Raw genomic sequence first — 220,808 nt, 5'->3', positions numbered from 1 at the left:
GTAGGTGCCATCGGCTTGCACAATGGCAGTCACGGTTTGAGTATTGCCTGCACTGTCGGTAATGGTTAGCGTAACTGTGCTGCCAGGAGTGGCATCGGTTGTACCTGAAAGGGTAGGCGTGGTGTCGTTATCAGAACCCGGCGCATTAATGGTAATGGTTGGAGCGGTAGCGTCAATTTCACCGGTGGTAGAACTATCAGCAGTATTACCTGTTGGTTCTAACACGGTAGCATCTACCGTGAACTCACCATCAGCCAGTGCATTTGGTACGTCTACACTGAACGTACCGTCGTCTTGTACTATGGCGGTAACAACCTGAGTGTTTCCCTCACTATCGGTAACGGTTAGTGTAACTGTACTGCCTGGAATTGCTGAAGTAATGCCTGATAGTGTTGGCGTGGTGTCGCTTGTTAAGCCAATCGCATCTAGGGTAAGTGAAATGTCTTGTGCTTGCTCGCCTGTTCCAGAAAACTCAACTGGCGTAACATCGTCGTTGCCATTTGCACTTTGATCGAACTGGAAACCCACTGGATCGACTTCTTCATTTATGCGATCAACGCGCACAAAATTACTACCGCCGTCAGTACCAGCACCGCCATCTAGGCCCGCTGCGGTTGCTTCTAACGATTCTAAAATGTCTCCGTCACCAGCAAGCACATCAAGAAAGTCAGCGTCACCTTCTTGGTTGTTGCCATCAACGCCGTCAACACCGTCAAGTAATGCTGTTAGCTCATCGACACTTTCATCAAAAACAGCAAATTCATCGTCAGAATTGTTTTCGGTAAAGTCTAATTGCAGCGGGAAAGTAACACTTTGTCCGGCTGGAAGTGTGCGAAGTTCTCCATCTACACTTACGGTAACAAATCCATCAGGTGATATGTTCAATACGTCGCCCTCTGCCACCGTCATACCGACAGTAACATTGACCTGCTCACCGGTTTCTCCGCGAATCAAAGAAGCCTCGCCGTTTACTCCCGCAATGATTACTTCAGCCATGTTTCCCTCTCAATCAATAAATTTTCACGCTATACAAAAAGCGTAGCAGAGGATTTACATTCGGTTACCGGACCGTGGTACGGAGAGTCTTTGTTCTTTGGTATAAGACTAGGTAGTTACCCCTAATTTATTAATAATTAGTCTATTTGTAAGTTGCTAGATTTGCAGAAATACATATGGCGACTATGTTTTAGGGATAAGAGACGAAACAAATGTCGTTTAGATTCTTAAAATTATGAGATGTAAATATGATGTCGATGAAAACAGTGCTGTCCAAGGCTATGCTTGGGTTGTCGGTCGCTTTGCTTGCTGATATTGCCGCAGCGCAGAGCAATGGAAGTAACGATTTGTCGGTTAATTTGGAAGACTATGTACGCAAGGTAGTAAACGAAAATCCGGAAGTACAAGCCAGTTGGCGTCAACTTCAAGTGGCTATGTCAGATGTCGACATCGCGAGAGGCGGTTTTCGCCCACAGGTCGATGTATTGGCGTCGAGCGCGTACACCGATAGAAATTATGGCTTAGAACGAGAATACATGGGCCATACTGCTCAAATCACCCTCACCCAGATGTTATATGACGGTTTTTTAACAAGCAGTGAGGTGAAGCGTTTTAAGCAAGCACAAGTTGTACGGTTTTTTGAACTAATGGGCGAAATTGAGCAGAAGTCATTAGATACCGCCCTTGCTTATATGGATGTTCAGTTGTTTCGAGAGCTTTTGAAGCTTGCTGAAGAAAACCTGATTACTCATGTTGATGTGTTCAAACAAATTGAAGAAAGCGTTGAGGCTGGAGTAGGTCGTAGAGCTGACTTAGAGCAAATTAGCGGTCGTCTTTCCCTTGCCGAGTCTAACGTGCTTACTGAGCTATCGAATTTGCACGATGTTACCGCACGCTTTTTGCGGTTGGTGGGTGAAAAGCCTGCTCAAAACCTACAGTCAGTATCAATAAACTCTGCTTTCGTTGATGCAAACGTCACAGATATACAATCTTTACTTACTAGCGCGTATGGTACTAATCCACAATTTAATGCTGCTATTTATAACATAGATGCGCAGCGTTATGCGGTCGATAGTGCAAAGAGTCTCTACCATCCTCAGGTTAATTTGACCGCAAGTTATGGTGCGCAAACACGAGACCAAGCTGCATTGAATAACACCATTACCGAGGCGAGTGTCGGCGTAAATTTTTCTTATAACTTGTATAACGGTGGGTCGGATAGCGCGGCGATTCGACAAGCATTGTCGCAAGTAGACTTAGCAAAAGATTTACGGGATAAAGCCTGTATCGATATGAGACAAACGGTACAAATTGCTTACAACGACATTATCAATATATCCGAGCAGCTACCTTCACTGAATGCTCACCGCTTATCTTCAGACCGTGTGAAATCTGCCTATATGGACCAATTTACTATAGGAGAACGATCACTACTGGATTTACTCGATTCAGAAAATGAGTACTACGAATCGAGTCGTGCGTACTTAGAAGCCCAGTATACGCTAGAAAAAGCGCGTGTAAGACTGCTTGCAGCATCGGGAAGCTTAGCGCAAACACTAGGCATTACTAAAGAGGGCGTGCCTGATGTACTAAGTAAAGCTGAAGAAAAAATTAGCTACGACCCTAATTATGTATGCCCTGTAATTCGCACGAACTTTGAAGATGAACTGAATATATTAAAGCGCGATTCTGATGGAGACGGCATTGTTGATTTATGGGATGACTGCATAGATTCAACACCTGGCGCTATGGTCGATGACTTTGGCTGTGAAGCGAAAGAGCCTGAATTGGCACCAGAACCAAGTGCTGCAGACTTCACTTTGGACAACGCAAATATAATAGAGTCGTTTAATGTAAACATTGAGTTTGCCTCTAATTCTACCGAGGTTTTACCTGAATATGAGAACTCCCTTCAAGAGGTTATCGATGCGCTTAATAGTGACGCTAATTCTGGTGTCATCATTCACGGCCATGCTTCTTTAGATGGCGATGCGGCATACAACCAGCGCTTGTCTGAACGCAGAGCAAAGGCAGTTGCGTCGTTGCTGATGGCCAAAGCCAATATAGAAGCAAGAAGAATTACTGCGGTTGGTTATGGAGAGAGTCGTCCACTGATTGATGAAGAATCAGATGAAGCGAATGCTCGAAATCGCAGAATTGAAGCGGCTATTATCCAGCTTCCTACTAACGAATAGTGATGTGTAGGCCTATATGAAGGAAAAGAAGGTCGTAGACGACATATCTTATTTGGAGAGACAAGGGGGAGTGTTGATGGATTGTTTAATAACAATCTGTCACGCCCATCATTTAGATGTATCTCGAGTTAGCTTGCTTAGCGGACTGCCTTTAGACCGCGGTGAACTATCGCCTACCGGATTTGAGCGCGCAGCAAAACGAGCGGGGCTCGCCAGTAGAACAGTAAAACGCGAGCTAGACCATATCAACACTGCAATTTTACCCGCCGTTTTAGTGCTAAGTGATAAGCAAGCCTGCGTTCTACATGGGCTTGATAAAACCCATGCCAGAGTTTCATACCCGGAACTCGATGATGCTGTAGTCGAAGTACCAAGAGATGAGCTAAGTGCTAGCTATACAGGGTATGTTATTTTTGCTCGCCCCGAGATGAATGCACAAGAAACCAATGCTCAAATTGATAAGTCATCAGTAGGGCATTGGTTATGGTCATCCATGAGAACGGCAAAAGGTTTGTATCGCGACGTTCTTTTAGCGTCCGTTTTTATCAGTTTGCTTTCTATCGCATTACCCCTGTTCGTAATGAATGTTTACGATAGGGTAGTGCCAAATGCTGCGCTAGAAACCATGTGGGCACTCGCTATTGGCGTTTTACTTGTGCTAGCCGCAGATTTTTTATTGCGCATGCTTAGACAGTATTTTGTAGAGTTGGCGGCGAGTCGATTAGATGTCACGCTATCGGCGAAAATAATGGAAAAAGTGCTGTCTATAAATTTAGCGAGCAAGCCTGCTAAAAGTGGTTCATTTATAAATAGCCTACAGTCTTTTGAAAGTATTCGGCAGTTCTTCGGTTCAGTCACTTTAGTGGCGCTGGTTGATTTACCCTTTGGGCTACTTTTCGTAGTCATTATCGCCATGATTGATTTTTATCTGATCATTCCAATACTCATTGGTGCTACTGCGCTTTTTCTTTATGCGATGAAGGCGCAGCGGGTAATGCGTTCTCTTTCTGAAGAATCGATGGAAATCAGCTCTCGTAAAAGCTCGCTTGTGACTGAAAGCGTAACGTCATTAGAGGACGTTAAAGCGTTTGGTTATCAAAGTAGAAATCAAAGTGCGTGGGAAAAGCAGACGATATTTCTTGCCAAAGTCAACGCCAAACTACGTTTAGTATCAATGTCGGTTAATAACGCTGCGCTCTGGATCCAGCAATCTGTGGGTGTGGTTATTATCCTCACTGGTGTTTACCTCATTATTGAGGGCGTGATAACACAAGGTGGGCTAATAGCCGCTTATTTATTATCAAGCCGAGCTATGGGGCCGGTTTCTCAGGCTGCCGCATTGCTTGCGCAATTCCATCACGCTGAAACCGCAAAGAATGCCCTTGATGACATTATGTCTTTACCAAGTGAAACAGGTAGCAATAAACAGATTAAAAACAATGTCGTGCTAAAAGGGAATATTGACGCTAGCCAGCTTTGCTTCAAGTACCCAGATGAAACCGTACTCGCGTTAAAAGACATTAACTTCTCTATTAAACAAGGGGAACACGTTGCTATTTTGGGTAAAAACGGGTGCGGAAAGTCAACGTTAAACAAGCTTCTTATGGCTTTTTATCGCCCCGAATCGGGACAACTTTTGTTGGATGGGATAGACCTTCAGCAGTATGACCCAACGCTGTTACGTAAACAAATAGGCTATGTACCGCAAGATGTGAGCCTTTTTCACGGCTCATTAAAAGACAATATTTTGCCAGAGGATACACATATTGACGAGGCTGAGTTTTGGGAAGTCATTACCCAATGCGGCTTGGCAAAGCTAGTTAATGGAAGTGCGAGTGGCATAGAGCAAAATGTGGGGGAGCGTGGCTGCTTGCTGTCGGGTGGGCAGCGTCAGGCTGTGGCGATGGCAAGGGCCATAGTGCGAGACCCAGCAATCTATATTATGGATGAACCAACTTCAGCCATGGACTCAACTAATGAAGCACAGATGAAGGAAACGATTAAGGCGGCGACGGCTAGTAAAACTCTTATTATTAATACACACAGAACCACATTACTCGATTTGGTAGAACGGGTCATTGTTGTAGAAAACGGAAAAGTGATTGCCGATGGTAAAAAGGAAGAGGTACTAGTGCAGTTTAGACAACCCAGTCAAGTATTGAAGAGGGCACCATGATTTTGAAAAGTGATGGTGAAAAAAAGGACTGGTTACAGCGGCTAATGCGAGGCTGGCTCGCGCCGCCCCCAGGTCAAGATTGGGTGTTAGAAGCGGAATGGTCGCGCATTATGCAAACGCCGGTAAAAGCCCGTGGCCTGCTCTATGTCGTGCTAATAGTACTGTTTTTGTTAGTGGTGTGGTCTTATTTCGCTGAGATTGACGAAGTGGCTAAAGGTGATGGGAAGGTGATTCCGTCACAGCAGCTGCAGGTGCTTCAGTCATACGATGGCGGGATAGTACAGGAAATCTTAGTACGTGAAGGACAAACCGTTGAAGCGGGGCAGGTGCTGTTGAAAGTTGACCCCACGCGTTTCCTATCCAGTTTAGAAGAAAATACCACGCAATTTGCAGCTCTTGCGGCAAAGGTGCAGCGCTTATCTGCGCTCACCCAGGGCGAGGTGTTGCGGTTTAACCGAGAGCTTCAAGAAGAAGCGCCTACCATCGTTGATAATGAGAGAAAACTCTATAACTCGAATTTAGCTGAGCTTGATGAAATCGCGGCAGGTTCTGACTCTCGCATTTTACAACGCCGACAAGATGTTGAAGAAGAGCGAGCTAATCTATCCCAATATCAAAATGTGCTGACGCTTTCTAAAAAAGAGCTGGCGGTGACTAAGCCATTGTTAGCATCAGGGGCAGTGTCTGAAATCGAAATTCTTCGATTAGAAAGACAAATTGTTGAGCTTGAAGGCAACATTAGCAAATCTAAAGTGGCAATAGAGCGTGGGTTAAATGCTATTGAAGAAGAAATTATTAAGAAGGAAGAAGCTCGCCTCAAGCTAGTTAATCGATGGAATCAAGAATTGACCGATGCGACTGGTGAAATGGCTATGCTACAGCAGTCTCAAACCAGTCTGGAAGATGTAGTATCGCAAGCAGATTTGCGTTCGCCTATCAATGGAACGGTTCAACGGCTACTCATCAACACGGTTGGCGGCGTTATTACACCTGGTAGCGCCGTAGTCGAGCTAGTACCTCAAGATGATCAGCTCATTGTCGAGGCAAAAGTTTCACCAAAGGATATCGCATTTATAAGAGAAGGGCAGCCGGCCATTCTGAAATTTAGTGCATACGACTTTACCATTTATGGCGGAATGACGGCTGAAGTTCAGCACATTAGCGCAGATGCTATCACCAATGAAAAAGATGAAACCTACTACCTTGTAAGGCTAGAAACAAAGCGCAGTATTGCCGATGAGTCTCTAGATATTTTGCCAGGTATGATTGTGCAAGTCGACATTTTGACAGGTAAGAAAACTGTACTTAACTATATTTTATCGCCCTTGTTTAATGTGACAGCCTCTGCGCTGAGGGAGCGTTAATGAGACATTTCATTGCTGAAAAAGACCTACAAGGTGCACTGACTCACTACACTTGGTCCAGTTATAGTAGTGTCACTCAGTTGGAGTGTGATGAGAGCGATTGCGTTTGGGTTTTGACAACTGATGATAGCTGGCGTCAACAGCTAATAGAGGCCAAACAAAAAGTTAACAACCTTGTACTGCTAACTTACAAATATGACCGGACAGAAATGCAAACGGCGTTGATGTTAGGCGCTAGAGCATATTGTCATGCATTAGGAACCCAATCTCTACTATCTTCTGTAGCCCGTGTTATAGAAGCGGGAGGAATGTGGTTGCCCAATGAATTATTAACACAGACCACATCAAATATAGCCGCTAATATGCAAACGAAGCGGGTTCTACCCTCATTGCAAGGGCTCACAAACCGAGAAAAAGATGTATTGAATGGTATTTTGGAAGGGTTAAGTAACAAAGAGATAGCAAGAGAGCATGGTATTACTGAGCGTACCGTTAAAGAATATGTGGGTACGCTCCTTCACAAGTTTGAAGCGAAAGACCGGATAAGTTTATTGCTTCGTATAGGTGAGTTTAGTCATCTAAAAGATGCTCTATAACTTCAATATGCGAAACCACACCGTCTATCCCTAATTCAATAAACAGTTCTTGGTAATCTGAACGCTTTACGCCGTCTGCATAGACCTTTATGCCAAAAGTATGTGCAAGGGAGCAGAAGCCACGTATGAAGGCGTGATTGGCAGGGTTGAAATCGATATCTGCCATAAACGCTGAATCGATTTTTACATAATCTAAACCCATTTCCTGCACGTTCAACAGTTGCGAGAAAGATTCTCCAACTCGCTTCAAGCCCACTTCGCAACCTTTGGCTTTTAGGGTTGTACAAAAATCTCTAAACTCATCAGGGAAGCGAGTCGCGGTAGATTCTCGCACCTCAAAACACAACTGTTTCGCTGCCTTTTCGTTGGTACCGATTTGATAATAAAGTTGAGCAAGAACCTCTGGGTTGAGCATGAACTGCTCAGAACAGAGAAACGCAAATTTTGAGTTTGTTTTAGTGTTATTAATATAGTTGATCAGGCTAGTAATCGTTGTTAGCTCTAATTGGGGTAGAAGCCCGAGATAGCGAGCCCAATGGGTATAATAACCACTTTTTCTTAGTTCACCATCTATTGTAACGCCCGCCCAACTCTGATAGTGAACCAAATTGCGGTCAATATCTAAAACCGGGAAGTTAAAGGTTTCTACACCACATTCGTCAATAGTATTTTGTAACTCTTTTTCCCAGCGTTTTTGCTCTACCAAGCTAATAAATTCTTTAAGGGTCGACTCGATAAAGGGTTCATCCATATCTAGTAGTTCTGCTTCATCAATCATCGCATCTGCACGCATTAGTAAAGCAGAGAAACTATCATCTGGGCGAAGTTTAACAACAGACTGAAATACCTTGGGATCGCCAACTTCGCTGAATGCACTTAGGCAGGCGCCATGAACCGCTTCAGATATAGCTACGGCATCATGGGTTTCAGTAAGCAAAATAGCAAACTCGTTTTTTTGCATTCTAGCAATTCGGCTGTCAGTAAATTGATGATGATGTAACGCAAGGCAATCGTTAATTTCTTCAACAAAATCTTGAATACGCTTTTTTCTGATATTTGCCGGTGAGCGCAAAAAGCCTTTGCCTTCGGTAAATCTGACGAAGAAAAGGCAGTTCACACCTTCAGTGTCTCTAAAAGCTAGCTGCCCTTTTAGAATTGAGATGAAATAATCCCTATTTGCTACACCAGATTCGTCATCAAATTGTGTTTTGTAGCGCATAAGATCAAGGCGCGTATTCTCTTCATCCATGATCTTTCTAGAGTTAGTAGCAAGAAAGTTCATAGCGCGCACTACACGCTTAAGTTCTAATGTACGAGGCTCTTTTAGCTGGATAAATTGCATTTGCTGAAATGATTCAGCTTGGCGCACAACACCGTCTAAAGGCCTGATAATATAGCGCAGTGCCCAGCCCCCTAAAAAGCCTGAAAATATGCCGACCAGTGATAAACCAAAAATAAGTCGTTTAGTGGCGCGCCACATTGATGCAACGGCAAAGCTGGTATCTGTTTCGACATAAACCGTACCGTATTGACCCCAACCTTCGCTTACTTGGGCGATACCGGGTTTGACTATGGGAGAAAAGTTATCTGAAAACCACTTTGGCGTATTTTCGTCCAACTGCACTTCATGAGTGTATTCAGAAACGATTTCACCGTCAGATTTTTGAAGTACAATGGAAGCGTAGTGACCAATGTCAAATTGTGACATTATGAAGAGATCGAGCGAAACAGGGTCTTTATCAAGCCCACTTAGGGTAAGAGCAAGCATACTCGCGTTGTCTAAGTTTTTTGAATATAGCTGTTCTTCTACGTATTGCTTGGTAGTTATTCCATGAATTGTGACACTACCTACAATTGCAACAAGGACGACGACTACAATGGCTAGCCATAATTCTCTTGTTATTGACATAAACTCCTAAGACCTTCTGCTAATCCCCTCCTGCTTCATGCGCTCAATAACATCACGCCACCTTGATAGTCTGCTGGTAGACGAAGAAACTTGTGCAGTTTTACCCGGCTGCCAAATACCCGAATCATTAAAACTGAATACAGGAATTAAGTCCGTCCGTTGAGAACCTGGCAACACATTAGACACTAAGCTATCTAGCACCAAAGGATCCGATGAAGGGGAATCATAGTATCCTAGTACCATATGTGCTTGCGTTACTCGGCTTCTACCAATTTTCGCTTTTACATAAATTAGGCGAAGTTTAGAACTATCGATACCTAAGTGTAGCAGAGCTACGTATTTTGCAATGGCATAATCCTCACAATCTCCGCGAGAATGACCAAAAAGTTCCGAAGGCGTGGCCCAATAGTCTTTTTGTTTGAATACGATATCGTCGGTAGCGTACTGGATATGCTCGTCAAAGAAAGCGTTTACACCGATTAGCTGCTCTTTAACAGCCTTATTTTCAAGGTCGTGAAGTTTAGTTTCTAGCGCACTGACATGTAAGGCTTTGTCAGCTCCAAAATTATTTTTAACTTCCTGTTCGAGCTTTGGAAACTCGATGACATAGTGATCCCTCAGTTGTTGTCCAGCCAGTAGCAAGGCTACTAATGCTAAGCAGTGCGACGCAAACAGAGAAAGGGTCATATTTTTATTATGTAGGTCATACTAAAGTATAAGAGAGAGTACTTATCTCTATCTGAAGTTTAAGTATTAGATACTATACGTAGTTATAGGTATAACACGGGTTTGTTGATATTCCAACCCTGTTTCCCCAACGCCAGTGACTTACATTTGATAAAGTGAAAGCTAATTTACTTCTTAACTACAAAATCGTTTTCCTGAATATTCGCAGTAATTCCCGATGTAGCGTTGACTACCACAGACGAATTGCCATATGCACTATCAACAATAAATGTACCGGGGTAGAGTGTATATTGAAGATATTTTCTACCGCGATTATCGACCACCTCTTTGGCCTGATAAAGGTATAGTTCATCTTTTTCAGATATGCCATTATCTCGCCCAAGAGATATCGAAATTTTGTTGTTCGCAATGTTGATAACGCGACCCGTAACAGGTTGGCAGGCTGTCGCTTCTTTAATATCCTCTATTAATTGGCTGATTGAGCCATCAATCGCCCGACCGTAGCGTGATTGCCAAAAGGATGACGAAAATTCATCAATGTCTTCAAATCTGTCAAACGTCCACTCTTCATTAGCATTGTAAGAGGAACTGAACAATAGGCCGCCGTTTATTCCGTCATAAACTTGTACAGACATTGCAAAAGCACGGTGTGAAGTGTTGCTTCGCCATGGTGTAAACATGGATGCTTCTTTTTGTGTAACGCTTAAATCATCAATAACCCCGACAATAACGAATTGCGTGTTACTTTGATCTGATAGTGTACGTACGTTTTTGTCGGTATAACGGCTATCAAACTTTGCAGTATGGGGAGCAACGTAAGTAATACTGAGATTGTCTGTCTGTTCTTGCATTGCCTTAGCTAAACGCTGCGTAAACGCCTTATCAAAGTGTGGAATATTTCCTTCAGTCAGTTGTGTTCTGTTTCTTATTCTAAAGTGAGTAGTGGCAAAGTGCTTTTGGTCCTGCTGTGCTGAGCATACTTCCCCTCTAGGAAAGATGTCTGCACGTACACTAACTGTGACTACATCACCGTTATAAGTTTCGCTGACGAGCTCTAACTGTTCGACTTCGCCCGTTGAACTAATTGTCATCTCTTCGTTTTTCAGAAGCCCATTAGTTAGTTTGGCTACACTTTGCACTGACGCCCCAGCAAATAACATAGCTTGTTTGAGCGCATCCTGTGTTGCTGCGCGTTTTGCTGCTTCCTTGTTACCGTTCATTACCACAGCCTGTCCAGTGGCTTCATACCAAACGGCATGGGCTTGCCCAGCGATTAGGCTAAGTAGGCAAACAGCGGCCATTGCTCTGCTTAAACATGCCATTAGCGTTGTTTTGCTTGCTTGTCGCACGTGACACCTCTGTGGTTGTTTAGTTATTGCGATTAAATAATGTCGTAATCAATGCGAGACCTACGCGAGTTCTATGCGAAAAAAGTGCCAATTAAAGTGGGAAGCTATCTTTAAAAGCAAACGGGCGCATATATTGCTTATTTCCTTCTAACCAAGGTCTAAAACTGCAAAATGTGTTATGAAAGTTTAGTCGCCTCATAACGCTTTGCTCAAAGGTTATTAGCCTACATAGGTAATGAAAGTAAACAATCAGACGTCACTAAGTCGTTATTAATGCACACAGAGGTTTTAAATTATGTGGTTGAATAGACTAAAAAATTCAAAGCTACTTTTGCGGTCTTCTATGTTTGGCCTGGCAGTTTCTTTGAGTGGATGTGGCATTATCGATAAGCACGTCGAATGGGAAACCGTTGAGCCTGAAACTTACCCTGTTTTAAAGGCGGTTGGTTACGCACCGATTTCATCGCAAAAAGGCGAGTCTGACAGTATGAAGCTAATAATGGCGATGAAAGCGTCAAAATTAGATGCATACCGAGAGTTGACCGAGCAGGTATACGGTCAAAAAATAGAAGGTAGTCAGTCTGTATCACGCCTTGTTGTTGACAGTGAAACGTTACGCGCGTCTGTGGAAGGAGTAATAAGAGGCGCCGAGGTCGTTAAAACCTATCCCGTTGGGAAAGATACTTACGTAACTGAGCTTTCTTTAGATATGCAGCAAGTCTACGATATTTATTTGTCGACTGCTAAGCCGCGCCGAGTGAAAGATGTAAAGTATTACTAGAAGAAAACCCAAAGGAGGGTCGCACCAACAACATCGAAAGAAAGTATATAAAGGTGCGTAATAAGGAAGTGAGATTGCCTGCCGAAGCGATTAGTACTCCGCGACGTTAAAATGCGGCGTAAACGCTTAAGCACTCACTCCGGCACCTAAAGTTCCGCCTTTTGGCTTCCCTTTTTTGTCGTAAGTAAGTGATTCTTTTGCTCGAACTTCCATCATCAAATTCCGCAAGTGTGTGAGGCGTAGCTGTCCTTGCTCTACGGCTTTTTGATTAACCTGTGTTCGATATTTGCAATCTTCAAGAAGCTTCTTTGCCTCAACCATTAATGCTTCATCGTCTTCCGACATCGCATTTTCGTTGTCGATAGCGTCTTCAATCGTTGCATCCAGCGATTGAATAGAACCCAGAAGGGCTGTTTTTTCGTCTAACAAGTTCATCAAAGATTCAGCGTCACGCGAGCTAATAAGCTGCAGTTCTTTTTCAAGCAGCGACGCAAGTGAAGTCATTTGTTCCACTTGACGTGATAATGCTTGTGTTAACTGGCTTACTTGTTCTGTCACTATACTTGTCTCATTGAACGTGTCTGATAAATTCTAACTAGTTATTTGACACCAGATTATTTAGTGCCGAATTATTTAGTACCAAAAATCTCGGATTCTAGCTTCGAGATTTTATTAGCAAGCACTTCAGGATTAACCTTGTACTCACCACTTTGAATCGCTTTTTTAAGACGGTCCACTTTCTCTTGGTTCACAGGTGCTTCAGACCCTTTCTTTTGAACTTGATTCAACTGCTGAGCAGATTGCGTCAATGAAACCGAGTCCTGTCTTGGAGCTGGAGCTGTTTGTGCCGACTGCGCTGAAGCTTGTTGTTGAGATTGTTGCGTCTGATTTTGCTGCGCAACTTTCCCGTTATCAACGGGTGTTTTAGGTAACCCATTGTTTATATTGTTAATTGCCATATTTAGTCCTCACTACTATTTTGCCTCTGTGATATATATCGGCCTCTAGGCTAATATCTTTAGCTAAATTGGAAACAAAACAGTAGATATTTTACGCTCACTTTTATAAGTGTATCACGACTTCTTCAGGGCTTGCGACTCTGGCAATTACGGCCTTCTGGCTACTGGCATTAATCACCTTTATGTTATCGCCAACTACGCCATCTTGCTGCGCTATTCCTGCCGTCTTAACTTCCATTCCTGCAACCTCTGCGGTAATCGTTATTCTATCGCCTTTACATACAAAGCATAGCATATTTGACTGTATAGCTTGACCACCGGTAATACGACGCTTCATTCTAGCTCCAATCAATGAAGCTACATCGGTAAATGCAGTATGCCGTAACCGTCGTACGTCAACTTTTGCCAGGGTTAAATTAGATGACGTTAAAACAGTTCCCGGACTTATTGCGCCTTGAGTGACTACAATTTCCTTGGTGCGCGTTACCTGTCCGCTAGTAAACAAATACCATTCATTGTTCTTACAGCTTACTCTCACTGATATGTAAGATTGGCTAAGTGCTTCCTGCGATGCGTTGTATTGAAAGCCCGTTGGGCAGTCAGGAATATTTATCCTATCGTCTATCTTCACAATGTCGACATCAATGTTAGTATCCTGCGAAGTATCAGTGAGTTGATTTATCAAATACTGCTTGGCACCTTCTTCAACTCGCTGATGGTTAGTCGTTGCCCCATAACATTGTGCGCTAAGTAAACCGAGCACTAAGCTGGTGAACGAGCGATAGAATGTAATCCGCATTTTGTTGTTTATCTTTTCCATCATGACTTTTCGTGTTCAGTTTGCGAGTTATTGACTATGCTTAATAAAATACATGTTTGTGAATATCAGGTTTGGCGGCAAAATAAACTTCAAAGGTTTGCTTAGAAAGCTTCAACAGCGGCTCATCTAGCGGGTTACGCTGAAATGCGTGTGAAGCTTAAATTAACCATAGGCGTCATTTTTCTGTCGTTTGACCTGCAAAAATTTAATGATATTGTCTATCTTTACTATGAGAGGCAATGATCATGCCCAGTATTACTTAGAGGTGACCTATGTCGGGGATTTTAGATTCGGTAAACCAGCGAACACAGCTTGTTGGGCAGAATCGCTTAGAGTTGTTGCTGTTTAGACTGAACGGTCGTCAACGGTTTGGTATTAACGTGTTTAAAGTACGTGAGGTGCTTCAATGTCCGCCGCTTACTGCAATGCCAAAATTAAACCCGTTGGTTCGCGGTGTAGCACACATTCGAGGCCAGACGATTTCGGTTATCGACCTGAGCATGGCTACACGTGGTCGTAAAATTGAAGACCTCTCTAACGCGTTTATCGTAATTGCTGAGTACAACCGTTCTGTCCAAGGCTTTTTGGTAGGCGCTGTTGAACGCATCATTAACACTAACTGGGATGCCATCATGCCGCCGCCGCAGGGTACAGGGCGGGCCAGTTATTTGACTGCAGTCACTGAGGTAGAAAACGAACTCATTGAAATACTCGACGTAGAGAAAATTCTAAACGAGATTTCTCCGCTAAATGCTGAGGTCAGCTCGGATGTCGCTGAAGGACTAACTACTGAAGGGCAAGAGAACAAAATCATCTTTATTGCTGATGACTCGGCAGTAGCGAGAAATCAGGTTAAAAAAGCGCTTACATCGCTTGGTCTTGAAATTGAACTGGCTAAAAATGGCCTTGAAGCACTCAACCGACTTAAAGAAATTGCCGAAGAGTACGGTGATGTGACCAACCGCGTTGGTGTATTAGTCTCGGATATTGAAATGCCGGAAATGGACGGTTATACCCTCACTGCGGAGATAAGAAATACGCCTGAGTTACAAAAGTTACATGTTGTGTTGCATACTTCGTTAAGTGGTGTATTCAACCAAGCTATGGTACAGAAAGTTGGGGCGGATGATTTTATAGCTAAGTTTCACCCCGATGAGCTTGCTGTTGCTGTACAAAAATGGCTCATGGCTGAGTGCGAGTAACGGAGCAAAAAAGGATTGGCTAATAAAGACGTTTCGCCTGCGAGCTACTTCAAGTTCAGAGAGTTTCTAGAAAAGCAATGCGGCATAGTGTTGGGAGAGAATAAACAATATCTCGTCCGTAGTCGTTTGGCTTCGTTGCTTTTTAAGCATAAATACGAGTCTGCAGACGAACTCATTGATGTTGTTGTACGCGGTTTTGATAGAGCTTTGTTACAAAGCGTTATAGACGCGATGACAACTAACGAAACATTATGGTTTCGCGATAATTATCCCTTTGATCTTCTAATAAAAGAATTATTGCCGTCCCTATCAACGAAACATCAGAAGATCCGTATTTGGAGTGCTGCGTGTTCATCTGGACAGGAACCTTATTCCATTGCTATGTCCGTGCTTGAATTTCAGCGTCAACGCCCGGGGGCTCTTAGAGCGGGCGTTGAAATTGTCGCTACTGATTTGTCATCTGAGATGTTGCAAAAGTGCGAAGCTGGCATTTACGACGAGTTGTCTCTTGCCAGAGGGTTATCTCCACAGCGAAGACAAGCTTTTTTCCAACAAAACGAAAAGGGACTTATGCAGGTGAAGCCTGAGGTTCGCCGTATGGTAAGCTTTAGGAGTTTAAACCTGCTTACAAGTTATGCCGCGCTCGGTCGGTTTGATATTGTGTTTTGCCGCAACGTGTTGATTTACTTTTCAGCAGAAGTAAAGCAACGGATCCTGCAACAAATTGCCGGACAACTGCAGCCTAACGGCGTTCTATTTCTTGGCGCATCAGAGTCTATAAGTGCTGCCAGTGATATCTATAGCATGGTGAAGTGCCACCCTGGCCTTTACTACCAAAAAAAATGATCTAACTTATCGGCTTGATAAATAAACTTTTTTGTAACTCAAGCCGACTTACTGACCTTTATACCTTCCGTCAAAAACCCATTGTGGCATCTGCCTTGCTAACTATTCAAACAAACGACAGTAAAACGGCAAAAGTTAAACCCTTATAGTTCCGTTTAGCTTGTCAACACGAAACGTTTTTAAAGTATGTCAGAGGTCATGTTATGGCTATTAACCTAGATAAGCTGGTGGGCTTTCACGAGTCAGCACTGAAGATACGCACAGAGCGTATGGAGGTTATTTCGGGGAATCTAGCTAACGCAAATACCCCTGGTTACAAAGCCAGAGATATTGATTTTAACAAAGCCATGCAGTCGGCAATGAGCGAAGCATCTAGTGGAACCAAACAACATGCTTCTTCCGGATTGGTAAGGACAAATGAACGCCACCTAGGCGGCAACTCTTCGTCTGTTGCGGCAAATTTTGACATGCAGTACCGCGTACCCACCCAACCGGATACCGGCGACGGTAATACGGTAGAAGTCCAAGCGGAAAGAAACCGGTTTTTAGACAATGGATTGCGCTACCAAGCAAGCCTTGAATTTTTAAATGGAAAAATTAAAGGCATGAAAAAAGCACTTAGCTCAGGAGGTCAATAGTCATGAGTTTATTTAACGTAATGCAAATTTCGAGTACGGGTATGGAGGCGGAAAATGTTCGCCTTAATACCACGGCGAGTAATATTGCTAATGCAAACTCGGTAAGCAGCAGCTATGACGAAACCTACCGAGCTCGCCACCCTGTTTTTGCCACGGCATTACAAGACGCTATGCGAGATCAGTCGAAGGGCGCAGGTGTTCAGGTTAAGGGCATAGTGGAAAGTGATGCTCCACTTCAGGTGGAATATGCGCCTAATAACCCAATGGCAGACGAAGAGGGCTATATCTACAAACCTAACGTCAATATTGTAGAAGAAATGGCGAATATGATGTCTGCGTCTAAAGCGTATGAAACAAACGTACAGGTAGCGGATACCACCAAACGAATCTTCCGCCGCGTACTTCAGTTAGGTCAAGGGCAGTAATTTGCCGCTTGAATAATGTGAGGATTAATCAGTGAACACCATAAATAACACCGGCTTAAATACGGACCTGTACTGGCAGGAAGAAACTGTAAAAGTTGCCGATGGTACCGAGCAGCAGCTAACCCAAGAAGATTTCTTTTCGATGTTGACGGAACAGCTTGCCAATCAGGATCCTACGGCACCGGTTGATAACGATCAGATGGTGGCCCAGATGACGTCATTTACGATGGCTGACGGCATCTCCCAGCTTAACGAGAAATTCGAATCGTTTGCGGCTTCAATGACATCTAATCAAGCACTGCAGGCATCGAGTCTCATCGGACAGAACGTGCTAGTTCAAGGTAATGTCGGTTATATGGCGAACGAAGGTGAAGGGCTCTCTGGCGTCATCGTAAACGAGAAAACTGTTCAAAACATGACGATTAGCATTGAGAACCAGTTCGGTGAGGTTATTAAAACCATTGATGCAGGAACACAAAGTGCCGGCAACATTGAGTTTGAGTGGGATGGCAAAGATAAACATGGAAACCAGATGGCACCCGGTGAATATGTTATCAGTGCCACTGGCGAACTAAACGGCGAAGGCGTTCAGCTTAACACTGCCGTTAATCGTCATGTTGGAAGTGTCAGCTTGGCCGGTAGTGGTCAGGGCGTAATTTTGAATTTGGATGGTGATGTCAGTATCAATCTTGATGACGTCATTCAAATCGGCAGTTAGTAGGAGAATCAATAATGTCTTTTAATATTGCACTGAGTGGCGTATCGGCCGCACAAAAAGATTTGGATGTAACCGCCAACAACATCGCAAACGTAAATACAGTTGGCTTTAAAGAATCTCGTGCTGAATTTGGTGATGTTTATGCTGCATCATTGTTGGCAGGTGGCAAAACAAAAGTGGGTGATGGTGTACTTACCCAAGAGGTTGCGCAGCAATTTTCTCAAGGTAGCCTGCAGTTTACTAACACGTCGCTTGATCTCGCGATTACAGGTAATGGTTTCTTTGCAACGGTACCTGAAATTACGTCTCGTGACTTTTCGTTTACTCGTGCTGGTCAATTCAAGCTCGATAGTGACAATTTCGTGGTGAATAGTAATGGCGATAATCTTCTGGGTTTCCCAGTAAACGCTGATGGAACCAGTGCATCAGTTGCGCTGAGTACTACAGAACCTGTTCGTATTCCGGATTCTTCAGGCTCACCGCAGCAAACCTCTGAAGTTGATATTCGTATGAATCTTCCTGCCGGTGATCTTGGACTAGACCCTCAAGACTTCAACCCTGAAGATCCGTTGACGTATAACGCAGCAACATCGGTTACCGTTTATGATTCTTTGGGTGATAGTCATGTTATGACCTATTATTTTATCAAAGACGGTTCACCTGGCGTTGATAATGAATGGTATGTGGCCACAGCAGTCGACGATACCCTCGTTGATATGACAGACTCTACGGGTGCCGATACTGACCCAGCCACAGCAGTTAACTCGGTTGGCGGTAATACAGGTAATGCAGTAACTGCATCTAAACTTATCTTCTCTCAAGGCGGTGATTTTTCTGGTATGGAAACGCCAGATGGCTTACCAACGTTAGATTTCAAGATGCAAACTGAAGCATTGGGCGCTGGTATTCTTGCAAATGGCTCAGACCCTACGCAGCAGATTAGCATTGACTTCAACCTCGATGTAAATAACGCCACGCCTAATGAGCCAACGCAGTTTGCATCTGCTTTTGAAGTAACGTCATTAGAACAAGATGGTCTGCCAGTAGGACGACTCACGGGTATTGATATTGGCCCAGACGGCTTGGTACGTGCCACTTTCTCTAACGGAACCTCTGAGCCGATTGTTCGTGTGGCGCTTGTTCGCTTCTCTAACGAGCAAGGCCTAACGCAAGAAAGCAGTACTCAGTGGAAAGAGAGTATTCTTTCAGGTGAGGCACTCGCGGGTGAAGCAACAACCGGTACCTTCGGTGAGATTAATTCATCAGCCCTTGAACAAGCTAACGTTAACCTGACAACCGAGCTTATCGATATGATTATCGCTCAGCGTAACTTCCAGGCTAACTCACGAGCGCTTGAGGTAAATAATTCACTGAACCAGACTATCCTGAACATCCGATAGTTAAGGTAAAGCGCCGTTTATTTGAATATAAAAGCGGCAATACATTGGCGTATAAGCCCTCCATTATTGCCGATATTTACAAGAGCCGCACAACCGCGGCTCTTTTATTTTCCTTTAAATATCAATTTAATACCTTTCATATTTTCTATCTGAGTTAAAAACCCACAGATTGGCATCGCCTTTGCAAAATCTTGTTTAAGGTTTAATCAGAGTCAAAAGTCAGTCATGGACAAACTTCTCTATATTTCAGCGAGTGGCGCATCTCAAGACCTATTAGGTACGGGGATTAGAGCCAATAACTTAGCCAACGCGCAGACAACCGGGTTTAGAGCTCAATTAGAGCAAGCGAGATCGATGCCGGCTTACGGTGAAGGTTTGCCAACCCGCGTATTTTCTATGACTGAAAGCCCGTCTAACAATTATGAGTCGGGCCCTATGATTAAAACGGACCGAGATTTAGATGTGGCCATTCAAGGGGATGGTTGGTTTGCGGTACAAGATCAAAATGGTCAAGAAGCTTATTCCCGTGATGGCAACTTCAAACTAGGCGATGACGGAATTTTGACAGACATTCACGACCGTGTGGTGCTAGGTGACAACGGGCCGATTTTTTTACCTGTGCCTCTTGATAACCTAAACATTGCTGCTGACGGCACCTTGTCAATGAGACAGTTAGGCGCCCCGGCAAATGTTATCGAAGAAGTGGGTCGCCTTAAGTTAGTCTCGCCTAATTACGCGGATATGGAGCGCGGCACCGACGGCTTATTTAGAATGGAAGATGGCTCCATTGCGCCGGCCAATGCCAACGTCAAAGTAATGTCTGGCATGCTTGAAGGCTCAAACGTTAATGCTGTTGAAGAGATGGTAGACATGATAAGTCTTCAACGTCACTACGAGTTACAAGTCAAAATGATGAAGCAGGCAGAAGAGCTTGATACTCGCGGTAACCAGTTGCTGCGCATACTGTAAATGAATTTTAAACACCGTTGCCCTTTGAGCAACGTCGGAGGTTAACATGCATCCAGCACTATGGATTAGTAAAACCGGACTAGACGCCGCACAAACCGATGTGGCAGTGGTGTCTAACAACTTAGCAAACGCATCAACTGTAGGCTTTAAAAAAGACCGCGCAGTATTTGAAGATTTGCTTTATCAGAATATCAATCAGCCAGGCGGTCGTTCTTCTGCTGACACCGAACTACCATCTGGACTAATGCTTGGTTCAGGTTCAAAAGTGGTCGCTACGCAAAAAGCACATACGCAGGGCAACTTGCTCACCACTGAAAATGCGTTGGATATGTCAATTCAAGGTCGTGGTTATTTTGAAATTTTGCAGCCCGACGGCACGATTGCTTACTCAAGAAATGGTCAATTTTCCTTAAACGACCAAGGGCAAATTGTTACCTCTGGCGCTGGTTTCTTACTTCAGCCTGAAGTAGCTATTCCTGAAGATGCGCAGCAAATCACTATCTCGCAAGATGGTGAAATCAGCGTGAGCATCCGCGGTCAAGCTGAACCTCAGGTATTGGGGCAGTTAAATATTTCTGATTTTGTGAATCCGACGGGGCTTCAGCCTACCGGACAAAACCTTTATGTAGAGACGGCATCGAGCGGTGCACCTATTCAAGGTATCCCTGGGCTTCAAGGTTTAGGTTATATCTCTCAAGGAACCCTTGAAACGTCAAATGTAAACGTGACCGAAGAGTTGGTAAACCTGATCGAAAGCCAGCGTTTGTATGAGATGAACTCAAAAGTTATCTCGTCAGTTGACCAAATGCTTGGTCAGGTTATTCAGCAACTTTAGTAGGTAGCGTCATGCGTATTTTAGGTTTATCTGTTGCACTATTTTTACTTGGCGGTTGCGCCAGTACAAACGAACCTCCTGTTCAGGCAAATGATCCCTCGTTTGCGCCAGTAGTGCCAGATTACCCGCGTGAAACGGTGGTTGAAGACGGTTCGCTATTTCGTTCGTACATGGCAAACAGTTTGTACTCTGATGTTACCGCCAGACGAGTGGGCGACATTATTACGGTTACTTTGAACGAAAGTACGTCAGCCAGTAAGTCTGCTGACACCACTACAGCTAAAGATACTAATGTAAACCTAGATACGATAACCGGCCTAGGTGGTCAGGCGGTAAATATTGGTGGCCAATCTATTCAATTAGGGATCGGATCTTCTCGCGACTTTAGCGGTGATGCTGCAGCTAACCAAAGCAACAGTTTAGATGGTGCCATTTCTGTAACGGTTGTAGATGTATTGCCAAACAATAATTTGGTTATTCGCGGCGAGAAGTGGTTAACGCTGAACCATGGTGATGAGTACATCCGTTTAACAGGCATTATTCGCCCTGCAGATATTAGCCCTGAGAATGAGATAGTGTCCACGAAGGTAGCCAATGCTCGCATTCAATATTCGGGTACGGGTACATTTGCGAGAGCGCAAGAAAAGGGTTGGTTAACTAAGTTTTTCGATTCAACTTGGTGGCCTCTTTAGGTTTTTGGTAGGAGAGTGGACATGCGTTTATTTTCAGTCGTATTAGCCGTATTAACACTGCTTTTATCTTCACAAGCAGCGGCGCAGCGTATTAAAGATTTAGCAAGCATACAGGGCGTGCGTAGCAACCAATTAGTAGGGTATGGTCTTGTCGTTGGTTTACCTGGTACCGGCGAGCAAAGCCCATTCACCGAGCAAAGTTTTAGAACCATGCTAAGCAATTTTGGTATCAGCCTTGATGCTAATACCAAACCAAAAATTAAAAATGTGGCGGCGGTTGCTGTTCATGCCGAATTGCCTGCTTTCGCAAAACCGGGTCAAACCATTGATATCACGGTTTCTTCCGTTGGTGAAGCATCAAGCCTTCAAGGCGGAACACTTCTTCAAACGTTTCTTCGTGGTGTTGATGGCAAAGTCTATGCGGTAGCACAAGGTAGCTTAGTGGTTAGTGGGTTTGGTGCGCAGGGAGGCGATGGGTCGCGTATTGTCGTCAATACGCCTACCGTAGGCAGAATTCCAAATGGAGCTATGGTTGAACAATCGGTTCCTAGCGGTTTTGCGAATGGCGATACGCTGACCCTTAATCTTCATTACCCAGACTTTTCAACGGCAAAAGCACTTGCAGACACTATTAACGAGCGCTTAGGCGCACAACCTGAAAATGGCTACATAATTGCAAAACCCATCGACGCCGCATCTGTCCGAGTAACTGCTCCCCGGGATGTTGGCCAGCGAGTTGGCTTCTTGGCTACTCTGGAAAACTTTGAATTTACGCCGGCAGATGCACCAGCACGCGTTGTGATAAACAGCCGTACCGGCACAATCGTAATAGGCAGCGACGTACGCTTATTGCCTGCGGCCATTACACATGGCGGTTTAACAGTAACGATTTCTGAAAATCAGCAGGTTGCTCAACCCAATGCATTTGCTGACGGTGAGACAGTGGTGACCACACAGTCAATTGTAGATGTCGATTTAGCTGATAGCAGAATGTTCAAGTTCGAGCCAGGCGTCACTCTTGACCAACTAGTTCGCGCAGTTAATGAAGTGGGCGCGGCACCGGGGGATTTAATGGCAATTTTAGAAGCTTTACGCCAAGCGGGCGCTCTACGCGGCGAGCTTGTGATCATCTAAATCAAACAGTCTATACAAGCATCCGATAGGAATAATAAAGGGTTACAGCGGAATAAATACGATGGAATCACTAAGCACAAAAAATCAGCTTGATATGGCTCGTAATGTCCATGATATGGGTAGCATTAACAAAATGCGCGAAGCCATTGCGTCGGGTGATGAAACAGTATTGCAAGAAGCTGCCCAGCAGTTTGAAGCGATATTTGTGCAGATGATGTTGAAATCTATGCGTAAAGCGCAAGATGCGCTTGCCGATGAGAATAGCCCGTTCAATTCTCAACAAGTGAAGTTTTACCGCGATATGCACGACCAGCAGCTGGCTACAGATTTAACATCAGGCGGTGGCTTGGGGTTAGCTGATGTTATTGTGAAACAGTTAGGCCAAACCGAAAATAGTTATACGCCTGCTAGCGTTATAAGAAGTGACGGTGATATTTCATCGCTAAATAGAAGTCGTGAATACAAGGTCGCTGAGGCACAAGGCATAGCGCTTTCCTCTAATTCGATAAAAAGCCAGGCGGCACAAAAAGACGCCATGTTCGAGAGCCCAGAACAATTTGTTGAGAGCCTTATGCCTATCGCCGAGAAAGTGGCGGAGAAATACGGCATGGATCCAAGAGCAATCATTTCTCAGGCTGCGGTTGAAACAGGCTGGGGAAAATTTGTCATTCACAAATCTGATGGCACTAGTTCGCATAATCTGTTTGGCATAAAGGCGAATAAAGGCTGGCAAGGAGAACAGGCGGTGGTGGATACATTGGAATTCAACAATGGGCTGCCACAGAAACAAAAGGCTACCTTTAGGTCTTACGGTTCGGTTGAAGAAGCAATGGATGACTATGGCCGTTTTATTACCTCGCAGCCTCGCTACAGCCAAGCTGTGGAAAATGCTTCAGATGCTGCGCGTTATACAAGTGCGCTCCAAGACGCCGGTTACGCTACTGATCCTGAATATGCCAGCAAGATAATGGCTGTTTACAACAGCGAACGTCTCAGTGCGCTGATGCCATAGTTTAAGTGCTATAGGTGAGGAGAATACAGTGAGTTCTGTTGATTTATATTCATTAGCCACAAGTGGCGTAAACGCTAGCAACAAGTTACTTCAAACTACAAGTAACAATATTGCTAATGTGAATACGCCTGGCTATGTTCGCGAGCGCACCGAGCTTCAAAACAGCCAAGTATTTGGTGTTGAGATTGGCAACACTGAGCGGGTAATCAACGTATTTGCACAGAACCAGTTACGTCGCGATATTACTGCAGTGGGTGAGCTCGAAGCGTTTTCTAGTAAAACTACGGCAATAGACAATCTTCTAGCCAGTGAAGCTAACTCGATTTCAAAGGGACTAAGCGAATATTTTTCTGCGTTACAAACTGCCGCTGATGACCCAACAAATCTTGCATCTCGCGAACAGGTACTAAGTAAATCTGAATCACTTTACAACCGTATGAGAACGCTTTCTGACTATATGTTAGAAAAAGAAGAGGAACTCAATTTGGAGTTCACTTCAATGGTTAACAGAGCGAATACCTTAATAGGCAACATTGGTGATTTAAACCGCAATATTGTGATTGCCAACGGCAACAATACGAGCGACCAACCCAGTGCGTTGCTAAACGAGCGAGATCAGGCCATAGACGAGCTTGCCTCAATAATGGGGATCACGGTAAAAGAAAGCACCACCCAAAACGGCGCAGTTACTATTAATCTCACATCGGGCGAGTCTCTCGTGCTCGAGAACGGTGCCTTTAATCTCTTTGAGTTAAGCTCTAGTGCCGATTTAACGACAAAAGAAATAAAGTTAGAAACTGACTTTGGTTCACAAACAAAGAACAATGCATCGTTACGAATTTTGGAAAGTGACCTTGGCGGCGCATTGGGTGGATTGTTCGAATATCGCAACGAAGTACTTGGGCCGACAATGCGTGACGTCGGTCAACTGTCGGTTGCGTTCGCCGATGCGATGAATACGCAAAATAAATTGGGTATGGATTTAGACGGTCAAATTGGCGGTAACATTTTTGATATTCCTTCGTTCAGAGGCTTAGCCTACGAAGATACCAATGGCGACTACGTAGTTACAGCGCAGATAACTGAAGGCAAAGGCGCAGAGTTAACTGATGCAGATTATAAAATTGAAGTTACCGCAGTTACAGCAGGCGTGCCCAGCGAAATAGAAATTACGTTTTTAAATCCAGATGGCACACCGAAAAAAGATGGTTCAGGTAATGACATCATTTTTTCAAACTTTGCCGTAACCCCTGGCTTTAACGAACTACCTGGTGGCATTGAAATAGACTTTTCAGGCAGCGATCCTTACACCGTTGGCAATGAGTTTCTAATTCAACCCACTAAAGACGTGGCTTCAAAAATAAGTTTAGCCTCTAACCGTCCCGAAGATCTGGCCTTTGCTAATCCAGTAAGAGCCGGGGCTGATAGTACCAATTTAGGCAGTGCCAACGTAGTAGATGTAACTGTGTCAAATACGGAATTGGGTACTTCTGCCTTTGACGGGGCGGGTGGCCTTTTAAATTCAGCACCGGCTCAAATTAGCTTTACCGCTGCAGATACCTATGAGGTGTTAGATGGAAGCGGTACAGTATTAGCTACCGTCACAGGAACAACAAATTTAAATAACCTTATCAGTCAGGCTGGAATAAGCCCAGATCCTGGATTTGATCTAAGCTTAGACGGTGTACCAAAAGCTGGGGATAGCTTTTCGATTAGCTATAATACAGATGGCTTTAATGATAACAGCAATGCGCTTAATTTAGCCGCTCTTCAAAATGAAAACAAAGTTCAAGTGAGTAGTGAGGCAACCAATACGCCAAGAACCTTCCAAGATGCATACGCGTCTATGGTAGGGCGTATAGGTGAAGATGCATCAATGGCTAGTGTCTCATTGGCATCGGCTGAAGCAATGAAAGTGCAGTCGCAGAATTGGTTTGAATCTGTGTCGGGCGTAAGTTTAGATGAAGAAGCTGCGAACTTGATAAAGTATCAGCAAAGTTATGCAGCGGCAGCGCGTATCTTATCTACGGCTCAAGAATTATTTAATACCATTTTGCAGTCAGCAAGGTAGGTGATTTATGCGTATATCAACGAATCAAATATATGATCAAAACATGCGCTCGATTATGCAAAATCAGGGCGACTTGGCGAAAACCCAAGAGCAGTTGGCTTCTGGAAAGCGCATTATCACGCCCAGTGACGACCCTGTTGGCGCGGCGAAAGTACTTCGTTTAACCGAAGAAATTGATGAGCTTAACCAGTTTCAACGCAATAATGATTTGGTAACGGGGTCGCTTGAACAGCAAGAGGCTGTGCTTACCAACATTACCGACTCAATTAATCGTGCTCGAACGCTTATCGTTCAGTCTGGCAATGGCATATTGTCTGACCCCGATAAGCGCGCAGTTGGCGCTGAATTAGAGCAAATCAAACTAGAAGTATTTGACCTGATGAACACCCAAGATGCAGACGGCAATTATTTATATGCTGGCTTTCAATCTGGTAATCAGGCGTTTGAATACAACCCAGCAGCGGGTGGCAATGCCATTACGTTTGCAGGCGACCCAGGTGTGAGTTTTGTTCAGCTATCAAATAGCTCTAAGATACAATCAACCAGTAACGGGTATGAAGTCTTCGAAAACGTACTTTCGCGTTTTAAATTTTCAGTTGATGGCACTACTGGGGCAACGGTTAATACAGCTGTGGTCAAACAGCAAGGCACATTTGATACCTTTTTTGATAAAAACTACGACCCAGTCAATGCGGCGAACAACGATTACCGCATTAATTTTCTGGCTACCGGGCAAGCTGAATTAGTTAACCAAGGAACCGGTGTCGTAGTTGATTCTGTTTCCTATACCTCTGGTCAGCCTTTTACCATTAAAGGGATGGAATTCGACGCCACAGCGGCTCCTGGTGATAGCATCGATTTATCGTTTGATGCTCCAAAGAAAAAAAGCATGGCTCAGTCAATTCACGAAATTCAAACCATTTTAATGGACTCTACTATTGATAACTCAGCACTTCAGGAATCGATAGCAGACGCATTAGTAGGTCTAGATAACGGGCTTGAAAAGCTTTCTTTAGAGCGTGCTTCGATTGGTAGCCGGTTAAATATAGCCGAGAGCACTTACGAAAGTAACCTAGATATGGAAATTGCCGCGAAAGCACAGCGCTCGTCTATTCAGGATGTGGATTATGCCGAAGCATCTACTGAATTTGCGAAGCAAGAAACAGCGTTGAGTGCTGCATTGGCCACTTTTCCTAAAGTAGCTAATTTGTCGCTATTTGATTTTGTTTAGCGGTCATAATTTATCAAGTTATTAATGCCGCTCAAGTGCGCCATGTAAACTCTGGCTTGATTGTCGATATGGCAAGAGTAGTAAGAGATATAAAGGTGGTCGCCTTCAACCACCAAGCCAGGATAACTTGTGTCTCCTCCGCTTGGCAGCGTTTTTAGTTCAGTAAGTATTTTAGTTTTACTATCAAATAGCCATATCCTGGTTGTAAATTGATGTGAACCCCAATCTATATGTCGTCCTGCAACGATATATAGGCTTTCACTTAACGCCACAGCTGCTGGACCACCAATATAGATCTCTAAATCATGCCAGCTCCATTTGGTATAAGGCGGTTTCGAAGTGCCAAATTGTGCACTGAAAGTATCTGCATCTCTTCTTAAAAATACCGAGGCATTTCCGTCATTATCAAACAAGATTGTGCTTTCATTGGGGTAGCTTTTACCTTGTTTGTCCAAACAAAAAGCCTTTTCCTTATGAACGTGCATTGAACGCGTTGGATCGCCTTTATAGAGTGAAACTGAGTTCGCTCGTCGATTGTACGCAAAGCCATAAGCTTCTGAGTTATAGAAAGTATTGTTCCACAGCCACCAACCGCTTCTACCGTGACTATTCCCTGCAGACCAAGAATAGCCGGTGGTTGAGAAATAAGTCACCATTTTTGTGACCACTTTTCTATTATCAAGGAAGGATTTTGCATAGGTAGTAAGCATGAGGCGAGAGCCATTGTATGAGAACTTCGGATCTCGTAAATCGGCATTATCCTCTTTAATAATTACTCTGTTTCGAACTTGAAACGAAGCTTTATCAAGAGTTAATACAATAACCACTCCGTCAGTGCTGACATGGTTAGTAGCTTGTCGGTAACAGCACATCAAGGTTTCACGATTTTTGTCGAACGGATTTTCAATTAAATCAGTGAAAGCGCAATGGGCTGCAGGCTTGGATATGCGCTTTATGTCGAACAGCATCAAACTATTTTTCACGCCAAATCTCCCTTAAAAATCCATCAGTTATGTCGTTTCTTATCGTCAATCTACGGCAATATCTTACCGCCTATCGGCAAAAATCGTAATTTTTTCTAAAGGGATTCTAAATGATGTCGATACAGTTTCTGAGAGAGCCAGTTCATCAATTACCCCTCAGGTCTTGATGACTACTAAAACAAAACGTCGGCAATGCCGACAGCCAGCGCACGCTGGACTGAGAGTGTAGGAGAGACTTTATGTCTATGTTCGTTAATACCAATGTATCCTCATTGAATGCCCAGCGTCAGCTTTTTGATGTAAGTAATTCTTTGAGTACGTCTTTTGAACGCCTTTCTTCAGGCTTCCGTATCAACAGCGCTGCTGATGATGCTGCAGGTCTACAGATTACCGATCGAATGACATCACAAATTCAAGGCCTTAACCAAGCTGTACGTAATGCAAACGATGCGATTTCACTGTCGCAAACTGCTGAAGGTGCGCTTTCTGAGACCACTACAGCACTACAGCGTATTCGTACGCTGGCCATCCAATCGCAAAACGGTATCAACAGCTCTGCTGACCGTGTAGCATTACAAAAAGAAGTATCTGCTTTGCGTACTGAGATCTCGCGTATCTCTACGACCACCCAGTTTGCGGGCGTAAATATTCTTTCAGGTGATTTCTCTGCGAAATTCCTTGTAGGTGCAAACGCAGGTCAGACAATTTCTGTAAACCTTTCAAGCCCAACATTGACGCGTGCAGGTGTTAATGGCTTCAGTGCGACTGGATTGAATATCACAGGAACTGATGTTGACGTTCTTTCTAGTGAAAACGCTTCTGGCCTACTAGGTAAAATAGATAGCGCGATTTCTGCAATCGGCGGGCTACGTGCTGACTTAGGTGCGCTTCAAAACCGCTTCCAGTCTACAATTCGTAACTTAAGCAATATCTCAGAAAACGTATCTGCTGCACGTTCTCAAATTAAAGATACTGACTTTGCTACTGAGACAGCTAACCTAACACGTAACCAGATTATCCAGCAGGCAAGCACAACTGTGTTGTCGCAGGCAAATCAGCGTCCACAGGCAGCATTGTCTCTATTGGGTTAATTGTTTAGCGAGAGTGGAGTCAGGAGGTAGTGCTCTAGTCCACGAGTCGATGAAAAAAGCCGATACCCTTTGGGTATCGGCTTTTTTATTTCAACGTCATGTAAAACTGTCTTTTATGCTAAAAAGGATACAGCGCATTTTGAGTGAGCAATTAACTGTACGGATTGGTATTAATCACTTTATTTCTCCCCAACTAAATCTACCACTTCATCGCTTACTGAAAAGCACGAGAGTGCCAATGCCGAGATTTTTAATTATTTTTCACTTACCACAAAATAATTGTAAAAAAGACTAAAGAAATTTTCCCAAAGTGACGATAACTATTACAAAGGGAGACATAACTCGTTTTATGTCTCCTAAGTCAAGAAAAGGATGGTTTATATCAAGGTTTGTTGAAACATGATATGTACTTTATTTTATTTTCTTGTTCTTAAAGTTTTTCAAAATCATTGCTTTATATGGTCTGAAATAAATTTTTAAAAAGTTCTAAAGAAAATTTGTTTGAGTGACGATAAATAGAAAGGTTTGCTAAGAGTGGAGCTGCTGACCGGCGAGAATGAAGCCAGGAGGTAGTGAGAGGTTTGAGGTCTGGAACATCAAACCCACCAGTCAGCAAAGAGAAGTAACTTCTCTATGTAGCAATTTTACCGGTTAGTGTGCCGATAAAATGTCAGATTAGACTGACACCTTAACAAAGCACAGGCTATGCCAAAATTTTTAACCACTGCGCACATAATAAAACCAATAGCGCAACACTCGAAACTGTTAGGAGAGACCCATGAGTCTATTTGTAAATACCAATGTGTCATCGTTAAATGCACAACGCCAACTATTCACAACTGGCAATAACTTAAGTACCGCCTTTGAGCGTCTATCATCTGGCTTCCGCATCAATAGTGCTGCTGATGATGCTGCTGGCCTTCAAATTACCGACCGCATGACATCTCAGATTCAAGGTCTGAACCAAGCGGTACGAAATGCGAACGATGGTATATCACTTGCGCAAACTGCTGAAGGCGCTATGGCTGAAACGACAACCGCCCTTCAACGTATTCGTACACTAGCCATTCAGTCGCAAAATGGAATCAACAGCTCAGCTGACCGTGTTGCGCTACAAAAAGAAGTATCTGCACTTCGCACAGAAATATCACGTATTTCAACTACAACGCAATTCGCAGGTGTAGACATCTTAACAGGTGATTTTTCTGCCAAGTTCCTTGTTGGTGCAAATGCAGGTCAGACAATTTCTGTAAACTTGTCAGCACAGGCACTGGGTCGTGCAGGTGTTAATGGGTTCAGTGCAACCGGTTTAGGCATTATTTCTGATAATGTGTTAACCGAAGCAGGAGCATCACGTTTGTTAACCGCGGTGGATAAAGCGGTATCTGCAATCGGTGGCCTTCGCGCTGACCTTGGTGCACTACAAAATCGATTCCAGTCGACAATCCGTAACTTGAGTAACATTTCTGAAAACGTGTCTGCGGCAAGATCGCGTATCAAAGACGCTGACTTTGCCACTGAAACGGCAGAATTAAGCCGTAACCAGATATTACAGCAGGCAAGTACCACTATTTTAGCCCAGGCAAATCAGCGCCCTCAGGCTGCATTGTCACTGCTAGGCTAATAGTTCAAGTTAGATATAAAGCGCTATTTGGGAAGGAGTTGAGAGGCCATCCCCTGAAGAAAGGAATGCGGCCATTGAGGCCGCCCCTTTGAGAAAGCGCCGACTAACAGGACTGAGAGTGTAGAAGTGTTGGTTGAGAGGCCAGTTTATCCTACTAAACCCTGCCAGCCGACAGAAACTGAATTTGCTCTATCTCCTAACGTGAGCAAATTGGCCGAGATATCGTTGTCTCGGCCTTTTTTTATTTTTTACCGAAACATCTCACCAATTTCAAACTACGGTAGAGCAACGCCGTAGCTCCCTCAATACTATGCATATTAAGTGCCAATTTCTGTAACTCTATCACTTGAATATTCTTCAACGTATTAGGTTCCAATACGCTTGGATTTATTTTAAGCAATTAATAGAGCATCAAGGCAACGATTATTTCTAGAATCAGTGTGTCTTATACCAATCCGTATAGCTCATTACCCACTTAGATTCCAAAGAATTACAATGAATTTTAAAACAATAAATTGATTAATAGTCTTTATAATCAGTGGTTTATTTGTTTTCTGGTAAGTTTTTTTAAAAAAATAACAAAAAAAGCTAAAGAACCTAAAGCATTAGCCGATACCTATTGTTGAGGGGTAATTTAATTTACTTTTATATTGAGGTGTTGGCGGGAGTAGTGACCCAGCTGATATGAACTGGAAGGATTTGATGATAGCAGATTTGCCGTCGAATCCCTAGGAGGTAATCTAATGTCTTTATTTGTAAATACCAATGTTTCATCGATCAATGCTCAACGTCAGCTTTTTGACGTTAATGATCGTTTGAATACGTCGTTTGAAAGACTTTCATCGGGATTCCGCATTAATAGTGCATCGGATGACGCTGCAGGTCTTCAAATTTCTGACCGTCTTACTTCACAAGTACAGGGCCTTAACCAGGCAGTACGAAATGCTAACGACGCTATATCTTTGTCGCAAACAGCAGAAGGTGCGCTTAGCGAGGTTACCACAAGTCTACAGCGTATTCGTACTCTTGCTGTACAATCACAGAACGGTATTAACAGCTCTGCTGATCGTCTGGCACTACAAAAAGAAGTGTCTGCTTTACGTACTGAAATATCGCGTATCGCTACCGATACACAGTTTGGTAACGTGAACATACTAGATGGTAACTTTTCTGCAAAATTCCTTGTAGGTGCTAATGCTGGCCAAACAATTTCAGTAAATCTGTCGTCTACAAACCTTGGCTCAATTAGCGGATTCAGTGCAACTGGTCTTGGTATCACTACAAACAGTGTTGCTACAGCTGATGGGGCGTCTGCTTTACTTAGCGATGTTGATGCTGCTATCTCTGGTATCGGGGCGGTTCGTGCAGACTTAGGTGCGCTTCAAAACCGTTTTCAGTCAACCATTCGTAATCTAAGCAACATCAGCGAAAACTTATCATCGGCGCGTTCTCAGATTCGTGACACTGATTTTGCAGCTGAAACTGCTGAGCTAACGAGAAACCAGATTATCCAGCAGGCATCTGTTTCTGTACTAAGTCAGGCAAATCAGCGTCCTCAAACAGCGCTGTCATTGCTTGGATAAGCTATACTTAAAATAGTTACCTTAGTTGAGATGTAACGGGTGCTTGCTTTTTAAGCAAGGGCCCGTTTTGTGGTTTCAGTAGGGAGGTATTAGGTGGAAATTCAAAATACCCAAGTTGGCCAGTCGTTTGCATCACCAGGGCCTAAGAATGCTGGTGTAGTTGAAAGTGACGTTAAACGTGAAATAGAAGGCTCTGAGACTAAAGAGCGGTCTTTTCTTAATAACGGGCAGAATGCTAACGTTAATGCAGCGCAGGATGTGTCAGACAAAACAGGAAGTCAGCAAATTCTTTCTCAAGCTTCTCCGTCGCAGGCCGATATAAGAGAAGAAGTGAGTAACGGTGTTGAGTTAGACGATGCTATTGTCAAAGTTGAGTCATTTTTAAAGGTTCAGAATCGAGACTTAGCATTCACTATAGATGAAAATACGAATCGCTCAGTAGTGACGGTTAAAGATTCAACGTCTGGTGATGTGATAAGGCAAATACCTTCAGAAGAGGTATTAAAGCTTGCTGATCGTATCCAAGAGTTACAGCAGGATGTTGGTAACAGCGTAGGAGTGTTTATCAACAACCAAGTTTAACATGAGGTAAATTATGACAATTCAGTCTCTAGGTGTAGGATCTGGCTTAGCCCTTGATGATCTTGTACAACAACTTCTGACCGCAGAGCGCCAACCTAAAGAAGAGCGTTTGAATGCGAAAGAAGAGCGTATTGAGGCTGAAATTTCTGGCCTTGGTCAAATAAAATCGAAGCTCTCTGACTTCAAAGATGCCGTCGACGAGTTGCGAAGCGACAATGGTATCAATGGGCGAGAGCCTACCATCACAAATCCTTCAGAAGACAATGATGTACTGTCCGCAGAAGCATCAAATTCAGCATTGCGGGGCAGTTACGAAGTTATCGTCGAACAACTTGCTGCTGGAAGCCGTATAACTACAGACGCCGGCGCGTTTACATCAAGTAGCGACCCTGTGCTTTCATCAGGCACAGGTTCATTGACATTTGACGTGGGCGGAAGCGAGAGCTTTACCGTAGATGTTACTGCTGGCATGTCACTAACCGCGTTACGTGAAAAAATAAACAGCGCTGATGATAACTTCGGCGTAACCGCAAATATAATTGATACGGGAACCGGTGCAGGACCTCGTTTAGTTTTCTCGTCTAGCGAAACTGGCGATGGTAACGACCTAGTTATTACTAACGATACAGGGGCTGCAGAGTTAGATCGCTTATCAACGACTGGCGGTACCAACAACATTAGTGCCGCGAACATAGAAAGTGCGCGCAACGCTATCGCATATATTGATGGTATCGAAGTTCAAAGTAGTTCTAATGAGTTTGAAAATACTATTCAGAACGTATCGTTTGAAGTAAACGAAGTTTCTCCCAAAGATGCCGCAGGGGACTTTTTAGCAACCAAACTAAGTATCGGTTATGACAAAGAAGGTTTAGATAAAAAAATCAGAGACTTTGTCGATAACTACAATGCACTGGTTGATGAAATTAAAACGCTCACTCGTTATGGAGAGTCTGAACTAGAAGAAGACGGCGCTTTAGCAGGAGATTCTTTATTGCGCGGAATCCAGAGTGGGTTAGCGTCCATTGTTGGCGATAGTGTAAGTTCTTCTGCCTTAGGCGGGTTGTTCCAGATTGGTATTGAATTTGATGACGACGGTAAGCTGGAAATTGGCACGACAGATTTTGGGCTTGGTTCTGGGGAAGATAGATTAGAAGATGCACTTGAAGATAGCTTTGATGAAATCGCCAAGTTGTTTACCGACCCAGACGAGGGTATTGCTACACGGCTTTATGAATTTTCAAAAGAATACACTTCTTTCAGTGGATTAATTAGCTTAAGAGAACGTGCAGCGAAAGACGACCGCGAAGATTTGTTCGACGAGCGGGAGACCTTAGAGCTACGCATGCTGAATTACGAAGAGATTCTTCGAGACAAATATTTGAACCTCGACCAAACCGTTGCACAGTTGAACCAGACTGGATCAGCGCTGCTAGCGTCGTTGTAATTAATTTAGAGTTGGAGTTTTTATGTCACTCAAAGGTATAAATGCCTACCGTAAAGGTAATCTGAAACAAGATGTGGCAAATGCAGATCCGCATAAGCTTACGCTGATGCTGTTGCAAGGAGCACTTGATCGAATCGCATACGCAAAAGGTGCAATGGAGCGTAAAGAATTGGTAATCAAAGCTGATTATATCTCAAAAGCGAATGCGATAATTATGCATCTGCGGGACACCCTTGACCTTGAGGTAGGCGGTGAAGTCGCCGAAAATATGTTTGCGCTATATAATTATATGATTGAACGCCTAAATGATGCACATTTTAATAACGACTTGAATATGTTAGATGAAGTGTCTAGCCTATTAACACCAATTCGAGATGCTTGGGTACAGATTCCTGAAGAGGCTAAACAGGAAGCCTATGAGGCCCAGCGTCAGAACCGACAAGCTATTTGAAAAACTCGATATTAAATCACAGCAGCACTCCATTATTTCTTCAAGCAGTTAACGCAGAGTTAGCTGCTTGTTTGTCTTCGTCCAGTGACACTTTTTCTACCGAACGATTTCGGTACCTTTCCCAAATACGCCATAAAGTTGTTGTTCGAGCGCTATCACGTCTTGAACACGATGAAAAAAAATCGTTTGCAAAAAAAGAAATTGAAATAAATCAAAAGCTTGAAGAGCTGGCGCAAGGCTTGCTAGATAACGCAAAAAAGGAAGCGGTTAAATTTTCAAGAGGCCGCGCAGCCGTTAAGAAATATAAATAATTATGCTAAATCAAATTCAGCTACATATTCATGACGATGAAGAAAAGCAACTTGAGGTAGAGAAGCAGGCTGCCCATTCTTTGAGGTTGCGTTATCACGAAAATGTAGAGGCGTTTCGTCGACATATACCTTCTTTACTTTCTCTCGTAAAAACTGACAAGACCAGTAACTCTACACTGTTGTGTAATAAATACGGTGAGCTAAATGTAGTTAACGTCACCACGGGGCAAGTATTGTATGGTCTGTATCCATCACAAGATGTTTCAGAAGAAGTAACTCAAGCTCTGCAAGATATGTCCCCTGTCTACTTCGATTTGGATATCAAGCAAGAACCTAATGTGCTAGTTATATTTGGGCTAGGACTTGGCTATCACGTTCCTATGCTCCTAGATCACAGTAAATTTCGAAATATTGTTATTTATGAACCAGATGAAGAGTTGTTTATCTGTTCTCTCTCCGTTATCAACTGGAGGCATATACTCGAATCCGCGAAGCAGAATGGCGTTGGGCTATTTCTTCAGATTGGAGACAGTGGAAAGCAAATTTTTGAAAATATGACTGAGTTGCAGCAGCATCTCGGTAGTAGTGGTTTTTACTACTATAAACATCTTAATAACGGTGTTTTTGACGACTTAGAATTAAAACTGAGAACGGTGTCTTGGACTGAGCTGCGCAATTGGAAGGGGGGAGATAATAATAGCAATTCTATAGTTAATTATTTGCCACCATGGACGAAAAGAGTATTCTCAAGAGATGCAAGCAACCGGTTGGAGAGCCAAAGGTTCAGAGATAATCTGAAAGCATTTAAGTCTTTTTTTCCTTCAGTTTATGAAGAGTTTAAAAACTACTCACCGTCTGTCTGGGTTCCCTATGGCGAAGACTCATCTCATATCAATATATTGCATAAAAATACTCGCTCGTTGTTTTATCAGTATGATGCAGTTAAAGCATGCGAAGATAGTTTTCATTGTTTTGCCCAGCGTCCTCATAAAGATGGAATTATTCTTGGATATAAAGGCAAAAAATTAAGAAACTATCTGCATTATCAGATGGTAATAGAATGCGAGTCAGTCCTAAAAGGTGTGAAAGACGAAACCGGTTCATTACCCCAAGCCGTAAAGTCTGTCATTTTTTTTGGACTGGCAGCAGGTTATGATTTATCTCATCTTATAGAGCATCATGATGTTGAAAAATTATTTATTTGTGAGCCGAACAAAGACTTCTTTTATGCATCATTGCACGCTTTAGACTGGGTCACAATCTTAGACTACTTCTCTAAAAAAGAGCGCAGACTTTACCTAAACATCGGAGATGATGGAACCAATTTAACCAACGATCTCCTTGTACAATTTCAGTCTATTGGCCCCTACGTACTTGCGAATACCTATTTTTACCAATCCTATTACAATGAACACCTTGTTAAAGCAATTTCTCAATTAAGAGAGCAATTACAAGTCATGATTGCAATGGGAGATTATTTTGATAACGCAAGATATGGAACGGCTCACACACTTTGGGCTATTCAAAATAAGATACCTTTTTTGAAGAAAAACGTATCGTCCCAACTGTCAGTCGAAGACAAAGATGTGCCAGTTTTCATTGTCGGAAATGGTCCCTCTCTGGATAATTTAATCCCTTTGTTAAAAGAAGAAGGGCAAAGAGGAATCATCGTTTCTTGTGGAACAGTTCTTCAAACGCTTCACGCCAACGGAATCGTTCCTGATTTTCATGCAGAAATTGAGGCAAACCGTTCAACATTCGACTGGGCTGTACGAATAAACGATTCTGAATATTTAAAAAAGATAACCTTAATAAGCTGTAATGGTGTACATCCAGACACGTGCGAATTATATAAAGACGTACTGCTTGCTTTTAAACAAGGTGAGGCTTCTACCGTCTCAATCTTTGAACTGTATGACAAAAATGGGTTTGCAGCACTCAATAATGCTTATCCAACAGTAACAAATTTCGCGGTTAACTTTTTTACAGAGATAGGGTTTCAGCAATTTTACATGCTTGGAACAGACCTTGGTTTTGTAGATGCAAAACATCACCACAGTAAAGCGTCAGGCTACTACAGTGAAACAGGCCAAGATCTTTACGATTATAACGCTGAGAATAACACATCGCTGATTGTTCCCGGTAATTTCCGGCCTTACGTAAACACAAAGTACGAGTTCAAGGTTTCTAAATCTGTATTAGAAAACACGTTGTTAAGTAAACAGGTAGATGTGTATAACTTGAATGACGGGGCTAGGATTCTAGGTGCAAGGCCTCTAAATATTGATAACGCAATTATTATCAGTAAAGAAGATAATAAACAAACTGCGCTCGAGAACGTTAGAAGAATAGGGTTCGAGACATTGGGCAAGAAGGATTTTATTGAGCGATTTGAAAGGCGGTTTCATCACGATGAGTTGCTGAGCGAGTTGCGGCAGCTTCATGAAATCATTCCCCTCTCGTTTGAAAATGAAAGCCAAGTGGTTGAACTTATAGAAAAACAGCGAAGTATTCTTGTTAATTCACTGCTTAAAAAGAAATCGATACTTTTTTTCTACCTCAATGGAACGCTTAATTATATTAATAGCTCTTTTACTAAAATAACGAATCTGCAAAACAAACAACGTGTGATTGAACTAAGTCAAAAGCTAGCAAATATTTGGTCCAGATATACCTTATATATGCTCAAAAGTTTTGAGTTTCAGAAATTTGAGTTCGACAATATAACTAGCTTTATGGGGAAAAGACGTGAATTACTCATCCGACATTATTTAGAGAGCAAACCATTTAGACTACACTTCGAAGGTCAGTCACTGCGAGCGGCATCAAGCTCATATCTAGAAATGTTACGTGAATATGAGTCTGAAAAGGCGTTACAGATTGATGTTTACGTTGATAGCGATCGCGAAGTGGTTTTAAACAGCGCATTTGGTTGCAGGCTCCAACGCAACTACGTTACGTCAGTTTCATCCTTATTTCACACAAGTGGTAATACTGTTTATTTACCTGGGAGCCTTTCGGACGATAAATATTCATTATCTTGTAATGATGAAACTCGAGTTAATTTCTTAGTGCTTTCTATTATAAGCGGTCTAAAGTCTGTTGTTATTGTACCTAAGCAAATATATCTTGAAGATAGTGAGCCATTTGGATTAGAAACTATCCTTGCCAGCTTCAAGGGATATTTTTGCTATGGGGCGGTGGACTTCATAGTGATAAGTGAGCGTAAGTTAGCCTCGAACGAATTGCACCTTGGCACCGGTGATCGATTGACCTTTATACCGCAATTAAAAAAATTAGATTTACTCGGTAGAAAACTAAATGCTTCAGCGTACCTTCGATCTAAGCAAGAACTTGTCTCTCGCGGAACAAGCTAATGAACAATATTTTACTTTTCTCGCCTCAAAGTGACATCGTCGTGTATGTGTAAAGATGATATTGATTTCGTCATACTCTGGGTTGATGGTAACGATGAAACACACAAACGGCGCAGGGAAAAATATCTGTCTAATGAGATAACGCGCAGTGCAAGTGATGCTGAACAATCCACTGGAGATAATAGGTTTCTTCAGCACGATGAACTTCGTTTCTGCCTTAGATCAATTAAGCGATATGCGCCTTGGTTTCGCAAAATTTGGTTGGTAACAGACGGGCAAACCCCATCTTTTCTTACTGAAACATTACTCGAGCAAGATAGAATATATATTGTTGATCACAAGGATATTTTCGTTGGGAAAGAGAAATACCTTCCCACATTCAATACGCGAGCCATTGCTAGCCAAATCGATAGGATCCCGGGCCTGAGTGAAAAGTTTGTCTATGGGAATGATGACTTTATGTTGGGTGCCGATACATCTGCTTCTTTCTTTTTTGACGGTCATATCCCTAAAATATGGGGAGATTGGACAAGTAACGGCATAAATGGTGCCAATACGCTTTTTCAGCAAGGTATGATAAACGCATGGAAGTTATTTGGGCAGGACGATGGCCACTATATTCATGTGAGTCACGGTTTTCAGCCTATGACAAAAAGCATTGTTGGAACGTTAAAGTCTCATTTTTCAACAGAGTTTGAAAATAATTTAACCTACCGTTTTCGTCATAGATCGCAGTTTATAATAGAGTCGCTCGTAAACCATTATTGTCATTATGTGATGAAAGCGAACGTATTAGGTACGTTACCGATGGTACATTTTAGTTTCGAGCTTTGTAGGTACGGAGATAGAAATAAAATAGCGTTTTTGTTTGAATTACTAAAAAATGCTGAAAGAACAATGTTTTGCCTTAATGAATACCACTCATTGGTTTCTCGCATACCGATTGTAGAAACCTACCTTGATAGTCTTTGCGGCCCGAAACTGATTAGCGAAGTCTGAATCGTTATTGTGACAATTTTTGCTTCAACACTACGGTTTGAATTGGCTTAGTTAGGATTTCGAGTTCTAACGTTTATGCTTTCAAAGGTTCGGCCGATATACTGTATAGCAACTAATATTACTGCGATCACTTACACTAGATCTAATTAAAAAAACAATTATGCGACAGAATAAATCGATCCTTATACTGGTTTCGTCACCATTTCAATATTGGTGTGCGCAGGAATATCTCGTTCAATTTGGTTTAGTTAATGAATCGATAACAGTTGTAAATGCCGCCACTTTTTGTGCAAATTCAATGGAACAAATTGAGAAACTGCATGGAAATCTGAATAACATTGTAGAGCACACGTTGACTATTCCTAAACAAGGTGAATTAAAGAGTCGCATATTGCCCTATGCTGACTTAGCCTGTTTACTTTCAAAAAATCTATTTGATATCATTCTCTTAGGTGACCTTAGACAGATTTGGATGCAAGATATTGCGTGTAGCCTTAAGTGTAAACAAGTTGTTTTACTCGATGATGGGGCTGCTACCAATGTTTTCGTCGAGAAATTAATGGCGCCTGCTAGATTTTTATTGCCTATATCTATGCACGAACAAAGTTCGGCTAGAAAAGAGCAAGCTTCGTCTATAAAGCAGGAGTTAGGACTAAAAATACAGAAAAAGCGCTTCGTTCTGTATTCTGTCTTTTCTTTTTCTCAGCATAAGGACGCCCAGCTGAATCGTTTGTCTTCATTGAAAACAATCTTTCAAAACAACACGGCAGAACGCAAAGTAGAAAACCACTTTATCGGTTCTCCAGTATCCGAAAAGAAAATAGTTGACGAGAAAGATTACGAGGAAATCCTTCGAGATGCAGCAATGTTAGCTGATCCGACTAAGTCGTTAATCTATTTTGCGCACCGGGCAGAAAATATAGCTGTAAAAAGATCATTGTTAGAAAGCCTTGGTTTTAGCATAGAAGTGCATGATGAACCCTACGAGTTAGTGTGCGCTAAACAAAATAGAATACCTATGCAAATCATCGGTATGCACTCAACTAGCTTATTCAATATGAAGATATTGTTTGACGCAGAGATAGATGCGATTTGCTATAAAATCAAAGAAACCAAATTGCAAAATTTGGACAACATTAATTGGGGAAGTGATAAATTCTCCTTAAAAGATCATATAGAGTCTATTTACAATCGACTTGATGAGTTCAATATTGCAGTACGCTACCCAAGTTAAGTGAGGATAACATGGCAAGAAAAGTAGCATTTATAACTGGGGTGACGGGGCAAGACGGAGCTTATTTATCTCGCTTGCTTTTAGACAAGGGCTACGAAGTTCATGGGGTCCGGCGCAGAGCGTCGTTACCTAATTTAGACAGGGTCCACGATTTAGTCGACCCTCCTCAGCAAGTTAAAAACAATTTTTATCTGCACTATGGCGATATGAGTGACTCACTATCTTTAGTCAGGTTACTTAATGAAGTGCGTCCAACCGAAATTTATAATCTTGCTGCTCAAAGCCACGTCCATGTATCTTTCAACACGCCAGAGAATACTGCTGATGTTAATGCAATGGGGACACTTCGCTTACTTGATGCTATTAGAACTTTGAAATTGGAATCATCAGTTAGGTTTTATCAAGCTTCAACTAGTGAACTATACGGTAAAATTCAGGCACCTCGCCAGAGTGAAAGTACCCCTTTTTACCCCCGTTCTCCTTACGCAACAGCAAAACTTTATGCGTATTGGTCAGTGATTAATTATCGAGAATCTTATGGAATGTATGCCTGCAACGGTATTTTGTTTAATCATGAATCAAAATATCGAGGTAAAACGTTTGTCACGAGAAAAATCACATCGACGATAGCTCGAATTGCCTTTGCCCTTCAAGACTGTTTGTTTCTTGGAAATATTGATGCACAAAGAGATTGGGGGCATGCAAAGGATTACGTTGAAGCGCAATGGTTAATGTTGCAGCAAGAAGTACCCGAAGATTTTGTTATTGCGTCAGGCAGAAAAACATCTGTCAGAGAATTCGTGGAAATGAGCTTTAATCTGCTGGGAGTAACCCTAAGGTGGCAGGGGAAAGGGGTCGATGAAGTTGGTATTGTAGAAAGTATTAACTTGGAAAAACTTGGTGAAAGAACACAAGGTTTCTCGTCGTCACTGAAAACTGGTGATGTGGTTGTTCGAATAGACCCTTATTATTTTCGTCCAAACGAAGTAGATGTGCTCTGGGGCGATGCGAGCAAAGCAAAAGATAAGCTTGGATGGGAACCGTCTATTAGCCTAAAAGAAATGGTTGAAGAAATGGTATTGAATGACCTCACACTAGCCAGGGATGAGGCAATTTTGAATAAGTACAGAAATGACTAAGTCAACATTTATTCCGGTATCTCAGCCCTTCGTCGATGACAAAGCGAAAGCGCTTGTCTTAGATTGCCTAGATACAGGTTGGATTTCGTCTCAAGGAGAGTACGTTGGGCGCTTTGAGCACGAGTTTGCTAGCTACGTCGGGGCTAAATTCGCGATAAGTGTAACAAGCGGCACGGCAGCGCTCCACCTTGCGTTGATGGCCCTAAATATTGGTCCGGGTGATGAAGTTATTGTGCCCGATTTGACGTTCGCAGCGACCGCCAATGCTGTTTTACTTTGCGGCGCGAAGCCAATTTTGTGCTGTGTAAATCAGGCGACGTGGACGATAGATATTGATGATTGCAAAACCCTCATCAGCCCAAACACTAAGGCGATCATTCCTGTTCATTTGTATGGTAACCCAGCGGATATGACCGCCTTACTTTCGTTGGCGAGAACCCACAATATCGAAGTGATAGAAGATTGTGCAGAATCATTGGGAGCAAGCTTACATCAAAAGTGTACAGGAACAATTGGAACGATAGGCTGCTATAGCTTTTTTGCCAATAAGCTGCTCTCTACAGGTGAGGGAGGTATGCTAACAACAAACAACCCAGAGTTAGCCAGCAAAATACGCGTTTTGCGTGATCATGGAATGTCTCCAGAAAGGCGTTACTGGCATGACTTTGCTGGCCTTAATTATCGAATGACTAATATTCAAGCTGCCATAGGCGTGGCGCAACTTGCTTTATTAGACGAATTCACCGCTTCAAGAACGAAGCAAGAAAGTATCTACAAAGAAATGTTGTCACATGTGCCTGCAATTACATTTAAGAAAGTAATTGATGATGCGACTCCGGTAAACTGGCTTATGTCGATACGAGTTACCTCCGTTGATAAAAAGCAAAACGCTACTGCGCTGCATAAGTGGTTACACGACAATTTTGTTGACTCTAGGCCCTTCTTTTTTCCTCTTCATCAACAACCACCATACCGTGATGAGAGAGAGGCGTTGGAATCAACGAGCGCTCTGTCACAGTCAGGTTTGTCTTTGCCTACTTTTATTGGACTGAAAGATGACCAAATTACGCATATCTGCAAGCTAATTACTCAGTTTATGAATATCAGAGGTTAATCATGCCGAGTTTCTCTAAAGAAATAAAAATTGCTAATCATGTTATTGGCGCCCAAAAACCTGTGTATGTAATTGCTGAGGCAGGGGTCAATCACAATGGCGATATTCGACTTGCTTATCAGTTGATAGATATAGCGATCAAATCAGGTGCAGATGCAGTAAAGTTCCAACTGTTTAATACTGAGTCACTTATCAAAACTAATGTGAAAAAAGCGACTTATCAAATTGAGACTGACAGCGAGAGCCAAAGCCAATATGAGATGTTAAAAGCACTGGAGATTTCGCCGAGTGACTGTGAAAATCTAGCTAAATATGCAGCGGAGCACGGAATAGATTTTATTGTTACGCCTTTTGATGAACCCAGCCTCACTTTCTTACTAACTTTACCGATTGCTGCATTAAAAATATCCTCAACAGACCTTACTAATCTAGCATTTATAGAGCGAGCCTCGCACGCAAATATCCCACTCATTCTTTCCACTGGAATGAGTGAGCAGTCTGAAGTAGACGAAGCGATAGAAGTACTTAAAGGCAATTGTAAAGATCTGGTCTTATTGCAATGTACGTCAAGTTATCCTGCGCCGCTATCTCAACTAAACCTCAGGGTAATGAAAAAATATGCGGAAGATTACCAAGTGGTTGTTGGATATTCTGATCATACAAGCGGTATTGGTGCTTCTCCCTATGCAGTTGCAGCAGGCGCCTCAATTATTGAAAAACATTTTACTATAGATAAATCATTGCCTGGGCCTGATCATCAAGCATCTTTATCACCTTCAGAGCTTTCTTTGTTTATTGATGAAATACGTAAAGTTGAAACTATGATGGGCAGAGAAATTAAGCGTGTAGAGTTATGTGAAAAAGAAAATAGGCTTGCGCTTCAAAAATGCTTAGTGGCCGCGACATATATTTCTGCAGGTGAAGCGTTAACCTCAGAAAACATGATAGCGAGAAGGACTGGTGGAAAAGGCGTTCCTGCTAACTTTCTTAGTGAGTTAGTGGGAGAACTTGCTACGCTAGATTACGCGCCGGGTGACATCATTGAGCACTGAGAATCGAGTTATAAAAGTCAATGTAGTTGGAGCGGGGGGGCACTCTCGTTCCCTGCTAGCACTTTTGTCGGCGTGTAATATTTCTGTAGAAAGAGTGGTTGACCGAAGGGTGGTACCGGGAGAGCAAATACTCGGTATCCCAGTGAGTGACATTAACAGTGAAGATCTCAACCTCTCCGAACATAGCAGTGTAGTCGCCATCGGAGACAACACAGCAAGACGCAAAGTTCTATTAGAGATTGGTGAGGGAATATACCCTTTACCATTACTACATCCGTCTGCTTTGATAGAACCCTCTTCAAAAATTGGCAGATACAGCCAAGTTTTTGCAGGTTCCTATGTCGGCCCGTTAGCTCAAGTAGGCGAGAATGTCATTTTAAACACTTACTCTATAGTTGAGCACGAAGCTAAGGTGGGTAATGACTCTCATATAGCGGTCGGAGCAAAAATATTGGGGCGGGCACGGGTGGGGAAAGGCTGCTTTATTGGTGCCGGAGCAGTGATAAAAGATAATGTTTCAGTCTGTGACGATGTAACTGTCGGTGCTAATAGCTTTGTAAACAAATCGATTCATGAACCAGGTATCTATGTTGGCACGCCAGTGAAGAGGTTAAAATGAATAGTAATATTTTTGTTTCAAGCAGTTGCGTAAATAACCGAAAAATTTCTGAAAGCGTCGAGGAGTTAGCGAAAGCAGGTTTTTCGCATATTGAGTTATCTGGAGGAACCAATCTTTACCCTAATTGGAAAGATGAGCTAATTCAGCTGAAGGGGCAATATAGACTTACTTATAGATGTCACAATTATTTCCCCCCCCCAGAGAACCACTTTGTTTTAAATTTGTCTGCAAGCGATGACGAAGTTAGAGAGCGTTCTATCTCCCATGTTTTAGAGGCAATATCATTGTCACAGGAGTTGGGAGCAAAGGAATATGGAATTCATGCAGGTTTTCGCTTCCAGCCGGATTACAAAAAGCTAGGGCAGCAGTTCGATGCTGTTGATTTGCAGGAAGAAAATGAAGCAATAGAAAGGTTTGCCGTTGCATGGAAAGAGCTTAAGCTTGTTGCCGAGGTAAAAGGGGTAAAGCTCTATGTGGAAAATAACGTATTTTCTAGTGCCAATAAAAGGGCATTTGGCAATATAAACCCGTTTCTAGCAACAGACGCCCATTCAATAGCTAAGTTAAATGATGCCTGCGAGATTAACCTATTACTGGATATTGCTCATCTAAAAGTGAGTTGTGAAAGCTTATCTAAGTCGTTTGAAGATGAGTTAAAACATCTCATGCCAAAAACTGACTACCTTCACTTTAGTGACAACAATGGACTAGCTGATACTAATCAAGGTTTCACTAATTCATCAGAAATCTACCACTTACTGAAAAAGTATGATTACTCGGAAAAAACTATCACGCTTGAAGTCTATGATGATAAGTTAAAACAAACCTTTGATGCAGTTAAGACATTCTAATCGTCCAGGAGTCGATAGGTGATAGCGAAAAAACGCGTTTTAGCAATAGTACCGGCTCGTTCTGGTTCTAAAGGGCTTAAAAATAAAAATATTCTCGTTTTTAACGGCAAGCCTCTATTAGCATGGACTATCGAAGCTGCACGGAAAGTAGATGAGATTGATGAAGTGCTTTTGTCTACTGACAGTGAGCAATACGCTAAAATAGGTAAACGTTATGGGGCGTCAGTTCCGTTCCTTAGAAGCCCTGAACTGTCAAATGATAACGCTTCACTGATGTCAGTAGTTGAAAGTACAGTAGATGAACTGAAAAAAAGAGGGGAAAGCTACGATATTGTTGTTGTATTACAGCCTACTTCTCCATTGAGAACGACCTCGCATATCTCTGAAGCGCTAAAGACGTTTTTATCTTTAGATTATTCTCCTAAATCAATGGCATCGGTTTATCAAGTGGAGTCGAAATACCGTTGGCTGCTTCACAAAGATGAAAGGGGATGTCTACGTTTCCTCGATGATAAACTCAACCGAGGCGTTGGTTTTGCTAGACAAGAAAATGCAGATGTTTTCATGCCCAATGGTGCGATTTTTATTTATGAAAGTCAGCACCTAGGTAGCCAGTATCAACAAACTACATTACCGTACCTTATGTCTAATGAGAGCTCTATAGATGTTGACACTCAAGACGATTTCGACAAAGCACTCTCGCTCAGTGTTAAGTAATGCAAAGCTAACACTACTTATAAAGAGAGAGGATTTCAGTACCTCGCTTTTCTAAGTACTCTAATCGTCTAGCAATCGATTCTTGAAAGCTGTCGGAACTAATTATAATGACGTCTGGTTGCACGCGGTCTAGTGTTGTGACCTTTATCCCTTCTATGGTTTTGTCTTGAAAAGATGAGTCAGGGGTTAATACGCAATCAATGAATGCTTTGATGTTTTCATTTAAGCTACTTAGAAGCGTTGATGTATGTTGCCCTGTACCATAAAGCGCGATAACTTCAGTGCTTTTTCGGCTAATATATTCTTCTAAAGTTAATATCAGCTTTGACCATTTTTCTAATTTTTTATGATGTAACGTCTTAGCTAAAGAGTCTCGTTCACGTTCTAAATGAGTTAGAAAAGTATTAATAGACCCATATTCGTTTGCGACACTTTTTGTAGCATGATCACTTTGCTTAAAAACGGCCCTGATTGACTCATCGCCACTTATCAAAGAAAAGCCAGCGCGTTTTAGTGTGTTCTTCAATGTTGCAAGATTAAAGTGATAGTTGTGTGCATTTTGAAGATATTTTAAAAAATCGCAGTCGTAAGACTCTTTCAGATTAAAAAGACCAGGCACCTCGATATAAAGTAAACCATCATCTTTAAGAAGCGTTTTTATGCTAGCAAGCTCGCTTTCTATGCTAGAAAAATGTTCTAGCACGTGACTCAAGATAACTACGTCGAAGTGTTTCGGCCGTTCTTCTTTTAACGTATGAGATGAAATGCAAGCTAGCTCAAGGCCTAAGGACCTGCCAAACTCAAGGTATCGCTCCCCTAGATCAATCCCCAATACAGAATCACCGTTACGAAGGAAAGGGTAGAGGATACCGCCAGCTCCACATCCTATTTCTAAAACGTGTTGATGCTTTTTCTCTCTGTAAGGTTCAAGAAACGAAAAAATTCTATTGCCTCTCCTATGCTGTTTATTGAAGAATCGTTCATCAGCTACTTCTTTGCCAACGTATAACTCTCGATAAAGTGAGGCATAAAATATTTCGGAGCTTTCAGGGTCTAGCCGTTCTTTAGAGTAAACTTGTCCGCACTTTTTACAAATTACTGTGTTAAGCGGTATCCCGTATCTATCTTTCTGAGCAAGTGTGTAGGAATCATCTTCACCACACAAGCACTGTACGGCTTCGTATCGTAAGCTGTTGTTTGCTAGCTTCTGACGAAATGTATTAAGCGCTTCAGTCTGGGCCTTATTTAAGGGCATTAACGAAATATCATCATTTCTAAATCGCTTTGACAGCATTGCTAATTCTCTCCTTAGACAGGTTTATATAGTAGCGGCAACACTTAGATTTACTTAACTAAAATCGTTATTAAAAGTACGATACGCTAAAAATCTAAAGCGAGTGGCATTGTGGCCGATACTTAAGAAAGCGCTTTGGAACAGTGGAGATTTTCATGAAAAAGATGAGCGTACTTGAAAAACATGGCTTTGCCGGGCTCAATCGATGGCCGGGGAATGAGCAGCTTGCTAGTGCCGACGCAGTAGCTGATTACTTTATGCACGGCTACTCGCCCAGCGCACCTATCATATCCAAAGAAACGAATATTACGGCATTCGGGTCTTGCTTCGCAGGTAACGTATCTCGCTTTTTACTTAAGAAAGGATACAAAGTGAATGCCCACAGTTGGGATCACAATCTTTCAGACGTAATTAGAATTGATGAGATAATGGTTCACACTCCAGCATTGTTAGCCCAATTTGAATGGGCCTTCAGCGACAAGCCTCTTGGCTCAGTTTTTATAGGGAGTGCGGAAGAGAAAGCTCAGACTTATCACAGCATGGATGCATGTAAGTCGATCATCAAAAATACAGACTTCTTTATTATCACATTGGGTCTCACCGAAGCATGGTATGACAAAGAGAATGAGCAATATCTGTGGAAGTTCGTGCCCAATAGAAAACTTGATCCTGAGCGTTTTGAAAGCCGTTTTGTTTCTTTTAGTGAAAATTTAAATAACCTTGAAAAAATTTACACGCTTATAAAACACAATAAACCTGATTCCAAAATTCTGTTTACGCTTTCACCCATACCTCTTCTAGGGTCATATCACGGAAAATCTGTTGTTTGTGCTAATACTGCTTCAAAGGCGACTTTGCGCGCGGTAATTCATGAATTTATATCCAGCAAAAACGATGAGAATCTGTTTTACTTCCCTTCATATGAGCTTGTGAATAATTATGTAGATTCGCCTTGGAAAGATGATTACAGACATATAACGCCCGAGTCTGTTGAGACAATAATGTCAATCTTCGGGCAGTACTATTTAGAGTAAATTCGCACTACCAACGCGTTGTTTGGTTTTTACATCAAAAGTTTAGTCTTGACGTAAACGGGCGACTATCAAGCGAGATGATGGACGATTGTTCAATTGAAATTTATCTAGCAGTTCTGGTTGCCTTTTATTCACAGCGAAATTCACTATCGGAGCATCGAGTTCAGACTTAACTGATAAGCAGTTGAGCATTTCCTCAATACTAGAAACCACGTCACCGGCAATAAAGTCGTCGTCGCTGACCAATGTCTCACCTCGCAGTTTCAAATACTCTTCTTTATCGTATTGAAAGTAGATGATCGGTTTATTGGCAAGTAAGAAATCATACGCGATTGAAGAATAATCAGTAACAAGGACCGATGCCTCTGCAAGCCAAGGGTAGACATTTTTACCGCTCGGATAGAGGTAAATAGCCGGGTGATTAGGAAGTCGTTGTAATCTATCACTTTCTTCAAGACCCATGGCTTCGCCAAACAAACGTGAGATAAAAGGATGAAACTTAAGAACGAACGCCCGTTTATTTTCACAGCACCAGGCATTGAGTGTATCTAAATCAAGAGGGTACTCATTATTACCCCAGTCTCGGTATGTTGGAGCATAAACAATAAAGTCGCCTGATTCTTGCTTTACTTTCTCAATAAGCTCAAAAGGCTCTGCATTGATCCAGTCACGTTCAGAAGGACTTTGAAAAAATGCATCATTTCTTGGGTAGCCCAACGCAAGGTAAGTATTCGCTCTGAAAATCTTCGGGAAAATTTCTTGGTTGAACCACGCCGAACTCGAAATAAAAATGTCGTCGCAAATATCTGGATAGTGTTTGTTGCCACTTAAAGCTTTATAGGGCAAGCCATGCCACAACTGAACGACTGGAATAAACTTGCGCAATATTGTGAATGTGTTTCCAGTATACTCATGGTCGACAATGATTCGCTTGGCACAACAGATCTTCCACAATACTTTGAAAGATAATTTTTCAAACTTTGTTTCGTCATTATCCAGTTCAGAAATATGTTGTTTTAAGTTTAGGCCTAGCAAAAAAGGTTCTTTATGGTGTTGTTGCTTATGCTCACGATACGCAAGCAGTACATTGGTATCGAAGAACCCTTCAGCGTAGTAGAGATAAGAGCGCTTCGGTGCAGCCATTCGCACTGTTTTTAAGACAAGTGCACACATAGTTAACCAAAATCGGCTTATACAATAACTTACTGGGGCACGATAGCGAGAAAAAGATAGCTTGGTCTGCTCTGTTTCAAATGGCAATACGTTGTTTTCTGACTTAGGAAAAATATCCATTTCATTGCATAACCACAAAGACTTTCGTGGGAAATGTCGCTTTACCAAACCAGCCGCAACGTCGTCAGTATAAGTACCTTTGTGCAACACAACTTGTGCGGCGGCAGGGAAATGAGCAATATCGTTAACGATATCATCACCCTGTTTGAGGTTATCTACAAAGCCATTTACACAATAGCCTGCGCTTTTAAGGCGTTTAGCTAACTTTCTGCCAGCGGGGTTGGCAGGTGCAATATAAAGCGGGGTGTTTTTGTTAATACCGGTGCGCATGTTGTTCCCGTTAGGCTTCGTGCTCTAATCAATGAAAGTATTAAGCGGTTGAACCGGCGTCAACCGTCATAATTGTGCCGGTCATAGATTTGGCTGTTTCGCTCATTAAATAAAGCACGGCAGAGGCCGCGTCGGCAGGCGAAGCTAATCTGCCTAAAGGACTGCGACGTTTCACGCTTTCCAATTTGTCACCTTGCAGTGAGGACGTCATTTCAGTTTGCATATAGCCTGGTGCAACACAGTTTACCGTTATGCCCGCTTTACCCACTTCACGAGAAAGCGAGCGGGTAAACCCTTCTAATGCGGCTTTACTCGCTGCATACACGCTTAAGCCGTTAAATCCTGTACTGGCTATAATCGAAGATATGTTAATAATGCGACCGGTGCGATTTAGCATCATGCTACGGGATAGATACTTACTTAACAAAATAGGAGCTTGTACATTGATATCGAGTAATGTGCTGATCTCACTGTTGTGCATGGTGGCCAACACACCGTCCAACCCGACTGCAGCGTTGTTCACCAATCCGTAAGGGCGGCCGTATAATTCTGTGATTGATTTACACAGTGCGTGGATGCCATCAAGATCTGCCAAGTCATATGGGATGTGAGCAATTGACTGTTTATGATCCTCACAAAGGCGCGATAAATTTTCACTCAGGCTGCGTGAAATAGCCACGACAAAGTAGTTTTCTTGAAGTAACTGCGTGCATATGGCAAGCCCGAGCCCACGACTCGCTCCGGTAACAACAACAGTATTCTTTTGGCTTTTCAAAGACGAGTTCAACGGAGTTATTCCTTGCAGTACTGATTAGTTCATTGTCTAACTAGCTTACCAGTATCGGATAGGGCTAGTTCATCGACGACATTGATTTTCGTGGGCATATCATTTCTGCCCAAGTGCGCTTTACAATGGAGCAATAAAGCGAGCTGTATGTCTTTGTGCTTAACGCTCTCAGGAGTCGCTTTCAACACTATATCGGCCACGACAATACTACCTAAAATCTTATTTTCTTTACCATATACTTTAGCTTGTGCGACGAGAGGCGAGGTTAATAGCACGTTTTCCACCGTCTCAGGAAAAACTTTGTGACCACCTACATTAATGGCGCCATTCACACGCCCTTTGAAGTAAACCCGTTCGTCTTCGACAAATACAACATCTTGCGTATTGATATACCCCATTTCGTCTATTTCTATGGTGTTCACTGTCGTATTGAGTCGGATATTGTCACAAATAGGTTTCACCCATAATAGATTGTTTTTTATCCTTAATCGGGTTTTGTTTACACCGTCTTTTACCCATGAAAGGGGAAAACCCGCTTTTTTGTCACTAACAGCAAAGCCCACACCGGCTTCAGTAGACGCATAAATATGAAAAATTTTGGCTGAGGGATAATGAGATGAAAGGGCATTGAGCAATTGCTGATCCGCTATTTCTCCCCCAAGCGTAATGCGAGATAGTGAAAGCGCTTCTAAACTTTGTGTCATTAAGAGTTGTCGCCACCAAGACGGTGTGGCTGATATTGCGTCAACTTTGCTCTCAACCATTAACGCTACTTTCTCATCTAACGTGCCCAAGGTGCAGTCAACTAGACAGTCGCCGTTTAACAGACTTTGAAGTAGAACCTGAAGGCCTGCAAACTTATTAGGTTTATAGGTTAGTCCCCAACAATGAGATGTTGTTTCGCTAAGCCTAATTGAGGCACATAGGCTTTCAGTATTATGCGCTATCTTTTTTGGAGTTCCTGTGGTGCCTGACGTGTAAAGCAACCATGTGGAGTGAGCCGGAATTTTCCTTTCCTTAGCGGAAATGGGCGAAAAGCAAAACCTATCCGATGAGATAGAAAACTGCTCTATGAACCCCTCAAGCGCGAGTAATATGATGATGAAGTCTGATATTGAGGAATAAGGAAGCTCCCGCTCTTGAGTAGCGTCATCGGCTGCGCGCAGTTGTCCAATTGTTATATCGGACAAAACCAAGTTTTGAATATTCTGGTCTGCGCCAAGAGTACTGTGTAATGAACTAAAAGCTTTTATTTCTTCTCGAAGGGCCTCAGCACTTGATACGAGTGAAGAGAACGAGATTTTTTCGCCACTAGATGTGATGATTGCGGTGCCAGTAAATGCCTTGATTTGTTCGATTAAGGGTATCACGGAAATGTATATTTCTACTTCAATGCGTTGCTGTAAACAGTAACAAATTCGCCCAACGTTCTTGGATAGACGGCTAACTCCATCTCGCTAAAGGGATCTACGCCTAATTCCTCTTCAAGTTGCGCAACCAGCATAGCAAAGCCCAAAGAATCTAAACCACTTTGCAATAAAACGGTGTCGTCTGAAATATTCTCAATCAGGGTGCAATCTGCTATCAGTGCAACTTGTTCCATACTCGTTAATATGGTCTGTTTTAATTCAGACATGTTCGTTTTTTCTCTTAAATTGTTGTGGAAGGATTATAAATCAAATTGAATAAAGTTCGCTGCCGCACTAACTTGTTTAGGCAACCGACTCAATATTTTGGTTTTATTGCGTTTCCATTGTTCCCGTTTGTATTCAAAACGCTTCACCGAATGTCTCTCTTCATTTTGCGTGAAAGTACGCCCATCCTCTAAGGCCGTGTATTGAAAAAGAGTGTGAAGTTTGATGACGCTTTTATTGAACGATAGAACTTCTGCGTAGAGTGCCGCCGCATCTTTCAATTCAAGTGCATATTGTAGGGCGGCGATTTCTAATAGAAGTCCAGAACCGGGCCATACATCATCTTCACCCATGTAACACCCCCATTCAAGCGTGTAAGGTGTAGATTGATGTTCTGAGAAATTTAACACACCAATAGGTCTATCATTTTGATAGAAGACGAAAAAACAGCGGCTTTCGTCATTTTTTAACGCGTCAAACCACGCTTCATGCTGTGACCAAGTAATTTCATCTTGGTTGTGCATGTTATGGCGTATGTGTGGCTGATTGCGCCATTGCAATACTAACTCTAGCTCATTTGAAGTCAGTGGTGAGAAGCGGCTAATGGGTGAACGAGGAGCCATAATTACACCAAGTCCCAAGACATAGGTGTGCCTTTGTTCACCGCCTTTGTAACTGGCTTACCCAGAAGCGTAGACATGTGCTTCACTGCCAAACCAAGGCCAGGGCGAATGGCCCGTAAATTTGATTCGGTTAACACGTCTCCTGCAACTAAGTCTTCGCAAATGTAAAGTGAACGTCGATGAGTGCGCGAGTTTAACTCAGAGGGCGTGCAACCGTAATTTACCTTGCCAACCGCGGTAGCAGCGCGCTTAGTTTCGTCAACCAGCGCTGTAAACTCAGCCGGTTCAAGCGAAAATGCTGCATCGACTCCTCCGGCTTTTCGGTCAATAACGAAATGCTTTTCTATAACTGTAGCGCCTAATGCCGTTGCTGCTACGGCAACGCCAATGCCTGTCGTATGGTCTGATAGTCCAACCTGACAGTTAAACATTTGCTTCATGTGCTCAATGGTTGCAAGGTTTGCATTAACTGGGTCGGCGGGATACTGACTTGTACACTTTAGTAATATATATTCTGAGCATCCATTGTTCTCTAGTACTTCCACAGTCTCGGCAATCTCAACAAGACTTGCCATCCCGGTAGAAACGATGACAGGCCTACCTGTTTTAGCAACTTTGGCAAGTAGGCTATGGTCAGTGTTCTCAAAGGATGCAATCTTATAACATGGGACGTCTAAGGATTCTAAGAAGTCAACCGCTGTTGAGTCGAAAGGCGTACTGAAAGCAGTCATGCCACGGGCCTTAGCTCGCTCGAAAATAGTGCGGTGCCATTCCCATGGGGTATATGCTTTTTTGTAAAGCTCATATAAAGAACTACCGTGCCAAAGGCTGTTTTCATCATCAATAAAAAACTCACCTTTTGCTACATCGATAGTCATCGTATCTGCAGTGTATGTTTGCAGTTTTAAAGCATGAACGCCCGCGTCAGCGGCAGCATCCACCATCTGAAGTGCAAGATTCAGGTCGTGATTATGGTTGCCAGAAAGTTCGGCAATAATAAAAGGGGGGAGCCCTTCTCCCACATTGAAACGGTCAATTTTAATGTTTTTCAATGCTTAACCCCCGTTGACTATCTCTATTTCTCATTAACGATATCATTTCTTTGCTTATCAAAGACGCTCCGCCACCCAGTGGTACAATTTTGTTTAAATCTGTTTGAGCATCAAGCTCTTTAGCAGTGGTTGAAAAGTGATTTCTTAGCGAAGTAGCTATATCGTCACTTGAAACAGAGCTTGCATGACCTAAATAATCACAGCCACCTAATGAGGCTAAATACTCGGTTGCCTCGCGTTGGTTATCTGCAATGGTAATAATGACGCCGGGCAAGTCACAGGCACAGCGCTCCCAATGCATACTGCCACCGGCGCTAATCATCAAACTAGCTCTACACATTAATTCAGCCATGTTGTCGCTATTAATGTGAATTGTTACCCCATCAATTAATCGAACTTGTTCGATCACTGCTTGTTTATATATGTTACCTGCACCTATCACCACATCGGCGGTTAAACTTAATTCTTTAACTTTTGCTAGCGCCTGTAAAGCAGTAGAGGTCGTATTCGTTGGGTCGCTACCCCCGAAACAAATAAGTACATGCTTGGGTTTTCTTATGATGTTCTTTTGACGTGCCTGATAAAACTCTTCCCTTAAAAGCGCATATTTTGGCCCAATTAGCTGTGAACAACCCTTCGGTACCAGCGAGGTATAACGCTGTTCGGAATGTTCCGACAAGTTTACATCAATAAGTAAGTGGCAGTTGTGTCTCCTGTTAGCAAGGTCGTCAATCACGACAACGATAGCGCCATCATCAACCAATTCACTTTCAAATTTAGCGTCGAGTTTATAGTGATCGACAACCCAAATTTCTGCATTGATGTGACCAACGTCGCTCTCTACTTTAGGGACGTACGTAATACTAATGCCAGCAGCCTCAAAAGTGGCTTCAAGCATGTTAGCGCCTTGTGTACTAACAGCGATGACGTCCAGCTGAATATTGTCGACCTTGAAGGCATGTCTAAGCGCTTTTGCCAAAGTAATGCAACGCATTGCGTGGCCGGCACCTATTATCGGTGATGCGTCTACGCGTATAGCCAAGCGCACACTAATATTCTCCCATTTCTTTAAGTACTTTGAACATAACTTCGGCGCGTTTCCAGTCTTGTTCCGTGTCTATGTCCTGCACCAAATGACTGGGTAACTTTATCATGCGCGAACTCTCTGAAAAAACACGAGCAGTAGGGTTCATCCAAGTCTTATTCTGTGCAATGTACAGTTGGCCTGCATCGTGAAATGTGTCGATTAAATCTTGCGAACGTTTACCAATGTTTTCTTTTGAGAAAGCTGTCACTTCACCGTGCGGACCCTCTAGCAGCGCTCGCTGAATAGGAAACGAAAATTGATTAGCGGTGAATACAAAGCCAGCATTTTCTTTTTGAAGCTTTTCAACCGCCTTATCAATTATCTGACTTGTTAGAAAGGGAGCAGTGGCATAAACACAAGCACAAATGTCAATCGAAAGACCTTGGTCAATTAACTGTTTTAAAGTTTGTCTTATTACCGGTGTGGTGCCTGTTTTGTCATCTGCAAGAGATGCTTCTCTCAAAAACGGCACTTCCGCACCATATGTTTGTGCTATTTCAGCTATTTCACGATCATCGGTAGATACAAAAACGCGATCAATATGTCGGCTTTCTTTCACCGCTTCTATCGAATAAGCAATAACTGGTTTACCACAAAATGATCTAATGTTTTTTCGAGGAATGCGCTTACTTCCGCCCCTCGCGGGTATGATGGCTATATTCATAACACTCATGGCTGTCGTGTAAGTGGGTAACGCATTCGCGTGTTGACTTACATTAAGCTTTTAACCTTTTTAAAGAATTGACCGACGATATAAAGGTATCGGCAATAAAATCTATTTGTGAAGTCGTTAGCTTGGGAAAGATGGGAAGAGTTATCGCTTGGCTGTAATAGCGCTCAGCATTAGGGAAGTCTCCCACCTTAAAACCTAAGTCGGTATAGTAGGGTTGAGTATGAATGGGAATGTAGTGAAGGTGCGCAAATATGCCTTTTTCTCTGAGTGTTTCAACAAGCTTACTTTGCTGTTGTTGAGTTAGCTCTGGTATGCGAACGACGTACAAGTGAAAGCTGCTGTAAGCTGCTTCATTGACAACTAATGGGGAGATGTCCTCATTCTCTGCAAACCTCTCGCTGTACCGCGCTGCTACAGAATTCCGATTAGCAATAAAGTCGTCTAATTTAGTTAATTGGCTTGTGCCAAGTGCGGCTTCAATATCGTTCATTCTGTAGTTAAAGCCCAATCCAACCTGTTCATAGTACCAAGGGCCGTGAGCCTTACTTCGCATTACACTTGGGTCGTTTGATACGCCATGACTCCTCAATAGACGCATCTTGTCTGCTAAATCCTGTTGATTTGTCATTGCCATTCCACCTTCCATAGTGGTTATAATTTTCACGGGGTGAAAACTAAATACACATATATCAGAGTATTTGCAGCTGCCGACGGTGCTACCAGCATACTTTGCACCCACGGCATGAGAAGCATCCTCAATGACCTTGAACTGGTACTGTTCAGCAAGGTTAGCAATTTTTGCCATATCGCACGGTTGGCCTGCGAAGTGCACAGGAATAATGACCTTGGGTAGACAGTTCTTTTTTTCCGCTTCTACTAATTTATCGGTCAATGCATCAATACACATATTTCCCGTATTGATGTTTATATCGACAAAATCTACAGACGCACCACAGTAGAGAGCGCAATTAGCGGAGGCAACGAAAGAGTTTGGTGATGTCCAAACTCTATCGCCTGTACCGACATCTAGCGCTAAACACGCAATATGTAGCGCCGATGTTGCGCTGTTCACAGCGATGCCGAATTGGGCATCACAGTAAGATGCCAACGAGCTTTCGAATGCCGGAACGCGCGGTCCCTGAGTAAGCCAATCTGATGTGAGTGTTTTAACAACAGCGTCAACATCCGCATCGTCTATGTCCTGACGACCATAGGGGATCACTTTTTCGCTTCCTCATTAAAATCCGCAATTTCATCTATAGAAAGAAAGTGAGGGTTAGTATCTGAAACATACTCAAATGCTTCATCTACTGGCTTACCTTTCTCTTCTAACGCATTGCTTGTGAAATTATTGCTGCGATGGAAGAATTTAATAGCAGGAGCAATAACAAAGTGATCGTCGAACTCAAAGGTGTGAAACGCCATGTCGCCAGGACACATCATTTCGTGCAGTTTTTCACCAGGCCTAACGCCAACAATTTTTATTGGTAAGTCAGGCGCCATAGCTTTAGCTAAATCAGTAATTCGTATAGAGGGTATTTTGGGAACAAAAATCTCCCCTCCTAGCATGCGCTCGAAATTTTTAAGTACAAAGTCTACGCCCTGCTGTAGCGTTATCCAAAACCTTGTCATGTCTTGGTGCGTAACAGGGATATGGTCAGTACCTTCTTGAATCAATTTATTAAAAAACGGAACCACTGAGCCGCGAGAGCCCACCACATTACCGTATCTAACAACTGAAAAACGCGGTTTTCTAGCCCCTACCATATTGTTAGCTGCTACAAACAGTTTGTCAGACGCTAGTTTTGTTGCACCGTATAGGTTAACTGGGTTAGCGGCTTTGTCAGTGCTAAGTGCAATCACTTTACTTACACCGTTATCGATAGCAGCATTAATGACATTTTCCGCTCCATCAATGTTGGTTCTAATACACTCTGTGGGGTTGTACTCAGCAGCGGGAACCTGCTTCATTGCTGCAGCGTGGATAACATAGTCAACCCCCTGCATCGCACGGGTTAGCCTGTCTTGATCCCTAACATCACCAATGAAATATCGCATGCAAGGAGCATTAAATATTTGTTGCATTTCGAATTGCTTTAATTCGTCGCGAGAGTAGATAATCAAACGCTTTGGCTTATAGCGTGATAATAGTGTTTCAGTATATTTGTGACCAAATGAACCTGTTCCACCTGTTATCAATATTGACTTACCGTCGAACATATTTTGCCCGCTATTTTTATGATTTAAATTTAAATATACCATGTGTCGGCAGTATTGCCATAAACCATTAGGCCATAACGATTATTTCGTCAAATACTGTTAGAAAAGGGCGCATCGCCCGTCTGCGGAATTACAGCCGCTGTACCAACGCATTTAAATGCTCAGTTAGACTTTGCAATTGGCGAATTTTCTCATTTTGAATTTCGCTGATAACGGTTTTGAGCTCAGTAGTAGAGACATCTTGTGTGCGTGGTAGGTACACTACTTTAACGATATCTTGCAGATCATCGAACTTTCCAATCCAGTCATCACCCATCGCGAATATGTCAGCGCCTTCTCGCTTAAGGTCTTCTCGCTTTTGTTCCCAACAATTTTCTTGAAAGACGCTGTCGACATAACGGCAGGAGAGCAAAATTTCCTTTCTATCTTCATAAGGTATGACAACGTTTTTACCTTTCACTGTATTGAATTCATCAGAGGACAAGCCAACCACTAGCCTATCGCCTAAGCTGTGTAATCGCTTTAAAAGCCTTACATGCCCTATATGGAATAAGTCGAAGGTGCCGTACGTCACCACAGTAGTCATAGCATTAATCTCTGAAAATAAACAAACTGTACACTCACTATTTATCGGCAAGTCAAACTATTCCATGAGTGTATAGATTTGTTAGTAAAAGTATCGACTATTATACCAATGGTTGGCTACATATTGCTCAGATTTCTGCTAAGCTTAAAGTGTTACAGACTTTAGGAAAGCATCATGCAAGTTAATAGTTCAACGTCCTCACTTCTCAGTCAAGTACAAGAGAAGCAAGAATCCTTAATGGAGAAGCTTGCCAGCGGTAAGAAAATTAACAATGCATCTGACGGCGCAGCAGCCCAACAAATTATCGATAGGCTGACTTCCGAAGTTGAGGGAAACCGTCAATCATTAAACAATGTATATGATGGTATTTCACTCGCACAAGTAGCTGAAGGTGGTTTAGGTAGTATCAATGACGATGTAAACCGCATTCGTGAGCTTACCTTACAGTCTGGTAGTGGTGTTTTGAGCAGTGGCGATCGCCGTGCTATCCAATCTGAAATAACCCAGCTACAAGAAAATATCTCGTTTACCATAGAGCAGACGAATTTTGCTGGAAAGCCATTATTGTCTGAAAATGGTTCACTTGAATTCCAATCAGGTTCAAGTGCTGGTCAGTCCATCAGCGTCAACACACAAGATGTTGCTGCTCAATTAAACGATGTGCTGTCTATCGATATTACGTCAGGCACTGGTATTGAAGATGCGCTAGGGGCAGCAGACGCGGCTATAGAAACTCTCGGCAGTGCGCGGGGCGATTTAGGCGCTACACAAAATCGCTTTGAAAGTGCTGCGCGTTCACTCACTCAAGCTAACGTAAATACTGCGGAAGCGAGAAGTCGTATTCAAGATTTAGATTTTGCGCAAGCCGCTTCGCAACAAGCATCAAATGACGTAATAGGTCAGGCTGCACTTACCGTTCAAGCGCAAGCGAACCAACAACAAAGCCAAGTTTTATCGTTATTAAGCTAGACTAAATAGTGTAGCTTAGGCTAAATTTAATCGAAAGAAGCAGGGTAACCTGCTTTTTTTATTGATATATTTCCCAAAACAGCGGTTGCGCTCCGATCTTTTGTCGTTACAATTTAGAAATGCGCTAAACTGTAAATAATAACAAAGCGTTCTCGGGGAATTGATGAAGAACATTTTGCTGATTAGTGATAATCAGGAACTTATTCAAAACTTGGAAACTATCGTTACCTTCATGGGAGAGTCGTGCCAGTCACGAGGCTTCAGTGAATGCGAGCGATACCTCCATGAAAGTGGTGCAGACGCCGTGCTTATCGAGTACCGCTCGCCCACTGCCGTAAGTAATCTGGTAGAAAAGTTTCCACACATACCGTTTGTCGCTTTAGTTGAAAGTAATACACAGGCGTCTGCAAGCTGTAATCTGGTTAGTGTTATTGCAACACCGTTAACGTACCCTGTTTTAACGCAGGCTATACATCGTTGCCAAGAATACTCTCGACGTAAACCAGGCTTATCTCGAGCGGCAGGTACAAAAACGCGGTTATTTAGAAGCCTAATTGGTAAAAGTGAGCAAATCCAAATTGTGCGGCGCTTAGTTGAGCAAGTCGCGCCTACCGATGCCACCGTGTTGATTTTAGGTGAGTCTGGTACGGGTAAAGAAGTGGTTGCGCGCAATGTTCACTTCTTATCTGAACGTAAAGACGGTCCATTCATTCCGGTAAATTGCGGCGCTATTCCCGGCGAGCTTTTAGAGAGCGAATTGTTTGGTCACGAGAAAGGCGCTTTCACAGGCGCTATCAGTGCACGTAAAGGCCGCTTTGAGTTAGCTGAGGGCGGCACATTATTCCTCGACGAAATCGGTGATATGCCGCTTCAAATGCAGGTTAAGTTATTACGTGTGTTGCAAGAACGTATGTTTGAACGCGTAGGTGGGAATAAGCCCCTTCAATGCAACGTGCGCATAATTGCGGCAACGCATCGCAACTTGGAAACTATGATCAGCGAAGACAAGTTTCGAGAAGACTTGTACTACCGACTCAACGTTTTCCCAATCGACAGCCCTGCGCTTCGACAAAGAAAAGACGATATTCCCTTATTACTTCAGGAATTGAATAGCCGAATTCAAGGGGATGGCGTTGAAAGCGTGCGCTTTACCGAGCAGGCTATAGCCTCGTTAATGGAGCATGAGTGGGCGGGGAACGTTCGCGAACTCTCAAATTTAGTTGAGCGATTAACAATCCTTTATCCTGGGCAGATTGTTGATATTGCTGATTTACCGGAAAAGTATCAATACGGTGATGTTCAGGCTTACGAGCCAGACTACCCCGAAGAAATGCTTGAGCGTGAAGCCTTTAATGAACTATTTGCTGAGGCCGCAGCGCAAGAGCCAGAAGAAGACGTTAGCGAGCAGAGTCACGACGGCCTAAACGGTATGGTGTCGTCCTCGTTACCTGCAGAAGGTGTTAACCTTAAAGAGTACCTTTCTGAGCTCGAAGTGAATCTCATAAAACAAGCCCTGGAAAACCAAGATTGGGTAGTAGCACGTGCCGCCGACAAGCTTGGAATGCGCAGAACCACGCTCGTTGAAAAAATGCGAAAATACGATATTCAGCGTACTGAAGAAGCGTAATGTCAGCTAATTGACGTTACGCTTTTCCTTAAAAATATCATCTATCCTACTGATAAATAAGTCAATATCAAGTTGGCATATCTTCTGCTTTATCTAAGCCATAGTTAAACAGCGTCTGCAATTTGACGAGGATAATATGGCTTTCGACAGCACACAACAATCTACAGAGTATTTCGCATCTGCCTATGCACTTAACGGCGGGCCGGCGGTATCTCAAGATGATTATCAAACGTCGCAAAATGATGATATTGAATCACTGAGATTGCAGGCGAGTCGACTCGAACATTTACTTCAAGTGATGCCAGCGGGTGTTATTGTTATTGATGGAAAGGGCATTGTTCGCCAAGCCAACGAGCAGGCAAAAGCATTGTTAGGCGAACCGCTGGAAGAGGAAGTGTGGCGCAGTATTATTACTCGCTCTTTCAAGCCTCGCGCAGACGATGGTCATGAAGTATCGCTGGTTGATGGTAGACGAGTGAAGCTTTCAATTACCCCACTAGACAACGAGCCAGGTCAGCTAATTGTTATCACAGACTTAACTGAAACCCGTCAGCTGCAAGCGCGGGTTAGCCACATGCAACGGTTGTCTTCACTTGGAAAAATGGTGGCATCCCTGGCCCATCAAATCAGAACTCCACTTTCTGCAGCCATGCTTTATGCGTCAAACTTAACGCGTAAAGGGTTAGGGGAAGAAGCACAAACACAATTTGCGAACAAACTAACAGACAGGCTTAAAGAGCTGGAAAGCCAGGTTAATGACATGCTGCTTTTTGCTAAATCTGGCGAAGAGCAAGTGGTAAGCAAAATTAGTCTCGCTGAATTATTCGGTGCCATTGAGGGGAATGCACAAAGCATGACAGCTCAAGCGCAGCAAAAGCTAACGTTTTCAGGTTTTGAGCAAGACGCAGCAATAACTGGGAATTTAACTGCTCTTCAGGGTGCATTGTTAAATCTCATACATAATGCAAGCCAAGTCACCCCGAAAGGTGAGTATGTACATGTCCAGGCATCGGTAAGCGATCAGCGTTTACATGTTTCAGTTATTGATAAAGGACCAGGTGTACCAGAACGGTTAAAAACCAAAATCTTTGAACCCTTTTTTACAACTAAAACTCACGGTACCGGTTTGGGTCTTGCTGTGGTGAAGTCGGTGGTAAGTGCGCATAGCGGCGCACTCAATGTAATTGACGTACCCGAGGGCGGGGCATGCTTTAGCGTGTCATTACCATGCTCAGCGAATGCTAAAACCTCACAAACATTGACTCATGTCGCGTAAGTCATAGGAGAGAATAATGTCTAAAACTACCATACTAATTGTTGAAGATGACGCGGGTTTACGCGAGGCGCTCCTAGACACCCTGTTATTAGGTAACTACAACGTGATTGCCGCTGATTGTGCAGAAGAAGCGTTAATGATGCTGTCGTCTCAGAATGTAGACCTAGTGGTTAGCGATATACAAATGGGCGAAATGAGTGGCTTAACGCTGCTAAAAAGCATTAAAGCTAAATACCCTAATATGCCTGTGCTGTTAATGACGGCCTACGCCACCATTGATGATGCAGTACAAGCGATGCGTGATGGCGCAACGGATTACCTTTCAAAGCCTTTTGCGCCAGAAGTATTGCTTAATTTAGTAGGGCGCTACGCGCCTGCACAAAAAATTGAGTCACGTACGCCAATCGTAGCCGACCCTTCAAGTTTGAAGCTACTTGAGCTTTCGCGGAAAGTTGCGAAGTCTGAAGCTACCGTTATGGTGATGGGTCCAAGCGGGTCGGGTAAGGAAGTGCTGTCTCGCTATATTCACGACCAGTCACCGCGAAGCGATGCACCTTTTGTTGCCATCAACTGCGCTGCTATTCCAGAAAATATGTTGGAAGCGACTTTGTTTGGTTACGAGAAAGGGGCTTTTACTGGTGCTATTCAGGCCTGTCCGGGTAAGTTTGAACAAGCCCAAGACGGCACCCTGTTACTTGATGAAATAACTGAGATGGATTTGGCACTGCAGGCTAAATTACTGCGCGTGTTACAAGAGCGTGAAGTAGAGCGCCTTGGCGGACGAAAAACCGTTAAACTTAATGTGCGAGTTATTGCTACGAGTAACCGAGATTTAAGAAAAGCAGTGGATGCTGGCGAATTCAGAGAAGACTTATACTACCGCTTAAACGTATTTCCTATTGAATGGCGCCCGCTATCGGAACGCCCAGGAGACATTGTTCCGCTTGCCGAACATCTTGTTCAGCGTCACGCCAGTTCACAGGGCTTGGGTACTATCAGATTAAGTGCTGCTGCGCGCAATAAATTGTCGCAATATAGCTGGCCAGGAAACGTTCGAGAATTGGAGAACGTGGTTCAACGCGCGCTTATTCTTTGTGAAAACAATGAAATAGATGCTAGCGATCTAATGATTGACGAAGACATGTCGGCCCCGCTTGAAGTTGCACAAGAGCCGGTTGAAGATAACAAATTGGGCTCAGAGCTTCGTTATCAGGAGCACCAAATTATTCTTGATACCTTGGTATCTTGTAATGGTAAGCGCAAAGACGTAGCAGAAAAGCTAGGTATAAGCCCTCGTACCCTTCGTTATAAACTAGCGCGTATGCGTGAAGATGGTATTGAAGTACCAGCATAGTACTGCTGTTTTGAATCTCTCGTTTCATCCCCGTTATCCGTCGCCTCTGAAGTAAAGAAGGCGGCGGTTTTTTGTTACTCCCTTCAAATCAAACGCCATAAATTTGGCTTACCCTCTCATTTAGTTATTATCGCATTGAAATTTAAGGTTTTTTAAAGTTGGCAAGCCCCTTGCTAATTCACTCTTATAGATTATGTATTCGCCGGTGTTCAGGCGGTTTTCAAAGAAACGCTAGGAGTGGTTATGGACGTTAAAGCCAATAGTTTGTATCAAGAAATGCAGAACATGATTGGGCAAACTCGTCTTCAAGTTAACGAGCCTCAGCAACAGCCGCTTAGTGAAGTTAATAGCTCGGCAAGTGATTTCTCGACCATGCTTAAGAATGCGGTTGATGGTGTAAATGGCATGCAGCTCGAATCAAAAGATGCACAGCAACGTTTTGAAATGGGCGACCCAAGTTTAAGTTTGGCGCAAGTTATGCTGACGAAAGAAAAGGCGGGTATTGCTTTTGAAGCCACTGTTCAAGTGCGTAACAAAGTGCTTGAAGCCTATAAAACAATAATGAATATGCCGGTGTAGGTGGAGTAGGTTATGGCTGAAGCTACAGGTACAAACCTTACGGTTCCTGAACAAAATCAAGCAGTGGACAATGAGCCAGAAAACAAATCTGGTTTTATGGATACTTTAGGCAGTGCAGATATGATGCGCCAAATGGCCCTTGTGGTTGTTTTGGTCATCTGTGTGGCCATCGCAATCTTTATTCTTATTTGGTCGCAAGAACCTGATTATCGCCCCCTTGCGAAAATGGAAACCCAAGAGCTTATTGAAACCCTCGATTATATGGATGCAAACCAAATCGACTATAAGCTTGAGGGCAATATTGTTTATGTAAGAAGTGACGAATTTCAAAATATCCGTTTGGGCATGACCCGCCAAGGGTTAACTAAGGCCTCTGATGCTGGTACCGATATCATTATGCAGGATATGGGGTTTGGTGTTAGCCAGCGTGTTGAAATGGAACGTTTAAAACACGCCCGCGAGCAACAAATTGCTGCAACCATTGAAGATATCGCCAGTATTCAAAAAGCCCGTGTTCTTTTAGCTATGCCAAAAGAGAACGTGTTTGCACGTAGAGAGAAGAAAGCGTCGGCAACCGTTGTGCTAACGGCTAAGCGCGGTGCCGTTATTGCCGGTGAAGAAGTTGATGCGGTCGTTGATATCGTGGCATCTGCAGTTCAAAACATGGAGCCGTCAAAAGTAACAGTAACAGACAGCAATGGCCGCCTGCTCAATTCGGGTTCACAAGATTCAATGAGTGCCCGTGCCAGAAAAGAATACGAAATTGAACGTCAGCGCGAGCAAGAGTACTTAGAAAAAATCGACGCCATACTCATTCCAGTTTTGGGCATAGGTAACTACACGGCGCAAGCTGACGTTACGATGGACTTTACTGCTATGGAGCAAACTCAGCGCAGCTACAACCCTGATTTACCTGCGGTTCGCAGTGAAATGATCATGGAAGAGAACAGCGTGGGTGGCGGCGTGGGTGGTATTCCTGGTGCATTGTCAAATCAGCCTCCGTTAGATTCTAATATTCCAGAAAATGCTGTGGGCGGTAATCAGCAAACTATGCCAGGGCGCACAGCGAAAGAATCGACCCGTAACTACGAGCTTGATACCACCATTAGTCATACCAAAAAGCAGACAGGTGTGATCCGCAGACTAAGTGTGTCGGTGGCAGTAGACTATGCCCAGGTTTCAGGCGAAGACGGCGCTATAACGCCAACCCCACGCAAACAAGAAGAAATTCTTAACATTCGTAGGCTTTTACAGGGCGGAATCGGCTTTGATGTAACCCGCGGCGACTCGCTAGAAGTGGTTAGCGTACCCTTTACTCGTATGGATGCAGGTGAAATTGAAGATGCGCCTTTGTGGGAACAGCCAGGATTTCTGCCAATTCTTAAGCTAGTTGTTGGTGGCTTGGTTATAATAGTACTTATCATCTTTGTAATTCGACCTATGCTGCGTCGTCTTATCAACCCTGATGAGTCTAACGAAGCAGATGAATTTGACGCTGATGAAGGCTTAGACTTAGGCGATGACACCATTAGCATGTTAACGTCTGACTTTGACGAAGGGCAGGTAGGCTTTGCGCCAGATGGCTCACTGATGCTACCTGATCTACACAAAGACGAAGATGTACTTAAAGCCGTACGTGCCCTAGTGGCCAATGAACCAGAATTATCAGCCCAAGTAGTGAAGGGCTGGTTAATGCAAGACGAGTAGTGAGATAAGATTATGGCTGAAGAACTTGCCAATGTTGAAGAACCGTCATACGACGTCAGTAAATTAGAAGGCGTAGAGAAAGCTGCCATCTTACTACTAAGCTTATCTGAAGAAGACGCGGCGCAGATATTAAAGCACCTTGAACCGAAACAAGTGCAGAAGCTGGGTTCTGAAATGGCGAAAGTTGACGATATGACGCAAACCAAAATCACGTCGGTTCATAAGCATTTCATCGAAGAGATTCAAAATTACAGCACCATCGGTTTCCAAAGCCAAGACTTCGTAAAACGTGCATTAACGGCCGCACTCGGTGAAGATAAGGCGGCAAACCTTATCGACCAGATCCTAATGGGCAGTGGTGCAAAAGGCTTAGACTCATTGAAGTGGATGGACTCTAAGCAGGTAGCCAGCATTATTCGCAACGAGCACCCGCAGATCCAAACTATCGTATTGTCTTATTTAGAACCTGAACAAAGTGCTGAAATTTTGGCTCAATTCCCAGAAAAAGTACGTCTTGATTTGTTGATGCGTATTGCGAATCTAGAAGAAGTTCAGCCAGCAGCACTGCAAGAACTAAACGAAATCATGGAGAAACAGTTCGCAGGTCAAGCGGGAACGCAAGCGGCGAAAATGGGCGGCTTGAAGTCTGCAGCGAACATCATGAACTACTTGGATACCGCGATAGAAGGTCAGCTAATGGACGCTATCCGCGAGCAAGACGAAGAGATGAGCCAGCAAATTCAGGACCTGATGTTTGTATTCGACAACTTAGTCGATGTAGACGACAAGGGCATTCAGGCAATACTGCGCGAAGTACAGCAAGACGCGCTGCTTAAAGCCATTAAAGGCGCTGACGAAGAGCTTAAAGATAAAATTATGCGCAACATGTCTAAGCGTGCTGCTGAAATGCTTGGCGATGACTTGGAAGCTCTCGGCCCTGTTCGTATCAGTGAAGTGGAAACTGCACAAAAAGAAATTCTTTCTGTTGCTCGTCGACTTTCTGACTCAGGTGAAATCATGCTTGGCGGCGGTGGCGGTGAAGAGTTCTTATAAGCACTCTGATGCCCTTAGCGCTGTAGCTGAGGTAGAACCAAGTCTCGTAATAAAGAACTTTGTAATAAAGAGCCTCGTAATAAAAAGTCTCTGGTAATTAAAAATGTCTGGTAATAAAAATTTCAGTGAAAACGAAATAAACGAAGCTAAAGCGTGGGATCTGCCCTTTGTTGATGATCCAAGGGCATCTAAAAAAGACGAGACAACCAATGCACTGAACAAACGGTCAGATTGGAAGTATGAGCCCCCTGAAGTTGAAGAAGAAATCAAGCCTCCTACTGCTGAAGAGATAGAAGCTATTCGCCAGGCTGCTTATGATGAAGGTTTTCAGGAAGGCAAGGAAAAAGGTTTTGAAGAAGGTAAAGCTGAAGGTCTTGAAACAGGCTTGGCCGAAGGTAAAGAGCAAGGTCATAACGAAGGTTTGGAACAAGGTTTAGAAGAAGGTCGCCAGCAAATGGCAACCCAAGCCGAAGTGTGGCAAATGCTTGCTGAAAAATTCCACGACCCACTTTCGCAAGCTAACGATGAAACCCGTGACCAGTTGGTTAAACTTGCCGTAACACTTGCAAAAGCTGTGATTAAAACAGAAGTTAGCACTAACCAACAGGTGATACTTCAAGCGTTAAGCGAAGGCATTAAGGCGTTACCCATTAATCAAGCAGGCTATCAAATTCACATGAACCCAGACGATATTGAATTGGTAAAAGCGCATTTCGGCGACGAAGAAATTGCCAAAAAAGGGTGGAGTTTGGTTGAAGCCCCAGCAATGGAGCGTGGCGGCTGCGATATTACCACTGCACAAAACGCTGTAGATGTGTCTATTGAGCGCCGGTGTCGTAACGTTATAGATAAATTTTTACTAAACCAAGGTTTGTCAGATGACTAGCCCTTGGCATTCGCATTTTGAATCCCTCACAAAACAGGTTTCTTCTCCGCCGGTTGTTGCTGCCGGCAAGTTAGTTCGTGGTATCGGTTTAACTCTCGAAGCGGTGGGGTGTCAGCTACCCGTTGGTAGTCAGTGTTTAGTGCAAACTATAGAAGGTGAAATAGAAGCTGAAGTGGTTGGTTTTGGCGATGATATAACCTATTTAATGCCCACCGAAGCGGTGCGCGGTATTGTGCCTGGAAGCCGCGTGATGCCGTTAAACCGACAAAGTGGTTTGCCAGTAGGTATGGGGCTTTTAGGGCGTGTGGTAGATGGCAATGGTCAGCCCCTTGACGGTTTAGGTGAGATAAATGCCGAATCCCGGGCGCCAACAACTAGACCGCCAATGAACCCGCTTATTCGCCGTCCCATTAACACCCCGATGGATGTCGGCGTACGCGCCATTAACGCACTCAATACGGTTGGTGTAGGTCAGCGTATGGGGCTTTTCGCAGGAAGTGGGGTAGGTAAAAGTGTGTTATTGGGCATGATGACCCGGGGCTGTGAAGCCGATGTGGTTGTTGTAGGGCTTGTCGGAGAGCGTGGCCGAGAAGTAAAAGAATTTATTCATGAAATCCTAACAGAAGAAGAGCGCAAACGTGCAGTTGTAGTGGCTGCACCTGCTGATACTTCACCGCTTATGCGTTTAAAGGGCTGCGAAACAGCGGTCACCATTGCTGAATATTTTCGTGACAAAGGCATGAAAGTGCTGTTGCTCATTGATTCTTTAACCCGTTATGCCATGGCTCAGCGCGAGATTGCGCTGGCTGTGGGTGAGCCTCCAGCAACCAAAGGCTATCCGCCTTCGGTTTTTGCTCGGCTTCCTGCATTGGTAGAGCGTGCTGGCAACGGTAGCGAGCGACAGGGCTCTATTACGGCTTTTTATACGGTATTAACTGAAGGGGACGACTTACAAGACCCCATAGCAGATGCTGCTCGTGCCATTTTAGACGGTCACGTGGTCTTATCTCGAACCCTTGCTGATAGCGGTCATTACCCCGCAATTGATATTGAAGCGTCGATAAGCCGTGTAATGCCTATGGTTGTTAGTGAAGAGCATCAACTTATGGCTCGTCGTATTCGCCAGGTTTACTCAAACTACAAACAAAACCAAGATCTTATTTCTATTGGCGCTTATGCTAAAGGGTCGGACCCACGTATAGATTTAGCCATTCGTGCAGAGCCCGCTATCAATGCTTTGTTGCAGCAAGGAATGAAGCAAGTCATTCCTTATGACGAATGCCTAGAAGGTATGGCAGCCCTCGCCAAAGGGTTAGGGCAGGGATGATGGCTTTTTTAGCAAAAAGTAATAGAACGCTCTTGAAGAAGAAGTCAGAATTTTTGAGTAAGGGCGCTAAAAATGTCTAAACAACTAGAGCGTCTAGCCGAGTTTGAGCGAGAAAAAGAGCAGCGAGAAGCCCAGTATTACCAGCAGGCTCAGCAGAACGTTAATCAGCAAAAGCAAAAACTAACTAGCCTTGAGCAGTATCGCATTGATTATATCAAAGGTATTCAACAAACCGGTCAAGCCGGCGTTACGGCTACCTATTATCAACAGCACTTATCCTTTGTTGGAAAATTAGATAAAGCGTGTGAACAGCAAATGCAAGTGATTGCTCGCGCACAAATGGCAGCGGACCAGCGCAAGCAAATATGGCTAAAGCAGCAGCAGAAAGTCAAAGCCGTTACCTTGTTGCTCGATAAGAAAAAATTGGCTGAACAGAAAAAAGAAGCCAAAGCCGAGCAGGCCATGATGGATGAATTTGCCACACAACGATTTTTCAGAGCTAAGCGCTCTCCTTTCTAATAAATAGTATGTTCTCAAGCCACTTTGGCTCAACCCTTGCTAAGTCAATATGAAATGTAACAGCGCGCCTTAGTTTTAATGCAATGGTTATTACGCTCTAACAGTGTTTTTTGAAGTTCTACACTTATTACAAAGTATGAAATTCAACGAAAGCGAGCATAAAACCTAATGCCAAACGATAGCCATAAAGGTTATCTGCGTAGAGCTAAGTGATTGAAATTTAGATAAGCGTTGGTGGGTTTGCGATTTACTTCTCTCGGTCTGTATAAAAATAACGCCCAGTGATTGATTCGCATCACATAACGTCTTTTTGGTGAAAGACGAGATAAATGTAGGACGGTAGGACAATATGCAACAAGTTGCCGCACATAAAACAGACATTGCCGCATTACCTTTTTCTGCTTCTAGCACAGCTAAAGCGGTTGAAACAGGTATTGGTACGCAACAGCAAGCGAATAGCGAAAACAACCAAGCATTTAATCGACTTTATCAGGAAGCAAAGTCAAGCAAATCAGATTTTGTTTTAAATGACAAAGAGACATTTAACTCTCAGTCTCGGGATAGAAGCCGTTCGACCAGCTCATCTGCTAATACTTCAGTTTCTAATGAAACGGTAAAGAAGGGAAAAGACCGGGATGCGGGCCATACCAATCTTCCTAGTGACGAGAAAGTAACAGACAATCCTGCAGAGTCAGCGCCAGTTACAAAAGAAGAAAATGCTGCCTTTTCTCGAAAAGAGATAGAAGAAAAGACAGAAGCACAGCTCAACTCGGGCGATAAAGAAAAGGCCAGTTTGACGGTAGATGACACTGAAGGTGGGGTTGAACAAAAAGGCGTAACCGAAGTCGATTTTGTTATTGGAAAAGGCGGCAAAAAAGATGCTGAGGCAGGCATCATTACCACGCCAGGTACGCCTGATGGAAAGCCGGATAAGGTTGATGAAGAACCAGACTGGGTTGCCTATGTTGAAACCCTAGCGGATCGCTTTGCTAAAGCTGATGAAACAGAACAAGCTCAAGTGCCATCTGGAAACAGAACAACCAATGGTATTTCTGAAGCTTCAGACGAGGCAGTTAATGTTCTTTATGTTGAAGAAAACGGAAAGCTTTGGAAGATCCCAGACGGTGTAGATGCAAGCGACGTTCCCTCGGTAATGGCACATTTACTTTCTCAGTTAAATAGTGGCAGAAGTGAGGGGCAAATCGCTTTCGAATCTCTTTCGAATGACGCACAACAAACGCTGAGTGCTTTAACCGAACTATTAGTTGGCGGCAAAAGCGAACAAGATAGCGCCGGCAGCGAACAAAATAGTGCTAACGGCGAAGCGAACGCTGAACAACCAGAAATTCTTGCCAACGATAAGTTAGATTCAAATGCCAATGAACTTTCAACGCTAATAGCGCAACTCTTACAGCAAAAAGAAAGCGATAGCGGTGCAGAACAAAGTGTAAGCAATGGGACTGAGGAAGCGCAGGCAAATAGTAAAAATGCTGCAGAAGAATCGCTTGTATTAAGTCTGTTATCTGATGAGCTTAAAACGATGCAGCAATCATCTTCAGATGAAGCCAGCTCTCAATTAGAAGCCTTGTATTCTGACGCAACCACTGACGGAGCTGTTCTAGAAAGTGGTGGTGTAAATAGTAGCGTGGCAGACAAAAGTAAGGTAGCGGTAACTGACACAGCGTCAGTGATGAATAACCAAAATACTATACCTCAAAATACTAGTTTTGAAGTAACCGGTGATTCACCTGCTGACTTGTTAACAGCTTTGAGTGAACTCTCCCCACAAAGCGCTCAGAAAGCGACAGAAGCATTTGCAGAGCGGGTGGTTGCGGCCATGCCAAGCGGTTCGCAACAACAGGCTGTGAAAACAAACATTATCGCTGGCATTAATGAATTTCAGCAACAAATTCAGCAAGGTAGAGAGCCTGGTATTGATTTGTCAACTATTGTGGCTGATGCCGCTAAAGAGGCTGCAGTAAATACCGACGTTATTGCATCGATGACGGCTAGGGTCGATAGCCAGGCGAGTCAGTTTCTTAACTTGATGACGCAAACACAGGCCAGCGCCCATCAAGCTTTTGCAAGTATGCTAGGACAAACCGATACGGTAATACAGGAAAACACCCAGCTTCGCGCTGAAGCGTCAAAATCTCAGCAGCAGTTTGAAGGCTTTGATAAAGCGGTCAACATCCATAAGCCAGAAGGCCAGCAGCAGCTAAATGAAAAGATTCGCTGGATGGTTAACGCGCGCAACACCATGGCTGAGATTCGACTCGATCCGCCCGAGTTGGGCAGTATGCAGGTTCGGGTAAACGTTGCAGGTGACGCGGCAAGCGTAAGCTTTGTTGTTCAATCTCAACAAGCAAAGGAAGCGCTAGCCGATGCCATGCCTAAATTGCGAGATATGCTTTCTGAACAAGGCATTGAGTTAGGTGATGCTGAAGTAAGAAAAGATAATTCGTCAGGTAACGAAAATGGCCAGCAACTTGCAAACGATAATAGCAGAGGAAACGGCACCGAAAACCGTGGAGAAAATGACGGTTTAGACGATATGGGCGAAACGCGGATTATCGAGCAATCAGTGACGCGGGCAGCCAAGGGTGGAATTGATTTCTACGCTTAAAATTAAGCAAAACTATTATCAATAGGTAGCATGGTGAGATTATTTTAAGACTGCTATGTTTGATGTATTCAATTGAATCCGATTAAACAGGTCGATGTAACGCCGCTCAATAGTAATTGATGGCTGCGGTTACGGTATCAAGTAGATGTAGATACGAATAATGGCATTGCCATTTGCGATGGAACATTGATAATACGTTTTTTCTTAATATTACTGATGAGTTACACATGGCTGATGAAGAATTACAGGTAGAAGAAGGCGGTAAAAAGAAAGGCAAAATGATGCTGATCATCATTATCGCTGTGGTTCTTGTAGGTGGTGGAGCTGCCGCTTATTTCTTACTGTTTGCAGGAGGGGATGAACCTGCGGCCGAACAACTGGCTGAAGCTGACGCTGCGGCGGCCGCTGAGAGTGCACCGGCAGCGAGTTCGGGTAATGCTGAAATAGGTACGGCGCTTTACGTTGCTATGCCAAGACCCTTCGTCTTCAACGTGCCCGGATCAGGACGAGACAGGCTTGTCCAAATTAAAGTACAGCTATTAGTACGTGGTTCTGATAACGAAGAGTTAGCAAAGACGCATATACCGCTTATTGAAGGTACACTTTTGCAAGCTTTTAGTACGTCAAATGCAGATGATCTTGTCACAGAGGCAGGTAAAATTGAGCTTCGTGAGCAAGCGGTAACTGAAGTACAAAAAGCATTGAAAGACATTACGGGCAGCGATGTTGTAGAGCGCGTATTGTTTACAGGTTTTGTCATGCAGTAATGCATCGACTAAGTAAGGTAGAAGACGGTGAGTGATTTATTATCTCAAGATGAAATCGATGCCCTGTTACACGGGGTAGATGATGTAGAAGAGGAAGAGGTCGGCAGTAGCGACTCTGATGCTTCTACGCTCGAGTACGACTTCTCCTCGCAAGATAGAATTGTGCGTGGGCGTATGCCTACGCTCGAAATTGTGAATGAACGTTTTGCCCGTCACATGCGTGTAAGTTTGTTCAACATGATGCGACGTTCAGCTGAGGTATCGATTAACGGTATTCAGATGATCAAGTTTGGCGAGTACATTCATACGTTATTCGTTCCAACGAGTTTGAACATGGTGCGTTTCCGTCCACTCAAAGGCACGGGGCTTATTACCATGGAAGCCCGCTTAGTATTCATTTTGGTAGATAACTTTTTCGGCGGCGATGGCCGATACCATGCGAAAATTGAAGGCCGGGAGTTCACGCCAACAGAACGCCGCATTATCCAGATGCTGCTTAAAATAATCTTTGAAGATTATAAAGAAGCCTGGGCGCCTGTCATGGACGTGTCTTTTGAATATTTGGATTCAGAAGTTAACCCGGCCATGGCAAACATTGTGAGTCCGACTGAAGTGGTGGTCATTAGTTCGTTCCATATAGAGCTTGATGGTGGCGGTGGCGACTTCCACGTGTCCTTGCCATACTCAATGCTAGAGCCTATTCGCGAATTGCTCGATGCTGGTGTTCAAAGCGATAAAGAAGATACAGATTTACGTTGGAGTAAGGCGCTTCGCGATGAAATTATGGATGTGAAAGTAGGTTTAACCACGCACATGCTAGATGTGGATGTACCGCTTCGCGATGTGATGGAGTTTAAGCCCGGGGATATCATACCTGTGGAAATGCCGGAAACCATCACAGTATTAATTGAGGATTTACCTACGTTTAGAGCCAAACTAGGTCGTAGTCGCGATAATTTGGCGCTGAAAATAGTAGAGAAAATTGCAAGACCGACTTCAGTGAAGTCTGAGCTACAGTTATTAACCCGCGGTGGGCGCATTATTGATAATGACGCAGAGCTGCAAGTACTCGAAGAAGACCTGTAAGGTAGAGGGGAGTTCCCATGAGTGAAGACGGTATGGACGATTGGGCAGCGGCAATGGCCGAGCAAGCCGAATCTGAAGCGGAACAAGAAAATGGCGATAATGAAGACGTGCAAGTTGCCGAACTTGACGAGTTGACAGATGATGCGCCAATTACGCAAGAAGAGAAGAAAAAGCTAGATACCATTCTAGATATTCCAGTGACTATTTCGATGGAAGTCGGTCGTAGTCAAATTAGTATCCGAAATCTGCTACAGTTGAACCAGGGTTCTGTGGTTGAACTGGATCGCGTTGCCGGTGAGCCACTAGATGTATTAGTTAATGGCACGTTGATTGCTCATGGAGAAGTAGTAGTGGTCAACGACAAATTCGGTATTCGATTAACGGATGTTATTAGTCAAATTGAGAGAATCAAGAAGCTCAGGTAAAACTTCTTATAAACTAAGGGGTTGCGCAATGCTGCCCCTTTTATTTAGTCAGCTTGCGTTTGCACAGTCGACCCAATCAATCACCAATCCCACATCAATACTGTCAATTTTCCTTTCCTTGCTGGTGGTCGTAGGCGTTATTTTTGCCTTAGCGTACGTAATGCGTCGATTTAATGTCACCGCTATGGGCGGAAACCAAATGAAAGTGGCGGCCAGTATGGTTGTAGGCACAAAAGAAAAAATAATGGTAATTCAGGTGGGCGATGAGCAGCACCTTATTGGTGTTACCAGCCACAATATCTCCCATTTGAGTAAGTTAGATAAAAACCTCGATATGCCTATAAAGGGTGTAAACAAAGCCACAGGCGAGCAACAAAATGGTGCCGAGGCGTTTAAACAAAAACTTGTAGCTGCCATGGCGGGAAAGCTTAACCCCAGCTTAGAAAAAGAAAAAAAGGAAGAGTCGAAAGATGCGTAAGTTTGCCTTGCTACTTTTAACCCTACCGTTATTGCTGCTAGTAGAGCCTGCTTATGCTCAGCAGGGGATTTCAGCAGTAACCGTAACGACTAACCAAGATGGGTCTCAAGACTACACAATGACGCTTCAAGCGCTGTTTATCATGACTGCGCTAAGCCTTATCCCTGCGTTTATTATGATGATGACCTCGTTCACGCGGATCATCGTGGTGCTTTCTATTTTGCGCCAGGCTATTGGCCTTCAGCAATCACCATCTAATCAGATTTTAATTGGCGTAAGTTTGTTTTTATCTATGTTCATTATGGCGCCGGTATTTGAAGAAGTGAACGAGCGTGCTCTACAACCATACCTTAACGAGCAACTTAACAGCTTAGATGCCCTAGAGCAGGCTAAAGGCCCTATGCGCGCGTTTATGCTTTCACAAACACGAGTAAAAGACCTAGAAACGTTCGTAAGGATTGCTGGAGATGAAGGGAAGTATGCCGATACCAATGAAGTACCGCTAACCATCCTTATTCCGGCATTTGTAACCAGTGAACTTAAAACCGCATTTCAAATTGGTTTTATGCTGTTTATTCCTTTTCTCATAATTGACTTGGTGGTCGCATCTATATTGATGGCCATGGGTATGATGATGCTTTCACCTATGATTGTATCCTTACCGTTTAAGCTCATGTTGTTCGTGTTGGTTGATGGTTGGAACTTGATTTTCGGCACGTTGGCGACCAGCTTCGGCATGGGCGTCTAGGAGGGCTTATGTCACCAGAAGTCTTTGTAGAAATACTGCGAGAAGCCATGTTTATGGTTATTGTCTTGGTGTCTGCGGTGATTGTTCCAAGCCTCATCGTGGGCTTGGTTGTGGCGGTATTTCAGGCTGCCACCAGTATCAACGAACAGACCATGAGTTTCTTGCCCCGCCTACTGGTAACGCTTCTCGCGCTGAGCTGGGGAGGCAATTGGTTGGTGCAACAGCTTATGGATTTTACTTTTAGAATGGTTGATATGATCCCGCAGGTTGTGGGATAGAAGGCTAACGCTGTGGAAGTAGAACTCGCCACCATCAATCAATTCCTAGCAGACATGCTGCTGCCGTTTATGCGTATTAGCGGCTTGTTCGTGGCCATGATTGGCTTGAGTGCAAAATCAATCCCCCCGCAGGTGCGAGCCCTATTGGGTATAATGCTTACGCTCATCATCATGCCTGTAGTGCCTCCGTCACCCATAGAAAATTTAGTGGATGTGGGCACATTTTTAATTGTTATTCAGCAGTTGTTGATAGGCATTGCCATTGGTTTTATATCAATGATGGTACTCAATACCTTCGTGATTGCAGGCCAAATCATAGCCATGCAAACCGGTTTGGGGTTCGCGTCTATTGTTGACCCAGTAAACGGTATTAACGTGCCCGCAGTGGGCCAATTTTATCTGATATTAGCCACCTTGTTGTTTTGGACCTTGGATGGGCACTTGTCCATGATCCAAATGATAGTAATGAGCTTCGAGGCGTTTCCCATAGGCGAAGCATGGTGGACCGCTGAACAGTTCCGCGATATTGCCCATTGGGGCGGTTGGATGTTTATATCGGCAGTGACCCTGTCTCTTGCGCCAATCGTGTCGCTTTTAATCGTGAATTTGGCGTTTGGCGTAATGACCAAAGCTGCACCACAGCTAAACATTTTTAGTATTGGTTTTTCGATCGCTCAGGTAATGGGCTTACTGATTATTTGGATAACACTTGATAACTTTACTGCACACTTCGAAACCCAATGGTTCAGAGCTGAGCAGTTTATGTGTGAACTATTGAATATTTGTCGTTAGACAAGCAATGCTAGTCGTTTGCAGAGTATGGCGAGACTGTGAACAGATTGGTTGGATAAACTAGGCGAGAGAGCATAATCGAGCATGGCAGATTCAAGCGAAAAAACAGAAGACCCCACGGGGAAAAAACTCGAAGATGCCCGAAAAAAAGGGCAGCTAGCCCGTTCCCGTGAACTATCCACTACGTTGGTGCTTATCGTCAGTGCCTTTATGTTTTTATTTGTAGGCGGCTGGATTGCTGAATCTGTTTTTAAACTTACTCAGCGAATGTTCATCCTTTCTCGTGACGAAACCTATGATATCACCCACATGTTTGGCGCGTGGGGTGAAGCTTTTTCTGCGGTAGGTCCAGCGGTATTGCTTTATATGGTGGTTGCTATGATAGCGGGCATTTATGGCTCTATCGCCCTTGGTGGTTTCAACTTTACTTGGGAAGGCGCGAAGCCCAAAGGCTCTAAGATGAGCCCAATTCAAGGGTTCAAGCGAATGTTCGGCACGAACGGCTTGGTTGAGTTGCTAAAATCCATAGCAAAAGTGGTGGTCATAATTGGCATGGCTATTGGGGCGTTACTGTTCTTTGAAGATGAAGCGCTCCACCTTGATATGGAGCTTTATCCGGGAAACATCTTTCACGCACTCGACATGCTCAAGTGGGCGTTTCTTATCCTGGTGTGCGGCATGATCCCCATTGCACTCATCGATGTGCCTTATCAAATGTATAAGCACAATAAAGAAATGAAAATGACCAAGCAAGAGGTTAAAGACGAGCGAAAAAATGCAGAAGGCGACCCTATGGTAAAAGGGCGTATTCGTCGCTTGCAATATCAGGCGGCAACTAAACGCATGATGCAGGAAGTCCCACAGGCAGACGTTGTTGTGACTAACCCCACCCACTTTTCTGTAGCCATTAAGTACGACGAACAGGGAATCAGAGCCCCAGTTGTGGTAGCAAAAGGGGCTGATGAATTGGCTATGCATATCAGAAAAATTGCTACCGCCAATGACGTACCTTTAATACCTTCTCCTATGCTCGCTCGTGCCATCTTTTATTCGACAGAAGTCGACGATGAAATTCCGAACGCCTTATTTATGGCGGTAGCGCAGGTGCTAGCACACGTCTATCAGCTTAAAGCACATAGGGCAGGAAAGGGTAAGCGTCCTAAACCACTTAAACGAGATTTGCCTATCCCTCCAGAATACCGTCGCTAAGTGACTATTTTACTGCGGTTTTTTTTGCCTTTTTATACTTGTCGCATACTTTTGGGCTCTATTGGTGTATGTATATGCCGCTTTGTATAAAGCTGGCACGTTAGTTGAAAACTCTATTGAAGATTTACATAAAGCGTCAATTTTCTGATAGAGAGACACCCAGCCATGCAGTTATCCGGTTATCTTCAGCGATTCGATAAAAATCAGCTGCAAAATTTTACCAGTGGTTTAGGCGCGCCTATTGTCCTTTTGGCAATCATGGGAATGGTAATACTACCCATGCCGCCGTTTTTACTCGACGTATTGTTTAGCTTTAATATTGCGCTCTCTCTCGTCATTATTTTGGTAGCGGTACTCACCCAACGCCCTGTGGATTTTGGTATTTTCCCACTTGTACTCCTAATAGCGACAGTTCTGCGTTTGGCGCTTAACGTTGCGTCTACGCGGGTTGTATTACTGTACGGCCACGAAGGGGGAGATGCGGCAGGTAAAGTGATTGAAGCCTTCGGTGCTGTGGTTATCGGTGGTAACTATGCTGTAGGTATTGTTGTCTTCGCTATCCTTCTTATTATCAACTTCAAGGTAGTAACTGCTGGTGCGGGACGTATTTCAGAAGTGAGTGCTCGCTTTACCTTGGATGCTATGCCAGGTAAGCAGATGGCAATCGATGCCGACCTTAATGCAGGCTATATCGACCAAGACCAGGCGCGTCAGCGTCGCGAAGAAATAACCGCAGAGGCTGACTTTTACGGGTCGATGGACGGTGCATCAAAGTTTGTAAAAGGCGATGCGGTTGCCGGCCTTTTTATCATGCTTATCAATATTGTTGGCGGCTTATTCATAGGCATGATTCAGCACGGTCTTTCATTTGGAAATGCCATAGAGATCTACACCATTTTGACCATTGGTGATGGTTTGGTGGCGCAGATACCTTCATTGCTACTTTCGGTAGCAACAGCGATTATCGTTACTCGAGAAAACGAAACCCAAGAAATGGGTAAAGAGATCCGTGGTCAGCTAGGAAATAATCAAGCGCTCTATATAGCATCAGGCGTGCTTTTCGTCATGGGTATCATTCCGGGTATGCCTCATATCGCATTCTTGGGTTTTTCATTTTTGATTGCGGGCTTCGCATATTGGCAGACAGTTCAAGCTAAGAAGAAAGCTGAAGAACCTCAATTGCCAGAGAATATATCAAAAGATGAAACTGTTGCACCTGAAGTTAAAGAGCTGGGATGGGACGACGTTCAGCAGGTGGATACCATTGGTTTAGAAGTGGGCTATCGCTTAATTCCGCTTGTTGATAAATCTCAAGGTGGTGAGTTGTTGACACGAATTAAAGGCGTACGTAAGAAACTATCGCAAGAGTTGGGCTTCCTTATTCCACCTGTTCATATACGCGACAACTTAGACTTAGAGCCTAACACTTATACCATCGCTATGCTCGGCGTCACTATTGGCGATTCCGTTATAAGTCATGACGAAGAGCTTGCCATTAACCCAGGGCAAGTGTTCGGAAAATTAGAAGGACGCGCTACTAAAGACCCTGCTTTCGGGCTAGATGCGGTGTGGATTAAGCCTAATAAGCGCGAGCACGCGCAAACGCTTGGATACACGGTTGTTGATGCCGCTACGGTTGTGGCGACTCATCTAAGTCAGTTACTTTCAAATAACGCCTATCAGTTACTTGGGCATGAAGAAGCGCAACAGCTTCTAGATATGCTGGCCAAACAGCACCCTAAATTGGTGGAAGGACTAGTACCAGATATTCTCCCGTTAAGTACGGTAGTGAAAGTACTGCAAACCTTATTGTTTGAGGGCGTGCCTATTCGCGATATGCGTACCATTGTACAAACGCTTAGTGAGTACGGTACACGTAGCCAAGACCCAGATGTACTGGTGTCTGCAGTGCGTATTGCCCTTAAGCGTTTAATCGTTCAGGAAATTACTCAGGGGGCAAAAGAGATACCTGTCATAACCTTGGCGCCAGAGTTGGAACAGATGTTGCACCAGTCACTTCAAGCAGGTGGCGAAGACGGTGCTGGCATAGAGCCAGGTCTGGCAGACAAGCTGCAGAAATCATTGCAGCAAGCCAGTCAGCAGCAAGAGTTAGAGGGAGAGCCTGCGGTACTCCTTACCTCTGGAATGCTACGACCCGTACTGTCTCGCTTCTTAAAGTATTCGGTTGTTGGGCTTCATGTTCTTTCTTACCAGGAAGTGCCTGATGACAAACAAATAAAAATAGTCAGTTCGGTCGGTCAATAATCTGACACTGGGTGATTGGAGAGGTTGCAATGAAAATTAGACGTTTCTTCGGCAAAGATATGCGTGAGGCGTTAAGCCAGGTTAAAGCTGAGTTGGGCAGTGACGCCGTGATCATGTCAAATCGCAAAGTTGCCGACGGTATTGAGCTTGTTGCAGCCTACGACAAAGAGCCTGAAGCTAAGCTTTTCACGCCTAAGGCGGCACCACAGACCGCTGCTAAAACGCCTGGCCAAAAGGCTGTGCCTAGCTTAAGTGAAATTATTGGCGACGATGGTCCTGATAGCTTAAAAGCCTTGTTGGAAAAGCAGCATGGTGGAAACACAGTTGCAGGCAGTTCTGCACAACCAGCACAGCCAATGTCAACGAACGCTAAGCACGCCAACGAAATTGCATCTCACTTAGATTTTTCAGAAGCGTTTATCGACGACCTTGAAACACAGTCACCAGTACAAGATGCTATCGAGCAACAGACTTTTCCTGAGCATCAAGCGTCAAGTATGGGTGAAACTTCTGTATCCCAGTCTGCTGAACTAGCTCAAATCAAAGAAGAGTTAGCTTCACTTCGCGACGTATTGCAGTATCAAGTTGCTGACCTAATGGAAGCGAAGAACAAGCGTCAAAAACCTGTTCATCAATACTTGGTCACGCGATTAACCGATATGGGTTTGAGTAGTGCACTTGCAACTCAGCTGATTAGCTATACACCGGCTCATTACAACGAACGTGACGCGTGGGTATATCTTCTTAACCTATTGGCTAATCGCATAAATGTTACCGGAAACGATATACTTAGCTCACAGGGTGCGGTTGCATTAGTCGGGCCTACTGGTACAGGTAAAACAACCACGGTTGCAAAGTTAGCCGCCCGCTACGCACAGAAATATGGTGCAGAATCGGTGGCTATGATTACTATTGATACGTATAGAATTGCAGCCTATGAGCAACTAGCGACATACGGAAAAATTATTGGCTGTACTGTGCGAAAAGCGCAAACTAGTGAAGAACTTGCAGATTTATTGTTCCAACTTCGTCATAAGCGACTAGTATTGATTGATACAGCAGGTTTTAGTCAGCGTGATAGTCGATTAATTAAGCAAATTAAGCAGTTCGATAATGGCCAAATGCCAAAAGTTAAAAAATATTTGGTAGCGCAAGCCAATACGCAATATCCGGCTTTGCAGAGAATCATTCAAGCGTATGACGATATTGAACTAAGTGGCTGTATTTTCACAAAGTTAGATGAGTGCTACTCTTTAGGAGAGGTACTTAGTGCAGCGGTTGAATACCAACTACCGGTTAGTTATGTCACCGATGGTCAAAAAGTGCCTGAAGACATTAAGATTGCAGAAGCGAAATCTTTAGTTTCCGCTGCTGCAAAGCTTTATAAAAAGTACGGTTTGAATCATACTAGTGGTAACAACGCAATTAAAACAGCATAAGCAGTATGATTGACGATCAAGCGAGTAGCTTAAGAAAAATGAAGCAATCACGGTTAATCAAAGTAATCGCCGTCACCGGTGGTAAAGGTGGCGTCGGTAAAACAAATATTACGCTTAACACTGCTATCGCCATGGCGAAGCAGGGCAAGCGTGTAATGGTTCTTGACGCGGACCTTGGTCTTGCAAACGTAGATGTGATGTTAGGCCTGCGAGTTGAGAAAAACCTATCTCACGTACTCTCTGGCGAGTGCACGTTAGACGAGGTTTTAGTAACCGGCCCCCACGGTATTAAGATTGCTCCCGCCACATCTGGAACCCAGTCAATGGCGGAACTCTCACCCACACAGCACGCTGGCTTGATAAGAGCGTTTAGCGAGCTGCGTTCTCAAATAGACGTATTAATAGTCGACACCGCTGCTGGCATTTCAGATATGGTATTAAGCTTTTCTAAAGCCTCCCAAGATATCATGGTGGTGGTTTGCGATGAGCCAACATCACTAACTGATGCGTATGCGCTGATAAAAATCCTTAACCGTGAGCACGGTGTTTTTCGCTTTAAAGTTGTGGCCAATATGGTTCGCGATGTGCGAGAAGGTCAGGAATTATTTAGCAAATTAAGCAAAGTGACAGGGCGTTTTCTTGATGTTGCACTAGAATTAGTGGCGACGGTGCCATTTGACGAAAATATTCGCAAGGCTGTGCGTAAGCAAACAGCTATTGTTGATGCTTTTCCTGGCTCTCCTGCAGCCGTAGCGATAACCAAGCTAGCAAACAGGGCGCTTACTTGGCCTATTCCAGCGCAGCCTGGAGGTCACTTAGAATTTTTCATTGAACAATTAGTTGCAGAAAAAGCCGTAGGAAGTCAACGTTGAACAGCAAGGCCGCCGCTTATCAACAGCAAACAGATAAATCGCAGTTAGTCGAAAGACATGCGCCTCTGGTTAAGCGAATTGCGCACCATTTGATGGCGCGACTGCCTGCGAGTGTACTTGTTGATGACCTTATCCAATCAGGCATGATTGGCTTGCTAGAGGCCGCACGGAATTTTGACGGTTCTAAAGGCGCAAGCTTTGAAACATTTGCAGGTATTCGCATCCGCGGTGCCATGCTTGACGAAATACGCAAAGGTGATTGGACGCCACGTTCTGTTCACCGCAATGGTCGCGCGATTACTGAGGCGATATCTCAGGTAGAAAGTGAAACTGGGCGTGACGCAAGAGATTCTGATATTGCTGACAAGCTAAATGTAAGCTTGCAGGATTATCATCAGATGCTTAATGAAGTCAATGCTGGAAAGTTGGTGGGCATTGAAGATTTGGGGGTGTCGGAGGATGTGATCACTACAGAGCAAACTAGAGGTAGTGATGCACCGCTGGAAGATTTGATGCAAGGGGCTTTTCAAAAAGCGTTGGCCCATGCAATCACGACATTACCCGAGCGAGAAGCGATTGTTCTTTCACTTTATTATGATGAAGAACTAAACTTAAGAGAAATAGGCGAGGTTCTTGACGTAAGTGAGTCGAGAGTCAGTCAAATTCACAGTCAAGCCATGTTAAAACTCAAATCACGAATGAAGTCGTGGCAAGCTGACGAAGAATAGAGATTAATAACAATTAACCCCTCAGTGGAGGCTATTTTGGATAAAAGCATGAAAATTCTCGTGGTCGATGACTTTTCAACCATGAGACGCATCATCAAAAACCTACTCAAAGATTTGGGTTTTGCCAACATTCAGGAAGCGGATGACGGAAGCACTGCATTGCCAATGTTACAACAAGGCGATTTCGATTTCGTAGTTACTGACTGGAACATGCCTGGCATGCAGGGCATCGATTTACTACGCGCGATAAGAGCAGATGATAAGCTTAAGCACTTGCCTGTGCTTATGGTTACCGCTGAAGCGAAGAAAGAGCAAATTGTTGCCGCCGCGCAAGCGGGTGTTAATGGCTACGTCGTTAAACCTTTCACAGCAGCAACGTTAAAAGAAAAATTAGATAAAATATTCGAACGTTTAGGTTGATCCAGACGCTCAACAGATAAATGAGGTTTACTGGATGTCAATGAATGTAAACGTTCCAATATCGTTGGAAGAAGCAAAGCAACTTGTCACTTATCTTGAAGAGGGTGACAAGACCTCTGCTAATGCACTACTTGAAGCAGTCTCAATGAAAGAAAATGTTGAGTTGTTTGCTGAGGTAGGAAAGTTAACGCGTCAACTTCACGACGCATTGAACAACTTCCAAATAGACGATCGCATCAAAAATTTAGCTACAGACGATATTCCCGATGCACAGTCCCGCCTTACCTACGTAATTGAAGAAACTGAAAAAGCTGCTAATACTACTATGGACGCCGTTGAGGCGAGCATGCCGATAGCTGAATTGCTTTCGGAGCGAATCGAGAAGGTAATGCCAGAGTGGAAAAAGCTGATGAACCGCCAAATCGAGTTGGGTGAGTTTAAGGTTTTATGTGCAGACTTAGACGAATTGTTGGAAGACGGTTCGAATCAGTCAGCTAAACTTACACAGTTACTTACTGAAGTTTTGATGGCACAAGGTTATCAAGATTTAACTGGGCAAGTTATTCGTCGCGTAATTGACCTGGTTAAAGAGGTAGAAGAAAGCCTTGTAAACATGTTGACCATGTTTGGTGAGCGTGACGGTGCAGAACAAACTAAATCATCTAGCGTTAAGGCCGATAAGGTTGATGGTGTAGAGGCAGAAGGCCCAATTATTGATGCCGAAAAACGAGATGACGTCGTTTCAGGCCAAGATGATGTTGATGATCTTTTGTCTAGCTTAGGTTTTTAGGGGAGCGGGTGCATGTCGTTTGATGTTGACGAGGAAATATTACAGGACTTTCTAGTTGAGGCTGGAGAGATACTTGAACAATTACAAGAACAGCTCGTTGATCTTGAGAACAATCCTGAAGATGCGGATTTGCTAAACGCAATTTTTCGCGGTTATCACACGGTAAAAGGTGGTGCTGGTTTCCTTTCTCTTACTGAGTTAGTTGAAATTTGTCACGGTGCTGAAAACGTTTTTGACGTCATGCGCAATGGCCAAAGAACGCTAACGCCTGAGTTAATGGATATCATTTTGCAAGCCACTGATGTGGTGGTTGAAATGTTTGAGCGAGTGAAAGCTCAAGAGCCACTAGAGCCGGCGGATGCACATCTTGTCGACCTGTTACACAAACTCAGTCGCCCAGAATCTCCAGATGAAAACATTTTCGACAATGCAAGTGCACCCGAGCAAGAAGTTGTCGCGGCTGAGCCCGAGGTTGTTGCAGAAGAGCCCGAGCTAACTATAGATGAACCTGTGCCTGCTGCGTCAGATAGCAGTGAAAGTAGCGGCGGTATAGAAGAAATTACCGAAGACGAATTTGAGGCTCTTCTCGATGAGCTTCATGGAGGTGGTGCTCCAGGACAAGCTTCATCAACCAATACAGAACCCGCCAAACCGGAGCCTGAGCAAACGTCAGCACCAGCGGCGAGCACTGACAGTGATGACATTACTGATGAAGAGTTCGAGGCACTGTTAGATGACCTGCACGGAAAAGGTCAGTTTGGTGGGGACGAAAAAAGCGCACCCGAGGCTGCACAAGCGTCAACTCCGCCAAGCAGTGCAGGTGATGAAGAAATCACAGACGATGAATTTGAAGCGCTACTCGATCAGCTTCATGGCTCCGGTCAAGGGCCTACTAAACAAGGACCTGGTGCAACGGCACCTGAACCTCCTGTAGATAAAGCGGCCACCGAAGCTGTTCAAAAAGCAAAACAATCAGCGCCTAGTGCAGCGGCAGCGCCTAAGGCGAACCCAGCACCGAGTGCAGCAAAAACGAGCAAAGCAGCTGCGCCAAAAACGGCTGCCAAGAAAGATGATAAGAAAGGCGCTCCTGCTCCACCGCCTGCCGAGACGACGGTACGTGTAGATACCAAACGCTTAGATCAGATTATGAACATGGTCGGCGAGCTAGTTCTGGTTAGAAACAGACTGATAAGCTTGGGTATCAACAGCAACGACGAAAGCATGTCGAAAGCCATTGCTAATCTAGATGTAGTGACGGGTGACTTGCAAGGTGCGGTAATGAAAACCCGCATGCAGCCCATTAAGAAAGTTTTCGGGCGTTTTCCTCGCGTTGTACGTGACCTAGCAAGAAGCTTAAAGAAAGAGATTACCTTAGAGCTTGTGGGTGAAGAAACGGATTTAGATAAGAACTTGGTTGAAGCATTGGCCGATCCGCTTGTGCATTTGGTTAGAAACTCTGTTGACCACGGAATAGAAATGCCAGATGACCGCGCGGCCGCTGGTAAGCCTCGCATGGGTACGGTTCAGCTATCAGCATCTCAAGAAGGCGATCATATTCTTCTTACTATCGAGGACGACGGTAAGGGTATGGACGCGGAAAAGCTAAAAGAGATAGCTATTAGTCGTGGCGTACTAGACGCGGATGCAGCCGCACGAATGTCAGATGTTGAAGCGTTTAACCTTATTTTTGCGCCAGGCTTCTCAACGAAGACTGAAATTAGTGACATTTCAGGTCGCGGCGTCGGCATGGATGTAGTTAAAACCAAAATTAATCAACTAAACGGTACCGTCAATATCGATTCGCAACTTGGCAAAGGCACGCGATTAGATATTAAAGTACCGCTAACGCTAGCAATTTTACCTACATTAATGATTGTTGTAGGGAAACAGACCTTTGCGTTACCATTAGGTGCGGTGAACGAAATAATAAATATGGACATCAAGAAGACCAACACGGTGGATGGCCAGCTCACAATGATAGTTCGTTCGAAAGCAATTCCATTGTTCTTCCTTGGCGAATGGTTGATCCGAGGCCCCAAAAACATCGATAAAGAAAAGGGGCACGTAGTTGTGGTGCAAATTGGTACGCAGCAAGTTGGATTTGTCGTTGACGCGCTCATAGGCCAAGAAGAAGTAGTTATTAAGCCCCTTGACGCATTGCTACAAGGTACGGCGGGTATGGCTGGTGCAACAATTACTTCAGACGGTGGTATCGCACTAATTTTAGATGTTCCGAGCCTGCTAAAACGGTACGCGCGTAAACCCATCAAGTAAGGCGATGAATTAACGGGAATGATAATCCATGGTCTTTAAAGTCCTAGTCGTGGACGACTCGACCTTTTATCGCCGTCGAGTGCGAGAAATTCTCGATGGCGATAGAGAGCTTGAAGTTGTTGGAGAAGCGAGAAATGGGCAAGATGCATTAAACAAAGCGGAAGCACTTAAACCAGATGTAATAACCATGGACGTTGAAATGCCAGTTATGGATGGTATTTCAGCCGTTAAGGTTATTATGGATAAACGTCCAACGCCAATTTTGATGTTTTCCTCGCTAACGCACCATGGCGCACAGGCTACGCTTGACGCGCTAGAAGCCGGCGCCCTCGATTTCTTACCAAAGAAGTTCGAAGATATTGCGCAAGACAGGAAAGATGCTTCGCGCTTACTTTGCACTAAAGTTAGGTTAATAGCGCGAAGAGGGCTAGGTGTAAAGCGTCCTTCTCTTCGCACAATGGAAACTCGAAAACTTCCTGACAACGCGCCAAAGCAAGCTTTTTTCAAAACATCGGGGTTGCTATCTGGTCACAAAGATGCTGATAAGCAACCTACTGTTTCTTCAGTAAGAGCAACCGGGAAAAAGTACGCATGTTTAGCGGTAGGGGCGTCCACGGGAGGGCCGGTTGCACTGCAAAAATTGCTTTCCCCCCTGCCGGCAGAATTCCCTTACCCTATATTGTTAGTGCAGCATATGCCCGGAACTTTTACTACTGCATTTGCACAGCGTTTAGATAGCAATTGTAAAATTAAAGTAAAAGAAGCAGAGCATGGCGATATCTTAATGCCTGGACATGCCTACCTTGCTCCTGGAGGAAAGCAGATGCTGCTTGAAACAATTGGCAGCAATAAGCGAATTTCCATCGTTGATGCCAGCCAATCTGATAAGGTGAGTTACAAGCCAAGCGTTGACCTGACGTTTAGCTCATTAGCTAAAGTCTATGGAGGCGACGTACTTGGTATTATCTTAACGGGAATGGGTGCTGATGGAAGAGAAGGGTGCCGGTTACTCAGAGATAAAGGCGCGACTATTTGGGCGCAAGATCAAGACTCATGTGTGGTTTACGGAATGCCTCAAGCTGTCGCTGTGGCTAATATATCCAGTAAAAATATCAATATTGACGATATGAGCAGTTGCGTTCAAACCGAAATGCGATAGCAGTTTGAACTGTAATGGAACAGTAATTATGAAAGTGTGGACTGTGGCAAATCAAAAAGGCGGAGTAGGTAAAACTACTACAACCGTAAGCCTTGGCGGCTTGCTTGCTCAAAAGGGCAAACGAGTGCTTATGATTGACACTGATCCTCACGCATCGCTCAGTTATTACTTTGGTATTGATGCAGAGGCGACAAGTCATTCTGTTTACGACATTTTTATTAATTCTAATCAGATTACTGCCGATAAAGTAATGGACTGTCTCAGTCCTACAAAGCTCGACAATTTATATGTGCTACCAGCGACCATGGCTCTGGCAACCTTAGATAGAACAATGGGCAGCGAACAGGGTATGGGTTTAGTGTTAAAAAAAGCACTCGCAAAGATATCCGATGAATTTGATTTTGCTATCATCGACTGCCCTCCTGTTTTGGGTGTGTTAATGGTCAATGCGCTGGCGGCTTGCGATAAGGTAATTGTTCCGACGCAGACAGAGTATCTGGCCCTTAAAGGCTTGGATAGAATGATTCGTACTATGGAAATCATGGGGCGTTCGTTAGATAAGTCTTTTGACACCCTAATCATTCCTACTATGTTTGATAAACGTACAAATGCCGCACTGGCGTCGAGAAAGCGATTAATGAATGATTACGGTGAGCGTGTTTGGGAGGGGGTCATTCCGGTGGACACTCACTTCAGGGATGCTAGTTTGGTGCAGCTTCCTATCTCTGCTGCTTACCCAAAGACAAGAGGTGTAAATGCCTACGATAAACTGTTAGCCGTATTGGAGAAATAACAAGACCATGAGCAAGCAATCGCCATTTGCCCGTGAAGAAGTAATGGAGGCATATTTAGACAGTCTTCTGAAAGAGCCTGAAGCTCCTGAGGATGTTACTGCGCGCACGGCAAGACTGCTTGAGCAAGCCTCTCAACAAATGGCTGAGTCAACGCTTGTTTCTACAACTAGCGAACCGCTGGCCAATGATGAAGAAGTGTTAGTACAAGAGGTCTCTTCGTTAATTGAAAGTCAGAATTCACAAACGAGTGTAAGTGAAAAACAGGATTCGTTCGCTGACGTCCCTGCTCAAACGGAACAAGAAAGTGAGGTTGATACTCCCGAGAAGTTAAAAACTCCACTAAAGGATACTCTCGGTTTTCGCTTTCAGGCGCTATTCTTTGAGGTGGCTGGGCTAACACTTGCGGTACCCTTAACATCGCTAGGTGGCATCCATCAAATTGAAAAAATAGGCCCTTTATTTGGAAAACCTGACTGGTTTATGGGGGTAATGTTGCACAGAGAGTCTAAACTAAATGTTGTTGACTCTGCAAAATGGGTAATGCCAGAAAAATACAACGAAAATCTCGCACAATCGCTTAACTACCGATATCTTATAATGTTAGGAGAGAGTGCGTGGGGACTTGCAAGCGAAAAGCTTGTAAACACGGTCAATTTGACTGCCGATGACGTAAAATGGCGCGAGTCCACAGGTAAGCGTCCCTGGTTAGCAGGGATGGTTAAAGAAAAAATGTGCGCGTTAATTGACGTTGAAGAATTAATATCTATGCTTAACAAAGGCTTAGACAGTAACGACCAGACGCCATAGTATTGGGAGCCAGGTTCATGAGCGACGAAAGAATGAATAGTAACGCTACCGACAGCAACGACGAAGTCCTTCAATGGGTGACGTATCGCTTAGGTGAAGAAACTTACGGTATCAACGTAATGCAAGTACAAGAAGTATTGCGCTATACCGAAATAGCCCCTGTACCCGGTGCGCCTGATTATGTACTTGGTATAATCAACCTGCGCGGTAACGTGGTAACCGTCATTGATACCCGGGCGCGTTTTGGGCTACCCCCGACGGAAATCACGGACAATACACGCATAGTGATCATTGAGTCTGACGAACAGGTTGTTGGTATATTGGTGGATAGTGTGGCCGAAGTGGTGTACTTGAAATCATCAGAAATCGACAGCGCCCCTAACGTTGGCACTGAAGAAAGTGCCAAATTTATCCAAGGCGTTAGCAATCGTGATGGCGAACTGCTTATTCTTGTCGATTTGAATAAATTGCTAAGTGACGAAGAGTGGGATGAGCTTAGCAATATCTAAAAATAAATAGGCGACATGTATTGTCTATGTCGCCTCCATTTCCCCAAGGGTTATGTCCATGGAATGGCAGCTTGCTGCACCTACCTTAATTGAACTTATTTTGTGCGGCTTTATCGTTGTGCTTGCTGTTACGGTAAGTATTCTATATTCGCACGTTAAGCAGTTACGTACAGCTCTACACGATAACGAGCAAAATAGTGCTTCCGCAATTGCACGAGCAGAAGCGCTCGCTAAAGATGCAAATAACCAACAAACTGAGGCGCAAGCACGCACATTGGTCATTACTCGCCACATTCAAGAGCTAGACGAAAAACAAACTGATATTGAAAATCAGCTTCGAGAGCTCAAACTTCAAGATCCTTCCCTACGCCTATATCAACGTGCTGCAGACTTAGTTAAGCAAGGTGCCAGCATCGACGAAATTATTGAGGCCTGTGACATTCCTCGCGCTGAAGCTGAGATGTTAGTGATGGTGCATAAGCAAAATAGCTAACGTTTTCCCACCAAGTAAAAAACGTTTAGACGTCTAGACGTAAAGATGTTGACATATCGCCAGTTATAGACACAATACAAATATTGTAATTTATCACTGGAGCCCTCTATGCCAATTCGTATTCCTGAGCAGTTACCCGCGCAGAATGTACTACTAGGTGAAAATATTTTTACCATGGACATGGACAGGGCTGCCAATCAGGATATTCGTCCTCTTGAAGTCGGTATTCTTAATTTAATGCCGAACAAGATAGAAACAGAGGTACAGTTACTTCGTCTGTTATCGAACACGCCGCTGCAAATAAACGTGGATTTAATTCGAATTGATAATCAAGCGCCGAAGAATACCCCGCAATCGCACATGGATGCTTTCTATCACGACTTTTCAGCAGTCGCGAACAAGAAATACGATGGACTTATAGTAACCGGAGCACCTCTTGCGCTTATCGATTATGAGGAAGTGAAGTACTGGGAAACCATGACCACCATACTGGAATGGGCGCAGCGTCACGTGAACTCAACCCTTTACTTATGTTGGGCTGCTCACGCCGCCATGTATCACTTTTATGGTATTACTCGTGAGATCAAAGATGAAAAGTTTTCAGGTGTCTTTAAGCATAAAGTAAACGATCCTCATAATGAACTATTAAGAGGTTTTGACCCCACGTTTCACGCTCCCCATTCTCGTTACGGGCATATTGATACTTCGCTGTACAACAGTGTTGATGGGCTGAGCGTTGTGGCAGAATCTGATGATGTAGGCGCTTATATTGTAGCGTCAGAAGACAAGCGTATGGTGTTTGTAACGGGTCATCCAGAGTACGATCCAGATACGTTAAAAGACGAATATTTACGAGATATTGCCGCGGGACAAACGCCGTCAATGCCGAAAAACTATTTTCAAGGGGATGATCCAGCCAAGTCTCCTATTGTACAGTGGCGCTCGCACGGCAGCCTATTGTTTACAAACTGGCTGAATTATTATGTCTATCAGACCACGCCTTACGATTTAAGTCAGCTTGCTGAAAAGTCACAGCCAAAGAGGTAGCACGTGAGCCAAAGATCACATTCAAACGCGCAGGCAACGCTTACAGAAGCCGCTAATAAACGCATTCTAATTTTAGACGGTGCGATGGGCACTATGATCCAGCGCCATAAGTTGGAAGAAGAAGACTATCGCGGGAAGCAGTTTGCCGACTGGCACTGCGACGTAAAGGGCAACAATGATCTGTTGGTCCTTACTCAGCCAGATATTATTTACCAAATTCATTGCGATTATTTTGAAGCTGGTGCGGATATTATTGAAACGAATACGTTTAACGCCACTACTATCGCTATGGCCGATTATGACATGCAGGCCCAATCGCGGGATATTAATTTAGCCGCGGCTAAATTAGCGCGTAAAGCTGCCGATGCATTCACAGCTAAAACCCCCGAGAAACCCCGTTTTGTTGCCGGTGTATTAGGTCCAACAAACCGCACGGCGTCTATTTCACCTGACGTTAATGACCCAGGTAAGCGCAATGTCACCTTTGACGAACTAGTGGAAGCGTACAGTGAGTCAACCGAAGCCCTTATTGAAGGTGGCGTAGACTTAATCATGCTTGAAACTATATTCGATACGTTAAACGCGAAAGCAGCTGCGTTTGCCGTGGAGTCCGTATTTGAAAAACTGGGTAGGGCTTTACCCGTGATGGTATCAGGTACTATCACCGATGCTTCAGGGCGTACGCTCTCTGGTCAAACCGCAGAAGCGTTTTATTACTCAATGCGACATATTAGCCCATTTTCCTTCGGCTTAAACTGCGCATTAGGCCCAGATCTATTGCGTCAATACGTAGATGAAGTAGCCAATGTTAGTGAGTGCTTCATATCCGCACACCCTAATGCAGGCTTACCTAATGAATTTGGTGAATACGACATGGAAGGTCCAGAGATGGCCGAGCACATCAAAGAATGGGCGCAGTCAGGGCTAGTAAATATCGTAGGTGGCTGTTGTGGCAGTACCCCAGAGCACATTCGCGATATTGCCAACGCGGTCGAAGGTATTGCGCCACGCAAGCTACCCGAATTTGAACCTAAAATGCGTTTGTCAGGCCTAGAGCCGTTTGTACACTAGGAGGGCATTATGAGCGCAGAATTTTCAACATTTATCAATATCGGTGAGCGCACTAACGTTACAGGTTCTGCTCGCTTTAAACGTCTTATTCTTGAAGGTGATTATGAAACCGCACTTGATGTCGCAAGACAGCAGGTAGAAAACGGTGCTCAAATCATCGACATTAATATGGATGAGGCCATGCTTGATTCAAAGCAGGCCATGATCACCTTTTTAAACCTGATTGCCTCTGAGCCAGATATTAGCCGAGTTCCCATTATGATCGACTCGTCTAAATGGGAGATTATCGAAGCCGGGCTTAAGTGTGTGCAGGGCAAAGCGATTGTTAACTCGATTAGCTTAAAAGAAGGGGAAGAGATCTTCTTAAACCAAGCCAAGCTAATAAAGCGCTATGGTGCTGCAACCGTAGTGATGGCGTTTGACGAGACCGGCCAGGCCGATACACAAGCCCGCAAAGTTGAGATTTGTCAGCGTAGCTACAAGCTACTGACAGAAGAAGTCGGCTTTCCACCTGAGGATATTATTTTTGACCCCAACATCTTCGCAGTAGCGACGGGTATTGAAGAGCACGATAACTACGCGGTTGATTTTATTGAAGCTACCCGTGAGATACGTAAAACCTGCCCGTACTCTCATATTTCAGGCGGCCTTTCTAATATTTCATTCTCGTTCAGGGGCAACAACCCAGTGCGCGAGGCTATGCACTCGGTGTTTCTGTACCACGCTATTCGCGCGGGTATGGATATGGCTATTGTGAATGCAGGTCAGCTAGAGGTATATGACGAAATACCTGCTGAACTTCGAGATGCGGTTGAAGACGTGATTTTAAACCGCAGAAGTGATGCCACTGAACGCTTACTCGATATTGCCCCTAATTATCAAGGCGATGGAAAGGCTGCCGCGAAAGAAGATTTAAGCTGGCGCGAGCAAGAAGTAAATAAGCGCTTAGAGCACGCGCTTGTTAAGGGCATCACCGATTACATTATTGAAGATACTGAAGAAGCGCGTCAGCAAGCTGAGCGTCCGTTACACGTTATCGAAGGGCCATTAATGGACGGCATGAACGTAGTAGGGGATTTGTTCGGCGAAGGTAAGATGTTCCTTCCTCAGGTGGTAAAGTCGGCTCGCGTTATGAAAAAAGCGGTAGCCCATTTACAGCCATACATTGAAGAAGAAAAGTCAGACGATGCTAAAAGCAACGGTAAAATTCTTCTCGCTACGGTAAAAGGTGATGTTCACGATATCGGTAAAAATATCGTAGGCGTGGTACTTCAGTGTAATAACTTTGAAGTGATTGATCTTGGCGTAATGGTGCCAGCGGCGACAATCTTACAAACCGCTAAAGATGAAAACGTTGATATGATAGGCCTGTCGGGCCTTATCACACCTTCACTAGATGAAATGGTTCACGTTGCCAAAGAAATGGAGCGTCAGGGCTTTGATATCCCGCTGCTTATTGGCGGGGCGACTACGTCTAAAGCGCACACTGCGGTAAAAATCGAACAAAATTACCACGCGCCAGTGGCTTATGTTCCAAACGCAAGTAGGGCAGTAGGCGTATGCCAGCGTCTTCTAAACAAAGCGTCTCGTGATATTTACGCGCAAGAACTGGCAAAAGAATACGACACGGTACGCGAACAACACGCCCGTAAAAAGCCGCGCAGCAAGCCGGTGACATTAGCTCAAGCCAGAGAAAACGCTTTTAAGCCAGATTTTACGACTTTACCAGTAAAACCTGCGAACCTAGGTGTAACACCGGTAACCGCTGATTTGGCTACGCTGCGCAACTACATTGATTGGACGCCATTTTTCTTAACCTGGTCTTTGGCAGGCAAGTACCCACGTATACTTGAAGATGAGGTGGTGGGAGAGCAGGCACAGTCACTGTTTAACGACGCCAACGCCATGCTGGATAAAATTATCGAAGAGAATAGCCTTCAGGCGAAAGGCGTTATCGGCTTGTTTCCTGCCAACCGCGTTAATGACGATGTTGAAATTTATACCGATGAGTCGAGAAACCAGATTCAAGGTGTTGCCCATCACTTGCGTCAGCAAACCCTAAAAGACAAATTCGCTAATTATTGTTTAGCAGACTTTGTAGCTGAAAAATCCAGCGGCATAAATGATTATGTGGGCGCTTTTGCCGTCACCGGCGGTATAGGTGAAGACGAGCTTGCTGATAGCTATATTCAGACTGGCGATGACTACAATGGCATTATGGTTAAAGCGGTGGCAGACAGGCTTGCCGAAGCGTTTGCGGAATATCTGCACGAGCAAGTGCGTAAGCATTACTGGGGGTACGCCGCTGACGAATCACTAAGTAACGAAGAACTTATTCGCGAAAAGTACCAAGGCATTCGACCGGCACCAGGCTACGCCGCGTGTCCCGAGCATACTGAAAAGCAGCTTATTTGGGATTTATTGTCAGCAGAGCAGCATACAGGTATGAAGCTAACCGAAAGCTATGCTATGTGGCCGGGAGCTTCGGTATCCGGATGGTATTTCGCTCATCCTGATGCCAAATACTTTGCTGTTGCCAAAATTCAGACCGACCAGGTAGAAGATTACGCTACACGTAAAGGGTGGACGCTAGAAGAAGCTGAAAAGTGGTTAGGTCCTAACTTAAGTGATTAATGCTGATAAGGCAGGTAACGTGTATGCAAATCGAAAAGCCTTTTAGTCAGGCCTGTGAAAACAACAAGCGCGCTATTTTGAGCGTGCTTGAACGTACATTTGCTAACTGCCGACAAGTATTGGAAATAGGAAGCGGGACAGGACAACATGCCGTATTTTTGGCTGAACACTTACCCCACCTTATTTGGCACACAAGCGATCAAACGCACTATCACGAAGGCATTGCCGCGTGGCTGAGTGATTCAAATGCGGGGAATATAAAACCTCCCATAGCATTTACCGTTGGGCAAGATGACTTTCCCAACCTCGACATAGACGGCATTTTTACGGCAAACACCGCGCATATCATGCAAAAAGAAGAGGCGAAGCTACTAATGGAATCAGTAGCGTTGCACTTACCTAAAGGGGGCATATTCTGTCAGTATGGCCCTTTTACACACAGCGGCAAGTTCACTTCTGAAAGTAACCAAACCTTCCACATTTCGCTGCTAGAGCGAGGATATGGAGGTTACCGCGATATCAATGAGCTTACTGCTTGGGCAGGCGAGTTAAGCTTGCAAGAAATAATCGACATGCCCGCCAACAACCATATGCTTATTTGGAAGAAGCGCTAGAAAAGCATCTCTTGCATCAATGAAAGGGAACAGCCATTCCTGCATTCCCACGCTTCGCTAGGAAACTTGCCAGCGCCTTCTGAGTGGGTGATTATCTATGCGGATTGGTATACCCCATTATTTCGACAACAAAGTGAGCTCAATTGGGTTTGAATCTGCAAACGGCCCTTGTACCTCGGGCGTAATGTCACCGGGTGAATACACATTTTCTACCTCTCAAAAAGAGCTGATGAAAGTGGTTGAAGGTGAGCTAGTGGTAAAGCTACCGGGAAGTGACGAATGGCAGTCTTTCGCAACGGGTACCAGTTTTAATGTGCCTGCCGATGCATCTTTTGACGTAAAAGTGTCTACGCCTACCGCTTATCTTTGCTTTTACAGCTAGACGTTAATGATTAACTAGCTACGCGATCTTGCCATCTACTTCATTATTGCGTAGCTTTATAAAAAAACAAATCAAGGATGAAACGTTGCCATGACGGATGACAATGCATATACCCCCATGCCCGACTACGAAAGTTATAGTCTAGAAGAACTTGCCCAAGCGTTAAATTCCATAGACGCTGCTGAGTATCCAGAACGCGCTGCCAAGATTTCAGCCTTAATCGCTGAAAGAAAAAGTAAGTTGCACGCATCACACGAAACAATTAGTAAAGCGAATGATAAAATAATCCGTACCGATCAGATTAAGTTTCATGGTAAAGCGGGTGAGTTTTTTTCTATATGGATAGTTAATTTACTTCTAAGTATTGTTACCTTAGGTATTTATTCTGCATGGGCGACGGTGCGTACCAAACGCTATTTCTATAGCAATACAGAGCTTGATGGTCATCGCTTTTCTTACCTTGCTGAACCGCTACAAATTTTAAAGGGGCGGATAATTGCCGTAATTTTATTCGGTGGTTATTTTTTTCTAACTACGATAAACCCCGCTGCTGCGCTTATTTTCGCACTTATTCTCATGGCGTTAACGCCTGCTTTAATTATTATGAGTATGCGTTTTAGGCTTCGTATGACGGCATATAGAAACGTTAGATTTTCTTTTAAAGGCCGGTGGGGAGAAGCCTTTGTGTTATTTGTACTCTTGCCTATTGCAAGCATATTTACCCTGTACTTGCTTATGCCTTGGGTATTAAAGAAGATTGATGCGTTTTTAGTAAACGAATCATGTTTTGGCAATAAATCCTTTTCCACCACGCTGGATACGGGCAAATACTATCGAACATCAGTTGGTGTGCTGTTTATCTCTCTTTGTTTAATGCTAATTTCGTCTTTTGTTTTAGGAATTGGCGCTGTGGCAATGTCTAACGGTGAACCGTCGTCTGTTTCAGCTTTAGCACCAATACTGTTAGTTTTGTTTTACTTAGTAACTTACGCTGTAGTATCAGGTTACTACAATGCTCGAATTAGGAATCACATTTTCCAAAACACACAACTTGAAAACGTTGCTCAGTTTAATTCGTCGCTGGCAGCAGGTGCACTCATCAAACTGCGCTTAGTCAATGCGCTAGCGATTGTTCTAACTTTAGGAATGGCGCTTCCTTGGGCAAAAGTGAGAAGTGCAAAATTATTCGCCGACGCCACTGAAGTAAAAGTGCTTGAAGGTTTTGATCAGGTACTTGTTGGTAGTTCTGGTTCTGCTGGTGCGGTGGCAGAGGAAGCTGCGACTTTATTTGATGTAGACGTAGCTTTAGGTTAAATGCCGTGTCGGTATCACATTACTATTACGCAAGCGGTGTTAGTTCAGATATTGTGACCTGTAATATTGAGGGCGACGAGCTGGTTATTTTCTTTGACCAAAATGGCACTTCTAAACGGGTACACAGGTCAGAGATGACAACTCGCACAAAACTTGCGGGGTTACCACGAGAAGTGTCACTGGATGGCGGTGATTTACTTATGTGGTCGTCTAGCCCAGAGGAAGATGCCTGGCTTGATAAAAATCAATTGGTAGGGGTGAATAAATTAGAGTCGAAAAAGTCGTATTTAATGGCAAGTATAATACTTGTGCCTTTGCTTCTTTATGGACTATTCACCCAAGCTCTTCCTCGAATTGCCGTGTCGTTTTCTCAATATGTTCCCTACAGCATAAAAGAAATCGGTTCTCAACATACCTTGGCCGCGCTCGATAGCACTTTACTTAAGCCATCTGAACTTAGTACCGAATCAAAGGAATTGCACGCTAACAGTTTTTATTCACTATTAGCTCAAATAGAGACGGAAAATAAAAATTACCGCGTGCACTTTCGCCACTCTAACGTATTAGGTCCCAATGCTTTTGCCTTACCTGATGGCACTATTGTGTTTACCGACCAACTCATCGCTTTGGTTGAGGAAAATCAAGACGTATTAAACGCTATTTTTCTGCATGAAGTAGGGCATGTAGAAAACAATCATTCCATGCAGCTTATTGCAGAGTCACTATTCGCAACCCTTGCGATAAGTTATATTTTTGGCGACTTGAGTGGCGTTTTAGATGGTGTTCTAGGCGTAGGAACAAGTGTAGTTCAAAATCAATTTAGCAAAGCTCATGAATGGGAAGCGGACAACTACGCTATTGGTCAATTAAAAGCATTGGGTAAAGATCCCGCTGACTTCGCGGCTGCTATGGAAGCATTCCAAACGTTAGCCACAGAGCAGTCAGACGTTGATAGCTGGTTTAGTTCCCATCCACTTGTACAAGACCGTATTGATAATGCACGAATGGCAAAATAACCTATGAGGTGCTAAGCGAAAGAGTTTGGGACATTGCGATAAAGTCATCTACAAACCCCAGCGCGTCAGTAGCGTTGCGATGGCCCAAATATAGAGTTTTAGTCACGCCCGCTTCACCCATAGATTTTGTGCATAGCAATTTACTTTCCTTTGCCTCCTCAACAAGCCACTTTGGTAAAGCGGTAATACCGCGACCAGCAGCTACCATTTGTAAGATAATCTCTGTGGTTTCAATCGTTTTATGTTGCTTTACTGTGCAATTGGCAGGTGTAAGAAAATGCGTAAATACGTCAAGGCGACTATGCTCCACCGGATAAGTTATAAGGGTTTCATTACTTAAATCTTTTGGAGTGATAAATGATTTTCCTGCTAAGTTATGGTGTTTATCCATCACCAGTACCTGCTCGTATTCAAATACGGGGGTGTAGGTAATGGTGTCTAGATGCAGCGGGTCGGGCGTAAGTAAAATGTCTATATCGTACCCGTGTAGTGCCTGTAATCCGCCAAACGAAAATGCACGGCGTACATCAACATCAACATCGGGAAAGGCTTTTAAAAAAGGCGCGACAACTTTTAACAGCCATTCGAAGCATGGATAGCATTCCATCCCAATACGCAATATGCCTTGTTTTCCGTCGGCAAACTTTTGAAGCTGGGCTTCGGTGTGTTCAAACTGTGGTAAGACCCTGTGGGCAAGACCTAAAACACTTTGACCGGCTTGGGTGAGCGTTAGCCTTCTTCCTTCTTTTTTCCAAAGCGGCACGTCAAAATGCGCTTCTAATTTCTTCATGGCATGACTTAACGCTGATTGGGTAAGAAAAAGCGATTTTGCTGCTTCCGTCATGGTACCATCAGCGTCAATCGCTCGTACTATTTTTAAATGGTGTCTATCAATCATAGCGGCTATATTTAGATTAACGTTTCTGAGGTGAACTAGACGCGGAGCTAACAATAGTGACTGCGTCAGAAAGACGAGATTCGATGATCTCCTTTATGATAATAGAGATCTCTCTAAAGGTTTTCCTGCCTGGCGCCGTGTTTCTCCATGCCAAAGAGTGCTGACGCTCTATGGGCATATCTGCGATTTCACACACATGCAGTGCTTCAGGTTTGTGTAGCTCTGAATGTATGTAAAGACCAGGCAAAAAAGCCACACCCATCCCCATTACTACCATTTGGCGCAAAGTATCTAGGCTGGTTCCTTCGTAATCACGCTGTAAATCGGCACCAATTTCATCGCAGATACGCTGTACTTGATGGTGAAAATGATGTCGGTCTTCTAGCGTTAGTACTTTTTCACCACTTAATTCTTCTGGTTTAACATAGGCCTCACCCGCTAATTTATGATCGGATGGTGTGACAAATTTCAGCGGCTCTTTGAAAAGTGGCTGGGTTATCAATTGTGAGTTCTCACCCGAAAGTGGCGATAAAATTAAGTCATACTCGCCCCGCAAAAGACCATGCTGTAGGGCATTAGGCGCGCCTTCACGCACGTAAAAGCGCAAGCCAGGTTTACGTTTGTGTAAATCGGGCAAAACGAAAGGGAGCAAATAAGGACCAAGTGTTGGGGGAATACCCAATCGGAATGTCACCATTTCCCCTTGAGACAAGTCACGAGCAATTTCGCCGAACCTCTGAGAGGCCTGTAATACTTCTTCAGCCGCATCTAGCAGCGCTTTACCTTGTGGTGATAAAAGCGTGCCGGTGCGTGAGCGCTCAAATAAAGTTAAGCCTAAAAGGTTTTCCAGTGCACTAATTTGACTGGTCAGAGTAGGCTGACTAATTCCTAGTATTCCCGCAGCCTGTCTGAAGCTCAAGTACTTAGCCACTGCTACAAAATAGCGGATTTGGTTTATTGACGGGGTCTTTCCGTTAAATTGCATGGTGAAAATGGCCTTCTCTTACTAGACTCATAGTTGATGATGTTTTGGTTGTGATAGTATTTAGCTATCGCGAGTTAGTATATTAAACTATTAATCTATCAGGTGAAACTGGCGTAATTACATAATCATTACAATTATTAAAAAATTGGGAGTTATATATGGATCACGTTATCTCTGGTGTGGCTAAATTTCAGAAAGAAGTTTATCCGAACAAAAAGGCTACGTTCCAAAAACTAGCAACCGGCCAAAACCCAGAAGTGCTTTTCATTACGTGTTCAGACTCACGTATCGACCCGAACTTAGTAACACAAACTGACCCGGGTGAACTTTTTATTTGCCGTAATGCCGGTAACATCGTTCCTCCTCACAGCAACCAAACAGGCGGTATGACTGCATCTATTGAATTTGCAGTTGCTGCACTGGGTGTTTCTCACATTGTTATTTGCGGTCACACCGACTGTGGTGCGATGAAAGGTGCGATTAACCCTGAAGCGCTGAGCTCACTACCGCATGTTAAAGAGTGGTTGGGCCATTGTCGTGTCGCAACTGACGTGGTTAAAGAGCGTTGCGGTCATTCTGAACTTTCTATTGATGATTTAGAAGCGGTAACGAAAGAGAACGTTGTTCAGCAAATTCAGCACCTTCGCACTCACCCTGCTGTTGCTGCCAAAATCGCAACAGGTCAGGTTAAGCTTCATGGATGGGTTTATAACATTGGTTCAGGTGAAGTGCTTTACTACAACACTGAGTCTGGTGAATTTGATGTAATGGACGAGTCTACTGCCGAAGCACAACTTGCTCGCGGTGAATAAGGTCTGTAACCATGGTAAAAATTAACCTTTCAAATTTACGTGGCGATTTTACCGGCGGTTTAACTGCTGGTATCGTTGCTTTGCCACTGGCGCTTGCACTCGGTGTTGCGTCAGGCCTAGGCCCAATGGCGGGCCTTTATGGTGCTATCGCGGTTGGCTTCTTTGCTGCACTTTTCGGTGGTACACCAGCTCAGATTTCTGGTCCAACGGGACCAATGGTTGTTGTTCTTGCCGGCTTGTTTGCAAGTCTATCAGGCGACGCCAGCCTTATATTCACCGCCGTGATATTAGCGGGTATATTCCAGATTGTTTTTGGTGTTCTTGGCGTTGGTCAATACATTCGCCTAGTGCCTTACCCGGTAATATCAGGCTTTATGTCGGGCATCGGTGCAATCATCATTATCCTGCAGTTGGGTAGGTTATTGGGGCACGAGCCTCCGGGCGGTACGATTGGCGCGTTGTCCTACCTACCGACCGCACTTGCCGATATCGATTTTGCAACCTTGGCGCTTGGCCTTGGTACTTTGGTTATTGCCTACAAATGGCCACCGCAACTAGGCAAATATGTGCCTGGCGCACTGGCTGCACTAATTATTGGAACACTAGTAAGCCTTGCGCTATCAGTGCCTGTTCTTGGTGACATTCCTACAGGCCTACCAAGTCTGCACCTTCCAGTATTTGACCAAAGTAAAGCACTGCTTATTCTTGAAGCCGCGTTTATCCTAGCTGTGCTGGGAGCCATCGATAGTCTACTTACATCTCTTGTTGCTGATAACATGACGCGTACCCGTCACGATAGTAACAAAGAGCTAATCGGCCAAGGTATTGGTAACACCTTTGCTGGTCTTATTGGCGGTATCGCAGGTGCAGGTGCAACCATGCGTACTGTTGTAAACATCCGTAGCGGTGGTAAGTACAACATTTCAGGCATGGTTCACGCGCTAGTGCTTCTAGCCATTGTGTTAGGTCTTAGTCCGCTAGCGGCGCAAATTCCTCACGCTGTACTTGCAGGTATCTTGGTTAAAGTTGGTTTAGACATCATAGACTGGAGCTATCTGAAACGTGCTCACAAGGGACCACGTTGGGACTTCGGCCTAATGATTATGGTGCTTGCGCTAACAGTATTTGTAGACCTAATCACAGCGGTTGGTGTGGGCGTTGTATTTGCTGCACTTGCATACGTTAAGCAAGTCGCGCAACTTCAAATCGAAGAGCTTAAGAAAATCCCTGAGTCGCTTAACGACCCTAAGGAGAACGAGCTTTTAGAGTCACTCAAAAACAAGGTTTCAATTTTTAGCTTTGGTGGTCCACTAAGCTTTGGTGCAGCCGCAGACTTAGGTCACCACGTTCGTGAGCGCGTGAAGCCGGGTTCTAAAGTCACCATACTAGACTTCTCGCGTGTTCCACTCATGGATGTATCAGCAGCAATGGCAGTTGATACGGTAACATCAGACGCACTTGCAGCTGGTCGACAGTTAGTTATTTGTGGTGCAAACGCTGAGGTCAATAAGGTATTAGAGGGCGTAAACGAAGCACACCCTGGTATACCTAACTTTGAAACCTTGCACGACGCTTTGCTTTATGCAGAAAAGCAAGTAGCCGGGACTGAAAGCAAAAACACCAGTTTTCAAGCCGCCACACAGTCGTAAAGTAATACCAAGGTAAGATAAACCTTTCCCTTTTAGCCCTCACTTACGAGGGCTTTTTTATGCCTACAGATCAGATATTTTCATCTCACGGCTAGAAATAATAGAACGCAAACAAGCTTCCGTGGCAAATTTTGTACTGTTCATCCCTAAATTAATTTGTGAATTTAATTAATTGATTGTTCAATTAAACTTAACCTAAGTGTAACAATACCTACCTAAAGTAGTGTGCAAACAATACACAACTACTTTGGGAAACACATGAAACCACACAATAAATTATCTATAGCAATACTTGCTGCCCTTTCATCTATGGCTGCATCGTCACAAGTTTTGGCGGAAGAGGCGGAACGTGCAGAAGAAGAGCGCATAGAAGAGATTACGGTTGTTGGGCGAAGCGTCTCTTACGCTAACAATGCAACAAGCGATGATATGTTTAAACAACAGGCTAACCTTAGCAGCGTTCTAGCCGCTGTAGACAACCTCCCTGGTGTCCTTATAAACGAAGGTGATACCTTTGGCGCTGATGATTGGTCAACGTCTATCGTTATTCGTGGGTTTCAGGTAAACCTAAACGAACAGCAAATAGGTATGACGGTAGATGGCATTGCCAACGGTAATTCAAACTACGGTGGTGGCGCAAAAGCAAATCGTTATATCGATACTGAAAACGTGAATGGCGTAGAGGTGTCACAAGGTACTGCAGATATCGGTTCTCGTTCTCATGAAGCATTAGGCGGTACGTTAAACTTCACCACCATAGACCCATCCATGGAGCAGGGTTTAGTCGCTAGCGTTACCGCTGGTGAGTTTGATGCGTCAAAATATTATGTTCGCTATGATACGGGCGAAATCTTTAAAGATACCTACGCGTGGATCAGTCTTTCAAGCCAAGAAAGCTCTGACTTTATGCAGCAGGCAGCGGAAAATACACGCGACCATTTAGCGATGAAGTTTATCTCTACCGTCAATGACGTGTCTCTTACAGGTTACCTGTCTTACGACGATACCCACGAAGATAACTACCAGCGTATTTATGGCTTAGCGCAATATGAGCAAAACCCAGACTGGGATCAGTTAACTGACGAGTGGACAGGCGTGCCTTATCAAGATCAGGCATATCGCCGCGGTTGGTCTACGCTACGCGAAAATTTATTCGCCTATTTACAGGCAGAATTTACGATTGGTCAGGTCGACTTTATGACTAACGTGTACTATCACGACAACGAAGGCCGAGGGGAGTGGGTGCCTCCATATATCGTTGATGTTACTGATGACGGCGCAGAAGGCCATTCAGAGCTTGTTGTTGGCAACACGGTATTTGGCGGGCAAGAACTCGGACAAATTTACTTTGTGGATAGACAAGGCAATCAGTTAAGCCCTATTGAAGGTTGTCAAAGTTCACTAACTTTCCCTTATGGCGGTGCAGGTGCACAGTACGATCCTGGCTGTCACGAGCAAGGGGCTATCCCAGTGGGCTCTTATCGTCATACCCACTATAACAAACAGCGCATAGGCCTTAACGCTGATGCCGTTTGGTACACAAAGATTGGCGATTTTGATAATACGGTTCGATTTGGTATTTGGTGGGAAGATTACGATCGTGATGAGTCACGTGACTGGCACAAAATTACCAACTCATCTATCAGTGTAGATTATGACAACGTACCTTATTGGGTGCAGTACGACAGAACATTCCCGGTTGATACTCTAATGTACTATGTGGAAGACGAGCTAGATTTAGGTTTTGCGCGCATCCGTGCCGGTGCTAAGAAGTTTAACGTCGATATTGAAAAAACGGACAACTTTGATTCAGCTAACAACTTATCGGTAAATACTGATTCTGATACGCTATTCTCAGCCGGTATTGTCGCACCATTGCCGTTTGAAGGATTAGAAGTCTTTGCTGGTTACGGTGAAAACTTTGCGGCAATTAAAGACGCGCAGCTAGAGCGCAACGATACTGACCTCCGTTTTATAAAGCCAGAAACAGCTGACAACATAGACGTGGGTTTCCGCTACGCATCACCGGGCTTCAATGCCAGTGTGACCTACTACAATATTGAGTTTAACGACCGTATTCAATTTACCAGCAACGAAACTTCAGAGGGAATAGACTTTCTTGAAGCGGCCGCTGGTGGTTACAAAAACGTGGGCGGTATAGAGTCTAGCGGTTTTGAAATTTCAGCAGACGTTATGCTAACCGATGAGTTCTCGTTGTTTACCTCTATTACTCTAAGCGATTCTGAATACGTTGCTACGGTAGGAAGTTCAGGCACGGAATACGATACGCTTGACGATGCGCTGGCAGCCATTGCTGACCCTGAAAACCCAGAAGTGTCACTGGTAGCTATTGAAGGTAATACGGTTATCGGTACGCCTGACACTATGGCTGTAATTAGCCTTGACTGGGCACGCGATAACTACTTTGCTGGTTTGTCTACAAAGTACGTTGATAGTCGCTACTTGGATATTGATAATGCCGCACAAGTTGATGACTACATAGTTAGCGACTTCTATATTGGCGGTTTTATCGAAAACATTGGCCCAGGTGTTGAAGAGTTGGAAGTGCGTTTAACAGTAAACAATCTTTTTGATGAAGACTATGCGTCTACTATCGCCCCAGGTGCATTTTGGATTGGCGCACCTCGCGCTGTTGCAGTCAACGCACGCTTAACCTTTTAATCGTGATATCATACCTGCGACAGCATAGCGCTGTTGCAGGTTATTTTTAGATTTAAGGTTTGGAGTTGTAGCATGCCCAAGGTGGGAATGGAGCCAGTTCGTAAGAAGCAATTAATTGAAGCAACGCTAGAAGTGATGGCAGAAGTTGGCTATCACGGTACGACGATTAGCTTAATTAGTAAAAGAGCTGGGCTTTCTTCAGGGATAATCAGTCACTATTTCGGTGATAAGCAAGGGTTAATTGAAGCAACCATGCGTCACCTTCTTGATGCGCTTAAAATCTCGCAGCGCATTAATGATCCGCTAGAGCGTATTGACTTCATCATTGAGAACAACTTTTCGCAAACGCAAGGGGCAAGTTCAGCCACCAATACTTGGTTTAACTTTTGGGCGCTATCGCTGCACAATGAAGGCTTGCATCGTTTGCAATGTATTAACCACAAACGCTTAGAACGTAACTTAGCGTTTAGCTATCGCATGTTACTTCAACCTGAACAGGTTAAAAATGCCGCAGCGTCCACCGCTGCACTCATTGACGGTTATTGGCTACGTTATTCAATGGGAAGCGTAGGGAATGGCGACTTTTCTGAGGCTGTAGCCCGCTGTAAGCAGTACGTTCGTGATTTAATTGCCCAATACGGGAAATAAAAAACGCACGGAAAAACAGCACCCCTGCAGACGCGATGAAATATCCAACGTATTGATTTTAAAATATAAAAAGGCGGTAGGACGTAAGTCGTACCGCCTTTCTTATATTTTAAGCAGTTGGTGCCCAACGCATGATGCTATCCGGCGCAGTGAGCCAATATATGGCTCACCAAACTGCTCAATCAACAGGTTACCAAATTCTTACACGCTCTTCTGGCGCAAGATAAAGTGCATCGCCTGGCTTCACATCAAATGCCTCATACCATGCATCGTGGTTTCTTGGCGCTTGAGCACGATAACGGCCTGGTGCGTGTGTACCTGCACGTAGTTGGTTAAGCATGCTTTCTTCGGTGCGCTTTTCTTTCCACACTTGTGCCCAAGCTAGGAAGAAACGCTGGTCGCCTGTTAGGCCGTCAATTACCGGCGCTTCTTTGCCGTTAAGGCTAAGCTTGTAGGCGTGGTAGGCCATAGCTAGACCGCCTACATCGCCAATGTTCTCACCCAAGCTGTTGCGACCGTTTACGAAGTTACCTTCGATAGGCTCGTACTGGCTGTATTGCTCGGCTAGCATGTCTGCTTTTTCTTCAAATGCTGCACGGTCGGCATCTGTCCACCAGTTGCGCTGAATACCGTTTGCATCAGATTTTGAACCTTGGTCGTCAAAACCGTGGCCCATCTCATGACCAATTACCGCACCAATAGCACCGTAGTTTACAGCAGCATCGGCATTAGGGTCGAAGAATGGCGGTTGTAAAATAGCCGCTGGGAATACAATTTCATTGAACGAACTATTGTAGTAGGCGTTAACGCGCTGCGGTGTCATACCCCAGCGGTTGCGGTCAGTTTTTTCTAGCTCGCGCTCTACCGACTGGTCTTGGAAGAAAGTACGCAGGTTGCGCACGTTGCCCACTAAGTCTTTGTCGCTAATGGTTACGCCGTCGAAAGACTGCCACTCGTCTGGGTAGCCAATTTTAGGGTTAAACGCCATTAGCTTTTCTTTGGCGTTAACCTTGGTTTCTTCGCTCATCCAGTCTAGGTTTTCAATACGCTCACCCAGCGCGGTACGCAAGTTCTCAACCAATTCCGCCATTTGCTCTTTTGAGCTTTCTGGGAAGTATTCGTTTACGTAGATCTTGCCAATAGCAAAGCCCAATGATTCAGTGCCAGACATTTGGCTAACTGCGCGCTTCCAGCGAGGACGTGGCTCTTGCTGACCGCTTAGCGTGCGACCGAAGAAGTCAAAATTCGCTAAGTAGATATCTTCTGAAAGGAAGCCAGCGTTATTTGAAATAGTGTGGTATTTCAAGTACGACTTCCAATCGGCTAAGTCAGCGTTGTTAATAATTCTGATAACGTCTTTGACAGGCTCTGGCTGTGAAATATTCAGCTCAGGCACTTTGTAGCCGGTTTGAGCAAAATACGTGTCCCAATCAAAACCTGGGTATGCGTCAGACAATTTACTACGCTCAATTTGATTAAGCGTTAGGTCGCGGTCACGGCGTTTTTCGCGAGGCCACTGAATGTCTGCAATTTGTGTTTCAAGAGCAAGAATGTTCGCTGCTTTTTCTGCTGCGTTTTCTTCGCCTGCAAAATTAAGCATTTCCTCAATATGTGCTACATAAGCTTCGCGGATCTTAACAAAGCGTTCGCTATCGCTTAAGTAATAGTCACGATCAGGAAGGCCTAAACCACCTACACCAACGCTTAGCTGGTATTCGTTCGGATCAAGGCGGTTGTACCACATGCCACCATAAATAGGAGTACTTGAACCCACCAGCCAGCTATTACCAAAAGCTTTGGTTAGGTCAGTTCTATTTTCGATGCTTTCTATCGAAGTTAGTACGTCCTGAATTGGCTCAATACCTTTTTCATTAATGGTATCGGTGTCCATATAGGCAACAAAGAAGTCGTGAACAAGCTGCTCTTCTGCATTTAGCGAAGACTTTTCCATTAGTCCATCAATGATGTTTTTAACTTGCTCTTCGCTGCGCTCAGCGAGGCCAGTAAACGCGCCATAGCGGGTTTTGTCAGCGGGGAGTTCATAGTTGTCGTACCATGTACCACTTGCGTACATAAAGAAGTCATCACCAGGTTTTACTGTTTCGTTGCGTGCGCTTAAGTCAACGCCGAAAGAACCTAGCTCTGCTTCACCTTTCGCCTCAACAGTGCTTTCCTGTGTTTGTTCTTTTACTTGCTCAGGCTGACCACAACCTGCAAGGCCTAAAGATGCCGCAATTGCTACGGCTAAAAGTTTATGTTTCATCATTTTTCTCGTTGTGATTATAAGTGTCGTCGTTAGGTGCAGTGACACTCGTTGTTTTTAAAGTAGGCACAAATTCCTTATTAAACGGTAAAGCATTCCGTGCCTGATTAAAATAGCTTGCGATATGCGGCGTTTCGCGCTGTAAAAAGTCTGCTACAGCACTGTGGAACGATGCATGTCTTAATTTGTGGTGTGAACGGCAATAAATAGGCTCGAAACCTCGAAGTATTTTATGCTCACCCTGGGTTCCGGGGTTGAATAACTCTAGCTTTTTCGAAATAGCAAATTCGATGCCTTCAAAATAGCAGCAGGCAAAATGTAACCCGTCTATTTCTTTAAGTGCTCCCCAATATCTCCCATACAGCCCTGTGTCATCATAGAAAAATAGGGCGCTGGCTACCGCAACTTCATTTTCCATTGCAGTCACGATAAGCATGTTGTCACTCATGGTGTCGACAAGTTGCTCAAAGAACGCATCATTTAAATATCCCACGTGACCGCTGCGTTTTAAATAGGTTGCTTTGTAACACTTTGTGAAAAACTGCAGAATTTCTGGGCTAATTTCACTTCCCGTATGGTGGGTAAATCGAATGCCTCGGTCACTGAGTTTACGGCGACTTTTCTTTATGTCTTTCCTTTTGCGGGATGTCAGTGCGTTAAGAAAATTGTCGAAGTCACCATACCCGTAGTTATGCCACTGAAACTGAACGGCGTAACGAGTTAAGTAACGGGTTGCAGCATGGGTTAAAGCCGAAGTTTGCGTTTCGTCGTTAACCGAAAGTTGTGCCGACGTTCTCTCATTGGGAAATAGGTAGTGAAAAGAAGAAAGCTCTTCCCCAAACGCTGATGCTACATACTCTGTCAAAGTATGCTCCAGTTTCTCCATAAGAGTGTGCGTTAGAGTAACGCTATCATCGCAAAGTATCCTTGGGCCTGTAACAGGGGTGAAAGGGATTGCTGATATCCATTTAGGATAATAGTCGAGCCCGTGCTGTGCATATGCGTTGGCCCATGCATGATCAAATACATACTCGCCATAGCTATGCGTTTTTAGAAAACCAGGAATAATGATGCTGACTTTTTCTTCCTGATCATGGCTTATAGCAATATGGCAAGGTTGCCAACCCGATTCATTTTTACACGAACCGCTGTTTTCCAATGCATGTAAAAACTCATAGGAAAGAAAAGGGCCCGCATTTTTTGCAAGTTGTTGCCAACGCTCTTTCGAAAGCTGTTCGATAGAATCTATTATTGTTATGCGATAGTCAGGTGCTGTCATGCAGTTAATATCATGTAGAGGTTTTGTGCGTAAAACGCTTAGATAGTCGCAATATACGAGTATTTAGCGCTAAAATAACGCGGTTTCTACGTTTAATACAGAAGAGTAAGTTTACAAAAATGTCACAGTTCGATCGAAAAATCATTACCGACGCGATTACTCGCATGCTGGCACGACGAGAGCATAGCTTTAACGAGGTAGTGCGCAAGCTACAGCAGAAAGGAATAGCGAGCGAGGCTTTTATGCCTATTCTGGAGGAATTTAAAGACGCTGATATTCAAAGTGACGCTAGGTTTGCTGAAAGCCGAGCGCGCGCACTGTATTTAAAAGGAAAGGGGCCTCGTGCAATAAAACTAGACCTACAACAATATGGTGTAGATGAGAGTACTGCTGAGCATGCAATGACAGATATTGATGCTGACTGGTTTGAAAGCGCGAAAAAAGTAAAAGAAAAAAAGTTTGGCGAGTTTTATGAAACAGAATTCGCCTTAAGGCAAAAGCAAAAACAATTTTTGCAATACCGTGGTTTTTATCAGGAACACATCGATTATGCGGTTAGTGCTAATTAAACTAAACGTTTCTTTTCGGCCAGTTTTGCCAAGCTCCGCACTTTCATACTAATCACCCAAACGAATATCCGCTATTTTTTACTAAATTAAGGTAAAATTTGGCGGTATCTCGTGCCCTTGCCACTTAACAAAATTGCGCTTTCCGTGGTATTGTTGCGCAAATTTGTGCGCATTTTTATTATTCAAAGAATGGTAATAAGGTATGGCACATTGAGTAATGACGAAATGTCCCGATTATAAGCCTTATCAAACAGGCAATTCGCACGTTTCAAAAATAGAATAAAGGAAGTTAGGTTTTCAATGACATTATCAACTGCTGACTTACGTAACAAGTTTATCGATTATTTTAAAAGCCATGGCCATCAGGCAGTGGCAAGCTCGTCACTGGTGCCGGCAGATGATCCCACGCTTCTTTTTACTAATGCGGGCATGAACCAGTTTAAAGACTGCTTCTTAGGTGCAGAAAAGCGTAGTTATACCCGAGCAGTCTCTTCGCAGCGCTGCGTGCGCGCCGGTGGTAAACACAACGACCTTGAAAACGTAGGTTATACCGCCCGTCACCACACTTTTTTCGAAATGATGGGTAACTTTAGCTTCGGCGATTACTTCAAAAAAGAAGCGATTGAGTTTGCATGGAACTTTCTAACTAAAGAAGTAGGTTTACCAAAAGAAAAGTTACTCGTTACCGTTTACTCTGACGACGACGAAGCGTTCGATATTTGGGAAAACCACATCGGTGTGCCTAAAGAAAAAATCATCCGTATCAGCACATCAGATAACTTCTGGTCAATGGGTGATACCGGCCCCTGTGGTCCTTGTTCTGAGATCTTTTATGATCACGGTGCGCACATTTGGGGTGGTCCTCCGGGAACACCAGAAGAAGACGGCGACCGTTTTATCGAAATTTGGAACCTAGTATTCATGCAGTTTAACAAACAAGCTGACGGTACCATGGAGCCGCTGCCAAAACCGTCTATCGATACGGGAATGGGCCTAGAGCGTATTTCAGCTATTTTACAAAACGTGCACAGTAACTACGAGATTGACCTGTTCCAAAATTTGATTAAGTCAGCTGCATCAATTGTTGGTACTGACGACCTAGAAAATAAGTCTTTGCGTGTTATTGCCGATCATATCCGTTCGTGCAGTTTCTTGATTTGTGATGGCGTAATGCCTACCAATGAAGGGCGTGGCTATGTATTGCGCCGCATTATTCGTCGTGCGGTTCGCCACGGCTATCAGCTAGGTGCAAACGATATTTTCTTCTATAAGCTGGTTGCATCACTGGCCAAAGAAATGGGCGAGGCGTATCCAGAACTTGTCGACCAGCTGCCTGTTATTGAGAAAGTACTGCGCGTTGAAGAAGAGCAATTTAGCAAAACCCTAGCTCGGGGTATGGCTATTCTCAACGATACGCTAGAAACTTTGGAAGGCGATACAGTTCCAGGTGACGTAGTGTTTAAGCTTTACGACACTTATGGCTTCCCTACTGATTTAACTAATGATGTAGCACGTGAGCACGACCTTAAAATTGACGAAGAAGGTTTTGAAGCTGCTATGCAAGCTCAGCGTGCTCGTGCACAGCAGGCTAGCAACTTTGGTGCAGACTACAACAGTAAACTCGCCATTGACCACACAACCTCATTTACTGGGTACACCGATGTAGAAGGCCAAGCGAATGTGGTTGAACTTATTGCCGACAATGCATTCGTAGAAAAGCTAGAAGACGGTCAGGAAGGCGTTGTGGTATTAGATAGCACACCGTTCTACGCTGAAAGCGGTGGTCAGGCTGGTGATAAAGGTGTGCTTCGCGTTGCTAACGGTGAGTTCATTGTTACTGACACCCAAAAAATGGGTAATGCATTTGCTCATAAAGGTATTGCTAAAGGCTCGGTGTCTAAAGGTGATACGGCAACGGCGGCAATTGATTCTGCAAATCGTGAAGCCATCAAAAAGAACCACAGTGCTACCCATTTACTTCACGCCGCGCTGCGTGAAATTCTTGGTGAGCACGTAACGCAAAAAGGCTCATTGGTTGAAGCGCCGCGCATGCGTTTTGACTTCTCGCATTTTGAGGCAGTAACGGCTGAGCAACTTGCTGAGATTGAAAGACGAGTTAACCAAGAAATACGTGCAAACCACACGTTAGCAACTGAACTAATGGATTTGGATGAAGCCAAAGCATCAGGAGCAATGGCGCTATTTGGTGAAAAGTACGACGAAAAAGTTCGCGTGGTAACCATGGGGCCATTCTCTGTTGAGCTATGTGGTGGTACTCACGTTACACGTACTGGTGATATTGGCTTGTTTAAAATTACCAGTGAAGCGGGTATTGCATCGGGCGTTCGACGTATCGAAGCAGTTACTGGCGAGCATGCACTTGAAGTCGTGCAAACCCAACAAGCGACACTGTCTTCATTGTCTGCGTTATTGAAAACAGACAGCCAAAATGTACTTGATCGCGTAGTTTCTCTACAAAATCAGACTAAAGAACTAGAAAAAGCGCTTAATTCTGCGAAACAAAAACTGGCGAGTCAGCAAGGTGCTGATATGCTTAGTAATGCAGTAGAGATAAATGGCGTTAAAGTTCTTATTGCGAATTTGGAAGGTGTTGAAGCGAAGTCATTGCGTTCAATGATGGATGACATTAAAAACCGAATTGGTGAAGGGATCGTAGTATTAGGTGTGGCTAATGACGCGAAAGTGAATCTTATTGCTGGCGTTACTAAAAACCTCACTAGTAAAGTTAAAGCGGGCGAGCTAGTTAACTTTGTCGCATCACAAGTAGGTGGCAAAGGGGGCGGTCGTCCAGATATGGCACAGGCAGGCGGTGACCAGCCTGAAAACTTGGGCCAGGCGCTAGATTCGGTTAACGCTTGGTTACAAGATAAGCTATAATTATTTTTGTGTATAACAGTGAGTTTTTGAAGTGACACAGAAACAGGGAATCGCTGTCGCTACCATCGGGTCGTGCCGTTGGGTTGGCAAATATTAATGGATGATGTTCAGTATTAAGGAACAGGAGCAAGCGAATGCTTATTTTGACTCGTCGAGTTGGTGAAACGCTTATGGTAGGTGACGATGTAACCGTTACCGTACTAGGCGTAAAAGGGAATCAGGTACGTATAGGTGTTAACGCACCAAAAGAAGTTTCTGTGCACCGTGAAGAAATATATATGCGCATTCAGGCAGAAAAAGGCGGTCAGCCAGATTCTGCAGAATAATTGCATTGTACGCTTCATTGGAAAGGTCAGCTTCAGCTGACCTTTTTTGTTTTAAGTGAGTAAATCTTATCGGGCTTTAACGCAAGTCTATTGTTTCAGTTCTATTTCGCCAGAAATGACGTTGTGATGTCTCCCGCTAACGACCAAGTTAAGTCTCCGGGTCGTGCACAGCTTTTTCTAGCACAGTGCCTTCTGGGTGGACGATTTTAAAATCGAGACATTTACTGCTCTATTTGAGATTTTGGAGCGTTTTAAAAGAACTGAAGTAAGTAATTCGAATCAGCGTACTTGGTTATGAACGAATAAATTCAAAACTTTTTGATATTATTTTTGAAAAATTGACTAAATTATTAAGGTGGGTCAGTTAAAACTGCAATGAAGCTGCGCATATTCAAATGCAAATTAACGAGGATCGTTAAATAAAATTCGGTTTAATTGCTTGTATTGCGAACAAATTACTGGTTTTTTGCTCGAATCGTTTAAAATGGCAGCGGGTGAACAATTTCTTTATAAAAAAGGTTTGACTCAGGCCAATGAATCCGTAAAATGCACCCCGCAGTCAAGGAGAGGTGGGTGAGTGGCTGAAACCAGTTCCCTGCTAAGGAACCATACGCATATACGCGTATCGAGGGTTCGAATCCCTCCCTCTCCGCCATTATTCGTTGGCAGTGACGGCCAACAACAAGTTTTGCGCGTGTGTAGCTCAGCTGGATAGAGTACCTGGCTACGAACCAGGCGGTCGGAGGTTCGAATCCTTCCACACGCGCCACTTATTTTAAAGCGTCACCTTTTGAAGTAAAATTCAAAAGAATACAAGTTAACGCGTGTGTAGCTCAGCTGGATAGAGTACCTGGCTACGAACCAGGCGGTCGGAGGTTCGAATCCTTCCACACGCGCCATATTGAATAGCCCACCTCTTTAGGTGGGCTTTTTCGTTTCTGACTCCTTCATCTCCTTATTTCTTTTTACGCTACTTTCGTATAAGCGCGTTGTATGAAATTTGAGCTAAACTTAATGTGTCTGACAGCAGTTAAGCGCGAGGTACGCTATGGCACATCCATCCACTACTTTTCGATTTCTTGCAGAGCCTACCGATGTTAACTTCGGCGGTAATGTCCACGGCGGTATCGTCATGAAGTGGATTGATCAAGCGGCCTATGCGTGTGCTGCTCAGTGGTCGAAATGCTATTGCGTTACGGTATCCGCTAACGGCATACGTTTCATAAAACCTATAAAAGTCGGTCAACTTGTTGAGATATCTGCGTCTCTCGTTCATACAGGTAGCTCGAGTATGCACATTTATGTGGTGGTTAAATCGGGGGACGCAACGGCCAACACAACCACTGTAGCTAACCGTTGTTTCATTACATTTATGGCGGTAGATTGCGACGGCAACCAGGTGATCGTGCCTTCATACATTCCAGAAGACGAGCAGCATATGCAATTAGAATTAGTAGCTATGCATGCTAAAGACTTTGCAAAACGGTTAGACAGCGACTTTACAGAGAATACTGGTTTTCATTAAACCGTGTTTATCTAAAAACTAACTGCGATGCTTAAAGCAACATCTCTCAGTATGCTATTGATACTATGTTTTTGTTGCAAATTTATTAAGTAATTATGCATTAAGTTGCACATTGGTGGGTTTTATTCAAATTTAAGTGGTTTTTTATGCTGTTGTGTTGTGTTTTTAAAAACCTCGTGATACTTATTCAGGTACAAAATAACAACAGGATTGAATATGAATTCGGAATCCGTCGCTAGTTTGCTCATTGAAGCAGGCTCTCTTATGCTCATAGGAATGGTATTTGTCTTTTCGTTCTTGGGGCTGCTTATTGTTGGCATTCATTTAATTGCACGTTTTTGTGAAGCATTTCCAGGTGAAACGCCTGATACTGTAGCGACACGTCCTTCAGCCAACTTTGCTCGAGATAATCAAGCGGTACAACCGGGGATAGACGGTAATGTCATCGCTGCTATTTCTGCCGCAATTCATACCCATCGCCAAAATTCTAAAAATAAAGCCTAATCAGGAGTTACCATGTCTAAGCCTCTGGCCCTTACCGAGCTGGTCCTGCGTGATGCCCATCAATCGCTTCTTGCTACGCGTATGCGTATTGAGGACATGCTTCCCATTGCTGAAAAGTTAGATAAGGCAGGCTTTTGGTCTGTTGAATCTTGGGGCGGTGCGACCTTTGACGCCTGTATCCGTTACTTGGGAGAAGACCCATGGGAGCGCATTCGTAAGTTAAAGGCAGCCATGCCCAATACCAAACAGCAAATGTTATTGCGTGGTCAAAACTTATTGGGTTATCGCCACTATGCTGACGATGTCGTTACTCGCTTTGTAGAGCGCGCCCACGAAAGCGGTGTAGACGTGTTTAGGATTTTTGATGCCATGAATGACATCAGAAATTTGAAAACTGCTATTAAAGCTACCATAGACAGCGGCGCTCACGCGCAAGGCACGATTTCTTACACAGTAAGTCCTGTGCATAATCTAGAGCTGTGGCTAGATATGGCTAAACAACTTGAAGACCTCGGCGTGCATTCTATCTGTGTAAAAGACATGGCCGGGCTTTTAAAGCCTTATGAATGCGAAGCATTAATTACAGGATTAAAAGAAACCGTCGATGTACCTATCGCTATGCAGTGCCACGCCACTACAGGGTTGAGCACGGCAACTTACCAAAAAGCTATTGATGCCGGTATTGATATGCTCGATACAGCTATCTCATCAATGAGCATGACCTACGGTCACAGCGCAACTGAAACTATGGTTTCAATCGTTGAAGGCACAGAACGCGATACGGGAATATCGCTGCCTGAACTGGAAGACATTGCCAGTTATTTTAGAGAAGTCAGAAAGAAATACAGCAAATTTGAAGGAAGCCTTAAAGGTGTAGATGCACGTATTCTGCTGGCCCAAGTGCCAGGTGGCATGCTAACCAACATGGAAAGTCAGCTAAAAGAGCAGGGTGCTGAAGATAAGTTTGAAGAGGTGTTAAAAGAAATCCCTCGGGTACGTGAAGATCTTGGGTTTATCCCTCTTGTAACGCCCACCTCGCAAATTGTCGGCACGCAGTCGGTGCTTAATGTGCTAACAGGCGAGCGCTATAAGAGCATTACCAAAGAAACGGCTGGTGTACTCAAAGGCGAGTATGGTGCTACTGCGGCTCCAGTAAACAAGAAACTACAAGAGCGTGTGCTAGATGGTGCAGAGCCCGTAACATGCAGACCTGCTGATAACATTGCGCCTGAGCTTGATGCGCTGAGCAAAGAGCTAGATGAACTGGCCGAGAAAAAACAACTTTCGCTGTCAGATGATAAAATTGATGATGTGCTGACTTATGCTCTATTTCCCCAGATCGGCCTTAAGTTTATCGAAAATCGCGGTAATCCTGATGCGTTTGAACCTGCACCGGGCGCTCAAGAGGCTAGTGATACCCTTGCGCCAGAACCAGTTAGCACAGCGTCGAACGCGCAAAGTGCAAGCTCGGCTGAATCATATGATGTAAACGTCGATGGTAAAGTGTATCGCGTAGAAGTGGCACCCTCAGGTACGCTAACAAGCGTTACGCCAGCCAATACGTCTCAACCCCAGCCACAAACTGTTAGCACAGCTTCACCTGCCGCTGCGTCGTCGCAGTCAATTGATGCGCCACTAGCGGGTAACGTATTCAAAGTATTAGTACGAACTGGCGATAGTGTATCTGAAGGCGATGTAGTGATGATCCTCGAAGCCATGAAAATGGAAACAGAGATCCGTTCGGCGTATACCGGTACGGTCACTGACATTTCCGTGGGTGAAGGCGATGCTGTAACTAGCGGTCAACCGTTAATCTTATTGGGGTAGTACATGGATAAGTTAATGGTACTTTGGGATAGTACCGCACTTGCGCATTTTGAAGCAGGCCAGCTCATCATGATGGCGGTAGGCTTCGGTTTACTCTATTTAGCCATTGTTAAGAAGTTTGAGCCACTGCTCTTATTACCCATTGGTTTTGGAGCACTGCTTACGAACATTCCAATTGCTGGTTTTTCAGAAGCGGGTGGCTTACTGCACTACATCTATAAAATTGGCATTGATACAGGCGTCTTCCCATTGCTCATTTTTATGGGAGTAGGCGCAATGACAGACTTCAGCGCGCTTATTGCAAACCCTAGAATGTTGCTGCTTGGCGCAGCCGCACAGTTCGGTATTTTTGCGACCCTATTTGGCGCTATTGCGTTAAACCTTATTCCTGGTTTCGAATTTACGCTAAAAGATGCAAGTGCGATTGCCATTATAGGGGGCGCAGATGGGCCCACGGCTATCTTCCTTGCTTCACGTTTAGCTCCTGACTTACTTGGTGCTATTGCGGTTGCTGCTTATTCTTACATGGCGCTTGTGCCTATTATCCAGCCGCCCATTATGAAAGCGCTGACCACAAAAGAGGAACGCGAAATTAAAATGGGCCAACTTCGGCCTGTATCAAAGCGTGAAAAAATTATCTTTCCACTCGCCGTGTTGTTTATGACCATTTTGTTTTTACCAGCTGCCACGCCGCTCGTGGGTATGTTCTGCTTTGGTAATTTAATGAAAGAATGTGGCGTAGTAGACAGGTTAAGCAAAACAGCCCAAAACGAACTTATCAATACCGTGACCATTTTCCTCGGCTTGGCCGTGGGCTCTAAGCTATCGGCTGAGGCATTCCTTACGGTGGAAACCTTGGGTATTTTGGGCTTGGGCGCCATTGCCTTTGGCATAGGAACCGCTGCTGGCGTGTTAATGGCTAAGTTAATGAGTAAGTTATCGGGTGGTAGTATAAACCCGCTCATTGGTGCTGCGGGCGTTTCTGCCGTACCTATGGCGGCGCGAGTCGTTAATAAGGTTGGCTTAGAAGCAAACCCTCATAACTTCCTGTTGATGCATGCAATGGGGCCTAATGTAGCCGGTGTGTTAGGAAGTGCGGTCGCTGCAGGTATTCTGCTAGCACTGGTTGGCTAACTAGCGTAATGCAAATTTGATATTGAGAGGGCAGTTTACTGCCCTCAGCGCTTTAACGGATTGTATTTTGCGGCACTAACGACTGGTAAGCCGTAACCAGTTTCTTCGTGCGGGTGTGCTGCGGCCACCTGAAAATAGTTTCAGTTTTACCTTCCTCTACAATTTCGCCGCCTTCCATCACCACAATTCTATCGGCAATATGCCGGACAATCCCTAAATTGTGGCTTATAAAGATAAATGCTAAGCCCAGCTCTTGCTGTAGTTGCAGTATTAGGTTCACAGTCTGCGAGCGAATAGTAGGGTCTAATGCAGCAAAGGGTTCATCTGCAACAAGCACTTTGGGTTTTAGTACTATAGCCCTAGCTAATGCCACGCGCTGCTGTTGGCCGTCAGAAAGCATGTGCCGGTAAAAATAATAATGCTCGCGTAGTAACCCTACTTTTACCAACATATCTTCGATAATAGGCTTGCGCTCGGCTTCGCTAAGACCCGTATTCAAACGCAAAGGTTCGTCTAGGATTTTGCCTACCGGAACCGATGGGTTCATCGATTCCGCACTGTGTTGCAGAATCATTCGAATGTCGTGGGTCCGCTTGCGTTGGCCGTCTTTCGACTGGTACTTGGCTAAATACTTGTGAGTGTTTATTTCAATTTCACCCGCATCGGCAGGTAGGGCGCCAACTAATAATTTAGCAAGAAGGGATTTACCCGAACGGTTTTCCCCTATGATGGCAATAGTTTCACCGCGTTTAACGTTCATATTCACCGGGCCGAGTTGAAACACCTCAGGTCGCTTTAACCAGCGCTTCTTTTCGTTATGTATAAACGTAAGATCTTTTACCTGCAAAATATCCATCACAGCTTCTCCATATGAAGAGGATAATGACAGCTGTAGCTATGATCGTGAATTTTTCGTACGGCTGGCGTTTGTACACATGCGCGCTGAGCCCGTGGACAGCGTGGCCCTAATCGGCAGCCAATAGGCAAATGTTGCAGCGTTGGTATAGAGCCGCTTAACGTTGGTAATGCAGACTTAGGCGGTAAGTCTTTTCTGAAGCTTGGCGCACTGTCTAATAGCGCTTTAGTGTACGGGTGAAGAGGGCGCTTCTTAATGTGCTTCATCTTTCCCGATTCCACAGTCTGCCCGGCGTAAAGCACTGTCATTGAATGTGACATACTCGCAATGGCAAGCAAATCATGGCTGACAAACAAAATCGATAGGGAGCGAGTTTGATTAAGACGTGTAAAGAGTTTTAGGATCTGCGTCTTGGTTGTGGGCTCCATGCCTCGGGTGGGATCATCTGCGATAAGTAATTTGGGTTGAGACACCAGCGCCATTGCTATCATGAACTTTTGCCCAATATCAGCGGGAATTTGGTGAGGGAATGCACTTAGGTAATGCTTGTGGTGCTTTATCCCCACTTTGTGTACAGTGCTTATGGCTATTTTTTTTCTGTGCTGCGCACGTTGCCAAAACCAGCTTCCTTCAACAAATTCATCAGGAATACTTTCTTCAAGCTGTTCACCAAGCGTGGCCGACGGGTCAAGCGCCGCTTGCGGGTTTTGAAAAACCACTGCGATTTCACGACGCATCACTTCGCGACGTTGTTGAACCGACATACCTAGTAGGTTTTCTCCATTCCAGCTCATACGGTCGGCGGTTAAATTCCACTGATTTGGCAGCGCTCCACAGATTGCCGATACAATAAGACTCTTACCAGAACCCGATTCGCCCACAAGTGCACGGATCTCGCCTGAACTCACTGACAAATTTACTTTATCCAACGCTTTTATAGTGCTGTCACCGTTCTGCATTTCTAAGGTGAGGTTTTTGATATCAAGCATCGGCATATTAGTGACTCACTCTTTTTCTTAGTGAAGAACGCAAGCCGTCACCCACGATATTGATGGACAATACAACAAAAAATATTGCCATACCGGGAACCGCTACGTTCCAAGGTGCTAAATAAGTAACGTCTAGTCCGTCGGCGAGAATTACACCTAATTCGGGTAACGGTGATTGTGCGCCCAAGTTTAAGAAGCCAAGAGCCGAAATATCTATAACCGCGATTGAAAGGGCCAGCGTTCCTTGAACCACAAGCATTTCTGTCATATTCGGTAAGATAGAATGAACGAAAAGCTGCCACTTACTTGCCCCATCAAGCGTTGACGCAACAATGTAGTCTTTTTTCATTTCTGCGCGCACGAAACTTCGCGTGTGATGCACAAACTGGGGAATAAGCGCTAGGGTAATGGCCCACATACTATTAACTAAGCCCGTACCCAATATTGCAACTATGATAATAGCAATCAGAAGAGTAGGGATAGCCATTAGTGCATCAAGTAAATGATTAGCGACGCTTGAGCGAACCCCGCGCAACATCCCGGCCAGCGTACCTAAACTCACGCCAACTAACATAGCCAGTACCACTGTAATGAATGCCGACCCCAGTGTTGTCCTACAACCATAAATGATACGGGTAAATAAGTCTCTTCCAAGCGCGTCTGTGCCGAATAAATGGGAAATAGAACCATTCGCTAGCCAACTAGGCGGAATTAACAACCCGTCAATGTTCTGTTCTACAGCGTCATAAGGTGTGATGAGAGGGGCGAATAAGGCGCACACCACGAATAGCGCAAGCATTATTAGACCTAGCATAGAAATGTGACTGGCCTTGAACGAAGCCCAGGTCCGTTGCCAAGGGGATGGATGAAACTCTTCTTCGTACAAACTAAACTGTGGCACGCTCGTATTTCTCTCTACTTGGGTCAATCATACGGTTTAATACATCGACTAAAATTGTCAGGGTAATCACTACCGTTGATACCGCCATCATGCCAATACGCAAAGCGGGGTAATCTCGTTGATAGATGGCTTGAATCAGCCAGTTGCCGATTCCAGGCCATGAAAACAAGATTTCAACAATCATTGCATTGGTTATAAGCGTCGTAATCTGAATTGCCATCAGTGGCAAAATGGGGAGTAGTGCATTACGGAGTATATGGCGAAAAAATATTTGCCAACTAGAAAGGCCGCGTGACTGGGCTGCAGCAATATACGGACGATGTTTTACATCTATAACTGAGCGCCGGGTTATGCGAATCATTGAAGCAGTGGTTATGGCGCCAATAGCAAATGTGGGTAACGCTAAGTGCGACAGTGCATCTTTAAATGCCAAGGCTTTGTTTTCGTTATCTGACAATAAAACGTCTATCAGAATAAAGCCTGTGACAGGCTCTATGTCGTAAATTAGACTTATTCGACCAGATAGTGGAGCCACGTCCAATTCCAAACTGAAGATAAGAATAAGCAGCAGTGCGAACCAGAAAACGGGGAAAGAATAAGTAGTAATGCTTGCACTATTTATTAAGTGGTCAGATGTTGAGTAACAGCGAATGCCGGCAAAGTAGCCTAAGGGAATGCCGACAAATAAGGCCATCAGCATTGCATACGTAGCCAGTTCCATTGTGGCAGGCATTGCAATCGCCACTTCTTCTCTTAAGGGGAGACCAGACGTGAAGCTATAGCCCCAATCACCGGTCAGCAAATTACCTACATAGTATAAAAACTGAAATATATAAGACTGGTCTAACTTAAATTGTTGCTCAAGCGCTGCGCGCTGCATCTCATTTTGTGGCACAAGCCCGGTTAAGTTTTCTAACGTATCACCCGGAAAAAGGTAGGCGAGCGAGAACGAAATAATCGTTAACACGAGTAGCGTTAATACAAATAAAGTGCAGTATCTCAGGAGAATTTGGATCACAGTTTTTTCTCTACCCCGCCAAAACGCACGCCGCCAAAGGGGTTAATAGCCATGCCTTTTAACTCATTCCTGTATGCCTGGTAGCGATAGGCATGCGCAATGGGTACTACAGGAAGACGTTCGTATAGTAGCCTATTTACTTGCTTGTAAATAGCTGATCTCTCTTCAATATCATCTGTTTGAAGCGCTTCGTTGAGTAGCTTGTCATAATCACTATTACACCACATCGCTCGGTTTGTTCCTGATGGGATTGCCCCGCAGCTCAATAGCGGGCGATAGAAGTTATCTGGGTCACCATTATCGGCAGACCACCCTATGAGTACAGAGTCATGCAAGCCTTCTTGTAGATGGCGCCTAAATGTAGCCCAGTCGTAACTTACAATAGTTGCTTCTACACCTACATCGCGAAGATATCGCTGAATTAGCTCTGCCATTTTTGTCGCGTTGGGGTTGTAAGCGCGTTCGACCGGCATTGCCCAGATTGTCATTGAAAATCCGGAGGCTATCCCGGCATCAGCCAGTAATTTTCGCGCTAAAACAGGGTTGTAAGCCGTGTCATCGGCATCATTTTGAAATGCCCAGCTCGCCGCAGGTAGCAGGGTTTTAGCCCGTGTTGCACTGTCGAAATAAACCGCCTCTAGCAAAGTGTTTTTGTCTATAGCCGCGGCGAGTGCGCGTCTTACATCGGGATTATCAAATGGCGGGCGCTGTGTGTTAAAGGCCCAAAATCCCACGTTTAGCCCTGGCTTTTCGGCCAACGTTAGGTCATCCTCAGTGCGAATAACTTCAAGCTCAGTTTGTGCTGGGAATGCGGTGGCGTCACATTCCCCAGTCATCAGTTTAGCCAGTCGCAATGAACTTCGCGGTGTTATATCGAAAATAAGTTGTTCAACCTGAGTCTTTTTGTGCTCTTCGCTCACATCTTCTGGGTCGGCTGCTAAATGACTTCCTTCTTCTTCATGTGTTTGTGTACGCCAATCGTCATCGTGGCGCAAATACTTAATAAAGTGATCTTTCCGGTAACTTTCAAATTTAAAGGGGCCAGTACCAATTGGGAGCTGATCAATTTTGCTAGGCGTTCCGGCCTGTGTGAGCTTCGTTGCATATTCTTTTGACAGTATAACGGCAAAATCAGTGGCTAAATTTGCCAAAAACGAACTGTCCCGGCGTTTAAGTGTAATTTCAACACGATAACCGTTTACTCGCTTAACCGACGCAATATTTTGAGCAATACCTATGCTTTCAAAGTATGGATAGCTTCCGCCTGACACGTAATGATACGGGTGTGATTTTAAGCGCCAGCGGTCAATGCTGAAGATGACGTCGTCAGCGTTGAAGTTTCTGCTTGGCTCAAAATAGTCCGTAGTGTGAAACCAAACATCTTTACGAAGCTGAAAGGCGTAGGTGAGCCCGTCATCACTAACTAGCCAGCTACTAGCAAGACTCGGCACAATGCGACCAGAATCGGGGTCGAAATCAAGTAGTCTATCGTACAGTTGGTGAGATGATGCATCAGATGTTGTGCTCGATGTATCAAGCTGCGGATTAAATGTTACTGGGTTGCTTTCAGAACAATAAATAATACCCGTATTATAAAACGCTTGTTTATTCTGTTTAGCACAGGATGCAACAAGAAGCGCTGTACATAAACATAATGACAAACGCTTCACCAAACCATGGGACATGCTCTACGCCTCGACGTTTTCAGCGGAAGAATCTAGTAAGTTATATTTTTTGAGATAGCCTCGCAGCTGATGATAAGTCAGGCTCAATTTTTCAGCGGTTTTCTTTTGATTAAACTGACTGTCAGCAAGTGCCTGTTTTATCATATCTATCTCATGTTGTTGAGAGCGTTCTTTCAAATCTATGGGATATTCGACAATTTCCTGCTTTTTAGCAGGGGTAAGTGGTGTAACGTCAGCACTTTCAATACGTTCATTTACCATTGATGTGTCTGATTGCTTAACATGGTTAGGCGAATCTGTAGCGCTCACTCTGTCATTTGTTTTAACTCTACCTTTCGGACGGTAGGCTGACTCGAACGGGTCTAACACTATTTCATGGACGGGGAGGTGTGGGTTATTCGTTCTGTATACTGCACGTTCGACCACATTTTTAAGCTCACGGATATTACCAGGCCAATCATAATCAAGCAGAGTGCGTTTTGCTTTTTCAGTGAAGCCGCTAAACAGTTCCATTTCCATTTCACGGGCCATATTAATAGCGAAGTTTTCAGCTAACATCATGATATCTTCTCGACGCTCGCGAAGGGGCGGGATGGTGATAACGTCAAAAGCAAGACGATCGAGAAGGTCTGCGCGAAATTCACCGGCATCGGCAAGGGCTGGCAAATCTTCATTGGTAGCTGCGATAAGGCGTACATCGGTTTTTACTGACTTACTGCCACCTACGCGCTCAAATTCGCCATATTCCACTACCCGCAGTAGCTTTTCCTGAATAAGACCCGATGTGTTAGCGAGTTCGTCAAGGAATAGGGTACCGTTGTGCGCCACTTCAAAGCGACCTTCGCGACGTTTCGAAGCGCCGGTAAAGGCACCAGCTTCATAACCGAAAAGCTCACTTTCTAATAAACTTTCACTTAGTGCCGCGCAATTCAACTTAATGTAGTTTTGATCCCAGCGCTTTGATAAGAAATGCAGGCGCGCAGCAATCAGCTCTTTACCAGTGCCTCGTTCGCCAATGACGAGGACGGGTTTATCTAGCGGTGCAATCTGTGAAATTTGCTCTAAAACTTCTAGAAAACTATTTGCTTGGCCAAGTAAATTGTCTTGCTGTCGATACCTACTCATTAAATCCCTCAAAAATTAGTCATTTCGACCAATTAATAGTGTAGAACAAAAGATATTGATAAACGAGCATTATTTGAGCGCATGGAAAATGTATATAAAATAACAGGTTAGCATCTGAACAAAGTTGGCAAGTATATTGAATGCTACCTATACCAAGAGTAACCTATTTATCAAGTGTGGTGTTTTCTAACACTTACCATTTTTAGCAAGAGGTAATTATTATGGGTATCTTCTCGCGTTTTACAGATATTGTGAATTCGAATATTAATGCGATTTTAGACAAAGCCGAAGATCCTGAGAAAATGGTTAGATTAATCATTCAGGAAATGGAAGACACGTTGGTTGAGGTGCGCTCTGCATCTGCAAAGACGCTAGCCAATAAAAAGGAAATTGCTAATCAAATTGCAAAGTATGAAAGCGATGCAAATGATTGGGAAGCAAAAGCAGAACTTGCGTTAAGCAAAGATAGAGAAGACTTGGCGCGCGCTGCGCTGCAAGAAAAGAAAAAGTCTGCAGAAGCTGCAGAAGCGCTAAGTAAAGAATTGGCCGTTGTTGAAGAACAAATCAGTAAGCTTCAGGATGAAATTGGCCAGCTTCAAGAAAAGCTTGCAGATGCTAAGAGCCGTCAGAAAGCCATTATTATGCGTCAGAAAACCGCAAGCTCTCGTCTAGAGGTTAAAAAGACGCTAGACAGCACCAGAGTAGATAACGCAATGGGACGCTTTGAGCAGTACGAGCGTAAAATCGATGACCTTGAATCTCAGGTGGAAGCTTATGATTTGGGTAAAAAGACACTGCAAGATGAGTTTGCTGAACTAGAAGCCAGCGACAAAGTTGAAGACGAACTAGCTGCGCTAAAAGCCAAAGTAAAAAGTGCTAATAAAAGCACCGAAAAATCAGAATAATAAAAACAAGGTATACCCTCTTGATGGAAAACCGTGAAGAGGGTAGTTACATCAGAGTTTGTAGGAGACATTGAGATGGATGAAGGTACAATTGCAGTGTTGGTTATGCCACTTGTGGTGTTCTCAATTTTTGTCGCTCCCATTTGGCTAATATTACACTATCGAAGCAAAAAGCAAGTAAACCAAGGACTGAGTGCGGAAGAGCATGCGTCTTTAAAAGACTTAGCTGAAAAGGCAGAGAAAATGAGTGAGCGCATTGAGACACTAGAAGCCATTCTAGATAGTGAGGCGCCTGAGTGGAGAAATAGAGCATGAGAAATGGTAAGCAGCTCTATCGCAACCCGGAAAATGCACGCATTGCGGGTGTGTGTTCAGGTATAGCCGAATACTTTGGGTTGGAAACCTGGTTAGTGAGAATCTTAGTCGTTACCGGTTTCTTTTTACTTGCAGGACCCTTTATCTTTGTCGCCTACATAGCCGCTTGGTTCATTTTAGATAAGAAGCCTGCTGGCCTTGATGATAAGCCTACAACACCGGTTTTTTCAAAAGGTAAAGGCTGGACGAATCCAAACGCTGGACAGGTAAAAAGCCCTAAAGTTGAGGTGAAAACCAAAGTTTGGCAGGCTGGAGAGCCACCTAAACAGGCGTTTCACGATATTCGCAATCGCTTTGAAAAAGCAGAAGTTCGTCTACGTAAAATGGAAACCTATGTGACGTCTCGTGAATATCAGCTAAATAAAGAAATTAGCCGTCTATAGCTGGCATTACAGCTCACAAGAATCTAAACGGAAACCGCTCGCATTGGGCGGTTTTTTATTATCTAAATCAAAAGCTTTAGTTGCTTATGTAAAATTCCTGTTACAGCAAATATGAAGGTGCCATGGGGTCATCCACTTTTCGGCGCCGTGAATTTCATTAGACTAAAAGGTAAGTTATTTCACACCTATTGGTTACAGAAGTTATGCCAAAATCAACGCAATACCAGTCGAGACATTCTGATGAGAATGGCATTATTCATTGGTCTGATGAAGAAAACCAAATTTGGTCAGAGCTGTATGCGAGACAAATTCCACTGGTAAAAGAAAGAGCGTGCCAAGAATATTTAGACGGGCTTGATTTGTTGAAATTGAACGAAAAAGAAATTCCTCAGTTGCCAGACATCAACAAAGTTCTGATGGAGAAAACGGGGTGGCAAACTGCTGAAGTACCTGCGCTAATAAATTTCGGAGAATTTTTTAGATTGCTGGCGAACAAGCAGTTTCCTGTCGCGACTTTTATTCGTACTCGAGAAGAATTCGATTATCTTCAAGAGCCCGATATTTTTCATGAGGTATTTGGACACTGCCCGCTTTTAACAAATCCAGCTTTTGCCCACTTTACCCACACATATGGAAAGTTGGGTTTAGCGGCAAGTAAGGAAGACCGAGTTTACTTAGCACGTCTTTATTGGTTCACGGTAGAATTCGGACTAGTGCGAGCCAAAGATAAGTTAAAAATATATGGCGGCGGTATCTTGTCCTCACCTGGCGAAACTATCTACGCGTTAGACAGCGACACGCCATTGCGCAATCCACTAACTGCTATTGATGCTCTGCGTACGCCTTATCGTATCGATATTATGCAGCCTCTTTACTATATTCTGCCGGAATTCGACCATTTGTTCGAATTGGCCGAAATGGACATTATGGCGCTAGTGGAAAAAGCTAAATCCTTAGGGTTGTTTTCCCCACTTTTCCCACCGAAAGAGAAAAAAGCGAGCTAGCGCTATTGTTAATTAAATGTGTTTTATATAGGATGCCGCGGATTGAAGCGGCATTTTTTATTTCTGCGGCCTAGTCCTTTTACTTCGTGCTGTTTACGTCTTTAAAGTAATCGCTTATCGCAAATTTAAAGTTCTGTAACATTTATCTTGTTATCTTTTTGTAAAAGTATGATATCCTGTACATATATGTTTACAATAAAGCCATAACACCCTATGCGTCTAGAAATAAGCTGTCAGGACCGTCTTGGGATCACTCAAGATGTATTAGATATCCTCGTTACCAAAGAAATAGATTTGCGTGGTATTGAAATTGATCCCGCAGGTAAAATTTTCCTTAATTTTCCCAATATTGAGTTTGCTGATTTTCAGCACCTTATGCCTCAAATACGCCGCATCGACGGCATCGATGATGTAAAAACAACCTTATTCATGCCGGGGGAGCGAGAGAAGAATCAACTCTCTGCCATTTTGCGAACTTTGCCTGATCCTGTTTTCTCAATAGATGCTAAGGGAAATATTTTACTGTGTAACGAAGCGGTAAGTGCAGGGCTTGAAATGCCAAGCAATGAAATTGTTGGTACTGAGGTCAGTGAAGTTGTTAAAGGTTTCAACTTTACTAAATGGATGGATGGGAAGTCACCGGGCCCACAATCGTCAAAAGTGAAGTTTATTCAGCAGGATTATCTTGCCGATATGCTGCCAATCACCGTACCCGATGGCGAGCAAAATATGATCATGGCAGGTGCCGTGGTGATATTAAAATCGGAAATGCGCCTTGGCCAACAGTTTACTGCTTTCCACCAGTCGCCTACCGATAGTTTCGATCGGTTTGTCACTCAATCACCTTTTATGAAGCGAGTGGTTCACGAAGCCAAGCGAATAGCCGACCTAGATGCGCCTATTTTAATTTTTGGCGAGACAGGCACGGGTAAAGAGATGATTGCTAGGGCGTGTCATCAGTCCAGCCGCCGTAGCGAAGGTGCATTTTTAGCACTAAATTGTGCATCGCTACCCGACAGCGTGGCGGAAACTGAACTGTTTGGTTACGCTGCTGGTGCGTTTAACCAGCCAAGCGCTAAGGTTGGGCTATTAGAACAGGCGAAAGGCGGTACGCTTTTACTTGATGAAATAGCCGACATGTCATCTCAGCTTCAGGCCAAATTGCTTCGAGTTTTAGAGGATGGTGAATTTAGACGCGTGGGGGACTCAGAACCGGTTAAAGTCGATGTGCGATTTATTTGTACTACGTGCCGTGACTTAGGTCAGTTAGTGGAAGAGGGCCGATTTAGAAAAGAGTTGTATTATCGCCTAAACGTGTTGAGCTTAGTAATGCCGTCTTTGAAAGACAGAAGGCAGGACATAGTACCTCTAGCCGAATCCTTTATTGTACAGCACAGTACTAAACTGGGCCGTCGTCCCGCAAAACTAAGTAAGTCTTGTGTAGATTTTCTACAGCAGTATCCATGGCCTGGCAATGTAAGACAGCTTCAAAATGCCCTTTACCGAGCATTATCATTGCTAGATGGAAAGGAAATTACTAAAGAAGATATTCAACTGCCAAGCTGTGCTCCTAGTGTTACCTATATAGATGAGAACTTCGACGGAACATTAGATGAGGAAGTGAAGAAGTTTGAGAAGGACCTGCTGAAGCGCTTATACCCTTCCTATCCAAGTACTCGTCAATTAGCGAAAAAGCTAGGTTTGAGCCATACCGCTATTGCAAACAAGCTACGAGAGTATGGCATCAACAAAGCTACTGTTAAGCTCTGACCATCTATAAACGTACTGCCCTTTGATTCGCGAATAATGGCAAAGGGCAATACGGTTAGAGGCTTTTTAGCACCGCTACGCTTCCGTTACGATAAATTTACATCTCCTACGGAGCAGACAATCAGTGCCTTTCGTTCACGATTACCAACATTAGGCGTACACCCTTTCTTACAGTCACACAAAACTTCGTTTCTCAAACACTTCTCAACGTATACCAACTAGTGGCATAACTATATTCACATAATGCTTACAATTTGCTGGCACAGTAAGGTTACTCTCATTTCATATTTTGCAAATCGAGAGGTTAGGTACACGCTCCAAGCAAAAGAAATATGTCGAGGAAAGAACAATGAAACTAGCTACCTATAAAAATGAAACCCGCGATGGCTGCCTGATGGTAGTGTCAAAAGATCTTTCTCGCGCTTGCAGTGTAAAGGATATTGCAAAGACAATGCAGCACGCACTGGATAATTGGAAAGAGATAGCGCCTCAGCTTCAGATGAGGTACCAAGCACTGAATGAAGGCACCTGCGAAAGCGTTCCGTTCGACGCTTCTCGCTGCGAGTCTCCTTTACCGCGCGCGTATCAATGGGCTGACGGTAGCGCTTATGTGAACCACGTTGAATTGGTAAGAAAGGCACGAAATGCAGAAATGCCCGAAAGTTTTTGGACCGACCCGCTAATGTATCAAGGTGGGTCAGATGACTTTATTGGACCTCTTGATGACATTATCTTGCCAAGTGACGACTGGGGCATAGATTTTGAGGGAGAAGTTGCCGTTGTTACCGATGACGTGCCTATGGCATGTTCACCAGAACAAGCGTCAGAGCGCATCCGCCTTGTAATGCTGGTTAACGATGTTTCCCTCCGTGGCTTAATTCCTGGGGAACTAGCAAAGGGGTTTGGTTTCTTTCAGTCTAAACCTGCTTCTAGCTTCTCACCCGTTGCAGTAACACCAGACGAGTTAGGCGATGCTTGGAAAGAGAGTAAAGTTCACCTGCCGTTACGCTCTACTTATAACGGAGAATTGTTTGGCAAGCCCGAAGCGGGTCAAGACATGACCTTCGATTTTGGTCAGCTAGTTGCACACGCTGCAAAGAGCAGAAATTTAGGTGCAGGAGCAATTATTGGCTCAGGTACGGTGTCCAATAAACAGGGCACAGACCATGGTTCAGCCATTGCAGAAGGCGGGGTAGGTTATTCGTGTATTGCCGAAGTACGTATGATTGAAACAATACGCGATGGTAAACCTTCTACGCCCTTCATGCAGTTTGGTGACCGTATTCGCATTGAAATGCTAGATAAAGAGGGTAAATCAGTATTCGGTGCTATCGAACAGCAGGTAAAGCCGCTGAGCTAAAGAGTCAGAATCGATTAGAGGCGAAAGGGGCAATGGCTTTTTGTTCACTGACAAGCTTTTATACGAGGAGCTGGTCGTTTTGTTTCGCACAATCATTAATAGAAGGTAATGCGTTGATGTATAGCAACAAGCAGCGTTTTCCTTGGCTATATGTTTGACCGATGGAGTATTACCATGAGCATCAAGCTTTACGGTTATTGGCGTTCAACCGCGTCATATCGAACACGAATTGCACTTAATTTAAAAGGTGTTGAGTACGAGTATGTGCCAGTGCATCTTGTCAATAACGGCGGGGAGCAGCATAGCGGTGAGTATTCACGGCTGAACCCCGCACACCTTGTCCCCACTTTTGTTGATGAAGACGAAGATATTATTCTCAATCAATCGCTAGCTATCATTGAATATCTTGATGAGAGATACGAGAGTGAGCACAGGCTAGTGCCAGAGCACTTAACAGAGCGTGCTAGAGTAAGAGCGTTAGCGCAAGATATCGCCTGCGATATTCAGCCCATAGGTAACCTTCGAGTACTAAATGCGCTTAAAGGTAATTTTGAGGCCTCTCAAGATGATGTGGCTAAGTGGGCTGCGCATTGGATTACATTGGGGTTTGATGGAATTGAACAACGCCTACAAACCCAAGCTGGCAAGTATTGTTTCGACTTCGACGTTACCCTTGCTGATATTTGTTTAGTACCGCAAGTGTATAACGCACAGCGCTTTAACGTGGATATGACCCGCTATCCGCTAATTAGTAAAATTGCGAACAACTGTAATGAGCTGAATGCATTTGAAAAGGCGAGGCCTGAGAATCAAACCGACGCAGTTTGAATGGTATGGGGTCAGAGTCATGACTCTCGCGCTTTGAATGGTATGGGGTCAGAGTCGTGACTCTGACCCCATAACTTTTTACTACTGACGTTTTATTGGTAGCTCTGTGGTGTTTTTCACTTGCTTCAATGCGAAGGTTGAACTTAAGTGGTCCACAAGAGGAAGATGCGTCAATTTCGTTTTAAGTAAAAATTCGTATTCTTCAATACTTTCCACTATCACTTTCAGCAAATAGTCTTTTTCTCCACTTGTGGTGTGGCACTCCACTATTTCATCGATGTTCTGAACTGCATTTTCAAAGTCGGTCAGTGAGTCACCGTCATGGTTTTTGAGCGTGACATAGATAAAGACTGATACGCCTAAATTAAGTTTTTTGCTGTTTAGCAAGGTAACTTTACCTAAGATAATTCCGTCGGCTTCCATTCTTTTTACGCGGCGCCAGCATGGCGTATGTGACAATCCAACACGCTGACTTAAATCTGCCATTGATACCGTGGCGTCTTGCTGAAGCACGCGCAAAATTTCACGGTCAAACTTATCCAATTTCATTAACACTGTTTCCGTCGTCTTTATGATGTTTATTATATATCAAAAAAAAATCTAGGATAGCTATCCTAGAAAAATAGTATTCAATTCTATTGCGTTTCAGTTTGTAAAATTCATTAACAAACTTTGCAAGGCATGTCCTCAGAACTATCAGATACACTTCTTAAAATGTTGATGATCTTTGCAGTACCGCCGCTAGGCCAATAAGTGTATCGCAAATCGTTATCAGACTCTCACATCATTCCAAATGAGCGCCGTTTAGAATTCGTGACAGCTCAGACTTGGATAGGCTTTTATTCATCACAGTATTAATAGGGAAAATATGTCAGTTTTTGATCACCCAGAGTTCGATAAACACGAACACGTTGCGTTTTATCACGACGAAAAAGCGGGCCTGAGTGCCATTATTGCTGTACACAACACTAACCTCGGCCCAGCCCTTGGCGGCTGTAGGATGTGGCCCTATGTTAACAGTGGTGAGGCGTTGACCGACGTATTGAGACTATCTAAAGGGATGACATATAAAGCTGCAATGGCCAATTTAGAGCTTGGCGGCGGCAAGTCGGTAATAATTGGTGACCCTAGAAAAGCAAAATCGCCAGAAATGATGAAAGCGATGGGTAAATTCGTAGAATCATTGGGTGGAAAATATTTCACCGCTGAAGACTCGGGGATTTCAGTAACTGATCTACAAACCATGGCAACTGAGTCTGATTACATAGCGGGTGTTCAAGCACAGTACCACTATGCGGGTGAAGTACCCGATGGAAACCCTGCACCGTCAACGGCATATGGTGTTTTTGTTGGTTTAAAGGCTACCGTAGAGTATGGCTTGAAGCGAAGCTTAGATGGAGTCAGTGTGGCCATTCAAGGAATGGGGCACGTTGGCTATCGTCTTGCTAAGCATTTACATGAACATGGCGCTAAACTTTACGTGGCAGATATTTATCCTGAAGGCGTGGAGAAAGCGGTGAGTGAGTTTGGCGCAACTGCGGTAGCGCCTGAAGAGATTTTAAGTTTAAATGTGGATGTACTTGCACCTTGCGCATTAGGTGCTGCAATAAATGATCAAACGCTACCGGCAATTAAAGCTAAAGTGATTGCAGGTGCAGCAAACAACCAGCTTGCTCGCGAAGATATTGGTGAATTGCTTCAGCAACGCGGTATTTTGTACGCACCAGATTACGTAATCAATGCAGGTGGGGTGATTGACATCTTTCATCAGCGTATGGAATCAAGTTCTAACGAAGCGCTTCGCACACATATTGAACAAATCGGTGAAACGCTAAAAGAGATTTATACCCGCGCAGAGCGAGAGGGCGCCGCGACTAACCGTGTTGCAAACCTTATTGCTGAAGAGAGATTTTCTATAAAGGGTTGAAAACTCAAAGCCAAATGGTCATAATGCGCCCCGCACTCAAGCAGGGGCGAATGACTTTGCTTTGAATGCGAGTTTCTATGGTGGGCTTTTGGTCCTCCCGCAATGATACTCTGTGAACCCGGTCAGGCCTGGAAGGGAGCAGCCGCAGCAGACGACTCATGTGCCGGGATGTGGCTGGAGGCCCGCCACCCAACTATTCACTCAGCTTCTTCTATTTTGTCTTTTTTGCTTTTTTCAGTTTCATCTAAGTATTTCAACCCCTTGCTTATTGCGTGCTCAACATTCATTTCCATTTGATTGCGTTCACTTTGCGGCAGATAAAATGCCATGTCGACCTCATATCGAATATAGCGAGGTGGAACCTGATTTAACGCAAGGCAGCATAAGTCTGCCAAATAGTCGGGACTTTTAGTTTTATCAAGCCCAAGCTTACTTATCCTTTCTAGTACAAGATGTTCATAATAGTTGTGAATATCATCATCTAGTTTCACCTTCGTTCCCCTTATAATTTTTGTAAGCATGTTGCTTTAGTGGTTTGAATAGTATGTGAGCAATAAGTTGCACAAAGCGCCTCTAGCTTAAAAGCATCTATAGCTTATACAAACCCTTCAAGTTTGGAATGGATACATTCGTTTACGCCCACCGCGATACGACATTACCCTAAGCTATGTAACCTTATAATATATAGCTTGTATTCTGGGGATGTCGAGGTGACGGTGATAGTATTAACCAGTTAAAATTAGTATTAAGGCAGCACTAAAATGAAAAAGAATATAGAGCCCTGCTATTACGGCGATTACTTACATTTAGACAAAGTATTGGGCGCACAAGAATTGCAGAGTGAAAAATACGGTGATGCTGCGCACGAAGAGATGCTATTTATCATCGTACATCAAGTTTACGAACTATGGTTTAAACAGGTTCTTCACGAGCTCAATGCCGTTATTGATACCTTTAACCAAGAAACGGTAAAAGATCAGCAGTTAACACTCGTTGTGCATAGACTCCAGCGAGTCATACAAATACAAAAATTAATGAATGATCAAATTGCTATTATGGAAACCATGACGCCACAGCAGTTTTTGTCATTTCGAGATTACCTTGTACCTGCGTCTGGTTTCCAAAGTATTCAGTTTAAACGCTTAGAAATTTCTCTTGGTTTAAAACGCGATTTTAGAATCGATTTCGATAAGCAAAGCTTTTACAACCGACTGACCGATAAAGATAGGGCGCTACTAGAGAGCCTCGAGAGCAAACCAAGTTTGTTTGAACTGGTCGATAATTGGCTATCTAGAATGCCGCTATTAAAAACAGAAGGGTTCGATTTTTGGCAATACTACAAAAATGCAGCCGACGAAATGTTGAAAGATGACCATCACACCATTTCTACCAATGATATGTTGTCGGAGACTGAAAAACGCCAGGAGCTTAAAGACCTCCAAACCACTACGGAAAACTTCGACGCCCTGTTTGATGAAGCTAAATTCGAAAAGCTTCGAGGTGAAGATAAGTTCCGGCTAAATCATAAGGCGCTATTGTCTGCGCTATTTATTAAGCAGTATTCCGAAGAGCCTATCTTTAATCTTCCGTTTCAACTTATTACTGCATTAACTGAAATAGACGAGCAGCTCACTATCTGGCGCTACCGTCATGCAATGATGGTGCAGCGCATGCTGGGCACTAAGATTGGGACCGGAGGGTCTTCTGGGCACCAGTATTTAAAGAAAACTACTGAGTCTAATCGTATCTATCTAGACTTTTTTAACATGGCAACATTTTTATTGCCTAAAAGTGCGTTGCCTGAGTTACCTGAATCTGTGAGAAAGCAGCTAGGTTTTTATCTACAGTAGACTTTAATATGCGAAAAAGTGCATTTTTATCAGTTGTTTATTAATATTTGAGGCGGGTTCTACGGGTAATCGCTTAAAAGAATCGTTTCGTCGCAATTTACCCTCAAATAAGTTGATCACTCTGCTCTGGATAGTCAATTATCCTTTTGGGTAATATTTATTATCTTTAATAATTACAATGATTTAGGTTGGCTTAATTGATTTTTCATAAAAGCTTAACACTAAATCGAGACTAACCAGGGAATACGTACATGTATCAAATCAAGAGAAGTGCAGTTGCATTAGCGGTTGCACTGTCAATTGGTGCAATTGCACCAGCTTTAGCGAATAACACGAATGGCTCTATTCAAGGAACATCTGTTCAAGTAAATGGCAGCAGCCTTGCAAATGTTACCGTTACCATCGAAAACTTAGACACGGGTCTAACACGTTCTGTACAAAGTGATGAGTCAGGAAACTTCCGCTTTCCACTACTTCCTGCTGGTAACTACAAAGTTACCGCCGAAAAGAATGGATTTCGTACTACCATTCAAGAATCTGTAAAAGTTGGTATTAGCGGCAAAACAAATCTAGATATGCGTCTTGCCAGCGATGACGTAGAGCGTATTGAGGTTACTGGCACCACTATTGCCATGGTTGACGTGACGAGTTCAAGTACTGGTATCGTAGTAGATAGCGTAACGTTAGATAGAGTACCGGTTCCACGTAACCTGACTTCTGTAGCGCTATTAGCACCAGGTACTACTCAAGGTGACTCAGCATTTGGAGATCTGCCTTCAATTGGCGGTGCGTCTGTGGGCGAAAATGGTTACTACATTAACGGGTTAAACATCACTAACTTCCGTACTGGCGTGGGTTCAAGTGAGCCACCGTTTGATATGTACGAAACGTTTGAAGTAAAAACGGGGGGGTATTCAGCAGAGTTTGGACGTGTAACAGGCGGTGTTATCAACGCTAAAACCAAAAGTGGTACTAACGAATTCAAAGCGGGTGCCAACTTTTACTGGGAACCAGATGCACTTCGTGAACAGCGTGATTCCTCACGCAATAACGTCAATGGCTTGTACCGAATTGACAATACGCAAGATGAAGTCGATGAGTGGGACGTTAACGTATGGGCAAGTGGCGCTTTAATTGAAGATAAGTTGTTCTTCTATGCGTTATTCAACCCTCGCTCAGCAGAAAATAACTACGCAGGTGCGCAAACTAATACGTCTGACGGTGTTCTTCAGAACGGTTATTTCGAAAAAGATGACGATGCATTCTGGGTAGCCAAAATTGATTGGTACGTTACTGAGAACAATATTCTTGAAATCACAGCTTTTTCTGATGAACGGTCTACAGAAATCACGACTTATGATTCTGTCGACGGCGGTGATTACGTTAATGGTCGTGTAGGGTATGAAGATGAAGGTGGTTTAAACTACACGGCAAAATGGACGAGCATCATTAGTGATGACTTTTCAATATCTGCTCAGTACGGTATCAACAAACAAGACAGAACTGTGCGAAGCGAACTAGACGGAAACCCAGTGGTTTACTACCGCTATGACAGTACGTCAGCGTTTGTTCCAACCAACACATGGGCTAATTTCACCGCGGAACAGGGTGATGATGAACGTGAAGTTATTCGATTGGATGCTGACTGGTACGTGGGCGACCATTCAGTACGTTTTGGTGTTGACTACGAAAAACTAACCTCTAATAGTAACACGGTTAACTCTGGTGGTGCTTACTATCTGTACTACGTAGATGATAGTGACGCAGCTAACGAAGAAATTTACCAAGTTCGTTATCGCGATTATAACGTAGGTGGTCAGTTCGACTCTGAAAACTTTGCTTTTTATGTTCAAGACCAATGGCAGGTTACTGACAACCTAGTTATTAACGCAGGTCTTCGCAACGATACGTTTGAAAATTTCAATGCGGACGGTGAGTCTTTCGCTAAACTCGACAATCAGTGGGCGCTTCGTCTAGGTGCGGTATGGGACGTATTTGGTGATGGCGAGTCTAAAGCATGGGCGAGCTACGGCAGATACTACTTGCCAATTGCAGCAAACACGAATATTCGTCTTGCGGGTGCTGAAACCTATACACAAGAGTACTACGAGTTTGAAGGTTTTGCTGATGAAGCCTTGGGGATCCCTAATCTGACGGGTGCTAAAACTCAGCCAGATGATGTTTTCGCCGATGGTACTGCAAAGTCTCCAGATGAAATTGTAGATCAGAACTTGGATTCAATGTACTCGGATGAATTTATCGCAGGCTATCAGTTCCAGTTGAACGATGAATGGAGCATGTCAATTCAAGGTACATATCGCGAGCTTTCTACTACTATCGAAGATATGGCGATTGATGCCGCTGTTATTGAGTGGGCGGCAGCAAATGGCTATGGTGATGTATCTGATATCTGGGGTGGTTTCCATCAGTATGTGTTAACTAATCCTAACTCTGATATGCGCATTGGTACTACCGAGTTACCGGGTGCTGAAGGTGAGCTAGTTTTCATGGACTTATCAGCGGAAGATTTGGGCTACCCTGATTCAATTCGTAAATATGCAGCGGTAGATTTTATGTGGCAACGAGCATGGGACGGTGTATGGATGCTTAACGCAGCATACACATGGTCACACAACTGGGGTAACAACGAAGGTTATGTACGTTCAGATAACGGTCAAGATGATGCAGGTTTAACAACCTTATTTGATCAACCTGGCCTGCTTGATAACGCCTATGGTGACTTGCCGAATGACAGACGTCATCAGGTGAAACTTTACGGCGCTTATGCTGTAACTGAAGACCTAACCCTTGGTGCCAACCTTCAGTTCTGGACCGGTCGTCCAATCAATGCGTTTGGTTACCACCCAACAGATATTTTTGCTCAGGCTTATGATTCAGAGTCGTTCTTTGCCGGTGGCGAGCCAGCGCCTCGTGGTTCGCGTGGCCGCACGAGCAGCTATTACTCAATCGACGTTTCTGCGTCATACAATATAGATATTGGCGAAGATCAAACATTGGTAGTTCGAGCTGATATTTTCAATTTGCTTAACAACGACCGTGTGACAGAAGTTAACGAAATATACGACGATGAAAGTTCAGCTGATCCAACGAATCCTGATGTAAACCCAAATTACGGTCTACCGACCGCATGGCAAACACCTAGATACGTTCGTTTCAGCGTAAATTACTCGTTCTAATACGCTTTTAGAGCAAAAAATAGAAATAGGGCGCGGGTATACTTTAGTTGTAAACCGCGCTTTTTTATTGGCTAGTTCAAAAAGTGTACTGCCAGGTTGTTTTTTGCGCTCTAAATGTTAAATGTAAGTTAATATTTACGAAACAAGGTAAAAACAGAAAAAAAAATTGAACTTTTACGGAACACCCGTCTGATCCCAGTTGACCGCTCGCTTAGGATGTGGTTATTATCAAAGTGAGGCTTCGACCTTACTAATAATAATTCGTTATATAAACGATTTAAGAAACACACACTAAGAGTTTTAGTGGTCCAGGGAGACAATACATGTTTACAAACTCTAAGCTGGCTAAGTCAGTGAAGTTAGCGTGCGCATTCGGTGCTGCATCAACTATCGGCTTCACTGGTGCAGTTAACGCACAGGAAACCGAAGAAGCAGCGGACGCAGTAGAAAAAATCGAAGTAACAGGTTCTCGTATCCGTCGTACCGACATTGAAGGTGCAAACCCAGTTACAGTTATGTCACGTGTTGATATCGAAAAATTCGGTATTACTTCAATCGGTGACGTTCTTCAGTCTATTCCAGCAGCTGGTTCTGCTATTAACACCAATAATAACAACGGTGGTAATGGTACAACGACTATTAACATCCGTGGTATCGGTTCGAATCGTACGCTAGTACTTGTTAACGGTAAGCGTTGGTCTCCAGGCCTTACTGGCTCTGTTGACCTTAACAATATCCCAGCATCTATCATTGAGCGTATCGAAGTACTTAAAGACGGTGCATCAGCGGTATACGGTTCTGACGCAGTTGCAGGTGTTGTAAACATCATTACTCGTCAAGATTTCGAAGGCGTTCACGCGTCTGGCTACATGGGTCAGTACGATGAAGGTGACGGTAACAAAGAGCAGTGGGATATCGGCTTTGGTACCGCTAACGACAAAGGTAATGTTTACGTAAACATCAGCTACGTGGAAGAAGAGCCTACACTTGCGGGCGACCGTGAAATCTCTGCAGTACCTACTTTTGGTACGCCAGAAGGTTTTGGTGGTTCATCGGCTCCTCCTCAAGGTCGTTTTTGGACTTTTGACCAGGCTGACACTAGCTTTAACCAACAAGGCGACGGTAACGGCGGTCTAGAGCCGTGGGTTGAACCTTCTAGTCGTTTCAACTTTGCGCCGTTTAACTATCTATCTACGCCGCAAGAACGTACTAACATATATACTCAGGCACGTTATGAACTTACAGATAACCTATCTGTTAACGTAACTGGTTTCTACGGTAACCGTAAGTCAGAGCAGGCTCTTGCGCCTACTCCATTATTCATCGGTACTGCTTTTGGTGACTCGGGCTTTACGCTAGCAGCGAACAACCCGTTCAACCCATATGGTGTAGATATTTCAACTGACCAATCAGTACTAGATGCAGATCCAAATGCACGCGAAATGTTCTTATTCGGTCGTCGTATGATGGAAGCGGGCTTCCGTAGCTTCAAACAAAACGTTGACCAGTTCCAGTTTAACGGTGGCTTCGAAGGTGTAATTGAATTTGCTGACAGAGAGTTCTTCTGGGATGCAAACTACACATACGCTGACATCACTCAGAACCAGTTAACTGACGGTCTTCTAAACATGAACCGCGTAGCACAAGCTATCGGCGACCCAGCTAACTGCACGGGCGAGTGTACTCCGCTGAACCTATTCGGTGGCTCAACAGACATCGGTGAAGGTACTATCACGCAAGAAATGCTTGATTACATCACATTCACTGCGCAGGATGAGCAAAGCACTTCTTTAGAAAGCTACTCTGCAAACATCTCTGGTGAGCTTATTGAGCTTCCAGCTGGTTACCTAGCGTTCGCATCAGGTTACGAGAAGCGTTGGCAGGAAGGTTATGACCAGCCAGATGCAATCATCGCTGCGGGCATCACTTCAGGTAACGCGCGTCAGCCTACCGCTGGTGCATTCAGTGTCGAAGAAGTTTACTTAGAACTTGCTGTTCCACTACTTTCAGATATGCCTGGCGTAGAGCAGCTAGACCTAGAGCTTGCTACTCGTTACTCTGACTACAGCAACTTCGGCGACACCACTAACTCTAAAGTGGGTATTAAGTGGCGCATCAATGAAGACCTACTTGTTCGTGGTACTTGGTCTGAAGCATTCCGTGCTCCATCACTACAAGAATTGTTCCGTGGAAACAGCGACAGCTTCTCTCCACTAACTGACCCATGTAATGGCGGTGCGGCTGGTAACCCTGACCTACCAGGCTGTGCAGGCATCCCTGCTACTTATTCGCAACCTAACACGCAAATCCGTACTACTATCGGTGGTAACGCGGACCTTAAAGCTGAAGAAGCAGAGAGCTTTACATACGGTTTCGTATACTCGCCAGAAGCGGTTGAAGGCCTATCAATCACGTTTGATATCTTTGATATCGAAGTTGATAATGCGGTTTCTACTGTAGGTGCACAGACTATCCTTAACGCTTGTGCTGAAACTGGTGTTAACCTTTGTTCACTAATAACACGTGGTGCTGGTGGTAACGTTGTTGACCTATTCAACGGCGCAACTAACCTTGGTGGTCAGACAACGTCTGGTTTCGACTACAACGTAGCTTATAACTTTGAAACTGAGTACGGTGACTTCCGCATCAACTGGGATGGTACTTATGTTGACGAGCGTACTACTATCGTAATCGACCCAGTAACAAATACATCTACTGAGTTTAACGATGCCGGTCTTGCAGGCGACCGTGACGTTGTTCCACGTCTACGTACCAACCTAGCAGTTACTTGGGCATACGACGACTGGACAGCTAACTGGCTAGTTCGCTTCATCGGTCACACGACTGAAGAGTGTTCAATCAGCGATTCACTTGACCAAGAACTATGTAGTGATCCAAGTGAAGAGATTGGTGGCGATAGCTTCAACGAGCTTGAAGATATGGCTTATCATGATGTATCACTAGGTTATGCGGTTAACGACAACCTACGCATCACGCTTGGTGTGAACAACTTGTTCGACACTGACCCAGAAGTTTCTTACTCGACGTTTGCTAACAGCTTCGACCCGTCTATGTATGAAATCCCTGGACAGTTCTTCTACTCACGAGTAAACCTTAACTTCTAATTGAAGTTGTAGATAGAATGATAAAAAGCCTCTTCGGAGGCTTTTTTGTTATGTGTGACCCGTCCTAAATATTGTGTGGACAACAGGTAATGAATATAGAACAGTGTATCAAGAATGCTAACCAAGCCCATGTATCAGGAAACACTGATGAGGCAATGCAATGGCTAAGGCAAGCTGGCGAATTGGGAGACGTTAATGCAGCGCTAGATTATGCTTATTTTATATCAGGGGAGAACCCTGGTGAATCAGTAGCGTTCTTAAAAGGGGTAGAGTGTGCTGATAACCCCGTCGTACAGTTCCATAAATTACAAATTGGTTACTTTGGTGACGTAATAACGAATACCGAGTTGGTGGCTAAAACGTTACTAGCACTTGGTAATAAAGGTGTTGTAGAGGCCTACTTAGTTGCGCTTTCTTATCTATCGGTAGGTAGCACTACATTTTCTTATGTTGCGAGCAGAGTGTTTAACTTAGCACCAAATATCTTTAAACAGCTCAACTTAAATTCAACGGCACAAGCTACTAATGACGAGAGTGTGCAGCAACAAGTTATTCAAGAAATATCTGAGTCGCTTAATAGCGTATATGAACCTTCAAGCGTCTTAGATAAATTGTTACCTATTAAAGTTTATGAAAGCATACTCTCTGATTATGAATGCCATTACATAGTTACTAAATTCAGTGCATTGTTACAACCCTCTATGGTTGTAGATCCTCTAACGGGAGAAGGCAGAATTGACAGTGTGCGTACTAGTTATGTTGCTATCATCGCGCCTAATCATTGTGACTGGATCACCAGAAAGCTAGATAAAGTTATATCTCAAATCACTAATACGCCGAAAAGTAACGGTGAAGCGTTAAATTTATTGCGGTATGAACCCGGCCAACAGTACAGACCTCACTATGATGGGTTAAACGAAATAAACGATGCGCACATGTTTAAAGACGGAAAGCAGCGCACTAAGACAGCACTCGTTTATCTGAATACAGTTGGCGAGGGTGGAGAAACCCTTTTTCCTAAACTTAATATTAGGATTGCGCCAATAAGCGGAACTGTCGTTGTTTTTTCTAACACGGATAAAAATGGTAAGTTATTACTAAACAGCTATCATGCAGGCGCACCGCCTATTTCACAAAATAAATGGTTAGTTACAAAATGGATTAGAGAATGTCCAACTATTTATGGTAACGTAGTTCATGGTACTTATACTAAGGGATAACACGGATGAAAAAAGTAACGAAAGTAATTCTTGCATCAAGCCTAGCACTAGCCTTAGGCGCATGTGGTTCAACTGGCAATCAAAGCTCTCAGTATGCGAAGGCTGATACCAATGCAGAAGACGACGGTATGGTCTGCAAAATGGAGAAAAAGATAGGTTCAAACCGCATGCAACGCGTTTGTTACTCTGTAGAAGAAAGAGAACAAATGCGTGAAGCTGGTCGCGACGGCTGGTTGCGCATGCAGCGTGGAACAGAAACTGGCGGCGGTGACCTGTAAATACATCCAATGTTAGTTTAATATGGGAGGCAAAACGCTTCCCATTTTTGTATGACTAAAAAAAACGATAATAGCCCTGAAGACGCACTAGCGCGGATCACAGTCGCAATCAATTCGGGCGACTATGATGACGCACTTTCTCTTTACCGCGATGTTTATTCGCACTACCCTGATTATCTGTCGCCAGAACCTGACGTTCTGCTTTCTAAATCTCAAGCTACACATATTCATAACGCCGCGAATTTGGCTCGACGTGATCTATTTGCAAAAACCGCATCAATGGGTTCGAGTGAAAGAATTAAACGTGCTATCTCGATGTTTTGTGGCGCGGAACAAAAGAGGCTTGATAAGGCACTTCAAGCCCCTAGTTTTTTATTTATTCCAAACCTTCCCTCCGTGCCGTTTTCAGATATAAGTGTGGTAGAAGGGCTTGATATATTTATTGAAGCGCTTAGTACCCATAAAGACGCTTTTATGTCTCTATTGTCACGTGCTAACGAACAGTACATTCACGAAATAGGCGTTGTGCCTGACACCGAAGAGTGGGCAAGGTTAACGGAAAATTGGAATTCGCTCCATGTTATGAAAGCAGGCAAGTTTACCGAACATAGTGATAACTTGCCCAGTGAAGTAAAAGCATTATTTAACTCGCCAATTCTGGCCCATTGTCCGGTACACGCGCCAGAGGTAGTCATTTCTGTGCTGCAGCCACGTACTAAAATCCCTCCCCATTTCGGCATTTCTAATCTTAAGTGGACGTTACATATTCCACTGGTAGTTAATGATAAGTCCTATTTACAGGTCGCTAATGAACGCATGTATTGGAGCGAAGGAAAAACAGCGATTTTGTTTGACGACAGCTATCAGCATAGCGCAGAAAATGAGGCCGAAACGGCCCGGGCAGTCTTAATAATAGACATTTGGAATCCCCATCTAACGCTTAAAGAGCGAGAAGATGTAGCCCATTTTATTTCCAAATATGGGGAATGGTCTGTGCAGTATGGAGCGCTAGCTTCTTTGGATAAAAGGTTATATAAATAATGCAGTCGCAGCCAAATATTGTCATTCCAAACCTCATTAATGCTTTTAACCGAGGGGATTTTCTTTTTGTTATAAATACATTAAAAAAAAACGGGGCGTTAGTTCGTGTAGACCCTGTAGTCTCTCAATTACACGGCAGTGCGTTAAGGAAAATAGGTAAACTTGATGACGCTGTTAAAGTCTTTGAGAAAGGCTTAAAGCTGTTTCCACAGTCTAGTGACCTAATGAACAGCTATGGAAATTTGTTCCTCGACAAAATGCAAAGCGAAAAAGCTATTTTATGGTTTACAAAAGCCCTAAAAATTAAGCCTACCGAGTTTGATTACAGATATAATTTAGCAAGGGCTTTTTATACTGCCAAGCGCTATTGTGAAGCTGAAAAGCAATGTCATCAGCTGCTGACAACACAGCCAAACAAAAACACAGTTTTGCTGCTAATGGCATCAATTTTAGTAGAGGACCATCGCGATGATGTGGCTGAACGTTATTTGAAGCAATTATTAGACACCGAACCACAAAATATAAAAGCGCTTAATAATTTAGGAAATATCAAACGCAAAAATAGCCAGTTCGACGAAGCAATATCGCTCTACAAACAAGCGTTATCGACGGGAAACCCAACCGCAGAACTGTTCCAGAATCTAGCGGCAGTATTAGCATTAAAGGGGTCAATGAATGAGGCCTTCGCCACTTATAAAGAGGGGATACGGCTTTTTCCTACTAGTGTAAGTTTGCATAAAGAATATGCTCATTTAGCTTGGGTTCAAAATCTGGAAACGCCGTTTTCTTATTTAGAAGCAAACTTATCAATTAACAACCCTGATTTAATTTTAGCTTATACGGAATTTATGATTAGGGTAGAAGAGTACGATAAAGCTAAGCTATGGTTAGAAAAGCTCATTGAAGCTAAACTTCCCACTTATCAAATTGCCGTAGCGGCCAGTTTATCAAATACGCTAAGAGAGCTTGGCTATTTTGAAAAAGCGCTAGCAACCGTTAGTGTCAAAGCGTCTAATCCCACACTAGAGACGCTTCCTTTACTGATTGAGAAAAGTTACTCATTATTAAGTCTTAAAAGGTACAAAGAGGCTGTAAAAGCGCTCGAGCTTGTGTGCCGAATTGCGCCCCTTAATCAGGGCTACTGGACATTATTATCTACAGCGTACAAAGCTAATGGTGATGAGGCCAAATATAATCAGTTATGCGATTATCAAAGGTTTGTGAGTGTGCAGCCGTTGTTAGGAAACGAGGACAAGAACACAAAATTTATAAACATCCTCAAAGCGCACCTCAATACGCTTCACAACAACGAAAAGCATCCTATTGGGCAATCGCTTCGCAATGGTTCTCAGACATTTGAAAACCTTCTCGATTCAGCGCATCCAGTAATTAAAGAGCTAAAAACTTCAATTGAAGCTAGGGCTAAATCATTTCTATCAACACTCACTAAAGAGAAAAGACATCCATTTTTATCCCGTCTGAGTCAAGACATTGATTTTATCGGCAGTTGGTCGGTAAGGTTGCGACAGAAAGGATTTCACAAATCTCACTATCATTCAGAAGGGTGGCTGAGTGGAGTTCTGTATGTGGACGTACCGGCTGAAGTTAAAACAAATGGCAACGGTTGGTTGGTCTTCGGGAGGCCAGATATAAGTGGCGTCGAAATGCCAGAAGACTTTGCAGTGAAGCCGAAAGAGGGAAATATTGCTTTCTTCCCTTCCTATATGTGGCACGGCACAAATCCAATTGTAACTGATGAGCAAAGATTAACCGTCGCTTTTGATATCGTGCCAGATAAAACGAGTTAAGAGCCTGACTTAAGCTGGCTCTAACTTAAAAGCAAGTGTATATCGAGGCATGTAGCAAATACGGTTTGGTGGTCTACCTACATGTTTGATTGCTCCATGAAATACCACAGTCCTTCCAGGCTTAGGTGTGCAGGCGAAAACGCAATCATCTTTACTGTTGTAAAAAAGTGTTTCGCCACCCCACTCTATATCCCATTCAGGGCACAGGTAAACCAATACCGTAAGTTCATCTGATTCAGGCAAACAGTCAGTATGTGTAAAAAGCATATCCCCATAGGATGCATAATTAACATAGCCTCGATATGCTTTGTAGTGCTTACCGGTGGTATTGAATATTTCATTAATAGCGTGTTGATAAACTGCTAATCCTCGCACTTGTGTATCATTAAGCTCTACTGCCCAATGCTTGTATTGTGCAGTATCGGGACGCGCGATTTCAGTATGTTTGAATGCGCTAATTTCTAAACCTTTAAATATACCAGTTGCTTCTTCAAGAGAGCATAAATTGTCGAATACCCAAACAGGTTTGTCATCAATAGTGTAGCTATATGCAGGTGCGATCATAGTTTAATCATTCTTGTTATGTATAGGTGCGGTATAAATAACAAATTGTGTATAGCAAGCCAATGTTAAATTACACGATTATTTTTTTACACTTTAGATTTGATAAAGACCAACGTCATCTTCCCAAAAAGGTAATTGTTGAGATAACAAGCTAAGCAATATTGTAATAGTCTTGATGCTTTTGAGCTATTGCAGTGAACTTTACTGCACGTGTTTGCATTTCACCTTCAGTTTTATGCATTTAAACGTTTAATTTAGGATAAATATTAAACGATTAAGATGTGTCAAGGTTTATGCAGAATGAATTTGAATGCACATTCAACCCAACTGAGCGGAAAACGAGCAGTTAAACCTAAATCTGTTAGGTGTAAATAGTGTGTTACTTGACTAAACGTAACAATCCGTGTGAGTATACTACGTTCGTAGTACTGAACATCGACGTCAGTGCTACATTCCTGAAACAAAATTGTGAAAGTTTTATACGCCCCTTGCCCGAATATTTTCCTTATCGGCGAGGATTCAAATAAGAAATTTGGTTGGGAACTATGTCCAAAATGAGCAAGAGAACTCTTATTGCTTCTACTGTTATGGGTGCATTCGCACTAACAGGTAGTGCAGTCTCTGCAGATACGCTTGAAGATCTTCATAAAGAAGAAGCGAAAATCCACGCGGCTGCAGCGAAATCTCAAGAAAAAATCAACACGTTGTTTGAACAGTCTCAAGAACTACTTGTTGAGTATCGTCAAACAGTAGATGAGACAGAAAACCTTAAAATCTACAACGATTACATCGCTAGCCTTGTTGCAGACCAGCAGCGTGGAATCGACTCTCTACAGCGTCAAATCGACAGCATCGAACAAACTAAGCAGGGTATTGTTCCTCTTATGTTCCGTATGATTGACAGCCTAGAGCAGTTCATCAAGCTAGACCGTCCAATTCGTTTGGAAGAGCGTCTACAGCGCGTTGAGCGTCTTCGTGACCTGATGGCTAACTCTAACGTTACTGTTTCTGAGCAGTTCCGTCAGGTACTAGAAGCTTACCTAGTAGAAGTTGAGTACGGTACTAAGATCAATTCTTACCAAGGTACTATCGATGATGCGGGTACTGAAGTAACTGTTGACTTCTTTAACCTAGGTCGTACAGCTTTACTAGCTCTTTCTCTTGACCAAACGCACGCATGGGTTTGGAACAATGAAAGCCGCACTTGGGAGAAGCTAGGTGATGAGTACCTTTCTTCAACTATTGACGCAGTAAAAATGGCTAACGGCACCATTCCTGCGGCTCTTGTTAAACTACCAATTAGCGCAGCGGAGTAATTGTTAATGAAACCAGTATTCAAATCTCTTTTAGCCGCTGCGACAGTTGCAGTTGCGGCAACCGGAGCGCAAGCTCAGGAAGCAAAGAGCCTGAAAGATCTTTTAGACCAGGTTCAACAGAACCGTGTTTCTGAAGCTCGTCTAGACAAAAAGCGTGAAGCTGAGTTCCAATCAGCACGTGCTGACAAGCAAGCGCTTCTACGCAAAGCTCAAGCGAACCTTAAAGCTGAGCAAGACCGTGGCGATCGTCTACAGAAGCAATTCTCAGATAACGAAGTAACACTTAACGAAAAAGCCGCTGAGCTTGACCAAGCTACTGGTACGCTTGGCGAAATGTTTGGTGTGGTACGTCAAGCATCTTCTGAAGCTTACGGTCGTATCTCTACATCAATCGTTAGTGCACAGTTCCCTGGCCGTAGCCAGTTTCTAGCGGAAATGTCAGAAGACTCTAAAGGTCTTCCTAACATTAAAGAACTAGAAGACCTATGGTTTGCACTTCAAAAAGAAATGACTGAAGGTGGTGAAGTTGTTAAGTTTACTACTGAAGTAGTTAACCTAGACGGCGGTTCTTCACAGCAAGAAGTTGTTCGTATTGGTACTTTCAACCTTGTTGGTGAAGAAGGTTACCTAGCATACGATGCTGAGTCTGAAGTTGTTCAGCCTCTAGGTCGTCAACCAGACGGTCACTTCGTAGCGTCTGCTGAAGATCTAATCGACGCGACTTCAGGTTTCACGCCTTTCTACGCTGACCCTTCTCAAGGCGGTATCCTTGGTCTATTGAAGCAAAAAGCGACAATGTCTGAGCGTTATCACGCGGGTGGTCCAGTAGGTTACACAATTACGCTAATGCTAGCTGTTGGTCTACTTATTGGTCTTTATAAGATGATCACGCTTACCATCACTGGTGGTAAAATGCGTTCACAGCTTAAAAACGTGAACAGCCCATCTGAAGGTAACCCTCTAGGTCGTATTCTTAAAGTTTACCAAGAGAACAAAACTGCTGATGCAGAAAACCTTGAACTTAAACTTGATGAAGCGATTCTTCGCGAGCTTCCTAAAATTGAAAGCGGCATCAACGTAATCAAGATTTTCGCAGCAATTGCTCCTCTACTAGGTCTACTAGGTACAGTACTAGGTATGATCGAGACGTTCCAAACTATCACACTATTCGGTACTGGTGACCCACGTATGATGGCAGGAAGTATCTCAATGGCTCTTGTAACTACTGCTCAAGGTATTATCGCGGCTCTGCCTCTAATCCTTACTCACAGCATCGTAGCTTCTCGTAGCAAGTCAATCATCCACATTCTTGATGAGCAAACTGCGGGTATCGTAGCTGCTCACTCAGAGTCGGAGAAAGCGTAATATGAATTACCTGATTGGATTATTCGAATCGGTCAGGGACTTTATCGCTACCGGCGGTGACGTACTTTACTTCGTTGCTGCCGCGCTCTTTCTCATGTGGGTTTTAATGATTGAGCGTTACTGGTATTTAACCTCGGTCTTCCCAAAGGTGAAGAAAAACATCATCGCGAATTGGGATGCCCGAGCAGATACCACATCATGGTATGCGCATAGAATCCGTGACGCGTGGATTTCTCAAGCGTCAGACGATCTAAACGCTAGAATGCTGATTATCAGAACCATTATTGCAATGTGTCCACTAATCGGTCTACTTGGAACAGTAACCGGTATGATCAGTGTTTTCGAGACAATGGCAACACAGGGCACCAGCAACGCACGTCTAATGGCGGCTGGTATCTCTATGGCGACTATCCCGACAATGGCGGGAATGGTAGCTGCGCTATCTGGGCTGTTCATCAGTTCACGTCTTGAAGCGAAAGTGAAGCTGGCAAGAGAAGGGCTAGTTGATAGCCTGCCACATCATTAGAGAGAGAGATTATGGCTCGAAAAGTCAGAACCGAGGAAGAAGATGCACAGATCGACATGACGCCCATGTTGGATATCGTGTTTATCATGCTGATCTTCTTTATCGTTACCACTGTTTTCGTTAAAGAAGCAGGGATCGAAGTCAACAAGCCAGATGCGAGCCAGGCGATTCTTCACAAAAATGCAAACATTTTCATCGCCGTAACGGAAGACGGAAATGTATGGCTAGATAAGCGTGAAGTAGCGCCGGACAGCGTAAGAGCGAATATTGAGAGACTGCTTACCGAGCAGCCAACTGACTACGTAATCATCCAAGCTGATGTAAAAGCAAAGCATGGTTTAGTAGTTGAAATTATGGATCAGGTTAAAGCCGCTGGCGTTAACCGAGTCTCGGTAGCGGCAAGGGGATAAGATGTTACGTATACTTGTATCTATTGTATTAGGTGCTGCGGTTGCATTTGCCCTTTTCGTTCTAATGGCCAAGTTGATTGAAAATTCATCTAGACCAGCAGACGAAGTACCGCCTGCACCGGTTATCGATATTGTAATGCAGGAACCAGACGACCAGACGCAAACGCGTACTCGTGTTCCACCACCACCGCCGCCACCGCCTCCACAGCCTCCTAAAATGGAGCAAGTAGAGCCGGAAACAGCGGAACCTGATGCAGATGGCTTTAGCTTAGCTATTCCAGCTATCGACACAGGTGGTGTTGGTGTAAACATCGGTGGTGTTGGTGCAATGCAACGTGACGGTGAAGCTACACCTATCGTTCGTATCGACCCGAAATATCCACCTGATGCAGCCCGCGATGGCCGTGAAGGTTGGGTAAGACTGTCTTTCACTATCAACGAAGTTGGTGGTGTTGAAGATATCGAAGTTATCGAAGCTGAACCTAAGCGCGTATTCGACCGTGAAGCACGTCGTGCTCTACGTAAGTGGAAATACAAGCCTAAGATCGTTGATGGCAAGCCGGTTAAACAACCTGGCATGTTCGTACAGCTAGACTTTAAACTGGAGCAATGATCATGATGAAACGTACATTCAAAATGTCAGCCGTTGCTTTAGTGCTAGGCGCAGGTGCGGTGCTTTCAGCACCCGCTGCTCTAGCGCAGTCATCACCTGTTGTTTGTCCTGGATATGAGAAAGGAAAAACAACGCTTGTAGGTGAGCGTACCGGTAAAAAAGTTCAGAAAGCTTTTGAGTTTTATAACGAAGACCAAGTCAATGAAGCACTGAATGTTCTTTACGAAATCGACCCATCAGACGATTTTGATAAAGCTTACGTTAAACGTTTTATTGGTAATTTACTTGCTGCGCAAGAAGGCCAGGGCGGTAAAGCACTAAACTATTTGGTTGAATCCGTTGAACCAAAGGTTCTTAACGACCTTGAGCACTCTCAAACACTTAAGTTATTAGGTGACTTGAGCATGCAGGAAGAGAAGTACACTGATGCCATTAAATGGTATAACAAGTGGATGGACTTCACGTGTAAGGAAGACGCTGACGTTTATACGCGTTTGGCACAGGCTTATTTCGAATCTAAGCAACTAGCTAAGATGGTAGAGCCAGCAGATAAAGCAATTGCTTTGTATGAAGAGCCAAATAAAAACCCGTATGTACTTAAGCTAACGTCTTACTACGAGCGTAAGATGTACCCTGAGACTGTTGCTGTGGCGGAAGATCTTGTTAGAACTTTCCCTCAGGAAAAGACTTGGTGGTCGCGTCTAGGCTTTTTCTACATCTTGGTTGAAGACTATAAGAAAGGTCTTTCAACGCTAGAGCTTGCTTACATGCAAGGTTATCTAGAAAAAGAGTCAGAAATCAAAACGCTTGCTCAGCTTTATCAAAGCAACGGTATGCCTTACAAGGCGGCTAAGTTGCTTGAAAAGCACTCAAAAGAAGGTTTGCTTAAAAACGATGCGGATATGTTAGCTAACATTGCTAATGCATATCATCAGGCCAAGAACTTCAAAACAGCGGCAAACTTGTATGCACAAGCTGCGGCTAAAAGTTCAGATCCTGAGCATTATCGTAAGCAAGGTACGCTTTTACTTGTAGCGGAAGACTACAAAGGCGCTATTAAGGCACTAGAAAATGCTCTAGAGCGTGGCGCAGAAAGCCCAGCAAAGATTCACTTCACACTTATGGAAGCGAATTTCTATGCGGGTAACTTTAAGTCTGCGTACAAGCATGTACAAGAAGCTAAAAAAGACCGCTCACTACGCCGTAACGCGGCTGCGTGGGAACCTTACATCAAGGAAAAAGCTAAAAACCGTGGTATTAACATTTAATATTCGGTTTTAGCAAAAAAGCCTCCTTCGGGAGGCTTTTTTTGTCTTTAGCTAAGGCTTGTTTGCCCTAAAGATGAAGCAAAAAAAGTATAAATTCGTTGTCCAACGAACAGTAGAAGCATTCAAATCTTTTTGAATAGCGTTATTTAAATTAATTTATTGAATCGAAAGCGGGTTGGACAGTCGTTCTAATAAAGGATGTGACCTCTTTCAATCCATTTACTTTTATATCGTGATCTTTTAATAACGCCTCAATACACGCTATTTCTCTATCAGAACTTGTAAAAAGCGCTTTCAAGTAATCCTGTGAGTCTATAATGTTTACTAACTGATTGAGTACAGTAAGCGATTCTTCGTGCTCTAAAGCCAAGTCACTGTATTTCTGTCCTCCGCTTTTTTGACGCGACTTATGGTCATTCTTGTTGCTCATCGGTTCTATTTCGCAAGCTAACTTTTTTAAGATGGGCCACACATCGTCTAGTGGGCGTGTTCTTAGAGTAAAGTGAATAAGCTTGTTTACATAGGTTGAAAGAACATAGTGGGGAAGTTCATCTAGCTTTGCGGCACTGTTGAGGCTAGTTTTCAACGCGATAAGCCTCGTAACCATAGCTTTTGCACTAGAGGTTTTCGGTAAGATAGCTAAAGCACTGGTTTCTCCACTGGCTTTGTTTGGTTTTCTCCCATAATCAACAATTTGAAAACCCTGGTTAGACCAAAACTTGTCGAGTTTAGCTGTTGTCCCATACGACGTGCACAAAGCATCAATGGCTTTATCATGAGTTATTTCAATCAATTTTTGAACAAGGTAGCTACCAATCCCTCTGGCTTGGAGCCTCGGCTGTACTGCTATACGGTTAATTCTCCAGTAATTAAACGTTGCGGCTTTAGGGTCTGCCGACAGTAATGTTAACCTCTGTGCACCTAGGTGACCCTGTGGACGGCGACGCCCCGATGCAATCTCACAAGATAAAGCGCCCAAGCTGTTGCCTCCCTCAATATTGATTATTGCCGCAGCAAGCACCAACCTTTCTGTTTTAAGTGTGGCAACAAGCACGTCTGGGCTGTCTAATAAACGCATGAAGTCGTCAGGCGTTGTTTGGTAATGTGCAAGCGCAAGAAGTGACATCACTTGTTGAAGCATGTGTTCAGCCATATTTTCAAATGAACAAATATTGAAACTACAGACCTTCATCAACAACTCACTGTCTTCTTGCTCTAAAAGTGCGATGTTATTTTTAGCTCGGTTTTCAGAGGCGAAGAGGCACGGGGTATCTTTCTTGGAATATTCTTCAAACAAACAGGTGTGATTTAAGAACCTCTCAACAGGATCGTTATCAAACCAACGCAGCGGCGTTGACAAACTTAGGTGCTCAACATTGTTAGGTAAGTTAGGAATGAGTTTGTGAATGAAACCATTTCCTGAGCCTTCGTAACCTTGAAGCGTAGTACTTAATACCCACTGTGGATTATGGGCCAACATACGTGCTAAAACAGGCAATGGTAAGGACGCTGCCTCATCAATCACAACAAGATCGAAAGGGGCATTCTTACTGCAACCATTGTTATTGCAATAAGAAGAGGAAGAAGGACTGCTGCTATAAAGAAGCTCACTGTCTGGGGGGACCCATTTAACCGAACCTAGAGGTGTTATTTTGTGATCAATTGGCGTTGGTTCTTTGTCATCAGAGAAGCCATAAGATGACAAAAGCGGGGGGGATATCGAATCCTTGTGATTATTGACACGCGACATTAGGTTAGCAACGTTACTCACTTGCTCGCTAGTAAGCAGCACGTTTTTTCCTTCGCTGATCAAGCGATCGATGAATATACCTAATAGAGAGGATTTGCCCCGTCCCCTTGGAGCAGTGACGAGAGCATTTAATTGGTTTACTGAGAATGCCTGATACAAACTTTCATAGGCATCTTGTTGTTCTTGCGTTTTAAACCGCGCACTTTTAAAAGCGTGTTGCTTAGGTGTTTGCCCTACGCGATACCTTTCTACATCAGGCAGAATAGTTTCAGTTTCTGTATGAAAGGCTACATACTCGTTATTCCGAAGGCGTTCAATAAAGCGGGCGAGGTAACGGCTGCGAGCAAGCGTAAAACCTTCTGAAATAAACGGCACAGAAACATTTTCGACCCACTCACTGAAATCTGGGCACACAAGTACTAAACAGCCTTGGCGTTTAACAGTACCTGCTACAGCCATCATATCTCCTGGCTTGAAAGTATCGCGGCAGTCCAAGATAGCCGTGTCGTATTCGCAACCTAGTACCTGTTTGCGCTTTTTTCCTTTCAGCGTGTTACCAGTAAAACTTGCAATGCTCATCGATGAAACGTCATCCGCGAGCGAGTGTATGCAGCAAAGTGCGGCATTACAGAAAGCATTTCCGCCAGAGACAATAAGTATTTTTCGGTGAAGCGGGGGAGTGACGTTTGAGCCATCTTCACAATAAGGGGCTAATAGCCATTCGCGTAATTGAGTTAGCGCCATGAATCAGTTTTTTCGGTATAATCTAACGCTATAGTAGCGATTTATTATGAGGAATTCGAATGCGCTTTCTTTCTCGGCGTCTAGTTATGCCAAACGACCTTAATTACGCCAATTCTTTGTTCGGTGGCCGCGCGTTAGAATGGATAGACGAAGAAGCTGCAATTTGGGCTATTTGTCAGCTAGAAACTAATTGCTTGGTAACTAAGCATATTGGTGAAATTAGTTTCGAATCACCGGCTATGCAGGGTGATATCGTAGAGTTTGGTCTAGAAACTAAAGCTGTAGGCCGTACGTCTATTACCGTAAGCTGCTTGGTACGCAACAAAGCAACCAAGAAAACCATCTGTTTTGCAGACGATATCGTTTTCGTAAAGGTTGACCCTGATACGCGTCAACCAACCGCACACGGCAAAACGTTGGAAGGGTTAAAAGCACAAACTGACGATGAAGTACGTCGCCTAAATATGAATATTGACGCTGAATAGCCCTCAGCTTTCAACGCCTTATATCATATATAAAACCTTACGTTAGCTTAACGTCTTATCTGCTTGACGGCGTGTATCGAACTGGTAGACTCCGTCGCAGAAGTTGAGTTTGCTAGTTTTAGCAGCGCAACACTATACCAAGGGGTGTCCGTTTTCGGTCTGAGATCCACATTCGTGGGAACCCTTAAACCTGATCCGGATAATACCGGCGTAGGGATGGTTCACAATATAGCCTTATCACCTGCCGTTAGACCCGGATCTTTTTTCTTAAATAAGAATAAGAGATCCCATGTATAAAACACTTTTCACACTTTCACTGCTTGCTAGTTCCGTTGCGGCCTATGCGCAACAAACCAATGTAAGTAACACTTCAGATAGCACGCCATCAGATATTGAGCGCGTCATCGTATCTGGTGATTTTCGTCAAACTACACTCGACCAGTTAAGTGCTAGCGCGACCATTTTAGATCAAGAGCGTCTTCGCAGTAGACAGCCGAGCCATATCGACAGTGTGCTAAACAGTATTCCAAACGTAAACTTTGCAGCTGGTGCGTCTCGCGGCCGCTTCGTTCAAATACGTGGTATTGGCGAGCGTAGCCAGTTTGCCGAGCCTATTAATCCTTCAGTGAGCTTTATTGTCGATGAATTCGATTTTTCTGGTCTTGCCGCAGCAGGTCTTATTTTTGATACCAAACAACTAGACGTTTATCGCGGGCCTCAAGCGACGCTCTATGGTACGGGGGCTCTGGCTGGAGCGGTAAAGCTTACCAGTAACAAAGTAGGAAGCGACGCGCCAGATTACGTTGAGGCCCGCATTGGCAATAAAGATAGTTACCGTATTGAAGGTGCCACTGGCGACGATATTAATTCTGATTGGGGATATCGCGTTGCGCTGGTGCATGACCGTAGTGATGGTTTTGTAGAAAATACGTTTTTAGATAGAAGCGACACTAATAATATTGATGAAACTGCATTGCGCTTCGCTGTAGAGGGCAGTGTAGACGAAAGAACCACGCTTGCACTTACCTATCGCTGGTATGACATTGATAACGGTTACGATGCATTCTCGCTCGACAACGACAACAAAACCCTGTCTGACGAGCCAGGCTTTGACGAGCATCAAACACACGCTGTAAGCGCGCGCTCAACAACAACTATTGCAGCGGGCGATCTTATTCTTATTGCCACCCATGCTTCTCACAATATTGCTTATGGCTATGATGAAGACTGGACATTCACTGGCTTTCACCCATGGGGTTATACGTCTTTTGATGCGTACTACCGCGATGTTGAAATCCAAACCGGTGAGTTGCGTTTTGTGTCGTCTAATAGTGCTGCACTTTTTGATGGTATGACCGACTGGACAATAGGCGTATTTTATAAAAACACGGAAGAAAAGCTGCTACGTCAGTACACTTATTTGGATAGTGACTTTGCCAGTGAGTATACCCCAACGACTACCGCTATCTATGCTCAGACTGAAAGCCGTTTGAATGACAATTTAAAGCTAGTAGCCGGGTTGAGAGTAGAAAACTACGATTTCGATTACGCTGATAATAATCAGCTTACACGAGCTTTTGATACCACTATGGTTGGTGGAAAAGTGGCACTTCAGTATACACAGGGCGATCACTTCTATTACGGCAGCATTTCACGGGGTTTTAAAGGCGCTGGCTTTAACCCCGACAGCCGAGTAAACGATAATCAGCGTTTCTTTGACGAAGAATACAACTGGAACTACGAAGTAGGCGTAAAGGGCCCCTTATTTACACCAGACCTAATTGCCCGCGCTGCAATTTTCTACATGGATAGAAGAGATACCCAGGTGAGCGATTTTGACGTTATCACTCGCGATGACGGCACGGCAGGTTTCGTGGATATTATCGATAATGCTGATTTAGGTACAAACAAAGGAGCCGAGCTGGAGCTTAGCTGGATTGCTAGTGATGCATGGCAGCTTGATGCAAGTGTTGGTTACCTAAGCGCTACCTTTGAAGGGTATACGCTTGCAGACGGTACTGAAGTGTCTGAGCAAAGACAGGCTCAATCACCTAAGTGGACCGCAAACCTGTATAGTGAGTACGCACTTACAGGTAACATGCTTTGGCGTGTAGATGTAGATTACAAAAGCGAATACCGTTTTTCTGATGGCCATGATGTAACCGCGCCAAGTACAACACTGGTTAATTCGGAGGTTGTAGTGTTACACGGTGATTGGCAGACCTCACTGTGGGTTCAAAATGTATTTGACCGCGAGTATTACACTCGAGGGTTTGGTGGTTTCAGCAACGACCCTCGCGATGAGTATGCCTTCGATGAGCCATATTACCAAATAGGTAACGGTCGTCAGTTTGGCGTTACTGTTAAGTACGCGTTTTAAAATAAAAGGAAACAGAAATGCAAGTTATGGTTGAACTGTCGTTGTACCCTTTGGTTAACGAATACATTCCACCTATTCAAGATTTCATTGATAGGTTAAATAGCTATAGTGATATTACAGTTTCAACAAGCTCAACCAGCACGCAGGTTACAGGTGACTATGGTGTGGTTATGAAAGTACTTGGCGAAGAAATGCAAAGGACCCATGAAGAAGTGGGGCAGGCTATTTTCGTGGCCAAGTTCTTAAACTTCGATGCCATGCAATCTAGAAAATCATCTTAATGGCTAGCTTTTTTTCTGAGTTTACCTCACAAATTGCCGCTACTTCGCTTTTAGAGTGGGTAGCGGTTGTCCTCGCTATTGCCTATGTGCTGTTAGCCGCAAAACAGAACAGCTGGTGTTGGCTGTGCGCCTTTGTGAGTACCGCAATTTACACCTGGCTATTTTGGCAGGTGACGTTGCCATTTCAGTCTGCGCTTAACTTCTTTTATATGATAATGGCGGGATACGGTTATTATCAGTGGTCGAAAGGGTCGGAAGACGGCGATGTTAAGCCAGTGCTTCATTGGCCGCTGTGTGCTCATTTGCTCATTGTTCCGAGTATGTTATTGCTCGCTTGGGTTCTGTCTGAGGTGGCGGGCTCACAGTTCAATAGTGAGTACCTACTATTAGATGCGAGCATTAATTTATTGAGTGTAGTCACAACATTTATGGTGGCGCATAAAATCCTGCAAAACTGGGTTTACTGGTTTTTCATCAATTTAGCGTCCGCCTATTTATACCTGCAAGTGGGTTATGCATTATCTGCTTGCCTGTTCTTAGGCTACGTTGGTTTTGCGGTATTTGGGTATTACCAGTGGCTAGTACAATATAAAAAACAAGGTGAACAGGTTGGATATCATCGCCACGCTGCAAAAGGCGCTTAATCTTAGCGACAGTGCGAAAATTTCGTCACACCCTGCTGGAGCGGTAAATCATGTTTACCGTGTTCAAGAGCTCGCAGATAGTCAGTTACCCTTGATTGCAAATAACCTTCAAAGTAGTGGGCAACCAAAGTCGGAGCATAACCCTGTCGACTTAGCGGTGAAATGGATGGGCGATGATGACTTTAGTGGGGTTAATCGTGCGCACCAATTTGCTTTGCAGCAACAGCTTTATAGGTTGGGAGTAGCGCCGCAACCCATATGGTTAAGCGATGATGAAACCATCTGGGTTGAGCAGTGGCTAGAGCACAGTGAAAGTGCGACGCTTTCAATGCTTGAGCTGGCCAACACCCTAGCTCGTATTCATTCTTTGCCCATTACCGCTAGGCCATTAGATTTAGCATCAAGATGGCAGCATTATATTAATGTTGCACAGCTCGATAAGAGCAGTGAGCTTTATCTAAAAGCCCAATCATTGCGGAAACAAGTAATAAAAAGTGAACAAGACGATGACGACTATGTGTTATGTCATAATGACTTGCTAACTAATCACTTATTACTGAGCGCAGATAACTCACTCAAAATTATTGATTGGGAATATGCCGCCATGGGAAACCGCTACTTCGATTTAGCAAGTTGCTGCCTTATCAATAAACTTGAAATCAATGAAAGTAGAGAGCTCGTTAAGCATTACGCCAAGCTAATGAATATCGATGAGCACGACGCGATAGCGAAATTTGATCTGCACACCGAGATTGTCGCTATCACTAATGACCTGTGGTTTGCTGCGCTTAACGCCAATAAGGTCTAATTGTCATAAACTGCTCCGCATTTAAAAGTGACGCTGCATAGAAGTCGGTTTAAAAGCGGGCAATAAGACAAAACACAGGTGATGGATAAAGCCTAATTGGTGTTATTCGATTGAAAAAACAGCGCATTGCGTGTTAATTAAGCATGCAGTGCATGGTAGTGATAAAAAGGCTTTACCTTTTTAATGTCATCCGTATAATGCACAGCGCGCTAGGGGTGTAGTTCGAATTGGTAGAACAGCGGTCTCCAAAACCGATGGTTGGGGGTTCGAGTCCCTCCACCCCTGCCACTTTCTCTTCTCGTGAATGTTTACGTTCAAATCCTAAATCGTTTCTTTGTTAAATTCTTCTTCAATTTTCTTGGTTTCTGTTGTTAGTGCTTAAGTTTTCGCTGCAGCTGTTTCATTTCCTTTTATACCAAGGGCTAGGCATTATAAATTCGCGAATAATGCTTAAGAGTCAACCCTTATGAATTAACGCTTGAGCATTAAACAGCAGGTACAATCCGAGCAAAAGGACGCGATAGTTATTCAACCAAGCCTGCAACTTTAGTAAACTAAACAAATACAATGAACTATCCACGTTAGGTGTTTTTGCGCAATGTCTCTTACTTCATATCAGCAGGCGGTTTTACAGGAAATGGGGATCCCGGTTTGGATCACCAAAGACGCCCACACTGAGCTAAAGCAGGAAGACCAAGCGAAACAAAACAACACTAATGCAGCACAACGCCCTAGTGGTTCATCGACACAATTACCCTACAGCCAAAACGCTCAGGCTAATAAGCCGCCTTCAACGCCAATTTCTCAAGAAGAAAAACAGTCACGGCTTGCTCAGTTGAGGGCAAATGTTGGCAGTAGCGCGAAAGATAAAGCTAAGCCTAAAGATAGTGGGACAACAAAACTTTCCACACCGTGCGGGTCGCACGATGAAGGGAAAGTAGGGCAAACCGAAACAGGTGCTTCACAGTCACACAACATTTCTCCGTCTTTCGACAATGCGGTTACCTCACAAGAGTCTTTAACAAAGTCTATTGGCGCAAAAGGGCCGGTATCGCCTGAAGGTATTCCGTTAAGTTCCGAACAGAAAGCAAAATCACAGCAATGGCTGAAGGACTTACAGCTAGCCTGTGTTCAGTTGGGTATACCGTCACAGTGGGCTAACACCGTAATGATTGGCCGTACGCTATCGGTAACTGAAACGGCCATTATATTGCCAGCCACACCGCTAAAACTCACAACTGTGCAAAAGCGGGAGCTGTGGGCGCAGCTTATTAGCTCAGCACGCGAATTAAACCACTCCGCTAACGGACAGTAGTCGCGTCGATGAAGTTAACAATCGTACCGCCGCAAGGCTTTAACGAGCACATAGAACAAGCGCATGCTATCCATCAAGAGGCACAAGTGTCGCCTTGGAAACTAAGTACCTTCGCAGACTGTTTCACCAAACCCTATTACGGGGTATTCGCCTTTGATAATGACAAGATTGTTGGCTATGCCATTATGCTTGAAGTTGTTGATGAAGCTACGCTGATGGATATTGCGGTAGACAGTGGCGCTAGAGGCAAGGGTATAGGTCGCGCTTTAGTTGATTTTGTCATCGAGACATCGGTGAAAAATGCAATGCGTGAAATGTGGCTAGAAGTGCGTGAAAGTAATGATGCTGCTATTGCGCTGTATGAGAGCTCCGGGTTTGAGCATATTGAAACCCGCAAAAACTATTACACCGTAAAAAGTAATGATGACGGGAATGACAAGAGTAATGGAAACAGCGCACAAAAAGAAAACGCTAAAATCATGAAGTGGACAAATCCCACCTTAGCCTAGGCATATACGTTTCGCGTATATCAAAGCATTATCTGAACTCAGCATACGCTTCCAGACCATAGCCGTGCGTGTTTAAATTAGAACACGTCCCCATCAATCAAGGTATAAATAGCATGGCTAAAGTGCTCAACAAAGCGATAGTCTCATCAAAGCGATTTGCTATAAATGTGGTTACCTACAAAGAGGGTCATAGCGTGTTAGAACATAATGACCCTATGGGCAGCGGGCGTTACTTTAAATTTAATGTAGTACTAAAAAAGCCGGAGCGCGGCGGTCAATTTTGGGCAGAGAAAGTCATCTTTAATCTCTTTAACCGCATTTACTTTTTTCGGCCAGATAAGTACATGCACAGCGTAAGCAAAATAGAAAAAGGGGAGCGGAAGCTGCTGTCTGTTGCATTGTACGTGTAAGTCATAGTGTTTATCAGTGATTAACCACCCGTATAGCAAAGTTTCCACAAGGTTTTAAAAAGTTGACCATTTGGTCGATAAATTGGCGTGTTTACACGGTCAGGAAGGTTTTAATCCCTTGCTAATTCACTTATATTTGCGCCCTTAAAATTCTCCGCCTACATTCAGCTTACCGGGCGGTAGAAACTTCTCTTAACGTAGTTCGTTTAATTGGATTTTTTAAAACGCATGTCTTCATCATCGGTGGCGGAAAAAGAGCAATCAAAAGGCATTAAAATGCTTTTGGTTGCGGTGTTGTGTTTAGGACTTAACTGGCCAGGCATGAAATTAGGGCTCGAGATTGTAGGGCCTGTATGGATGGTGTGCTTACGCTTCTTGTTAAGCCTTCCCGTACTCGCGCTGTTTGTATTTATCACCAAAAAACGTTTACCGGTGCTCAATCGTAAAGATCGCTCGGTGGTGTTTGTCGTTGCCTTTTTCCAGTTTATCCTATCAATGGGGCTTATTACTGTCTCTCTGCAGTTTATTCCCGCTGGCACGGCGAGTATTCTTATCTACACCACACCGCTTTGGATGCTGCTTATTGACACCCTATGGTATCGGCAACGCCCGCCTTCTAAGCGATTAATTCTAACCGGTATATCTACCATTGGCTGTGCAATGATCTTATTTGCTTCGGGACAACCGGGCGCGTGGCTACCGCTCTTTGGTATGTTGCTGGCATCTGCATTGTGGGCGGTCGCTATTCGAAGAGTGTCTTTTCACAAGTGGAAGGGAAGCGTCATTGAAGCTGTCTTCTGGCAGTTTACCATCGCAGGTTTCGCCATGCTTACTATTGCACTGATAGTTGAACCAATACCTAATTTTGGGGCTTACGATATAAGCGATTGGTTACTATTGGCGTACATTGGGCCAGTGGCAACGGGTCTCGGTTTTGGCCTTATGGTAGCGGCGGGGCCTAAATTACCCCCAGATAAAATTGTTCTTATTAGTACACTCACTCCGATAGTGGGTTATGTAAGCTCTGTGATATTGCTTAAAGAAACGCTACTACCTATGGTTATGGCCGGTGCAATATTGATGATAGCCGCGCTAATAGTAAATGGCCTCCCCCAAAGCACACTTAAAAAGATATTAGGTAAAGGCCACGCGAAATAAAGGTAAGTTAAAGGGTTAGTCGAGGCTGTATAAAATCTAAAAACGCAGAGATACGAGACGATACTGCACTATTTTTATAGTATACCGCTTGTACCGACTCTCTGCGGTTTGGACTGACAATATCGTCGCGAAATAGCGCTACCAGCGAGCCTGCACTGATATCTTTGTGTACCATAAAGTGAGAAAGTAACGCGATACCTTGACCTGCCAAGCACAGCTGGCGAATAGTTTCGCCGCTTGACGCACGAAGACTGTACTGCAAGTTAATATCTTGTTTGATCGGCCATTTATTGAGACTTGGTGAGTCGCTAAAGCCAATCAGTTTGTGTTTGTTTAGCGTGCTAATTCCATCCTCACCTTCAGATATGGGATATTTTTCAAGATACTGTGGGCTTGCCACAATATGCAGCTTACTTTTTCCTAAACGTCTAGCGTGCAAGTTAGAGTCGCTTAAATCACCAATACGTATTGCGATATCGGTTTTATGTTCCAACAGGTCGATAATGCTGTCGTGACTGGTGATATCGAGTGTTATGTCAGGAAATGCTTCTCGAAATTCGCCCACTAACGGCGCTAGCTGGTGAAATACAAACGGGCTCGCAGCATCGACCCGAAGTTTTCCAGAAGGGGCGCGCTTTAATAGCCGTAATGCTTCTTCACCTTTTTCTAATATGTTTAGCCCGTCTCTGGCATATTGCAGGAAAAGCTCACCTTCTTCTGTTAGTTCCAACCGTCTGGTAGTGCGATTCAATAAGGTTACATCTAAGCCATCTTCAAGACGGGTAACCGCTCTACTCACTTTTGCAACCTGCTGATTGAGTAGATTGGCAGCACTGGAAAAACTACCTGTATCCACAACGGTTAGGAAGGCTTCTAAATCTTCAGTTCTTGATGAGACTGGCATCGCACACCTTATATTTTCAAATATCGCAAAAGTATTTTGTCATTAGTGCTGTTTTTTGCAAATAAATTTATCGTCAAACTGTACGCACTTTATTAATGGCTTTCAAAAAACGGTGTAGTTGTTCGTTCTAGAAGCCAATGGTGGCGTTGTTAATCAAGCCATCTCGTTAATTACTTTTTGAGGATAATTGAAATGCCTATTGCATTATTTGCGTTAACGTTAAGTGCGTTTGCTATTGGCACAACAGAGTTCGTGATAGTGGGGCTTGTCCCCACCATTGCTACAGATCTTGGCGTTACGTTACCAAGTGCAGGCTTACTTGTTAGCTTGTACGCCGTTGGTGTTGCCGTTGGCGCACCGGTTCTTACCGCCCTTACGGGAAAATGGAATAGAAAACATGTTCTCCTAAGCTTAATGGCGCTATTTGTGGCTGGTAATATTCTTGCTTGGCAAGCGCCTAGCTACGAGAGCTTAATTTTAGCTCGCATTTTGACAGGCTTAGCGCACGGTGTGTTCTTTTCTATAGGGTCAACTATTGCTACAGGGCTAGTGGCGAAAGAAAAAGAAGCCAGTGCTATTGCCATTATGTTTACGGGCTTAACCGTAGCCTTGGTTACTGGCGTACCTTTGGGTACCTGGATTGGTCAAAACTTCGGTTGGAGAGCAACCTTCCTTGTGGTTTCCGCGCTAGGCACACTTGCGCTAATAGGCAATGCGTTGCTGGTACCGAACAATCTTAAACAAAGTAAACCGGCCACTTTGAGTGAACAAATGAAAGTGTTGGTTCAGCCTCGTCTGGTATTAGTGTATCTAATGACGATATTGGGCTATGGCGGCACATTTACGGCATTCACCTATCTCGCTCCTATATTGCAGGAAGAGGCGGGGTTTGCGCCCTCAGCTATCAGCTTAATTATGCTGGTTTACGGTGTGTCTGTCGCGGTAGGCAATATTTATGGCGGCAAGCTTGCTGACAAAAAAGGCCCAATCCGCGCGTTAACTATTATCTTTTCAGCCCTTGCAGTCATCTTGTTTGCCCTGACGTTTACCATGGGCAGTAAAGTTGCCGCAGTGATCACCGTTTTAGTGTGGGGCGCCTTTGCCTTTGGCAATGTTCCAGGACTTCAGGTGTACGTTGTTCAATTAGCAGAGAAGTTTACCCCTAATGCTGTTGATGTGGCGTCAGGTTTAAATATTGCGGCATTTAACATAGGCATAGCTGTGGGCTCAATTCTGGGCGGTGCAATCGTAGACGGCATGCAGTTATCTGATACCGCGTGGATTGGCGCAATTATTTCTGTTGCAGCGTTACTTGTCACGCGCTATAGCGGCTACTTAGACAAGCGCGCACTCAGTACTGCGAATACGGCGAATAACACAACGAGCGCGTAGGGAGGTCATAATGACGACAAATACCTTTGATAAGCTTGCACAACACACGTTCTCAGTAGGTGTAGAGCTTCCGCTAGATAACGACTGGGCACATTTCGACGCCACAGAAGGTACGCCATTCGGCGTACCTGATATGACCGAGCATCACAGCCGTATTCGATTAGCCGACAAACTAGGGTTTAAAGCAGCGTGGGTAAGAGATGTACCGGTTTATGACCCTAGCTTTGGGGATGCGGCTCAGGTTTTCGAAACCTTCACTTACCTAGGCTATTTAGCGGGTATCACAGACAATATTCTATTAGGCACAGCAGCTGTTGTTTTGCCTCTTAGGCAGCCATGGCTTGTTAAAAAAGCGGCAGCAACAGTGCAGCAGCTAAGTAACGACCGCCTTATACTCGGTGTAGCCAGTGGGGATAGACCGGTTGAGTATCCGTTGTTCGATGTCGATTTTGACAGTCGCGGCGAGCACTTCAGGCAGTCACTGGAAATTGTAAAGCACGGTGAGAATTCCCTTAAGCCTGGCATGTCGCTGTTACCGCGCTCAACCACGCCGCCTTTGTACGTTGCAGGGCTCGCTCAGCAAAGCCCTCAGTGGGTTGGAGAAAATATGGACGGTTGGCTGGCGTATCCAGGTACACCGAACGACCATGCAAAGCGCGTAGAACTATGGCGAAGTGTCGCGGGCAACAAGCCATACGTTAGCTTTATTCATCTTAATTTGGTTGAAGACGATGAAGCGCCCATAAAACGCCACCGATTCGGGGTTGAAACTGGTGTAAATGGGCTTATCAAAGAACTCAATGCAATGAAAGACGCGGGGGTTGATCATATTGGCCTGCACTTCAGACGTAATACGCAACCAGTAGAAGACGCGATGCAGCGCATTGCTGACTACGTATTACCTCACTTTCATAAATAACGGAACCAACAAGGAGGCATCATGCCGAATGTAAATCAGTCACAATCTAAAATTCCTTCGCTAGGTGTAGGCACGTTTCGCTTAAAAGACGATGAAGCCTATAACAGCGTGACAATGGCACTTGAAGTGGGTTTCCGTCATATTGATACGGCGCAAATATACGGCAATGAAGAAGCGGTAGGTCGCGCTATTAAAGACGCTATTGCAAACAACCTTGTTGCACGTGAAGACCTATACGTCACCACCAAGGTGTGGAATGACAAGTTGAATAAAGCAAGCTTTGTAGATAGCGTAAAAGAGAGTTTGGAAAAGCTCCAACTGTCGTACGTTGACCTGCTACTTATTCATTGGCCGTCACCGGAAAACGGCGAAAGCATGGAAGAGTACCTAGGTGAATTGCTGCGCGTTAAGGAACTGGGACTCACAAAAGAGATTGGTATTTCTAACTTTACCGTGGCACAAATTGAAGAAGCGGTGAGTATCTTGGGCGAGGGCGTTATTTCCACGAATCAGGTAGAGGTACACCCTTATCTTACTAATGAAAAAGTGCGTGCAGCGTGTGAGAAACACGGTATCACAGTAACAGGATATATGCCGTTTGCTGTTGGTAAAGTGTTAAAAGACGAGACCATCATTGCAATTGCAGATAAGCACGGCGTGAGCACTGCTGAGGTGGTTGTAGCCTGGGAGCTGGCCCATGGTTTAGTCACTATTCCATCGTCGACCAAGCGCAAAAATTTGGAAACCAATTTCAAAGCGCTTGAACTTACCTTAGACGCTGACGATATTGCAAAAATTGACGCACTAGACTGTGGCGACCGTCAAGCTAACCCAGATTTTTCACCTGCGTGGGACTAATCGGAAAAATCACCTTGTTAAGGAGCTTTTATGCAAGCTAACGTTTGGCAATTTGAACAAGCTGGCGCAGCACTGATACAAAACGTACAAGAGTTTTCTGAGCCGGAGGCAGGGCGTATTGTCGTGCGCAACTATGCTATTGGCATTAACCCAGTTGACTGGAAGTTTATCGATGATAACCCGCGCGACTGGGAAAAAGGGCATATCCCCGGTGTGGACGGTGCGGGTGTTGTTGTAGCTGTAGGTGAGGGCGTTGATAACAGCCTCCTGGGTAAGCGGGTGGCTTACCATCATAGCCTGGGTGAAAACGGAAGCTTTGCCGATCATAGTGAAGTGTACGCAAGCCGCGTAATGGTTGTACCAGAAAGCGTTGATTTTGCACTAGCTGCTGCCTTGCCATGCCCAATGCTTACTGCCTGGCAGGCGTTTAGTAAAGTGCCGGTAAGAAAAGGGGCTGATGTGTTAGTCAGCGGTATGGGCGCCGTTAACAAATTGCTGGCACAAATGCTTTCACAAGCAGGTTTTAATGTGCATGTTATCTCAGGTAGCTTTACGCAAGAGCAAGCTGCTGAGATGGGCGTAAAAGCCATCCATCGCGGTAAACCTGAAGGGCAAACCTTTTACGCGCTTTTCGATGCAAATGGTCCAGACTATGCGGCGTCACTTGTACCGCTTCTTGAAGCTAATGGTCACGTAGTGAGTATACTAGGTCGTATTGAAGTGCCTGTTGATGAGCCTTTCACGCGTACTATTTCTTATCATGAGATAGCGCTAGGTGCGCTGCATGATTATGGCGATTTATCACAGTGGCAGCGTTTGGTGAAAGATGGTGAGGCGTTACTTGAGCAAGTTGCTGCGCAAACGTTGGTTGTTGAAATACCTAACGTGTTTGAATTCGATAATTTGAACAACGCGCTGCAATTTTCAAAAGATGATAAGCGAAAAGCGGTGGTTGCGGTTTCATAAAGCGGGAATGATTAAGTTTCTTCCTTTATCTTTGGCTACGTAAAGGGCTTGATCAGCCCGCCTAAAGGCTTCGACAATATCGTCGGAGCCTTTACATAATGTCCAACCTATACATGCTCCCAGTTTCCTGTCATCTATCGATGCAATCGCTAACTGATTAATGGCACGGTGGACGATTTCCAATTGTTTTGCAAATTCCTCGGCTTCGCTAGACTGGTTACCATTAGGCTGTGTGACGCGCTTTGCAATGGCAAATTCTTCTCCACCATACCGAGCCGCTACTTGCTCTGCATTATTTAGCGGCGCGAGAATGTTAGCAATGCCCTTAAGTACTTCGTCACCTACATCGTGTCCAAATGTATCGTTGATACTTTTAAAATGATCTAAATCGATTAGCGCAATGGCGAGTGCCTCGTGGTTGTGTATAGTCTTATCGAACGTATTGTCTACGAACATGTCCAGCGTACGTCGGTTGGGCAACTCCGTTAAACTATCTTTAGAAGCTAACTCTGCCAATGCACTGTTGGTCTGTTCGAGCGCTAGTGTACGCTCTTTCACCAGCGCTTCTAGTTTAAATGTCTGTTCACTTTTTAATTGTGCTGCTTCTTTCTGTGCGTCTCTTTCTCTTTGCACAACCTTAACCATGTAGTTCGCGGTAAGCGCGACCATAAACAGACAGGTCATCACAAGTCCAGTCATGAAAGTGGCGATAGGCTCTAGATAAAGCTCGACCTCAAAAAGTGCAATAATAGTAAGGACTAAGGTACTAAATGTTACTGGAAGCATAGCGGCAGCTAGCCACTTGGCTCTGTCAGAGCCCCGTTTATGCTCTACAAAGATAACGAGAGCTGCAATCAGTATATAAGGGAAAAAGAGAATAACAGGGAGCTTAAGAGCTATATCGAGCCCCATGCCTTGCCAAAACAAAATACCCATAAATGGCAGAATTACGCAGAATCGTTTAACCGGTTTTGCTCCGTAAACTTCATGGTTGTCTCTGGCAAGAGTTTGAAACAATACCCAAAAGGCGGTAATCAAAACAGAGTAAATACTTACAGCATAGCTAATGTCGTTCAAACTTGGTGTATTAGGCCACAGTAGTTCAAATGCATAGCCAAAAACTCGGAAGAACCAAAACGTTGTGGCAAAGATAAACGAAGCAAAGCTAAGAAAAACTAAATTGCGGCTGGCAATATAGCCAAGTGCACAAAGCAGGGTAAGCAGCCCCATCGCGCCGAAAAATGCCATATCCCGCTGCAATGTTTTCATGTAAAGGTTGCTATAAAATTCCGGTGTAGCCACAGAGAAACTGTATCTAAGTATCTCGCCAGACATGGTGCCGCTAAATTCCGTATAAGATGAAGCTGGCAATACAGACGGAAAGTGATAATCGGGCGTGTTTACCGCACGAGTGCTGTAAGGTGTATCGTCTCCTGTTTCCCATTGATGGGTACCGTCGGTGACAGCGAGTGTTTTAATTGCAGGAAAGCTTATTGAAAACCAGACAGGAACTTGCGTATCTAATTGGTTGTAAACGCGAACTTTAAAATGTAAGTACTGTGAAGGAGACCTTTTTATAACATCAGCGCTATAAAACCACTGTTCATTGCCTGTAAGTTCAGCTGAGTTACTTACTGCAAAAACGGCATCGCTGTCCAAAGAGAGCATAGACTGTGGGTCATTGAAATTAGCTGCGTTAGCGGTTGGGCAAAAGCATGCTATTACAAGCCATGCGAATAATATTCGCAGCATATGTCGTCCTTGTACCGTTGGTTGTTTTTTGTTTAAAAATCAATATAGCACATTGTTTAAAAATGTAAGCCTTCAAAAGATAAAACAAAAATACATAATCATCAGTTTATGTTTTTAGAGCACTGCTCAGTCTAGCTTGGTATTAAGTAAGCTTAAGAAAATGTGTGGTGCCGTGTAGATTGATGTTGATTCAGTAGGCAAAGTAAATAGTTATGGGACGAATAAGCTAATAAGTTCGTTGAGCGCCTACGCAAAGGTTTTCGTTAAATTGAATGTTAAAAACTTGAAGAGATCATTGAAATTAAACCGTCGATTCATTTAACCCGTCATAAGACAGGTGCTACGTAATTTCGCTCTACTGTTACGCCCAGTAAAATGCTAAAATCCGCGCAATTAATTACCAAGCCGTATCAAGCGTTTCACCGCAATATACAATTTGCGCGGACAAGCATTGCCTATCCGATATAAAACGCGCCTGTAAGTTATTGGTTTACAGGGATAATAGATAACGAAGATAAGTATTGATGTCAGATAAGAAACTTCTAGAAGAGATTAAAAAGCGACGTACGTTCGCAATCATATCGCACCCGGATGCGGGTAAAACCACCATTACTGAAAAAGTACTGTTGTTCGGGCGTGCGCTTCAAACCGCCGGTACTGTAAAAGGTAAAAAATCAGGTCAGCATGCTAAGTCTGACTGGATGGAGATGGAAAAAGAGCGTGGTATCTCGGTAACCACCTCAGTTATGCAGTTTCCATATAGCGATCACTTGGTAAACCTGCTGGATACCCCGGGGCACGAAGACTTCTCTGAAGATACCTATCGTACGCTAACAGCCGTTGACTCGTGCCTTATGGTGATCGACGCGGCTAAAGGTGTAGAAGACAGAACCCGTAAGCTAATGGAAGTTACCCGTTTGCGCGATACGCCAATTGTGACTTTTATGAACAAGCTAGACCGGGATATTCGCGATCCTATGGAACTGCTTGATGAAGTAGAAACCGAGCTTGATATCCTGTGCGCGCCAATCACGTGGCCAATCGGCTGTGGTAAGAGCTTTAAAGGTGTATATCACCTTCACCGCGACGAGACTATTTTGTATCAAAGCGGTCAGGGTCACACTATTCAAGATGTGCGTATCATTAAAGGGTTGGATAACTCAGAGCTTGATACGGCAGTAGGAAGCGATCTTGCCGAGACTCTGCGCGACGAGCTTGAACTAGTGCGCGGTGCATCGAATGAATTTGATCAAGAGCTATTCCGTGAAGGCCAGCTAACGCCAGTATTCTTCGGCACGGCATTGGGTAACTTTGGCGTAGACCACATGCTTGACGGTTTGGTTGAGTGGGCGCCAGCGCCACTTGGACGCGAAACAGAAGAAGGGACTATCGAAAGTACCGACGGCAAATTTAGCGGATTCGTATTTAAAATTCAGGCCAACATGGACCCGAAACACCGTGACCGTATTGCGTTTTGTCGTATTGTGTCGGGCAAGTATGAAAAAGGCATGAAAATGCGCAACAGCCGTTTAGGCAAAGATGTTCGTATCTCTGATGCGTTAACTTTCTTAGCGGGTGACCGTTCCCTACTAGAAGAAGCGTATGCTGGCGATATCATTGGTTTACATAACCACGGTACTATCCGAATTGGTGACACCTTCACGTCAGGCGATAACTACCGCTTTACGGGTATTCCAAACTTTGCGCCAGAGCTATTTAAACGTATTCGTTTGAAAGATCCACTTAAGCAAAAACAGCTGCTGAAAGGTCTTATTCAGCTTTCTGAAGAAGGCGCAGTTCAGGTGTTTCGACCCCTTGCAAACAACGATTTGATCGTAGGCGCGGTAGGTGTTCTGCAGTTCGACGTAGTTGTGGCTCGTTTAAAAGCCGAATACAACGTAGATGCGTTATACGAGCATATTAACGTTTCAACGGCTCGCTGGGTTTACTCAAGTGATGAGAAAAAACTAGATGAATTCCGCCGCAAAGGTGAGCAGAACCTGGCGTTGGATGGAGGCGATAACTTAACGTATATCGCACCGACTATGGTGAATTTGCAGCTAGCCCAAGAACGCTATCCAGATATTCAATTTACGAACACGCGCGAAAATTAAAGAAATATACATTATGAATATACATGCACTATTAGTTAATCGTTTCACTGAGGCTCTGCAAGAGATGGGCGTAGAGAATGCGCCAGTACCCGTTTCGCGCAGTGCTCGACCAGAGTTTGGTGAATACCAGTTTAACGGCGCTATGGCGCTAGCCAAGCAGCTTAAGCAAAAGCCACGTGATATTGCAGAGAAAATCGTTGAAACCGTAAAGCTTGACGATATTGCCAGTAAGCTAGAAGTGGCTGGCCCTGGCTTTATAAACGTACATCTAAACGATGATTGGCTGGCTAACCAATGCGAGCTATCGTTAACCGATCCGCGTTTGGGTATTGCAAAGTCGCCAGAGCAAAACATTGTCGTAGATTACTCATCGCCTAACTTAGCGAAAGAAATGCACGTAGGTCACCTGCGTACTACCATCATCGGCGACGCCGTGGTTAAAGTGCTTGAATTCTTGGGCCACAATGTAATTCGTCAAAATCACATGGGCGACTGGGGCACGCAATTCGGCATGTTGCTTGCGCACCTATCAGACAAGCTTCAAGAGGAAGTGGCGGAAACTGCGTTGTCTGACCTTGAAGACTTTTATCGCGAAGCCAAAGTACGCTTTGACGAAGAAGAAGGCTTTGCCGACCGCGCCCGTGAATACGTAGTTAAGCTGCAGGGCGGTGACGCTCAGTGCCTCGCACTGTGGGAAAAGTTCATTGACGTGTCTATTGCTCACTCCGAAGAAGTGTACGACAAGCTAAACGTAAGCCTTACCCGTAAAGATATTATGGGTGAGTCGGCTTACAATGACGACTTGGCCAACGTAATAAGCGAACTCAAAGCAAAAGGCATCGCTGTAGAAGATCAGGGGGCGCAGGTGGTGTTTATTCCTGAGCTTGCAGATAAAGAGGGCAACCCGGCGGTTTATATCGTCCAGAAGTCGGGTGGTGGCTACCTTTATGCAACCACGGACCTTGCAGCAATGCGTTATCGTAGCGGCAAATTAAACGCTGACCGTACGCTTATTCTTACTGACGCTCGTCAGGCGCTGCACTTTAAGCAAACTGAAATTGTAGGCCGCAAAGCGGGCTTTATGAAAGAAGAGCAAACTTACGAGCACTGCCCGTTTGGTATGATGCTAGGCAGTGACGGTAAGCCATTTAAAACCCGTACCGGTGGCACGGTTAAATTGGTTGAGTTGCTTGATGAAGCGGTTGAGCGAGCAGGCAAACTGATTGCCGAGCGTGACAACGATTTAAGTGAAGACGAGCTAAAAGAAGTTGCAAGAAAGGTAGGTATTGGCGCAGTAAAATATGCTGACCTATCTAAGAACCGCACAACTGATTACATGTTTAACTGGGACTCAATGCTAAGCTTTGAAGGTAATACAGCGCCTTATTTGCAATATGCGTATACCCGTGTGAAAAGCTTGTTTAGAAAAGCGGGTGTTGATATGGCAACTATGCCGGTAGATATCAATATAGTTGAGAAACAAGAGCATGCGCTAGCAGTGTTATTGATGCAGTTTGAAGAAGTGATTGGCATGGTATCTCGTGAAGCGACACCTCACGTATTGTGTACGTACCTGTACGAAGTGGCTTCAGCGTTCATGACGTTCTACGAAGCTTGCCCAATGTTAAAAGACGGCATTGAGCCAACTGTACGTGATAGCCGCTTAGCGTTGTCAGCTTTGGTTGCCAATACGCTAGAGAAAGGATTAACTCTACTTGGCATCGAAACACTAGAAAAAATGTAGTGTTCGCGGTACAACATAGGTAGTGATATTTAAAAGGCTGACATTGATTGTCAGCCTTTTTTTATACGAAACATAAGCGTCACCCCTACAACGCTCGTTTGCGCTAATCGTGATCGTTATACCAGTGGGCATAGATTATTGCGTACTCGGCGAGATTTAAAATGTTCGTAATCGCGGCGTGTAACCGCAGGTGCAGTGGTATTACATTTCGATTAGAACCGATAGGGTGATAGCTTCCTATAAATCAGACAACTAGAACACTACTTAAATTAACGACAGGAAACTCAAATGACTAAGATCCTTGCATTTGCAGGTAGTACCCGTAAAGGTTCGTTTAACCAGGCTATTGTTAACGTCGCTGCTGAAGGCGCCCGTGAAGCTGGCGCAGAGGTTACCGTTATTGACCTAGCCGACTATCAAATGCCAATATTTAATGAAGACGAAGAGGCTGAATTTGGCATGCCTGAAAAAGCGCAGGCGTTCAAAGAATTGCTAATGAGTCATGATGGTTTTCTTATAGCATCACCAGAATACAATTCTAGCTACCCAGCATTGCTGAAAAACGCTATCGATTGGGCATCGCGCATGGGGGAAGGGGAAAAACCATTGCAAGCCTATCGAGGTAAAGTGGCTGGTATTATGGCGGCGTCTGCTGGTGGATTAGGGGGCATGCGTGTACTTGTGGTACTGAGAATGCTGCTTGAAAACCTAGGCACAATGGTGTTGCCAAATCAAAAAGCTATCGCAAAGGTTGATTCGCTTATGGAAGATGGCGCAATTACCGACGAAAAAACGATAAAGCAGCTTAAAAACTTGGGGAAAGAAACCGCCGAGTTGGCTGGTAAGCTTGGCTGAGACATGGGCTTAGGGTAGCTAGAGTAAGCCGCACGCGCTCTAGCTATCTACATTTCAGAATTTCTATCCATGCTAAACAAGTGTGCCTTTGAAATCGCTTCGATTAGAGAGTGCGCTACTTAATATGAGAAACAGTTAACGCCATCAAGTCCCTTCATTGCCTATTCCAGAAAAATAAATTTCAATTCACAAAACGTTGTAAAACCCAACTCATGGACAGTCGTCAATACTGCTTTGGTGTCATAGTCTAGTTCAGTGCATTAGCACATCACTTTAATTGAAAAAAGGAGCTTTATTATGGAAGAGATCAACATTAAAGAAATCGAAGCAGTGGCAGGTGCAGGTGTGGCTGGCCTATGATTTCGGTCGAGGATTTGGCAACGGATTCTACGATGGTGCAAACGAGCCAGAAATTCCTTAGTATTGATTAAGCAGGCTTTGGTCTGCTTTTTTAGTTTTATTTAAGCATGGATAAAGGCTAATAATCATGGACAAGAAAAATTACAGCAACATAGCATTTTGGTTTCTTGTGCTATTAAATATTATCTCTCTCTTTGAGAGTATTATTTCAACAGAGGGGTTTTTTCTTTTAAAAGAGCCTGAGTTTCAAAACCTACTTTTACTCGCAATGCTCAAAAAACTTGCGGATCGCTCAAGTGAAAATGCATTTGAAACAGACAGCATTATATAACGTGTTGTTTCTCAAACTCTCTGTATAATTTTGACGCTAGGTGTTGAAAGAAAGCCGCTGAATCGAGTGCGGCTCTCTTACCATGTTTCACTCTTTTACATATAAATTAGTGGATGCCGCACTGTGTTTCCAAGTATTGCATATCATTAAACACAGTGGATTAATCGATGAAAAAACCATAGAGCAGCTTAAAATTTTGGGGAAAGAAACTGCTGAGTTGGCAGTTAAATTGTCATAGACGTGAGTGACCTTGCTAGAGCAACCCCAAGGGGGCTCTAGCTTACCAGTCAATCGGACAATTTATACATTCGTCCATGAAAGTGCCCTGAAATGTTGCGTAGTGGATGCGCGTGCCTGTTAGGTTCGCTCGATACAAACTTGCATCGTTCAGTTTTGCTTCCTGAATATTGGCGTTAATGAGTGAAGCACCTTCAAAGTTTGCTTTGTTCATCCAAACTCGCTCTAGGCGCGCGGCACGCAAGTTGGTGTTTACCATTGTCGCACCTGATAAACGCCCTTGGTCTAGGTTGGCGCCTGAAAAGTTGGAGTTGGTGAAATCAACCCCTTGACCGAAAAGCGCCCAGCCATCTACACCTTCTAAGTTAGCGTTGCGAACTTTTGAACTGCGTAAATCTGCATGTTTTAAGTTGGCGGTAGCTAAATCAGCGTGGTCTAGGTTACTTTTCTTAAACGTCGAGTAGCTTAAGTTGGCGTGCCTTAAATTGGTTTTGTTGAACTTAACGTTTGTGAATACTGCCCCGTGCAAATTTGCATGGCTCAAATCAGCACCGCTCAAGTCTGTATTGCTACATACTGTTTTTGGTTTTATTTCACATCCGTTGATAATCTTCACATCATCTTCGAAATCAGGAATGGCACTGGCAGTTGCTGAATATAGGGCGACTAATAATAATACTGGGAGTTGTTTGGTTGTTTGAAAACGTAAGCGCATGAGAGCTCCTTAATGCCGAGAGGCGTTTTCACCGCCTCTCGGTTTGGTTTGCAAATTTAAAGCTATTGTTTAGCTACGTTTTGCTTCTTATTGTGATTAGGAAGTTTAAATACCCAGAACGAACCACCTTGCGCGACAGGTTTGGTGAGTTCAGCCATATCTCCTCCCCATAGAGGTACTGCACCACCATACCCTGACGCTAAGCCAATATATTGCTCACCATCCTCTTCCCAGGTTATAGGGCATGAAATGATGCCCGAGCCCGTTTGGAACTTCCAAAGTTCTTCACCGGTTTCCTCATCGAAAGCTTTGACATAGCCATCGCCCGTTCCGGTAATAATGAGTCCGCCTTTCGTCGCCAGTACCCCAGCCCACATAGGAAGTTTCTCTTTGTGTGTCCATTTAATTTCACCTGAAATGGGGTCTACGGCACGAAGTACGCCCACGTGGTCGTCATACATGCGCTTAATTCTAAAACCCTGTCCTAGGTAAGCAGCACCTTTCTTATAGGTCACTTCTTCCGTCCAGTAGTCTTCTTTCCAGTGGTTTGCGCCCATATAGAACCAGCCGGTATTCTGGCTGTAGGCCATCGGGTTCCAGTTCTTCCCGCCCAAGAATGGAGGCGATACCTCTATTGACTTTCCTCGTTTTTCACCCGGCTCAGGCAGTGGTGGGCGTTGTCCGTCTACTTCAACTGGGCGACCCGTGTCAGGGTCTATATGTGTGGCCCACGTAATGTTATCTACAAAGGGAAAGCCTCTGATGAATTCACCGTTTTGTCTGTTAACTACATAGAAAAAGCCATTTCTGTCTGCATGAGCCGTCGCTTTTATGAGCTTTCCATTATCGTAATAGTCAAATAGAACAAGTTCATTGTTGCCAGAGAAATCCCATGCGTCGTTAGGTGTATGTTGATAGAACCATTTAACCTCACCAGTGGTTGCATCTACACCCACTTGTCCGGAAGTATAAAGGTTATCCCAATCTCGCGGATCGCCGCCTTTGGCGGTGCGTTTCCATGTATTCCAAGGAGCGGGGTTACCTGCACCTATGATGATAGTGTTAGTTTCAACATCGAAGCTTGCACTTTGCCATGGTGCGCCACCACCGTGGTGCCAAGCCTCAACCATTTCGCCGTTTTCATCCTTTGGCCACGTTGTCACTTCGTATGAACCACCAGTAGGCGTGCTGTCTTTTCCATTTAATCTGCCCATGTGCCCTTCAACAAATGGACGCATCCAAATCTCTTCACCGGTTTCAGGGTCGCGTGCAAATAGTTTTCCTACAACGCCAAATTCATCACCTGATGAACCGTGGATAAGCATGACCTTTCCTGACTTTTGGTCTTTAACAATCGTAGGTGCCCCCGTCATGGTGTAGCCTGCACGATAGTCTTCAAAGCGCTTCTTCCATTTTACTTTGCCCGTTAGCCGGTCAAGGGCAACAACGCCAGCATCCAGCGTACCGAAAAAGACTAAGTCACCATAAATTGCTGCGCCGCGATTTACCACGTCACAACAAGGTCGAATACCTTCTGGAAGGCGGTGGGCGTAGTCCCACAACTTCTTACCTGTTTTTGCTTCATAGGCGTAGATACGGGAGTAGCTACCGGTTACATAGACAATACCGTCGTACACTATTGCCTGGGACTCTTGACCCCGTTGCTTTTCATCACCAAAACTCATCACCCAAGCCGGAGATAGCATGTGTACATTTTCTTTGTTGATTTGATCAAGTCCGCTGTAACGCTGAGCTTCTGGACCCATACCATACATCAGCACGTTCTCAGGCGTCTTGGCATCATTTTCAATGTCTGCCCATGTCACGCCATCGTCCGCATATAAATGTGAACTCGTACCTAAACCAATAATTACGCTTAAGGCCAATGAAGCCTTTGAATAGAACTTAGCCATAGTTTTGTTTCCACTGTTACCTTGATGTTGTGTTAACAGTATGTAACTAAGTAGAGGCTCTTATAAACGGAATTCGTCCTCCAAAACACGGGAAAATTTCCCTTAGTTTGAAGTGGGGTGAAAACACTAATATCTTGATTTACATAAAGTATCTTTGTCATAAGATAAAGTCAGTACCAAAGGGGGGTATATAAGAGACGAAAGTACAGGGAAGATTTCCCGACTTTGTTTAGTGGGTCTTGTTTAGCTGGCGATTTTAATATATCCCTGCTTGATGGCAAGGTGAACAAACTCGGCATTTGTTTGTAGCTCAAGTTTTCGCTTGAGCTGGGTGATAACGTTTGAAACCGTTTTTTCGGAAATATTGAGGCTTTCTGCAACCTGTTTTCGACAGAGACCGTTCGCTATTCCAAGGAATATATCTAACTCTCTTTGTGTCAGATCTGTTAAGTTGCTTCCGGAATGTGACAGGTTGAATGTGGCGAGTTCAATTGCAGTATTGTGTTCCAAATAACGCCGGCCTTTAATGATAGATGTCACCGCGCTTATCAGCACATCAGGTTCACTTTGTTTGCTAACATAGCCCATTGCCCCTAGCTTCATAGCTCTATCGATGATGGAAATATCATCGAACATGCTGAACATAAGTACTTTTGCGTGCTCCCAGCGCTGAATAATGTATTCCGCTAGCGTAAGTCCGCTGGTGGCTCCTAAATTAATGTCTAAAATAATGAGGTCGAAGTGGTTGGTACGAAGTGCATTTGTGGCTTGCTGCGCATTTTTTGCATTGGTGATGACAGCGCCTTCGAGTACCGAAGATAACAGCGTAGAAAAGCCTTCTCTCACTATTACGTGATCATCAACAAGTAAAATTTCCATAGCTGCGCTTTATTCATATCACCATAGAATGAGCATGCCACGGTAGGCGAGTGAGACGAATAGCACTTTAGTGCTCATTCATCTCACACTTTAGTAGGATATAAGTTAATTCAAACCGCGCTGTGTTTCTAAGTAGCTGGCAAAGCTGCCAAGCCAATGGCTGCCCATGTAGTGCATATCACCAAATACAGCATCTAACCCTGCTTTACGGTGGGCTTTCAGTGTTTTTTCCAATACGGGTATGCGCTCATCACCCTCTGGCAAGGCTTCCATGATGCCTTCAATCATCCACGCACGACTGATATTCAGTCCGTCTAGGTGGGCAAGCTTACCGTCTGTTTTGTCTGTCACGGTCGCAGGCGCTAGCCAATTTGATGTTTTAGCGGTTAGGTCTGGAAAAAATGCTGAAAGCCATTGGCTGTAGTCTTCTTTAGCCATTACTCGGCGCATTAGGTCAGCTTCGGCCAAACACGGAGATAGGAAATCCTGCCCTGAGGGTTCGTAGGCTAGGGGGCATTGCTTATCAGCCTGGTAATATGCTTTTACTCTAGATGTAAGCAATGCTTCAAAGTCCTTGTTGTCTGCTACCTTCGCCCAGTCTAACATTAGGCCATAGGCAAAGGCGGTTTGGCTATGCTCACCCGTTCGGATTGGGTAAGCCAATTTAGGTAACCATGCACTTACTCTTGCCACTATTTCCTCTTCAAGCGGAAGTAGCGTGTTTAGCCACTCCTTTGCTTCTGGAATTGATGATTGACGAAGTTCCGCGGTTAATTGTAGAAACCAAGCAAGGCCATAGGGGCGCTCAAATGACGCATTGTTTTCGCGCTTAAGGCTGGCAAGTTCGCCTTGAATGTTCTCTGTCGTAAAGCTGATATTTAGCTTTTCAATGATCTCGTCTTTATTCACTGCGTCTTTCGCAGTATTTAACATCCTTACCAAAAGCCAATGGCCATGGACGGACGAATGCCAGTCTAAACAACCATAAAAGGCCGGGTACAGTTTACTAGGCGCTTTAACGTCGTTGGCACTATTCATCATGTGTTTTACTACATTCGGAAACTCTTGATGAATACAGTGAAGTGCAAGATTGGCAAAAACGCTCTCATAGTTGCTGTTAGAAGTACCTTTGGAGTAACTTGCAACTGTATTAGTACTGCTGGTGCTAACGGCTTCAGCTGTTGGTGTACTCGTGGCGAAGGCGTTGTGGGTAGCGATTATGGCAGTTAATGCAACACTGCTGCGAATAATGTTATTTATTTTCATCTTTATTTTCATCATGGCTTCGTGAGCTTTTTCAATTAAAAATCTATCGCCAATGTATAGTGAACCATGATTTGAATAAAGTGCTGCGCGACATATAGCGTGCCAGCACTTTAAGTAGCAGATTAAAGTGTAAATCAAGCTGCCTTAGTTTTATTTCAGCTTTCGATACTTTCTAGTTTTTCAGTAAACACACTTGTACAACCAATATTGTTTAGTACCCACTGTTCGTTGTAATAGGTGTCACCGTACCTTTCCCCGCTATCGCACATAAGCGTTACAATAGAGCCCGCTTCGCCTCGCTGCTTCATTTGTTCAGCAATACTTAATACGCCCCATAGGTTTGTGCCAGTGGAAGGGCCGGCTTTAATTCCCATGGTGTTGTTTAACCAATGCATGGTTGCAATGCTAGCCGTATCAGGAACAGCAATCATGTCGTCTATAACGTCATGCTGAAAAGAGGCTTCAACTTTAGGGCGTCCAATGCCCTCTATGCGGCTTCCACGGGTAGCCGTAAGTGTATGATCCTTAATCTTAAAGCTATCAAAAAACACACTGAATTCTGGGTCTACTACAACGAGTTTTGAAGCGAGGCCTTTGTATCGTATGTAGCGGCCTATGGCTGCTGATGTTCCGCCTGTACCTGCACTCATAACCACGGTGTGTGGTACAGGGTGGGGTTCGGCTTTCATCTGCTCAAAAATTCTTTCAGCAATATTATTATTGCCGCGCCAGTCCGTAGCGCGCTCAGCGTAAAGGAACTGATCCATAAAGTAGCCGTTAAGTTCTTTCGCTACCTTAGTGGCTTCGCTGTGCATTTGTGTAGGGCAATCCACAAAGTGACACTGTCCGCCATATCGCTCAATAAGCGCGATTTTACTTTGGGCGGTTGATTTAGGCATAACGGCAACAAACGGAACGCCAATCATTTTAGCGAAATAAGCTTCAGACACGGCAGTGCTGCCTGATGATGCCTCTACCACAGTCGTTCCCTCTACAATTTTTCCATTACACAAAGCATACAGAAAAAGGGAGCGAGCCAAACGGTGTTTTAAGCTGCCGGTTGGGTGAGTGCTTTCATCTTTTAAATAGATGTCGATACCTTGAAATGCTATTTGCTCAAGCTTTATCAAATGGGTGTCTGCAGAGCGCTGATAATCTGCGTTGATGGTATTAATCGCTTTTGAAACCCAGCTTTTCATAACACTTCTCTCTTCCTATTAAATTCTTGTTCATTACTTCCAAATGCGTGCAGCAGTTAAAGTCAGGGAGGGTTGTACTCTCTTAACGTCAGAAAAAGAATATCAGTGCAATATGAGTAATTGATTCTATTATTCCATTCTATGCATGTTTTTGTGCAATATAATTTTGTTAAATGCTTTAATTGTGCGGTTATTTTTTAAAATGGTGATAGCGCAAGAATTGGAAAGATCAAAACTAACCCAAGGTTGTAACGACAAGGGCAAAAAAATAGCCGCAAGTGAGGTAACTTTAGGTAAGGTTCATTGCTCCTAACGCTTAACAGATCCTAGCTATTCTTCAGTACAAAATAGTATAGAATCCTCATGCATATTGGTATCGTTAGCAAACGACTTTATTTAAAGGTAACAACATGAAAATTAGGGCGCTTTTCTTTGTAACAGCTCTTTTACCCGCAATGTGCGTATCCACTTTGGCTTATTCAAAAGATCAGCAAATGCTTAAAGTCGCTACGTTTAACGTAAGTATGGAAGCCACTAACTATAAATCGTTGGATATGCCGCCAAGCAATAAAGTTCTTCAACACGTTCTATCTACAGGTGAGCACCCTCAAGTCAAAAATATTGCTGAGATCATTCAACGCATGAACCCTGATATTTTAATGTTGAACGAGTTTGACTACATTGCAGATAAACGCAAAGGGGTTGAGGCTTTTATAAAGAACTACCTGAACGTTTCTCAGCGTGGCCTAAAGCCAGTGGATTACCCCTACACCTACGTAGCGCCAGTAAACACGGGCGAGCCTACCACCTTCGACTTAGACAATAATGGTAAGGCAGAAGGTTTTGGTGGCGATGCCTATGGGTTCGGATTATATCCTGGACAATACGGTATGGCGCTACTGTCAAAATACCCAATTGATGTTGAGGGTATTCGTACTTTCCAGACTTTTAAATGGCATCACATGCCTCACCCACAGGTCCCCATTATTCCCGATGAGAGTGGAAGTACTGATAATGGCACTCCTTGGTACGATGTAAATGAATGGGCGGCATTGAGGTTAAGTTCAAAGTCTCACTGGGATGTGCCGGTGAAAGTGGGCGGTAAGACCGTTCACATACTTGCAATGCATCCAACGCCACCTAATTTTGATGGAAAAGAGGACAGAAACGGTAAGCGCAACTTTGATGAAATAAGGTTGATGGCAGATTACCTTTCTCCTGACAAAGGCGCATATATCTATGATGACACGGGCGAAAAAGTTAGCCTAGGAAACAATACGCGCTTTGTACTTGTAGGCGATTTTAATGCTGCTGATATCGGGGACAAACACAGAGAAGGTGTAATTGAGCAATTAACCGAACACCCACTAGTTAATAACGAAACAATTCCAACAAGCGCTGGTGGTGCGGGCGCATCTGGCGCTAAATACAGTAATCGCTTTACCGCTTATTGGGGGGCCAGGGCTGACTATGTTCTACCATCTCGATATGGGTTCGATGTACATGAAGCTGGCGTTTTTTGGCCAGCTAAAACAAGTGACCTGTATAGATTAGTTAAAGACCGTGCGGCCAGCTCAGATCATAGATTAGTCTGGGTAAGCTTGTTGGTAGAACAAGATAAATAAAGAGCATCAAACGATTGTCCGTCATCTACCTGTTGTTTTATATCACTTGAAATGGCCGCAGCACGCGGCCTTGTGTATCTAAATTTAGCCTAATTTAGTCTAGTTGCGCTTTTCGGTTTTGAGTTGACACCGAATTAAATATTGTGAAGTAGGCCACTACCGCTAAGTTAGCGACAAACCAAAGGTCTTTAATAACGAACTGGCCTAAACGGTTAACGATGGTGGCACTGTTAAAGGTATTCGGCACAGTGAACAAAAATGTTTGGGTCATCAAAAATACGGATAAACAAGCGATTCCACTCGTAATAATCATTGGCTTGTTCTTAGTGTAAATACCTACGCCCAAAACAAGCGCAAAAAAGACGTCAAAACCACCTATTACATTCGATGCTCCCTGTACACTGAACACGTCATAAAGCCACGACATAAACGGCGAGGTTTCTACTAACCCAACAATTGCATTGGCTTCAAACTCGAAAAACTTCATGCTCCCTATCCATAGTAAAACCATGGCTACAGGTGCAAAGTTAAGGTAAGTCAGCTGTTTATGCGAAAGTTTGTCGCGATAAAACAAGAACAGAAAAAGCGGTAATACTGCGAAGTACTTGATGATGCCTTGACCACTTCCGATAATCGGGAAGCCGCCTAAATCAGCCATCCATCGCCCGGGAGATAACAAGGTGAGTAGGGGGATTGCGGTAACCAATGCAGCGAATAGCGTAACCGTTTTTACTGACACTAGCTTAAATCGAGCAGCAAATGTCATTAAGGCTAGCAGCAATAATGTAATCCCAGTGATAGCACCAAGTGCACTTTCACTAACTATTGCGCCTAACGAATAAAAGTTAAAAGTAGTTATTAGTGCATTGGGATTTGCACCCAATAAAAATGTTAGGCCAAGAACAGCGAAGCTGAAAGTTATTAAGGCGGTTACTAGGTTTTCGGTTTGTTTTAGTGTCATAAAGCATCCGTAAATACTGCAAGTTTTGCGAAGTGTATGAAGAGACCCGCCTAGGTATCATTAAAATTTCATAGGCTCGATAATTTATTAGGCATAGCGCAGCGCACGAATAAGGATTTATCGAAAAAATAAGAACTTATCTAATAGCCGTGGTCATAAGTATCGCAGGTTTGAAAAAGCGTGGCTTTTAAGTAGTAATTGTTTAAAAAGTAAAACAAATAGAGGGAAAGAATGAAACAGGCAAGCGTTAAGATACAGCATCGGTTTGGGGCCTGGTTGGCAGTGGGCTTGGGTGCAACTTTAGCGGCTTGTGGTGCGCGGCCCCCAGAAGTCATTGAACAGCCGATAGCAAGTGTTGAAGAAGTTGAAAAATTAGAGCATGTTGTTGATACCTCTCTGCCTTTGGTACAGCAGGCCTATTCTATTGAGTCTGAAAAAGTGTGTGATAAACAGGGTGGTAAGTGGAAGAAAGTAGGCCGACAGCAGGCGTATACTTGTGTTTTACCGGCGAATGATGCTGGCAATGCGTGTAATGACAGCAGCGAATGCGAAGTGGCTTGTGTTACGGGAAACAATCAGGTGGAAGCTGGGCAAAAAGCCAGTGGGGTGTGTTTAGAAACTACCGACCTATTTGGCTGCAGAGCTTATGTGTCTAATGGTGTGGTGGAGCATACCCTCTGTGTTGATTAAGAGGTTGTTGAGCAAACGAGCGTTAAACAAAGCGCACGCTATCAACAGTGCGCTTCATGAAAAGTGCGTTAATTAACGTTCGGGAAGTCGAGTCTGTCCAGTTCACTCGCCGTCTCATTACATTCGCCTAATAGGTGCAGCCTATCTTCGGTTTGATGTGTATCGATTTCTATATAGCCGGTTTGGCAATAACCTGTTTCATCCAATTTCTCATCAAGAGAGGCATAGAGTTGCTCAGTCATTCTATCGCTGCTATCTGACGAATTTTGTGATGAGCCTCCTCGGTTTTCCTGTCCTCCACGGCCACCGCCACCTTCAACCCCTTGACCACGGTCGCCTCTGCCGCCACCTTTAGCGCCTTCTCGCGGTTTCATTAATGGAATGCTAAACGCGAAGAGCTTGGTACCGTCCTGCTTGATTTTCGTTTCAAAAAATATTTCATCCATGTCTAAAGGTGGTGGCCTATGAGCACACGCACTGACAATTAACGAAGTCGTTATGACTAATAGTGTTTTTTTCATTTTATTTTACGCTTATTTGAACCACGTCACTTTGAGGCTCAAAGGTCTTTTAAGTTGCAGTTGCCAGTGTAAGTTTTAAGTAAAGTGATCACGCGCAGTAAAAAGGTTTACCGTTTTCCCAATGCGCTAATTGTGCAACACTTACGTATTCATATTTTAAATAACTTATATCAGCAATTTACTTATTTACAGGGATAGGTTTCATGCTTTCCAACATCATTCGCTTTGCGAAAAACATCATCGTGTCGTTAATTGCTATCTTTGTGTGCTTTGGCGTACTTGATTTCTTGTGGCTTGGTGTTATTGCGGATAACTGGTATCAAAGTGAAATGGCCCCCTTGCTTAGAAATCAATTTATCACGTGGCCTTGGGTAGTGTTCTACTTGATGTATGGATGTGTAGTGTTTGTTCTTGCTGTGGTGGCGAACAGAGATAAGTCGTTACTTTATGCGGGAATTGATGGCGCGCTTTTAGGGTTAGCTAGTTATGGCGCATACAACTTAACGGCATACAGCATTATTGAAGGTTTTACATTGTTCATCATGCTGGTTGATTGGGCGTGGGGAACGTGCCTAACCAGCGCGAGCGCTATGACCGGCTGGTTAGGGTTTCAGTTTGTTAAGGGAAAGAGTAGCGAATAATACGCTTTAATACGCTACCGTACTGTTTTAAAAATCCGCCAGTGTTGTAGTGCATGCCGTGTTCTTTGAATACGGCTTCTACCTTGGGGGCCATTTCTCTATAGCGCCTAGCAGGAATATCTGGGAACAAATGGTGCTCAATCTGAAAGCTTAAATGCCCAGTAAGCACGTGAAACAAGTTGCCGCCTTTGATGTTCGAAGAGCCCAGCGCTTGTCGGTAGTACCATTGCCCTCGGGTTTCATTAACACAATCTTCCTCTTTGAATGTTTCTACATCGCCAGTGAAATGACCACAGAAGATGATAGTCGATGTCCACAAATTACGCAGTAAGTTGGCAACAAGGTTGCCTGCAAGTACCCATAAAAATAGGGGGCCAGCTATCAGAGGAAATAGCACATAGTCTTTTACTAATTGACGTGCGCCCTTGCTAAAAAAGCGCTTCTTTAGTTCACTATGAGTAACCTGATTCTTGCGGTTGTCCTTCTTTTTTCCAAAAAAGACCCGCTCAGCGGCCATTTCGTGATACGACACACCCCACTGAAATAAAACACTAAGTACGATGTAAGTCGCGAACTGCCATAGGTTTTTTACACGCCATCCAAAATCGTTAGACAGGCGAAGCAAACCGTAGCCAAAGTCTCTATCTTTGCCAATAATGTTGGTATAGGTGTGATGTTCGTAATTATGAACGCGATTCCAGCTTGCGCCATCACAGGCAATATCCCACTCATAACCTTTCGAATTAATGTGTTTGTCGTTCATCCAATCGTACTGGCCATGCATCACGTTGTGGCCTATCTCCATATTATCGAGAATTTTTGCAGTAGCTAAACTCAATACGCCGGCAACCCAGAGCAGCGGCTGAATGAACCCCAACATTAAAAGTATCCGTCCGCTCCACTCGCAAATTCGCTGAACAAGAATTATACGTCGGATATAGGCCGCATCTTCAGCACCCACTTTTCGTTTAATGTCAGCTTTAATTTCATCAAGCTGAGCGGCAAGTAACTCGTAGTTCGGTTTCTCTTTAGTGCTCGTTGACGGAATTGCTTTGGTTCCACTTATCGGAGCATGCGCTTGTTCGATGGCTTCTTCACGGTGTTGGTTGTCTATTGCAACACTGGTGTTCATAGTTGAATCTCCAAATCAGTTACGGCTTGTGATACACACAGCTGAATAAGTTGCTCTGCGCTATCTGAAAGCTCACCCGTGCGGGTATCTCTCACTACGCCCCGTTTTTTCACACATTGACATTGATGACAAATTCCCATGCCACAGCCATAGGTCACAGGTTGTTCTGCTTGTTGAAGCTGTGAAAGCAGGGTTTGCTGATTGTCGATAGCCAAAGATTGGCCGTTGTGAATTAAAGAGAAGGTTTCGCTTTCGGTAAGGCTTGTGTTGCTCACCACAGGAAGCGCAGCGAAATGTTCGCTTGAAACAGGTACGTTGATCGTTTTTGCATAACTTTCAACTTGCTCGAACATGGCACGTGGACCACACACTAACCAGTGTGCATTGGCAAAGTTACACAAATGCGCTTCTACGTCTCCGTCTTTTTGCTTGCTCAAAATATCATAGGTGAAGTACTCACAGCGCTGACTGAACGCTGATAATTCACTGAGTAATACATGCTCGCCTGGCTTAGCAAAATAAAGTAAGTGTACCGGTGTATGGTTTAGCTGCGCGTTGTTGACGGCATCGTCAAGTATGGCAATGAAAGGAGTTATACCCGAGCCGCCCGCAATCATAAGTAGAGACCTTTCTGTCTTAGGCCATACAAACTCTCCCATGGGGGCTGAAATATTTACCCATTGATTAGGCACACAGGTATGTAGGTAAGGTGTTAGCGCGCCTTGGGCTTTTACCTTAGTCACCAAGCGGATCTGCTTGTCTCTTTGGTGGGTATTAGCACCACTTGCTATGGTAAATACGCGGGTGGTGAGCCTGCCATTAAGCTCTATAGTCAACGCGATATGCTGCCCTGCGGAATGCGTTGGCCACGAACTATCCGGCTCAAGTAGCACCTCGAGTATATCCGAGCTTAAGTTTTTTACTGTTACAACTCTGGCTCTAAAATACCCATCGCGCCATGCGGGTTTAATTTGCTGCATCAGTACTTCCCAATAGCCCTTCCAAGAGCCGTGGTGGAATATGCGATCAGTAAATTTATCTAGTAATTGTCTCAATGTAGAAATCACACCTGTATTTCGTCGGAATATCTTAAATACAAAAAGGATGAAAATATTCTAGCTTACACTTGTACGCTAGTTCAGCGAACAAGTGTAAGCTTAATTTTTTCTGCGTCAAGAGGAGATGCATGAAATTTGGGATAACGTCGTCGAAATGTACCGGTACTTTTGTGAAAAATGCAAAAGTGCTTTGTAAAAAGTACGGGTTCTAACAAAGCTAATGGGCCTCATATATAGGGATACATAAGATGAAATTGCAAAAGTGAAAAACTTAAAGGACCCCATTATGAAATTATTTGAAACCGTATCGCTGGCTGGAAAAACGCTTAAGAACCGCGTTGTTATGCCACCGATGACCCGTTCCCGTTCAACCCAGCCCGGCGATGTGCCCAATGCCTTAATGGCTGAATACTACGCTCAGCGCGCAAGTGCAGGGCTAATCGTAAGCGAAGGCACACAAATTTCTGCGCTAGGTAAGGGATATGCTTGGACGCCAGGTATCTATACCAAGGCGCAAATTGAAGGCTGGAAACTGGTAACAGATAAAGTGCATGAAGCGGGCGGTGTGATGTTCGCACAACTTTGGCACGTGGGTCGTGTTTCTCATCCATCAAATACCGAAGGGCAGCAGCCTATCAGTGCATCTGCAATTCAAGCCGATGGAGTAAAAGTATTCGTGGATGAAGGCGGCAACCCTGGCTTTGTTGAGTCGGTCATGCCAAGAGAAATGACTATTGACGATATAAAAGCGGTGGTTGAAGAATACCGAGTTGCTGCGAGAAACGCGGTTGATGCCGGGTTTGATGGTATTGAGCTGCATTCGGCTAATGGTTACTTGCTTAACCAGTTTATTGATTCTCAGAGTAATGCAAGAACTGATGAATACGGCGGAGGTGTACAGAACCGTATTCGATTCTTGAAAGAAGTGGTGCAGGCTGTGTCTGAGGAAATTGGCGCTGATAAAGTAGGTGTACGTCTAGCGCCCCTAACAACATTAAACGGGACGGTCGACAACAATCCGGAAGAGACCTATCTTGCTAGTGCTTCTATGCTAAACAGCTTTAATGTTGGCTATTTGCACATTGCAGAGGCCGACTGGGACGATGCACCGCAAATGCCGATATCCTTCAAGCAGGCTATTCGCAAAGCATTCAGCGGTATATTGATTTATGCTGGAAAGTACGACAAGGCGCGTGCCGAAAGTGCGCTGTCAGCAGGTTGGGCAGATATGATTGGTTTTGGCCGTCCTTTCGTAGCAAACCCTGATTTACCCTATCGATTAGAGAACAATCTACCGTTAAACACACATAATCCCGACACCTTGTTCGGTGGCGGTGAGAAAGGCTATACGGATTATACGTTGGCTAAATAGCCGTAAATGTAGAGGTGAGCACTGCTGCGCATGAAGGCAGTAGATTCTTTTATGCGCTCTGAAACTTACCTATACGCACTGCAGTTTACTACTGAGAATACGTAAGCATGTATGGTTAATTACGTTGGGCAGATTGCAGTGCGCTTGGAAGATCATAATGTGCTCTCAATATCGCAACGCGATTAGACGTTGCGGTTTCGAAATAGCCAAGCGGCGATACCACTTCCAGCTATTACTATTGAGGCGATCAGCCATAGTTTTGAAACAGGATTACCGTTAGGGCACTGTAGCGCCATGGTTGCGCCGGCTAGATTTTGACAGTCAACAAGTTGGCCTAATGCCAATACTAAGAGACCAAGCAGTACTCCGATAACAGCATAAGACAAATTATTTAACGACATACCTTTCCTATTACTTTTCCATTTATCGCTTATAACGACTTTACGGTTTGCACTGCACACTTCAACAAGGCGTGAATGTGCTAAACCAGTGCATCAAATTTAGATGCCAAGAAGCGTTGGGTGCTACATAAGTTTAATCTTATGGGCTTTGAACGTATTACCAATGCCTACTGTAAGCCGTTTAACGGTAATATTATTCAATTCACCTTAAGCGACTAAAAAACGTTCGCTAGCGTGTGCAAAAACTGGGTCGCAATATTTGCGCCAACCCCTATCAAAATTTCTTCAAATTCGGTACTATCCGCGGTCTTAAATTTATAACGAAATAAGCGGACTATGTTTGAAATAAACCCCGTTACTAATGCGATAAAAGATATCCGCGAGCGCACCGAAGCGCTTAGGGGGTATCTTTGACTTTGATGCAAAGTCAGAGCGTTTAGAAGAAGTTAGCCGAGAGCTAGAAAGTCCTGATGTTTGGAACGAGCCAGACAGGGCGCAGGCACTTGGCAAGGAAAAAGTGGCCCTTGAGCAAATCGTTGAAACGATCCATAAGCTCGATCAGGGAACTGAAGACGTTGAAGGTCTTGTTGAATTGGCCGTTGAAGCCGAAGATGAAGATACTTTCAACGAGGCCCAAAGTGAACTTGAAGGCTTAATTGAGCAGCTAGAAGTGCTTGAGTTTCGCCGTATGTTCTCTGGTCCAAATGATGAAAACGACTGCTACATTGATATTCAGTCGGGCTCTGGTGGTACAGAAGCGCAAGATTGGGCAAATATGCTGCTTCGCATGTATTTGCGTTGGGGGGAAGCCCACGGTTTTAAAACTGAACTCATTGAAGTATCAGACGGTGATGTAGCCGGGATCAAAAGCGCTACTTTGCGAATTCAGGGCGAATATGCATTCGGTTGGCTACGTACAGAAACCGGCGTGCACCGTTTGGTTCGTAAGTCACCGTTTGACTCGGGTAACCGCCGTCATACATCATTTTCATCAGCGTTTGTATACCCAGAAATTGACGACGATATTGATATAGATATTAACCCGTCTGACTTACGTATAGACACCTATCGCGCATCGGGTGCGGGTGGTCAGCACGTAAACAGAACGGACTCTGCGGTACGTATTACTCACGAACCAACGGGTATTGTGGTGCAGTGTCAAAATGACCGCTCGCAGCACAAAAACAAAGATCAGGCGATGAAGCAGTTAAAAGCTAAACTTTACGAGTTTGAACTGCAAAAACAAAACGCTGAAAAACAAGCGATGGAAGACAGCAAGTCTGATATCGGCTGGGGGAGTCAAATACGCTCTTACGTACTTGACGACTCTCGCATTAAAGACTTGCGCACTGGCGTGGAAACACGTAACACTCAAGCCGTGCTAGATGGCGACTTGGACAAATTTATTGAAGCCAGCCTGAAATCCGGGCTGTAAACCGAACAACGAAGTGAAAGGTTATGACTGACCAACAAACAGACGATAACAAATTGATTGCAGAGCGCCGTGCTAAGCTAAGCGCTATTCGCGAGCAGTGCCGTGCGAACGGTTTCCCAAACAGCTTCCGTCGCGAAAACTATGCGGATGAGCTTCAAGCTAAGTTCGGTGAATTCGACAAAGAAACGCTACAAGAGCAGGGTAATAAAGTAAGCATCGCTGGCCGTATTATGGCAAAGCGTGGTCCTTTCATGCTGCTTCAAGACATGACTGGCCGTATACAAGCTTACGCTGATAAAGACACGCAAAAAGCCCTTAAAGCCAAATACGGTGCACTGGATATTGGTGACATCATTGGCGTAGCTGGTGACCTGCATAAGTCAGGTAAAGGCGACCTATACGTGAATATGGAGCAATACGAGTTGCTAACTAAAGCACTTCGTCCATTGCCAGAAAAATTTCACGGTTTGAGTGATCAGGAAACGAAGTATCGTCAGCGCTACGTTGACTTGATCACAAGCGAACAAACGCGCAAAACCTTCATGATCCGAAGCAAGATCGTAAACGGTATTCGCAATTATCTTACCGAGCGAGACTACCTTGAAGTAGAAACGCCAATGCTACAGGTTATTCCTGGTGGTGCGACTGCTAAGCCGTTTGTAACTCACCACAATGCGCTAGACATCGATATGTACCTGCGTATCGCGCCAGAGTTATACCTTAAGCGCTTAGTGGTTGGTGGTTTTGAGCGTGTGTTCGAAATCAACCGTAACTTCCGTAATGAAGGTCTATCAACACGTCACAACCCAGAATTCACTATGCTTGAGTTCTACCAAGCGTATGCAGACTATAACGACCTGATGAACCTTACAGAAGATATGCTGCGCACCTTGGCAGAAGATATTCTTGGAACAAGCATCATCAAAAACACAACCAAAGACGCTGAAGGTAACGTAACGTCTGAAATTGAATACGATTTTGGTAAGCCGTTTGACCGCTTAAGCATGGGCGAAGCTATTCTTAAGTATTGGCCAGAAGCTAACGAGGAAGCTATCCGCGATCCAGAGGCGAACCTTGACGCGCTTAAAGCGATGGCGAAACAGCTTCACATCAAAGAGCCTGAAGTTGACGGTATTTGGGGTGCAGGTAAGTATCTTTGCGAAATCTTCGAAGCAACCGCTGAAGAAAAGCTTGAGCAGCCTACGTTTATTACAGAATACCCGTGGGAAGTATCGCCGCTTGCGCGCCGTAACGACAACAACCCATTCATTACCGACCGTTTCGAGTTCTTCGTAGGTGGACGTGAGTTGGCAAACGGCTTTAGCGAGTTGAACGACCCAGAAGACCAAGCAGAGCGTTTTGCAAAGCAGGTTGAAGAGAAAGATGCTGGTGACGATGAAGCCATGCACTTTGACGACGATTACATCCGCGCCCTTGAATACGGCTTACCGCCAACAGCGGGTGAAGGCATTGGTATTGACCGTCTAGCTATGCTATTTACTGATAGCTCAACAATTAAAGACGTTATCTTGTTCCCACACATGAAGCCTCAGGCGCCAAAAGACGCCCAAGAAGCGGGTGAGTAAGAATAATCTTACGCCTTAAATAAAGTGAGTTTAGTGCTTGGCGCTGTTAAAGCTTCAGCGCCTTAACACGCTCTACTAAAAGGGTATTCTCGGGAACGGGAATACCCTTTTTTGTTGCCATATCTACAATGTAACCGTTGATGGCGTCTATTTCTGTTTGTCTACCGTGAGCAACATCCTGATGCATACTTGAGTAGTTTTCTCCGGTCGCCTTGGCTACAGACAGCACATTTTCATGAACTGACAGTGCATCAAAATCTAGCCCATAAGCATCCGCTACCTGAGCAAACTCATTGCAAATTGAAATACGGCTTTGTTCAAATTCAGGCTTAGCAATGTGCTTATTTTGGATATTGTGAAGCGCCGTTAATGGGTTAATCACGGCATTAACCGACAGCTTCGTCCACAACGCTTTTAGGATATTACTTTGGTATTGCACAGGAGGGAGTGCGTCATGTAACGTGGCAATCGCGTTAGCAAGCTGGGGCTTTTTTTGTGAGAGGGCTGAAAGCGTGTCAGGTGGTGGACTGTCACATGAAGGCGCGTAAATTTGGGGCGCGCCAATTTGGGTTGAGCCAACCCCAGTATACTGCACATAAACATCACCCGCTGAAGCTTTTACTTTTAACGCGCCATGACTGGTTGTAGAAAGAAGCAACGGATAATCGTCGCCTAGTAAATCTCTTGCGATCTCAAGTCCGCCCATACCGTTGTGAAGCAGCACAACGGTAGGTTGTTGTGTGAGATAGGGAAGCCATTGCAATAGGGCTGCTTTAAGTTGATATACTTTCAAGGGGATTATCAGCACATCACTTTTAGGTAACACGATAGGTGAAGGCTTCGCAGGTTTTAGCGCAGTGGTTTGGCCGTTTTGCCAGTGTGCGCAAGAGGACATGGTTTTCATGTCTCTGGGGTAGCAGTCATACGGCACGCCATTTTTCTGGGAGCTCGCAGCAATGAGGCTTCCTATGGCACCGCCGCCGACTATATGTAGTTTACCCATTAGCATCTATTAAACATTCAAAGTAGTTTCTATTTTATCATGATTATTGGCACCTATTAGGCATGTAGCGCATTTTCCCTAGCGCACCGGCATAAAGCGTGCGGGCATAAAGCGCGTGGGCAGAGAAGGCCACGGATAAGTTTCTGGCGTATTAAGCCCGTTGTACCAAGTTTGCACATCGGCTTCGTTGATTACTTCACCTGTATCGAAAGGTGCAGTAACCGCTAATTCACCAGAAGACAAAGGAAGGTGCAAATGCCATGCATGAAGATACAGCCTGTCTGATGCCTCACCCCCATAAAGTGTATCACCGAGAATTGGTGCGCCAATGCTTTTAAGCGCCACACGGATTTGATGAGTTTTCCCCGAGTGAGGCTTTACGATAAAGCCTCGTGTGCCGGGTTTAGCTGCGCTACTAAAAAACTGAGTTATCGCTGGGCTTTCCTGAGTTTTAAGCAAAATGCGCTGGCCGCCGCGACGATTTTTCATATCGCCGATTATCGTGCCCTGTTTCTTTTTAGGTTTGTTATCGCTTAAGGCTAGGTAGTATTTGCTCACCCGTCTTGATGAAAAAAGCTCGCCGATTTCTGCCGCCACCGTGGCATTTTTAGCCAGACATAAACAACCTGAGGTACCGGTGTCTAAACGGTGGCAAAGGTGCAATTCTTTAACGGCGAGCTGCTTTTTTAAAACAGTAACAATGCCGTCTACCTTTCCTGCTTTAATTCCTTTAGTTATATCTTGTTCTACGCCAGCGTCATTACCAGCGTCATGCATGGCAACGCCAACAGGCTTATTAACGACAATAAGCTCAGCGTTTTCAAAGAGGATAGGGATGTGCAGCACTAGCTATTTTCTAACTCTTCGATAGCTTCTTCATAATCTAGCTCGTCAACCGCATCGATAATAGCCGTGCGTTTTTCTTGCGGTAAGGCAAGGGCGTCTAGCCATTCGTCTAGTTTATCCTGTGCAATAAACTCACTGGCTTTAAGTGCGGCCAATAATTGCTTTCGAGCTTGCTCAGCGGCAGCGCCGTTTGCAGGGGCAGAAGCGGTAACTTCTGGCTCTTTGATGAGCGCATCTACCGTGGTAATAGTCTCATTTAGCACAGCGACAAACGCTGGGTATTCATCAGCTACTTGTCTGTCATTTCGAAAGCTGGCTTCAACCGGCTTGCTTGCGTTGTGAAGCGCAAACATACCAAGATTTCCTGTCACTCCCTTAAGGGTATGAACAAGTGAATAAGCCTCAGTGAAGTCACCCTTTGCTATATGCGCTTGTAAGTCAGCATCAAGAGAACGGTATTCGTCCGTGAACTTACCTAGTAGGGTGAACAACAGTTTTTTGTTACCACTTAACTGTGACATTCCGAAGTCTATATCAAGTACTGTTGTTGACTGATCCATACATCTATCCTTTTATTTCGCAACTTCTTTCCGGACAATTTCTAGTCCGAACGCAAACCATTTGTCAGTTCATTCGTACCACTTAACGAATTCAACTGGCTAAAGCCTTTATTACTAGAGACTATGAAGTGTAAGTGTATTTCAGAAATACACAAATTAATACAATCATAGCAAAGTCGAAGCAAGTAAAGCGTTAAAAAGTCTGGTAGTCTTCGAAAATTCGCTCGCACTTTTGAAATCGCAACTTCATTCTTGACCGTAAAGTTAAGTGGTTACGTCAAAGTGTAGCTAGAGTGAAGGCGAGTGAAAACATGTAGTAATTGAAAAGGAATCATCATGTCAGGAAAACTGACCCTTCGTACCCTCTTTATGGCCATAGGCGTCATTGCAGTATCAGCGTGTCAGCACGTGCAGGAAGAACAGGCGAATAGTAATTCAGATACCGCCGTAATCACATCAAATAGCGTGTCTATTCCTCATGAGAAATATACGCTTAGTAACGGGTTGACCGTCATCCTTCACGAAGACCATTCTGATCCGCTGGTTCACGTCGATGTTACCTATCACGTCGGTTCGGCACGAGAAGAAATTGGCAAATCTGGCTTTGCCCACTTTTTCGAACACATGATGTTTCAAGGCTCAAAACACGTTGCTGATGAGCAGCATTTTAAAGTTATTACAGAATCTGGCGGTAATTTAAACGGCACGACTAATACCGATCGCACTAACTACTTCGAAACTGTGCCGGCAAACCAGTTAGAAAAAGTGTTATGGCTTGAGTCTGACAGAATGGGCTACTTGCTAGAAGCTGTAGACCAAACCAAGTTTGAAAATCAAAGAGAAACGGTTAAAAATGAACGCGCACAACGGGTAGACAATCAGCCTTACGGGTTGCGTTTTGAGCTTAATGGCGAAGCGCTATACCCTGAAGGTCACCCCTATTCGTGGATGACCATTGGTTATGTAGAAGACTTAGATCGGGTAGACGTAAACGACCTGAAAGCCTTCTTTAAGCGCTGGTATGGCCCTAACAACGCTGTACTTACCATCGGTGGCGATATCGATGTAGCTAAAACTAAAGCTTGGGTGAAGAAGTACTTCGGCGAAATACCAGCAGGCCCCGCAGTAGAAGAGCCTGAGCCGCAGCCGGTGACGTTATACGAAACCCGTTATGTCACCCTTGAAGATAAGGTTCACCTTCCACTTCTTCAAATAACCTATCCAACAGTATACGGTCGCCACGAAGATGAAGCGCCGCTAGATGTTTTAGCCGATATTTTAGGTGGTGGTAAAACGTCATTGTTTTATAAAAACTTAGTAAAAGAGGGTATGGCAGTGCAGGCCGTGGTGTCTCATCCTTGCCGTGAACTCGCCTGTGAATTTCAGCTACTTGCCTTGGCTAATCCAGCAAAAATTACCTCGCTCTCAACACTTCAAAATGTGCTGAGTGAAACCCTTAAAGAGTTCGAAACAAGAGGTGTCACCGCCGATGATTTAGCGCGCACAAAAGGTAAAATTGAAGCGCGTACGGTGTTTGGCTTACAAAGTGTGTCTGGCAAAGTGTCAGCCCTTGCTGCTAACGAAACCTTCTATCAAACGCCCGATTTAATAGCCGAGGATATCGAGCGCTATAACGCGGTAACGGCTGAAGACATCATGCGTGTTTACAACAAGTATATTAAAGATGCCAACAGCGTAGTACTAAGTGTGGTACCAAAGGGGCAGGTGCAACTTGCTGCGGCCGAGCAGAACTTTGAGCGCCCGGTAAGAAATATTGAGATAGAAACCGCAGAGGTTACAGATGAGGAAGCCTTTACCAGCGCAGCATCAAGTTTCGATAGAAGCGAAATGCCAAAGGCTGGTGAGGCTCCGGTTGTAGAAGTCCCTGATTATTGGGAAGCTGAACTAGCTAATGGTATAGAAATGCTTGGCGTTACCAGTACTGAGACACCAACGGTAACGTTAACCCTAGGCATGGATGGTGGCATGTTGCTAGACCCTGAAGGTAAAGCTGGGACGGCTTATCTGACGGCTTTACTTATGAACGAAACTACAAAAAATTACAGTAACGAAGAATTGGCTAACGAGCTTGCTAAGCTGGGAAGTGCTATCCGTTTCAGCACCGCTGGTAGGTACTCGCAAGTCTATGTATCAACATTAACTAAGCATTTAGATGAAACCTTAGCACTGCTAAAAGAAAAGTTGTTCAACCCCGCGTTTACGCAAGAAGACTTCAACCGCATGAAAGAGCGTGTTGTGCAGGGGTTACAGCAGCAAGCCAAAACGCCTTCAAGCCTGGCGCGTCGTGCACGAGATCTCATCTTGTTTGGGGAAGAAAATCGTGTAAGCCTGCCTGACGAAGGTACTTTAGAATCAGTACAAAACATCACGTTAGAAGACATTAAAGCGTTTTACGCCAATTATTACTCACCTGATAAAGCGAGTATTGTTGTTGTCGGTAACTTACCGAAAGAGGCTATGGTAAATACTTTAGATTTCATCGGTAAGTGGCAAGGTAAAACCTATGAGTTCGCTGATTATAGCGACTTTCCTAAGTATGAAGAAAATCAGATATTCTTGATAGATAGCCCTGAAGCGGTGCAGTCAGTGGTATATCTGGTCGATCGAAGTCTACCTTTTGATGCAACAGGCGATCACTTTAAGTCTCGTCTTATGAACTTCCCATTAGGGGGGGCATTTAATAGCCGTATAAATCTTAACTTGCGAGAAGATAAAGGCTTCACCTATGGAGCAAATAGCGGCTTTGTGGGTGGTAAAACACTTGGATGGTTTGAAGCAAGTACCGACTTAACCGCTGCTAATACAGGTGAAGGCATTTCTGAAATTCTTAAAGAGATTAATCGCTACCGCACCGAGGGCGTGAATGAAGAAGAAATAGCCTTTATGCGCAATGCCTTTACGCTAAGCGATGCGTTAGAATTTGAAACACCTGCTAGCAAAGCACGCTTCCTAAGACAGCTGCTTAGTTACGATCTGGAGAAAGGCTATCGTGAAGAGCAGCTTACTATTATCAACAATATTGATAAGGAAACGATGGATGCGTTAGCGAAGCAATATTTGAATCTCGATAAGATGCAAATTATTGTAGTAGGTGATAAAACTAAAATTTTGCCTCAGTTAAACGCGCTATCGATGCCAATTATCGAATTATCAGTAGAGAGTAATACCCGAGAAACGTTAAACTGATAGATTGATTTTTGTTGAATTTACACTATTGCCCCCCATAAAAGGGGGCAATATTGACATAACGGACCACCATTTTGACTGTAGACTCATCCCGTTTTGAAGCGCGCATCGCTGCGCTTAAGTCACCCGAGTTCCTATCTGCGCTTAAAGACATAAAGCGCGGAGTAGAGCGCGAGGCCCTTCGTATAAACCCGAACGGTACGTTGGCGCAAACGCCTCATCCTAAACCTCTGGGCTCTGCACTGACTCACGATTCAATAACTACAGACTTTTCTGAATCACTGCTTGAGTTCATTACACCGCCAGAGAATAGCGCAGCCAAAACCATCAATCAGTTAAAAGATATCCATAAATTCGTTATCGATAACATTGGTGACGAGCAGATATGGCCACTAAGCATGCCGTGTTTCATCGAAGATGAAGCCGACATTCCTATCGCTTACTTTGGTGAATCAAATGTAGGGAAAATGAAACGGGTGTACCGTATTGGCCTTAAAAACCGTTATGGCAGTATGATGCAGGCTATTGCTGGCGTTCATTTTAACTTTTCTCTACCTGATAGCTTTTGGAAACTATGGGCTGAACTGAATGGTAAAGAACATTCGCAAGACCAGATTTCAGCGGATTATTTTGGGTTAATTCGCAACTATCGCCGTCTATGTTGGCTCATTCCTTATCTCTACGGCGCGTCTCCAGCACTTTGTGGTTCATTCCTAAAAGGTAAAAAGCACGCTTTACCATTTAAGAAAGTAGGTAAAGGTACGGTGTACATGCCTTATGCCACGTGCCTTAGAATGAGTGACTTGGGCTATACCAGTGCAGAGCAGTCTTCGCTTAAAATCTGTTACAACCAGCTCGATAACTACGTCAAACTACTGCGTGATGCTATGAATACGCCTTCTACGCGCTTCAGCCAATTTGCTGCTGGGGATGAGGGTAATTATCAGCAACTTAGCCGCAATATCATTCAGATTGAAAATGAACTCTACTCGCCTATACGACCAAAGCAGCCTACCAAGTCAATGGAAAAGCCAACAGACGCCTTGGTTCGCCGCGGTATCAATTACATTGAAGTACGTGCGCTAGACGTTAATCCGTTTTCCGCAGTGGGTATTTCACAGACCCAGTTTGATTTCTTAGATGTATTTTTAGTTGCGTGTTTACTAATGCCAAGTGCTGAACTTGATGAAACACAGCTTAACGAAGCGAAAGAAAACATGAATCGAGTAGTACTAGAAGGGAGAAACCCAGACCTAGTGCTACAAAATGGTGGCGTGGGTATCACGTTACCTCAATGGTGTACTTCGCTGTTTGAGTATTTCAAGCAGGCCGCTGAATTACTTGATATGGCTAACGATACTTCTCGCTACGGTGAAGCAGTAAAAACTGAGTTTGCCAAAGTACAAGACCCTGAGTTAACGCCGTCAGGCAAACTGCTTTCTATGCTTTTAGAAGACGACAAAGACAATGGGGTGCTAGGGTTAGAACTTGCACAAGCTTATCAATCTGAGATGAAGTCTTTTGAATACACGGATACGGATGCTGCTGGATTTGCTGCCCAAGCTGACGTGTCGTTTGCTGCTCAAAAAGAAATAGAAGCGGCTGACGTGAAAGACTTCGATACATTCATACGTGATTATTTCGCTGAAGCCCCAGCAAAAAAAAATGCCTGACATAGGTCAGGCATTAAAAGGTTCCAGGGAAACACACATTTTACTAGAACATTAGTTAAGACAAGCTATGAACCAAAAGTTCAGAAAACTGGTTGTTTTTTTATCAACTCTCATCGTTCTTTTTCCGCTGTTTATCGCTGGGTGCGCAACTACGCCTCCTAAAGACATCAGTAATTTGTGCGAAATATTCTACGAAAAGGACGATTGGTATGATGCAGCTGCTGACGCCAGAGATAAGTGGGGCGTGCCAATTCACGTGCCTATGGCTATGATGTATCAAGAAAGCTCTTTCCGTCACGATGCACTACCACCTCGCGATTATGTGTTCTTCGGGCTTATTCCTTGGGGGCGTGTCAGTTCGGCGTATGGTTACTCACAGGCTAAAACGCCTACGTGGGCAGACTACATGCGCGAGACTGATAATAGTGGTGCGGATAGGGATGATTTTGAAGATGCCATCGACTTTATGGGGTGGTTCATCTATAAATCGCAAAAAGTGAACGGTATTTCTAAGTGGGATGCTTACGCGCAATACCTAAACTATCACGAAGGATGGGGCGGCTATAAGCGCAGAAGCTATGACAGAAAACCTTGGCTTAAGAAAGTGGCGTCAAAAGTAAAAGCCCGTTCTTTACGTTACGCGACACAACTGAAAACCTGCGAAGAGGATCTTCAAAAAGGTTGGTTTATGAAGCTGTTTAGCTAGCTTTTAAAAAGCGAATATTTATTTAGTATTTAAGACGCGACTTTTAAGTCGCGTTTTTTATGCCAGTAAGAGACTGAGTATCGAGAAGTAGTGAATGAAAACAACTCGGCAATAGTCATTGTGGCAGATGAAAAAATGAGGGATAGACGGGCGTCTATCCCTCAGCGACGCTAAGCCAAGACCGTTTTTTACCCAACGTCGAACAGGCATTTACAAGATAGTGTAAATGATAATGATTTGCAATAGCCTTTTGATGTTATTTTAATATTCTTTAAATATCGATGTTTTCGTCATTCTTTTTGGATTTTGGTTTGTAGGCGAAATTTAGATTGTTGAATTATACTTCAATGTGACTTTTTTTTTTAAACAGGTAAAAGCGAGCAGCGGTAGCAATTTTATGGAAAGTGAAAAATTTGGCGCACACGGCGATGTTAAAGCTCACTTCGTAGAGGACAGACGGATACTAACCATCGATCTCAACGGCCCTTTCAATTTAGAGTTTATCCGCAAATATCAACGTGTGGTGGGCGCAGAAAGAAGAAAGATTAATGTTCCTCGTTGGGCAAGCCTAGTTAATATTTACGGCTTGGCGCTTGCGCCCCTAGAAGGTACAGCAGATGCGCAACTGATAGTAGAGGAAGCTGTGGACTCAGGGCTCGTTGCCACCGCTGTAGTACTTCATGAACCAGAGGGACTCGCACTGCAGCAAAAGTTTTGGTCTAGAATTTACGATGCATCCACAATACCGTTCCAGTTTTTTAGTGAAGCACCTAAAGCCTCAGAGTGGTTGAGCGAGAAAATTACTTCCCGCATGTGCGTGAAGGGCGTTTATCAAAACAACAACATTATTAGGTAAGGGACTCAAGGTACGAGCAGATTTAACTCATTCGTTTTAACGGTTCCTATCTTTGCAATCATTTCCTTTTCATTAAATGATCTAAGCATCACAACACTTCTTATCAATTCGATAAAGGCATAACAGGAGGTAGCCATGGTAGGAAGTCAGCATCAATATCGTTTTTTCAACGTCAATGATGTGCTATTTGATATCCCAAGCAGCGTATACGACGACAGAACAGTAGACGACTGGTTTGCGGCGATTGTTAAAGAAGGGAGAAAGAGAGAACATTGGGTAATATTCTCTATCCCCGATAAAAGTTTAACTGTCACCCACACCGCAGCAAAGCAACTCTGTAGACGATTGCCCTATCTAAAATCTTATGGCTGTCTTGGCTTTTTGCTTTTAGTGACACACACTAACGCAAAGATTTTTCAACACAGTTTAAAATCTACGCCTTCTAACTTTGACATGAAAGTGAGTGAGTCAATGGAAACACTTTGTAGGTCTGCTGAGCTGATGTTAGGAAGTGAAAACGAACTTAATATCTTTAATCGGTTTGGGTCGAGATAATGTGAAGCGCTCGGTATGCCTGCGCTCTAATTACCCTAACAAATATAAATGTTAAAATGACAAACTCAATTTGACCTAGATCAAGCATTCTAAAAGTTGCCGAAAGGCTAATTTTCACTATTGATCTAGATCACAATCGCTGACACCAGTCTCTTCTATTATGAACTTAGTTAAAGAGGAGACTTATTATGATGTGGACTATGATGAAAGACCCAGTAGTGTGGGGCTCACTATTAGGTATAGGTATTATTGTTGCGATGATGATGTACTACACCTATTTATTTATGCACAACAGTGCAGACGAGAATAAATAGACCGCACTACGCAGCATTGCCCTATCGTTTGTTGTTGTGAAGCGGTATCTCAATAAGCACTAGTAGTGCAGCTTGTCCGCCGTATTCGAGAGGGGCTTGATGGAAAGCACGTACGTGTGGATGCTGGACTAAGTAATGGGGTAGGGCAGCTTTTAACACGCCCTGCCCAAAACCGTGCATCACGCAAACACAATCAACCAGTTCTTTTCTTGCCGTGTGAATAAGCGCAGCAAGCTCTGCTTTTGCCATTTCTCGGGTTAACCCATGTAAATCCAGGGTCATTTCTGGTGAGTAATCGCCGCGACGCAACTGTTTCAAAATATGCGTAGGCTCACCTTCCTGGCAAAAGCGCACAGGGCCTTCTTGAGGTAGTGCTGCCTGGTACATGTCAGAAAAATTAAAACTAGCTGCCAGTTGTTTGCTGTGTTTTAGGTGCTTACCTTTTACCTGCTGCGACTTTTTAAATAATTCAACTTGCTTATCAGGCTCTACCTTATCTTGTGATATAGGTGTGACGCCCTGCATTGCATCTGCAAATGAAAAGGTGTCTTCCTCAGCATTCGTAGACGTCTTTCCATTACGCGCACCTTCCTTTATCGCCTTGTTTGTATGGCGATTGGGTTCAGAAAGTTGCTTCTTTAATGCTTTGAGTTCTTTTTTAAAGGTTTTCATCAACGCTAGCTTGGGTTAATACACTCGAGTTTAACGATTCAAAACGCCTAAATTATAACGAATAGAAAGATTCGGTACGTAGTTAATTATGTGAATCAGTATGAAGTTTGGGTATGATACCAGCTTTGAAATTTTTGATGTACCCAAACGCCATGACCGATAAGTTTTACCTTGAAGAAGCCATTGAAGATCTGCATACCCTGTTAGATATGACACGATGGGCAACCAGCCGTTTTAACGATGCGGCTTTGTACTTTGGTCATGGTACTGATAATGCGTGGGACGAAGCGACCAGCCTCGTTATGCAGGCACTGCATTTACCTCATCCTATCTTAGAGCAGGCTGGCGAGAACATTCTTAGCTCACGCTTGACCAAAAGTGAACGTGAAAAAATTGCCGAGCTTGTTTTAAAGCGCGTACAAACTCGCATGCCGTTGCCTTATATTACAAATGAGGCCTGGTTTTGCGGTATGCCATTTTACGTGGATGAACGTGTGCTTATTCCACGTTCCCCATTTGCCGAGCTTATCCAAAACGAATTTGCGCCTTTTGTTGAGTCAACGCCAAATACTATTCTCGACATGTGCACAGGCGGTGCGTGTATCGCTATTGCACTTGCTCATGCATATCCTGATGCCCAGGTGGATGCCGTTGATATTAGTACGGATGCACTAGAGGTGGCCGACATCAATATTCAGGAACATGGTCTCAGTCATCGGGTTTATCCCATTCAGTCAGATTTGTTTTCTAGCCTAGAAGGGCAGAAATACGACCTTATCGTGTCTAACCCGCCTTATGTTGACGCGGAAGACATGGCTGACCTGCCAGAAGAGTATCATCACGAGCCTGAACTTGCGCTCGCCGCAGGCGACGACGGTTTAGACCTTGTGGACATTATGCTTAAAGATGCGCCAAATTACCTTAATGATGGCGGCTGGCTGTTCGTAGAAGTAGGCAACAGCGAAGTGCATATGAACGAAAGGTTCCCTGGCTTAGAAGTCATTTGGTTAGAGTTTGAAAATGGCGGTTCAGGTATTTTTGCCGTGCGCAAAGACACACTCGTACAGTATTTTAGTAGTAAGGATTAATAGTTAATTATGTCAGGTAACAGCTTCGGAAAACTTTTCACTGTAACCACGTTTGGTGAAAGCCACGGCATTGCAATTGGCGGTGTAGTAGACGGTTGTCCTCCAGGTCTTGAGATCACAGAAGAAGATCTTCAGGTTGATTTAGACAGGCGCAAACCAGGCACTTCGCGCTATACCACAGCGCGAAGAGAAGACGACGAAGTACAAATTCTATCTGGCGTATTTGAAGGCAAGACTACAGGCACTAGCATTGGTTTGTTGATTAAAAACAAAGACCAGCGAAGCCAAGATTACGGCAATATTAAAGACCGCTTCCGCCCAGGTCATGCTGACTATACCTATGATCAAAAATACGGTAGCCGTGACTATCGCGGTGGTGGACGTTCATCAGCCCGCGAAACAGCTATTCGCGTAGCCGCTGGCGGTATTGCGAAAAAGTACCTCAAAGAAGTGCACGGCATTGAAGTGTTAGGCTATTTGTCTCAGCTTGGCCCGGTAACGGTAGATAAAGTTGATCATAGTGTGACTAACACTAACCCGTTCTTCTGCCCAGATGAGTCTAAGTTAGATGCGCTGGACGAGTACATGCGAGACCTTAAAAAATCTGGTGACAGCATTGGCGCAAAAGTATCTGTGGTAGCGAAGAACGTGCCCGTTGGCCTTGGCGAGCCTGTCTTTGACAGGCTAGATGCTGAAATTGCTCACGCTATGATGGGCATCAACGCGGTGAAAGGCGTAGAAATTGGTGACGGTTTTGATGTAATCAACCAAAAAGGAAGTGAGCACCGCGATACATTGACTCCTGACGGCTTCACCTCTAATCATGCAGGTGGTGTACTGGGCGGCATTTCTACCGGCCAGGATATAGAAGTGCACATGGCACTTAAGCCGACCTCGAGCATTTCGGTACCGGGTAAAACTATCAATAAAGACAATGAAGAGATTGATATCGTCACCAAAGGACGTCACGACCCGTGCGTAGGTATTCGTGCTGTACCCATTGCTGAAGCCATGCTGGCACTGGTATTGATGGACCACTTGCTGCGCCACCGCGCGCAAAATGCCGGTGTGCTATCGACCACTAAGCCGATTGCTGGTCAGGCATAGGGTTTAAATCGAAACACCGCAATCTTAAAATCACCACATTCACGCGGTTTACAAATACGCGCAGCACTAAAAACATGCTGCGCCAATAAATTTTATTATTCGCCACTACCCGTTTTGCGCTAGTGGCGTTTTTGCATATGGAGATGTGAATTGTCATCTAATGGTCTAAACCACGCCAAAAGCGCTGAGCCAAGCACAAAAAGTAGCAAAGCTGCGCTCTTTATCCTTGCTGTTACCTACTGGCTTTACTTCGGGCAACTTGGCGTACTTGTTCCATACTTGGGGATCTTTCTCGATGGGCGGGGCTTTTCTTCTGCCGAAATTGGTGAGCTTTTTGCCGTCATTACCCTAGCGCGTATTTTAGGTCCTGGCTTGTGGGCAGGCGTTGCTGATAAAACAGGAAACGCTATAGGCGTCATGCGTTTAGGCTGCTTTCTTACCGTGCTGACTTTTAGTTCTGTCTTTTACTTCACCAGTTTCTGGGGGCTTACGCTGGCGTTCGGTCTTATGATGATGTTTTGGACAGCGGTATTGCCTCAGCTTGAAGTCATCACTATGAACACAGTGGCGAAAACCAAGGCTACCTATGGGCAAATAAGGCTATGGGGGAGCGTCGGATTTATTTTCTTGACGGTAGGAGTGGGTAAGGCCCTAGATATTTTTTCTACTGATACCCCTGTGCATGCCAGTGTTGGTGTACTAGCGCTTTTATTTATAAGTACCTTGTTTATACGCGCGCCGAAAGAAGCTGCGCCTGAATCGTCTACGGCGGGCAGTATTTGGAAGTACGCCAAACAAAAACCTTTTGCTATATTTATCTTCGCTTCAGCGTGCTTGCAAATTAGCTTTGGTGCGTATTACGGCTTTTTTGCCCTATATATGCGAGACCTTGATTACAGCGGACAACAAACCGGCATATTTATCGCGCTGGGGGTACTTGCTGAAGTGGGGATATTTCTGGTTGCCCGCAGGCTTATTAGTCAATTTGGCGTCTGGAATTTATTGTTTGTAAGTATCGCGCTCACAGGGCTACGTTGGTATGTGATGGCGGCATTTGCTGACAGCTTTATGGTGATCGTATTAAGCCAGCTTATTCATGCGTTAAGCTTTGGGTTAACCCATGCGGTATCGGTACACTTTATTCACCAGTTTTTACCTAAGGCGTATCACAGCCGAGGGCAAGCGGTGTACATTAGTGTCGCTTTTGGACTGGGTGGCGCATTGGGTAATTACATGGCGGGGCAGCAATGGCAACAGGGCACTAACGCCTATGAGACTTTCGTTACAGCAGCGGTGTTTGCCGCAATCGGCGCACTGTCATTACTATTGTGTTCACGAAAAGAAATGGAAAGCGCACAAGCAGCTTAATACCTTTTTCTGAGGGCGTACCGCAGGCCTATCCCTGCGGTGCGCGTTTACACTCCGATATCACTTCAACGCCACTATCCCCATTATCTTGCTCTAAACGCACGTCGAATTTCCATAGCCTGTGCAAGTGACGCATGACTTCATCTTTAGATTCACCAAGCGGTATACCGCGCTGTGGAATATAGCGCAGAGTCAATGACCGGTCCCCACGCACATCAACGTTGTGTACTTGAATGTTGGGCTCTAAGTTACTCAAATTGTATTGAGCAGAAAGCTTTTCTTTAATAATTTGATAACCCATTTCGTCATGAATAGCGCTTACCGCAATAAAAGGCTTGGTGGTGTCATCTTCAAGAGCGAATAATTTAAAATCTCGAATCACTTTTGGTGATAAAAACTGACTGATAAAGCTCTCGTCTTTAAAATTTTCCATAGCGAAATGCACGGTTTCCAGCCAGTCTTTACCTGCAATACTTGGCAAATATTTATAGTCTTCCTCAGTAGGCGACTGACATACCCGTTTAATATCCATGAACATGGAAAAGCCAAGAGCATACGGGTTTATGCCAGAATAATAAGGGCTGTTGTACTCGGGTTGCATCACGACACTTGAATGACTGTGCAAGAACTCCATCATAAAGCGGTCGCTAACTAAGCCCTCGTCATACATTTCATTGAGAATATGGTAATGCCAGAAACAAGCCCACCCTTCGTTCATCACTTGGGTTTGTTTCTGCGGATAAAAATACTGTGAGACTTTGCGTACAATACGCACAATCTCCCGCTGCCAGGGTTCAAGTAATGGAGCGTTTTTCTCAATAAAATAGAGCAGATTTTCCTGGGGCTCTTGTGGAAAACGAATTTTTTCTTTGTGCTTGCTGTGCGGGCTATCGGGCAAGGTGCGCCAAAGCTCATTCACTTGCGATTGAAGGTAGGCTTCCCGCTCTTCCTGCCTGTTCTTTTCTTCTTGTAGCGAAATCTTCTGCGGGCGTTTATATCGGTCAACGCCATAATTCATAAGCGCGTGGCATGAATCGAGCATGTTTTCGACCTCGTCATAACCGTACTTCTGTTCGCATTTAGCAATGTAGTTTTTAGCAAATACCAGGTAGTCGATGATAGAGCTGGCATCGGTCCAGGTTTTAAATAAGTAATTACCTTTGAAAAACGAATTGTGCCCGTAGCAGGCATGGGCTATCACCAGCGCTTGCATAGTAATGGTGTTTTCTTCCATTAAATACGCAATACAGGGGTCAGAGTTAATAACAATTTCGTAAGCCAAGCCCATTTGTCCGCGACGATATTGTTGCTCGGTTTGAATAAACTTTTTGCCAAAGCTCCAGTGCGTGTAATTAAGCGGCATACCTATGCTGGCGTAGGCATCCATCATTTGCTCTGCGGTAATGACTTCAATTTGATTAGGGTAGGTGTCTAGCTTAAACTTTTTAGCGATGCGATCGATGTGCTGCTCGTACTCTTCGATAAGCGGAAATGTCCAGTCGGGCCCATCGCTTAGCAAATGTCGTTTTGATGATTTAGCCTTGCTGTTTTCTGTTGCGATAGCGTCGGTTGTCATATTAGGCTCCTTGCTGCGCATCTTGCTCAGAGCGTTTGAATAGCTCTCTGAACACAGGATAGATGTCGGCCTGGGTTTGTATGTGCTTACATACAAAATTATCGTGAGTGGCGGCGACTTTCTCGTATTCACGCCACAAGCTTTGATGTTGCCTTTCTGTTATTTCGATATAGGCATAATAGCGGGTGGCCGGCAGCAGTTTTGTGGTAAGCAAATCGCGGCATTGTGGCGAATCGTCAGCCCAGTTATCGCCGTCAGACGCCTGTGCTGCATAGATATTCCAGTCTCCATCGCTATAGCGCTCACGCACTACTTCATCCATTAGTTTCAAGGCACTTGAAACAATGGTACCGCCAGTTTCTTGAGAATAGAAAAACTCCTGCTCGTCTACTTCTTTAGCCTGAGTGTGATGGCGAATGTATACCACGTCTACGTTTTCGTAAGTGCGACTTAAAAATAGATAAAGCAAAATATAGAAGCGTTTTGCCATTTCTTTAGTGGCTTGGTCCATAGAGCCAGACACATCCATTAAACAAAACATCACCGCTTTACTTGAAGGAAGCGGGCGCTTGTCGTAGTTTTTAAAGCGTAAATCAAACGTGTCGATAAAAGGCACTCGAGCTATTTTGGCTTTAAGTGCTTCAATTTCTTCTTTTAGTGCATTAATAGCCAGCGTATTGTCGTGCTTGTCTTCTACAAGCAGTACCAGTTTTTCTTCAAGCTCTTTGAGTTTCTTTCTATCACTTCCGCTTAGGGCAATACGCCTTGCTACAGAACCTTTGAGTGAGCGAACAATATCAAGGTTACTTGGTACGCCGTCGGTCTGATAACCTGCGCGGTAGGTTTCGAATTGGGTGACTTTGTCGAACTGATTTTTCTTTAAATTTGGAAGCGCTAAATCTTCAAATAGTAAGTCTAAATATTCGTCTTTGGATATTGAAAATACGAACTCGTCTTGCCCTTCACCCTCGTTGCTAGCGTCGCCTTCACCTGCGCCTTTACCGCCACCACCTGGCGGTCTGTCAATTTTATCTCCTGCAGTGAATTGGTCGTTGCCGGGGTGGACAATATCTCTACTGCCACCTCGTCCTGTATGAAAAATAGGTTCAGAAATATCTCTGGCTGGAATGCTAATTTGCTCGCCAGAATCTAAGTCGGTAACAGAACGTTTTCCCACAGCATCAGATACAGCACGCTTTATTTGCTGCTTGTAACGCTTGATAAAGCGCTGGCGGTTTACCGTACTCTTGCCTTTGCTGTTTAACCTTCGGTCTATGAAATGCGCCATACACACCTGCTTGAGTTGTTGTGAACTACAAATACCGGCACTAAAGCGCGCTTAGCGCACGCTTTAGTACCAATTACGTTCTAGAAGCTTCTAGCCTTTAGGCTATGACGCTTTTCGTACGCGTAGGTACCATTCACAAAGCAAGCGAACTTGTTTTTGCGTATAGCCTTTTTCGGTCATACGATTTACAAAGTCGTCGTGCTTTTTCTGCTCTTCTGCTGAGCCTTTGGTGTTAAAAGAAATAACGGGCAGTAAATCTTCCGTGTTAGAGAACATCTTCTTCTCAATGACGGTGCGAAGCTTCTCATAACTTGTCCATGCTGGATTTTTGCCGCCGTTATTTGCACGGGCTCTCAAAACAAAGTTAACGATTTCGTTACGGAAGTCTTTCGGGTTGCTAATCCCAGCGGGCTTCTCTGTTTTTTCTAACTCAGCATTAAGCGATGCTCTGTCAAACAGCTGCCCGGTTTCTGGGTCGCGATACTCTTGGTCTTGGATCCAGAAATCAGCATAAGTCACATAGCGGTCAAATAGGTTTTGCCCGTATTCAGAGTATGACTCTAAATAAGCGGTTTGAATTTCTTTGCCTATGAACTCCACATAGCGGGGAATCAGGTAGCCTTTTAAAAACTCCAAATACTTATCAGCGGTTTCTTGGGGGAACTGTTCACGCTCAATCTGACGTTCCAATACGTAGAATAAATGAACTGGATTCGCTGCCACTTCTTGATGATCGAAGTTAAACACGCGAGAGAGGATCTTAAATGCAAAGCGGGTGGATAACCCCTCCATGCCTTCGTCGACACCTGCGTAATCTCTGTACTCTTGATAAGACTTCGCTTTCGGGTCGGTGTCTTTTAAGCTTTCTCCGTCATAGACCCGCATCTTTGAAAACATGCTAGAGTTTTCAGGCTCTTTTAAACGGGATAGCACGGTAAACTGTGCTAAGCATTCCAAAGTGTCTGGTGCACAGGGAGCGCCACTAAGTTCACTGCTATCGAGTAATTTTTTATAAATGCGAATTTCTTCGCTTACTCTTAAGCAGTAAGGGACTTTAACAATATAAACACGGTCTAAAAACGCTTCGTTGTTTTTATTGTTTCTAAACGATTGCCACTCAGATTCGTTTGAGTGTGCCAGTATTAATCCATCGAAGGGAAGGGCTGAGAAGCCTTCCGTTGGATTATAGTTGCCTTCTTGTGTGGCGGTTAATAGTGGGTGTAGCACCTTAATTGGCGCTTTAAACATCTCTACAAATTCCATTAAGCCTTGGTTGGCTTTACACAGGGACCCTGAATAACTGTAAGCGTCTGGGTCATTCTGTGCATATTGTTCTAGGCGGCGAATATCAACCTTACCCACAAGAGCTGAAATATCCTGGTTATTCTCATCTCCCGGTTCGGTTTTAGCTATGCCCACCTGGTCAAGCACCGATGGATAAACCCGAACCACTTTGAACTGGGTAATATCACCATTGAACTCATGAAGGCGTTTTCGAGCCCACGGTGACATAATAGTTTTTAGGTAGCGCTTAGGAATGCCATATTCTTTTTCTAATATGTCGCCATCTTCTTTGACATCGAATAGACAGAATGGATGATCATTCACTGGTGAGCCTTTAAGCATGTAAATAGGCACGTGCTGCATTAGCTCTTTAAGTCTTTCAGCCAGTGACGATTTACCGCCGCCAACTGGGCCGAGTAAATAAAGTATTTGTTTCTTCTCTTCAAGACCTTGTGCGGCATGCTTGAGGTAAGAGACGATTTGTTCAATGGCTTCTTCCATGCCATAGAATTCTGAAAAAGCTGGATAACGAGAAATGACGCGGTTGGAGAAAATGCGGCTTAGAGCCGGGTCGTTGGCAGTGTCGATTAGTTCTGGCTCACCGATGGCTTGTAACAAACGTTCTGCAGCGTTTGCGTAAGCACTTTGATCTTCCTTACAAATTTCAAGGAACTCCCCAATGGTGAACTCTTCCTGTTTTCGCTCTTCATAGCGACTTTGATAGTGTTCAAAAATACCCATGAATACCCCTTAAATACGGAACCCCGTAATTTCAGCTTAGTAGGTATTTGAGAAAAGGATAGTAATTATTGTGTATAGTTTTTAATCTTTTCGTCTAATGAAAAATGCAACTTTAATAAGAATTTAGTGTCTCTTAATGAAGCTTTTACATAAACAAAAGCCCCGCTGTAAAGCGGGGCTTTCTATTCGTATTCTTAAACGCTATGTAGCACACAGTGTGTACTACAGAACGGCGTCTGGCTTATGCAAAGTTTTTGCTTGCGAATTCCCAGTTAACTAGAGCCCAGAAGTTTTCTAGGTACTTAGGACGCGCGTTGCGATAGTCGATGTAGTAAGCGTGTTCCCAAAGGTCGACAGTAAGTACTGGTGTTAGGTCATCGCCAGAAATAGGTGTTTCAGCGTTGCTAGTGTTAACGATATCTAGGCTACCGTCTGAAGTTTTAACTAGCCAAGTCCAGCTAGAGCCGAAGTTGTTAACTGCTTTGTCGTTAAACGCTGCTTGGAAGTCTGCAAATGAACCCCATTTGGCGTTAATCGCGTCAGCTAGTGCGCCAGTAGGCTCGCCGCCGCCATTCGGGCTAAGGCAGTGCCAGTAGAACGTGTGGTTCCAAACTTGCGCTGCGTTATTGAAAACACCGCCTTCAGAAGATTTAATGATTTCTTCTAGGCTTTTGTTTTCCATGTCAGTACCTTCAACTAGGCCGTTAAGCTTAGTTACATAAGTAGCGTGGTGCTTGCCATAGTGGTACTCAAGCGTTTCAGCAGAAATATGCGGTTCTAGTGCATTTTGTTCGTATGGTAATGCTGGTAGTTCAAAAGCCATGACGGTCTCCATGTTGGTTTAGTATTGTAGTCTAAAGCACACTTATCTTCGCCTGTTCAATAAGTGCCAGTCAACGCTTAGCCGACTATATCACTTTAGACGCTAAAGCATATCCCAAATGTGGGGATAAAGTCTTATAACTCAATGACAAAATTGTGAATTTTTTTCAAAATCTATTTTGTGGAAATCTAGCGTTGGTAGATATACAGGTAGATAGGGATAGAGCGTACTAAAAGATCAATTCAGTAATGGGTAATTAAAAGGGATTTTATGATACCCTTCGCCTTGATAAATCATATATGCATTCCCATCTTAGAGGGAATACACTTTTGTGCTCAGAGGAATCAAATGGATAATACTGAAAATCAATCAACGCTAGATAGAATCAAGCAGCAAATCGAAGAAAACCCAATTTTGTTGTATATGAAAGGTTCTCCTAAACTACCTAGCTGTGGCTTTTCTTCACAAGCATCACAAGCGTTGATGTCATGTGGCGAACCATTTGCGTATGTAGATATTTTACAAAACCCTGATATTCGTGCTGAACTACCCAAATACGCGAACTGGCCTACATTCCCACAGCTATGGGTAGAAGGTGAGCTTGTTGGTGGTTGCGATATTATTATCGAAATGTTCCAACAAAACGAACTTCAGCCGCTTATCAAAGAGACAGCTGAAAAATACAAAGAAGAAGAGTAAGTCTGTCGATTTGTAGCAGATTTCTGATATTTTAAATATCGATTAAAAAGCTGGTTTTATGCCAGCTTTTTTCATTAAAAACCGCCAAAAATTTCTCACTTTCATTCCCGTAAAAACTATATAGACAGGTCAGAAATCAAAATCCTCTATAGCTTGAAAAAATATTTTTATTTTGTCGAAAAAGGTTTGTTTTTTAATACCTTGCGTTCTATAAAATCAAGCATCTGGCCACAAATGAGTCAGTGTTGAAGGTATAAAATAACAACCTCTCGGAACATTTTTTTATTGTGCTAATAGCGCTAAAAGTGTTTCAGAGAAAATCCGGGAAACCACCATGAATACATCCTTGTCTTTATTGACCAAAAACGTGCGCGGCGTATTAGCTGCATCTGCCGCGTTTTCAGTAATGGCTACTGCACCTGTTTATGCGCAAGAAGCAGAAGAGAGTGCGAAAGCTGAAGATTATGAACAAATTGCCGTCGTCGGTTCGCGCGCAGCGCCTCGCTCTGTAGCAGACTCTGCGGTGCCAATTGATATCATTTCTGACGAAGAATTTAAGCAGCAGGGTGCCACAGATATGGTATCTATGATGCAAACCGTAGTTCCGTCTTTTAACGTTAACGACCAGCCAATCAACGATGCTTCAACGCTAGTACGTCCTGCTAACCTTCGCGGTATGGCATCGGACCACACGCTTGTACTTGTAAACGGAAAGCGTCGTCACCGTTCTGCGGTAATCACCTTCCTAGGTGGCGGTCTATCAGACGGTGCACAAGGCCCTGATATTTCAGTAATTCCAGCAGCGGCACTTAAGCAGGTGGAAGTACTTCGTGACGGTGCGGCAGCACAATATGGCTCAGATGCCATTGCAGGGGTTATTAACTTCGTACTTAATGATGCGTCGGAAGGCGGTTCATTCGAAGCCCGTTACGGCTCTTATTACGAAGGCGACGGCGACATGATTCAGCTGTCGGGTAATGTAGGCCTACCACTTTCTGATAAGGGGTTCATTAACCTTTCAGCCGAATACCGTACTGCTGATGATACCTCTCGCAGCGTTCAGCGTGACGATGCAGCGGCGCTTATTGCGGCAGGTAATACATTTGTGGCAGATCCTGCACAAATTTGGGGTTCGCCTGAAATTAAGCATGACATCAAGCTTTTCGCTAACGCGGGACTAGAGCTTTCCGATACGTCAGAAGCTTATATATTTGGTAACTTTGCCGAGCGTGAAGTTGAAGGTGGCTTCTACTTCCGTAACCCGCACAATCGTGGCGGTGTAAACGACGGTGGTACAAATGAAGACGGTGAGCAGCTACTTCTGGTTGGTGATTTAACAGGCGACATGTCAGGTAACTGTCCAACAGATATCGTGGTTGGTGACAACGTTCTTGAAAACCCTACCTATATCAATCAGGTGTTAAACAATCCTGATTGCTTCGCGTTTAATGAGATTCTTCCGGGCGGTTTCACACCTCGCTTTGGCGGTACGGTAACCGATATGTCTCTTGTCTTTGGTACCAAAGGCGAATTAGCCAATGATATTACCTATGACGTAAGTTTAAACCTTGGCCAAAACGAAGTTGATTTTTCTATTAGCAATACAATTAACCCGTCTTTAGGCCCAGAAACGCCTTTCGAGTTTAGCCCAGGTCGTTATACCCAATCTGAGCAAACTCTTGATATTGATTTTACAAAACCTTTCGATGTTGGTTTGTATGAGCCGCTATTTGTAGCGACTGGCTTCCAATACCGCAACGAAAGTTATGAGAGCTTTGCAGGTGATACTGCCTCTTATGAAATAGGTCCGCTGGCGACACAAGGCTTTGGCATTGGCTCAAATGGTTTCCCTGGCTTGGCGGCCAATAGCCAAGGTCGTGTGTCCCGCAACAACATCGCGCTTTACATCGACGCAGAAGCCTACATCACTGAAAACTTTATGCTAGCCGGTGCGCTACGTTACGAAGATTTCTCTGATTTCGGTAATACAACCAAAGGTAAGATTGCGTTCCGTTGGCAAGCGCTAGAGAACATTGCGTTCCGTGGTGCGTTCTCAACAGGCTTTAAAGCACCTACGCTGGGTCAAAGTAATGTACGTAACGTAACAACTGCGTTTGGTACGGGCGGTGAGCTAATTGACCGTGCAACACTACCTCCAACAGATCCTGTATCTCAACTTAAAGGCGGTGAGCAGTTAACGCCAGAAGAGTCAGAGAGCATCACATTTGGTGTGGTAGCAGACTTTGAAAATGGTCTATTCATTACTGCCGACTACTACAACATTGAACTGACAGACCGTATCAGTACAGCGTCTGGTATCGCGTTAACAGAAGAAGATATTGCGACGCTACTAGCGCAAGGCATTAATGATGCATCTAGTTTCTCTGAAATTAGTTTCTTCACGAATGACTTTGATACGACTACTGAAGGTCTTGATGTAGTTGCTAACTACTCGATGGAGATGATGGGTGGTGAAACTAAATTCTCACTAGCCTACAACTGGACATCTACAGAGGTAGATCGCGCTTCAGATAATATTTCTGAGTTCCGTATTCGCATGCTAGAAGATAACCTTCCAGCAGTGCGCTACAGTGCAACAGCAAATCACACTAACGGTGACTGGCGCTTCCTTGCACGCTTGAACTATTACGGTAGCATCTTTGAAGATCACTTAGATTCTGCATTACCTATTGAAAAAGTAGGTTCGGAATTTACTGTGGACTTAGAAGTGGCTTATAACTTCACTGAAGAGTTTACTGTAACAGTAGGCGCGAAAAATGCCTTTGATGAATACCCAGATGAGAATACGCAGTATGCCGGTATAGCAGGTTCGTTGTATCCAACTACCTCACCAATCGGTATTAACGGTGGCTTCTATTATCTAAGAGGTGTTTACACGTTCTAATCGCTAACTATTAGCGAAAATAACTTTCACAATTGTTTCGACGTGAAGGGGAGCGTTAGCTCCCCTTTTATTTTCAATATCGAACATCATTTGCGTGAAAAGTTATGAAGAAACAGGCATTATTGATGCCATTGTAAGCAATTCGAAACACACAACTTTTATTATTATGACAAGAAAGTCGACAGTAGCTGAAACCTTTTTAAAATACCGCTCGAAGTTAATGCGCGCGGTAGGTTCTATTGTTGGCGCCGACGACATTGAAGATATCGTGCAAGAAGCTTTTATAAAAAGCTACGAAGCAGAATTAAAACAAGAAATACAATATGAGCGGACATATATGCTCAAAACAGCGCGTAATTTAGCGTTGAACCATGTTGCAAAAGCAGAAAATAAAAACAAGCAGCAGCTAGATGACATGGATATTTTGCCTTACGAACTAGTGGGGCACAGTTTAGAAAAAAATGTAGAGAGTAAAGAGCGCTTTATTCATTTTTGCCGAGCGACAGACACCCTGTCTGCTGATGTAAAACGCGTATTTTTACTTAAAAAAGTATATGGCATGCGACAAAAAGAGATTGCAGAGCTTGTGGGGCTAAGCGAAAGCACCGTAGAAAAGCATGTCGCCAAAGGTTTAATGATGTGCTCTAGGTATTTAGCAGAGCTTTCAAATGACAGTGCATCTCCCCGTGCCACTGCTACCGCGACTCAGGACATAAGCAGTAGTTAACATGAATAATATTCGCCAGTTTTCAAGCAAAGAAGATATCCAAGAGCAAGCGTGCCTTTGGGTAAGCCGTCTCGATCGCGGTTTAAAAAGTGACGAAAAGGTAGAGTTAGACACCTGGTTGGCAGAAAGTAATGCCCATCGCCAAGCTCTACTAGATGCCGCAAGCTTGTGGGACGATATGTCGGTGCTTAATGAATTAAGCGGTTTGTTCCCTGAACCAACAGCGCGACATACTACCAAAGGGCGTACCCTACCGAAAAACGCTGTATGGGGTATTGCTGCCACTTTCTTAGTTATGGCAATCGCGGTTGGCGTCATTGTTCAGCGCACTTGGCTAAATAGCGCGCCTGAATTTGCTGCTGTTAGCCAAAAAGTACAAACAGGTGTTGGTGAACAGAAAAATGTAACCTTATCCGATGGTTCGCAGCTTCATCTAAACACCAACTCTTTAGTAACGGTAGATTTCACATCAAGTGCACGTAATATTGTACTTTTGAAAGGCGAAGCCCATTTTGAAGTGGCTCATGATAAAACCCGCCCTTTTTCTGTTACCGCTGGAAACAATACTGTAACAGCAGTAGGTACCGCGTTTAATATGCAGTATGTTGACGACAACGCATTCGAACTTGTTGTTACCGATGGCAAAGTGTTAGTAAAAGACCGCTTTAAAGCGTCATCTTCAAATGAATCATTGTTTGGTAAGCGCCCTGTTACAGAAGAAGGTCTGCTAATGTTTGCCGGGGAGAAAGCGACTGTTTTGGGTAAAGTAGAAGCCCGAGAAAGCATGTCGCAAGATGAAATTGATGATGATTTGGCATGGCAGCAGGGCATGATAGTTTTTAAAGGCGAGCCCCTTGAATCTGTGCTACTGGAAATTGGGCGATACACGCCAGTCCGTTTTCACATCTCTGACAATAGTTTGCGTAAGCGCAGAGTGGCGGGTTATTTCAAAGTGGGCGATATAGACGGCTTGCTGTCGGCACTTGAAAGCAGCTTTAATATTACCTATGAGAAAGTTACAGAAACCAGTATTGAGCTTAAGCTAGCGAAAAGTTAAATATTGTTTGATAGATAGGTGATATTAGTTATTCCCTATTGGCATCAATTTATTTAATGTGACAATATAACTAGAATAATAAGTACATCGATTATATATCTTGCATTACGGCAATTTGGCGATAAGTAGGCAAACCAAAAAAGCAATAAAGAAGCTGCGTGCCTTTGCGTGTTCGGCTAGTTGTATTTCGCGCAAAAGAACAGCGTGGCCTTCATACTTCTCGCTTGCAGCGCCCTTACATATTGCCTCGAGTGTATGTTTAATCTTATTCATAACACCGTCACTCTACGCGCAAGACGAGAGCGGTTCGACTCTCAAAAATCCTCAACCTTCTAAAACTCTTCCGGCATCAGCGCCCGATGCGTTTAGTTTCTCTATTCCAGCACAGAACGCTAACGAAGCCTTAACTGAATTAGCTAAACAAGCCAACACTACCCTTTTGTTTCCTTTTGATTTGGCGAAGAAAGTAACGACCAATGCGCTTAAGGGAACCTTTACCTTGAGTGAAGCATTAGCTCAGCTACTTGAGGGCACTGAATTAGCGGTGGTAGCCGATGAAAATGGGGCGTTGAGTATTCGTTCCCGCGCATCGCTAACAGCACAACGTAAACAGACTGATGATAATGAACAGGCAGATGACGAGGGGGCAGACGGGCTTGAAAAAATTGCTATCGTTGGCTCTCGTAACGCGCCTCGAAGCGCTGTCGACTCGGCAGTGCCTCTTGATGTTATTGGAGCAGATAAACTAAGTTCTCAGGGCAATAGCGACGTCCTTTCCATGCTAAGCGTTATGGTGCCTTCACTAAACGTGAACGACCAGCCCATCAATGATGCAAGTAGCTTGGTGAGGCCTGCTAATTTAAGAGGCATGTCGTCAGATCACACTTTGCTCTTGTTAAATGGCAAGCGACGCCATCGCTCAGCCGTTATCACATTTTTAGGCGGGGGGTTATCTGATGGTGCTCAAGGTCCCGATATATCCGTTATACCTGCTTATGCGTTAAAACAAGTGGAGGTACTGCGAGACGGGGCCTCTGCTCAATATGGATCAGATGCTATCGCTGGTGTGATCAATTTTGTGCTAAAAGATGACCGCGAGGGTGGGAGCGTTGCGCTTAAAGCCGGAGGGTACAGCGAGGGCGATGGCGAACTGTTTCAAATACAGCTTAATAAAGGCTTTACGTTAGGAGAATCGGGTTTTTTTAACACCACTGCGGAATACCGACAGCAAAACGGCACGTCGCGCTCGGTACAGCGAGATGATGCCCAAGGGCTATTGGAACAGGGAAATAGCTTTATCGCCTCGCCATCTCAAGTTTGGGGGGCCCTTGATGTTAACGAAGATATCAAACTTGCGCTCAATGCAGGTGCTGATATTTCAAAAACGTCCCATTTTTATAGTTTTGCGACCGCCGCGAGAAGAGAGATAAACGGAGGGTTTTATTTTCGAAATCCGCAAACTCGCGAAGGGGTATTTAGCCGAACGGATCCGAATACCGGCGAAAGCCGCCTTATTGTTGCTGATTTGGATGGGCTAAATAGCGGTATAGCGTGCCCTTCAATATCTTTATCAAATGACAACGTACTAGAAAACCCTGATTACCAACTTATCGCAGATAACACGACCTCACTTGGAGCAAATTGTTTTGCCTTTAATGAATGGTTCCCTGGTGGTTTTACTCCTCGGTTCGGTGGAACGATTACCGATGCTTCTATTGCAATGGGTATAAAGCATGAATTGCCTAAGGGGTGGGCGATGGATATCAGTGCCACCTTGGGCTATAGCGATATTGAGTACACTATATCGAATACGGTCAACCCTTCGCTAGGGCCGCAAAGCCCAACGACCTTTTCTCCAGGCGGGGTATCACAAGTAGAACGCACGCTAAACTTAGACTTTACTAAACTGATCCAGACTATTTTTGACGACCCCGTGAGCATTGCTGCTGGCGTTGAGTGGAGAAAAGAGACGTATTTTCAAAAAGCGGGAGATGAAGCCTCGTATATCGCTGGCCCTTTCGCTTTAGAACCACCGATAGGTTTAAGTGAAGGCTTCTCAATAGGCTCTAACGGTTTTCCTGGTTATCAACCTCAGTCTGCTGGTCACTGGAGTCGCAGCAATTGGGCTGTGTATGCCGACTTGGAATTTTACGCGACTGAAGATTGGCAGTTTGGTGTAGCAACGCGAGTAGAGCATTTCAGTGATTTCGGGTCAACATTTGATGGAAAGCTAAGTACTCGCTACACACTTAACGATATGTTTGCACTGCGAGGTTCTTTAAATACGGGCTTTAAAGCTCCGACTGTGGGCCAAAGTAATGTTATAAATGTAACTACTGCCTATGGCCTTAATGGCTTGGAAGACCAAGCAACATTGCCGCCAACCGACCTTATCTCGCAGCAGCTTGGGGCCACGCCGCTGACGCCTGAAGAATCAGTAAACTTTAGCTTGGGCTTGGTTATGCAAGCAAGTGACAACTTCTTTGCTACGCTCGACTATTTTAATATTCGCCTTACCGATCGTATCAGTACCACATCGGCCATTCCTTTAACCGAGGATGACGTTAATACGCTTGTTGCTCAAGGGCGTTTTGATGCGGCCCGATATAATTCCGCTAAGTATTTTACCAATGATTTTGATACCAAAACCCAGGGTATCGATTTAGTTGTAAAC

At 44.1% G+C, this 220,808-nt stretch carries 196 protein-coding genes, 4 tRNA genes, 1 other RNA gene and 1 riboswitch (1 of these 202 only partly in view); of the genes, 147 read left to right on the top strand and 54 right to left on the bottom strand.

The window, feature by feature from the left end; genetic code table 11:
• The coding region (locus tag ACXAER_RS18335) for a retention module-containing protein (RefSeq protein ID WP_474831669.1) at positions 1-996 on the bottom strand (996 nt) is incomplete at its 3' end.
• A 248-nt stretch (positions 997-1,244) separates the two neighbouring features.
• Here ACXAER_RS18335 and ACXAER_RS18330 point away from each other — a divergent pair.
• The 4 genes from ACXAER_RS18330 to ACXAER_RS18315 all read left to right on the top strand — a co-directional run bounded on the left by ACXAER_RS18330 (position 1,245) and on the right by ACXAER_RS18315 (position 7,327).
• Positions 1,245-3,191: a TolC family outer membrane protein gene (locus ACXAER_RS18330; RefSeq protein WP_474831667.1), complete on the top strand. Its 1,947-nt coding sequence runs from the start codon at positions 1,245-1,247 to the stop codon at positions 3,189-3,191.
• Positions 3,192-3,267: 76 nt separating this feature from the next.
• Positions 3,268-5,367 (top strand): type I secretion system permease/ATPase, encoded by a 2,100-nt coding sequence (locus tag ACXAER_RS18325; protein WP_474831665.1) that lies wholly within the window; start codon positions 3,268-3,270, stop codon positions 5,365-5,367.
• On the top strand, positions 5,364-6,731 hold the full coding sequence (locus ACXAER_RS18320; protein ID WP_474831663.1) for an HlyD family type I secretion periplasmic adaptor subunit: 1,368 nt from the start codon (positions 5,364-5,366) through the stop codon (positions 6,729-6,731). The genes ACXAER_RS18325 and ACXAER_RS18320 overlap by 4 nt, the downstream gene beginning before the upstream one ends.
• A complete protein-coding gene (locus tag ACXAER_RS18315) occupies positions 6,731-7,327 on the top strand; it encodes a response regulator transcription factor (protein WP_474831660.1) in 597 nt (198 codons plus the stop codon). Before ACXAER_RS18320 ends, ACXAER_RS18315 begins: the two co-directional genes overlap by 1 nt.
• Here ACXAER_RS18315 and ACXAER_RS18310 read toward each other — a convergent pair.
• From ACXAER_RS18310 to ACXAER_RS18300, 3 genes are all read right to left on the bottom strand, one after another.
• Positions 7,302-9,236, bottom strand: coding sequence for a bifunctional diguanylate cyclase/phosphodiesterase (locus tag ACXAER_RS18310; protein WP_474831658.1), 1,935 nt, complete (start codon positions 9,234-9,236; stop codon positions 7,302-7,304). The genes ACXAER_RS18315 and ACXAER_RS18310 overlap by 26 nt on opposite strands.
• A gap of 6 nt (positions 9,237-9,242) precedes the next feature.
• Positions 9,243-9,923: a transglutaminase-like cysteine peptidase gene (locus ACXAER_RS18305; protein ID WP_179982619.1), complete on the bottom strand. Its 681-nt coding sequence runs from the start codon at positions 9,921-9,923 to the stop codon at positions 9,243-9,245.
• A 167-nt stretch (positions 9,924-10,090) separates the two neighbouring features.
• Positions 10,091-11,272 (bottom strand): flagellar assembly protein T N-terminal domain-containing protein, encoded by a 1,182-nt coding sequence (locus tag ACXAER_RS18300; RefSeq protein ID WP_474831654.1) that lies wholly within the window; start codon positions 11,270-11,272, stop codon positions 10,091-10,093.
• Positions 11,273-11,567: 295 nt separating this feature from the next.
• On the opposite strand from ACXAER_RS18300, the gene ACXAER_RS18295 reads away from it, so the two are divergent.
• Positions 11,568-12,053: an LPP20 family lipoprotein gene (locus ACXAER_RS18295; protein ID WP_474831650.1), complete on the top strand. Its 486-nt coding sequence runs from the start codon at positions 11,568-11,570 to the stop codon at positions 12,051-12,053.
• Positions 12,054-12,179: 126 nt separating this feature from the next.
• On the opposite strand, the gene flgN is transcribed toward ACXAER_RS18295, so the two are convergent.
• From flgN to flgA, 3 genes are all read right to left on the bottom strand, one after another.
• Complete coding sequence (gene flgN / locus ACXAER_RS18290) at positions 12,180-12,611, bottom strand: flagellar export chaperone FlgN (protein WP_474831648.1); 432 nt, start codon at positions 12,609-12,611, stop codon at positions 12,180-12,182.
• Between the two features lie 71 nt (positions 12,612-12,682).
• Positions 12,683-13,012 (bottom strand): flagellar biosynthesis anti-sigma factor FlgM, encoded by a 330-nt coding sequence (flgM, locus tag ACXAER_RS18285; RefSeq protein WP_474831645.1) that lies wholly within the window; start codon positions 13,010-13,012, stop codon positions 12,683-12,685.
• 103 nt (positions 13,013-13,115) lie between these two features.
• Positions 13,116-13,811 carry a flagellar basal body P-ring formation chaperone FlgA gene (gene flgA, locus ACXAER_RS18280; protein WP_474831642.1) on the bottom strand — a complete coding sequence of 232 codons (696 nt, stop codon included), beginning with the start codon at positions 13,809-13,811 and terminating at the stop codon, positions 13,116-13,118.
• Positions 13,812-14,104: 293 nt separating this feature from the next.
• Here flgA and ACXAER_RS18275 point away from each other — a divergent pair, with 293 nt between their 5' ends.
• The 13 genes from ACXAER_RS18275 to flgL all read left to right on the top strand — a co-directional run bounded on the left by ACXAER_RS18275 (position 14,105) and on the right by flgL (position 27,005).
• Complete coding sequence (locus ACXAER_RS18275) at positions 14,105-15,034, top strand: chemotaxis protein CheV (protein WP_474831640.1); 930 nt, start codon at positions 14,105-14,107, stop codon at positions 15,032-15,034.
• Between the two features lie 15 nt (positions 15,035-15,049).
• Positions 15,050-15,880, top strand: coding sequence for a CheR family methyltransferase (locus ACXAER_RS18270; RefSeq protein ID WP_474831637.1), 831 nt, complete (start codon positions 15,050-15,052; stop codon positions 15,878-15,880).
• A gap of 203 nt (positions 15,881-16,083) precedes the next feature.
• Entirely contained in the window at positions 16,084-16,518 is a 435-nt protein-coding gene (gene flgB, locus ACXAER_RS18265; protein WP_474808281.1) for a flagellar basal body rod protein FlgB, read from the top strand.
• A 2-nt stretch (positions 16,519-16,520) separates the two neighbouring features.
• Positions 16,521-16,943, top strand: coding sequence for a flagellar basal body rod protein FlgC (gene flgC / locus ACXAER_RS18260; protein ID WP_118490030.1), 423 nt, complete (start codon positions 16,521-16,523; stop codon positions 16,941-16,943).
• A gap of 31 nt (positions 16,944-16,974) precedes the next feature.
• Positions 16,975-17,661, top strand: coding sequence for a flagellar hook assembly protein FlgD (gene flgD, locus ACXAER_RS18255; RefSeq protein WP_474831633.1), 687 nt, complete (start codon positions 16,975-16,977; stop codon positions 17,659-17,661).
• Positions 17,662-17,675: 14 nt separating this feature from the next.
• Complete coding sequence (flgE, locus tag ACXAER_RS18250; protein WP_474831630.1) at positions 17,676-19,061, top strand: flagellar hook protein FlgE; 1,386 nt, start codon at positions 17,676-17,678, stop codon at positions 19,059-19,061.
• 225 nt (positions 19,062-19,286) lie between these two features.
• Positions 19,287-20,030 (top strand): flagellar basal body rod protein FlgF, encoded by a 744-nt coding sequence (locus tag ACXAER_RS18245; protein ID WP_474831628.1) that lies wholly within the window; start codon positions 19,287-19,289, stop codon positions 20,028-20,030.
• Positions 20,031-20,076: 46 nt separating this feature from the next.
• The gene (gene flgG / locus ACXAER_RS18240; RefSeq protein WP_014948598.1) at positions 20,077-20,865 is read left to right on the top strand and encodes a flagellar basal-body rod protein FlgG; all 789 of its coding nucleotides are present in this window, start codon (positions 20,077-20,079) and stop codon (positions 20,863-20,865) included.
• A gap of 11 nt (positions 20,866-20,876) precedes the next feature.
• Positions 20,877-21,557 carry a flagellar basal body L-ring protein FlgH gene (gene flgH / locus ACXAER_RS18235; protein ID WP_474831626.1) on the top strand — a complete coding sequence of 227 codons (681 nt, stop codon included), beginning with the start codon at positions 20,877-20,879 and terminating at the stop codon, positions 21,555-21,557.
• A 21-nt stretch (positions 21,558-21,578) separates the two neighbouring features.
• Complete coding sequence (locus ACXAER_RS18230; protein WP_474831623.1) at positions 21,579-22,691, top strand: flagellar basal body P-ring protein FlgI; 1,113 nt, start codon at positions 21,579-21,581, stop codon at positions 22,689-22,691.
• A gap of 61 nt (positions 22,692-22,752) precedes the next feature.
• Positions 22,753-23,703, top strand: a complete 951-nt coding sequence (flgJ, locus tag ACXAER_RS18225) for a flagellar assembly peptidoglycan hydrolase FlgJ (RefSeq protein WP_474831621.1) — start codon at positions 22,753-22,755, stop codon at positions 23,701-23,703.
• Between the two features lie 28 nt (positions 23,704-23,731).
• On the top strand, positions 23,732-25,774 hold the full coding sequence (gene flgK, locus ACXAER_RS18220) for a flagellar hook-associated protein FlgK (protein ID WP_474831618.1): 2,043 nt from the start codon (positions 23,732-23,734) through the stop codon (positions 25,772-25,774).
• A 7-nt stretch (positions 25,775-25,781) separates the two neighbouring features.
• Positions 25,782-27,005, top strand: a complete 1,224-nt coding sequence (flgL, locus tag ACXAER_RS18215) for a flagellar hook-associated protein FlgL (RefSeq protein ID WP_474831617.1) — start codon at positions 25,782-25,784, stop codon at positions 27,003-27,005.
• On the opposite strand, the gene ACXAER_RS18210 is transcribed toward flgL, so the two are convergent.
• On the bottom strand, positions 27,002-27,988 hold the full coding sequence (locus tag ACXAER_RS18210; protein ID WP_474831615.1) for a hypothetical protein: 987 nt from the start codon (positions 27,986-27,988) through the stop codon (positions 27,002-27,004). The genes flgL and ACXAER_RS18210 overlap by 4 nt on opposite strands.
• Before the next feature lie 239 nt (positions 27,989-28,227).
• Here ACXAER_RS18210 and ACXAER_RS18205 point away from each other — a divergent pair, with 239 nt between their 5' ends.
• From ACXAER_RS18205 to ACXAER_RS18130, 16 genes are all read left to right on the top strand, one after another.
• On the top strand, positions 28,228-29,079 hold the full coding sequence (locus ACXAER_RS18205; RefSeq protein ID WP_474831613.1) for a flagellin N-terminal helical domain-containing protein: 852 nt from the start codon (positions 28,228-28,230) through the stop codon (positions 29,077-29,079).
• A 778-nt stretch (positions 29,080-29,857) separates the two neighbouring features.
• Complete coding sequence (locus ACXAER_RS18200) at positions 29,858-30,703, top strand: flagellin N-terminal helical domain-containing protein (protein ID WP_474831611.1); 846 nt, start codon at positions 29,858-29,860, stop codon at positions 30,701-30,703.
• Positions 30,704-31,446: 743 nt separating this feature from the next.
• Positions 31,447-32,286 carry a flagellin N-terminal helical domain-containing protein gene (locus ACXAER_RS18195; protein ID WP_474831608.1) on the top strand — a complete coding sequence of 280 codons (840 nt, stop codon included), beginning with the start codon at positions 31,447-31,449 and terminating at the stop codon, positions 32,284-32,286.
• Between the two features lie 93 nt (positions 32,287-32,379).
• On the top strand, positions 32,380-32,868 hold the full coding sequence (locus ACXAER_RS18190; RefSeq protein WP_474831606.1) for a flagellar protein FlaG: 489 nt from the start codon (positions 32,380-32,382) through the stop codon (positions 32,866-32,868).
• A 13-nt stretch (positions 32,869-32,881) separates the two neighbouring features.
• Positions 32,882-34,312 carry a flagellar filament capping protein FliD gene (gene fliD / locus ACXAER_RS18185; RefSeq protein WP_474831603.1) on the top strand — a complete coding sequence of 477 codons (1,431 nt, stop codon included), beginning with the start codon at positions 32,882-32,884 and terminating at the stop codon, positions 34,310-34,312.
• Between the two features lie 22 nt (positions 34,313-34,334).
• Positions 34,335-34,763: a flagellar export chaperone FliS gene (fliS, locus tag ACXAER_RS18180; RefSeq protein ID WP_474831601.1), complete on the top strand. Its 429-nt coding sequence runs from the start codon at positions 34,335-34,337 to the stop codon at positions 34,761-34,763.
• A gap of 71 nt (positions 34,764-34,834) precedes the next feature.
• Positions 34,835-35,074 carry a hypothetical protein gene (locus tag ACXAER_RS18175; protein ID WP_474831599.1) on the top strand — a complete coding sequence of 80 codons (240 nt, stop codon included), beginning with the start codon at positions 34,835-34,837 and terminating at the stop codon, positions 35,072-35,074.
• A 2-nt stretch (positions 35,075-35,076) separates the two neighbouring features.
• Entirely contained in the window at positions 35,077-38,451 is a 3,375-nt protein-coding gene (locus tag ACXAER_RS18170) for a motility associated factor glycosyltransferase family protein (RefSeq protein ID WP_474831597.1), read from the top strand.
• 45 nt (positions 38,452-38,496) lie between these two features.
• Positions 38,497-39,450: a stealth family protein gene (locus ACXAER_RS18165; RefSeq protein WP_474831594.1), complete on the top strand. Its 954-nt coding sequence runs from the start codon at positions 38,497-38,499 to the stop codon at positions 39,448-39,450.
• A 160-nt stretch (positions 39,451-39,610) separates the two neighbouring features.
• Positions 39,611-40,684: a hypothetical protein gene (locus ACXAER_RS18160; protein WP_474831591.1), complete on the top strand. Its 1,074-nt coding sequence runs from the start codon at positions 39,611-39,613 to the stop codon at positions 40,682-40,684.
• An 11-nt stretch (positions 40,685-40,695) separates the two neighbouring features.
• Positions 40,696-41,823: a GDP-mannose 4,6-dehydratase gene (gmd, locus tag ACXAER_RS18155; protein ID WP_474831589.1), complete on the top strand. Its 1,128-nt coding sequence runs from the start codon at positions 40,696-40,698 to the stop codon at positions 41,821-41,823.
• Positions 41,816-42,937, top strand: coding sequence for a DegT/DnrJ/EryC1/StrS family aminotransferase (locus ACXAER_RS18150; RefSeq protein WP_474831587.1), 1,122 nt, complete (start codon positions 41,816-41,818; stop codon positions 42,935-42,937). The genes gmd and ACXAER_RS18150 overlap by 8 nt, the downstream gene beginning before the upstream one ends.
• A gap of 2 nt (positions 42,938-42,939) precedes the next feature.
• Positions 42,940-43,989, top strand: a complete 1,050-nt coding sequence (locus ACXAER_RS18145) for an N-acetylneuraminate synthase family protein (RefSeq protein ID WP_474831585.1) — start codon at positions 42,940-42,942, stop codon at positions 43,987-43,989.
• On the top strand, positions 43,979-44,608 hold the full coding sequence (locus ACXAER_RS18140; RefSeq protein WP_474831582.1) for a NeuD/PglB/VioB family sugar acetyltransferase: 630 nt from the start codon (positions 43,979-43,981) through the stop codon (positions 44,606-44,608). Before ACXAER_RS18145 ends, ACXAER_RS18140 begins: the two co-directional genes overlap by 11 nt.
• The gene (locus tag ACXAER_RS18135; RefSeq protein WP_474831580.1) at positions 44,605-45,459 is read left to right on the top strand and encodes a sugar phosphate isomerase/epimerase family protein; all 855 of its coding nucleotides are present in this window, start codon (positions 44,605-44,607) and stop codon (positions 45,457-45,459) included. Before ACXAER_RS18140 ends, ACXAER_RS18135 begins: the two co-directional genes overlap by 4 nt.
• 18 nt (positions 45,460-45,477) lie before the next feature.
• Positions 45,478-46,176, top strand: a complete 699-nt coding sequence (locus ACXAER_RS18130) for an acylneuraminate cytidylyltransferase family protein (RefSeq protein ID WP_474831578.1) — start codon at positions 45,478-45,480, stop codon at positions 46,174-46,176.
• A gap of 13 nt (positions 46,177-46,189) precedes the next feature.
• Here ACXAER_RS18130 and ACXAER_RS18125 read toward each other — a convergent pair whose 3' ends face one another.
• Positions 46,190-47,470 carry a class I SAM-dependent methyltransferase gene (locus ACXAER_RS18125; RefSeq protein WP_474831575.1) on the bottom strand — a complete coding sequence of 427 codons (1,281 nt, stop codon included), beginning with the start codon at positions 47,468-47,470 and terminating at the stop codon, positions 46,190-46,192.
• Between the two features lie 155 nt (positions 47,471-47,625).
• Here ACXAER_RS18125 and ACXAER_RS18120 point away from each other — a divergent pair, with 155 nt between their 5' ends.
• Entirely contained in the window at positions 47,626-48,504 is an 879-nt protein-coding gene (locus ACXAER_RS18120) for a GSCFA domain-containing protein (RefSeq protein WP_474831573.1), read from the top strand.
• A gap of 42 nt (positions 48,505-48,546) precedes the next feature.
• Here the strand turns inward: ACXAER_RS18120 and ACXAER_RS18115 are convergent, their stop codons facing one another.
• From ACXAER_RS18115 to ACXAER_RS18065, 11 genes are all read right to left on the bottom strand, one after another.
• Complete coding sequence (locus ACXAER_RS18115; RefSeq protein ID WP_474831570.1) at positions 48,547-50,067, bottom strand: CDP-glycerol glycerophosphotransferase family protein; 1,521 nt, start codon at positions 50,065-50,067, stop codon at positions 48,547-48,549.
• Between the two features lie 40 nt (positions 50,068-50,107).
• Positions 50,108-50,854 (bottom strand): SDR family NAD(P)-dependent oxidoreductase, encoded by a 747-nt coding sequence (locus tag ACXAER_RS18110; RefSeq protein WP_474831567.1) that lies wholly within the window; start codon positions 50,852-50,854, stop codon positions 50,108-50,110.
• A gap of 29 nt (positions 50,855-50,883) precedes the next feature.
• The gene (locus ACXAER_RS18105) at positions 50,884-52,224 is read right to left on the bottom strand and encodes an AMP-binding protein (protein ID WP_474831563.1); all 1,341 of its coding nucleotides are present in this window, start codon (positions 52,222-52,224) and stop codon (positions 50,884-50,886) included.
• A 14-nt stretch (positions 52,225-52,238) separates the two neighbouring features.
• Positions 52,239-52,490, bottom strand: coding sequence for an acyl carrier protein (locus ACXAER_RS18100; RefSeq protein ID WP_071950987.1), 252 nt, complete (start codon positions 52,488-52,490; stop codon positions 52,239-52,241).
• Positions 52,491-52,523: 33 nt separating this feature from the next.
• A complete protein-coding gene (gene pseH / locus ACXAER_RS18095) occupies positions 52,524-53,111 on the bottom strand; it encodes a UDP-4-amino-4,6-dideoxy-N-acetyl-beta-L-altrosamine N-acetyltransferase (protein ID WP_474831559.1) in 588 nt (195 codons plus the stop codon).
• 2 nt (positions 53,112-53,113) lie between these two features.
• Positions 53,114-54,163 (bottom strand): pseudaminic acid synthase, encoded by a 1,050-nt coding sequence (gene pseI / locus ACXAER_RS18090; protein ID WP_474831556.1) that lies wholly within the window; start codon positions 54,161-54,163, stop codon positions 53,114-53,116.
• Positions 54,150-55,211, bottom strand: coding sequence for a UDP-2,4-diacetamido-2,4,6-trideoxy-beta-L-altropyranose hydrolase (pseG, locus tag ACXAER_RS18085; RefSeq protein WP_474831554.1), 1,062 nt, complete (start codon positions 55,209-55,211; stop codon positions 54,150-54,152). Before pseG ends, pseI begins: the two co-directional genes overlap by 14 nt.
• 1 nt (position 55,212) lies before the next feature.
• Positions 55,213-55,914: a pseudaminic acid cytidylyltransferase gene (gene pseF, locus ACXAER_RS18080; RefSeq protein WP_474831550.1), complete on the bottom strand. Its 702-nt coding sequence runs from the start codon at positions 55,912-55,914 to the stop codon at positions 55,213-55,215.
• Positions 55,915-55,966: 52 nt separating this feature from the next.
• Complete coding sequence (gene pseC / locus ACXAER_RS18075) at positions 55,967-57,145, bottom strand: UDP-4-amino-4,6-dideoxy-N-acetyl-beta-L-altrosamine transaminase (RefSeq protein WP_474831548.1); 1,179 nt, start codon at positions 57,143-57,145, stop codon at positions 55,967-55,969.
• Positions 57,142-58,143 carry a UDP-N-acetylglucosamine 4,6-dehydratase (inverting) gene (gene pseB, locus ACXAER_RS18070; protein ID WP_474831545.1) on the bottom strand — a complete coding sequence of 334 codons (1,002 nt, stop codon included), beginning with the start codon at positions 58,141-58,143 and terminating at the stop codon, positions 57,142-57,144. Before pseB ends, pseC begins: the two co-directional genes overlap by 4 nt.
• 130 nt (positions 58,144-58,273) lie before the next feature.
• A complete protein-coding gene (locus tag ACXAER_RS18065; protein WP_474831543.1) occupies positions 58,274-58,729 on the bottom strand; it encodes an adenylyltransferase/cytidyltransferase family protein in 456 nt (151 codons plus the stop codon).
• A gap of 174 nt (positions 58,730-58,903) precedes the next feature.
• Between ACXAER_RS18065 and ACXAER_RS18060 the strand changes: the two genes are divergently transcribed.
• The 38 genes from ACXAER_RS18060 to ACXAER_RS17875 all read left to right on the top strand — a co-directional run bounded on the left by ACXAER_RS18060 (position 58,904) and on the right by ACXAER_RS17875 (position 99,063).
• The gene (locus tag ACXAER_RS18060; protein WP_474831541.1) at positions 58,904-59,698 is read left to right on the top strand and encodes a flagellin; all 795 of its coding nucleotides are present in this window, start codon (positions 58,904-58,906) and stop codon (positions 59,696-59,698) included.
• A 163-nt stretch (positions 59,699-59,861) separates the two neighbouring features.
• Positions 59,862-61,325 carry a sigma-54 dependent transcriptional regulator gene (locus ACXAER_RS18055; RefSeq protein WP_474808219.1) on the top strand — a complete coding sequence of 488 codons (1,464 nt, stop codon included), beginning with the start codon at positions 59,862-59,864 and terminating at the stop codon, positions 61,323-61,325.
• A gap of 136 nt (positions 61,326-61,461) precedes the next feature.
• A complete protein-coding gene (locus ACXAER_RS18050; protein ID WP_474831538.1) occupies positions 61,462-62,601 on the top strand; it encodes a sensor histidine kinase in 1,140 nt (379 codons plus the stop codon).
• Between the two features lie 16 nt (positions 62,602-62,617).
• Complete coding sequence (locus ACXAER_RS18045) at positions 62,618-63,955, top strand: sigma-54-dependent transcriptional regulator (RefSeq protein ID WP_474831535.1); 1,338 nt, start codon at positions 62,618-62,620, stop codon at positions 63,953-63,955.
• A 243-nt stretch (positions 63,956-64,198) separates the two neighbouring features.
• Positions 64,199-64,534: a flagellar hook-basal body complex protein FliE gene (gene fliE / locus ACXAER_RS18040; protein ID WP_014997639.1), complete on the top strand. Its 336-nt coding sequence runs from the start codon at positions 64,199-64,201 to the stop codon at positions 64,532-64,534.
• A gap of 12 nt (positions 64,535-64,546) precedes the next feature.
• Positions 64,547-66,241 (top strand): flagellar basal-body MS-ring/collar protein FliF, encoded by a 1,695-nt coding sequence (fliF, locus tag ACXAER_RS18035; protein WP_474831532.1) that lies wholly within the window; start codon positions 64,547-64,549, stop codon positions 66,239-66,241.
• Positions 66,242-66,253: 12 nt separating this feature from the next.
• On the top strand, positions 66,254-67,294 hold the full coding sequence (fliG, locus tag ACXAER_RS18030; RefSeq protein ID WP_025254367.1) for a flagellar motor switch protein FliG: 1,041 nt from the start codon (positions 66,254-66,256) through the stop codon (positions 67,292-67,294).
• A gap of 103 nt (positions 67,295-67,397) precedes the next feature.
• The gene (fliH, locus tag ACXAER_RS18025; RefSeq protein WP_474831528.1) at positions 67,398-68,180 is read left to right on the top strand and encodes a flagellar assembly protein FliH; all 783 of its coding nucleotides are present in this window, start codon (positions 67,398-67,400) and stop codon (positions 68,178-68,180) included.
• Positions 68,173-69,507: a flagellar protein export ATPase FliI gene (fliI, locus tag ACXAER_RS18020; RefSeq protein ID WP_474831525.1), complete on the top strand. Its 1,335-nt coding sequence runs from the start codon at positions 68,173-68,175 to the stop codon at positions 69,505-69,507. Before fliH ends, fliI begins: the two co-directional genes overlap by 8 nt.
• 72 nt (positions 69,508-69,579) lie before the next feature.
• On the top strand, positions 69,580-70,026 hold the full coding sequence (gene fliJ / locus ACXAER_RS18015) for a flagellar export protein FliJ (RefSeq protein ID WP_474831522.1): 447 nt from the start codon (positions 69,580-69,582) through the stop codon (positions 70,024-70,026).
• 349 nt (positions 70,027-70,375) lie between these two features.
• Entirely contained in the window at positions 70,376-72,652 is a 2,277-nt protein-coding gene (locus ACXAER_RS18010) for a flagellar hook-length control protein FliK (protein WP_474831519.1), read from the top strand.
• A 227-nt stretch (positions 72,653-72,879) separates the two neighbouring features.
• Positions 72,880-73,419, top strand: a complete 540-nt coding sequence (gene fliL, locus ACXAER_RS18005) for a flagellar basal body-associated protein FliL (RefSeq protein WP_461851373.1) — start codon at positions 72,880-72,882, stop codon at positions 73,417-73,419.
• A gap of 27 nt (positions 73,420-73,446) precedes the next feature.
• Entirely contained in the window at positions 73,447-74,505 is a 1,059-nt protein-coding gene (gene fliM / locus ACXAER_RS18000; protein ID WP_118489991.1) for a flagellar motor switch protein FliM, read from the top strand.
• Between the two features lie 17 nt (positions 74,506-74,522).
• Positions 74,523-74,930, top strand: coding sequence for a flagellar motor switch protein FliN (gene fliN / locus ACXAER_RS17995; protein WP_474831515.1), 408 nt, complete (start codon positions 74,523-74,525; stop codon positions 74,928-74,930).
• A gap of 28 nt (positions 74,931-74,958) precedes the next feature.
• A complete protein-coding gene (gene fliO / locus ACXAER_RS17990) occupies positions 74,959-75,408 on the top strand; it encodes a flagellar biosynthetic protein FliO (RefSeq protein WP_474831512.1) in 450 nt (149 codons plus the stop codon).
• Complete coding sequence (gene fliP, locus ACXAER_RS17985; RefSeq protein ID WP_474831510.1) at positions 75,401-76,156, top strand: flagellar type III secretion system pore protein FliP; 756 nt, start codon at positions 75,401-75,403, stop codon at positions 76,154-76,156. The genes fliO and fliP overlap by 8 nt, the downstream gene beginning before the upstream one ends.
• An 8-nt stretch (positions 76,157-76,164) precedes the next feature.
• Positions 76,165-76,434 carry a flagellar biosynthesis protein FliQ gene (fliQ, locus tag ACXAER_RS17980; RefSeq protein WP_012517675.1) on the top strand — a complete coding sequence of 90 codons (270 nt, stop codon included), beginning with the start codon at positions 76,165-76,167 and terminating at the stop codon, positions 76,432-76,434.
• A gap of 12 nt (positions 76,435-76,446) precedes the next feature.
• Complete coding sequence (fliR, locus tag ACXAER_RS17975) at positions 76,447-77,226, top strand: flagellar biosynthetic protein FliR (RefSeq protein WP_474831508.1); 780 nt, start codon at positions 76,447-76,449, stop codon at positions 77,224-77,226.
• A gap of 84 nt (positions 77,227-77,310) precedes the next feature.
• Positions 77,311-78,435 (top strand): flagellar biosynthesis protein FlhB, encoded by a 1,125-nt coding sequence (flhB, locus tag ACXAER_RS17970; protein WP_474831506.1) that lies wholly within the window; start codon positions 77,311-77,313, stop codon positions 78,433-78,435.
• A 165-nt stretch (positions 78,436-78,600) separates the two neighbouring features.
• Positions 78,601-80,700 carry a flagellar biosynthesis protein FlhA gene (gene flhA, locus ACXAER_RS17965; RefSeq protein ID WP_474831504.1) on the top strand — a complete coding sequence of 700 codons (2,100 nt, stop codon included), beginning with the start codon at positions 78,601-78,603 and terminating at the stop codon, positions 80,698-80,700.
• Positions 80,701-80,729: 29 nt separating this feature from the next.
• Positions 80,730-82,139 carry a flagellar biosynthesis protein FlhF gene (gene flhF, locus ACXAER_RS17960; protein WP_474831502.1) on the top strand — a complete coding sequence of 470 codons (1,410 nt, stop codon included), beginning with the start codon at positions 80,730-80,732 and terminating at the stop codon, positions 82,137-82,139.
• A 5-nt stretch (positions 82,140-82,144) separates the two neighbouring features.
• Positions 82,145-83,011 (top strand): MinD/ParA family protein, encoded by an 867-nt coding sequence (locus tag ACXAER_RS17955; RefSeq protein ID WP_118489983.1) that lies wholly within the window; start codon positions 82,145-82,147, stop codon positions 83,009-83,011.
• Entirely contained in the window at positions 83,008-83,739 is a 732-nt protein-coding gene (locus ACXAER_RS17950) for an RNA polymerase sigma factor FliA (RefSeq protein WP_474831498.1), read from the top strand. The genes ACXAER_RS17955 and ACXAER_RS17950 overlap by 4 nt, the downstream gene beginning before the upstream one ends.
• 36 nt (positions 83,740-83,775) lie before the next feature.
• The gene (gene cheY, locus ACXAER_RS17945) at positions 83,776-84,159 is read left to right on the top strand and encodes a chemotaxis response regulator CheY (protein ID WP_025254383.1); all 384 of its coding nucleotides are present in this window, start codon (positions 83,776-83,778) and stop codon (positions 84,157-84,159) included.
• A gap of 34 nt (positions 84,160-84,193) precedes the next feature.
• Positions 84,194-84,949 (top strand): protein phosphatase CheZ, encoded by a 756-nt coding sequence (locus ACXAER_RS17940; protein ID WP_474831495.1) that lies wholly within the window; start codon positions 84,194-84,196, stop codon positions 84,947-84,949.
• 12 nt (positions 84,950-84,961) lie between these two features.
• Positions 84,962-87,223, top strand: a complete 2,262-nt coding sequence (locus ACXAER_RS17935) for a chemotaxis protein CheA (protein ID WP_474831493.1) — start codon at positions 84,962-84,964, stop codon at positions 87,221-87,223.
• Positions 87,224-87,251: 28 nt separating this feature from the next.
• A complete protein-coding gene (locus ACXAER_RS17930; RefSeq protein ID WP_474831489.1) occupies positions 87,252-88,382 on the top strand; it encodes a protein-glutamate methylesterase/protein-glutamine glutaminase in 1,131 nt (376 codons plus the stop codon).
• Between the two features lie 28 nt (positions 88,383-88,410).
• The gene (locus ACXAER_RS17925) at positions 88,411-89,175 is read left to right on the top strand and encodes a ParA family protein (RefSeq protein WP_474831487.1); all 765 of its coding nucleotides are present in this window, start codon (positions 88,411-88,413) and stop codon (positions 89,173-89,175) included.
• Positions 89,176-89,182: 7 nt separating this feature from the next.
• Positions 89,183-89,983: a chemotaxis protein CheW gene (locus tag ACXAER_RS17920; protein WP_474831485.1), complete on the top strand. Its 801-nt coding sequence runs from the start codon at positions 89,183-89,185 to the stop codon at positions 89,981-89,983.
• Positions 89,984-90,000: 17 nt separating this feature from the next.
• On the top strand, positions 90,001-90,492 hold the full coding sequence (locus ACXAER_RS17915) for a chemotaxis protein CheW (protein WP_474831482.1): 492 nt from the start codon (positions 90,001-90,003) through the stop codon (positions 90,490-90,492).
• Positions 90,493-90,550: 58 nt separating this feature from the next.
• Entirely contained in the window at positions 90,551-90,985 is a 435-nt protein-coding gene (locus ACXAER_RS17910) for a DUF2802 domain-containing protein (protein WP_474831479.1), read from the top strand.
• A 108-nt stretch (positions 90,986-91,093) separates the two neighbouring features.
• Positions 91,094-92,032 (top strand): homoserine O-succinyltransferase MetA, encoded by a 939-nt coding sequence (gene metA / locus ACXAER_RS17905; RefSeq protein ID WP_474831476.1) that lies wholly within the window; start codon positions 91,094-91,096, stop codon positions 92,030-92,032.
• 3 nt (positions 92,033-92,035) lie between these two features.
• Complete coding sequence (locus ACXAER_RS17900) at positions 92,036-93,103, top strand: homocysteine S-methyltransferase family protein (RefSeq protein ID WP_474831474.1); 1,068 nt, start codon at positions 92,036-92,038, stop codon at positions 93,101-93,103.
• 9 nt (positions 93,104-93,112) lie between these two features.
• Complete coding sequence (gene metH, locus ACXAER_RS17895; protein WP_474831471.1) at positions 93,113-95,737, top strand: methionine synthase; 2,625 nt, start codon at positions 93,113-93,115, stop codon at positions 95,735-95,737.
• A 23-nt stretch (positions 95,738-95,760) separates the two neighbouring features.
• On the top strand, positions 95,761-96,351 hold the full coding sequence (locus tag ACXAER_RS17890; protein WP_474831469.1) for a DUF938 domain-containing protein: 591 nt from the start codon (positions 95,761-95,763) through the stop codon (positions 96,349-96,351).
• A 97-nt stretch (positions 96,352-96,448) separates the two neighbouring features.
• A complete protein-coding gene (gene ppnP / locus ACXAER_RS17885; protein WP_474809242.1) occupies positions 96,449-96,733 on the top strand; it encodes a pyrimidine/purine nucleoside phosphorylase in 285 nt (94 codons plus the stop codon).
• A gap of 90 nt (positions 96,734-96,823) precedes the next feature.
• Positions 96,824-98,047, top strand: a complete 1,224-nt coding sequence (locus ACXAER_RS17880) for a YjgN family protein (protein ID WP_474831467.1) — start codon at positions 96,824-96,826, stop codon at positions 98,045-98,047.
• Positions 98,048-98,052: 5 nt separating this feature from the next.
• Complete coding sequence (locus ACXAER_RS17875; RefSeq protein WP_474831464.1) at positions 98,053-99,063, top strand: M48 family metallopeptidase; 1,011 nt, start codon at positions 98,053-98,055, stop codon at positions 99,061-99,063.
• A gap of 1 nt (position 99,064) precedes the next feature.
• Here ACXAER_RS17875 and ACXAER_RS17870 read toward each other — a convergent pair whose 3' ends face one another.
• Both ACXAER_RS17870 and ACXAER_RS17865 read right to left on the bottom strand, forming a co-directional pair.
• Positions 99,065-99,961 (bottom strand): LysR family transcriptional regulator, encoded by an 897-nt coding sequence (locus tag ACXAER_RS17870; RefSeq protein WP_474831462.1) that lies wholly within the window; start codon positions 99,959-99,961, stop codon positions 99,065-99,067.
• A gap of 16 nt (positions 99,962-99,977) precedes the next feature.
• Complete coding sequence (locus tag ACXAER_RS17865; RefSeq protein ID WP_474831459.1) at positions 99,978-100,946, bottom strand: hydrogen peroxide-inducible genes activator; 969 nt, start codon at positions 100,944-100,946, stop codon at positions 99,978-99,980.
• Positions 100,947-101,104: 158 nt separating this feature from the next.
• On the opposite strand from ACXAER_RS17865, the gene ACXAER_RS17860 reads away from it, so the two are divergent.
• The 4 genes from ACXAER_RS17860 (at position 101,105) to betI (ending at position 106,737) form a co-directional block, all read left to right on the top strand.
• Positions 101,105-101,758 carry a carbonic anhydrase gene (locus ACXAER_RS17860; RefSeq protein ID WP_458731998.1) on the top strand — a complete coding sequence of 218 codons (654 nt, stop codon included), beginning with the start codon at positions 101,105-101,107 and terminating at the stop codon, positions 101,756-101,758.
• A gap of 11 nt (positions 101,759-101,769) precedes the next feature.
• The gene (locus ACXAER_RS17855; RefSeq protein ID WP_474831454.1) at positions 101,770-103,407 is read left to right on the top strand and encodes a SulP family inorganic anion transporter; all 1,638 of its coding nucleotides are present in this window, start codon (positions 101,770-101,772) and stop codon (positions 103,405-103,407) included.
• A gap of 258 nt (positions 103,408-103,665) precedes the next feature.
• On the top strand, positions 103,666-106,089 hold the full coding sequence (locus ACXAER_RS17850; RefSeq protein WP_474831452.1) for a TonB-dependent receptor domain-containing protein: 2,424 nt from the start codon (positions 103,666-103,668) through the stop codon (positions 106,087-106,089).
• A 72-nt stretch (positions 106,090-106,161) separates the two neighbouring features.
• A complete protein-coding gene (gene betI / locus ACXAER_RS17845; RefSeq protein ID WP_474831448.1) occupies positions 106,162-106,737 on the top strand; it encodes a transcriptional regulator BetI in 576 nt (191 codons plus the stop codon).
• Between the two features lie 190 nt (positions 106,738-106,927).
• Here the strand turns inward: betI and ACXAER_RS17840 are convergent, their stop codons facing one another.
• A complete protein-coding gene (locus tag ACXAER_RS17840) occupies positions 106,928-109,000 on the bottom strand; it encodes a M13 family metallopeptidase (protein WP_474831682.1) in 2,073 nt (690 codons plus the stop codon).
• Positions 108,990-110,279 carry a GNAT family N-acetyltransferase gene (locus ACXAER_RS17835; protein WP_474831445.1) on the bottom strand — a complete coding sequence of 430 codons (1,290 nt, stop codon included), beginning with the start codon at positions 110,277-110,279 and terminating at the stop codon, positions 108,990-108,992. The genes ACXAER_RS17840 and ACXAER_RS17835 overlap by 11 nt, the downstream gene beginning before the upstream one ends.
• 119 nt (positions 110,280-110,398) lie before the next feature.
• Here ACXAER_RS17835 and ACXAER_RS17830 point away from each other — a divergent pair, with 119 nt between their 5' ends.
• The 10 genes from ACXAER_RS17830 to ACXAER_RS17785 all read left to right on the top strand — a co-directional run bounded on the left by ACXAER_RS17830 (position 110,399) and on the right by ACXAER_RS17785 (position 119,062).
• Positions 110,399-110,848, top strand: coding sequence for a regulatory protein RecX (locus ACXAER_RS17830; protein ID WP_474831442.1), 450 nt, complete (start codon positions 110,399-110,401; stop codon positions 110,846-110,848).
• Positions 110,849-111,148: 300 nt separating this feature from the next.
• A complete protein-coding gene (alaS, locus tag ACXAER_RS17825; RefSeq protein WP_474831440.1) occupies positions 111,149-113,746 on the top strand; it encodes an alanine--tRNA ligase in 2,598 nt (865 codons plus the stop codon).
• Between the two features lie 134 nt (positions 113,747-113,880).
• Positions 113,881-114,072: a carbon storage regulator CsrA gene (csrA, locus tag ACXAER_RS17820; protein WP_032094439.1), complete on the top strand. Its 192-nt coding sequence runs from the start codon at positions 113,881-113,883 to the stop codon at positions 114,070-114,072.
• Between the two features lie 563 nt (positions 114,073-114,635).
• Positions 114,636-114,727, top strand: a tRNA-Ser gene (locus tag ACXAER_RS17815).
• A gap of 37 nt (positions 114,728-114,764) precedes the next feature.
• Positions 114,765-114,841 (top strand) — tRNA-Arg (locus ACXAER_RS17810).
• Between the two features lie 53 nt (positions 114,842-114,894).
• Positions 114,895-114,971, top strand: a tRNA-Arg gene (locus tag ACXAER_RS17805).
• A 149-nt stretch (positions 114,972-115,120) separates the two neighbouring features.
• The gene (locus ACXAER_RS17800) at positions 115,121-115,597 is read left to right on the top strand and encodes an acyl-CoA thioesterase (RefSeq protein ID WP_474831436.1); all 477 of its coding nucleotides are present in this window, start codon (positions 115,121-115,123) and stop codon (positions 115,595-115,597) included.
• 216 nt (positions 115,598-115,813) lie between these two features.
• Positions 115,814-116,101: an OadG family protein gene (locus ACXAER_RS17795; RefSeq protein ID WP_474831434.1), complete on the top strand. Its 288-nt coding sequence runs from the start codon at positions 115,814-115,816 to the stop codon at positions 116,099-116,101.
• Positions 116,102-116,113: 12 nt separating this feature from the next.
• Positions 116,114-117,928, top strand: a complete 1,815-nt coding sequence (oadA, locus tag ACXAER_RS17790; RefSeq protein WP_474831431.1) for a sodium-extruding oxaloacetate decarboxylase subunit alpha — start codon at positions 116,114-116,116, stop codon at positions 117,926-117,928.
• Between the two features lie 3 nt (positions 117,929-117,931).
• The gene (locus ACXAER_RS17785) at positions 117,932-119,062 is read left to right on the top strand and encodes a sodium ion-translocating decarboxylase subunit beta (protein ID WP_214993825.1); all 1,131 of its coding nucleotides are present in this window, start codon (positions 117,932-117,934) and stop codon (positions 119,060-119,062) included.
• Positions 119,063-119,114: 52 nt separating this feature from the next.
• On the opposite strand, the gene ACXAER_RS17780 is transcribed toward ACXAER_RS17785, so the two are convergent.
• Genes ACXAER_RS17780 through pspF form a run of 6 tightly spaced genes read right to left on the bottom strand, consistent with a single transcriptional unit; the run spans position 119,115 to position 125,636 of the window.
• Positions 119,115-119,918, bottom strand: a complete 804-nt coding sequence (locus tag ACXAER_RS17780) for an ATP-binding cassette domain-containing protein (protein ID WP_474831426.1) — start codon at positions 119,916-119,918, stop codon at positions 119,115-119,117.
• Positions 119,918-120,913 carry a peptide ABC transporter ATP-binding protein gene (locus tag ACXAER_RS17775; protein WP_179982689.1) on the bottom strand — a complete coding sequence of 332 codons (996 nt, stop codon included), beginning with the start codon at positions 120,911-120,913 and terminating at the stop codon, positions 119,918-119,920. Before ACXAER_RS17775 ends, ACXAER_RS17780 begins: the two co-directional genes overlap by 1 nt.
• 1 nt (position 120,914) lies before the next feature.
• Positions 120,915-121,808, bottom strand: a complete 894-nt coding sequence (locus ACXAER_RS17770; RefSeq protein WP_474831422.1) for an ABC transporter permease subunit — start codon at positions 121,806-121,808, stop codon at positions 120,915-120,917.
• Positions 121,795-122,826 (bottom strand): ABC transporter permease subunit, encoded by a 1,032-nt coding sequence (locus ACXAER_RS17765; RefSeq protein ID WP_474831420.1) that lies wholly within the window; start codon positions 122,824-122,826, stop codon positions 121,795-121,797. Before ACXAER_RS17765 ends, ACXAER_RS17770 begins: the two co-directional genes overlap by 14 nt.
• Entirely contained in the window at positions 122,823-124,511 is a 1,689-nt protein-coding gene (locus ACXAER_RS17760; RefSeq protein ID WP_474831416.1) for an ABC transporter substrate-binding protein, read from the bottom strand. Before ACXAER_RS17760 ends, ACXAER_RS17765 begins: the two co-directional genes overlap by 4 nt.
• 3 nt (positions 124,512-124,514) lie before the next feature.
• A complete protein-coding gene (gene pspF, locus ACXAER_RS17755) occupies positions 124,515-125,636 on the bottom strand; it encodes a phage shock protein operon transcriptional activator (protein WP_474831414.1) in 1,122 nt (373 codons plus the stop codon).
• 221 nt (positions 125,637-125,857) lie between these two features.
• On the opposite strand from pspF, the gene pspA reads away from it, so the two are divergent.
• From pspA to maiA, 7 genes are all read left to right on the top strand, one after another.
• Positions 125,858-126,541 carry a phage shock protein PspA gene (gene pspA, locus ACXAER_RS17750; protein ID WP_474831412.1) on the top strand — a complete coding sequence of 228 codons (684 nt, stop codon included), beginning with the start codon at positions 125,858-125,860 and terminating at the stop codon, positions 126,539-126,541.
• Positions 126,542-126,616: 75 nt separating this feature from the next.
• Positions 126,617-126,856: an envelope stress response membrane protein PspB gene (gene pspB / locus ACXAER_RS17745; RefSeq protein ID WP_474831680.1), complete on the top strand. Its 240-nt coding sequence runs from the start codon at positions 126,617-126,619 to the stop codon at positions 126,854-126,856.
• Positions 126,853-127,299, top strand: coding sequence for an envelope stress response membrane protein PspC (gene pspC / locus ACXAER_RS17740; protein ID WP_474808132.1), 447 nt, complete (start codon positions 126,853-126,855; stop codon positions 127,297-127,299). The genes pspB and pspC overlap by 4 nt, the downstream gene beginning before the upstream one ends.
• A gap of 203 nt (positions 127,300-127,502) precedes the next feature.
• Positions 127,503-128,303 (top strand): phenylalanine 4-monooxygenase, encoded by an 801-nt coding sequence (gene phhA / locus ACXAER_RS17735; protein ID WP_474831407.1) that lies wholly within the window; start codon positions 127,503-127,505, stop codon positions 128,301-128,303.
• A 213-nt stretch (positions 128,304-128,516) separates the two neighbouring features.
• The gene (tyrR, locus tag ACXAER_RS17730) at positions 128,517-130,073 is read left to right on the top strand and encodes a transcriptional regulator TyrR (RefSeq protein WP_474831404.1); all 1,557 of its coding nucleotides are present in this window, start codon (positions 128,517-128,519) and stop codon (positions 130,071-130,073) included.
• Positions 130,074-130,422: 349 nt separating this feature from the next.
• Entirely contained in the window at positions 130,423-131,433 is a 1,011-nt protein-coding gene (locus ACXAER_RS17725) for a fumarylacetoacetate hydrolase family protein (protein ID WP_474831401.1), read from the top strand.
• Positions 131,434-131,607: 174 nt separating this feature from the next.
• A complete protein-coding gene (maiA, locus tag ACXAER_RS17720) occupies positions 131,608-132,261 on the top strand; it encodes a maleylacetoacetate isomerase (RefSeq protein WP_474831399.1) in 654 nt (217 codons plus the stop codon).
• 81 nt (positions 132,262-132,342) lie between these two features.
• On the opposite strand, the gene ACXAER_RS17715 is transcribed toward maiA, so the two are convergent.
• On the bottom strand, positions 132,343-132,810 hold the full coding sequence (locus ACXAER_RS17715) for an Lrp/AsnC family transcriptional regulator (protein ID WP_014948689.1): 468 nt from the start codon (positions 132,808-132,810) through the stop codon (positions 132,343-132,345).
• Positions 132,811-133,129: 319 nt separating this feature from the next.
• Between ACXAER_RS17715 and ACXAER_RS17710 the strand changes: the two genes are divergently transcribed.
• On the top strand, positions 133,130-134,188 hold the full coding sequence (locus ACXAER_RS17710) for a Glu/Leu/Phe/Val dehydrogenase dimerization domain-containing protein (protein WP_474831396.1): 1,059 nt from the start codon (positions 133,130-133,132) through the stop codon (positions 134,186-134,188).
• Positions 134,189-134,274: 86 nt separating this feature from the next.
• Positions 134,275-134,371, top strand: an RNA gene (ffs, locus tag ACXAER_RS17705) — signal recognition particle sRNA small type.
• 14 nt (positions 134,372-134,385) lie between these two features.
• Here ffs and ACXAER_RS17700 read toward each other — a convergent pair.
• Positions 134,386-134,679, bottom strand: coding sequence for a late competence development ComFB family protein (locus tag ACXAER_RS17700; RefSeq protein ID WP_474831393.1), 294 nt, complete (start codon positions 134,677-134,679; stop codon positions 134,386-134,388).
• A 270-nt stretch (positions 134,680-134,949) separates the two neighbouring features.
• Here ACXAER_RS17700 and ACXAER_RS17695 point away from each other — a divergent pair, with 270 nt between their 5' ends.
• From ACXAER_RS17695 to ACXAER_RS17665, 7 genes are all read left to right on the top strand, one after another.
• On the top strand, positions 134,950-136,038 hold the full coding sequence (locus ACXAER_RS17695) for a tryptophan 2,3-dioxygenase family protein (RefSeq protein ID WP_474831391.1): 1,089 nt from the start codon (positions 134,950-134,952) through the stop codon (positions 136,036-136,038).
• Positions 136,039-136,289: 251 nt separating this feature from the next.
• Positions 136,290-139,235: a TonB-dependent receptor gene (locus tag ACXAER_RS17690; RefSeq protein ID WP_474831388.1), complete on the top strand. Its 2,946-nt coding sequence runs from the start codon at positions 136,290-136,292 to the stop codon at positions 139,233-139,235.
• A gap of 323 nt (positions 139,236-139,558) precedes the next feature.
• Positions 139,559-142,360, top strand: a complete 2,802-nt coding sequence (locus tag ACXAER_RS17685) for a TonB-dependent receptor domain-containing protein (protein WP_474831386.1) — start codon at positions 139,559-139,561, stop codon at positions 142,358-142,360.
• Between the two features lie 89 nt (positions 142,361-142,449).
• The gene (locus tag ACXAER_RS17680) at positions 142,450-143,580 is read left to right on the top strand and encodes a 2OG-Fe(II) oxygenase (protein ID WP_474831383.1); all 1,131 of its coding nucleotides are present in this window, start codon (positions 142,450-142,452) and stop codon (positions 143,578-143,580) included.
• Between the two features lie 5 nt (positions 143,581-143,585).
• Entirely contained in the window at positions 143,586-143,858 is a 273-nt protein-coding gene (locus ACXAER_RS17675) for a hypothetical protein (protein WP_474831380.1), read from the top strand.
• A gap of 51 nt (positions 143,859-143,909) precedes the next feature.
• The gene (locus ACXAER_RS17670) at positions 143,910-144,899 is read left to right on the top strand and encodes an aspartyl/asparaginyl beta-hydroxylase domain-containing protein (protein WP_474831378.1); all 990 of its coding nucleotides are present in this window, start codon (positions 143,910-143,912) and stop codon (positions 144,897-144,899) included.
• A complete protein-coding gene (locus ACXAER_RS17665) occupies positions 144,899-146,707 on the top strand; it encodes a 2OG-Fe(II) oxygenase family protein (RefSeq protein ID WP_474831375.1) in 1,809 nt (602 codons plus the stop codon). Before ACXAER_RS17670 ends, ACXAER_RS17665 begins: the two co-directional genes overlap by 1 nt.
• A gap of 9 nt (positions 146,708-146,716) precedes the next feature.
• Here the strand turns inward: ACXAER_RS17665 and ACXAER_RS17660 are convergent, their stop codons facing one another.
• Positions 146,717-147,271 carry a 2OG-Fe(II) oxygenase gene (locus ACXAER_RS17660; protein ID WP_474831372.1) on the bottom strand — a complete coding sequence of 185 codons (555 nt, stop codon included), beginning with the start codon at positions 147,269-147,271 and terminating at the stop codon, positions 146,717-146,719.
• Positions 147,272-147,825: 554 nt separating this feature from the next.
• Here ACXAER_RS17660 and ACXAER_RS17655 point away from each other — a divergent pair.
• From ACXAER_RS17655 to ACXAER_RS17630, 6 genes are read left to right on the top strand one after another with little or no spacing between them, the layout of a single operon-like run.
• On the top strand, positions 147,826-148,587 hold the full coding sequence (locus tag ACXAER_RS17655; protein ID WP_118489934.1) for a DUF3450 domain-containing protein: 762 nt from the start codon (positions 147,826-147,828) through the stop codon (positions 148,585-148,587).
• Positions 148,588-148,593: 6 nt separating this feature from the next.
• Positions 148,594-149,952 (top strand): MotA/TolQ/ExbB proton channel family protein, encoded by a 1,359-nt coding sequence (locus tag ACXAER_RS17650; RefSeq protein ID WP_474831370.1) that lies wholly within the window; start codon positions 148,594-148,596, stop codon positions 149,950-149,952.
• Between the two features lies 1 nt (position 149,953).
• Complete coding sequence (locus tag ACXAER_RS17645; RefSeq protein WP_012517736.1) at positions 149,954-150,478, top strand: MotA/TolQ/ExbB proton channel family protein; 525 nt, start codon at positions 149,954-149,956, stop codon at positions 150,476-150,478.
• Between the two features lie 11 nt (positions 150,479-150,489).
• The gene (locus ACXAER_RS17640) at positions 150,490-150,888 is read left to right on the top strand and encodes an ExbD/TolR family protein (protein WP_012517737.1); all 399 of its coding nucleotides are present in this window, start codon (positions 150,490-150,492) and stop codon (positions 150,886-150,888) included.
• Between the two features lies 1 nt (position 150,889).
• Positions 150,890-151,501: an energy transducer TonB gene (locus tag ACXAER_RS17635; protein ID WP_012517738.1), complete on the top strand. Its 612-nt coding sequence runs from the start codon at positions 150,890-150,892 to the stop codon at positions 151,499-151,501.
• Between the two features lie 2 nt (positions 151,502-151,503).
• Complete coding sequence (locus ACXAER_RS17630; RefSeq protein ID WP_474831369.1) at positions 151,504-152,769, top strand: tetratricopeptide repeat protein; 1,266 nt, start codon at positions 151,504-151,506, stop codon at positions 152,767-152,769.
• Positions 152,770-152,920: 151 nt separating this feature from the next.
• Here ACXAER_RS17630 and ACXAER_RS17625 read toward each other — a convergent pair whose 3' ends face one another.
• Positions 152,921-155,263 carry a tRNA(Met) cytidine acetyltransferase TmcA domain-containing protein gene (locus ACXAER_RS17625; RefSeq protein ID WP_474831368.1) on the bottom strand — a complete coding sequence of 781 codons (2,343 nt, stop codon included), beginning with the start codon at positions 155,261-155,263 and terminating at the stop codon, positions 152,921-152,923.
• A gap of 59 nt (positions 155,264-155,322) precedes the next feature.
• Between ACXAER_RS17625 and ACXAER_RS17620 the strand changes: the two genes are divergently transcribed.
• From ACXAER_RS17620 to ACXAER_RS17575, 10 genes are all read left to right on the top strand, one after another.
• Positions 155,323-155,748 carry an acyl-CoA thioesterase gene (locus tag ACXAER_RS17620; RefSeq protein ID WP_012517742.1) on the top strand — a complete coding sequence of 142 codons (426 nt, stop codon included), beginning with the start codon at positions 155,323-155,325 and terminating at the stop codon, positions 155,746-155,748.
• Positions 155,749-155,878: 130 nt separating this feature from the next.
• Positions 155,879-155,982: riboswitch (TPP riboswitch) on the top strand.
• A 55-nt stretch (positions 155,983-156,037) separates the two neighbouring features.
• Positions 156,038-158,128 (top strand): TonB-dependent receptor, encoded by a 2,091-nt coding sequence (locus ACXAER_RS17615; RefSeq protein WP_474831367.1) that lies wholly within the window; start codon positions 156,038-156,040, stop codon positions 158,126-158,128.
• Positions 158,129-158,145: 17 nt separating this feature from the next.
• A complete protein-coding gene (locus ACXAER_RS17610) occupies positions 158,146-158,409 on the top strand; it encodes a hypothetical protein (protein ID WP_014975943.1) in 264 nt (87 codons plus the stop codon).
• Positions 158,409-159,053, top strand: a complete 645-nt coding sequence (pnuC, locus tag ACXAER_RS17605) for a nicotinamide riboside transporter PnuC (RefSeq protein ID WP_474831366.1) — start codon at positions 158,409-158,411, stop codon at positions 159,051-159,053. Before ACXAER_RS17610 ends, pnuC begins: the two co-directional genes overlap by 1 nt.
• Positions 159,019-159,861: a phosphotransferase gene (locus ACXAER_RS17600; RefSeq protein WP_474831365.1), complete on the top strand. Its 843-nt coding sequence runs from the start codon at positions 159,019-159,021 to the stop codon at positions 159,859-159,861. The genes pnuC and ACXAER_RS17600 overlap by 35 nt, the downstream gene beginning before the upstream one ends.
• A gap of 211 nt (positions 159,862-160,072) precedes the next feature.
• Positions 160,073-160,149: transfer RNA gene (locus tag ACXAER_RS17595), tRNA-Trp, on the top strand.
• A 310-nt stretch (positions 160,150-160,459) separates the two neighbouring features.
• Positions 160,460-161,176, top strand: coding sequence for an alanine acetyltransferase (locus tag ACXAER_RS17590; RefSeq protein ID WP_474831364.1), 717 nt, complete (start codon positions 160,460-160,462; stop codon positions 161,174-161,176).
• A gap of 8 nt (positions 161,177-161,184) precedes the next feature.
• A complete protein-coding gene (gene rimI / locus ACXAER_RS17585) occupies positions 161,185-161,685 on the top strand; it encodes a ribosomal protein S18-alanine N-acetyltransferase (RefSeq protein WP_474831363.1) in 501 nt (166 codons plus the stop codon).
• A 113-nt stretch (positions 161,686-161,798) separates the two neighbouring features.
• On the top strand, positions 161,799-162,095 hold the full coding sequence (locus tag ACXAER_RS17580) for a 2OG-Fe(II) oxygenase (protein ID WP_474831362.1): 297 nt from the start codon (positions 161,799-161,801) through the stop codon (positions 162,093-162,095).
• A gap of 228 nt (positions 162,096-162,323) precedes the next feature.
• A complete protein-coding gene (locus ACXAER_RS17575; protein WP_474831361.1) occupies positions 162,324-163,253 on the top strand; it encodes a DMT family transporter in 930 nt (309 codons plus the stop codon).
• 7 nt (positions 163,254-163,260) lie between these two features.
• Here ACXAER_RS17575 and ACXAER_RS17570 read toward each other — a convergent pair whose 3' ends face one another.
• Entirely contained in the window at positions 163,261-164,157 is an 897-nt protein-coding gene (locus ACXAER_RS17570) for a LysR family transcriptional regulator (protein WP_474831360.1), read from the bottom strand.
• Between the two features lie 192 nt (positions 164,158-164,349).
• Here ACXAER_RS17570 and ACXAER_RS17565 point away from each other — a divergent pair, with 192 nt between their 5' ends.
• Genes ACXAER_RS17565 through ACXAER_RS17550 form a run of 4 tightly spaced genes read left to right on the top strand, consistent with a single transcriptional unit; the run spans position 164,350 to position 168,292 of the window.
• A complete protein-coding gene (locus tag ACXAER_RS17565) occupies positions 164,350-165,549 on the top strand; it encodes an MFS transporter (protein ID WP_474831359.1) in 1,200 nt (399 codons plus the stop codon).
• Between the two features lie 10 nt (positions 165,550-165,559).
• Positions 165,560-166,468 (top strand): TIGR03571 family LLM class oxidoreductase, encoded by a 909-nt coding sequence (locus tag ACXAER_RS17560; RefSeq protein ID WP_474831358.1) that lies wholly within the window; start codon positions 165,560-165,562, stop codon positions 166,466-166,468.
• Between the two features lie 21 nt (positions 166,469-166,489).
• Positions 166,490-167,326, top strand: a complete 837-nt coding sequence (dkgB, locus tag ACXAER_RS17555) for a 2,5-didehydrogluconate reductase DkgB (protein WP_283645096.1) — start codon at positions 166,490-166,492, stop codon at positions 167,324-167,326.
• Between the two features lie 30 nt (positions 167,327-167,356).
• Complete coding sequence (locus ACXAER_RS17550) at positions 167,357-168,292, top strand: alcohol dehydrogenase catalytic domain-containing protein (protein ID WP_474831357.1); 936 nt, start codon at positions 167,357-167,359, stop codon at positions 168,290-168,292.
• On the opposite strand, the gene ACXAER_RS17545 is transcribed toward ACXAER_RS17550, so the two are convergent.
• Positions 168,287-170,044, bottom strand: coding sequence for a GGDEF domain-containing protein (locus tag ACXAER_RS17545; protein WP_474831356.1), 1,758 nt, complete (start codon positions 170,042-170,044; stop codon positions 168,287-168,289). The genes ACXAER_RS17550 and ACXAER_RS17545 overlap by 6 nt on opposite strands.
• A 524-nt stretch (positions 170,045-170,568) precedes the next feature.
• Between ACXAER_RS17545 and prfC the strand changes: the two genes are divergently transcribed.
• From prfC to ACXAER_RS17525, 4 genes are all read left to right on the top strand, one after another.
• A complete protein-coding gene (gene prfC, locus ACXAER_RS17540; protein ID WP_474831355.1) occupies positions 170,569-172,158 on the top strand; it encodes a peptide chain release factor 3 in 1,590 nt (529 codons plus the stop codon).
• A 13-nt stretch (positions 172,159-172,171) separates the two neighbouring features.
• Positions 172,172-173,902, top strand: a complete 1,731-nt coding sequence (argS, locus tag ACXAER_RS17535) for an arginine--tRNA ligase (RefSeq protein ID WP_474831354.1) — start codon at positions 172,172-172,174, stop codon at positions 173,900-173,902.
• Positions 173,903-174,190: 288 nt separating this feature from the next.
• The gene (locus tag ACXAER_RS17530) at positions 174,191-174,757 is read left to right on the top strand and encodes an NADPH-dependent FMN reductase (RefSeq protein WP_474831353.1); all 567 of its coding nucleotides are present in this window, start codon (positions 174,191-174,193) and stop codon (positions 174,755-174,757) included.
• A gap of 487 nt (positions 174,758-175,244) precedes the next feature.
• Positions 175,245-175,448, top strand: coding sequence for a hypothetical protein (locus ACXAER_RS17525; RefSeq protein ID WP_474831352.1), 204 nt, complete (start codon positions 175,245-175,247; stop codon positions 175,446-175,448).
• Between the two features lie 280 nt (positions 175,449-175,728).
• On the opposite strand, the gene ACXAER_RS17520 is transcribed toward ACXAER_RS17525, so the two are convergent.
• The 5 genes from ACXAER_RS17520 to ACXAER_RS17500 all read right to left on the bottom strand — a co-directional run bounded on the left by ACXAER_RS17520 (position 175,729) and on the right by ACXAER_RS17500 (position 181,657).
• Complete coding sequence (locus ACXAER_RS17520; protein ID WP_474831351.1) at positions 175,729-176,400, bottom strand: pentapeptide repeat-containing protein; 672 nt, start codon at positions 176,398-176,400, stop codon at positions 175,729-175,731.
• A gap of 62 nt (positions 176,401-176,462) precedes the next feature.
• Positions 176,463-178,313: a methanol/ethanol family PQQ-dependent dehydrogenase gene (locus tag ACXAER_RS17515; protein ID WP_014948731.1), complete on the bottom strand. Its 1,851-nt coding sequence runs from the start codon at positions 178,311-178,313 to the stop codon at positions 176,463-176,465.
• Between the two features lie 243 nt (positions 178,314-178,556).
• Positions 178,557-179,192, bottom strand: coding sequence for a response regulator transcription factor (locus ACXAER_RS17510; protein WP_474831350.1), 636 nt, complete (start codon positions 179,190-179,192; stop codon positions 178,557-178,559).
• Positions 179,193-179,297: 105 nt separating this feature from the next.
• Entirely contained in the window at positions 179,298-180,554 is a 1,257-nt protein-coding gene (locus ACXAER_RS17505; protein ID WP_474831678.1) for a DUF2891 domain-containing protein, read from the bottom strand.
• A gap of 59 nt (positions 180,555-180,613) precedes the next feature.
• Complete coding sequence (locus ACXAER_RS17500; protein WP_474831349.1) at positions 180,614-181,657, bottom strand: PLP-dependent cysteine synthase family protein; 1,044 nt, start codon at positions 181,655-181,657, stop codon at positions 180,614-180,616.
• Between the two features lie 410 nt (positions 181,658-182,067).
• Here ACXAER_RS17500 and ACXAER_RS17495 point away from each other — a divergent pair, with 410 nt between their 5' ends.
• Entirely contained in the window at positions 182,068-183,282 is a 1,215-nt protein-coding gene (locus tag ACXAER_RS17495) for an endonuclease/exonuclease/phosphatase family protein (protein ID WP_474831348.1), read from the top strand.
• A gap of 94 nt (positions 183,283-183,376) precedes the next feature.
• On the opposite strand, the gene ACXAER_RS17490 is transcribed toward ACXAER_RS17495, so the two are convergent.
• Positions 183,377-184,243, bottom strand: a complete 867-nt coding sequence (locus ACXAER_RS17490) for a DUF417 family protein (RefSeq protein ID WP_474831347.1) — start codon at positions 184,241-184,243, stop codon at positions 183,377-183,379.
• 231 nt (positions 184,244-184,474) lie between these two features.
• Between ACXAER_RS17490 and ACXAER_RS17485 the strand changes: the two genes are divergently transcribed.
• Positions 184,475-184,933 carry a hypothetical protein gene (locus ACXAER_RS17485; protein WP_474831346.1) on the top strand — a complete coding sequence of 153 codons (459 nt, stop codon included), beginning with the start codon at positions 184,475-184,477 and terminating at the stop codon, positions 184,931-184,933.
• Between the two features lie 68 nt (positions 184,934-185,001).
• Here ACXAER_RS17485 and ACXAER_RS17480 read toward each other — a convergent pair whose 3' ends face one another.
• Positions 185,002-185,454: a hypothetical protein gene (locus ACXAER_RS17480; RefSeq protein ID WP_474831345.1), complete on the bottom strand. Its 453-nt coding sequence runs from the start codon at positions 185,452-185,454 to the stop codon at positions 185,002-185,004.
• Between the two features lie 203 nt (positions 185,455-185,657).
• On the opposite strand from ACXAER_RS17480, the gene ACXAER_RS17475 reads away from it, so the two are divergent.
• The gene (locus ACXAER_RS17475; protein ID WP_474831344.1) at positions 185,658-186,095 is read left to right on the top strand and encodes a DUF2177 family protein; all 438 of its coding nucleotides are present in this window, start codon (positions 185,658-185,660) and stop codon (positions 186,093-186,095) included.
• On the opposite strand, the gene ACXAER_RS17470 is transcribed toward ACXAER_RS17475, so the two are convergent.
• Both ACXAER_RS17470 and ACXAER_RS17465 read right to left on the bottom strand, forming a co-directional pair.
• Complete coding sequence (locus ACXAER_RS17470; protein ID WP_474831343.1) at positions 186,073-187,227, bottom strand: fatty acid desaturase family protein; 1,155 nt, start codon at positions 187,225-187,227, stop codon at positions 186,073-186,075. The two genes, ACXAER_RS17475 and ACXAER_RS17470, sit on opposite strands and share 23 nt — an antisense overlap.
• Complete coding sequence (locus ACXAER_RS17465; protein ID WP_474831342.1) at positions 187,224-188,282, bottom strand: flavin reductase family protein; 1,059 nt, start codon at positions 188,280-188,282, stop codon at positions 187,224-187,226. Before ACXAER_RS17465 ends, ACXAER_RS17470 begins: the two co-directional genes overlap by 4 nt.
• A 289-nt stretch (positions 188,283-188,571) precedes the next feature.
• Here ACXAER_RS17465 and ACXAER_RS17460 point away from each other — a divergent pair, with 289 nt between their 5' ends.
• Entirely contained in the window at positions 188,572-189,657 is a 1,086-nt protein-coding gene (locus ACXAER_RS17460; RefSeq protein ID WP_474831341.1) for an alkene reductase, read from the top strand.
• A gap of 182 nt (positions 189,658-189,839) precedes the next feature.
• Here ACXAER_RS17460 and ACXAER_RS17455 read toward each other — a convergent pair whose 3' ends face one another.
• Positions 189,840-190,058, bottom strand: coding sequence for a hypothetical protein (locus ACXAER_RS17455; RefSeq protein WP_474831340.1), 219 nt, complete (start codon positions 190,056-190,058; stop codon positions 189,840-189,842).
• 336 nt (positions 190,059-190,394) lie between these two features.
• Here ACXAER_RS17455 and prfB point away from each other — a divergent pair.
• A protein-coding gene (gene prfB / locus ACXAER_RS17450; protein WP_474808039.1) for a peptide chain release factor 2 occupies positions 190,395-191,493 on the top strand; the annotation gives its coding sequence in 2 pieces (ribosomal slippage) (positions 190,395-190,469 and positions 190,471-191,493; 1,098 coding nt in all).
• A 23-nt stretch (positions 191,494-191,516) separates the two neighbouring features.
• On the top strand, positions 191,517-193,079 hold the full coding sequence (gene lysS / locus ACXAER_RS17445; RefSeq protein ID WP_474831339.1) for a lysine--tRNA ligase: 1,563 nt from the start codon (positions 191,517-191,519) through the stop codon (positions 193,077-193,079).
• A gap of 46 nt (positions 193,080-193,125) precedes the next feature.
• Here the strand turns inward: lysS and ACXAER_RS17440 are convergent, their stop codons facing one another.
• The 3 genes from ACXAER_RS17440 to ACXAER_RS17430 all read right to left on the bottom strand — a co-directional run bounded on the left by ACXAER_RS17440 (position 193,126) and on the right by ACXAER_RS17430 (position 195,488).
• Complete coding sequence (locus ACXAER_RS17440) at positions 193,126-194,082, bottom strand: ketopantoate reductase family protein (protein WP_474831338.1); 957 nt, start codon at positions 194,080-194,082, stop codon at positions 193,126-193,128.
• A 78-nt stretch (positions 194,083-194,160) separates the two neighbouring features.
• Complete coding sequence (locus ACXAER_RS17435; RefSeq protein WP_474831337.1) at positions 194,161-194,928, bottom strand: pseudouridine synthase; 768 nt, start codon at positions 194,926-194,928, stop codon at positions 194,161-194,163.
• Entirely contained in the window at positions 194,928-195,488 is a 561-nt protein-coding gene (locus ACXAER_RS17430; protein ID WP_474808031.1) for an Hpt domain-containing protein, read from the bottom strand. The genes ACXAER_RS17435 and ACXAER_RS17430 overlap by 1 nt, the downstream gene beginning before the upstream one ends.
• Positions 195,489-195,824: 336 nt before the next feature.
• Here ACXAER_RS17430 and ACXAER_RS17425 point away from each other — a divergent pair, with 336 nt between their 5' ends.
• From ACXAER_RS17425 to ACXAER_RS17400, 6 genes are all read left to right on the top strand, one after another.
• Positions 195,825-198,695, top strand: coding sequence for a M16 family metallopeptidase (locus ACXAER_RS17425; protein WP_474831336.1), 2,871 nt, complete (start codon positions 195,825-195,827; stop codon positions 198,693-198,695).
• A gap of 74 nt (positions 198,696-198,769) precedes the next feature.
• Positions 198,770-200,368, top strand: coding sequence for a glutamate--cysteine ligase (gshA, locus tag ACXAER_RS17420; RefSeq protein WP_474831335.1), 1,599 nt, complete (start codon positions 198,770-198,772; stop codon positions 200,366-200,368).
• Between the two features lie 67 nt (positions 200,369-200,435).
• Positions 200,436-201,074, top strand: coding sequence for a transglycosylase SLT domain-containing protein (locus ACXAER_RS17415; protein ID WP_474831334.1), 639 nt, complete (start codon positions 200,436-200,438; stop codon positions 201,072-201,074).
• Positions 201,075-201,471: 397 nt separating this feature from the next.
• Positions 201,472-201,930 (top strand): hypothetical protein, encoded by a 459-nt coding sequence (locus ACXAER_RS17410; protein WP_474831333.1) that lies wholly within the window; start codon positions 201,472-201,474, stop codon positions 201,928-201,930.
• Positions 201,931-202,065: 135 nt separating this feature from the next.
• Entirely contained in the window at positions 202,066-202,485 is a 420-nt protein-coding gene (locus ACXAER_RS17405; RefSeq protein WP_474831332.1) for a hypothetical protein, read from the top strand.
• Between the two features lie 188 nt (positions 202,486-202,673).
• Entirely contained in the window at positions 202,674-202,799 is a 126-nt protein-coding gene (locus ACXAER_RS17400) for a hypothetical protein (RefSeq protein WP_474831331.1), read from the top strand.
• A gap of 21 nt (positions 202,800-202,820) precedes the next feature.
• On the opposite strand, the gene smrB is transcribed toward ACXAER_RS17400, so the two are convergent.
• Positions 202,821-203,471, bottom strand: a complete 651-nt coding sequence (gene smrB / locus ACXAER_RS17395) for an endonuclease SmrB (protein ID WP_474831330.1) — start codon at positions 203,469-203,471, stop codon at positions 202,821-202,823.
• 152 nt (positions 203,472-203,623) lie between these two features.
• Here smrB and prmB point away from each other — a divergent pair, with 152 nt between their 5' ends.
• The 3 genes from prmB to ACXAER_RS17380 all read left to right on the top strand — a co-directional run bounded on the left by prmB (position 203,624) and on the right by ACXAER_RS17380 (position 207,034).
• Entirely contained in the window at positions 203,624-204,559 is a 936-nt protein-coding gene (prmB, locus tag ACXAER_RS17390) for a 50S ribosomal protein L3 N(5)-glutamine methyltransferase (RefSeq protein ID WP_474831676.1), read from the top strand.
• A gap of 9 nt (positions 204,560-204,568) precedes the next feature.
• Positions 204,569-205,666: a chorismate synthase gene (gene aroC, locus ACXAER_RS17385; protein ID WP_039222880.1), complete on the top strand. Its 1,098-nt coding sequence runs from the start codon at positions 204,569-204,571 to the stop codon at positions 205,664-205,666.
• 150 nt (positions 205,667-205,816) lie between these two features.
• On the top strand, positions 205,817-207,034 hold the full coding sequence (locus ACXAER_RS17380; RefSeq protein WP_474831329.1) for an MFS transporter: 1,218 nt from the start codon (positions 205,817-205,819) through the stop codon (positions 207,032-207,034).
• A gap of 28 nt (positions 207,035-207,062) precedes the next feature.
• Here ACXAER_RS17380 and ACXAER_RS17375 read toward each other — a convergent pair whose 3' ends face one another.
• The 4 genes from ACXAER_RS17375 to sodB all read right to left on the bottom strand — a co-directional run bounded on the left by ACXAER_RS17375 (position 207,063) and on the right by sodB (position 212,746).
• Positions 207,063-208,610 carry a SpoVR family protein gene (locus tag ACXAER_RS17375; RefSeq protein WP_474831328.1) on the bottom strand — a complete coding sequence of 516 codons (1,548 nt, stop codon included), beginning with the start codon at positions 208,608-208,610 and terminating at the stop codon, positions 207,063-207,065.
• 1 nt (position 208,611) lies between these two features.
• On the bottom strand, positions 208,612-209,898 hold the full coding sequence (locus ACXAER_RS17370; protein ID WP_474831327.1) for a YeaH/YhbH family protein: 1,287 nt from the start codon (positions 209,896-209,898) through the stop codon (positions 208,612-208,614).
• A gap of 102 nt (positions 209,899-210,000) precedes the next feature.
• Entirely contained in the window at positions 210,001-211,923 is a 1,923-nt protein-coding gene (locus ACXAER_RS17365; protein ID WP_269916060.1) for a PrkA family serine protein kinase, read from the bottom strand.
• A 241-nt stretch (positions 211,924-212,164) separates the two neighbouring features.
• Positions 212,165-212,746 carry a superoxide dismutase [Fe] gene (gene sodB, locus ACXAER_RS17360; protein ID WP_474831326.1) on the bottom strand — a complete coding sequence of 194 codons (582 nt, stop codon included), beginning with the start codon at positions 212,744-212,746 and terminating at the stop codon, positions 212,165-212,167.
• A gap of 348 nt (positions 212,747-213,094) precedes the next feature.
• On the opposite strand from sodB, the gene ACXAER_RS17355 reads away from it, so the two are divergent.
• From ACXAER_RS17355 to ACXAER_RS17335, 5 genes are all read left to right on the top strand, one after another.
• Positions 213,095-213,445, top strand: coding sequence for a Grx4 family monothiol glutaredoxin (locus ACXAER_RS17355; RefSeq protein WP_136780857.1), 351 nt, complete (start codon positions 213,095-213,097; stop codon positions 213,443-213,445).
• 334 nt (positions 213,446-213,779) lie between these two features.
• Positions 213,780-216,350 (top strand): TonB-dependent receptor plug domain-containing protein, encoded by a 2,571-nt coding sequence (locus tag ACXAER_RS17350; RefSeq protein ID WP_474831325.1) that lies wholly within the window; start codon positions 213,780-213,782, stop codon positions 216,348-216,350.
• 166 nt (positions 216,351-216,516) lie between these two features.
• Positions 216,517-217,077 (top strand): RNA polymerase sigma factor, encoded by a 561-nt coding sequence (locus tag ACXAER_RS17345; protein WP_474831674.1) that lies wholly within the window; start codon positions 216,517-216,519, stop codon positions 217,075-217,077.
• A gap of 1 nt (position 217,078) precedes the next feature.
• On the top strand, positions 217,079-218,134 hold the full coding sequence (locus tag ACXAER_RS17340) for a FecR family protein (RefSeq protein ID WP_474831324.1): 1,056 nt from the start codon (positions 217,079-217,081) through the stop codon (positions 218,132-218,134).
• Between the two features lie 100 nt (positions 218,135-218,234).
• Positions 218,235-220,808, top strand: partial view of a TonB-dependent receptor domain-containing protein gene (locus ACXAER_RS17335; protein ID WP_474831323.1) — the 5' portion only. Its footprint extends 498 nt past the window's final position; the window shows 2,574 of its 3,072 coding nt (coding positions 1-2,574); its start codon is at positions 218,235-218,237; the stop codon falls past the right edge of the window.

It is taken from the genome of Alteromonas sp. AWJ4_199 (assembly GCF_056159165.1).
This window is presented reverse-complemented; position numbering and strand designations above follow the sequence as displayed.

What these genes read in the sequence shown, in the direction of transcription:
- ACXAER_RS17915 (WP_474831482.1), top strand. Translation starts at nt 90,001, where the DNA reads ATGAGCGACGAAAGAATGAATAGTAACGCTACCGACAGCAACGACGAA.
- oadA (WP_474831431.1), top strand. Translation starts at nt 116,114, where the DNA reads ATGTCTAAGCCTCTGGCCCTTACCGAGCTGGTCCTGCGTGATGCCCAT.
- ACXAER_RS18245 (WP_474831628.1), top strand. Translation starts at nt 19,287, where the DNA reads ATGGACAAACTTCTCTATATTTCAGCGAGTGGCGCATCTCAAGACCTA.
- flhF (WP_474831502.1), top strand. Translation starts at nt 80,730, where the DNA reads ATGAAAATTAGACGTTTCTTCGGCAAAGATATGCGTGAGGCGTTAAGC.
- ACXAER_RS17625 (WP_474831368.1), bottom strand. Translation starts at nt 155,263, where the DNA reads ATGGCGCTAACTCAATTACGCGAATGGCTATTAGCCCCTTATTGTGAA.
- ACXAER_RS17365 (WP_269916060.1), bottom strand. Translation starts at nt 211,923, where the DNA reads ATGGGTATTTTTGAACACTATCAAAGTCGCTATGAAGAGCGAAAACAG.
- pspF (WP_474831414.1), bottom strand. Translation starts at nt 125,636, where the DNA reads ATGAGTAGGTATCGACAGCAAGACAATTTACTTGGCCAAGCAAATAGT.
- ACXAER_RS17545 (WP_474831356.1), bottom strand. Translation starts at nt 170,044, where the DNA reads ATGCTGCGAATATTATTCGCATGGCTTGTAATAGCATGCTTTTGCCCA.
- ACXAER_RS17460 (WP_474831341.1), top strand. Translation starts at nt 188,572, where the DNA reads ATGAAATTATTTGAAACCGTATCGCTGGCTGGAAAAACGCTTAAGAAC.
- ACXAER_RS17955 (WP_118489983.1), top strand. Translation starts at nt 82,145, where the DNA reads ATGATTGACGATCAAGCGAGTAGCTTAAGAAAAATGAAGCAATCACGG.
- ACXAER_RS17850 (WP_474831452.1), top strand. Translation starts at nt 103,666, where the DNA reads ATGAAACCACACAATAAATTATCTATAGCAATACTTGCTGCCCTTTCA.
- ACXAER_RS17690 (WP_474831388.1), top strand. Translation starts at nt 136,290, where the DNA reads ATGTATCAAATCAAGAGAAGTGCAGTTGCATTAGCGGTTGCACTGTCA.
- dkgB (WP_283645096.1), top strand. Translation starts at nt 166,490, where the DNA reads ATGCCGAATGTAAATCAGTCACAATCTAAAATTCCTTCGCTAGGTGTA.
- flhA (WP_474831504.1), top strand. Translation starts at nt 78,601, where the DNA reads ATGCAGTTATCCGGTTATCTTCAGCGATTCGATAAAAATCAGCTGCAA.
- ACXAER_RS17590 (WP_474831364.1), top strand. Translation starts at nt 160,460, where the DNA reads ATGTCTCTTACTTCATATCAGCAGGCGGTTTTACAGGAAATGGGGATC.
- ACXAER_RS17695 (WP_474831391.1), top strand. Translation starts at nt 134,950, where the DNA reads ATGAAAAAGAATATAGAGCCCTGCTATTACGGCGATTACTTACATTTA.
- alaS (WP_474831440.1), top strand. Translation starts at nt 111,149, where the DNA reads ATGACATTATCAACTGCTGACTTACGTAACAAGTTTATCGATTATTTT.
- ACXAER_RS17415 (WP_474831334.1), top strand. Translation starts at nt 200,436, where the DNA reads ATGAACCAAAAGTTCAGAAAACTGGTTGTTTTTTTATCAACTCTCATC.
- ACXAER_RS17455 (WP_474831340.1), bottom strand. Translation starts at nt 190,058, where the DNA reads ATGTCGTTAAATAATTTGTCTTATGCTGTTATCGGAGTACTGCTTGGT.
- metA (WP_474831476.1), top strand. Translation starts at nt 91,094, where the DNA reads ATGCCAATTCGTATTCCTGAGCAGTTACCCGCGCAGAATGTACTACTA.
- ACXAER_RS18305 (WP_179982619.1), bottom strand. Translation starts at nt 9,923, where the DNA reads ATGACCCTTTCTCTGTTTGCGTCGCACTGCTTAGCATTAGTAGCCTTG.
- fliG (WP_025254367.1), top strand. Translation starts at nt 66,254, where the DNA reads ATGGCTGAAGAACTTGCCAATGTTGAAGAACCGTCATACGACGTCAGT.
- ACXAER_RS17645 (WP_012517736.1), top strand. Translation starts at nt 149,954, where the DNA reads ATGAATTACCTGATTGGATTATTCGAATCGGTCAGGGACTTTATCGCT.
- ACXAER_RS17710 (WP_474831396.1), top strand. Translation starts at nt 133,130, where the DNA reads ATGTCAGTTTTTGATCACCCAGAGTTCGATAAACACGAACACGTTGCG.
- ACXAER_RS17785 (WP_214993825.1), top strand. Translation starts at nt 117,932, where the DNA reads ATGGATAAGTTAATGGTACTTTGGGATAGTACCGCACTTGCGCATTTT.
- pspC (WP_474808132.1), top strand. Translation starts at nt 126,853, where the DNA reads ATGAGAAATGGTAAGCAGCTCTATCGCAACCCGGAAAATGCACGCATT.
- ACXAER_RS17530 (WP_474831353.1), top strand. Translation starts at nt 174,191, where the DNA reads ATGACTAAGATCCTTGCATTTGCAGGTAGTACCCGTAAAGGTTCGTTT.
- pspA (WP_474831412.1), top strand. Translation starts at nt 125,858, where the DNA reads ATGGGTATCTTCTCGCGTTTTACAGATATTGTGAATTCGAATATTAAT.
- phhA (WP_474831407.1), top strand. Translation starts at nt 127,503, where the DNA reads ATGCCAAAATCAACGCAATACCAGTCGAGACATTCTGATGAGAATGGC.
- ACXAER_RS17440 (WP_474831338.1), bottom strand. Translation starts at nt 194,082, where the DNA reads ATGGGTAAACTACATATAGTCGGCGGCGGTGCCATAGGAAGCCTCATT.
- fliS (WP_474831601.1), top strand. Translation starts at nt 34,335, where the DNA reads ATGTCACTCAAAGGTATAAATGCCTACCGTAAAGGTAATCTGAAACAA.
- ACXAER_RS17920 (WP_474831485.1), top strand. Translation starts at nt 89,183, where the DNA reads ATGAGCAAGCAATCGCCATTTGCCCGTGAAGAAGTAATGGAGGCATAT.
- ACXAER_RS17775 (WP_179982689.1), bottom strand. Translation starts at nt 120,913, where the DNA reads ATGCCGATGCTTGATATCAAAAACCTCACCTTAGAAATGCAGAACGGT.
- ACXAER_RS18320 (WP_474831663.1), top strand. Translation starts at nt 5,364, where the DNA reads ATGATTTTGAAAAGTGATGGTGAAAAAAAGGACTGGTTACAGCGGCTA.
- ACXAER_RS17410 (WP_474831333.1), top strand. Translation starts at nt 201,472, where the DNA reads ATGGAAAGTGAAAAATTTGGCGCACACGGCGATGTTAAAGCTCACTTC.
- ACXAER_RS17855 (WP_474831454.1), top strand. Translation starts at nt 101,770, where the DNA reads ATGGTAAAAATTAACCTTTCAAATTTACGTGGCGATTTTACCGGCGGT.
- flhB (WP_474831506.1), top strand. Translation starts at nt 77,311, where the DNA reads ATGGCAGATTCAAGCGAAAAAACAGAAGACCCCACGGGGAAAAAACTC.
- prmB (WP_474831676.1), top strand. Translation starts at nt 203,624, where the DNA reads ATGACCGATAAGTTTTACCTTGAAGAAGCCATTGAAGATCTGCATACC.
- ACXAER_RS18010 (WP_474831519.1), top strand. Translation starts at nt 70,376, where the DNA reads ATGCAACAAGTTGCCGCACATAAAACAGACATTGCCGCATTACCTTTT.
- ACXAER_RS18310 (WP_474831658.1), bottom strand. Translation starts at nt 9,236, where the DNA reads ATGTCAATAACAAGAGAATTATGGCTAGCCATTGTAGTCGTCGTCCTT.
- ACXAER_RS17725 (WP_474831401.1), top strand. Translation starts at nt 130,423, where the DNA reads ATGAAACTAGCTACCTATAAAAATGAAACCCGCGATGGCTGCCTGATG.
- ACXAER_RS17570 (WP_474831360.1), bottom strand. Translation starts at nt 164,157, where the DNA reads ATGCCAGTCTCATCAAGAACTGAAGATTTAGAAGCCTTCCTAACCGTT.
- ACXAER_RS18135 (WP_474831580.1), top strand. Translation starts at nt 44,605, where the DNA reads ATGAATAGTAATATTTTTGTTTCAAGCAGTTGCGTAAATAACCGAAAA.
- ACXAER_RS17925 (WP_474831487.1), top strand. Translation starts at nt 88,411, where the DNA reads ATGAAAGTGTGGACTGTGGCAAATCAAAAAGGCGGAGTAGGTAAAACT.
- fliN (WP_474831515.1), top strand. Translation starts at nt 74,523, where the DNA reads ATGAGTGAAGACGGTATGGACGATTGGGCAGCGGCAATGGCCGAGCAA.
- ACXAER_RS18125 (WP_474831575.1), bottom strand. Translation starts at nt 47,470, where the DNA reads ATGCTGTCAAAGCGATTTAGAAATGATGATATTTCGTTAATGCCCTTA.
- ACXAER_RS18275 (WP_474831640.1), top strand. Translation starts at nt 14,105, where the DNA reads ATGTCGGGGATTTTAGATTCGGTAAACCAGCGAACACAGCTTGTTGGG.
- flgH (WP_474831626.1), top strand. Translation starts at nt 20,877, where the DNA reads ATGCGTATTTTAGGTTTATCTGTTGCACTATTTTTACTTGGCGGTTGC.
- pspB (WP_474831680.1), top strand. Translation starts at nt 126,617, where the DNA reads ATGGATGAAGGTACAATTGCAGTGTTGGTTATGCCACTTGTGGTGTTC.
- lysS (WP_474831339.1), top strand. Translation starts at nt 191,517, where the DNA reads ATGACTGACCAACAAACAGACGATAACAAATTGATTGCAGAGCGCCGT.
- flgM (WP_474831645.1), bottom strand. Translation starts at nt 13,012, where the DNA reads ATGGCAATTAACAATATAAACAATGGGTTACCTAAAACACCCGTTGAT.
- ACXAER_RS17565 (WP_474831359.1), top strand. Translation starts at nt 164,350, where the DNA reads ATGCCTATTGCATTATTTGCGTTAACGTTAAGTGCGTTTGCTATTGGC.
- ACXAER_RS17650 (WP_474831370.1), top strand. Translation starts at nt 148,594, where the DNA reads ATGAAACCAGTATTCAAATCTCTTTTAGCCGCTGCGACAGTTGCAGTT.
- ACXAER_RS18200 (WP_474831611.1), top strand. Translation starts at nt 29,858, where the DNA reads ATGAGTCTATTTGTAAATACCAATGTGTCATCGTTAAATGCACAACGC.
- argS (WP_474831354.1), top strand. Translation starts at nt 172,172, where the DNA reads ATGAATATACATGCACTATTAGTTAATCGTTTCACTGAGGCTCTGCAA.
- ACXAER_RS17910 (WP_474831479.1), top strand. Translation starts at nt 90,551, where the DNA reads ATGGAATGGCAGCTTGCTGCACCTACCTTAATTGAACTTATTTTGTGC.
- fliQ (WP_012517675.1), top strand. Translation starts at nt 76,165, where the DNA reads ATGTCACCAGAAGTCTTTGTAGAAATACTGCGAGAAGCCATGTTTATG.
- ACXAER_RS17485 (WP_474831346.1), top strand. Translation starts at nt 184,475, where the DNA reads ATGAAACAGGCAAGCGTTAAGATACAGCATCGGTTTGGGGCCTGGTTG.
- ACXAER_RS17880 (WP_474831467.1), top strand. Translation starts at nt 96,824, where the DNA reads ATGACGGATGACAATGCATATACCCCCATGCCCGACTACGAAAGTTAT.
- pseB (WP_474831545.1), bottom strand. Translation starts at nt 58,143, where the DNA reads ATGTTCGACGGTAAGTCAATATTGATAACAGGTGGAACAGGTTCATTT.
- ACXAER_RS17610 (WP_014975943.1), top strand. Translation starts at nt 158,146, where the DNA reads ATGCAAGTTATGGTTGAACTGTCGTTGTACCCTTTGGTTAACGAATAC.
- ACXAER_RS17495 (WP_474831348.1), top strand. Translation starts at nt 182,068, where the DNA reads ATGAAAATTAGGGCGCTTTTCTTTGTAACAGCTCTTTTACCCGCAATG.
- betI (WP_474831448.1), top strand. Translation starts at nt 106,162, where the DNA reads ATGCCCAAGGTGGGAATGGAGCCAGTTCGTAAGAAGCAATTAATTGAA.
- ACXAER_RS17475 (WP_474831344.1), top strand. Translation starts at nt 185,658, where the DNA reads ATGCTTTCCAACATCATTCGCTTTGCGAAAAACATCATCGTGTCGTTA.
- ACXAER_RS17430 (WP_474808031.1), bottom strand. Translation starts at nt 195,488, where the DNA reads ATGGATCAGTCAACAACAGTACTTGATATAGACTTCGGAATGTCACAG.
- ACXAER_RS18205 (WP_474831613.1), top strand. Translation starts at nt 28,228, where the DNA reads ATGTCTATGTTCGTTAATACCAATGTATCCTCATTGAATGCCCAGCGT.
- ACXAER_RS18050 (WP_474831538.1), top strand. Translation starts at nt 61,462, where the DNA reads ATGGCTTTCGACAGCACACAACAATCTACAGAGTATTTCGCATCTGCC.
- ACXAER_RS17510 (WP_474831350.1), bottom strand. Translation starts at nt 179,192, where the DNA reads ATGGAAATTTTACTTGTTGATGATCACGTAATAGTGAGAGAAGGCTTT.
- ACXAER_RS18145 (WP_474831585.1), top strand. Translation starts at nt 42,940, where the DNA reads ATGCCGAGTTTCTCTAAAGAAATAAAAATTGCTAATCATGTTATTGGC.
- ACXAER_RS17800 (WP_474831436.1), top strand. Translation starts at nt 115,121, where the DNA reads ATGGCACATCCATCCACTACTTTTCGATTTCTTGCAGAGCCTACCGAT.
- flgB (WP_474808281.1), top strand. Translation starts at nt 16,084, where the DNA reads ATGGCTATTAACCTAGATAAGCTGGTGGGCTTTCACGAGTCAGCACTG.
- ACXAER_RS17635 (WP_012517738.1), top strand. Translation starts at nt 150,890, where the DNA reads ATGTTACGTATACTTGTATCTATTGTATTAGGTGCTGCGGTTGCATTT.
- ACXAER_RS17405 (WP_474831332.1), top strand. Translation starts at nt 202,066, where the DNA reads ATGGTAGGAAGTCAGCATCAATATCGTTTTTTCAACGTCAATGATGTG.
- fliO (WP_474831512.1), top strand. Translation starts at nt 74,959, where the DNA reads ATGCTGCCCCTTTTATTTAGTCAGCTTGCGTTTGCACAGTCGACCCAA.
- flgG (WP_014948598.1), top strand. Translation starts at nt 20,077, where the DNA reads ATGCATCCAGCACTATGGATTAGTAAAACCGGACTAGACGCCGCACAA.
- ACXAER_RS18060 (WP_474831541.1), top strand. Translation starts at nt 58,904, where the DNA reads ATGCAAGTTAATAGTTCAACGTCCTCACTTCTCAGTCAAGTACAAGAG.
- ACXAER_RS17575 (WP_474831361.1), top strand. Translation starts at nt 162,324, where the DNA reads ATGTCTTCATCATCGGTGGCGGAAAAAGAGCAATCAAAAGGCATTAAA.
- ACXAER_RS17870 (WP_474831462.1), bottom strand. Translation starts at nt 99,961, where the DNA reads ATGATTGATAGACACCATTTAAAAATAGTACGAGCGATTGACGCTGAT.
- fliI (WP_474831525.1), top strand. Translation starts at nt 68,173, where the DNA reads ATGACTAGCCCTTGGCATTCGCATTTTGAATCCCTCACAAAACAGGTT.
- ACXAER_RS18055 (WP_474808219.1), top strand. Translation starts at nt 59,862, where the DNA reads ATGAAGAACATTTTGCTGATTAGTGATAATCAGGAACTTATTCAAAAC.
- ACXAER_RS18230 (WP_474831623.1), top strand. Translation starts at nt 21,579, where the DNA reads ATGCGTTTATTTTCAGTCGTATTAGCCGTATTAACACTGCTTTTATCT.
- pseH (WP_474831559.1), bottom strand. Translation starts at nt 53,111, where the DNA reads ATGGCTCCTCGTTCACCCATTAGCCGCTTCTCACCACTGACTTCAAAT.
- ACXAER_RS17375 (WP_474831328.1), bottom strand. Translation starts at nt 208,610, where the DNA reads ATGACAACCGACGCTATCGCAACAGAAAACAGCAAGGCTAAATCATCA.
- ACXAER_RS18195 (WP_474831608.1), top strand. Translation starts at nt 31,447, where the DNA reads ATGTCTTTATTTGTAAATACCAATGTTTCATCGATCAATGCTCAACGT.
- ACXAER_RS17865 (WP_474831459.1), bottom strand. Translation starts at nt 100,946, where the DNA reads ATGCAATTTAACGGAAAGACCCCGTCAATAAACCAAATCCGCTATTTT.
- maiA (WP_474831399.1), top strand. Translation starts at nt 131,608, where the DNA reads ATGAGCATCAAGCTTTACGGTTATTGGCGTTCAACCGCGTCATATCGA.
- rimI (WP_474831363.1), top strand. Translation starts at nt 161,185, where the DNA reads ATGAAGTTAACAATCGTACCGCCGCAAGGCTTTAACGAGCACATAGAA.
- ACXAER_RS17550 (WP_474831357.1), top strand. Translation starts at nt 167,357, where the DNA reads ATGCAAGCTAACGTTTGGCAATTTGAACAAGCTGGCGCAGCACTGATA.
- csrA (WP_032094439.1), top strand. Translation starts at nt 113,881, where the DNA reads ATGCTTATTTTGACTCGTCGAGTTGGTGAAACGCTTATGGTAGGTGAC.
- ACXAER_RS18165 (WP_474831594.1), top strand. Translation starts at nt 38,497, where the DNA reads ATGTGTAAAGATGATATTGATTTCGTCATACTCTGGGTTGATGGTAAC.
- ACXAER_RS18150 (WP_474831587.1), top strand. Translation starts at nt 41,816, where the DNA reads ATGACTAAGTCAACATTTATTCCGGTATCTCAGCCCTTCGTCGATGAC.
- ACXAER_RS17860 (WP_458731998.1), top strand. Translation starts at nt 101,105, where the DNA reads ATGGATCACGTTATCTCTGGTGTGGCTAAATTTCAGAAAGAAGTTTAT.
- ACXAER_RS18045 (WP_474831535.1), top strand. Translation starts at nt 62,618, where the DNA reads ATGTCTAAAACTACCATACTAATTGTTGAAGATGACGCGGGTTTACGC.
- ACXAER_RS17355 (WP_136780857.1), top strand. Translation starts at nt 213,095, where the DNA reads ATGGATAATACTGAAAATCAATCAACGCTAGATAGAATCAAGCAGCAA.
- ACXAER_RS17715 (WP_014948689.1), bottom strand. Translation starts at nt 132,810, where the DNA reads ATGAAATTGGATAAGTTTGACCGTGAAATTTTGCGCGTGCTTCAGCAA.
- metH (WP_474831471.1), top strand. Translation starts at nt 93,113, where the DNA reads ATGAGCGCAGAATTTTCAACATTTATCAATATCGGTGAGCGCACTAAC.
- ACXAER_RS17835 (WP_474831445.1), bottom strand. Translation starts at nt 110,279, where the DNA reads ATGACAGCACCTGACTATCGCATAACAATAATAGATTCTATCGAACAG.
- ACXAER_RS18115 (WP_474831570.1), bottom strand. Translation starts at nt 50,067, where the DNA reads ATGCGCACCGGTATTAACAAAAACACCCCGCTTTATATTGCACCTGCC.
- aroC (WP_039222880.1), top strand. Translation starts at nt 204,569, where the DNA reads ATGTCAGGTAACAGCTTCGGAAAACTTTTCACTGTAACCACGTTTGGT.
- ACXAER_RS17580 (WP_474831362.1), top strand. Translation starts at nt 161,799, where the DNA reads ATGGCTAAAGTGCTCAACAAAGCGATAGTCTCATCAAAGCGATTTGCT.
- ACXAER_RS17340 (WP_474831324.1), top strand. Translation starts at nt 217,079, where the DNA reads ATGAATAATATTCGCCAGTTTTCAAGCAAAGAAGATATCCAAGAGCAA.
- ACXAER_RS18120 (WP_474831573.1), top strand. Translation starts at nt 47,626, where the DNA reads ATGAAAAAGATGAGCGTACTTGAAAAACATGGCTTTGCCGGGCTCAAT.
- ACXAER_RS17640 (WP_012517737.1), top strand. Translation starts at nt 150,490, where the DNA reads ATGGCTCGAAAAGTCAGAACCGAGGAAGAAGATGCACAGATCGACATG.
- fliP (WP_474831510.1), top strand. Translation starts at nt 75,401, where the DNA reads ATGCGTAAGTTTGCCTTGCTACTTTTAACCCTACCGTTATTGCTGCTA.
- ACXAER_RS17890 (WP_474831469.1), top strand. Translation starts at nt 95,761, where the DNA reads ATGCAAATCGAAAAGCCTTTTAGTCAGGCCTGTGAAAACAACAAGCGC.
- flgJ (WP_474831621.1), top strand. Translation starts at nt 22,753, where the DNA reads ATGGAATCACTAAGCACAAAAAATCAGCTTGATATGGCTCGTAATGTC.
- ACXAER_RS17780 (WP_474831426.1), bottom strand. Translation starts at nt 119,918, where the DNA reads ATGGATATTTTGCAGGTAAAAGATCTTACGTTTATACATAACGAAAAG.
- ACXAER_RS17685 (WP_474831386.1), top strand. Translation starts at nt 139,559, where the DNA reads ATGTTTACAAACTCTAAGCTGGCTAAGTCAGTGAAGTTAGCGTGCGCA.
- ACXAER_RS17670 (WP_474831378.1), top strand. Translation starts at nt 143,910, where the DNA reads ATGACTAAAAAAAACGATAATAGCCCTGAAGACGCACTAGCGCGGATC.
- ACXAER_RS17795 (WP_474831434.1), top strand. Translation starts at nt 115,814, where the DNA reads ATGAATTCGGAATCCGTCGCTAGTTTGCTCATTGAAGCAGGCTCTCTT.
- ACXAER_RS17660 (WP_474831372.1), bottom strand. Translation starts at nt 147,271, where the DNA reads ATGATCGCACCTGCATATAGCTACACTATTGATGACAAACCTGTTTGG.
- fliE (WP_014997639.1), top strand. Translation starts at nt 64,199, where the DNA reads ATGGACGTTAAAGCCAATAGTTTGTATCAAGAAATGCAGAACATGATT.
- ACXAER_RS18100 (WP_071950987.1), bottom strand. Translation starts at nt 52,490, where the DNA reads ATGTCTGAATTAAAACAGACCATATTAACGAGTATGGAACAAGTTGCA.
- ACXAER_RS17665 (WP_474831375.1), top strand. Translation starts at nt 144,899, where the DNA reads ATGCAGTCGCAGCCAAATATTGTCATTCCAAACCTCATTAATGCTTTT.
- flgE (WP_474831630.1), top strand. Translation starts at nt 17,676, where the DNA reads ATGTCTTTTAATATTGCACTGAGTGGCGTATCGGCCGCACAAAAAGAT.
- ACXAER_RS18325 (WP_474831665.1), top strand. Translation starts at nt 3,268, where the DNA reads ATGGATTGTTTAATAACAATCTGTCACGCCCATCATTTAGATGTATCT.
- ACXAER_RS17425 (WP_474831336.1), top strand. Translation starts at nt 195,825, where the DNA reads ATGTCAGGAAAACTGACCCTTCGTACCCTCTTTATGGCCATAGGCGTC.
- gmd (WP_474831589.1), top strand. Translation starts at nt 40,696, where the DNA reads ATGGCAAGAAAAGTAGCATTTATAACTGGGGTGACGGGGCAAGACGGA.
- ACXAER_RS17630 (WP_474831369.1), top strand. Translation starts at nt 151,504, where the DNA reads ATGATGAAACGTACATTCAAAATGTCAGCCGTTGCTTTAGTGCTAGGC.
- sodB (WP_474831326.1), bottom strand. Translation starts at nt 212,746, where the DNA reads ATGGCTTTTGAACTACCAGCATTACCATACGAACAAAATGCACTAGAA.
- ACXAER_RS18295 (WP_474831650.1), top strand. Translation starts at nt 11,568, where the DNA reads ATGTGGTTGAATAGACTAAAAAATTCAAAGCTACTTTTGCGGTCTTCT.
- ACXAER_RS17840 (WP_474831682.1), bottom strand. Translation starts at nt 109,000, where the DNA reads ATGAAACATAAACTTTTAGCCGTAGCAATTGCGGCATCTTTAGGCCTT.
- ACXAER_RS17470 (WP_474831343.1), bottom strand. Translation starts at nt 187,227, where the DNA reads ATGAACACCAGTGTTGCAATAGACAACCAACACCGTGAAGAAGCCATC.
- ACXAER_RS17525 (WP_474831352.1), top strand. Translation starts at nt 175,245, where the DNA reads ATGGACAAGAAAAATTACAGCAACATAGCATTTTGGTTTCTTGTGCTA.
- ACXAER_RS18315 (WP_474831660.1), top strand. Translation starts at nt 6,731, where the DNA reads ATGAGACATTTCATTGCTGAAAAAGACCTACAAGGTGCACTGACTCAC.
- ACXAER_RS17400 (WP_474831331.1), top strand. Translation starts at nt 202,674, where the DNA reads ATGATGTGGACTATGATGAAAGACCCAGTAGTGTGGGGCTCACTATTA.
- ACXAER_RS18330 (WP_474831667.1), top strand. Translation starts at nt 1,245, where the DNA reads ATGATGTCGATGAAAACAGTGCTGTCCAAGGCTATGCTTGGGTTGTCG.
- ACXAER_RS18065 (WP_474831543.1), bottom strand. Translation starts at nt 58,729, where the DNA reads ATGACTACTGTGGTGACGTACGGCACCTTCGACTTATTCCATATAGGG.
- ACXAER_RS17560 (WP_474831358.1), top strand. Translation starts at nt 165,560, where the DNA reads ATGACGACAAATACCTTTGATAAGCTTGCACAACACACGTTCTCAGTA.
- smrB (WP_474831330.1), bottom strand. Translation starts at nt 203,471, where the DNA reads ATGAAAACCTTTAAAAAAGAACTCAAAGCATTAAAGAAGCAACTTTCT.
- ACXAER_RS17345 (WP_474831674.1), top strand. Translation starts at nt 216,517, where the DNA reads ATGACAAGAAAGTCGACAGTAGCTGAAACCTTTTTAAAATACCGCTCG.
- ACXAER_RS17620 (WP_012517742.1), top strand. Translation starts at nt 155,323, where the DNA reads ATGCGCTTTCTTTCTCGGCGTCTAGTTATGCCAAACGACCTTAATTAC.
- ACXAER_RS17940 (WP_474831495.1), top strand. Translation starts at nt 84,194, where the DNA reads ATGTCAATGAATGTAAACGTTCCAATATCGTTGGAAGAAGCAAAGCAA.
- tyrR (WP_474831404.1), top strand. Translation starts at nt 128,517, where the DNA reads ATGCGTCTAGAAATAAGCTGTCAGGACCGTCTTGGGATCACTCAAGAT.
- fliF (WP_474831532.1), top strand. Translation starts at nt 64,547, where the DNA reads ATGGCTGAAGCTACAGGTACAAACCTTACGGTTCCTGAACAAAATCAA.
- ACXAER_RS17350 (WP_474831325.1), top strand. Translation starts at nt 213,780, where the DNA reads ATGAATACATCCTTGTCTTTATTGACCAAAAACGTGCGCGGCGTATTA.
- flgL (WP_474831617.1), top strand. Translation starts at nt 25,782, where the DNA reads ATGCGTATATCAACGAATCAAATATATGATCAAAACATGCGCTCGATT.
- fliH (WP_474831528.1), top strand. Translation starts at nt 67,398, where the DNA reads ATGTCTGGTAATAAAAATTTCAGTGAAAACGAAATAAACGAAGCTAAA.
- ACXAER_RS17490 (WP_474831347.1), bottom strand. Translation starts at nt 184,243, where the DNA reads ATGACACTAAAACAAACCGAAAACCTAGTAACCGCCTTAATAACTTTC.
- ACXAER_RS17515 (WP_014948731.1), bottom strand. Translation starts at nt 178,313, where the DNA reads ATGGCTAAGTTCTATTCAAAGGCTTCATTGGCCTTAAGCGTAATTATT.
- ACXAER_RS17520 (WP_474831351.1), bottom strand. Translation starts at nt 176,400, where the DNA reads ATGCGCTTACGTTTTCAAACAACCAAACAACTCCCAGTATTATTATTA.
- ACXAER_RS17500 (WP_474831349.1), bottom strand. Translation starts at nt 181,657, where the DNA reads ATGAAAAGCTGGGTTTCAAAAGCGATTAATACCATCAACGCAGATTAT.
- ACXAER_RS17680 (WP_474831383.1), top strand. Translation starts at nt 142,450, where the DNA reads ATGAATATAGAACAGTGTATCAAGAATGCTAACCAAGCCCATGTATCA.
- ACXAER_RS17655 (WP_118489934.1), top strand. Translation starts at nt 147,826, where the DNA reads ATGAGCAAGAGAACTCTTATTGCTTCTACTGTTATGGGTGCATTCGCA.
- ACXAER_RS17760 (WP_474831416.1), bottom strand. Translation starts at nt 124,511, where the DNA reads ATGTCCCATGGTTTGGTGAAGCGTTTGTCATTATGTTTATGTACAGCG.
- ACXAER_RS17830 (WP_474831442.1), top strand. Translation starts at nt 110,399, where the DNA reads ATGTCACAGTTCGATCGAAAAATCATTACCGACGCGATTACTCGCATG.
- prfC (WP_474831355.1), top strand. Translation starts at nt 170,569, where the DNA reads ATGTCAGATAAGAAACTTCTAGAAGAGATTAAAAAGCGACGTACGTTC.
- ACXAER_RS18170 (WP_474831597.1), top strand. Translation starts at nt 35,077, where the DNA reads ATGCTAAATCAAATTCAGCTACATATTCATGACGATGAAGAAAAGCAA.
- ACXAER_RS17480 (WP_474831345.1), bottom strand. Translation starts at nt 185,454, where the DNA reads ATGAAAAAAACACTATTAGTCATAACGACTTCGTTAATTGTCAGTGCG.
- fliD (WP_474831603.1), top strand. Translation starts at nt 32,882, where the DNA reads ATGACAATTCAGTCTCTAGGTGTAGGATCTGGCTTAGCCCTTGATGAT.
- ACXAER_RS17675 (WP_474831380.1), top strand. Translation starts at nt 143,586, where the DNA reads ATGAAAAAAGTAACGAAAGTAATTCTTGCATCAAGCCTAGCACTAGCC.
- ACXAER_RS17615 (WP_474831367.1), top strand. Translation starts at nt 156,038, where the DNA reads ATGTATAAAACACTTTTCACACTTTCACTGCTTGCTAGTTCCGTTGCG.
- flgC (WP_118490030.1), top strand. Translation starts at nt 16,521, where the DNA reads ATGAGTTTATTTAACGTAATGCAAATTTCGAGTACGGGTATGGAGGCG.
- pseF (WP_474831550.1), bottom strand. Translation starts at nt 55,914, where the DNA reads ATGAATATAGCCATCATACCCGCGAGGGGCGGAAGTAAGCGCATTCCT.
- ACXAER_RS17370 (WP_474831327.1), bottom strand. Translation starts at nt 209,898, where the DNA reads ATGGCGCATTTCATAGACCGAAGGTTAAACAGCAAAGGCAAGAGTACG.
- ppnP (WP_474809242.1), top strand. Translation starts at nt 96,449, where the DNA reads ATGCGGATTGGTATACCCCATTATTTCGACAACAAAGTGAGCTCAATT.
- fliJ (WP_474831522.1), top strand. Translation starts at nt 69,580, where the DNA reads ATGTCTAAACAACTAGAGCGTCTAGCCGAGTTTGAGCGAGAAAAAGAG.
- flgA (WP_474831642.1), bottom strand. Translation starts at nt 13,811, where the DNA reads ATGCGGATTACATTCTATCGCTCGTTCACCAGCTTAGTGCTCGGTTTA.
- ACXAER_RS17930 (WP_474831489.1), top strand. Translation starts at nt 87,252, where the DNA reads ATGGTCTTTAAAGTCCTAGTCGTGGACGACTCGACCTTTTATCGCCGT.
- pnuC (WP_474831366.1), top strand. Translation starts at nt 158,409, where the DNA reads ATGGCTAGCTTTTTTTCTGAGTTTACCTCACAAATTGCCGCTACTTCG.
- ACXAER_RS17935 (WP_474831493.1), top strand. Translation starts at nt 84,962, where the DNA reads ATGTCGTTTGATGTTGACGAGGAAATATTACAGGACTTTCTAGTTGAG.
- fliL (WP_461851373.1), top strand. Translation starts at nt 72,880, where the DNA reads ATGGCTGATGAAGAATTACAGGTAGAAGAAGGCGGTAAAAAGAAAGGC.
- ACXAER_RS18160 (WP_474831591.1), top strand. Translation starts at nt 39,611, where the DNA reads ATGCGACAGAATAAATCGATCCTTATACTGGTTTCGTCACCATTTCAA.